The organism is Paenibacillus tuaregi (genome assembly GCF_900086655.1).
In the GTDB taxonomy this organism is placed as follows: Bacteria; Bacillota; Bacilli; order Paenibacillales; family Paenibacillaceae; genus Fontibacillus; species Fontibacillus tuaregi.
In genome coordinates this window covers 742,664-952,099 of sequence record NZ_LT575476.1, presented here as the reverse complement: position 1 = coordinate 952,099, position 209,436 = coordinate 742,664, and the positions used below count along the sequence as shown (strand labels likewise).

Annotated in this window: 159 protein-coding genes, 1 tRNA gene, 5 pseudogenes, 1 riboswitch and 1 other annotated feature; of the genes and pseudogenes, 40 read left to right on the top strand and 125 right to left on the bottom strand. The window is 48.2% G+C overall.

Translation table 11 applies throughout. The annotated features are described in order from the left end of the window. From BN6628_RS26285 to BN6628_RS04395, 6 genes are all read right to left on the bottom strand, one after another. Window positions 1–627, bottom strand: a 627-nt coding sequence (locus BN6628_RS26285; RefSeq protein ID WP_162272650.1) for an early set domain-containing protein, incomplete at its 3' end; no start/stop codon positions are given. Between the two features lie 268 nt (window positions 628–895). After that, window positions 896–1,687, bottom strand: a complete 792-nt coding sequence (locus BN6628_RS04420; RefSeq protein WP_068614825.1) for a DUF4261 domain-containing protein — start codon at window positions 1,685–1,687, stop codon at window positions 896–898. 78 nt (window positions 1,688–1,765) lie between these two features. Continuing rightward, on the bottom strand, window positions 1,766–2,218 hold the full coding sequence (locus tag BN6628_RS04415; RefSeq protein WP_068614822.1) for a HEAT repeat domain-containing protein: 453 nt from the start codon (window positions 2,216–2,218) through the stop codon (window positions 1,766–1,768). A gap of 112 nt (window positions 2,219–2,330) precedes the next feature. Then, a complete protein-coding gene (locus tag BN6628_RS04410; protein WP_068614818.1) occupies window positions 2,331–3,131 on the bottom strand; it encodes an AAC(3) family N-acetyltransferase in 801 nt (266 codons plus the stop codon). Between the two features lie 196 nt (window positions 3,132–3,327). Then, entirely contained in the window at window positions 3,328–5,547 is a 2,220-nt protein-coding gene (locus BN6628_RS04405; RefSeq protein ID WP_068614814.1) for a sensor domain-containing protein, read from the bottom strand. A 588-nt stretch (window positions 5,548–6,135) separates the two neighbouring features. Next, window positions 6,136–7,032 carry a TetR/AcrR family transcriptional regulator gene (locus tag BN6628_RS04395; protein ID WP_157692456.1) on the bottom strand — a complete coding sequence of 299 codons (897 nt, stop codon included), beginning with the start codon at window positions 7,030–7,032 and terminating at the stop codon, window positions 6,136–6,138. A gap of 277 nt (window positions 7,033–7,309) precedes the next feature. On the opposite strand from BN6628_RS04395, the gene BN6628_RS04390 reads away from it, so the two are divergent. Then, complete coding sequence (locus BN6628_RS04390; RefSeq protein ID WP_068614805.1) at window positions 7,310–8,752, top strand: DHA2 family efflux MFS transporter permease subunit; 1,443 nt, start codon at window positions 7,310–7,312, stop codon at window positions 8,750–8,752. A gap of 291 nt (window positions 8,753–9,043) precedes the next feature. On the opposite strand, the gene BN6628_RS04385 is transcribed toward BN6628_RS04390, so the two are convergent. From BN6628_RS04385 to htpG, 8 genes are all read right to left on the bottom strand, one after another. Then, window positions 9,044–9,943, bottom strand: coding sequence for an SDR family oxidoreductase (locus tag BN6628_RS04385; RefSeq protein ID WP_068621966.1), 900 nt, complete (start codon window positions 9,941–9,943; stop codon window positions 9,044–9,046). A 154-nt stretch (window positions 9,944–10,097) separates the two neighbouring features. Then, window positions 10,098–11,051, bottom strand: coding sequence for an AraC family transcriptional regulator (locus tag BN6628_RS04380; RefSeq protein ID WP_068614802.1), 954 nt, complete (start codon window positions 11,049–11,051; stop codon window positions 10,098–10,100). 76 nt (window positions 11,052–11,127) lie between these two features. Continuing rightward, on the bottom strand, window positions 11,128–11,811 hold the full coding sequence (locus tag BN6628_RS04375) for a DL-endopeptidase inhibitor IseA family protein (RefSeq protein ID WP_068614799.1): 684 nt from the start codon (window positions 11,809–11,811) through the stop codon (window positions 11,128–11,130). Window positions 11,812–12,134: 323 nt separating this feature from the next. Further along, window positions 12,135–13,322, bottom strand: a complete 1,188-nt coding sequence (locus tag BN6628_RS04370) for an MFS transporter (protein WP_068614796.1) — start codon at window positions 13,320–13,322, stop codon at window positions 12,135–12,137. Between the two features lie 250 nt (window positions 13,323–13,572). Continuing rightward, window positions 13,573–17,145 (bottom strand): S-layer homology domain-containing protein, encoded by a 3,573-nt coding sequence (locus tag BN6628_RS04365; RefSeq protein ID WP_068614792.1) that lies wholly within the window; start codon window positions 17,143–17,145, stop codon window positions 13,573–13,575. 331 nt (window positions 17,146–17,476) lie between these two features. After that, window positions 17,477–18,031, bottom strand: a complete 555-nt coding sequence (locus BN6628_RS04360; protein ID WP_068614789.1) for a delta-aminolevulinic acid dehydratase — start codon at window positions 18,029–18,031, stop codon at window positions 17,477–17,479. A 151-nt stretch (window positions 18,032–18,182) separates the two neighbouring features. Beyond that, window positions 18,183–19,034: a manganese catalase gene (locus BN6628_RS04355; RefSeq protein ID WP_068614786.1), complete on the bottom strand. Its 852-nt coding sequence runs from the start codon at window positions 19,032–19,034 to the stop codon at window positions 18,183–18,185. A 279-nt stretch (window positions 19,035–19,313) separates the two neighbouring features. Beyond that, entirely contained in the window at window positions 19,314–21,197 is a 1,884-nt protein-coding gene (htpG, locus tag BN6628_RS04350; RefSeq protein ID WP_068614783.1) for a molecular chaperone HtpG, read from the bottom strand. Window positions 21,198–21,447: 250 nt separating this feature from the next. Here htpG and BN6628_RS04345 point away from each other — a divergent pair, with 250 nt between their 5' ends. From BN6628_RS04345 to BN6628_RS04335, 3 genes are read left to right on the top strand one after another with little or no spacing between them, the layout of a single operon-like run. Then, entirely contained in the window at window positions 21,448–23,073 is a 1,626-nt protein-coding gene (locus tag BN6628_RS04345) for a spore germination protein (protein ID WP_068614780.1), read from the top strand. Window positions 23,074–23,086: 13 nt separating this feature from the next. Next, on the top strand, window positions 23,087–24,328 hold the full coding sequence (locus BN6628_RS04340; protein ID WP_082926785.1) for a Ger(x)C family spore germination protein: 1,242 nt from the start codon (window positions 23,087–23,089) through the stop codon (window positions 24,326–24,328). Window positions 24,329–24,381: 53 nt separating this feature from the next. Further along, complete coding sequence (locus BN6628_RS04335) at window positions 24,382–25,494, top strand: GerAB/ArcD/ProY family transporter (RefSeq protein ID WP_068614775.1); 1,113 nt, start codon at window positions 24,382–24,384, stop codon at window positions 25,492–25,494. Window positions 25,495–25,692: 198 nt separating this feature from the next. Here the strand turns inward: BN6628_RS04335 and BN6628_RS04330 are convergent, their stop codons facing one another. The 9 genes from BN6628_RS04330 to BN6628_RS04290 all read right to left on the bottom strand — a co-directional run bounded on the left by BN6628_RS04330 (window position 25,693) and on the right by BN6628_RS04290 (window position 37,787). Continuing rightward, complete coding sequence (locus BN6628_RS04330; RefSeq protein ID WP_068614772.1) at window positions 25,693–30,543, bottom strand: MBG domain-containing protein; 4,851 nt, start codon at window positions 30,541–30,543, stop codon at window positions 25,693–25,695. Between the two features lie 170 nt (window positions 30,544–30,713). Continuing rightward, window positions 30,714–31,403, bottom strand: a complete 690-nt coding sequence (locus BN6628_RS04325; protein ID WP_068621960.1) for a response regulator — start codon at window positions 31,401–31,403, stop codon at window positions 30,714–30,716. Further along, complete coding sequence (locus BN6628_RS04320; protein WP_082926784.1) at window positions 31,403–32,656, bottom strand: sensor histidine kinase; 1,254 nt, start codon at window positions 32,654–32,656, stop codon at window positions 31,403–31,405. The genes BN6628_RS04325 and BN6628_RS04320 overlap by 1 nt, the downstream gene beginning before the upstream one ends. A 61-nt stretch (window positions 32,657–32,717) precedes the next feature. Continuing rightward, window positions 32,718–33,176 (bottom strand): CcdC protein domain-containing protein, encoded by a 459-nt coding sequence (locus tag BN6628_RS04315; protein ID WP_068614769.1) that lies wholly within the window; start codon window positions 33,174–33,176, stop codon window positions 32,718–32,720. 267 nt (window positions 33,177–33,443) lie between these two features. Beyond that, on the bottom strand, window positions 33,444–34,535 hold the full coding sequence (locus tag BN6628_RS04310) for a sensor histidine kinase (RefSeq protein WP_082926783.1): 1,092 nt from the start codon (window positions 34,533–34,535) through the stop codon (window positions 33,444–33,446). Further along, window positions 34,528–35,223 (bottom strand): response regulator transcription factor, encoded by a 696-nt coding sequence (locus BN6628_RS04305; RefSeq protein ID WP_068614766.1) that lies wholly within the window; start codon window positions 35,221–35,223, stop codon window positions 34,528–34,530. The genes BN6628_RS04310 and BN6628_RS04305 overlap by 8 nt, the downstream gene beginning before the upstream one ends. 287 nt (window positions 35,224–35,510) lie before the next feature. Further along, a complete protein-coding gene (locus tag BN6628_RS04300; protein WP_068614760.1) occupies window positions 35,511–36,038 on the bottom strand; it encodes a DedA family protein in 528 nt (175 codons plus the stop codon). Window positions 36,039–36,056: 18 nt separating this feature from the next. Continuing rightward, window positions 36,057–37,208: a phosphatase PAP2 family protein gene (locus tag BN6628_RS26890; RefSeq protein WP_082926782.1), complete on the bottom strand. Its 1,152-nt coding sequence runs from the start codon at window positions 37,206–37,208 to the stop codon at window positions 36,057–36,059. 6 nt (window positions 37,209–37,214) lie between these two features. Beyond that, window positions 37,215–37,787, bottom strand: coding sequence for a class I SAM-dependent methyltransferase (locus tag BN6628_RS04290; RefSeq protein ID WP_068614757.1), 573 nt, complete (start codon window positions 37,785–37,787; stop codon window positions 37,215–37,217). A gap of 358 nt (window positions 37,788–38,145) precedes the next feature. Here BN6628_RS04290 and BN6628_RS04285 point away from each other — a divergent pair, with 358 nt between their 5' ends. Beyond that, window positions 38,146–39,699 (top strand): acetate--CoA ligase, encoded by a 1,554-nt coding sequence (locus BN6628_RS04285; RefSeq protein ID WP_068614754.1) that lies wholly within the window; start codon window positions 38,146–38,148, stop codon window positions 39,697–39,699. A 636-nt stretch (window positions 39,700–40,335) separates the two neighbouring features. Here BN6628_RS04285 and BN6628_RS04280 read toward each other — a convergent pair. The 6 genes from BN6628_RS04280 to BN6628_RS04255 all read right to left on the bottom strand — a co-directional run bounded on the left by BN6628_RS04280 (window position 40,336) and on the right by BN6628_RS04255 (window position 48,620). Then, window positions 40,336–42,537, bottom strand: a complete 2,202-nt coding sequence (locus BN6628_RS04280; RefSeq protein ID WP_454188819.1) for an alpha-galactosidase — start codon at window positions 42,535–42,537, stop codon at window positions 40,336–40,338. A 34-nt stretch (window positions 42,538–42,571) separates the two neighbouring features. After that, window positions 42,572–43,396 (bottom strand): carbohydrate ABC transporter permease, encoded by an 825-nt coding sequence (locus tag BN6628_RS04275; protein ID WP_068614743.1) that lies wholly within the window; start codon window positions 43,394–43,396, stop codon window positions 42,572–42,574. Continuing rightward, window positions 43,393–44,262 (bottom strand): carbohydrate ABC transporter permease, encoded by an 870-nt coding sequence (locus BN6628_RS04270; protein WP_068614741.1) that lies wholly within the window; start codon window positions 44,260–44,262, stop codon window positions 43,393–43,395. The genes BN6628_RS04275 and BN6628_RS04270 overlap by 4 nt, the downstream gene beginning before the upstream one ends. An 85-nt stretch (window positions 44,263–44,347) precedes the next feature. Next, a complete protein-coding gene (locus tag BN6628_RS04265) occupies window positions 44,348–45,598 on the bottom strand; it encodes an ABC transporter substrate-binding protein (RefSeq protein WP_068614738.1) in 1,251 nt (416 codons plus the stop codon). A gap of 231 nt (window positions 45,599–45,829) precedes the next feature. After that, window positions 45,830–46,855: a LacI family DNA-binding transcriptional regulator gene (locus tag BN6628_RS04260; protein ID WP_068614734.1), complete on the bottom strand. Its 1,026-nt coding sequence runs from the start codon at window positions 46,853–46,855 to the stop codon at window positions 45,830–45,832. 388 nt (window positions 46,856–47,243) lie between these two features. Then, entirely contained in the window at window positions 47,244–48,620 is a 1,377-nt protein-coding gene (locus BN6628_RS04255) for an amino acid permease (RefSeq protein WP_068614731.1), read from the bottom strand. A 314-nt stretch (window positions 48,621–48,934) separates the two neighbouring features. Between BN6628_RS04255 and BN6628_RS04250 the strand changes: the two genes are divergently transcribed. Continuing rightward, window positions 48,935–49,900, top strand: a complete 966-nt coding sequence (locus BN6628_RS04250; protein ID WP_068614728.1) for a bifunctional helix-turn-helix transcriptional regulator/GNAT family N-acetyltransferase — start codon at window positions 48,935–48,937, stop codon at window positions 49,898–49,900. A gap of 235 nt (window positions 49,901–50,135) precedes the next feature. On the opposite strand, the gene BN6628_RS04245 is transcribed toward BN6628_RS04250, so the two are convergent. From BN6628_RS04245 to BN6628_RS04195, 11 genes are all read right to left on the bottom strand, one after another. Continuing rightward, window positions 50,136–51,419 (bottom strand): alpha-L-fucosidase, encoded by a 1,284-nt coding sequence (locus tag BN6628_RS04245; protein ID WP_068614727.1) that lies wholly within the window; start codon window positions 51,417–51,419, stop codon window positions 50,136–50,138. A 402-nt stretch (window positions 51,420–51,821) separates the two neighbouring features. Then, complete coding sequence (locus BN6628_RS04240) at window positions 51,822–52,769, bottom strand: ROK family protein (RefSeq protein WP_068614726.1); 948 nt, start codon at window positions 52,767–52,769, stop codon at window positions 51,822–51,824. 336 nt (window positions 52,770–53,105) lie between these two features. After that, entirely contained in the window at window positions 53,106–53,798 is a 693-nt protein-coding gene (locus BN6628_RS04235; RefSeq protein ID WP_068614725.1) for a copper homeostasis protein CutC, read from the bottom strand. A 76-nt stretch (window positions 53,799–53,874) separates the two neighbouring features. Continuing rightward, window positions 53,875–55,488: a leucyl aminopeptidase family protein gene (locus BN6628_RS04230; protein ID WP_235847571.1), complete on the bottom strand. Its 1,614-nt coding sequence runs from the start codon at window positions 55,486–55,488 to the stop codon at window positions 53,875–53,877. A gap of 175 nt (window positions 55,489–55,663) precedes the next feature. After that, a complete protein-coding gene (locus tag BN6628_RS04225; RefSeq protein ID WP_068614723.1) occupies window positions 55,664–56,647 on the bottom strand; it encodes an ABC transporter ATP-binding protein in 984 nt (327 codons plus the stop codon). After that, on the bottom strand, window positions 56,625–57,647 hold the full coding sequence (locus BN6628_RS04220) for an ABC transporter ATP-binding protein (protein ID WP_068614720.1): 1,023 nt from the start codon (window positions 57,645–57,647) through the stop codon (window positions 56,625–56,627). Before BN6628_RS04220 ends, BN6628_RS04225 begins: the two co-directional genes overlap by 23 nt. 14 nt (window positions 57,648–57,661) lie before the next feature. Next, on the bottom strand, window positions 57,662–58,573 hold the full coding sequence (locus BN6628_RS04215; protein ID WP_068614718.1) for an ABC transporter permease subunit: 912 nt from the start codon (window positions 58,571–58,573) through the stop codon (window positions 57,662–57,664). Between the two features lie 11 nt (window positions 58,574–58,584). Further along, window positions 58,585–59,511, bottom strand: coding sequence for an ABC transporter permease subunit (locus tag BN6628_RS04210; protein WP_068614717.1), 927 nt, complete (start codon window positions 59,509–59,511; stop codon window positions 58,585–58,587). A gap of 388 nt (window positions 59,512–59,899) precedes the next feature. Next, window positions 59,900–61,510, bottom strand: coding sequence for a glutathione ABC transporter substrate-binding protein (locus BN6628_RS04205; RefSeq protein ID WP_068614714.1), 1,611 nt, complete (start codon window positions 61,508–61,510; stop codon window positions 59,900–59,902). 82 nt (window positions 61,511–61,592) lie between these two features. After that, a complete protein-coding gene (locus tag BN6628_RS04200; RefSeq protein ID WP_068614711.1) occupies window positions 61,593–62,603 on the bottom strand; it encodes an asparaginase in 1,011 nt (336 codons plus the stop codon). A gap of 126 nt (window positions 62,604–62,729) precedes the next feature. After that, window positions 62,730–63,887 (bottom strand): ROK family transcriptional regulator, encoded by a 1,158-nt coding sequence (locus BN6628_RS04195; RefSeq protein ID WP_068614709.1) that lies wholly within the window; start codon window positions 63,885–63,887, stop codon window positions 62,730–62,732. A gap of 592 nt (window positions 63,888–64,479) precedes the next feature. Between BN6628_RS04195 and BN6628_RS04190 the strand changes: the two genes are divergently transcribed. Further along, window positions 64,480–65,001 (top strand): VanZ family protein, encoded by a 522-nt coding sequence (locus BN6628_RS04190; RefSeq protein WP_082926781.1) that lies wholly within the window; start codon window positions 64,480–64,482, stop codon window positions 64,999–65,001. A gap of 530 nt (window positions 65,002–65,531) precedes the next feature. On the opposite strand, the gene BN6628_RS04180 is transcribed toward BN6628_RS04190, so the two are convergent. Together BN6628_RS04180 and BN6628_RS04175 are read right to left on the bottom strand one after the other, a co-directional pair. Next, window positions 65,532–65,987 carry a GNAT family N-acetyltransferase gene (locus BN6628_RS04180; RefSeq protein ID WP_068614705.1) on the bottom strand — a complete coding sequence of 152 codons (456 nt, stop codon included), beginning with the start codon at window positions 65,985–65,987 and terminating at the stop codon, window positions 65,532–65,534. A 31-nt stretch (window positions 65,988–66,018) separates the two neighbouring features. Then, on the bottom strand, window positions 66,019–66,567 hold the full coding sequence (locus BN6628_RS04175) for a PadR family transcriptional regulator (protein WP_068614703.1): 549 nt from the start codon (window positions 66,565–66,567) through the stop codon (window positions 66,019–66,021). A 237-nt stretch (window positions 66,568–66,804) separates the two neighbouring features. Between BN6628_RS04175 and BN6628_RS04170 the strand changes: the two genes are divergently transcribed. Further along, window positions 66,805–68,004 (top strand): MFS transporter, encoded by a 1,200-nt coding sequence (locus BN6628_RS04170; protein ID WP_068614700.1) that lies wholly within the window; start codon window positions 66,805–66,807, stop codon window positions 68,002–68,004. 211 nt (window positions 68,005–68,215) lie between these two features. Further along, a complete protein-coding gene (locus BN6628_RS04165; protein ID WP_068614698.1) occupies window positions 68,216–68,569 on the top strand; it encodes a DUF4181 domain-containing protein in 354 nt (117 codons plus the stop codon). Window positions 68,570–68,730: 161 nt separating this feature from the next. Here BN6628_RS04165 and BN6628_RS04160 read toward each other — a convergent pair whose 3' ends face one another. Beyond that, complete coding sequence (locus BN6628_RS04160; RefSeq protein ID WP_068614695.1) at window positions 68,731–69,519, bottom strand: nucleotidyltransferase domain-containing protein; 789 nt, start codon at window positions 69,517–69,519, stop codon at window positions 68,731–68,733. A gap of 79 nt (window positions 69,520–69,598) precedes the next feature. Further along, window positions 69,599–71,098, bottom strand: coding sequence for a TROVE domain-containing protein (locus BN6628_RS04155; RefSeq protein ID WP_068614693.1), 1,500 nt, complete (start codon window positions 71,096–71,098; stop codon window positions 69,599–69,601). A gap of 693 nt (window positions 71,099–71,791) precedes the next feature. Between BN6628_RS04155 and BN6628_RS04145 the strand changes: the two genes are divergently transcribed. Together BN6628_RS04145 and BN6628_RS04140 are read left to right on the top strand one after the other, a co-directional pair. Next, entirely contained in the window at window positions 71,792–73,102 is a 1,311-nt protein-coding gene (locus BN6628_RS04145; protein ID WP_068614690.1) for a helix-turn-helix transcriptional regulator, read from the top strand. Beyond that, complete coding sequence (locus BN6628_RS04140) at window positions 73,089–73,913, top strand: WYL domain-containing protein (protein ID WP_068614688.1); 825 nt, start codon at window positions 73,089–73,091, stop codon at window positions 73,911–73,913. Before BN6628_RS04145 ends, BN6628_RS04140 begins: the two co-directional genes overlap by 14 nt. A 366-nt stretch (window positions 73,914–74,279) precedes the next feature. Here BN6628_RS04140 and BN6628_RS04135 read toward each other — a convergent pair whose 3' ends face one another. The 7 genes and pseudogenes from BN6628_RS04135 to BN6628_RS04110 form a co-directional block, all read right to left on the bottom strand. After that, a complete protein-coding gene (locus BN6628_RS04135; RefSeq protein ID WP_068614686.1) occupies window positions 74,280–75,161 on the bottom strand; it encodes an ADP-ribosylglycohydrolase family protein in 882 nt (293 codons plus the stop codon). Between the two features lie 165 nt (window positions 75,162–75,326). After that, a complete protein-coding gene (locus BN6628_RS04130) occupies window positions 75,327–76,112 on the bottom strand; it encodes a TatD family hydrolase (RefSeq protein ID WP_068614684.1) in 786 nt (261 codons plus the stop codon). After that, entirely contained in the window at window positions 76,109–76,690 is a 582-nt protein-coding gene (locus tag BN6628_RS04125) for an RNA 2'-phosphotransferase (RefSeq protein ID WP_068614682.1), read from the bottom strand. Before BN6628_RS04125 ends, BN6628_RS04130 begins: the two co-directional genes overlap by 4 nt. A gap of 168 nt (window positions 76,691–76,858) precedes the next feature. Next, window positions 76,859–77,764, bottom strand: a complete 906-nt coding sequence (locus BN6628_RS04120) for a prenyltransferase/squalene oxidase repeat-containing protein (RefSeq protein ID WP_068614680.1) — start codon at window positions 77,762–77,764, stop codon at window positions 76,859–76,861. A gap of 70 nt (window positions 77,765–77,834) precedes the next feature. Next, a pseudogene (locus tag BN6628_RS04115) lies at window positions 77,835–78,317 on the bottom strand (SAM-dependent methyltransferase); the annotation flags it as partial. Between the two features lie 145 nt (window positions 78,318–78,462). Beyond that, window positions 78,463–78,529 (bottom strand) — tRNA-Ser (locus tag BN6628_RS26025). Between the two features lie 284 nt (window positions 78,530–78,813). Beyond that, window positions 78,814–79,119 (bottom strand): hypothetical protein, encoded by a 306-nt coding sequence (locus BN6628_RS04110; protein ID WP_068614677.1) that lies wholly within the window; start codon window positions 79,117–79,119, stop codon window positions 78,814–78,816. A 107-nt stretch (window positions 79,120–79,226) separates the two neighbouring features. On the opposite strand from BN6628_RS04110, the gene BN6628_RS04105 reads away from it, so the two are divergent. Continuing rightward, entirely contained in the window at window positions 79,227–79,469 is a 243-nt protein-coding gene (locus BN6628_RS04105; protein ID WP_068614676.1) for a helix-turn-helix domain-containing protein, read from the top strand. Here BN6628_RS04105 and BN6628_RS04100 read toward each other — a convergent pair. The 3 genes and pseudogenes from BN6628_RS04100 to BN6628_RS26770 form a co-directional block, all read right to left on the bottom strand. Continuing rightward, window positions 79,466–81,325, bottom strand: a complete 1,860-nt coding sequence (locus BN6628_RS04100; RefSeq protein ID WP_068614674.1) for a DUF2075 domain-containing protein — start codon at window positions 81,323–81,325, stop codon at window positions 79,466–79,468. The genes BN6628_RS04105 and BN6628_RS04100 overlap by 4 nt on opposite strands. Window positions 81,326–81,394: 69 nt before the next feature. Beyond that, complete coding sequence (locus tag BN6628_RS04095) at window positions 81,395–82,192, bottom strand: hypothetical protein (protein ID WP_068614671.1); 798 nt, start codon at window positions 82,190–82,192, stop codon at window positions 81,395–81,397. A gap of 15 nt (window positions 82,193–82,207) precedes the next feature. Continuing rightward, a pseudogene (locus BN6628_RS26770) lies at window positions 82,208–82,910 on the bottom strand (DUF3427 domain-containing protein); the annotation flags it as partial. A 1,126-nt stretch (window positions 82,911–84,036) separates the two neighbouring features. Here BN6628_RS26770 and BN6628_RS04085 point away from each other — a divergent pair. From BN6628_RS04085 to BN6628_RS26925, 5 genes and pseudogenes are all read left to right on the top strand, one after another. Next, the gene (locus tag BN6628_RS04085) at window positions 84,037–84,930 is read left to right on the top strand and encodes a DUF2268 domain-containing putative Zn-dependent protease (RefSeq protein ID WP_068614667.1); all 894 of its coding nucleotides are present in this window, start codon (window positions 84,037–84,039) and stop codon (window positions 84,928–84,930) included. Between the two features lie 271 nt (window positions 84,931–85,201). Continuing rightward, window positions 85,202–85,690 carry a hypothetical protein gene (locus tag BN6628_RS04080; RefSeq protein WP_068614665.1) on the top strand — a complete coding sequence of 163 codons (489 nt, stop codon included), beginning with the start codon at window positions 85,202–85,204 and terminating at the stop codon, window positions 85,688–85,690. A gap of 55 nt (window positions 85,691–85,745) precedes the next feature. Next, the gene (locus BN6628_RS04075; RefSeq protein ID WP_068614664.1) at window positions 85,746–86,372 is read left to right on the top strand and encodes a suppressor of fused domain protein; all 627 of its coding nucleotides are present in this window, start codon (window positions 85,746–85,748) and stop codon (window positions 86,370–86,372) included. A 56-nt stretch (window positions 86,373–86,428) separates the two neighbouring features. Then, window positions 86,429–86,875 carry a DinB family protein gene (locus tag BN6628_RS04070; protein WP_068614662.1) on the top strand — a complete coding sequence of 149 codons (447 nt, stop codon included), beginning with the start codon at window positions 86,429–86,431 and terminating at the stop codon, window positions 86,873–86,875. Window positions 86,876–87,040: 165 nt separating this feature from the next. After that, window positions 87,041–87,271: pseudogene (locus BN6628_RS26925) on the top strand (transposase); the annotation flags it as partial. Between the two features lie 15 nt (window positions 87,272–87,286). On the opposite strand, the gene BN6628_RS04065 reads toward BN6628_RS26925, so the two are convergent. From BN6628_RS04065 to BN6628_RS26380, 5 genes are all read right to left on the bottom strand, one after another. Beyond that, on the bottom strand, window positions 87,287–87,496 hold the full coding sequence (locus BN6628_RS04065; protein ID WP_068614659.1) for a helix-turn-helix transcriptional regulator: 210 nt from the start codon (window positions 87,494–87,496) through the stop codon (window positions 87,287–87,289). Window position 87,497: 1 nt separating this feature from the next. Further along, entirely contained in the window at window positions 87,498–87,815 is a 318-nt protein-coding gene (locus BN6628_RS04060; protein WP_068614657.1) for a DUF6442 family protein, read from the bottom strand. A gap of 322 nt (window positions 87,816–88,137) precedes the next feature. Beyond that, window positions 88,138–89,541: an MATE family efflux transporter gene (locus tag BN6628_RS04055; RefSeq protein WP_082926779.1), complete on the bottom strand. Its 1,404-nt coding sequence runs from the start codon at window positions 89,539–89,541 to the stop codon at window positions 88,138–88,140. A 506-nt stretch (window positions 89,542–90,047) separates the two neighbouring features. Next, entirely contained in the window at window positions 90,048–93,707 is a 3,660-nt protein-coding gene (locus BN6628_RS04050) for an invasin domain 3-containing protein (protein ID WP_082926778.1), read from the bottom strand. Between the two features lie 99 nt (window positions 93,708–93,806). Further along, a complete protein-coding gene (locus BN6628_RS26380; RefSeq protein ID WP_187386106.1) occupies window positions 93,807–93,977 on the bottom strand; it encodes a hypothetical protein in 171 nt (56 codons plus the stop codon). 237 nt (window positions 93,978–94,214) lie between these two features. Between BN6628_RS26380 and BN6628_RS04045 the strand changes: the two genes are divergently transcribed. After that, window positions 94,215–98,714: an AAA family ATPase gene (locus BN6628_RS04045; RefSeq protein ID WP_068614653.1), complete on the top strand. Its 4,500-nt coding sequence runs from the start codon at window positions 94,215–94,217 to the stop codon at window positions 98,712–98,714. 95 nt (window positions 98,715–98,809) lie between these two features. Here the strand turns inward: BN6628_RS04045 and BN6628_RS04040 are convergent, their stop codons facing one another. The 4 genes from BN6628_RS04040 to BN6628_RS04025 all read right to left on the bottom strand — a co-directional run bounded on the left by BN6628_RS04040 (window position 98,810) and on the right by BN6628_RS04025 (window position 101,620). Further along, window positions 98,810–99,529: a CPBP family intramembrane glutamic endopeptidase gene (locus BN6628_RS04040; RefSeq protein ID WP_068614650.1), complete on the bottom strand. Its 720-nt coding sequence runs from the start codon at window positions 99,527–99,529 to the stop codon at window positions 98,810–98,812. Continuing rightward, window positions 99,522–100,079, bottom strand: coding sequence for a PadR family transcriptional regulator (locus BN6628_RS04035; protein ID WP_068614649.1), 558 nt, complete (start codon window positions 100,077–100,079; stop codon window positions 99,522–99,524). Before BN6628_RS04035 ends, BN6628_RS04040 begins: the two co-directional genes overlap by 8 nt. 193 nt (window positions 100,080–100,272) lie before the next feature. Beyond that, entirely contained in the window at window positions 100,273–100,644 is a 372-nt protein-coding gene (locus BN6628_RS04030) for a hypothetical protein (protein ID WP_235847570.1), read from the bottom strand. Between the two features lie 268 nt (window positions 100,645–100,912). Next, a complete protein-coding gene (locus BN6628_RS04025) occupies window positions 100,913–101,620 on the bottom strand; it encodes a DNA alkylation repair protein (RefSeq protein WP_068614626.1) in 708 nt (235 codons plus the stop codon). Window positions 101,621–101,782: 162 nt separating this feature from the next. Here BN6628_RS04025 and BN6628_RS04020 point away from each other — a divergent pair, with 162 nt between their 5' ends. Continuing rightward, the gene (locus BN6628_RS04020; protein WP_068614611.1) at window positions 101,783–102,259 is read left to right on the top strand and encodes a GNAT family N-acetyltransferase; all 477 of its coding nucleotides are present in this window, start codon (window positions 101,783–101,785) and stop codon (window positions 102,257–102,259) included. Here BN6628_RS04020 and BN6628_RS04015 read toward each other — a convergent pair. The 6 genes from BN6628_RS04015 to BN6628_RS03990 all read right to left on the bottom strand — a co-directional run bounded on the left by BN6628_RS04015 (window position 102,254) and on the right by BN6628_RS03990 (window position 108,228). Continuing rightward, window positions 102,254–103,351 (bottom strand): L-dopachrome tautomerase-related protein, encoded by a 1,098-nt coding sequence (locus BN6628_RS04015; protein WP_068621948.1) that lies wholly within the window; start codon window positions 103,349–103,351, stop codon window positions 102,254–102,256. The genes BN6628_RS04020 and BN6628_RS04015 overlap by 6 nt on opposite strands. A 58-nt stretch (window positions 103,352–103,409) precedes the next feature. Next, window positions 103,410–104,591 (bottom strand): oxalate decarboxylase family bicupin, encoded by a 1,182-nt coding sequence (locus BN6628_RS04010; protein WP_392397626.1) that lies wholly within the window; start codon window positions 104,589–104,591, stop codon window positions 103,410–103,412. 107 nt (window positions 104,592–104,698) lie between these two features. Then, window positions 104,699–105,073: a nuclear transport factor 2 family protein gene (locus tag BN6628_RS04005; protein ID WP_068614605.1), complete on the bottom strand. Its 375-nt coding sequence runs from the start codon at window positions 105,071–105,073 to the stop codon at window positions 104,699–104,701. 312 nt (window positions 105,074–105,385) lie between these two features. After that, the gene (locus BN6628_RS04000) at window positions 105,386–106,390 is read right to left on the bottom strand and encodes a carbohydrate-binding protein (protein WP_068614603.1); all 1,005 of its coding nucleotides are present in this window, start codon (window positions 106,388–106,390) and stop codon (window positions 105,386–105,388) included. Window positions 106,391–106,615: 225 nt separating this feature from the next. Continuing rightward, window positions 106,616–107,326, bottom strand: a complete 711-nt coding sequence (locus BN6628_RS03995) for a formylglycine-generating enzyme family protein (RefSeq protein WP_235847569.1) — start codon at window positions 107,324–107,326, stop codon at window positions 106,616–106,618. Window positions 107,327–107,721: 395 nt separating this feature from the next. Then, window positions 107,722–108,228 (bottom strand): MerR family transcriptional regulator, encoded by a 507-nt coding sequence (locus BN6628_RS03990; RefSeq protein WP_068614597.1) that lies wholly within the window; start codon window positions 108,226–108,228, stop codon window positions 107,722–107,724. Between the two features lie 177 nt (window positions 108,229–108,405). On the opposite strand from BN6628_RS03990, the gene BN6628_RS03985 reads away from it, so the two are divergent. From BN6628_RS03985 to BN6628_RS03975, 3 genes are all read left to right on the top strand, one after another. Continuing rightward, window positions 108,406–109,275: an SDR family NAD(P)-dependent oxidoreductase gene (locus BN6628_RS03985; protein WP_068614595.1), complete on the top strand. Its 870-nt coding sequence runs from the start codon at window positions 108,406–108,408 to the stop codon at window positions 109,273–109,275. A gap of 207 nt (window positions 109,276–109,482) precedes the next feature. Further along, the gene (locus BN6628_RS03980; RefSeq protein ID WP_068614592.1) at window positions 109,483–110,262 is read left to right on the top strand and encodes a class I SAM-dependent methyltransferase; all 780 of its coding nucleotides are present in this window, start codon (window positions 109,483–109,485) and stop codon (window positions 110,260–110,262) included. Window positions 110,263–110,407: 145 nt separating this feature from the next. Next, a complete protein-coding gene (locus tag BN6628_RS03975; protein ID WP_068614588.1) occupies window positions 110,408–110,788 on the top strand; it encodes a VOC family protein in 381 nt (126 codons plus the stop codon). Between the two features lie 155 nt (window positions 110,789–110,943). Here the strand turns inward: BN6628_RS03975 and BN6628_RS03970 are convergent, their stop codons facing one another. From BN6628_RS03970 to BN6628_RS03935, 8 genes and pseudogenes are all read right to left on the bottom strand, one after another. Then, window positions 110,944–111,720, bottom strand: a complete 777-nt coding sequence (locus BN6628_RS03970) for a class B sortase (protein WP_068614585.1) — start codon at window positions 111,718–111,720, stop codon at window positions 110,944–110,946. A gap of 19 nt (window positions 111,721–111,739) precedes the next feature. Next, window positions 111,740–118,318 (bottom strand): DUF7601 domain-containing protein, encoded by a 6,579-nt coding sequence (locus BN6628_RS03965; RefSeq protein ID WP_068614582.1) that lies wholly within the window; start codon window positions 118,316–118,318, stop codon window positions 111,740–111,742. A 480-nt stretch (window positions 118,319–118,798) separates the two neighbouring features. After that, window positions 118,799–119,369, bottom strand: a pseudogene (locus BN6628_RS03960) (GNAT family N-acetyltransferase). 60 nt (window positions 119,370–119,429) lie between these two features. Further along, the gene (locus BN6628_RS03955; RefSeq protein ID WP_068614579.1) at window positions 119,430–120,014 is read right to left on the bottom strand and encodes a DUF4253 domain-containing protein; all 585 of its coding nucleotides are present in this window, start codon (window positions 120,012–120,014) and stop codon (window positions 119,430–119,432) included. A gap of 143 nt (window positions 120,015–120,157) precedes the next feature. Continuing rightward, the gene (locus tag BN6628_RS03950; protein ID WP_068614576.1) at window positions 120,158–120,727 is read right to left on the bottom strand and encodes an SF0329 family protein; all 570 of its coding nucleotides are present in this window, start codon (window positions 120,725–120,727) and stop codon (window positions 120,158–120,160) included. Between the two features lie 132 nt (window positions 120,728–120,859). Next, window positions 120,860–121,849 (bottom strand): tRNA dihydrouridine synthase, encoded by a 990-nt coding sequence (locus BN6628_RS03945; protein WP_068614573.1) that lies wholly within the window; start codon window positions 121,847–121,849, stop codon window positions 120,860–120,862. Window positions 121,850–122,364: 515 nt separating this feature from the next. Next, on the bottom strand, window positions 122,365–124,659 hold the full coding sequence (locus tag BN6628_RS03940) for a thiamine pyrophosphate-dependent enzyme (protein ID WP_068614570.1): 2,295 nt from the start codon (window positions 124,657–124,659) through the stop codon (window positions 122,365–122,367). Next, window positions 124,656–125,678: a 2-oxoacid:acceptor oxidoreductase family protein gene (locus BN6628_RS03935; protein WP_068614567.1), complete on the bottom strand. Its 1,023-nt coding sequence runs from the start codon at window positions 125,676–125,678 to the stop codon at window positions 124,656–124,658. Before BN6628_RS03935 ends, BN6628_RS03940 begins: the two co-directional genes overlap by 4 nt. A 263-nt stretch (window positions 125,679–125,941) precedes the next feature. Between BN6628_RS03935 and hcp the strand changes: the two genes are divergently transcribed. From hcp to BN6628_RS26920, 8 genes are all read left to right on the top strand, one after another. Then, on the top strand, window positions 125,942–127,630 hold the full coding sequence (gene hcp / locus BN6628_RS03930; protein ID WP_082926775.1) for a hydroxylamine reductase: 1,689 nt from the start codon (window positions 125,942–125,944) through the stop codon (window positions 127,628–127,630). A gap of 267 nt (window positions 127,631–127,897) precedes the next feature. Next, on the top strand, window positions 127,898–129,262 hold the full coding sequence (locus tag BN6628_RS03925; protein WP_068614562.1) for a cytochrome ubiquinol oxidase subunit I: 1,365 nt from the start codon (window positions 127,898–127,900) through the stop codon (window positions 129,260–129,262). After that, entirely contained in the window at window positions 129,259–130,272 is a 1,014-nt protein-coding gene (locus BN6628_RS03920) for a cytochrome d ubiquinol oxidase subunit II (protein WP_068614559.1), read from the top strand. The genes BN6628_RS03925 and BN6628_RS03920 overlap by 4 nt, the downstream gene beginning before the upstream one ends. Window positions 130,273–130,343: 71 nt before the next feature. Continuing rightward, on the top strand, window positions 130,344–132,212 hold the full coding sequence (gene cydD, locus BN6628_RS03915; RefSeq protein WP_068621944.1) for a thiol reductant ABC exporter subunit CydD: 1,869 nt from the start codon (window positions 130,344–130,346) through the stop codon (window positions 132,210–132,212). After that, window positions 132,209–133,951, top strand: coding sequence for a thiol reductant ABC exporter subunit CydC (gene cydC, locus BN6628_RS03910; protein ID WP_068614556.1), 1,743 nt, complete (start codon window positions 132,209–132,211; stop codon window positions 133,949–133,951). The genes cydD and cydC overlap by 4 nt, the downstream gene beginning before the upstream one ends. Next, a complete protein-coding gene (locus BN6628_RS03905; RefSeq protein ID WP_068614553.1) occupies window positions 133,936–134,163 on the top strand; it encodes a hypothetical protein in 228 nt (75 codons plus the stop codon). The genes cydC and BN6628_RS03905 overlap by 16 nt, the downstream gene beginning before the upstream one ends. A 202-nt stretch (window positions 134,164–134,365) precedes the next feature. After that, window positions 134,366–134,770: an NAD(P)H-dependent oxidoreductase gene (locus BN6628_RS25865; RefSeq protein ID WP_235847568.1), complete on the top strand. Its 405-nt coding sequence runs from the start codon at window positions 134,366–134,368 to the stop codon at window positions 134,768–134,770. A gap of 79 nt (window positions 134,771–134,849) precedes the next feature. Next, complete coding sequence (locus BN6628_RS26920) at window positions 134,850–135,101, top strand: IS3 family transposase (protein WP_089153529.1); 252 nt, start codon at window positions 134,850–134,852, stop codon at window positions 135,099–135,101. A gap of 109 nt (window positions 135,102–135,210) precedes the next feature. On the opposite strand, the gene BN6628_RS03900 is transcribed toward BN6628_RS26920, so the two are convergent. Genes BN6628_RS03900 through BN6628_RS03890 form a run of 3 tightly spaced genes read right to left on the bottom strand, consistent with a single transcriptional unit; the run spans window position 135,211 to window position 137,186 of the window. Then, complete coding sequence (locus BN6628_RS03900; RefSeq protein ID WP_148449256.1) at window positions 135,211–135,651, bottom strand: hypothetical protein; 441 nt, start codon at window positions 135,649–135,651, stop codon at window positions 135,211–135,213. Between the two features lie 8 nt (window positions 135,652–135,659). Further along, window positions 135,660–136,079, bottom strand: a complete 420-nt coding sequence (locus tag BN6628_RS03895; protein WP_068614547.1) for a hypothetical protein — start codon at window positions 136,077–136,079, stop codon at window positions 135,660–135,662. A 30-nt stretch (window positions 136,080–136,109) separates the two neighbouring features. Next, entirely contained in the window at window positions 136,110–137,186 is a 1,077-nt protein-coding gene (locus BN6628_RS03890; RefSeq protein ID WP_068614542.1) for a hypothetical protein, read from the bottom strand. 535 nt (window positions 137,187–137,721) lie between these two features. On the opposite strand from BN6628_RS03890, the gene BN6628_RS03885 reads away from it, so the two are divergent. Genes BN6628_RS03885 through BN6628_RS03875 form a run of 3 tightly spaced genes read left to right on the top strand, consistent with a single transcriptional unit; the run spans window position 137,722 to window position 141,908 of the window. Further along, window positions 137,722–138,537, top strand: a complete 816-nt coding sequence (locus tag BN6628_RS03885; RefSeq protein WP_068614540.1) for a DNA adenine methylase — start codon at window positions 137,722–137,724, stop codon at window positions 138,535–138,537. A 6-nt stretch (window positions 138,538–138,543) separates the two neighbouring features. Further along, window positions 138,544–140,547: an ATP-binding protein gene (locus tag BN6628_RS03880; protein WP_068614538.1), complete on the top strand. Its 2,004-nt coding sequence runs from the start codon at window positions 138,544–138,546 to the stop codon at window positions 140,545–140,547. Between the two features lie 26 nt (window positions 140,548–140,573). Next, window positions 140,574–141,908: a hypothetical protein gene (locus tag BN6628_RS03875; RefSeq protein WP_068614534.1), complete on the top strand. Its 1,335-nt coding sequence runs from the start codon at window positions 140,574–140,576 to the stop codon at window positions 141,906–141,908. A 414-nt stretch (window positions 141,909–142,322) separates the two neighbouring features. Here BN6628_RS03875 and BN6628_RS03865 read toward each other — a convergent pair whose 3' ends face one another. The 3 genes from BN6628_RS03865 to BN6628_RS03855 form a co-directional block, all read right to left on the bottom strand. After that, window positions 142,323–143,162: an S-layer homology domain-containing protein gene (locus BN6628_RS03865; RefSeq protein WP_068614528.1), complete on the bottom strand. Its 840-nt coding sequence runs from the start codon at window positions 143,160–143,162 to the stop codon at window positions 142,323–142,325. 68 nt (window positions 143,163–143,230) lie between these two features. Next, window positions 143,231–143,458 (bottom strand): hypothetical protein, encoded by a 228-nt coding sequence (locus tag BN6628_RS03860; protein WP_068614525.1) that lies wholly within the window; start codon window positions 143,456–143,458, stop codon window positions 143,231–143,233. A 166-nt stretch (window positions 143,459–143,624) separates the two neighbouring features. Beyond that, complete coding sequence (locus BN6628_RS03855; RefSeq protein WP_068614522.1) at window positions 143,625–145,589, bottom strand: lamin tail domain-containing protein; 1,965 nt, start codon at window positions 145,587–145,589, stop codon at window positions 143,625–143,627. 911 nt (window positions 145,590–146,500) lie between these two features. Between BN6628_RS03855 and BN6628_RS03850 the strand changes: the two genes are divergently transcribed. Beyond that, a complete protein-coding gene (locus BN6628_RS03850) occupies window positions 146,501–147,205 on the top strand; it encodes a hypothetical protein (RefSeq protein WP_068614519.1) in 705 nt (234 codons plus the stop codon). An 851-nt stretch (window positions 147,206–148,056) separates the two neighbouring features. On the opposite strand, the gene BN6628_RS03845 is transcribed toward BN6628_RS03850, so the two are convergent. From BN6628_RS03845 to BN6628_RS03790, 12 genes are all read right to left on the bottom strand, one after another. Then, the gene (locus BN6628_RS03845; RefSeq protein ID WP_068614516.1) at window positions 148,057–148,911 is read right to left on the bottom strand and encodes an HNH endonuclease family protein; all 855 of its coding nucleotides are present in this window, start codon (window positions 148,909–148,911) and stop codon (window positions 148,057–148,059) included. Then, window positions 148,898–150,442, bottom strand: coding sequence for an AAA family ATPase (locus tag BN6628_RS03840; protein ID WP_068614511.1), 1,545 nt, complete (start codon window positions 150,440–150,442; stop codon window positions 148,898–148,900). Before BN6628_RS03840 ends, BN6628_RS03845 begins: the two co-directional genes overlap by 14 nt. After that, entirely contained in the window at window positions 150,439–152,055 is a 1,617-nt protein-coding gene (locus tag BN6628_RS03835) for a restriction endonuclease subunit S (RefSeq protein ID WP_068614509.1), read from the bottom strand. The genes BN6628_RS03840 and BN6628_RS03835 overlap by 4 nt, the downstream gene beginning before the upstream one ends. Then, window positions 152,055–153,473, bottom strand: a complete 1,419-nt coding sequence (locus BN6628_RS03830) for a class I SAM-dependent DNA methyltransferase (protein ID WP_068614507.1) — start codon at window positions 153,471–153,473, stop codon at window positions 152,055–152,057. Before BN6628_RS03830 ends, BN6628_RS03835 begins: the two co-directional genes overlap by 1 nt. Beyond that, a complete protein-coding gene (gene hsdR, locus BN6628_RS03825; protein ID WP_068614503.1) occupies window positions 153,470–156,733 on the bottom strand; it encodes a type I restriction-modification system endonuclease in 3,264 nt (1,087 codons plus the stop codon). The genes BN6628_RS03830 and hsdR overlap by 4 nt, the downstream gene beginning before the upstream one ends. A gap of 997 nt (window positions 156,734–157,730) precedes the next feature. Further along, window positions 157,731–159,164, bottom strand: coding sequence for a reverse transcriptase domain-containing protein (locus BN6628_RS03820; RefSeq protein ID WP_235847567.1), 1,434 nt, complete (start codon window positions 159,162–159,164; stop codon window positions 157,731–157,733). Continuing rightward, the gene (locus tag BN6628_RS03815; RefSeq protein WP_068614499.1) at window positions 159,161–159,865 is read right to left on the bottom strand and encodes an SLATT domain-containing protein; all 705 of its coding nucleotides are present in this window, start codon (window positions 159,863–159,865) and stop codon (window positions 159,161–159,163) included. The genes BN6628_RS03820 and BN6628_RS03815 overlap by 4 nt, the downstream gene beginning before the upstream one ends. 342 nt (window positions 159,866–160,207) lie before the next feature. Further along, window positions 160,208–162,031 carry a 23S rRNA (uracil(1939)-C(5))-methyltransferase RlmD gene (gene rlmD, locus BN6628_RS26535; RefSeq protein ID WP_082926774.1) on the bottom strand — a complete coding sequence of 608 codons (1,824 nt, stop codon included), beginning with the start codon at window positions 162,029–162,031 and terminating at the stop codon, window positions 160,208–160,210. Then, window positions 161,955–162,179, bottom strand: coding sequence for a hypothetical protein (locus BN6628_RS26020; protein WP_068614495.1), 225 nt, complete (start codon window positions 162,177–162,179; stop codon window positions 161,955–161,957). The genes rlmD and BN6628_RS26020 overlap by 77 nt, the downstream gene beginning before the upstream one ends. Before the next feature lie 364 nt (window positions 162,180–162,543). Then, on the bottom strand, window positions 162,544–163,425 hold the full coding sequence (locus BN6628_RS03800) for a diacylglycerol kinase (protein ID WP_068614492.1): 882 nt from the start codon (window positions 163,423–163,425) through the stop codon (window positions 162,544–162,546). 22 nt (window positions 163,426–163,447) lie between these two features. Further along, window positions 163,448–164,218 carry a sirohydrochlorin chelatase gene (locus BN6628_RS03795; RefSeq protein ID WP_068614489.1) on the bottom strand — a complete coding sequence of 257 codons (771 nt, stop codon included), beginning with the start codon at window positions 164,216–164,218 and terminating at the stop codon, window positions 163,448–163,450. 5 nt (window positions 164,219–164,223) lie between these two features. Further along, entirely contained in the window at window positions 164,224–164,514 is a 291-nt protein-coding gene (locus BN6628_RS03790) for a YerC/YecD family TrpR-related protein (RefSeq protein WP_068621942.1), read from the bottom strand. A gap of 207 nt (window positions 164,515–164,721) precedes the next feature. Between BN6628_RS03790 and BN6628_RS03785 the strand changes: the two genes are divergently transcribed. Then, window positions 164,722–165,249, top strand: a complete 528-nt coding sequence (locus tag BN6628_RS03785) for a hypothetical protein (RefSeq protein ID WP_068614486.1) — start codon at window positions 164,722–164,724, stop codon at window positions 165,247–165,249. Between the two features lie 289 nt (window positions 165,250–165,538). On the opposite strand, the gene corA is transcribed toward BN6628_RS03785, so the two are convergent. The 11 genes from corA to BN6628_RS03725 all read right to left on the bottom strand — a co-directional run bounded on the left by corA (window position 165,539) and on the right by BN6628_RS03725 (window position 177,089). Then, window positions 165,539–166,498 carry a magnesium/cobalt transporter CorA gene (gene corA / locus BN6628_RS03780; protein WP_068614477.1) on the bottom strand — a complete coding sequence of 320 codons (960 nt, stop codon included), beginning with the start codon at window positions 166,496–166,498 and terminating at the stop codon, window positions 165,539–165,541. A gap of 1,141 nt (window positions 166,499–167,639) precedes the next feature. Beyond that, on the bottom strand, window positions 167,640–168,629 hold the full coding sequence (locus BN6628_RS03770) for an inorganic phosphate transporter (RefSeq protein WP_068614473.1): 990 nt from the start codon (window positions 168,627–168,629) through the stop codon (window positions 167,640–167,642). Window positions 168,630–168,791: 162 nt separating this feature from the next. Next, complete coding sequence (locus BN6628_RS03765; RefSeq protein ID WP_068614471.1) at window positions 168,792–169,406, bottom strand: DUF47 domain-containing protein; 615 nt, start codon at window positions 169,404–169,406, stop codon at window positions 168,792–168,794. A 338-nt stretch (window positions 169,407–169,744) separates the two neighbouring features. Next, window positions 169,745–170,809: a DUF3048 domain-containing protein gene (locus BN6628_RS03760; protein WP_068621940.1), complete on the bottom strand. Its 1,065-nt coding sequence runs from the start codon at window positions 170,807–170,809 to the stop codon at window positions 169,745–169,747. Window positions 170,810–171,021: 212 nt separating this feature from the next. Further along, window positions 171,022–171,813, bottom strand: coding sequence for a DODA-type extradiol aromatic ring-opening family dioxygenase (locus BN6628_RS03755; RefSeq protein ID WP_068614468.1), 792 nt, complete (start codon window positions 171,811–171,813; stop codon window positions 171,022–171,024). Window positions 171,814–171,987: 174 nt separating this feature from the next. Next, the gene (locus BN6628_RS03750) at window positions 171,988–172,659 is read right to left on the bottom strand and encodes a hypothetical protein (RefSeq protein ID WP_068614466.1); all 672 of its coding nucleotides are present in this window, start codon (window positions 172,657–172,659) and stop codon (window positions 171,988–171,990) included. Window positions 172,660–172,952: 293 nt separating this feature from the next. Next, window positions 172,953–173,783, bottom strand: a complete 831-nt coding sequence (locus tag BN6628_RS03745; RefSeq protein WP_068614463.1) for an alpha/beta hydrolase — start codon at window positions 173,781–173,783, stop codon at window positions 172,953–172,955. A gap of 127 nt (window positions 173,784–173,910) precedes the next feature. After that, window positions 173,911–174,234, bottom strand: a complete 324-nt coding sequence (locus tag BN6628_RS03740) for a hypothetical protein (RefSeq protein ID WP_068614460.1) — start codon at window positions 174,232–174,234, stop codon at window positions 173,911–173,913. Window positions 174,235–174,573: 339 nt separating this feature from the next. Continuing rightward, window positions 174,574–175,152: a TetR/AcrR family transcriptional regulator gene (locus tag BN6628_RS03735; protein WP_068614457.1), complete on the bottom strand. Its 579-nt coding sequence runs from the start codon at window positions 175,150–175,152 to the stop codon at window positions 174,574–174,576. A gap of 236 nt (window positions 175,153–175,388) precedes the next feature. Further along, window positions 175,389–176,201: an ABC transporter permease subunit gene (locus tag BN6628_RS03730; RefSeq protein WP_068614454.1), complete on the bottom strand. Its 813-nt coding sequence runs from the start codon at window positions 176,199–176,201 to the stop codon at window positions 175,389–175,391. After that, the gene (locus tag BN6628_RS03725) at window positions 176,202–177,089 is read right to left on the bottom strand and encodes an ABC transporter ATP-binding protein (RefSeq protein ID WP_068614451.1); all 888 of its coding nucleotides are present in this window, start codon (window positions 177,087–177,089) and stop codon (window positions 176,202–176,204) included. Between the two features lie 649 nt (window positions 177,090–177,738). Here BN6628_RS03725 and BN6628_RS03720 point away from each other — a divergent pair. Continuing rightward, on the top strand, window positions 177,739–178,443 hold the full coding sequence (locus tag BN6628_RS03720; protein ID WP_068614448.1) for a DUF1129 family protein: 705 nt from the start codon (window positions 177,739–177,741) through the stop codon (window positions 178,441–178,443). A gap of 601 nt (window positions 178,444–179,044) precedes the next feature. Here BN6628_RS03720 and ilvA read toward each other — a convergent pair. Then, on the bottom strand, window positions 179,045–180,307 hold the full coding sequence (ilvA, locus tag BN6628_RS03715; RefSeq protein WP_068614445.1) for a threonine ammonia-lyase IlvA: 1,263 nt from the start codon (window positions 180,305–180,307) through the stop codon (window positions 179,045–179,047). A gap of 262 nt (window positions 180,308–180,569) precedes the next feature. Between ilvA and BN6628_RS03710 the strand changes: the two genes are divergently transcribed. Further along, complete coding sequence (locus BN6628_RS03710; RefSeq protein WP_068614441.1) at window positions 180,570–182,522, top strand: BglG family transcription antiterminator; 1,953 nt, start codon at window positions 180,570–180,572, stop codon at window positions 182,520–182,522. Between the two features lie 173 nt (window positions 182,523–182,695). Then, window positions 182,696–184,756, top strand: a complete 2,061-nt coding sequence (locus BN6628_RS03705; protein ID WP_068614438.1) for a PTS fructose transporter subunit IIABC — start codon at window positions 182,696–182,698, stop codon at window positions 184,754–184,756. Window positions 184,757–184,932: 176 nt separating this feature from the next. On the opposite strand, the gene BN6628_RS03700 is transcribed toward BN6628_RS03705, so the two are convergent. The 18 genes and pseudogenes from BN6628_RS03700 to BN6628_RS03620 all read right to left on the bottom strand — a co-directional run bounded on the left by BN6628_RS03700 (window position 184,933) and on the right by BN6628_RS03620 (window position 205,218). Beyond that, the gene (locus BN6628_RS03700) at window positions 184,933–185,811 is read right to left on the bottom strand and encodes a hypothetical protein (protein WP_068614435.1); all 879 of its coding nucleotides are present in this window, start codon (window positions 185,809–185,811) and stop codon (window positions 184,933–184,935) included. A gap of 79 nt (window positions 185,812–185,890) precedes the next feature. Beyond that, a pseudogene (locus tag BN6628_RS26530) lies at window positions 185,891–186,016 on the bottom strand (lysine transporter LysE); the annotation flags it as partial. Window positions 186,017–186,197: 181 nt separating this feature from the next. Further along, window positions 186,198–187,463 carry a phosphoribosylamine--glycine ligase gene (gene purD / locus BN6628_RS03695; protein WP_068614433.1) on the bottom strand — a complete coding sequence of 422 codons (1,266 nt, stop codon included), beginning with the start codon at window positions 187,461–187,463 and terminating at the stop codon, window positions 186,198–186,200. 398 nt (window positions 187,464–187,861) lie between these two features. Beyond that, window positions 187,862–189,409 (bottom strand): bifunctional phosphoribosylaminoimidazolecarboxamide formyltransferase/IMP cyclohydrolase, encoded by a 1,548-nt coding sequence (purH, locus tag BN6628_RS03690; RefSeq protein WP_068614429.1) that lies wholly within the window; start codon window positions 189,407–189,409, stop codon window positions 187,862–187,864. Window positions 189,410–189,666: 257 nt separating this feature from the next. Then, window positions 189,667–190,281 (bottom strand): phosphoribosylglycinamide formyltransferase, encoded by a 615-nt coding sequence (purN, locus tag BN6628_RS03685; RefSeq protein ID WP_068614426.1) that lies wholly within the window; start codon window positions 190,279–190,281, stop codon window positions 189,667–189,669. Continuing rightward, window positions 190,281–191,324 carry a phosphoribosylformylglycinamidine cyclo-ligase gene (purM, locus tag BN6628_RS03680; RefSeq protein ID WP_068614423.1) on the bottom strand — a complete coding sequence of 348 codons (1,044 nt, stop codon included), beginning with the start codon at window positions 191,322–191,324 and terminating at the stop codon, window positions 190,281–190,283. The genes purN and purM overlap by 1 nt, the downstream gene beginning before the upstream one ends. Window positions 191,325–191,966: 642 nt before the next feature. Beyond that, a complete protein-coding gene (gene purF / locus BN6628_RS03670) occupies window positions 191,967–193,445 on the bottom strand; it encodes an amidophosphoribosyltransferase (protein ID WP_068614416.1) in 1,479 nt (492 codons plus the stop codon). Continuing rightward, the gene (purL, locus tag BN6628_RS03665) at window positions 193,430–195,676 is read right to left on the bottom strand and encodes a phosphoribosylformylglycinamidine synthase subunit PurL (protein WP_068614412.1); all 2,247 of its coding nucleotides are present in this window, start codon (window positions 195,674–195,676) and stop codon (window positions 193,430–193,432) included. The genes purF and purL overlap by 16 nt, the downstream gene beginning before the upstream one ends. Then, the gene (gene purQ / locus BN6628_RS03660; RefSeq protein ID WP_068614408.1) at window positions 195,654–196,343 is read right to left on the bottom strand and encodes a phosphoribosylformylglycinamidine synthase subunit PurQ; all 690 of its coding nucleotides are present in this window, start codon (window positions 196,341–196,343) and stop codon (window positions 195,654–195,656) included. The genes purL and purQ overlap by 23 nt, the downstream gene beginning before the upstream one ends. A 5-nt stretch (window positions 196,344–196,348) precedes the next feature. Then, window positions 196,349–196,591 (bottom strand): phosphoribosylformylglycinamidine synthase subunit PurS, encoded by a 243-nt coding sequence (gene purS / locus BN6628_RS03655; protein ID WP_068614404.1) that lies wholly within the window; start codon window positions 196,589–196,591, stop codon window positions 196,349–196,351. 753 nt (window positions 196,592–197,344) lie between these two features. Beyond that, window positions 197,345–198,226: a phosphoribosylaminoimidazolesuccinocarboxamide synthase gene (locus tag BN6628_RS03650; RefSeq protein WP_068614400.1), complete on the bottom strand. Its 882-nt coding sequence runs from the start codon at window positions 198,224–198,226 to the stop codon at window positions 197,345–197,347. A gap of 30 nt (window positions 198,227–198,256) precedes the next feature. Next, complete coding sequence (gene purB / locus BN6628_RS03645; protein ID WP_068614395.1) at window positions 198,257–199,555, bottom strand: adenylosuccinate lyase; 1,299 nt, start codon at window positions 199,553–199,555, stop codon at window positions 198,257–198,259. After that, window positions 199,552–200,763 (bottom strand): 5-(carboxyamino)imidazole ribonucleotide synthase, encoded by a 1,212-nt coding sequence (gene purK, locus BN6628_RS03640; protein ID WP_068614392.1) that lies wholly within the window; start codon window positions 200,761–200,763, stop codon window positions 199,552–199,554. The genes purB and purK overlap by 4 nt, the downstream gene beginning before the upstream one ends. Further along, entirely contained in the window at window positions 200,760–201,257 is a 498-nt protein-coding gene (purE, locus tag BN6628_RS03635) for a 5-(carboxyamino)imidazole ribonucleotide mutase (protein ID WP_068614389.1), read from the bottom strand. The genes purK and purE overlap by 4 nt, the downstream gene beginning before the upstream one ends. A 223-nt stretch (window positions 201,258–201,480) precedes the next feature. Further along, window positions 201,481–201,582: riboswitch (purine riboswitch) on the bottom strand. 174 nt (window positions 201,583–201,756) lie between these two features. Next, on the bottom strand, window positions 201,757–202,191 hold the full coding sequence (locus BN6628_RS03630; protein ID WP_068614385.1) for a universal stress protein: 435 nt from the start codon (window positions 202,189–202,191) through the stop codon (window positions 201,757–201,759). Between the two features lie 101 nt (window positions 202,192–202,292). Further along, on the bottom strand, window positions 202,293–202,556 hold the full coding sequence (locus BN6628_RS03625; RefSeq protein ID WP_068621938.1) for a DUF1294 domain-containing protein: 264 nt from the start codon (window positions 202,554–202,556) through the stop codon (window positions 202,293–202,295). A gap of 310 nt (window positions 202,557–202,866) precedes the next feature. Next, window positions 202,867–202,998: a hypothetical protein gene (locus BN6628_RS26765; RefSeq protein ID WP_262363142.1), complete on the bottom strand. Its 132-nt coding sequence runs from the start codon at window positions 202,996–202,998 to the stop codon at window positions 202,867–202,869. Between the two features lie 84 nt (window positions 202,999–203,082). Then, the gene (locus tag BN6628_RS03620) at window positions 203,083–205,218 is read right to left on the bottom strand and encodes a DNA topoisomerase III (protein ID WP_068614382.1); all 2,136 of its coding nucleotides are present in this window, start codon (window positions 205,216–205,218) and stop codon (window positions 203,083–203,085) included. Window positions 205,219–205,629: 411 nt separating this feature from the next. Here BN6628_RS03620 and BN6628_RS03615 point away from each other — a divergent pair, with 411 nt between their 5' ends. Then, complete coding sequence (locus tag BN6628_RS03615) at window positions 205,630–206,616, top strand: ketoacyl-ACP synthase III (protein WP_068614379.1); 987 nt, start codon at window positions 205,630–205,632, stop codon at window positions 206,614–206,616. Window positions 206,617–206,943: 327 nt separating this feature from the next. Further along, window positions 206,944–207,201, top strand: coding sequence for a GlsB/YeaQ/YmgE family stress response membrane protein (locus BN6628_RS03610; RefSeq protein WP_068614376.1), 258 nt, complete (start codon window positions 206,944–206,946; stop codon window positions 207,199–207,201). 298 nt (window positions 207,202–207,499) lie between these two features. After that, window positions 207,500–209,158 (bottom strand) — a sequence feature (most likely nonfunctional fraction of RNA operon). Window positions 209,159–209,436: the final 278 nt, after the last annotated feature.

The following is a 209,436-nucleotide window of genomic DNA, read 5'->3' as shown; positions in this document are numbered from 1 at the left end:
GGGTGCAATCGTACCCGCCACGGAGATTGTACTGTAATCACCATCATCTTCAGCACAGGTCGGGTCCTTGAAATTGATGTCTTGGGCTCCCTCTGCAGCAGTATATCTATACTTATAAGTCCCTTCAGGAAGCTCAGCTGATGTGAACGTGTATTGGTCCCCTTCAGCCTTCATCTCGTGCTTCACACTAAATTCAGGGTTATCAAAGGTCCCCGATACAGAGAATGCAGGCTTATAGGCAAGCTTAAGGTTCCCACCTGAATCCGCCTTGACGTTCTGTTCTTCCCCGGCAGGAATTCCGTTGACTTGTACCCTGTAGGTGTAATCCGTATCCGGAGTAAGACCGGTTATATCGGCAGTAAAAGTCCCATCGCCGTTGTCATCCTTTAACTGTGCGGCAGGGTCTACCCCTGCATTCCAGCTGCCTTTAGCCTCCACGTTCACTGCTGACTTGGGAAGCTTGAAATATATTTTTCCCGCGTCCGAGTAGGTTGAACCCGTTGCCCCGGGTGCTGCCTGATCTGCGAATACGGGACTTAAAGAACCTGCAACCAACTGCACCACCATAACCACAGCAGTAAACATGGACCAGATTCGTAGCTGTTTTTTTCCAATCATGAGCTTCATTTAAGACCTCCTCTGTTTAGTAAAATACAAGCAGATTTCATCAAAATTGGAGCAAACGTTTGCACAAATGACAGTAAACTACCCCCTATCCTTCTTAAAATGAGTTGATTTACCGCGACAGACCGGTAAACTGAATACATCTTATTATGAAAACGCTTTCTCGTCAATCCGGATATTAAATATTTTAATCGTTTTCGAAAATAAAAAAGCACCTGTCGTAAGTGACTGGTGCTTGCTTGCTTGCTTGCTTCATTCCTGCTATTTACGGTCAGTAACCGATCTTGATACTCTCCCCCTGGGCTACAACTCCTGCAGATCGCGTCAGAGGCAGCTTTTGTTCTGCAGAGAATCCGATCGTCTCCCCGTCCTTCAAGGTTACATCATTCTCGATTACAAAGCTGGCTATAATCGACATGAACTCGAATACATCACCGAGACTTTGCGCGGAATTTACTACCTCAAGCTCGTCCTTGCCAAAGCTCTGAAGTCCGGCTGTATAAGCCCCAACGCCGTTCTCACCCTGGTACATCCCGATGAATACCCATAGGACGACAGGGAGTTCACCGTCCTTCAACGCATGGGCCAAGTCCACATACTGCGAAGCTTCCATGACCATAGGAGCCGAATAGAACGCTATGGCTTGCTCCGTCTGCAGAAGTGCGCTCGCCACCTTAGTAAACAGCTTGTGTCCCTCAACAGGATCATCATACCCGAGCACCGACACAATGATATGGGCCTTATGCCGGGAGACGACCTGCTCCGCTTCCCGCCAGAGAAAGTTGTATTTGCAGTTCTCCTCAACCTCACGGTTCGGAATCGCTGCCGGCATATAACCGCAGACCACCTTCATGCCATCCACCTCGAACACCAGGCTCTCCGGGCTGGCTGGTGTTCCAGGGTCAAGGTTCCATTCCTCCTTTAGGTGGCGGTTAAAGGCATCAAAGCTGTAGTCCAAGCTGTCCAGCAGCACAAATCCGACAATAGGTCCGAACGATTTCTGCTCTCGTTCTTCTGCTGCCCCGTTATTCTTATTCCTGCGTAATTTATCGAATAATCCCATGAATGAATCCTCCCCTATCTGCAAAAACATCTCCAGTATCGCTGCAATCGCAATATGCTGGAGATGTCCACTGTTATCCTATTGCTCCTGACTACGGCTTGTCCGAAGAGAAGCCCACTTCTCCTCCAGCCACTTGTCAAAGCTGTCGCCCAGATTACCCTCGTATACGTCATATACGTCGATACGCATCTTCTTGAGCTTCTCCCTGAACTCCTCATAAGTGTGATCCTTCGGCAAGCTCTTCTTGATCCGCACCAGGAGCTTCGTGATGCCCGGGATCAGGTCTCCCGCTTCACGCTTAGGGATTGACACCTGCTCCCCATGCGCCTGAAGCTGGCGCTGAGCCGCTTCCTGTACCCGAAGCACAGGATCGTTCTTCAGAACTCCTCTCAGGACAGCGATGGCCTGCGGGTATTTTCCCAGTTCCTCCACAGCTTCGAGCCTGGCTCTCCAGTCCGAGGTGCGGTTAGCCGCCTTCTTCAGCTCATTATAATTCTCGGGTAGTTCTTCGTAACGTTCTTCGTTATTCAAACGGATCAATCTCCTTTGTTCACGTGTTCTGTAAGTATCTATTATATAACGATTTATGGGCCTCTGGATACTTCAACTTCAGGATCACCCGAATTACGCCCCCACCATACATTCATGTCCGATTCTTTTGCATCCATTCCACCGTCCAGTCGATCAGCGGTCTTTGTCTGAGCAGCCGCACCTCCGCATTCCCGACACGATGTACTGGAATATGATGCTCACGTTCATACTCCTGCCCGATCGTAAGGAAGTCAGCATCGTCTACAACCTGGGTGCTGTAGGTAACCCACTGCCTTACTCCGTCAATCATTACAGCACTGCCCTCCTCCGTGAATGTTTTGGAGGGAAATTCGGCCCGGGTCTCTGCCAGGTGCAGGGAAGTGTTCTTGTCATAACCAACTCCGATCAACAGCACGAACCCGTCCAGTTCGTACAACTTATCCACGGGGGAGTTTTCTCCAAAAATATTACTTAAATCGTGCTCCTCTGTAAGGTAATCCGCATGCCTGCCTACAGCGGCCACTGATCTGGCCGGATGTGAGCTTCTTCTTGCCCCAGGCCACTTTCTGAATATTTCGGCAACCACGCCCATGCCGATGGCCGGTGTGATTTCCTTGTCATAGGCCGGCCAATGCTCGCGAATAACCGGCCACCAATCCTTAGGCACATCTCCGTGCACACCTGTGGACGGATCGAGATTTTTCCACGTCTGGGACGGCATCATGAGTGTCCCTTCCTCCCCGACAATGTCCAGCAGCGCCCGGATTAGCGTCTCCGCTCCGCCAACAACGAACCCTAGACTGCTGAGCGATGTATGTACAAATATCACCTGTCCTCGGCTCACTCCGCAGGCTCTGAACTGCTTAATTAAATCTTCCCTGGTCAAAATTAATCCTGTGTCCTTGTTCTTCATACTCGTCTTCCTCCTTGATAGATAAAATAAAAACAACCCCGCAATAATAATGCGGGGTTGTTGTCTCAAGAAACAAACATGGCCCTTAAATTGATAGCTCAATCTAAGTCATATTCAAATAACATAAGGTGTATGCTTCCCATCATACAAGGAGCCTTCTGAAATTTCAATAACATAATCCTAAGCGGAGAGCTGGTTATGGAGTGTTTTTCCGGAGAAATTCCTCCATGTATTCCACCGACAAAGGTGGGCTATAATAGTACCCCTGACCGATTCTGCAGCCATTTCGGATCAGGAAGTTCTCCTGCTCCTGCTTCTCAATCCCCTCGGCAATCACCGTAAAGTGAAGATTAATCCCCATATCAATAATCGTTTTAACAATGGCGCCTTGATTAGAGTGGTAAATAATATCGTCCACAAAAGACTTATCGATCTTGATACGGTCAATCGGCAGATGCTTCAGCACACTGAGCGAGGAATAACCCATTCCGAAATCGTCGATCGAGAGCCGAACTCCGAGAACTCTTAATAATCTCAGAATAAGGGTCGATTTCTCTATATTCTGCACAATGCTCTCCGTAATCTCAAGCTCCAGATATTTTGGATTCAGGCCTGTCTCGGTCAGCACATCACATACCGAATCGACAAAGTGCTCATTCTCCATCTGTCTGACCGATATATTGACAGCCACCGGCAGCGGTAGAAGGCCCGCATCCTGCCACGCCTTGTTCTGAAGGACTGCTGTACGCATCACCCATTGACCTAAGGGCACAATAAGTCCGGTCTCCTCAGCCAGCGGGATGAACTCCAGCGGCGAGATGATACCGTACCGGGGGTGCTTCCACCGTAGCAGGGCCTCCATCCCAATCGGCTGCCCTGTAGCCAGTTCCACTTGAGGCTGGTAGTGAATGATCATTTCATCCTGCTCCAGCGCCCGGCGGAGTGCATTCTCCAGCTCCATCTTGCGGCTCGACAAGCCGATTAAATCGGATGAATAGAACTGATAGTTGTTCTTGCCGCGCTCCTTGGCAAGGTACATGGCGGTATCCGCATGTTTGATCAGGGTCTCCTCATCCACACCATCAGTAGGATATATGCTGATCCCTATACTTGCGGTAACAAAGTATTCCTCATGATCCACGATGATCGGACTCGCCAAAGCATCCAGCAGCCGCTTGGCAACCCCGCTTGCTTTACTCTTGTCCGTATCCTCCAGCAAAATAATGAACTCATCGCCACCCTGCCTGGAGACCATTCCGTCTCCTTGGACCGCGTGCTCGAGCCGCTTGGCTACCTTCTGCAGCAGCAAATCACCGACCATATGCCCCTTCGTGTCGTTAATGATCTTGAACCGGTCCAGGTCAAGAAACAGAACAGCCACCATCCGGTTCTGTGCCTGACCCAGAATCGTATTCAGATGCTCCCTGAGTTTATACCGGTTGGGAAGCTCTGTTAAAGCATCGTAATAAGCCATGAATTCAACCATCTTCTCCGACTCTTTACGCAGGGTAATATCACTTCCCATAACCTGAACTGCAAACCTGCCCTCAAAATGGATCGGTCTAGCCGACATTTCCACATGAATGCTTTTCCCATCCATCCGGTTAACCTCGAACTCTACCGTTTTGAGGCTTTCATAATTGTGCACTCTCTTCTGTTCAATCGTTCTAATCTCCTCCAGAACCTTTGCCGGGAAGATCTTCTCAATTGGCTGGCCGGTCAATTCCGAAGGGCAGTTCTCCCCAACCAGGCTGCAGCCGGCTTTGTTAATATAATCAATTCGCCCGCGGCTGATCACGGCAATAAGATTCGGTGACATTTCAACCAAACTCTGATAGCGGTCTTCACTTTCTTTCCGGTCCGTGATATCGAAAATAACGCTTGAGAAGCTTACCATATTTCCTCTCGGTCCCATCTTCGGAATTCCGCGGTCCTGAATCCAGCGAACTTCCCCATCCGGCCGCACAATCCGATATATGCTCGTCACGGTCTCTCCATTAGCAATCCGCTGAACCCGATCCGATATGATCGGCATATCCTCGAGTACAATTACCTTTTTCCAATGATCTTTATCTTGGTAAAAAGCTTCTAGCGGGTACCCGTACAGACGCTCGATTCCTGGAGTAATCAGCAAGGTATCTGTTTCCAAATCGTGGGACCAGATGGCCACGTCCAGGGTTTCAAAAATGTCTGAGAGCTTCTGACTATTCACCGTCAGCTCTTTCTTGGTCCGGCCCATCTCCCTCCAGATAGAGAAAATCACATAAATCGTAACGGCCAGCACAGACGTAGGCAGAACAATATCTATCGTCTTGTTGATCGGGTCAAACAGGATATCTACGGATGATCCCATAATAATGAGAATAATTAGAATCAAAACACCCTTATTATGAAGCAATTTATCTAGTATTTTCACGCTGCTGTCCACTCCCTGCTGCTAATAAGTCTCTAGATAAAGTGAACTTATGAAGGTTACCCTTAAGGGGCGCTGCGATGCCGAGTGTTCTTACGACCGCTGTTGTCTCCGAAATGCTTGAATTAGATATCAAAGTAGGGGCATTTCGGTGACAAAGGCGGACGCTCCGCTTCTTCAGAATCACTCGGCCTCTCCGCTCAGTTCAGTTAATTCTAAAGTTCAGTTTATATAGATGATATATCGGTAAGGGAGCACTTACTTTTCATCCATAAAATTTGGATCTATCGTATAGGGACGTTCACCCTAGGGATGATGCCCATGCGCGTAATGTTCGGTGAAAATAAAGTATTCATTACTCTGCTTTGGAAAATAGACTGTCACTTCCAACAGCTTATTCATGCATTCATAAAGCTCCTTCGTATTTGCAGATATACATAGTGATCCGCCGGTTTCAAATTCGAGTAGCTCCCCAAGTACATTCATCCTCCCTATGTACAAGTGCGATTCCGTGCGCAACAACAAAAAAAGCCTGGCCACCCCGTCCAGGCTTCGTTTTGACCCCATTTTTGAAAATCGGCCTCAATCTCATCACGGATTCAAGTCTGCAGGATAAAACCCTAGCTTTTTTAATGTATTCATATAAATTACCAATTCGTCAGTATTCATAATACTTTTTATATTCATTAAAGATTTCAAGCAACTTGAGATTACGGCTTTCCGCGGATTCTCAGACATTGCTTCATTCTGCACAAATTGTAACAAATCAAGAGCGTGCTGCTTATTATCGTTATTCGCAGGAAGTTTCTCAATCAATTTTTTTAAATTCCCAGTACTTAACATGAGGTCATTATAAGGGAAATCCACTTGTCCTATGCTAAGTAAAGACTGTTCAAAATCTTCAATATTAAAAAGCCGTATACGCTTATGTTGGAGTAATGGAAGTACTTCATCGACTAGATTAAAACAATAATTGCAAATATCAATCATGGGTTTGGGTTGGATTTGAACATTATTTATTTCATTGGCATTATGCAGAATCCCCGTTAAAAAAATTGTAGCATCCGCAATATAATCCAGGTATTCCGGATAAATCTGCTTCATCCTTGTGAAGAACCAATAGGCCCATTGTTGCCTAATCTGTTTTAAGAAAGCAATAATTTCATTATCATTGGAAACTAAAGCATCCATGAGCAATGCATCGACTTTTTTTTCTATGCGATAGTTCATCATAACTTCTAACTGACGAATAAAGATATCTTTGTTCGTTTCATCCTGTCCGATTAAAAGTTGATCACGATCCACATACATTTTTTCTTCGGAATAGACAAGTACATCCCTAAATAGTTCTCCTTTGGTTTGAAAATGTTTATAAAAAGTTCCTCTTGAAATATTCGTCTGGTCAAGAATGTCCTGGATTGATGTGGCATGATAACCTTGTTCAATAAAAAGACGAAGAGCCGTAATTAATATATCGGATTTTTTCACCTGCACCATTATCATCCTTTCTGTTAACATTATACACCACATACTCTCTGTTCAAATATATACCCTAAGTATATTTAGTGATTGATTTTTTTCACATTCAAGTATAATATAGACCCAGTGAACTTAAAGTATATTTTTATACTAAATGTATAAAAAAGAGAGGGGTTTATTATTTGCGAAGTAAGTATAGAAAGAAGTTTGTTGATATTTATTCATTTTGAATGCTTATTTACTTGGCACCCTGAACAATACAAGAAGATCATAGGAGGAAACCAACATGGAGAAAGAACAGTCTCTTCCAACGTTTAAGCGGAATGTACTTGTGATCGTTATGCTTGCAGGTGCATTTGTTACCATGTTAAATCAGACGTTACTCAATACTGCTCTGCCACAAATCATGAAGGATCTATCCATTTCCGCTAATACAGCTCAGTGGTTAACGACCGGGTTTATGCTTGTCACCGGGGTGTTGATTCCGGTTTCAGCTTTTCTAATAGAAAAATTTTCGACAAGAAGACTATTTATTACGGCCATGTGCCTGTTTGCGTTGGGGACATTGCTGGCTGCTGTTGCACCAAACTTTCCTGTTTTAATATTCGGCAGAATTCTACAGGCGGTAAGTGACGGGCTCATGCTCCCGTTAATGCAAACGATCTTTTTAATGATTTTTCCAGTTAAGCAACGTGGATCAGCAATGGGTATGGTGGGGCTGGTGATGGCTTTTGCTCCTGCAATTGGACCAACACTTTCCGGTTGGGTTGTTGGCAACTTTTCATGGCGGGCACTCTTTTATATGATTCTCCCAATTGCTGTACTTATCATCATTTTTGCTTCGTTTATGCTTGAAAATGTTACGAAAGTGACCCATCCGAAAATTGATATCATGTCCATTATTTTGTCATCCCTTGGATTTGGAGGATTGTTGTACGGCTTCAGCAGCGCAGGTAATCATACCTGGAACAGTTCAGAAGTGGTCATTGCTTTGATTATCGGTACGGTCGCAATTGGCTTGTTTGTTTGGCGGCAACTGGCTGTTGAAAAACCGATGCTTGAGTTCAGGGTGTTAAAAAACTGGACCTTCTTATTGACCTTATTCATCGGTATGGTCGTTATGGTGACGATGATCGGCGTAGAGCTTTTTCTTCCGCTTTATGTACAAACAGCAAGAGGCTTTACACCTCTGGAATCGGGTCTGCTGCTGTTACCTGGTGCGATTGTGATGGGGGTTATGTCGCCGATTACCGGGAGAATCTTTGATAAGATAGGAGCACGACCATTGGCTCTTATGGGTTCGGTTATCTTAGTAGGTACGACGTTCTTGTTCAGTAACATGACCGCTTCAACGCCATACATCTATATGATGGTGATTTACGCCATACGAATGTTTGGAATTTCTCTTATGATGATGCCAGTCATGACAGCCGGATTAAACCAACTACCTGACCATTTGATTCCACATGGAACCGCAATGAGTAACACGTTGACGCAAGTGGCTGCTTCCGTTGGAGCAGCCTTGCTGGTTACGGTTATGACGAACAATACAACGGCTGCGGTTCAGCAACAACTTCCCAATCCAATGATTCATGGGGTCTCAGTTGCCTTTACATTCTCCACCGTTTTAGCATTCTTTGCTTTAGCATTGTCATTCTTTATTAAACCGATGAAAATATCACAGAAAGAAGATACACAAGACGCAGGCAGTTCTTCTTCTGATAGCTAAAACGGGGCTGCACGCTGCCAAGCCTTATTTTGGCTCTAAGAGAAGGCATACATCATCTCAGAAAACTTGCTGAACCGCGAGTTCCAAGCGACACGTCCACGTGAGAAATGGGTTATGGAAGGAAGATTTCGGAAAGAAATAACCTTAGTTCGGTGGAGTACCGAACTAAGGTTATTTAGTGCTCTTATTATATCTGTCTACTTAACGAGGGGAACTTCACAGCGTGCTGCTTTTTTAATGATTCATGGTAATTGGGTTAGCTGGCGATTCTTCCCCGCTCTAAAGCTCCGTTTACTGGCTGAAGTGCTGACCTTGCTCCAGATCCGCGATGAGTCCAAGATGTGTGGGCTCCCAGCCTACACGTTCCCGAGTCAATGCGTTGGAGGACCTGTTGTCGGTCGTTATGAAGGGGCCGAGGAAACCGAAGTGGGCGTCTGCCTCCTCGCGGGAAATACTGACCGCCGGCACGTTCAAGCGGCGGCCTATGACCTCCGCGATGTCGCGTAGCGGCACCCCCTCCTCGCCTACCCCATGGAGGATCGATCCCGCCGGGGCGGACTCCAGCGCTAAGCGGAACAGCCGCGCCGCATCGAGGCGGTGGACGGCCGGCCAATGAATCGAAACGTCTCCGACGTAGGCAGAAACGCCCTTCTCGCGGGCGAGGCCAATGAGGAACGTGGCGAACCCGGCCAACGCCTCGTTGTGCACGCAGGCGGAGAGGCGAACGATCGAGGACCGTACGCCGCGTCCAGCCAATGCAAGCGCCACGTTCTCTGCGGCGCCCCGAGGTTCGTTATCGGTGACCGTATCCTGCTCCGTCCCGACCTGACCGGACGGGAGCGCGAAGGAGAGCGCCGCAGTTCCAGAGGTGATCACGAACGGCTTGTCGGTCCCCTCGAGCTCGGCACCTATGGCCTTAACGGCTTGCAAATCTGTCGCGATCCCGCCGGCATAGTCTGAGAAATCATGGACGAAGGCCAGATGAATCACACCGTCCGCAGCAGCTGCGCCTTCACGCAGGCTGTCGAGATCGTCGAGCGCGCCGCGATGGACTTCAGCTCCGGCTGCCGTCAATGCGGCGGCAGATTGGTCGGAGCGGGCGAGGCCGAGCACCTGATGTCCGGCATCAAGCAGCTCGCGTACCACCGCCTTTCCAATGAAACCTGTTGCACCTGTAACAAAAACTCGCATCTTCAATTCCTCCTTCATGTGAATACCCCCATTATAGGGTCCCCGCCGTCAGACAAGTTGCCTGTTTCGCCCGACTTCTTGCCTGTTTCGCCGGAATAAGAAATACCCCCGGCCTGCGGCTGCGGGGGAAGAGCGAGTGATTAGCCGATTCGAGTCATTCCTCGAACGGTTTCTGTTGAAGCAGGCGGGCGATGTCTCGGCCGGGCGGGCTGCCGAAGAAGCGGCTGTAGTCCCGGCTGAATTGGGAAGCGCTCGCGTACCCGACCAGCTGACAGGCGGCCGCCGCATCCAGGTGGCTCACCGCCATCAAACGTCTCGCTTCCTGAAGGCGCAGCGTCTTTTGGTACTGCAGCGGGCTCATCGCCGTAACGGCTTTGAAATGCTCGCGGAACCTCGATACGCTCATATGGACCAGTCCGGCCAGATCTTCGACCTTTATGGCTTCCGCGAAGTTGCAGCGCAGCCATTCGATGGCCCTGGACACGCGCTGCACCCCCGAGTCGGCGAAGCCCACCTCCGCAACGTAAACCCCAATTGGGCTGCGCAGCAGCCGGATCAACAGCTCCTCCATCGCAAGCGGCGCGAGCCACTCGGCATCGTCGGGATTCCCTAGAGAATTTATCAATCTGATCATTGCACTTACGAAGTCCAGATCGGCTTCAAACCCATAACCTGCGCTGCGCTGCCGAATGGGCGGCAGCCCCCGAGGAAACATCTTCAGGGCCAGCTCGCCGATTCGCTTCGGATCGAGATTCAATCCTGCCTTGAGAAAAGGCTCGGAAGGACTGCCTTGCAGAATCCGTAACGTGAGGGGAAGGGCAACGGGGAGCATGAAGATGCGTGGCTTGGCGAATACGTAGACTTCCTGCCCGACTGTGAAGGAGATCGCCCCCTGTGCCACAATGCCGAATGAGGGCGTGTAGAACGTTCTTGAGTCGGTGCTTGTTGTAGAGGAGCGCACAAGCGTCAAGTCGGGAATGCGCTGTCGAAAAATTCCGTCATGGGGGGTGTAGGTATCGATCAGACGAGCCAATCGGGCCGTTTCTGTTTCAAGACCTTTTTTGTTTCGGGACTCCGTTGGAAGCGAATGCGTCTCCGGCATGCTCATACGCTCATATACATCTCCTTGCTATGTTTATTTCCAGCTTGTATCGTTACTCCCTTAGCTACAACCATAGGATACCCTATGAACTGGCAGATTCGAGAGAATTCTCTTTCCAGCCATCTTCGTAAAGATAGATGGCTCTATATCTATCGTACACTTGGTCTGCTTCGTCCCAGACCTGAATAACCGCTTCGGCCTGATTGTCCTCAGTGTGAAGTTCAACCACTTTTGATTTATCCCAATTCAGGGTATCCACCCCTTCGAATGGAGCTACTCCCATCTTTCCATTCACTTCGGCCATTAATCCGCTCTCGACATGGTCACGAATCATAGTCTCCGCATACCGCTTCGTTACAGCCTTCGATAGATAGTTCAATATCTTCTCCTTGGTGTCATAAGGTGTGCACATAAACATAATATCGAATTGACCATTATCAGCTGAAGGGACAGCGATTTTCGGTTCATTATTCTTGTTACAGTCCCATGCGGAGCTGGACACAAATATATCATTGCGGAGTTTTTCTGCTTTTCTTCGAATTTGGAGTATATCTGAAGCTCTCGGCTTCTTAATTTGAGGTGCCTTTTGGTCTGGTTTTGCTTCTGCTTCTCCTTCTGATAGATCATTTCCAGTTGTGCTTCGAGGTACTGTCATATGGACACTTTCTTGTGACCTGCTGTCCGTTCCTACTCCCTGCTTTTGACCTGATCTACAGGCTGTTAAAATGACTGCTGCAATAACAAACAACAATACAGCTTTTCTCATGATGCTCCATATCCCTTCTGACTCTATGTATGTTTCTTCGCCCTGAATATAGATTCACTCGGCTTGTAATTAGTTCGGGATGTGAAGGTAGATTCCTGCTCGGGAGCAGCATACAGAAATAGTCGAATTGATAGTGTCACACCTCTGACCCTATTTGGCCTTATTAATATGAACCGAGAAACGGAGGGAATAGCGATGGCCCGGGCGTATCAGCAAAAGGGGGCTGCCAGTCATAGGCCGCCCCCTTCTATTATTTTGCACTTGCACCAAGCCCGCCAATATTTTGTACTTGCACCCAACCCGCCAATTTGCAGGCCGACTTGTCAGGTTCCCACATCTTCCTTCGGTTCCCGCGTGAACCCAAAACCAATCAGCGCGAACACCAGGAATACCGCACCCAGGAAATAAAACAAGCTGTGAATCGACACATACTGAATTCCATATCCGCCAAATACGGGGCCAAGCACACTTCCGACGCTGTAGTGAACCGAAGCAATAACTCCCGCCGCAGGCAGAATGGTCTTCGGTACAATGTCGGCGGCGTAAGACATGCCTAGCGAGTAGAACGAGCCTACCACACCGCCCGCCAAGGCGAACAAAAGGAACAGCAGCGGAATAAAGGCTCCTGCTGCCGGGATAAGCAGGAACAAAGCGGCTCCCGTGAATCCGCAGATCATCAGCACCTTTTTCCGGCCAATCCGGTCACTCCAGACCCCTAGAGGAAGCTGCAGGATAATGCTGCCCAGCCCAAAGGTCAGCAGCAGCAGGGAGATCCATTCCTTGCCGAGCGCAATTCGGAGCCCGTAAAGCGGGAAGCTGCTGTTCATCGAAGCCTCCATGACACCATACAGCAGCGGCGGGATCAGCGCGAACCATGCCAGCTTGTAGGAGCGGACGAAGCGGTTCTCCGCATTCTCGCCCGGGCTGGCTTGCTCCGGCATTTCATTCGGAATCCGAAGCATCAGCAGGAGAATGACCGCGTATAATCCCCCCGAGATCAAGAACGGTGCCGCTTCCCCGAAGGGAAGCAGATTAATGCCCAACGGCCCGATGCTAAAGCCAATCCCGTAGGCCATCCCGTACAGGGAGAAGAAGCGTCCCCGCTTATCCGCTGGACTGCTGCTGAGAATCCACTGCTGGGTGGCGAAGTGCAGCGAGCTGTCCCCCACGCCGACGAGCAGCCTCAGCACAAACCACAGGTACAGCGAAGAATTTACCGGGAACAGCAGAGAGCAGCCGGTCACCAGAATAAGCCCTGTTACAATTACTTTTTTATAACCGAACCGGACCACCGGCTTCTCCACAAAAAACATCGTACAGAAAATTCCGATATATAAAGCGGCCGCATTCATGCCGTTGAGATCCGATGACACGCCGTGACGTTCCAGCAGGATGGAAAGCAGCGGCAGAAGCAGCCCCTGGCTTGCACCCGATACAATCACGACAAGCAGCAGAATCACCAGCCGGTATTTGGACGACACGAGACGGGGAATAGAGATGGATGACGCCACAAAATCAACTCCTTTGCTGCAAAATCGGTTAAACGCTACAAACAACCCGTAAGCAAATCTTATGGATACGGGCACATTTATATAGTTTACCTGCTGTGTCAAATTACCGTAAAGCACATCGCGGTAATGCTTTAATGTGAAAATAGTGCCTTGCCCTTATAAATGCAGGCCACATAGCAAACCGGCGCCCTTCTAAAATGAAGAGCGCCGGTGTATTTATTACGGTTTGGTATTTGTCTGATTCATCACTTTACAGGGAGCTGCCTGCGGCGGCTGCAATGTCATGGAGCGCCCAGTAGCTGTCCGGAACGTCCTTCCAGTGGGAAGCAGCCGGTCCGTTCACTGGACTCCGGTGCAGTACCTTGTTCATGATTACGACAGCCTCCGCCCGTGTGAGCGGTGAGTTAGGCCGGAACGTTCCATCCTTGTATCCGTTAATGATACCAGCGCCCTGTACCTTGCGAATCTCCGCTTCCGCCCAGTTGCCTGCCGTATCCGAGAATCCATGACCGCTTCCTGTCCCGCCAGTAAGCAGGGCCGATACGATCTTCGCCATCTCGGCGCGGGTCAACGGGCGTTCGGGGCCGAAGGTTCCGTCCGTATATCCGTGCATCAGTCCCATAGTGGTGACTTTAGAGATCGCGGTATAAGCCCAGCTTCCTGGCTTCACATCCCGGTAGACTGCCTCTTCCCCCTGGCTGTCCCTAGTGATTACCCGGGATAGAATCGCAGCGATCTCCGAGCGCGTGATGCGCGCTTCCGGCTTAAAGGTCCCATCCGTATAACCTGTGATATAAGCAGGCTGCGGGTTGGCTACCGTCAGACCATCCGCATAAATCATCGTAAATGTGCTGAACTTCTTCACACCGAATTGGTAACCCATGCCTCCATTATTGACCAAAGGAACCTGCGTGCCTTTTACGAGCTCTTTTTGTCCGTCACTGTGTTCAATAAATACCGCCAGGTGATCCAACTGCGCCTGACTCAGACCACTTTCCCGCAAAGGCAGCGTCAAGGTCACATCCCGGCCCTGAAGATTGGTGTCGATCATCATCGGCCGCCCTACCACTTTGATCTCCTTGCCTCCAGCAGATTTGGTAACACCAGGGTCCTTGCTGATCCGTCCGAGAATAGCCAATTTCGCATCCTCTGCTTTGACCGGTTTAAGGTCCAAGACCAGATCACGGGTGAAGCCCTGCAGGGATTGAGCCGGGATCTGCAGACCGGCATTGGCGGTCAGAATGTTCAGACCGATATGAGCATCATCCAATAGCTTAACCACATCCTTGGGCAGCGTTACATTCGTCTCCGCGACTTCATCCTTAGTATCCGGAATGAATACGGTAACCGATGACATCCCTGCTGCAGATGTGCCATTGACAGCCGGCCTCACCTGATCCGCGGTAAGATTCATAACGTCCTTCTTGGTTCCATCCGCATTCAAGGTCCGTTCTACCACGAGGGTGGATACCAGCGTTCCGCTGATCCCGGAAATCTGCACATCAATTGGGATGTACTCTTTGCCAGGTGCGGCCGGTGGTGTGAGAACGGAACCCGAGGAGTCCGATGAACCTGATGAACCTGAGGAATCCGAAGAGCCCGAGGACCCACTCTGATCTTGACTAGGGGGCTGAACCACTGGCGTCGCTTCAATCTTGGCAGTAGCCGCACTTTCAACCGCTTCGCCTGTAGCTGGCGCCGTCTCCGTATGCGGCGTGACCTGGAACGAGATATATTTGCCGACATCTTCCGCTTGCAGGACATAAATACGGCCTGCCGCACCAGGAATCGCGGTATGGTTCAACGTCAAGGCCGGATCGTCCGAGCGATACCACTGGAACGTGCTGCCGCTCTCGGTGTCCCCGTTCACATCAGCGTAGGCATAACTTCCGGTCAAGGTCTGACCCTGTACCGGGCTCCCTGCCACCAAGACATCCGAGGCGGCCGGTGCTGCCGGTGCCGCGCCAATCTTGGCCGTGGCAGCACTCTCTACAGGTGTGCCCACCATCGGCTCTTCCGCACTGCGCGGGGTTACTTCAAACGAGATGTATTTGCCGATATCACCGGCTTGCAGAACGTAAGCCTGGCTCACCGCACCGGCGATCGGCATATGCTTCACCTTGAGCGCCGCATCATCTGAACGGTACCACTGGTAAGTAGTTCCGCTCTCCGCATCCCCATTCATATCGCCATAGCTGTAACTGCCGGTCAGCGCCTGACCCTCCACAGGTGTGCCCGTCACTTCAACGTTCGAAGCTGAAGGAGCCTCCTTAACAATCCGAGCCTGAGCCGCTGCAGAGTCCGACTCATTCCCCGCCTTATCAACGGTTCTGGCTTCCACTTCCGTAGCTCCAGCCTGTGTGATGAATACAGGGGTCAAGTAGTCTGTCCAAGAGCTCCAAGTAGCACCGTGGTCACCACTAATCCGGTACTGCGACTTCAGTATTCCTGAGCCCGTATCCGTACCATCTGAAATGGTGAACGTTACGTTCTGATAGGATACTTTGCCGGATGAATAATCCGCCGGCGAAGTAAAGTTAATACCCGGTGCCGACGGTGAAGTCCGGTCAATCAGCACCTGAGCTGGAGCTGCCGTAGACACATTTCCTGCCTTGTCATACGTCACAGCCTCAACATCCGTCCTGCCTTCCTGTGAAACAGGAATTGCGGCACTATAATCGGCCCAGTCACTCCAGCCGCCAGCGTTCAACCGTGTCCGGTACTGCGACTTGAATGGTCCGGTTCCCGTATCAGCCCCATCCTGAATGGTAAAGACAACATCCTCCTTGGTTGCGGCTCCAGAACTGTAACCAGCAGGCGAACTGAACTGGAACGCTGGCTCATTTGGTCCTATCGTATCAACTGTAAGAGTTCCTCCATAAGAAGCGGAGCTGGTTCCGCCGTTTCCATCATCAACCGTAACGGATAGATTGTTAAATGTCCCATTTGCGAGATGGTCAGCCGCAGCGTTCCACGTTAACGTGAAATTATCCGCCCCCGGAAGCGCAGTAGGCGCCCCGGTCACTGTTGCCGTCTTGGTGACACCACCGAGGGTTGCCCTGACGGTTACGTCACCCGCGTCTTTATCTGCGGCTTTTCCTGTTAGGGTAAAAGTCTCGTTTCCATTCCCAGAAGAGAGGATGTGTGTCCCGTTCGAATCTGACAATTCGATTTCCGGGATCTGGTTGATGATCACAAACGGATCACCGGATGTGCCCGAGCCCGAAGAGACGGACAGCGCAGATTTCAGATGAACAGCCGGCCGGACCCCATAAGACCTGTTAGCCCCGATCGCGGAGGATAGGCTGTTATTAGCAAACCAAACATAAAATTGATTATTTTTATGAGGAGTAATCAACCAGTACCTGTCGGGTGGTACGGACAAATATGGCCGGTAGTATCTTAATTCGAAATAGCTGAGAAGACCCACGTTCGCATTTACAATTCTCCCCGACTCATCCTGCTCATTGCCCGCTTTCCAGCCATAGTTCTGAATCCATAAACGGTCAGATAGGCTGTTAAAAAAATCCCTGTTGAGCCAGTATGCAAGGTTCTCGCTATTTTCCGGATCAAAGAGTTGTTTATTGCTGGAATCAAATGAACGCGGCCCCCCGGAATCCAGATCAGAAGCAAGGAGATATCCGGCATCCGGATCCAGAACGATCCAATTTCTCCCGCTGAAGCTCACCGTATCCCCAACGTGAACGGCGCTTTTCCATGGAACTATAGATGCCGCGCCCGCATACTGAATATCAAATGAAAAAGCCGAGACCACTAAGGCCAGAATAAGAAGTGCATTTAAATTTTTGAACCTTCGGTACATTGTTGATTTCCCATCCCTCTCAGGTTATGTATGATACTGCTCTAGCATTATACACGCTAAAATCGAAATAAAATACAATTTTCGACATGATTCGATAATTTTCTTGGTGCGCTGAGCTGTACCGGAACAACCGGATTGAGCCGCTGGTTCAAACCTCCGGGGAACTCAGGCACCAGTTTGAGCATCAAGCGGTTCTTAAACTGGTCAGTGGTCAGAGATCATGTAATCGTAGGTTCAGTAAGGCCACAGCCCCGCCCATCTTCAGACTGATCTTCAAGAGAAAGAGCCCTTCCCATACAGGGAAAGGCTTTGCCAGCAAAATCTATTGATATCAAGAACGCTGGTAGATCCGATACATGGCCATTTCCTCATCCATTTCTTTGGCAATACTATACGCCTCTTGTACACTCCGCTTATGCTGAATCATCTCGTAGAACAGCCGGATCGCAAACATTAAGGCCGCGTTGCCGTAAGGGTAATCGTCCGGGCCAATGTAGGTTTGGCAGCCCTTCTCAAGGAAGGCTTCCGCCAGCGCGGAGTCACCCAAGGAACAACCGTTCGCGAGAATGGTCCATCCTTGTATGTTGGCGAAGCGCCGGATCTCATCCGGGCCGAAATCGCCCCGCGGTTCATCCTTTTCGTAGACTTCCTCCCCAAGCTCAGGCATAAGCAATTTGCCCTCATCCCCGTGAAAATTTAGTACTATCATCTCCGTTCCCGGATAGATATCTTTGCCGGACAACACCTCAATAAGATCTTGAGGTCTGCCGATCCAGTATGTAATTACTCTTGCTCCAAAATACTCAAGTGCCGATCGAATTGCCTGTGTGTCCATATCCGAATCCGGCCCGCTTACGAGGGCTACTGTAAGTTCTGGCTTGCTCATCTCAGGGTCCTCTTGACTTGTAAAGCCAAGAGCGCCTCCTTTCATATCTTATTTTGTATGTAACTCCAACCAATATACCATGCACTTCATCCCTATAAACAATAAAGAGGCTGCCTCAAGCAGCCCCTGTGAATCTCATACTTTCAGTCTATTACTTTGAAAGCCCCGCGTTCACCACATATGGCCCGGTTCCAGGTGTGGAATGCTGATGGTCAGCAGCAGGCTTCAGATCAGGAACGCCGCCCTGAGCCTGCGGTTTCACCACATATTCGAAGCTGCCCGTACCGTCCGGCATCGGACCGCTCGCCCAGCGGCCTTCTCGGCTCTCTTCCCCTTCGGAGAAATTGAGGAATTGACGGGTAACTTCTTCAACCACGAGATCACGCGGGAAGGATGCCGGAGCGATCGGCCCGTCCAATTGCTCAATCTCTTCAATCGCCGCCAGCCACTGATTCTGGTGCATAATATCACGCGCAATCATGAAGGACAGCATGTCCCTTACACCAGGGTCTGTCGTCTGCTCGTACAATCTTACAACCTGCAGCAGGCCTTGGGATTCGGCATTCAGATTCGCCCGGAAATCCGCCAGCAGGTTGCCGCTGGATACAATATAACGGCTGTTCCATGGGAACCCGTTGCTGTCCGTTGGCGCTGCGCCCAAGCCGGATACAATCGTATGCTGGGGATTCATGCCGCCCAGCGCTGCCGCGATCAGCGGGTCCTTCGCCATCTCGTCCACCTGGTCAGCAGGCGCACCATCAAGCAGCTGGGAGATCATCGTACACAGCATTTCAACGTGACCGATCTCCTCGGTTCCGATATCAAGCAGCATGTCGCGGTACTTGCGTTCCGCCCGGCAGTTGAAGCCCTGGAACAGATACTGCATCATTACAGACATTTCGCCAAACTGTCCACCTAACACTTCCTGAAGCTTTCTTGCGTATGCAGGATCGGGTCTTTCAGGTTTTGCACGAAATTGAAGTTCTTTGACATGAAAAAACATATAGTAACTTCCTCCTTCGGGTGCGTGGTTGTTTGTTTGTCCGAGTATCTTTTACCCTGCCTGTGTTTATTCAAACAACACATCTCCCGATGAACAAGCTGTGATGGGTAACTGGCCCCCTCAGTGGAGTGATCATATTCCACCAAAAAAACCTTCAGTCCGGGGAAGTTGACTACGGAGCAGTCCCTTCTCCCTCTCACGACAGAAATTCCTCAGCACAAACAACCCGCCGCCGGATAACTCCAGCAGCGGGTTGGATTCAGGTTGTCAGGTTTATTTTCAAACCATAATCTTACAGATATTGTTGGTGAACTCCACCGGATCACTAACCGGCAGGCCTTCAATAAGCAGGGCCTGGTTGTACAGCAGATTAGTGTACAGCTCCAGCTTCTCCTGGTTGCTGGCATCCTTCGCATCTTTCAGCGACTTGAAGACTTCATGATTCACATTGATCTCCAGCACTTTATCCGCCTGCACATCCTGGCCGTTCGGCATCGATTTCAGAATCTTCTCCATCTCAATCGTAAGCTCACCCTCCGTGGACAGGCAGACCGGATGGGATTTCAGCCGCTTGGAGGCTTTCACCTTGGAGACCTTGCCAGCGAGCACGCCCTGCATCGCCTCGAACAGCTCCTTGTTCGCATTCTCCTCCGAATCGGATTGCTCCTTGTCATTGTCCGACTCGAGCCCCAGGTCTCCGCTGGATACGGACTTGAACTCCTTCTCCTTATAAGACTGGATCATCTTGACAGCGAACTCGTCGATATCATCGGTCAGATACAGAACCTCGTAGCCTTTGTCTGTAACCACTTCGATCTGCGGCAGCTTCTCGATCCGCTCTACAGATTCACCTGCCGCATAGTAGATATACTTCTGCTCTTCCGGCATCCGGGAGATGTACTCATCCAGCGTAACCAGCTTCTTCTCTTTGGAAGAGTAGAACAGCAGCAGGTCCTGCAGCACTTCCTTGTGCATGCCATAGTCGTTATATACACCAAACTTCAATTGACGGCCAAAGGATTTGTAGAATTTCTCATACTTCTCGCGCTCGTCCTTCAGCAGAGTCTGAAGCTGGCTCTTGATCTTGCTCTGAATGTTCTTCGCGATCAGTTTCAATTGGCGGTCATGCTGCAGCATCTCCCGGGAGATGTTCAGCGACAGATCCTCCGAATCGACCATACCTTTGACAAAGCTGAAGTAATCCGGCAGCAGATCGCCGCATTTGTTCATGATCAATACACCGTTGGAGTACAGCTCAAGACCCTTCTCATATTCCTTCGTATAATAATCGAACGGGGTGTTCTCTGGAATGAATAGAATCGCGTTGTAGACAACCGCGCCATCCGCTTTGATATGAATATGGGACAGCGGCTTATCGAAGCCGTAACGCTTCTCGTGATAGAAGTTCTCGTAGTCCTCGTCCTTCAGCTCGCTCTTGTTCTTCCTCCAGATCGGAACCATGCTGTTGATGGTCTGCTCTTCCACAACCTCTTCGAACTCGTTCTCGGTGCCTTCCTTTGCCTTTTGGGTGGTAACATCCATCTTGATCGGATAACGGATGAAGTCAGAATATTTCTTAATAATCGATCTCAGACGGTACTCATCCAGGTATTCATCATACTGGTCGTCTTCCGTGTTCGGTTTAATCTTGAGCACAATTTCGGTTCCTACCGTATCCTTGTGAGCAGGCTCAATCGTATATCCATCCGCTCCCTCGGACTCCCATTTAAAGGCCTCTTCACTTCCAAATGCCCGGCTCGTAACGGTAACAACATCCGCGACCATAAACGCAGAATAGAAACCTACCCCGAATTGGCCGATAATGTTATGTCCGTCCTTCAATTCATTCTCGTTCTTAAACGCCAGGGAGCCGCTCTTCGCAATGACACCGAGGTTGTTCTCAAGCTCTTCCTGTGTCATACCAATCCCGGTGTCCGAAATGGTCAATGTCCGGTTGGCCTTGTCCGCCTTGATCTTAATGAAGTAATCGCCTTGATTAAAGACCAGGGAATCATCGCTAAGGGCCTTGTAATACATCTTATCTATAGCGTCGCTGCTGTTGGAAATCAGCTCTCTGAGGAAAATTTCCTTCTGGGTGTAAATGGAGTGAATCATCATGTCCAAGAGACGCTTGGACTCAGCCTGAAACTGTTTTTTTGCCATGACTTATTAGTTCCTTTCTATATTAAAAGTAAAGGATGCTTCGGTGCACAGCCTGCACACCGCTGGCGTGTTAGCACTCTTCATTCATGAGTGCTAATTCATATTTTTTATATAACATGGTCCTAACCTAGTGTCAAGTTAAGGAAGCTGCGGATCAGTCTATGTACCGGGGAGCGCTGACACCATGCATAGAATTCCCGATTGGGAGCAAATTACATGGAAATAAGGTGAAGAAGGAGGGCATCCGCTTATGTTCCAGCTTCTCCGTCTGTTGCTCGGCTTCAGCCGCCAAATCAATCAAAATCGTAATCGGCCTGCCCACAGCGGGCAGACCTCTTTGCCCACAGATATCCAGCCAGGGGCCTTACCCGTGGATCTCGAAGACAAAATCTCTCATCTCCAAAACAGGATGGGGGGCAGCTCTGACTTTGTGATACGGAAGATAAGCAGCTCCTCCTCCGCTGGTCCGGCAATCGCCATTAGTTATATTGAAGGTCTAGTAGACATTCACAGGCTGTCCATCATAATGGAAGCGCTGGTTAACTCAAGCAGGAATGAACTAGGCGATTCCCTTAGAGCTGAAGGCTGGATCAAAGAGCATCTCCCCGTGGGGAGTATCCATATGCTGCATACGGAGAACCACCTGCTCCGCTCCGTTTTGGGTGGCAATGCTGTTCTCATGATCGATGGATTAAGGACGGCCTTCTCGGCAAATATCGCCGGCGGAGCAAGACGCTCCGTGGAAGAACCTTCGTCCCAGACCGTTATCCGCGGTCCCAAGGAAGGTTTTACAGAGGATATTGCAGTAAACCTCGCGCTGCTCAGGCGCAAAATCCGTTCACCTGATCTAAGATTGGAGTCCCGTATCCTCGGTCGTTACACCCAGACCCAAGTGACCGTTGCTTATATCAAGGGTGTGGCGAATCCTGAGGTCGTCCAAGAGATCTCCTCCAGGCTCGATTCTATTCATACGGACAGTATTCTGGAGAGCGGATATATTGAAGAATTTATACAAGATGGTGTGATTTCCCCCTTTCCAACCCTGTACAACACAGAACGTCCCGATACTGTTGCGGGAGGACTGCTGGAAGGTCTGGTCGCGGTATTTGTGGATGGGACGCCGTTTGCTCTGATTGCACCGGTGACCTTTTTCAGATTTATCGCATCCAGCGAGGATTATTACCAAAGATATGACATTTCTTCCTTCCTCCGGCTTGTCCGGTTCGCGGCGTTCTTTGTCGCCCTGCTGCTGCCTGCCGTCTTCATAGCAACAACCACCTTTCAGCAGGAGATGCTGCCGACAACCCTCCTGATTACACTAGCGGCCCAGCGGGAGAACACACCACTGCCCGCACTGATGGAAGCGCTGATCATGGAGCTTACCTTCGACCTGATCCGGGAGGCTGGGGTGCGTATGCCCAGAGCCGTAGGGCCGGCAATTTCGATTGTGGGCGCTCTCGTTCTTGGACAAGCCGCGGTCCAGGCAGGAATTGTGTCAGCGGCGATGGTGATCGTAGTGTCTTTTACCGCGATATGCAACTTTGTGCTGCCAGCAATCAATATGTCCGCTTCCATCCGGCTGCTGCGCTTTATGCTGATGATATTGGCGGGCAATTTCGGCCTATTCGGCATCCTGGCCGGAATTATCCCCATCCTGCTGCATCTGACATCCCTGCAGAGCTTTGGGATTCCTTACATGATGCCGCTGGCTCCATTCAAATTTGCGAACTTTAAAGATTTATTCTTCCGTGCGCCTTGGTGGAAGATGAAGAACCGTCCTGAGCTGATCGGGAAAGAGAACATGCAGAGGGCGGCGGACGAACCGGCTGCCTATGCCGAGAAAGCAGTGGATCACAAACGGGATTCACTGAAATAAGGAGGGCTCTAAAGTGGCACGTGTCTTACTCCTAACCATCTCCATAGTAATGATGAGCCTGCTCTCAGGCTGCTGGAACCGGATTGAGCTAAACCAGTTAGGGATTGTGAACGCGGCTGGAGTGGATTACGGAGAAGATGGTTGGAATATCACTTACCAGACCATAGTTCCTTCGGCTATGGCCTCAGGAACCGGGGGGCCAGCGGGAAATACAAGCCAGCCCGCTGTACATGTCTTCTCGGTACAGGCCAAGACCATTCATCAGGCCTGGAACCTAAGCAGCCTGGAGAACCCAAGGAGGATATTTGTAGCCCATAACAAGGTGGTCGTGATTGGAAAAGAGGCCGCAGAGCACGGGATCAGCGAGCTGCTGGACTATTATTTCCGAAATACCGAACCCCGGGAGACCGTGCTAATGCTGTTATGTGAAGGGCAAGCTAGTGAGATCTTGAAGCAGTTAAACCCGCCGGAGAAGCTCCCGGGCACAAGCCTGGCCGATATTGTGGATGAGGAGAAGCGGATGCTCGCTTACTTCCCCTCTACTAACGTTCTCGAATTTGCTTTGCGCATGAACTCCGATAGTAAAGGCGCATGGATGCCGATAGTCAAGCTGGCCGGCAGCAGGTCAGAACACCGTGAAACCGAGCAGCAGTCTCTTGAGGTGTACAAAATGACATCTCCACCCATCAAAACCGTCTTGTCAGGACTGGGTATCTTTCAAAGTGACAAGTTTGCAGGATATTTTAATCACGAAGAAGGGCTGGGCTTATCCTGGATCACAGGCAGAATCAGGAATACAGAGATCCCCTTCCCTTGTTCCCCTAATGCAAAGGATTCCAACAAGGCTACATTTCTCGTGATTTCCTCAAAGACTAAAGCAGTCCCTACGAAGGAAGATGACCATTATGTCATGCATCTTAAGGTAAACATCAAAGGCAATCTGGTTGAATCCGGTTGTCCACTGGATCTTTCCCGTCCGAAGGTCATCAAGGAACTCGAAGCCTACTTGACCAAGGAGGTTGAGAAAACGATCTTTAAGGCCTGGTCCGGGATACAGCGGCTTAAAGTAGACGCTGCAGGATTTGCTGATAAAGTGCACCGGAAATTCCCGTCAGACTGGCGGGATCTGAAAGACCGATGGCCAGAGGAATTGAATAGGATGAAATTGGATGTGCAAGTCCAGGCAAAAATCAAACGCCCGGGACTTATTCAGAAATCGTTCGACCAGCTCCAGAAAGAGAAGGAAACGAAATAGCCGGCAATACGTCCGGCCTGGTTTGCACCTTGTTAAAAAGGAGTTATGTGCAAATGAGCAAGAACAATATCGGGTTACAGGCGTTGGCTGTGACATTCTCTATGTTTCAGGTGGGAAGCACCACATTGTTCTTCCTCGGCAGCCAGGCCAAGCAGGATGCCTGGCTTGCCATGCTGCTTGGGGCTGCCGCGGGATTACTGCTTCTGGCCATGTACCTGGGGATTCATCATTTGGACGCAAGGTATGATCTATATGAGTTAAACAAAGTTTATTTCGGTAAAATCATTGGAAGTATCTTTGGTCTGGCCTTCATTGCTTACTTCACTTATGAGGCTTCCCGCAATCTCCGTGACTTGAGTGAATTGACGGTGGCCACTCTGTTGAACCGCACTCCCCTCTCGGTGGTCGCGGCTATCGCTCTTCTGGTCATTGCCAACTGTGTCCGCTACGGACCGAAGATTAACTTCTTAACCTGTATAGCTCTGCTCCCGATTATGATTTTAGGCTATGGAAGCCTAGTTGTATTAATCCTCACTACCGGTGTAGCTCATTTCGAATTTATGCAGCCTATCCTCGAGAACGGATTCAAGCCCGTATGGGATGCAGCCATACCGGAGATTATCTCTTTTCCATTTGGCCAAGCCGTCTTGTTCCTGGCCTTCTTCAGCCTCGTCACTGACAAGAAGAACCTAAATAAAGCTATGACACTGACTTACTGTGGAGTTGCAATTCTTCTGACTCTATTCAACCAACTGATCGTTCTTGTGCTCGGTCCGGAACTAGCTGCAATCTGCACCTATCCGCTTCTGGAGGTTGTACAAATTATTCAGATGACCCGGGTATTCGAAAGAGCCGATGCTCTCTTTACCTTAATCTTGTTCATCGGGATAGGAACCAAAGCCATCCTGTTCTATGCCGGGGCTGTGATCGGTCTTCAGCGGATTGCCTGGCTTAAGTACAAAATCTGGGTTATTCCTCTTGGCATCGTGATCTATGCTGTCTCCTTCATCTCTCCCACGTATACCGAGTTTGTATGGATAGGGCTCCATTTGACTGTAACTAAAGTATGGCCTATCTTCCAAATGGCTCTCCCTGCTCTCCTGTTCGTGGTAATGCTCCTGCGTAAAAAGAAACGAGCGGAGGGCGGGAGCAAGAGTGGGGGATAATAACGCTGGAGGGAAGAAGTACTCCCAGCTAACTCAAGCTCCCAACAGTTCCAAGTCAAACTAATCCTACTCCTACTCCTACTCCAACTGCTCCAGCTCAAACACTTTTACTCCAACTTCAACTGCTCCAATAACCAAGAGACCGCTGATCACTCAGCGGCCTCTAATAAGGAATGTTCTCTATGATCTAATGTAATTTCAGTCGTGAGAATGGAATTCCTGCTGATTAACATGTACCATTAATTTCAGCAGTACATTCACTGCCTCAGCCCGGGTAGTATGACCTGCCGGGTCAAATTGATGTGCTCCTTTCCCTTGAATCACACCAAGCCGGTTCAACTGTTCCACGGCGCCTCTTGCCCAAGCAGGAATTTGCTTGTCGTCGCTGAAGCCGGAAGAGGGGGTTGAAGAAGGCTTCAAATGAAGCGCAGCCGCGATCATGGCGGCCATCTCAGACCTGGTAATGGCAGCATCCGGACGGAAGGTACCGTCCGCATAGCCCTTGATGATCCCCGCCCGGACCGCCTGGGCTACAACCTGCTTAGCCCAAGAACCTATCTCGTCTTCATCCGTGAAGCCGAGAGCGGCCTCCACCTTCTCTGGCTTCAGCACGTTCATCAGCATCACTGCGAACTCTGAACGTGTCACCGTCTGGTTGGGACGAAAGGAACCGTCCGGGTAGCCTTTTACAATACCTGCGATGACTGCCTGTTTAATCCCTGGTTCGGCCCAGTGTCCCTGTGTATCACTAAAATAAACTTCAGCAGGAGCGCTCGTCTCTGGCTTGACCTCGGAGCTGCCACCTCTCACAGGAAGACCAGTGGCCTGGTCAACGGCAAGCACAGCATATTTCGTAAAATGGTTAACCGGCACCGAAATCCGGTTCCCCGAAATGGTTCCTGCTCCTGCCGTTGTCCATGTCTTCCTCACTTCATCATAATAGAAGATCCCTACCGTCTGACCGCCAGCCAATCTGGATGGATTAAAAGTAAAGACTAAGGTAACCGGCTTAATGAAATGATCCGGCACACTCTTAAGCAGCTCGAAGACCGGGCTGACGGCAATCTCCTTATTCGTCAGGAGGCTCCTTGAGTCAGAGTCTGTAAGCCTCTCAATTGTAATGCCTAATTCCTTACTGAACGCATTAGCCGGAATCAAGATGCTAACCGTATCATCCATGCTAACCTCCCCTTCTCTTCCCACGGGAACGGTCAGCTTCCCGTCTGTAGCAGTTAGCTTCTCCGGCGGTGGAACTGCCCCGGGAGTCTGGCTTGCGGATGAAGCCGGCGGTGCAGGTGTGGGCTCTACCGGTGTGGAGCCGCCTCCGTCTCCCCCATTCCCTCCGTTCCCCGGTTGAGGCGGTATGCTCACATTCCATTTGGCATACAGCGTCAAGTTGGCGTTCACCAAAACTTCCGTGAAACGATAGAACTGGGTAAGACCCCGGTCTGAGTACCAGCCTGCAAAGACATAGCCAGTTCGGACTGGCGCGGGTGGCTCAGAAGCTCTCTGGCCCCCCTTGACCGATTGGCTGCTGACCGCCGCCCCTCCCATGCTGTCAAAGCTTACCGTATAGGTAACAGGAGTCGGGTCAGGATCAGGCTGTGGATTCTGGTTCCCGCCTGCTGAACGGTTAACGGTGAGGTTATAGGTTCGGCTGGCACTTCCATCCGGGGAAGTTACCTCGATTCGGATGACGTTCGCCCCCTCCTTCATATCGGCAGCCGCATAAGTATACACGCTATCTGTTGCGGAGACATAAGCGGCCCCCGTCACTTTAACCGAAGCGTCCGCCTTCGCCTTGGCGAAGGTTACATTCAGCGACTTCACCTCGTTTGCGACATTCACCGAGTAACCCGTAACCACTCCGGAGAATGCGGGGGTGAATGTGTCTGCACCCTGATCCACCGCCAGGCTGGCGAGCTGCGCGCCAGAATCATCCGGCAAGCCCGGATTACCGCCCTTCTCTGTCACTTTCACTTTAAGCTCGGCACGAACATCTCGGTATACTGCGTTAATTATAGTATCGCCGGATTTCAGAGCGGTCAGCTTGCCGTCTTTTACCCGTGCCACCGTCTGATCGGCAGCTGTGTATTCGGCTTCTGTGCTGACATCCGCCGATTTTCCGTCTTTATAGTACGCTGTAAGCACGATATTCGCTGTATCTCCCGGAGCAAGTGTATATTCCGGCTGGCCAAAGACCAGCTTCTGGATCACCGATGGGTCAGGGTCATCTGGGTTGTTTGGGTTAGTAGGGTTGCCGGGATCGCTCGGGTTAGTCGGGTTAGTCGGGTTAGTCGGATTATCCGGGTTACCTGGGTTACCTGGATTTCCGGGGTCGCCTGGGTTGCCTGGGTCACCCGGGTTTCCTGGATCGCCCCCTTCTGGCGTCGTGACCTTAACCGTGGACGAAGCCTCCATGCCCTGGTAACCGGCATGGATCACGGTGCGGCCTACTGCAATGCCTTTGATCCGTCCGTTGGCGTCGATCTGCACCAGCTCCGGATGTTCCACTGTGTAGTCCACCCCTTCTAGCAGCGTCTTAGAAGTACCGTCGGAGTATTCCGCCCTGACTGCGAACTGCTGCTCTCCACCCGCAGCGACACTGTACTCCGGCTTGTCAAAGGCTATCGAAGTAAGCCCAACCGGAAGATGCGGAACAGTAAGCTCGAAGCTGATCTTAACGCTGGCCGATCCCCGGGTAAGTACAGCCTCCAGCGTAACCACCGCATCCTTCTGGCTGCTGTCTGGCCGGACAACCTGACCAGTCTTCGGATCAATCACATCCGGCTGTGAGGAAGTCCATTCCACAGCAGATCCGAACTGTCCTGAGGCCGGCAGGGTAAGCCTGCGTGTCACATGACCAGCGTCATCTCCCGAAGCGTAGCCAATGCGAAGGGAGGACTTATCCCTATTCACCGCCTCTTGGTCGGTCAGATCAGCTTCTTGTACCGTAAGCTCATACTGCCTAGAGTAGGTGGTGTTGTTCTTATGGACCTCCGCTGTCAGCGTAACCACTGCCGGTCCAGAACCATTAGCTGGCCGCTGAACCTTTCCGGTTAAGGGATCAAGAAGCCCACTGTCTGATGAAGTCCAGATCACATCTGTTCCTACCTCATCCGTTGCCGGGAGCGATACGTCCTTGGTCACATGATTGGCATCATCACTGCCGCTGTAAGTAATCTGCGGAGGGGAGTACACTTTCAGTACCCCTTTATTCTGGGTGACACTGTAGTTGCCCAACTTCCTCTGCGGATCAGACAGCTCCGGGGTAATCGGATACTCTCCTGGCGGACTGGTCTTGTCCGCGTCAGAACGGTAGGCCGCTGTAATAGTGTCACTGTTCTTGATGCCTGTTAATGTGCCTGACAGCTCCGGGTTATTATAACCTCCCCATCTGGACAGGTTAGACGGAGTCACAAGAAGCGGCGCCTTGGAAACAGTTAGTTTGCCAAAAATTACTGTAGTGCTGTAATTCGTGGACATATTCGCAGGACCCGTAACGGCAGCGGTGATATTATAGGTTCCTGCTCCACTGGTCTTGGTCGCGGTAGTAGTATAGGCCACTATCACTGTATCCCCGTTCTTAAGGCCAGATATCGTTCCTTTTAAAGACGGGATATCTTCACCGTATTCCACCATGACATTGGCTGGCTTGATGGTTAGCGGCGCTGGCATGATGGTCAGCTTGCCTGTGTTTTGGACTAAGGAGTAGTTCCTCCTAACCTCCGCAGGACCCGTGCTGCTGACCGTAATATCATACATGCCCACATTGCTGGCCGTAGTCGCGGAGGTAGAGTATTCCGCGTTAATCACATCCCCGTTCCTGAGGCCGGATATGGCCCCAGTAAGCCGCGGATTCATATCCCCGTATACTCTGGAGACATGATCCGGCGAAATAACGAGCGGCGCCGGCGTAATCGTCAGATTCCCCGGTATGTATGTGAAGCTATAGTTATTGGAGGACAATCCGCTCGCGTTAACCGCATAATTGCCCACGGGGCTGCCCACTGCCGCGCTGGTGTTGAATTTGATATTCCCTACCCCAACTGATGTAGGGGTATCACTTCCTGCGAGCCCATTAAATGAAGCCGTGAACCCTGGATTTTGCGACCCGTATGCACGAGACGCGTTATTCACTGTGACAGTTACCTTCTTAGGTGTAATCCGCAGCGCATTATAGCCATCCGATGCTTCATAATAGCCCTGTCCCTTGTAAATAGCCATGATTTTATAACTTCCCGGAGACAGATCGGCTGTGTAGTTCAGTCTGGCTCTCCCATAGGAATCGGTAACCGCGGAGCCTACCTCGGTGCCGTTTACTGTGAAAACTACCCGCTGTCCCGGGAAAAAATCCAACCCGTTTCTCAGCAATGCCAACAAGCTTACGGTACCCTTATACGTGACTTCAGCATCGGAAATCGACAAATAGGTTTTATAAACCCGCTGCGATCTAGCCACATAAGTGCGGAACAAGAAATCCTTCGAAGCCTCCCATCCAGGCCAAGGAGTATAGCCTTGGCCTCCTGCATAGGAGTCAGAGGATTTTGCTCCCCAGAACGCATGAGCATCCCTGTCTTCTCCTGTTGTCGTCGTCCGGATGGTGTACGTGTGGCCAGCCTGCACCTGTACCCCGTCTTTGAAGGTGATCAGCTTCCACCCTCCTCCGCTTGAAGAGGGAACAATATCCGCAACCGGAAATGTGGCCGTACCCAGCACGGGAGCACTTTCCTCCACGGTCTCCCCATCCAAAATCTGCACGGTAACCGTCCCTTCCGGGTACTCCTGTCCGCGGAACATAAATAGTTCAAGATCATGAAGCCAGCCTGTCCGCCCTGCGGTGAAGCTCTGTGCCGCATCCTCCAGAAATGCCCCTGTACTCATCGGTAGATTGTCGCCGGCTTGATCCAGCGGGTCCCGTGACCCTTCGGCACGTGCCGTCTGGAAATCCGGAATGAATGCCGTCGTCAGCAGAATCAATATTAATGGAATAAGCCATCTAGTATATGAAATCGATTGTGTTCGTCCATGCTGTTCCCCAACTTGCATAATATGCCTCCCAACTTAACCCAGTCATTTTGGTATAGTTCTAATCTACTATCATACGGATTACCTCCTTAATTCCTATTAACAAATGTTAATTCACATGAAAAAAAGCCCGGCAGAACCTTAAGTTCCACCGGGTTTCATAGATTTGCCTGAGCATTGACTTCCTATGCTTATCGAACTATTCCGTTTCTTATCGCATACACCACCGCTTGGGTACGGTCGTCCACTCCGATTTTCTGTAAAATCCGGTGGACATGAGTCTTCACCGTGCTAACGCCGATAAACAACCGTCCTGCAATCTCCTCATTGCGCAGCCCATAGGCCATCTGCTGAAGGACCTCCAGCTCCCGTTCTGTAAATGCTTCCAGCTGCTCTACAACCGGAAAGCCGGCGGCTGCAGCAGAGGCTGCAGTAGGCTTCAGGTCCTCTGCGCGGAGAGCCTGAGTCATCATTTTGGCTGCGGCCGATGTCCGGAAGACTGCCTCTCCCCGATAAGCGGAACGGACCGCATCAACCAGATCGGCGGGAGCCGCATCCTTCAGAAGATACCCGACCGCTCCATACCGGATGCCATCATACACATACTCCTCCGTATCGAAGGTGGTAAGGATAACAACCCGGCTGTCCGGCAGAGCCGCCATAATATCACGTGTGGCCTCGATCCCGCTGTACTCCGGCATCTGCACGTCCATAAGCAGCACATGAGGACGGGTCAGCTTCGCCAGTTCCACCGCCTCCAGTCCGTTGCCGGCCTCGCCCACGACCTCCATATCCTCCTGGGCATTAATAATATAGCTCAGCCCCTGCCTCACCAAATGCTGATCATCTACAAGGGCCACCCGGATCAGATCCGTACTCATCATTCCACACCTTCCTTATTTTCACTTGGGCTGTCCAGCGGAACCTCCACCTGGATCATCCAGCCATGCGGCTCGCATATCCCGGCGGAGAAGGAGCCGCCCTCCTTCACACATCTCTCTCTCATTCCCCTAATACCGAATCCTTCCGGGAGCTGGCCCGTACCATCCCTAAAGCTTCCATTATCCTTCACACTCATCTGGGCATACCTCCCATTATCCCGCAAGGTAACCTCCACCCGGGTTGCTCCGGCATGCCGGATCACATTCGTCAGCGCTTCCTGAAGCACCCGGTACAGAAGCTCTGCAATCTCAGGTCTCCATTCACTCACAGTCTCCGGAGCATCAAAGGCAATTAGGAGACCGCTCTGCTCCTGAACCTCTGTGATCAAGCTCTTCAAGGCGACAAGTCCCAGATCGGCATCGTCCACCGCCATCTGGTGTACCACCGACCGGACCTCTGTCAGGCAGCCGCGGGCCACCTCCAGCACCGTAGACAAGGTCCGGTCTGCTTCCTCCTGGCTCGCTTTCATGATAAAAGGCAGCGCCTGGAGCTGCACGATGACCGAAGTAAGCCCGTGTCCAATACTGTCGTGAATATCACGGGCAATGCGGGTCCGTTCTTCGAGCACCGCATATCTTAGGGAGCGGACCGTTGCCGCCTCAAGCTCCTGATGAGCCTGTTGAAGCTCACGGTGAGCTTCTTCCAGACGCATATGCATTTCCTGCAGCTCTTCATAATGAAGCGCCTTGCTGGCCTTGGCTTCCCTTCTTACCCGGATCGCCCATATGAAAACGAACACCAATACACGGGTAAGCGAGTAAACCAGAACTTCCTGGGACGGAACTGCATGAATATACAGCCAGCTACCGGCATCAACCAGGATGATCAAAGCTGCCATGATAAAGGAAACCCGGCCTGGAAGCCGCACCGCTGTAAAAACCAGAATATAATAGATCAGGACCAAGGAATAGGTGTAATCCCCAAATCCGATGCCGAGCAGCACCGTCATCCCCCACAGAGCCGCTATCGTCCATATCCTTAACCAGTTCGAATTCAGACTGCGGGCGGACCAGAGGAACGCCAAATATAAGACACAAAGAACTGCCCCATGCACAGCATGCGGCAGAGAGGAGAAGAACGTATTCTGCATAAACATGAATATGAGCAGCAGGCTGAAGATTAAGGTCCGGCTGCGGTTTTCGATAAATGCGGTAAATCTGACCCACACCGTGGAGGGGGACTGAGATGTCATACGGGTATCACACTTTCTGTTTTAATAACATAATTGATTCTAAGTTGAATTATATATTTCTCTAGTACCGCTGCCCCTGCAGCTGGCGGTATCTCAAATAGACATAACAGCGGCGGGTGCAGATGCTGGCGAGTGACACAAGCAGCAGTGCATTTCCGATAGGAATCAGCATGTCTGCGCTACCCATATATTTTACAAGCAAACGAAGAAGAATCACACCCACGAATAAAACGATGCTTCCTATTGAGCTTTGAGTCGTGATGTTTCCTGTTGATGGGTGGACACGGAACCGTTCCAGTTTTCCCCTCAAGAAGCCAATTCCTGTCCCGACTGCCGCTCCCATCAGATACATCAGAATATGGACAGCTGTAAAATCATGGGTTTCGGCAAGCGTTCCAATCGTCATATACGTGAACAGCGCCGGTACGATCCACATGTTCGCGGGGCGCACCTCTCTCTCCCGTCCAAGCCTCAGCAGTATGATTACCAAAACAATTAAATATACCGGTGAATCCATCATCGTGTGTCTCTTCCTTCCGTGATCTGTATTTCATGCTTTGAGTATAAGCGCAATACAGATAAAAGAAGTCTACCGCCAGGTTGAATTCCCAAAGGGAGTATCCACCTGGAGGTGGATGACACGGGTCAAGGGTCAATGGGACTAGTGTTAGATTCGGCGCTCCCGGCGGGCAACCTAACAAAAACAGAACACAGCAGAACACAAATAGAACCAGGGCAGACGGCTGTGTCTCCCTGGTTCTCCCACTACACATAGATTGGAGGGCGGCTATGAGCCTGTATCCTTTACTCCCGTCCGGTCCAGCTCTATACAGAACTTATAATGGCCCTGGTTATGTTCGAGCCATATTTGTCCCTGATGGAGCTCCACAATGCTCCTGGTGATCGACAGCCCCAGCCCAGAGCCGGACGGCATATCCTTGTCGTACCGGGAAGGCTCTACTTTATAGAAGCGTTCGAACAAATGACTGGCCGCCTCATCCGGGATAGGGGGCCCGAAGTTCTCGACTGACCATAGAACCCAATCTTCCCCCGCGGCCAGCTTTACCCTGATATCCCCTGGCCTTGTGGAGAATTTGAGCGCATTCATCAGCAGATTATCAAGGGCTCTGACCATCATCTGAATATCTATCTTCATGATGACCGGTTCATGAGGCAGCTCCTTAAACACCGTAATCCCCTGATCCTTGGCAACGGGCTCGAATTCCATAATCATCTGCTCCAGCAGGCTGCCCAAATCCACTTCTTGAAGAGATAAGCGCACATCGCTGCTCGTCAGGCGTGTGTATTCAAACAGATCGTCGATCCTCTTCTTCAACTGTTCAGTCTTGCGAAACGCATTGTCGATATACCGCTCCTGTTCTCCCTCATTATCGTAGGCATGAGTTTTCAGCAAATTCAAATACCCGATAATGCTCGTAAGCGGAGTCCGTAAATCATGGGAGATCGATGTAATGAGCTCCATCTTCGATTGTTCCAGCTGTCTTTCGCGGATCATCTGGCTCTCCAGCCGGTCTGCCATCTGATTGATATTACTCGCCACATCCCCAAGCTCATCCTCCCTTGGAAGCAGGATGCGGTAATCCAGATTTCCGTCGGCTATGACCTTCAATCCATCGGTGATCGCCTTGAAATAACGTACAATAGGGCGGGTGAACAAGAGGAAGAAGAACACGAAAAGGGCAATGAAATAACCAAAGGATACCACTTGTTCAAACAGATTTTTGACAGGAGAAACCAGGACAGTATCCAATAAACCGCTTACCAAAATAGCAAGCAGCAGGCTCGGCACAAGCGCCCACAGCATTTTGCCGCGGATGCTTTTTTTCGCATTCAGGAAGGTCCATATTTTATCAATCAATTTTATACCCCACTCCCCATACGGTTTTGATATACATCGGCTCCCTCGGGTTCGCTTCAATCTTCTCCCGCAGGTTCCTGATGTGAACCATCACCGTATTATCAGAGTAGAACACGCTTTGTTCTCTCCATGCGCTTTGGTATATTTTATCGATGCTGAACACCTGTCCCCGATGCGTTGCAAGCAGTAGAAGAATAGAGAATTCGGTTGGGGTCAACGGCACGTCCTTGCCCCGGACGGTAATTCTATGCTGCTCCTTGTTGATGCTAAATTCCTCATCAATGTGGATGATAGAGCTGTCCGCCACAGCATTCGGACCGGCAAAATTCTGCCTCCTCAACTGGGCCTTAACCCTGGCAATCAGCTCCAGCGGATTAAACGGCTTCGTCACATAATCATCCGCTCCAGTGGAGAGACCCGTTATCTTGTCTATAGCTTCCCCCTTGGCAGAAAGCATGATAATCGGAATGTTGGAATCCTCCCTGATCTTCAGACAGGCCTTGATCCCATCCAGTCCGGGCATCATGATGTCGAGAATAATCAGCTCAACAGACTCCTTCTTCATGAGCTCCAGCGCCTTCCAGCCATCCTCAGCCTCCAACACACGGTAGCCTTCATTACGCAGGTAAATATGGAGCACATCCCGGATCTCCGGGTCATCGTCAGCAACCAGAATCGTATTCTTCATTAAGATCGATCTCTCCTATGCATTTTGTTGGAGCGGACAGACATTCTTACAATCAGGACAATCATAACAAGCAGAAGTAGAATCCACAGAAATTTATATAAAATGAACTGATGAAATTCACCCTTATGGAGCACTGCGATGCCGAGTGTTCTTTAAGGCCCCTGTTGTCTCCGAAATGCTTGAACTAGATATCCATGTAGGGGCATTTCGGAGACAAAGGCGGACGCTCCGCTTCTTCAGAATCACTCGGGATCGAAGCTGAGACCGGTTATTTTTCAAATTTCATTTTATATAATTCCATAATTATACAAAGTCTCCTCAATATCCTGCATATGCTCTCCCACATAACTGCCTATAGTAAAAAGAAGGAGCGTCCACACAAACCCCGCAGTGAAGGAGAATCGGGCATACCTGCCAAAGCTCATTTTGTTGATTCCCGCAAAATAAGGCATCAGATGCCGGACGACCGGGATAAAGTAGCTGGCACAAAGGGCATAGCTGCCATACCTGGTCATCATGTTCTCCGAGAACCTGATGTATCTGTCCATCCTGGAATTGCGCCTCAGCTTATTCAATATAGGCACCCCTATACACCTGCCCAGCAAATATCCAACAGACAAGCCCGATATGACCCCCAGATAAGTCAGCAGAAAAGCGGGCAGCGGCAGCAGGAGCCCTCCGCTTGTCACCGCTCCTCCAGCCATCACCACCAGTTCATCGGGAATTGGCATTCCTACAATGCCGAGCCATAAAGCAAAGAACAATGCGGCATATCCGAAGTTATGAGCCAGCTCCAGCATTGTATTGTAATCCACGGTGATCCCTCCAATGATCTAAATTAGCGAAACTGCGAGCAAAGCGCAGCTGATCCCGATTAAGCCGCCAGCCAGGCAGTCGGAAGGGTAATGAACTCCCAGATAGACCCGCGATAATCCAACACCTGCCGCTAACGGCAGCAGAATAATAGCAAGAGCGGGCAGGGTGAACAGGAAAGGAACAACAATTGAAAAGACAGCTGTCGTGTGGCCTGAAGGGAAGGAGTGGTCTTTTAACGGCTTAAGAATGAGGTTCGTGTCAGGCAGAGCCAAGTAAGGTCTTGGCCTTCTGATTAACTTCTTCATTAACACCGCAGCAAGGTGGCTCACTGCTAACGCCGCGAAGCTCTGAATGCCCGCCGTTCGCCATGGCTCCGGCGCTAGCAGGGAGATGGATAACGAGCATGTCAGTGTAAACAACGCACCTCCCATATGGGTCATAGCAGCCAGGACGCGGCTCAGCACCGGGTGGCTGATCGACTGATTGCACCAGTTGAACACACGTTGTTCCCAGGTCTGCAGCCAGCGCCAGAATGGGCTCCACCGGAGCATGTCTTTTCTTAGCTTGGACAGCCATTTTCCAGCGGCAAAAAACGTTATTTCCGCAACGACAATTCCCCCTATAATGTCCAGCAGCACGTGCTGTTTTACGAATACGGTGGATATCGTCACAGACCATGAAAGCAATTGGATGAAGAAACGGGAAGCTCTGGAGAATTGATCCCGGCATTCCGACATGCCCTTCAGCATCAAATAACTGGTCAGGACGTGAATGCTGGGAAAGCAATTATATGCCCCGTCCGTTCCGTACACCAATCTGACCAGCCACAGGAATACGCCTGTACCCGAGGCATCGGGCCGGGTAATCATCGTCTGAAAGAAATAGAAGGTGGCATAGCTCACCAATAGTCCGAGACATAACGCAATCAATGTGCGGTAGTATGCACTCGCCTTTTTCATAAACAAGGCAACAAGCATCATGAGCACAAAAGGATACCAGAGCAGATAGGGAATGATAAATATCGGAACAAAAGGAATCCGATCATCCCATGACGTCCACAGGCTGGATACATTGCCGTTCCCGTGATTCAAAATTCCATAAAAAACATTTAATACTGGAATAGCTAGAATCCAGAGTAATGCCTTATAGCCTGCAAGCTTATTCTTCATTCCCAATCAACCCTTTTTCCGGCAAATATACACAAACGCTGGCGGAACATTCATCGGCACGAACTTGATCTCCTCGATGTCAAACACCTCTTCAAGCTGCTTTCTCATCTGCTGCGAATACTGGAAGGCGACGAACAAGCCGTTATCCTTAAGGGACGAGACAACCTGCTCCAATATGCGGTCCCGCAATTCCTGGGTAAAATTGAAGAATGGCAGCCCGCTAAGAACACAATCCAGCTGCTCTAGATTCTCCTTGTGGACGGCCGCTTGAATGTCACGGCAATCGGGATAACAGGCAAATTCGGGATAAAGGTCTGTTAATCTGCCCCTCATCTGGGAATCTGCTTCAAAGAGCAGCACCCGGCTTGACTCTTTCCTGGCAGACCGGATGTACCTCGTTATTGCCCCTGTGCCTGCACCAAGTTCCGCTGCGCTGTCCACCTCGTTCCATGGAATGGCATCCACCATTGTTTTGGCCAGAAATCTGGAGCTCGGCGTCACACTGCCTACACGCCCCGGAGATTGCAGAAATTTATAAAAGAACAAAAACTTCTCCTGGATCAAATCTTTATTTATCATTGAGATTATTCCTCCATAGGTTTGATTAGCCTCAATCCTAAACTAAAATTCTTTAGATTCTCTGGAGGAAAAACTGAAGTTTTCTTAAGAAGTTCATTATCTCTTGGCAGATTCTCGTTAGTTATGCCGGCTGTATGATGTGGTTTTGGCGATGAAATTGGTTAACATAGATAGATGGAGTTGTGTCAAAAAGTTCATTTCTTATACGTTTAATTTCAAAATCTTTTATGTCATAGTACCTGGTACTAATATTAAGTGCTATAATAAGATTATTATGTACATCCTAATTTAAAAGGAGAGGTTCCCCCTGAATTTTCAACAATGGATCGCACCCGAACAATATAATCTCACCTCAGAGATGGAAAACCATCCCTCGGACAAGCTAGCCCTAAAGTGGCTTAGCGAGCAGGGTGAATATGAAGAAATTACGTATGGCAGCCTGCTGGCTAAGGCCAATCAATTGGCAGGAGGCCTGCGGCAGCTCGGCCTCACCAAAGGCGACCGGGTCCTCGTTATGGTTCCCCGGCAGATTATTGCGTATGTCATCTACATGGCCTGCCTGAAGCTTGGCCTCGTGATCATTCCCTCATCGGAAATGCTGCGCGCCAAGGACTTGTCCTACCGCTTCCAGCACTCCCAGGCTCGTGCCGTCATTGCCTGGTCTACCCTGACCGGGGAAGTCGACCGCGCCTACGATGAAGGGCATCCGAATCTGGAGTTCCGCATCGCCGTTGCGGACGAGGCTTCTGCAAGCACGGCTGCGGGGATGTCCCCAGGCTGGCATAGCCTGGCACATCTTATGGAGGATCAGCCGGAGGTATTCGAGACGGTTCCGACCCACCGGGACGACACGGCGATTCTGGCGTACACCTCTGGAACAACCGGCAACCCGAAGGGCGTCATTCACAGCCACGGCTGGGCGTATGCCCATCTGCGGATCGCCTCCACCCTGTGGCTGGACATCAAACCCGGGGACATAGTCTGGGCGACGGCTGCACCCGGCTGGCAGAAGTGGATCTGGAGCCCGTTCCTGTCCGTGCTCGGCAGAGGCGCGACCGGGTTCGTGTACCATGGCTCCTTCCATCCGGGTCATTACCTGAGGCTGATTCAAGAGTATGGCATTGAAGTGCTGTGCTGTACGCCAACCGAATTCCGCATTATGGCGAAGCTCGAACATCTAAGAGATTACAACCTCTCTTCCCTGCGCAGCGTGGTTTCTGCCGGTGAGCCGCTGAACCAGGAGGTTATCGAGGTGTTCCGGCGGGTTCACAATCTTACGATCCGCGACGGCTACGGACAGACCGAGAGCACACTGCTCATCGGGAACCTGATGGACAGCCCGGTACGCCTCGGTTCCATGGGCAAAGCTATCTCGCCAGGGCTCATTGAGATCGTGGATGATGAGGGTAAGGTCGTACCGCCGGGCGTTGTGGGCGACATTGCCGTTCATGTGGACATGCCCGCCCTTTTCAAGGGATATTACAACGACCCGGAACGCAAAAAGAACAATCAGCGCGGCGATTACTTCATCACCGGCGACCGCGCCCGTGCCGACGAGGACGGCTACTTCTGGTACGAAGGGCGGGGCGATGATATTATCATCAGTTCCGGGTACACCATCGGGCCGTTCGAGGTCGAGGAAGCGCTGATGAAGCATCCGGCGGTGAAGGAATGCGCCGCAGTCGCCAGTCCCGATGAAATCCGGGGCGCGGTGGTAAAGGCTTTTATCGTGCTGATGGAAGGCACCGAAGGAACGCCAGGGCTGATCAAGGAGCTCCAAAGCCACGTCAAAGCCCTAACCGCGCCGTACAAATACCCGCGGAAAATCGAGTTCATCGCTTCCCTGCCTAAGACGAATTCCGGCAAAATCCGCCGGGTCGAGCTGCGGGCCCAGGAGTATGCGGGGAAATAAAGTTTTATATGGAATGAGATTAGCCCCCGATCCGGACGGATTGGGGGCTTGGTGGTTGAGGGGGTAGGCTATGAGGTTAATTTAAAAACACTTCCCATATTACTGTGGAAAATTCGTAGTTGCTGTGAAAGGCCAAATCTTCTACGATGCACTTTGCATAGCAGTTTATTGGAGCAAATCCTTTCTCCTCATACTCTGATATGCAATTAAATACATCTCATGTTACAGTTCAACGGAAGAGGCTGGAGAGCAATTAACTATATTTGAGCGATTTCAATACATCCCATGTTACGGTTCAACCCCTAGTAATATCAGGCCTTCAACTTAGTAGTAACCCTAATTCTACTACAGCCACAAGGGTTTCACAATTTTATCCCAAGTGAATTTGTATCTTCACAAAGATCAACACAAAATTACCAGAAACCTTGGTATATCAAGATTCCCGTGGTCCTTTAGCAATAACGAGGTTGGGAAAATGATACCGGGAAAACAACAACTTTATACGTTCCATCTATCCGTTTAGCAACAGAAGAGTGGCCCTTCTTGCCTCCGCTTCCCTAAGGACAGAAAAGCAAAAGAAAAAAACCGCAAACTTCGCGGTTTTCCCTCTACTCACACTATATGCCTACAACAATCTCAATTCTTCACAGCCTTGATCCGATAACATTCGCTCACAAAATCCTCCTGCACCGGCTTCAGCGGCAGGCCAATGTGAGTCAGTCGGTCCCCATTAAAGCTGGCTCCCAGCTTGTCGACATGGTATTCGATCTCTGGGTTAAGCCCGCTGAGCTTTAATCTGCGCAGCGGCTCATTCGGCTCGGCCAGGACGCGGAAGTAGTAAACTACCGCTTCTGTCTGGTCCTCGGAGACGAACATCCAAGCCGTCTCATTTCCATTTCCCTCGTAAGGGCTCTTCAGCCGGTACAGCTCGCCGTTCTGAATCAGCTGGCGGACCTCTTTGTATGAGCTCACCTGCTGCTTCACAAGCTCCTTCTCTTCCGGGGTCAGCTGGGTCAGATCCAGCTCATACCCGAAGTTCCCGGACATGGCTACATCACCGCGGGTTGCCAGCGACGTCATCCGTCCCACCTGATGGTTAGGCACCGCGGAGACATGCGCGCCCATCGAGCTGATCGGGTAGACCATGCTGGTCCCGTACTGGATCTTCAAGCGCTCCACCGCATCGGTATCATCACTGGTCCAGGTCTGAGGCATATAGAACAGCATGCCCGGATCGAATCTTCCCCCGCCGCCGGAGCAGCTCTCGAAGAGAATATGCGGGAACGCATCAACCAGCTTGCCCATCAGCTCATAGAGTCCCAGAATATAGCGGTGCGCCACTTCCATCTGACGTTCAGGTCCGTAGAAGGCTGAGCCGATCTCTGTCATATTCCGGTTCATATCCCATTTCACGTAGGTGACCGGAACCGAATGGAAGATTTGACTTAACGACTCAAAGATATACTCCCGAACCTCGGCTCTGGAGTAATCCAGAATCAATTGATCGCGGGCGGTCGTACGCCGCCGCCCAGGGGCGTGCAGACACCAGTCTGGATGGCTGCGGTACAAATCACTGTCCGGAGACACCATCTCCGGCTCTACCCATAGTCCGAACTGGAGTCCCAGATTGTTGACCCGCTGAGCCAGATCATTTAACCCATTTGGAAGCTTACGCGAGTCCTCGTACCAATCCCCCAGCGAGGAATTATCGCTATCCCGCTTGCCGAACCACCCGTCATCCAGTACAAACAGCTCAATTCCGAGCTGTGCCGCTTCTGTGGCGATATCTTCGATTTTGTCAGCGTTGAAATCAAAATAAGTCGCTTCCCAGTTATTGACGAGGATAGGCCGGTCCTTATCACGGTGAAATCCCCGGCACAGCCGGGTGCGGTACAGCTTGTGGTAAGTCCGCGACATGCCGCCAAGCCCTTCATCCGAATAGACCATCACGGCCTCCGGAGTCTGGAACGATTCACCCGGAGACAAAAGCCATTTGAAATCGAACGGGTTGATCCCTATCGACACCCGGGTTGTCGCGAATTGGTCCACTTCCGCTTCAGCCACAAAATTGCCGCTGTACACCAAGCTGAAGCCATAGACTTCCCCGCGCTCTTCATTCGTATCCGGGCGAAGCAGGGCCATAAACGGATTCTGCTGATGGCTGCTGGACCCTCTGCGGCTCTCGATCACCGTTGATCCCGGTCTCAGGGCTCTTCGCTGGATATGCCGCTCCTTCGCCCATGCCCCGCTGAGATACAAGCTCTCATACTGGTCGTCCGGGAAATCCACGCTGGCGCTTAGTGCCCGCAGCAGGCTGACCGGCTGCTTACCCGTATTCACAAATCTGACCGATCTGGCCACCGCGTTAAATGCTTCAAAGACGGTATAACTCAAAATAACCGTAACCCCGGAATGTGCATCCACCAGCTCCAGCTCCAGCGTCTGGGCTTCCTGACCAGACTCCGCATACACAGCGGGAAGCCCCTCTAGTTCGGGCTTACCCTCTATTATTCTGTGGGTCTGATATAGAAACTCCGTAATTCTTGTTCCGTCCTCCAGCTGAAGCTGGTAGGCCGGATGACGAAAATCACTTGTCCCGTACTGCGGATACTCCTGAGGAAGGGTGTCCAGCGAGATCGTTTTATCCTCAGGAACCGGATTAGGAGAGAAGGAGCAGCGCTCCACTCTCACCAGGATATCGCTTAGATTGCCCTGCCGGTTCAGCTTCTTCCCCCAATAAATATGGGCCGGATATCCCTGGACCAACTGGATGATATAACTCATGTCCTTGGATTGAAGATGAAACTGCTGCTGTTCTTGATCATAAAAAATTGCCACCTGCACCACTCCTAATCTATATCTGTCTCTTTATCTATGATTTCACCGCGCCGCGGACAACCCCGCTGATAATCCACCGCTGGGCCACCAAATATACTATAATCATCGGCAGCAAGGCCATGAGGTACGAGGCGAAAGCGTAATTGTACTGCACCCCGAATTTGGATTGGAAAATATATTGTGCCAGAGGCAGCGTAGCCATCGAAGGCTTGCTCAGTATAATCAGTGGGAGAAGGAAGTCATTCCACGCCCAGATACAGGTCAGAATCGCCACCGTTGCGTTAATCGGGCTTAAGAGTGGGAATATTACCTTCCAGAAGGTACCCCATACCGAGGCTCCATCCATCACTGCCGCTTCCTCCAGCTCCGCAGGGATACTTCTCAAGTAGCCGACATACAGAAATAGATTAAATGCAATTCCATATACGACATAGAGAACGATAAGGCCTGTCTGGTTGTTCATCCCGAGCTTGGAAACTTCCTTTACCAGGGGAAGCATAATAATAGGGAACGGTACGAACAGCGCACTGACAAAGTAGAAATAGAGCATTTTGAACAAGCGTTTATCCATATTGCGCGCCACGGCATAGGACACCAGAGAATTCGTCAGCAAGGTGAAAATCACTGCGAATACCGTAATGATGGAGCTGTTCTGAAAAGCATGAGAGAAGTTGGTCATATCGACCGCTTCTTTAAAATTGCTCCAATGCCACTCCTTAGGCCAAGCCAATACCGCGTCGGCCATCTCCTGCGGGCTTTTGACAGCAATCATCAGAGTCATATAGAGAGGAAACAATACGATGAGTGAGCCAATGACAAGTAAGATGGTCACCGGCCAATTGGTCCGTTTCATACTCATGACAGGCTCATCTCCCTTTTCTGCAGAATCTTAAGCTGGATCATAGAAATGACCACAATCACAATAAAATAGATGACAGAGTTCGCCGATTGATACGAGAAAGAGCCGCCCTGGAATCCATCGGTAAAAATCAGATACGAGATTGAAGTGGTGGACTTCGCCGGTCCCCCGCCCGTCATAGCTACGATCTGATCGAAGACCATGAGGAAATTCTTAAGTGCAAGCACCATATTAATGGTAAAGAACGGGGCAATCATCGGAAACGTAATGTGCCAGAACTCCTTCCATTTGGATGCACCGTCCAGGCTGGAAGCCTCATACAAATCTGCAGGAATCGTCTGCAGCCCCGCCAGATACAGAATAATGTTGAAGGCCGTGGCCTGCCATACCGTCACAATTACAATGCCAATCCACGCCGTATTCTCACTGCCTAGAATATTAAAGGCCAGGCCGCTCATGCCCGCTTTGGACATGACATCCGGCAGGATATTCGAGAAGAAGTAATTGAAGATGAAACCGATGATCAGCATACTCAGAATATTGGGCAAGAAGTACACGGCCCGAAGCGTATTTTTGAGTTTAATCCGTGAATTGAGTCCAACCGCAACAGCCAAGCTGATGATATTCACGATAACCGTAGTCAGAATCGCAAATTTAAAGGTAAATCCATAAGCACTATAGACCTGAGGGTCCTGAAATACATTTAGAAAATTCTTAAATCCCACCATCTTGTACGACGGGGAGAGACCATTCCAATTCGTGAAGCTATAGAATACCCCCATGAGCATCGGCAGGGTATGAAAGAAAAAGAAAAGCAGAAAAGCCGGGATTACCATGAGGTAAAAGGGTGTCATATTCTTTCGCATAGTAAGCTCCTTTGAGAGAGTAGGAAGGGGACGATAGCAGGAGAATCAACTCCCTCCTTCATCCCCTTCGCTCTCCGTTTGCTGATTATTTTCTACTTTCCGCTTTGGACCATTCGTCATCCATGTTTTTCAAGAAGCCTGCTACGTCTTTCTTCATGATCAATTCCTGCAGCAGCTGGTCCAGCTTCATGTTGCTTGGTGTATAGTGGTCCACAAAGTCTGCAATCTGGCCTTTGTCGAAGTAAGGTGCAAGATCACTTACCGACGGATCGTCCTGGGTAACCCCTTTCACCGCAGAGAACGTGTTAACCCCTTTCACATATTCCTTGGCATTCGCAGGATCGAGCAGGAACTCCACAAATTTCTTAGCCTCATTCGGATGCTCGGTGTTGGCTGAGATCGACAGCAGCTGGTCCACACCGGAAATCAGCTTGTTCTTGCTTGGATCATTCGTTGCAGGGTAAGGGAAGATCCCCAACTCAATGGATGGATTCGCTTTCTTGATCTCCGCGATAGCCCAGACTCCCTGCGCATACATAACGGACTCTCCCTTGGCAAAAGCTACGTTGGCATCATTGTAGCCCTTGCCGAAGCTGTCCTTCTGACCGAAGGTAACCAGTTGAAGCAGCTTGTCTGCAGCTTCCTTATACTCGCTTGTGTAGGTTGTCTTGCCCTCACTGTGTCTCTTGTAGAAGTCATTTCCTTGTGTGCTGGCCGCAAGCGCATTGAATGCAGGCTGGGACGTCCAGGCATCTTTAAACGAGAAGTAGAAAGGAAGCTTGCCGGCATCCTGGATTTTTTTGCAAAGGGCTATGAACTCATCCCAGGTCTGAGGAATCGTAAGGTTCATTTCTTTGAACAAGGCTTTGTTATAGATCACCCCGTTGGCGTTAACGCCGTAAGGAATACCGTAAGTTTTGTCACTGCCCGAGATATCGTGCAGGATCTTGACATACACATCCGATACTTTCTGCAGATTCGGGTCACTGGACAGATCAGCCAGAACGCCCGATTGCACTAGAGAGGCATGTACGTTGTCGCCCCCGTTGGCAATCACATCCGGGAGCTGACCTGAGGCTGCTTTGGTCATGAGTGCGGTTGAAGCATCTGGCGGATTATCCTGGATGACATGAATGTTAGGATTCGCCTGTTCAAATTTAGCAATCAGCTTATCAAAGGTGTCACGGGCTTCCGGCTTATATTGAAGAAATTGAAGCTCCACCTTGCCGCTGCCAGCCGAATCGCCGGAACCCCCACTGCTATCGTTACTTCCACAACCGCTCAGTAAAGAGAGCGCTATCAAAACTGCTGCCCCAACTTTCAGTCCTTTTACCATCTGTCATGCCCCCTCAGTTGTTGTCATTTGAATTGAATTAAGCTCTGTTTTGGTTTAGAATGAATACTGAATGTTTTTTTCTTCTGTCCCCCAGCCGTCTGCTGGGGCCTTTTTCTTTTTCTCTTCTCATATTCTCTCTCTAATGTATCCAGATGAAACCAAAAGCCGTGCCTGTAGTTCCATATCACCTCCTAATCAGAATTCAAAGAATGTGCTCACGAATTCACTGGATTACCGGTTTCCACAGCTCTCCCTAAGGACAAGCTCTGGTTCCACAGTGACTTGAATAGCAGCCTCGCGTCCTTCCAGACGTTCCAGCAGCAGTTGGACTGCCGTGCGCCCGATTTGAACCGGGTGAACCTTAATGCTGGACAGAGGCGGATTCACAAAAGCCGAGACTTCAATATCATCGAAGCCTACTACCGCCATTTCCTCAGGTACCTTCACGCCGCTCTCATGAAGAGCACGAAGGGCTCCGATGGCCATGGGGTCATTGCCTATGAAGCAGGCGGTTGGCCGCTTCGGCTTGCTTAACAGCTCTTTCATGGTTTCATACCCGCTTGCTGTACTCCAATCCCCGGTAACCACATACTCCGGATTATAAAGACCCTTCTCCTTCATCAGCTGCTCAAAATGCTTTTGCCGGGCATCCAGAAGTGTCTGTCCCTTCTTGTTCGGTCCCAGCTTATAAAGGTATTCATGACCGGTGATCATTCCTATTTCGCGGTGGCCCAGCCGGTAGAAATGCTCAACTACCTCTTCCACGGCCTGCCTGAAGTTGATTTTCACTGAATCGTAACCTCTGACATCCAGCAAATGATTGACCAATACGACCGATTTCCGGTCTGGAAAGATTCTCTCGATATCCTCTATATCAACAGAACCTACAATAATAAGTCCATCCATGTCCTGGAATGCGGAGGCATCAACATAATTCCCTCTTACCATTCTGCCTATATTAAGATTCAGTTCCTCGCAGCGTCTCTCGATGCTTTGGCGGATCTCGGAGAAATACGTATCCTCCTTCTCGTCATCCGGCGAGACCCACAGCAGCAATCCAACCTGCTTGGTGGACAGCTCGCTCTCTTTTTTCATTCTTTTGACACGGTGAGGCTTGTACTGCATCTTCTCCGCGATATCAAAGATCCGGTCCCGGGTCTCCTCCCCTACGGAAAGGGACGTATCATTATTTAACACACGTGAGACCGTTGCGGATGATACATTGGCTAATTTAGCTATCTCTTTAATTGTAGCCATTGGCTCCAGCACCTTTAGTAAATTTTTTAACTAATTATGAAGTAAGTATATCAACGCTTCACCCATCTTGCAAGCACTTTCATTAGCGAAAACATAGGAAAATCATATATTTTTATCGAAATAGGCCTTGATAATTGTTTTTTAACTAACAAAGAACGATATTTATAGTAAAATTATTACTAAATAACATCACAAATTTACTTAATTCCATGTGAAAATATCCTCCCTCCAGCATATATTCCCCTTCCTATTTCAGCAAAACCAGATTGTTTGCGGCTTTACTCTACAAAAAAAGGCTGCCGAGACTTTCTCGACAGCCTTAGGAGATAGCTCTCCCCTCTTTCACATGCACTTTATTCTCTACAAACTTCTAGTTCCTTACCTTTACTTACTCCTCAGTACCTTCCACCTGCTGCCGTTTCCCAATGCCGAATACGAAATACCCCACCGCCACAATCGCAATGAACGCAGCTCCTACAATCAGGGATGTCCGGGTATCCGGGTTGAACCACATGCCAATGATGACCAGGATCAGGAAGATAATTGTGATGTAGTTGCTCACAGGGAAGAATTTAGACTTGAACGGATGATTCGCCATCTCTTCCTTCCACTTGCGGCGGAACCGGAATTGGCTGAAGGCCAAGGCGAACCAAGGCACCATACCCGGGAGAACACTTGCACTATAAATGTACAAGAACAGCTTCGATTCAGGCGCGATATAATTGAACAGCACGCCAATCAAAAGCAGAGAGATCGTGGTGATCAGGCTGTTTCTCGGTACTCCGTTCTTGGAGATCTTGCCAAAGAATTTCGGAGCCTGCCCGTTCTTGGCCAGGGTGTACAGCATTCTTCCCGCACTGTAAATCCCGCTGTTGCACCCGGACATGGCTGCCGTCAGCACCACGAAATTAATAATTCCCGCAGCCGCTACGATACCCACCTTGGCAAAAGTAAGAACGAATGGGCTGCCAATGGTGCCCACCTGATTCCAAGGATAGAGCGTGACAATCACGAAGATCGCGCCGACATAGAAGATCAGAATGCGCCAGATAATGTTTTTGATCGCGTTACGCAGAGTAACCTTCGGATTCTCCGCTTCTCCTGCCGTAATGCCCACCATCTCAACACCTTGATAAGCCCCTGTGACGATACACAGGGCGAACAGAAACCCTTTTAACCCTCCGGCAAAAAAGCCCCCATGACTATACAGGTTCGACAGCCCGATCGGCTGCCATCCGTTCCCGAGTCCGAAGAAGATCATCGCGGTTCCAATGATCAGCATGAAGATAATCGCCGCAATCTTAATCAGGGAGAACCAGAATTCAAATTCACCATAGAACTTCACCGCCGCAAGATTCGCAGCCGCAATAATGGCTACCCCAGCCAAGGCTGGCAGCCACTGTGGAATGTCCGGGAACCAGTAGCCCACATAGATGCCAATCGCGGTCACCTCGGCCATGCCCACCGTTACCCACAGGAACCAATAGCTCCAGGCGGTCAGATATCCAGCGAGCGGACTGACATATTTATGCGCGAACGTGGCAAATGAACCCGTCACCGGCTCCAAAATCAGCATTTCCCCCATAATCCGCATTACAAAAAACATCACAATCCCAGCCAACAAGTAGGCCAGCAGCACCGAAGGCCCTGCCCACTTGATCGTACTGGCCGAACCCATAAACAGCCCTACACCAATCGTGCCACCAAGTGCAATTAGCTCAATGTGCCTGGGCTTTAGCCCTCTGGTTAATTGTTTTGACTCCACAAGAACGCTCCCCTTCAAATGTGTTCATGCTCTGGCTGTAGTTAAGGATTCAGAAACCGTTCTTTCTCCAGCATTACTGAAATTTTATGACAAAAATTAAGTAAATTCAACAAATATCCGTTAGGAAAAAGTGGGACACGCTAGTAAAGTCATACCTCTTTCACACAAAGTTCAATTGAACTTCATTCGGGATGCATTTTAAATGAAACTTCTTGATTTAGTTGACAATGTCAAATTATTTTGTTGACTATGTCAATCAATATTGCTAAATTAATGTTGACTTAGTCAATTAATGGAGGGTGAGGGTGTACCTAATGAGTTATGAATCTTCTTTAATTCCAATTGTCCGCAAATATAACCGATTTTACACAAAAGTGCTTGGGTTACTCGATAAGCACCTTCTGGCTAGCGACTTTTCACTTTCAGAAGCCCGGGTGCTTTATGAAATCGGGAATACGGAACGCTGCACAGCCAAGTTACTGATTGAGCAGTTAAGGATTGATGCTGGCTATCTAAGCCGGATGCTGAAGCATTTTGAAAAGCTTGGTTTGACGTATCGGGTCCAATCCGCTGAGGATGCAAGATCCTCCTTTTTGTTTTTGTCACCCGCTGGAAAAGAGACGCTCGCCAAGATGGACGCGCTATCTAATGAACAAATTCGCAAGATGATTATCGAGCTGCCGGAGCAGAGCCAGAGGAATATTGCCAGAAGCATGAGCATCATCGAACGGGAGCTGTCTAACAATAATGAAAGAAACATAAGTATTCGAACAGAGCTTAAACCGGGTGACATTGGTCTACTTATTCATATGCATGGTTGGATTTATGCCAGGGAGTGCGGATATAATCATGTGTTCGAAGCATATGTATGCAAGACGTTCTATGATATGCTCCTCACCTACAGCGCGGAGAAGGACCGTTTCTGGATCGCCGAAGTGGATGGAGAAATTGTCGGCAGTATTGCGATGATTAGCCATTCTGATGAAAAAGCACAGCTAAGATGGTTTATGCTCCACCCCGAATTCAGAGGCATGGGACTTGGTAAGAAGCTTCTGCAGGAGTCCCTTCATTACTGCAGAGAAAGAGGCTTCCGCAGCGTCTTTCTGGAAACGACGGAAGATCAAAAAACGGCCATCAGTATGTATACGAGAGCAGGGTTTAGAAAGGTTGCGGAACAAGAGAACAACGACTGGGGTGTCCATCATATCGAGCAGACTTATGAGCTCCACCTTCAGGAAGCTTCTTTACAACCTGCAGATTCAGCAGTTGAGGTGAATTGAGATGATGGACCTGAGCCGCTCATCTGAATGAAAATGCGGAAAGGGAACGGTCGCCGTCCCGGAGCTAATCCTCACTTGTCCCGGAAAAGCATGTGGTTGACAGCCGTCGTGCAACGTCACACCACGACACCGGGAGCTTCGGGCGGTGCGTTTATTTGCTCGGTGTGATTAAGAAAGACACGGGTTCGCTCCGTGTCTCTCCTTTTAGCTATCCGCTCTCTTATGTGCTCTTACATCAAAGTCCTGTGTGCAAAAACAGTTCAATCACCGTATCATTCTCGTCCGGCAGCCGGGCACCAGCCAGATTGATAAAGGCTCCGTTCTCAATGTCGGAGTACTCCAGCGCCATCCATGGCACCTCAACCTTAAGCTCGGTTCCGTCCCGCAGCAGTCTGGCCTTGCGGATCTTGCCTTTCAAGCCCTCGAAGTAGATAGGGCCGATTCCCCGGTCGTAGACATGGGCATATAACCGCTCCCCGTTCTGTGTGTACCTTCCCCACTCGGGTTTAGGCAGATCAGCGGCTTTACAGCCATATATACTGTCGCCATTCAGCCTCAGCCATTCCCCTACCTCATTCAGTACCTCCAGCGTCTCCCGGTTGATTTCGCCCTTCGCATCAGGGGCCACATTAAGCAGCAAATTCCCGTTCTTACTGACACATTCGACGAGCGTGCGGATCACCTGTTTGGCTGACTTGTAGTTCTTATCCGTGGAATGGTAACCCCAGTTATCGTTCAAAGTAATGCATGCTTCCCAAGGAACAGGCCGCCCCTTCACATCTACGATGCCTCCAGGCGGGATAATCTGCTCCGGCGAGAAGAAGTCACCGGCATATTCCTCCGGCTCCTCCGCCCGGATATTGCCGCCAAGACGGTTGTCGATGATGATATCCGGCTGGATCGAACGGATCATGCGGATCAGCTCGGTCGCCTTCCACTTCTCTCCCGTCATATCGTCGTAGGAGAAATCGAACCACATAATATCGATTTTGCCATAGTTCGTAAGCAGTTCCTTCACTTGGCCGTGCATATAAGCCAGATACCGGTCAAATTCAATTGGTTTATCCTTGGCCGCCTCATTATCCCTATCCGGATGGGCCTTATCCCCGTAGCCCGGGTAATCATCATGGTGCCAGTCGATAATCGAGTAATACAATCCAACCGCAATGCCCTCCTCGCGGAACGCATCCACATATTCGCGGACCAAGTCCCGTCCAGCCGGGGTATTTGTTGCTTTGAAGTCCGTCAGCTTGCTGTCGAACAGACAGAAGCCGTCATGGTGCTTCGTGGTCAGCACCGCATATTTCTGACCGGCGTCTTTAGCAGCCCGGGCCCATGCTTTCGGATCATACCGGGAAGCGTCGAACTCGTCAAAATACACCTTGTACTGCTCATAGCTCATCCGCTCATTGCCGCGAATCCACTCCCCCCGGGCCGGGATGGAATACAGCCCCCAGTGAATGAACATTCCGAACCGGTCCTGCAGGAACCAGCGGGTTCTCTGATCTCTTGTACTCATGCAGCTACCTCCGTATCCCTAGAAGTGAGGGGTTAATCTGTACTATATGAATGAACCGAAAGAACACAGCAATCCGTCTGAAAGTTTGCACAACAGATAAACCTAGAATATAGACCCGACAATTGGATATGACATAGACCACTATCAAAAGAAACAGCAAGTGAACTTTGAATATAAATCTGGCAAGGAACCGATTGCCGAATATGCTCACGAAAGCGCTTATGAAAAATCATTTACGAAGTATGATTATGAATTGACAATGAATCGCCAATGAAAATGCTAACGTTCAAAGCATTTGTTGGAACCCTAGAATCCGCTTGGGCCTTGCTGGAGCAGAGCAGCCTGACTCACCAAGCGTTCTGCTCCCCTCCCGTAAAAAATTCTTCTTGAAACCAAGCTATGTCAAGCATGGAACAAAGCCGCCGCACCAATGAGTCCAACATCATCCCTAAGACCAGCAGGCACGATCTCATACGTGCCCTGGTAAGCCTTCATCACCAGCTTATCCGTCTTGGCCCGCAGGGCCGGAAACAGCTGGTCGCCCGCCTTGCTCACTCCGCCCCCGATAACAATCCGGTCAGGATTGAACGTGTGAATCGCATTCGCCAGCCCGAGTGCCATATAATGCACCGCCCTGTCAACGACTTGGATAGCGACGGGATCAGCCTGTTTATGCGCTTCGAACACATGCCTCGCCGACACCGCTTCCCCGGAGGCCTCCGCCAGCTCCCGGATCATAGACTGGCGGCTCTCCATAAGCTCCAGCGCAGCTTCGCGGATCGCGGTCCCGGACGCATACATTTCCCAGCAGCCGTTGTTCCCGCATATGCAGGCAGGGCCATCCGGCTCGACAATGTTGTGGCCCAGCTCCCCGGCAAAAGAATTAGCGCCAAGCAGCAGCTTGCCGTCCAGAACAATTCCAGCTCCGATTCCTGTGCTGAACGTCACATACACCATATTCCCGGAGCCTGCTCCCGCGCCCCGGATATATTCCCCCCAGGCAGCCGCATTGGCGTCATTCACAACCTCGACGTCAACGCCAAGTGCTTCGCCCATCCACTGCTTCAGAGGAACATTACTCCACTCGGGAAGATTCGTTCCCTGAAGAACGATCCCGTCCCTGCTGTTCACCATGCCGGGTGAAGCCAGCCCCACACCGGAGATGGGATACCCTTTGGAAACGGAATGAATCATATCCTCCATACGCTGCACAACCTCTTTGGCAGTGCGGAGCCCTGCCGTCTCCATGCGCTCCCGGTTTAGAATTTCTCCATCCGCATTAAAAAGAGCGGCCGCAATCTTCGTTCCGCCCAAATCGATCCCCACTACATATCTGTCCGTGTTCTGCAATCTCTATCACCTGTTTTCTGATCTGTATGGATGGAACTTAGGACCTCGCTGGTTAGTTCGCTTCTGAGACAGTTCTTGGTCTGCCAGATAAATAACCTTGATTATGAATGAGCCTGCTCTACTCTCATAGCTTTGGTACGGACGGCCTCATTCGGAACAACTTGGCCTGGGGCACCTGCCTGCTCCCACAGACTCTATTCTGCTTTCTAACACGCTGGTCTGATAGCCCGGACATCCGATCCTTTTCTTCACGTTATACAGCGCTCAACACCATTCTCATCGGCTAACTTTTGCGTGAACGAAACCGCCCTGGTCTGTGGATGCCAAGCCAGATGTTCAGATATACCGGACCAGGCTGTCCGCCAGCGTCCGCAGCTGCACGGGATCAATTGGCGCAAGGCCCGAGCGGCCATACCGGACGGCAGAACCGAAATGCACTTCGGGAACCCCGGTTTGTTCAATGAAGGAACAGACTGTCTCCGGGGTCAGGCCGTTTCCTGCAAGGATGCACAGGGAGGTACCCTCGGATGCTTTCACAAGTGCTCGGATTTGAGGAATTGCCGCCGGTGCTGGCTTTAGCCCGCCTGAGGTAAGGATGCGGGTAATCTGTGGATATTGGCTCAATGTCTGTAGCCCCACTAGCTGATCCTCCAGCTCATCGAAGGCCCGGTGAAAAGTTACCTGCATGCCTTCCGCCAATGGAAGCAGCGCTTCGAGTGCCTGCTCATCCACAAGTCCTTCCTCCGTTACCGCACCGACTACAATACCGGCAGCTCCAGCCGCCGCAATGGCTTCTACCTCTGCCCGCATCGTCTCAAGGTCCAAGGCGCTGTACACAAAGCTGCGGCTGTGCGGTCTGACCATCACATGGACTGGAATGCCTACCGACTTCACCACCTGCCGGACCAGTCCGATGCCCGGCGTCAAGCCGCCTTCTGTAACAGCGGTAATCAGCTCCAGCCGGTCCGCCCCATTCTCCTCCGCCACCAGGGCGTCGTCGATGCAAGTGGCGATAACCTCCAGTTTCATAACAAACCCTCCTTATTCGATGAATGTTGGCAGTCCGAGATATGATAGCAGCAAAAGACATGATGACAGCGAGAATCTAAACCTGCCGGAAATATCCGCAGGCATAATCCGCCAGCAATCTTGCGCCATAACCTGTCGCTCCAGCCTCGGAATACCCCACATCCTGCTTATACTGCACCGTGCCAGCCATATCGATATGTACCCAGTTCATCGACTCGGCTACGAACCGCCTTATGAAAAGCGCCGCCGTAATCGCCCCTGCCATACCGGACGTGCCCACATTGCGCAGATCGGCATAATTGCTTCTAAGCTCCGCCTCATACTCATCCATCAGCGGCATCGGCCACAGCCGCTCGCCGTTCCGCTCGCCGATGCGGACTAGCTCGCGCGTCATGTCCGCATCGCCCCAGATGCCTGCGATGCCCAGTCCCAGCGCAGCGCCCACATTGCCCGTCAGCGTGGCAATGTCAATGGCCTGGGCTGCGCCGAGCTTCGCGGCGTGGATCAATGCATCCGCCAGCACAAGCCGGCCTTCCCCGTCGGTGTTCGCAATCTGAACGGTCAAACCGTTCGGATAAGCGATGACGGAGGACGGCAGCGTAGCGCGCGCATCCGGCAGATTGTCGGCTACGGCAATCAATGCCGTCACTCTGACCTTGGCCCGCTGGCGGACAAGGAGATCCAGCGCGCCGATCACAGCTGCGGCGCCGCCCATATCCATCCGGGCGTCGCTGATATCCGCGCCCGTCTTGGCGTTCATGCCGCCCATGTCGAAGGTGATGCCTTTGCCGACCAGGGCCAGCATTGGCGCATCCGGCAGGGCTTCATATCTCAGCTCAATGAGCGCCGGAGCGTGCTTGCTCCCGGCCCCTACAGCCAGCAGGCCGTTCATGCCGCGATCGATCAGCTCTTGTCCCTTGTACACATGGATCTGAACTGGCTGATCCTTGAACAGCTCCACCGTCCAGGCCACAAAAGCATCCGGGTTCAGAACACCCGGCGTCTCATTGACCCAGTCCCGGGTCAAATTCACAGCCTCCGCCCGCTGTTCAGCGACAGTGATTATCTTGCCAAGCTCGCCTGCGGACAGCTCAGGCCAATCTGCGGAGCGGATGTTCAGCTTCACCCTGCCGCCAATCTTGGTGGCGCTTCTGTACTTATCGAACCGGTACAGACCATGCAGCCAGCCTTCGATCCAGGCTTGGAGCCAAGCTGCCGCCTCAGGTTCGCCCTTCTGAATCCCTTCACTTCCAGCAATTTCATGAACGGCTGGGCGCTGCCCAGCTGTCGGATCGACCGCACTCTCCAGATACTCTGCACGTTCGGGATTCCCATAGTCCTGTGGGTTCTTCTGGGTTTCATCGGTATTAAGGACTTCGGGGGTAGCCTTCTTCGCACCATCAGAGCCTCTACCCGGATTCCGCACCAGCGTCCCACAGCCCCTCCCTTCCTGCAAAAGGGCCCGGGCCGCAGCCCCCCCAGCCCGGCGCACCTGCTCTAAGGTCACGGTCTGCCGGTCGCCCAGTCCAGCGGCCAGTACATCGGCCTCCTCCGCCGAGCGGCCATACAACCAGGTAATACTCCCCTGTCGTTTACGCCGCTCATTCATCGGATAAGCCGAGTCCTCTCCCGCATAGACTGGATAGATGAGGACCTCGTCCTCTCCGGTCAAATCTGTATATATTTGCATGGCGATTCAATCCTTTACCAATAAAGTGGGATGTGAACCCATCCGTTCTTACAAAGGCCTTCAATATCCAGATAAGCCTTTTCAAGGCTACATATCGACAATGTCTACCAAAGTCTTTCTATATCTACAAACCTACCGTGCCTAAATCCCCGTTTATATCTACATCTTTAAAATCCTACATTTGCAATCCGTCATTATATAAATGGCACGCCACCTGATGCCCAGGCTCAACCTCCCGGAACACCGGCTCCTGCTGCTTGCAAATTTCCATACAAGCAGGGCAGCGGTTATGGAACCGGCAGCCGGTTGGCGGGTCTACGGGACTTGGCAGATCCCCTTTTAAAATGATGCGTTCCCGCTTCTGGTTCGGGTCCGGCACCGGCACCGAGGAGAGCAGCGCCTGAGTATACGGATGCAGCGGGCGGTCATAAAGAGTGTCTTTGTCCGCCGTCTCCACGAGCGTGCCCAGATACATCACACCGATTCGGTCGCTGATATGCTCCACCACACTAAGATCATGAGAAATGAACAGGTACGTCAGACCGTATTCCTCCTGAAGATCCTGCATCAGGTTGAGCACCTGGGATTGGATGGAGACATCCAGCGCCGATACCGGCTCATCCGCCACAATCAGGCTGGGACGTACGGACAAGGCACGCGCAATGCCGATCCGCTGACGCTGCCCGCCGCTGAACTCATGAGCGTAGCGTTCGGCATGAATGCTGCTGAGTCCAACGGTCTCCAGCAGCTCCCGAGCCAGCTTATCCCGCTCCTTGGCGCTCAGCTTCGTATGAATAATCAGCGGTTCGGCCACCAGCTCTTTCACCTTCATCCGGGGATTGAGCGAAGCGTAGGGGTCCTGGAAGACCATCTGCATCTCCCTGCGCAGCGGCCGCATCTGATTGTCGCTCAGCTCGCTGATGTTATGCCCGTTGAACCAGACCTCCCCGCCGCTCGGCTTCAGCAGCCGGTTGACCAGGCGGCCTGTTGTGGACTTGCCGCAGCCGCTCTCGCCAACGAGGCTGAATGTCTCCCCCTTGCGGATCGCGAACGAGATCCCGTCCACCGCGCGCAAATACTTGGACGCGCCGAACCAGCCTTTTTTCACGGCAAAAGATTTCCGTAAGCCTCTAACCTCAACCAGCGGTGTATCTGCCATCGTCCTCTCCCCCTTCCGCCTTGTCCGTTTGTGTCAGCCAGCAGCGGCTGGTTCTCTCCGTCTGTCCGGCAACTGGAAGCAGCTCCGGCTCTCGCTCCAGGCATTGCTGCATCACATGTGCGCAGCGGGGTGCGAACTTGCAGCCGGGAGGCATAGCGCTAAGATCCGGCACATTGCCCTGGATCGATGCCAGACGGCGGACCTTCTGCCGCAGCTTCGGTACAGACTGAATCAGTCCTCTGGTGTACGGATGCTGAGGGTTCTCGAACAAGTCCTTCACACTCGCCTCTTCTACGACCCGGCCTGCATACATGACAACCACCCGGTCGCACATCTCGGCAACCACGCCCAGATCATGCGTAATCAGCAGCATACCCATGTCCTGCTCTTCCTTCAGCCGCTTCATCAAATCAAGAATTTGCGCCTGAATCGTCACATCGAGCGCCGTCGTCGGCTCATCGGCAATGAGCAGCTTCGGACCGCAGGACATCGCCATCGCAATCATCACGCGCTGCCTCATTCCTCCAGACAGCTGGTGCGGATACTCATCCACCACGTCCTCCGCCCGTGGAATCCCCACCTGCTTCAGCATGTGGATGGCATGCTCCCGCGCGCGCTTGCGGCTGTATCCCAGATGCAGCATGATCGGCTCTTCCAGCTGCCGCCCAATGCGCAGCACCGGATTCAAGGAAGTCATCGGCTCCTGGAAGATCATCGCCAGCTCGTTACCGCGGAATTTCCGCATTTCTTTTTCCTGAATCCGAGTCAGATCGGTACCCTCGAACCGGACAGCCCCACCGGCAATCCGTCCCGGAGTATCCTTAAGCAGGCGCATGATCGACAGGGAGGTGACACTTTTGCCGCAGCCGCTCTCGCCAACGAGCCCCAGTACTTCGCCTTTATTGATATGAAAATTAATGCCGGACACGGCCTTTACGCTTCCGCCGTCCCGCCGGAATTCCGTTGTCAAATCCTCCACTTCAAGCAATCTGGACGCCATGGCCCTGTCCCCCTTTAATTTTTCGTCTTGGGATCGAGCGCATCACGCAGTCCGTCCCCAACCAGATTAAAAGCAAGCACAGCCAAGAAAATCGCGATTCCCGGAAAATACACAATGTGCGGGGCAATACTCAGGTAATCCCGCCCCATGCTGAGCATCGCGCCCCAGTCCGGCTCAGTTGGCTTGGCGCCCATACCCAGGAAGCTGAGTGAAGAAGCTGCCAGAATCGCGCCGCCGATCTTCATCGTCACATTGACAATCACACTCGGTACGGTCTGCGGAAAAATATGCTTCCAGATCATCCGCGCATCCCTCGCTCCCATCGAGCGGGCCGCCTCCACGAACAAATTCTCCTTGGCCGACAGCGTTACACTTCGGATAATCCGGGCGAAGGACGGCGTGCCGAATACCGCCACCGCAATGACCACGTTGGAAAGGCCCGGGCCTAGAATCGCCACAATCCCAATAGCCAGCAGCAGGTCAGGAAAAGAAAACAGCACATCGCTGCCCCGCATAATCAGCCGGTCCAACCAGCCTCCGTAATAACCGCTGAGCAGCCCGAGCACAGTTCCCGCAACAGCCGCAATCAGAACCGAGCTTAAGCTGACCGCCAGGGTCAGACGCGTGCCGTCGATCAGACGGCTTAGAATATCCCGCCCGTATTCATCGGTCCCCGCCCAGTGCGCGGCTGACGGCCCGGTCATCAGGGCATCGTAATCCGGTTCATTCGGATCATACGGGGTGAGATGAGGCCCGAATATCGCGATAATTGCCAGCAGGATGATGAAGATCCCTGCAACCAGCGCCACCCGCTGCTGGCAGAACTTATGAATGAACTCCCTGACACGTCCCTTGGCCGGTTTCGCGGCAAGCGTAATACCGGCCCCTTGGGAATCGGTGCCCATAATCGTTGTATTGTTGTCCATCCTCTTCCCTCCTAGCTAGACGCATACCTGATTTTTGGATTCAGCACCCCATAAAGCAAATCCACAATCAGGTTGATCAGAATGAACTGGGTGGCGAACAGCAGCAGAAGCGCCTGAATTACGGTGTAATCGCGAAAAGAAATCGAATCCACCAGCAGTCTCCCAAGTCCCGGGATACTGAATACAGTCTCTACCATGACCGAACCGCCCAGCAGGAATCCGAACTGCAGACCTGCCACCGTAACGACCTGGATCAGGGAGTTGCGCAGCGCATGCCGCCCCACAACGATGACTTCCCTCAGACCTTTCGAACGTCCGGTCCGGATGTAATCCTCCCTCATCGTCTCCAGCATGGATGATCTGGAGAACCTGGCAAGCATGGACATGATACCCGCTCCGAGGGTAATGGAAGGAAGGATATAGGATTTCCAGGAATCCACCCCGCCCGTTGGGAACCAGCCAAGCTGTACCGAGAAGATCTGAATGAGCACCAGTCCCAACCAGAAGCCCGGTACCGAGATGCCGGAAATGGCCGTCAGCATTCCTACGTAATCCGGCCACTTGTTACGGTTCACCGCAGATAATGTCCCGATTAAGAGGCCAATGATGAGTGCCCAACCCAAGCTCATGAACGTAAGGATCAGGGTTGGTGTCAGCCGGCTCATGAGCATATCTGAAACCGGGAGCCCTGAGCGCAGCGAAGTCCCCAGATCGCCATGCAGCAGCCGTCCCATATAACTCAGATACTGCTGCCAGAGCGGCAGATCGAGCCCGAGCTGGGCACGGATGCCGTTAATTTCCTCCAGCGTCGCTTCCTTACCCGCGACCAGACGGGCCGGATCACCGGGGATCAGGTGGATGAACATGAAGACCAGTACCGAGACGACAAACATGAGTGGAATGACCCCAAGAAGTCTTTGTAGCGCATATCTTCCCAAGAAATGAGCCCCCTTTAGATTGAACAGGTACATAAGAGGGGCCGGTCTCTTCATGAACAGACAGAAACGGCCCCTTTCTTTTTCATACATAAAAACTGGCTTGCTACCGACAATAGCTACTTGTTAACCGCAGCTTCTTTCCAGCTGATTACTCCTGCTTGCTTTGTACTTCATACTTTACACTTCATACTTCATGCTTCATGCTTCTTGTTTCCTGATTCTTGTTGGGTCTCTTATTTCTCGTTTTGTTGTTACTAGTTTCTTACTTGATTTTTGCATGTTGTTTCGTTTGCTACCTGATCTTTACATCTTATTGCTTGTTTCTCGCTTGCTGTTTCGTTTGCTTCTTGTTTCTTGCCTCTTCCTACTTCAGGAACTGCCGATTCTCCTACTTCACCTCAGCATCACGAACACTGATCGAGCCGTCCGGGAACACTTTCACACCGCTGAGATTGGATCTTTGACCTGAGATAACCTGATCCACGCCCATGAATACCCACGGGGCATCTTCCCAGATGGTCTTTTGGATGTCGGCATAGATCGTCTTGGCTTGGTTCGGATCTGTTGCCTTGTTGGCGTCGGCGATCCACTTATCCACATTCGGGTTCTTATAATAAGCGGTATTCGATCCGGCCGGAGGGAACATTTCGCTGCTGAACAGTCCTCTTGTTGCCCCATCCGCATCCCCGGAAGAAGGTGACCAGCTCACATACCACATTTGGATTTTCGCCTGCTCCGGTGTTGCCGCAGAATTGATCTGCTCTGACAAAGTACCGCCCTCCATCGATTTCACGTCCAGCTTAATACCAACCAACGCGAGCTGCTGCTGGATGAACTGCATACCTTTCATTGTCTCGGAGTCATTCTCACCCCAGATTTCAGCCGTAAAGCCCTCCGGGTAACCGGCCTCAGCCAGCAGGCTCTTCGCCTTCTCCACGTCATAGTCATAACCGCTCTGCTTCGAGTAGTATTGCGTCTTGGAGGACATCGTCGAATCCAGCTTCGCGCCAAGACCAGACTTTACGACCTTGATATAAGCGTCTTTGTTGATCGCATAGTTGATGGCCTGGCGGACCTTCACATTATCAAAAGGCTTCTTCATCGTGTTCAGCGTGACATAACGAACAATCGTGGAATCCACTTTGTCGATCACAATATTGCTGTCCCCTTGAACCTCAGACACCTGCTCCGTCGGCATCGGGTAGATGAAGTCGGCTTCCCCTGTCTTCAGCATCGCAATCCGGGAGCCGTTCTCCGGCACCGGCTTGAACGTAATGCTCTCTACCTTCGGCAGATCCTTCTGCCAGTAGTCCGGGTTCTTCACGACCACAAGGCGGTCGCCCTGCACCCACTCCTTAAATTTGAAAGGGCCTGTGCCGACCGGGTTCTTGCCGATGTTCTCGGCCTGCTCTTTCAGCGCCTTCGGGCTGACAATGAGCGCCATCGCCATTTTGTTCAGGAATGCGTTGTACGGCTCACTGAGTGTAATCACCACCGTCTTCGCGTCCGGCGCTTCCACCTTGGTAACCTTAGCGAAGCTCTTGCGCATCTTCAGGTTGTTCTTCTCGTCACGGATCCGGTCCAGATTAACCTTCACCGCTTCGGCGTTAAAGTCGGTCCCATCATGAAACTTGATGTTCTGCTTGAGTGTGAACGTGTATACCAGACCGTCATCACTAATTTTGTAGGAGTCGGCGAGCACCGGAACGACATTCATGTCCTTGTCGAAACCCATCAGGCCTTCGTACATGGTTCTTGCCGCGGTGATCGAATGGGTATCACTCGTGTTGTGCGGGTCCAGTGTAATAAAGTTGGCATTAATGGCAATGACGATATCCTTCTTGTTCTTGGACACCGTCTGCGCGCTTCCGCTTTGACCGGTGCTTGCGCTTCCTGTGCCGGTATTCGAGCTGCCTGAGCTGCTTGAGCAGCCTGCGGCAACAACCGTAAAGATCAGCAGCAGCATTAGCATGGACCACATTTTTCCTTGAACCTTCATTCGCTTCACTCCTCAAAAATAGTTTTATAGAATCGCTCCAAGTCCGGTATGCCCAAGACACCGATTAGGAGATTATTCTTGCTTAAGATGAAGGCGTAAGCTCGAACACCGCCCGGCGTTCGCCTACTTCTGTCCCACCGTCATTCACAATCGTATTCGGAACAAGTCTATACAATCGCTCGATCGTCTCCTGGTTGCCATACCCGATGCGCTCCAGAATTGAAGCGATGATGCACGGCCACACCTGCTCGGAGCCGTCAGACACCTTGAGGGAAATGCCCAATCTCTCCTGTCTCAGGCCAATGCCGTAGACCCCTTTGGCGCCGCCCTTGGCAGCCAGGTTCGGGTCCTTCAGCAGCTCGGAGCAGACGAACCGGGTATCCGCGATCATGTCAGGGTACTCGTTCATGAGCCGGGCAATCCTTGCTGCGGCTTCCCGTGTCTGCGGGTCCTCAATGAGATCCGGGCAGGCCAACTTCAAGAAGGAGTAGGCAATTTTATGTAGAGGAAGGGCAAAGATCGGCAGACCACAGCCATCTATCCCCTGTGGGATCGAGCCTTCGGGCACCTCCGCGATATATGAGAGCGTATTCAAAATCTCTTTCTGCACCGGGTGTTCCGGCTTATAATAGGTGTGTTCATCCCAGCCCATATGCTTGCTGAGCGCAATGAGTCCTGTGTGCTTGCCTGAGCAGTTATGGAAGATCCGCCGTTTGGCTTCCCGCGCCTGATGCCTCTGGGCCTTGGCATCTTCATTCAGCGGATAGGTCTCACAGCAGTGAAGCCCTTCTTCCTTGACACCGGTCTTGCGAAGCATGGATTCCAGAGCCTCGATGTGGAAGCTCTCCCCCCGGTGGGACGCTGCGAACAGAGCCGCTTCCTGTCCGGTGAGCCCGTACACCTCATCAATTCTCCGCTTCATGGCTGGTATGGCCTGGAACGGCTTAGCGGCCGATCTTAAGAAGGTCATATGCTCCGGGTCACCCGCCGAGTATAAGATCCGTCCTTTCTCGTCTACGATGCTGACCGCCCCGTAATGCACGTTCTCCAATACACCGCCGCGATACTCCTCAACTAATGGTGTGAATCTCATCGTCGTCCCCTCCTTATGTGTCAAGCCCGTTCTTGAACGGTTCAGCTGCTTCCAAGGTACATCAATTTCAAGGTACATCAATTTCAAGGTACATCAATTTCAAGATCCGTCTATTTCAAAATCCATCTATTTCAAGGCGAAAAAACAATTCTGTGAAATCAATCCCGAGCCGATCACCACGCCCTGGTCATGCAGCTCAGACTTAAAGATCCGGAAAGCACCCCGCAGCGGCTCCCATACGTACTTTGAATAACACAGATCAACCACTTCATCGAAAATCTCCGGGAATTTGTCCGCCAGCTCCCCGCTCAGGATAACGCTGTCCGGGTTGTACATGCACACCACATTGTTAATGGTGATCGCCATGTACATCAGTGCGCGTTCAATGAGGTAGGCAGCCCAGCGTTCCCCTGCATGCTTGGCTGCGAACAGCTCCTCGATCGAGCGGATCGGCCGGACCTTGTTCGCCTCCGACAGCAGGGAGTTGATATTGATGTAGGTCTGAAGGCAACCGGCCTTCCCGCAGTCGCACAGCATGCCGTTCGGGTCAATCGTGGTATGGCCGATTTCTCCGGCACTGTTCGTTTTGCCCCGGTAGATCTCTCCCTCTACGATGAACGCGGAGCCGACTCCGTTCCCGAAGCCTAGCAGCACCGTCCGCTGCGAACCGCTTGCGGCCCCCTTCATATGTTCAGCAAGGGCCTTGGTCTTAAGCTCGTTATCCACCGCCACGTCATACCCGGTGATAACCTTAAGCTTCTCCGCAATAGGAACATTCCTCCATCCAAGCTGTACGGAGAAAATAACCTCTCCCGTATCGTTGTCCACGATGCCCGGTAGCCCTACGCCAACCCCAATGATCCGGTCACATTCGATGTCATTCGATTTCGTCAGCCGGACAATCTCGTCCCCCACCCGCTTAAGGGTAACCTCCGCGCTCTCCTCCAGGGACCTCGGATACTGGGCACTCGCAATTACATTGCCCTGCAAATCGACAATCCCGATGTTCACCTGATGGCGGTCCAGCTCGACACCCACAGAGAGCACTGCGGCATCCACCATTTCCAGCAGTGTCGATTTGCGGCCCAATCCCGCAGAGACCTGCTCAGATTCGAGCAGATACCCCTCTTCTGTCAGCTCCCCAACAATCCGGCTTACCGTGGTCGGGCTCATCCCAGTCTGCTTCGCGATGGAAGCCCGGGAGATCGGCTGCTGGTTCTTGATGATTTCAAACACCGTCAGCCGATTCTGGCGTTTCATGAAATCCTGGTCATGTTTTTTCACTATTCATCCTCCATTATTTTCACCAGTGAATTAATTAACGAGGATTTTGACTGATTTTTAATGTTTTTAACGAAATAATCCACTTAAAATATGTCGATTTTTATTTATATTCTCCAGTGATATTTATAATAATAGTCACAGCATTATATTATGTCAATATAAATAACATGATTTACAGATAAAACTTTTAATACTTAAATGTAAGCGGTTTAATATTGTTAAACTTTCGAATTTATGCTTCAACTTGTCTTTATCTATCATAAACCTAACATGTATATAACATAAAAGAACCGTTTTAAGCCTAAGAAAACACCATATAGGTTAGAAACACCTTCAAAAAAGGTACATTGTAATCCAGTGAGTGAATGGGCTAGGAGGGCCAGGTGAGATTTTTTAACGCGGGGAAATAAATAAGGGGCACGCCGATTCTTATCCAGAGAGTTAAGGAGCAAAGAAACACATAGGTAGGCAAACCTTTAAGTCCGTCTATGAAAGCTTAAGGAAATCTTTATCTTTTCCCCACTTAATCTTAAATTTTGTGCTTTATCTTTGAAATACAAGACAAAGAACAGCTCGAAATGAGGGATTGATAGTGAATACCAAAAGAATAAGCAGCAGCCTAGTGATTGCGGCGATGTTTGCCGCTTATATGTATATTGTAGTTAGGATTATTCTGTTTAAGTTCCACAGCATTGACCTGCATTTTATCAAGCAGCAGCTAAAGGCGCATTGGCACAGTCCTGAGATCATTATGGACCAGCTGACGGTCAGAGCGAATCTTGTTCCTTTCCATGAGATTTTCACGTATTTCGAACAGGCTACCCTGCACAGCTGGGTGAATTTTGCCGGGAATATCCTGATCTTCATGCCTTTCGGGATGCTGCTCCCGCTTCTGTTAAGAGGCATGTCGAACCCTTGGTCCAAGGTATTGATGCTGTCCTTCACCTTCAGCCTGGGGCTGGAGACCTCCCAGTTGATCCTGGCGATCGGTACGTTTGACGTAGATGATCTGATTTTGAACACATTTGGGGGCTTGCTGGGGTATGGAGTGTACCGGGCTTGGATGATGACGAGATCGCCGCAGCCTCGTAATCATGGAAAACCTGTTATGTAAAATGAACTTAAGAAGGTTCCCCTTTGGGGCGCTGCGATGCCGAGTGATCTTACGACCACTGTGGTCTCCGAAATGCTTGAACGAGATATCCAAGTATTCCTTACCGCATGTTTAAAATTTTGAGAATGATACGGGCCGCCCTAAGGATCGTTTGATCCGGGGTGGCCCTTTGTCTGTACTAAGGACGCTGCCGAACGAAGATTTCTTCCAGGCGCGTCCCCAATTAAAAACACAAAAAGAAATCGTCTTTTGGTAAATTGGAAGTATGGCCCACCATTTACCAAAGGAGCGGTTCTTTATTAAGGAGCTATATACACATTCAATGCTTTCCATTTTCCATCTACAAGCCTTAGATCTAACGAAACCCACTCTTTAAAGCCCGTATCCTTCGTTTCGTATTGATGTGAGACCCACACATGACCTCCCCAGAAATAATGAAGTCCCAGAGTAAATTTAGAACTATAATTTGCCGGTTCATAATTGCTGGATTTCATCCCGCGTCTCTGATTCCCCCCTCAACATTTGCAAAATTACCTACTAATCTCTATCTCTAGCAATGGCAGCTTTCTCCCTTCAAAGACCGTCGAGGCAATCTCTCCGATCCGCTTCGCTCCCATCCTTAAATAGAAATTCTCCGCATGGGGCTCACTATGGATGGTAAGTTTACGAACACCCAAATCTCTGGCAGCGTTCTGCATGTATCGCCAGAGAGCTTTACCGTATCCTCGTCCGATTTCTTCAGGCTCAACAAATAAGTCCTTAAGCAGCCAGCTACCATCCTCTTGCTCCAGGCCGAAGAAGCCCTTAATCTGACCCTCATCTTCTAAAACAAACACTAGAGAAGTTGCAATATACTCAGACGTAACCGTTAAGTCCTCCCGGCAGGCTTCCATGAACTCGTCACTATAGCCCCAATGGGCTTTAGAACGAAAGGATAGATCGCTTAGAACACCAGCTTCATGCATATTGGCTTTGCGTATGTTCAAATTGAAATGCTCCTTTCCCAAGAAATAACCCTCAGCTTTCTTTATCCATTTCTTTGAGCAGGCCCTGTCTTAGCTCCTCCAGAAATTTCAACTGCAGTTCACACTGATCATACATATTTTCAAAAATTAGCGATACATTTTGCGGAATTTCCGAGTACTTTTCCTTTTCCCGCTGCCCCTCTTTCATCTCATCATAGATACTTTGAATCGCCTGCTGCTGCACGCTCAAGGCATCAAGGATACTTTCTCTTGGTGCTTCATCCATAAAAGTAAGAACGGTATACAGGGCACTCGGAAAAACAACAGATGCTTTTTTAAACGAACTAATAAGCATGCTGTCAAACTCTTCCTTCCCTTTAGACGTAATGGAGTAGATGGCTTTCGAGCGGTTTCCTGTCTGCTCCAAATTTTGCAAAATGACCAATCCGTCTTTTTCCAGTTTTCTTAAAGCATGGTATATGGATGCGGGCTGCACGTAAGCCCATTTATCTGTCTTCGCTGATTGCATTGTCTGCTGAATTTCATACCCGGACATAGGACCGTATTTTAATAAAAGTCCAAGCACCATAACAATTGTCATTCCTCTTCGCTCCACTCCATATGAAGTTATGAAATACTAAAATTATAGTATTCCCTCTCTCAATTAGTATAAGTGAATTTATGCTCTATAACCACTACGCGATATTTATTCTTACATATATTTACTTTCTTCCTCTTTACACTCCGGTTGCCCTGTTTTATAATGCAGACATGAAGAATACTATAATTTTAGTATTAAATGTATAGTAATTAAGTCAGATTATATTTGGAGGTTTGTATGAGTACTATCTTTAGGACCCAACAGAAATCTGCTCTGCTGGTAGTCGGTTTAGCTATTTTCTTGGACATGTTAATTTACGGGCTTGTAGTACCTATCCTTCCTAAGTATGCGGCATCGCTTGGTGTCTCACAGTCAGAAATAGGACTACTATTCGGGAGTTATGCCCTGGTATTGTTTATTGCAACTCCAATTTTCGGGGCATTATCTGACCGGATTGGGCGCCGGGGTCCTATGCTGTGGGGACTGCTTGGGCTTGCGGCGTCCACGCTTATCTTTGCTTTTGCGGAGAATTTCGGGATGCTTATAACTGCAAGAGCTCTGCAGGGGCTGGCCGCTGCGGTTACTTGGACCTCTGGCCTCGCCATTCTTGCCGACCTCTATCCTTCCGAGGAACGTGGAAAAGCTATGGGGCTGGCCCTGTCAGGGCAAGCGGCGGGAATGTTACTAGGGCCAGCGCTAGGCGGATGGCTGTATCAATTAGGTGGCTATAAGCTGCCGTTCTTCCTTGCGGCCGGCCTTGCCATCGTGGATGGGCTGCTTCGTCTCTTTTTGTTACGTGACTTGCCGGAGAGGAAATCCAGTGATTTTGTGTCTCCTTTTGGTATGCTTCGCAACCGAAAAATTATGCTGATCGCAGGGGTCATCATTATTGGCGCGGCTGTGCCCAGCGTCCTGGAGCCTACACTGCCGCTGCATCTGCAGGAGAAATTTAAAGCTGAACCGGGTTACATTGGCATGCTGTTTATCATTCCTACCTTAGCCTACGGTGTAGCCACCCCTTTAATAGGTGCTCTATCTAGCAAAATGGGCAATATAAAAACCCTGCTCATTGGACTTGTTATGGTCTCCATCAGCTTGCCGTTAGCCGCCCTTCCAAACTCAATCTGGATACAAGCGGCGGCCTTGGCCCTGCTGGGAGTTAGTATGGGGATTGTACTTGCCCCCTGCCTTCCTGAGCTTGCCGACATTTCGGAACAAAGCGGGCAGGCTTCTTACGGCACCACCTTTGCCATATATAACACAGCCTACTCCATCGGCATGATGATCGGGCCGATCTCAAGCAGCTTACTTGCGGATTCCTTCGGTCTAAAGCTCTCGTACCTGTGCATAGGCGGTATTGCGCTTCTGTATATGCTGATCCTGCTGCCATTAACCCGAAAAACTGCTGCAGAAACAAACAGGCAATTTAAGCTTTGAGGCATCCATCGGTATGCCGTGTATCTCTAGATTCCTTTATAGTTTCAGAAAAAATACAGCCCGTAAAGGACGTAATGTCGTCCTTACGGGCTGTTTCATTGGAAAGGAATGATCCACATTAAAGGTCAGTGGCTCACACATAATTGTTTCCGATGATAATACATATTATGGTAATATTATTTTCAAGACATGAAACAGGGGATGTTTTGTCATGGGAAATACTATAATGAGTGCCATAATTATAACTATCGTTATTTCTCGTTATTTCTTGAGAAGGTGGATTGTTGGAACGAATGAGAAAGAAGAGCTTCCACGTATAGGCAGGAAAGTAGAAACATGGGGTCTGATTATACTAGCTCTCATAGGTATTACCACTTGTATTGTTCTTCTTGTTGAAGATACACTGAAAGGCAATACTCTAAAATGGTTTTTTATTTTATTTATAACAATAACGGCTGGTTTTCGAACATTTGTAGATTGGAAGTATCTACGAGATTCCAAAGAATATATGGTTTCACTTATTGTACTCATTCTCGGTGTAACTTTAGTTTTCTCTCTTCTCTAGCTGGTGGGCAGCCCAGGGCAATATTTTCTCGTCCATGGCTGCCGAGGTTTTAATAAAGAGGCCTGTTTTAGACTTTTTGATAACCTTGGTATCCAAGTGGGTCCTCACAGCCTTGCCGCCCCAGGCATCTCATAGCCAGTCATTTAGCCTTTCAACTCCTGTCACTCCTTATCCCATACCTGTCTGATCACAGATCGGAACAATTCGTCAAGCTGCTGATCCCGGTCCCCTTCAGCTGTCTCCATCCCGGATGCTGTCTGTTCGAAATAAGCTATTCGCTCCTCCAAGTAGTCGTTAATTGGATTGATCCTCGGCTCATAGTCCATCTCATCCCCTGCTTTCTTCCGCGCCAGCAATTCACCAATGACTCTCCTGAGCTGCGTTCCCTCCACTACTAAATCATCCACGAGACGGTCAAACTCCATCGGCGGCATGGTGCCGTGCTTCTCAATCCACTCGCAGGCCAAAATCGGACGGAGCACGTAGAAGTATTTTTTGATTTTAACCTGGTCGCCTTGAAGATAGTCCCGGTAGTTCCCCTTTGCCATATGCAGATAGTGGTACACACACGACTTTGGGGAAAATGTATATGCAGAAAGACGGCGGATTTGTTCGGCCACCGTATGATTCTCGGTGTACACGATCGGGGACTGAAGCCACTCGAGCAGCGGTGGGTTCGATTTGCGGAACAGCTGTAAGGCTTTCTTCAAATCCCAGCCGTTAATATCCAACATGTCACTAATCGGGCGTTCAATCACGTCCCGTTTCTCAAAAATCGATAAATACCACGAAACCGGCCTAATATAAATAAATCTGACATCGTAGTCGCTGTCCTTGGATGGGAAGCCCCACGCCCGGCTGCCGGACTCGCACGCATACAGGATTCGGACTTGTTCTTCCTGCTCAATCCGTTGTAGCTCTTCTAGGATTTGCTGTTTGATGTCGGTCATGTTGGTAAGCCTCCTTTTGTTCATTCATCAGGAAGAGCGGACCGTGGAAAAGATGTTTTCACGTCCGCCCAAATCCTCACTATTCATCTAAATCCATCCGATTAACCTGCTCCACTAGCGGAGAATACCCTTGTACCGATTGGGCGATATAAGAAAGCACGGTGTCGCTCCAACCATAGATGTAAAAGGTCTGCGGGTCGTGATCCGGTACCATCGCGTGCCGGTAAGGCGCAATATCGATGATGAACGCCTTTACATCCCGGTTGATCTTGGACCGGTATAGTCTTAGCTGCTCATAGAACGGACTGCCGCTGTTCTGCTGCTCATCGGTGATAATAATAATCTGGTCTACCTTCCGCCGTTCCCGGATCAGCTTGCGCACAGGCGCCCCCATATCGGTTCCCCCGCGAGCATGAATTTGCGACGCCTGCGTCAAGATGCTGTCCTTCCGCGAAGGCTTCGCGTCCACCACTTCTGTATCAAACAACCAGAACAGGGAGTTCCCCCGTGTCTTCTTATACATAGCAAGCGCAAATACGGAGCCAATCTCCAAATACTGCCCATTCATCGAGCCGGATATATCCAGGAAAATCGCTGTTTGCTCCCCAAGCTCAGGCAGATTGTTAAACGTCAGCTCAGCAGCTTCGCGAAGCGCATCGCGGAGCTCCGGGTGTTCTACTTGACGGAAAGCCGATGCCAGACGGAACGGCAGGATTTTGGCTTTCTTAAGTGCCTGCTCATCCGTTAGACGGTTCACAATGTAATCCACATTGGCCTGCTTCTCCAGAACTCCAGCCCGCTGGAGCGTATTTAGATGCCGCAGAAGAGCGAATGTTGGCATTTGGTAGAGCAGGGCTTCCCACACCATCTTGGACGGCTTGATCGCCCCGGTCACCGTTTCGTACGGCAGCTTACCGTGCTCAATCCACTTGATTTGCTCCTCTTCGTCAGTGGTTAACTTTAGCTGCTCCAGAGCTTCCACCTGTGGCAGCAGCGCCAGATTCGCCTCTAGTCCCCGCAGATACCGGAATAAAGCCTGCTGCTTCAGATCCTGCGGCTTCGGATGCGCCGTTGCGATGGCATCCCCCAGACTATATCCGCGGCCTCGACCGTTATATTTCATTGCCCAGTATTCAGACACTAGGGATAGAAAGCGGTTGACCTGGCGTTTGACCGCCCGGCCCCCTTCTCCGCGTCCCAGTCCTTTTAGTATGGTCAGGAAATCGGATAAATCCGAAGGAATGCGTACCACCTGCAGGAAAATCTTCGCAAACAGATCCTGACGGTACATAGAGAGAACGGCTAATCCGTACAAAGGCTGCAGCCGCATAAAACCTTCGTTGCGGGCAAACACAATTGCTTTAGCCATAAATTCCGGGCTGCCGGCCGCCATCTCATGGTGCAGCTGCTCTGCTCCCGCAAGCAGTTCATTTTGATCCGCATAGAAGGTGTTGCTCAAGGTGTTGGTCAGCAGAGTCTGCAAATACTGCTCCTCAGCAGACCTTGTGAATGCTGGGTAACGATCTTTATTTAAAGTGTCCGGTCTCAGCGAGCCGAATAATTTCTTAGCCATACTCATAATTAAAGCCTCCTTATCATACTTGGTGAGGAAAAAGCGGGATAGGCTTGCTGCAGGAGTCGAACCTGCCGTAAAGCCCAGGGTGTTGTCATTGGTCGATAAGCTCGAAGTAGCCCATCCCAGCGCCTCACTATATAAAATGGACTTGTATCCGAAATCCCCCGCTGCATATCATTTCAAGGATTTCGGAGATAACAACAGGGGGGCGTAAGAATACTCGGTATCGCAGCGCCCGAGAAGTATGACCTTCATAAGTTCACTTTATATATTTTGAAAAAAAACTGAAGCGAGGAAGTGAGATGAAAAGGTCGTTAGTGCCACCATCAGTACTTAACCCAAATAAGTCGAAGGAACCCTTTCTGGCGCCTCGCTTCATGATTTACTTTAAATGAAGAACCGAGGAAGTGGGTCGGAAAGGAACAATGCTGCTCTACCTACTGAGCTATTCCCCGTTAGGGGAAGTTGGACTCGAACCAACGACCAGCCGATTAAAAGTCGAAGTAACCCTTCCATGCGCCTCGGTTGTTCTTCAGTCAGCCGACGCTTGAATCGCGTTCGGCCTTCTGAAGCTATTGTCTCTGATTTCAGAAGCCGCGAACATGGCAAAAGTATTACGACTGGCATAAACTTTTCCATTTTGGCCCAATTGACTGGTACAATATAAGAAGTTTCTTTCTTGAACGGAGGATTATTGTGGCTAAGGAAAGCTTTGATAAAGAGATCCAATTCCTGCGCATGCTGGTGCTGACCAGCGGGGCATTTAATAGACAGCAATTTGCGGAACGGCTGGGCATTTCCGTACATACCTTTGATAAAACGATACGGCGGCTCAAGGAAGTGGCGGGCTCGTTGCATCCTTCTTCTCAGGAGCAGAGCCAGGAAATTTCCGAGACGCTGCGGTACAGCTATTATGACTCCACGGACCCGCTGCTGCTGTTCCTGTTCCGGGCCAAGTCGGTCAAGGAAACCGAAAGCCAGCGGATATCGCTGCTGCTTGGGGCCATGAATGAGCAGGCTCGGACCGCGATGGAGCTCCTGGATGTTTGCTGTGACAGTCTGCCTGCAGATCTTGCGCTGCCGGACGAGAAGACTATACGGTCAGATCTCAAGTATCTGGAACAGGTTGGCGTAATTCGGAGGGAGCCGGGACCTCGTCCCTATCGGTACCGCATTCAAGACGATCTCGTCCGCTGCTTAACCGATGAGGAGCTTATCGATTTGTATGATTTTGTGGATGTGATGGCGAACACCCAGGTGCCTTCCGTCCAAGGTTACCTGCTGCGGGATGGGCTTAAGAAGCATCTTCTCCGTAGTGAGATGGAGCCGCACGCAGCCGAGCCTTTTCTATATAAGTACCATTATTATTCGCGGATTCTGGACGAGGCGCATCTGTTCACCCTGCTCAGCGCCATCCGTCACCGCCGCAAAGTCCAGTTCCTCTACTTCTCCCCGAAGTCGGAGAAAAGCTATGCCTCCAAGAATACGAACCCGTTATTCGAACGGGAGACGAAGGGCAAGCAGGAGAAGACACTCCCGCTCAAGATCGTCTACGATCATCAATACGGGCGGTGGTATCTGCTCTCCTATGGCAGAGAGGGCATACGGAAATACCGCATGGAAGGGATCACACAGATCATGGAGGAGGATGAACCAGTAGCCGAAGATGTATTTGAGGCAAGGCAGGAGGAGCTTGCAGAAAGAACGCGCTACAGCTGGCTAATCGATACCGGGCGGCCCGTGAAGGTGCGTGCGCGGTTCTATAACCCAGGAGGGTCGGAGCCGAATTTTGTAAGAGAGCGGGTCCATCTGCAGGGACAATGGGGACAGATCGTGGAGGAAGAAGAGGCTTCCTTCATCTATGAGATCACGGTCAACGGAACTACGGAGATCCGCCCGTGGCTGCGCAGCTTCGGATCAAGCTGTGAGGTTCTGGAGCCCCTTCAGCTGCGAAGGGAAATGATTGCCGAGTGGAAGGAGATTCAGACCTATTATGAACCTGTTTGAGAAAATATTTAACCACCAGATCCTCTCCCGGCTGGAGGACTCCGGCACCTTCATGGTCACCTCGCACGAACGTGCTTGGTTGAAGACGATGCTGGAGCATCCCGCGGCGGCGGAAGCTTTTACGGAAGAGACTCTAAGTAAGCTGCGCGGCATCCTTGAGCCGGATGAGGTCATGGATATCTCTCACCATCTGGTGGAGAAAGCCAAGAGCAGGGAGAAGCAGGTGTACCATCCGCTCCTGCGGACCTTGCGCCGTCATATTACGGATAAATCCGCAATCCGTCTAACTTACGAAATCAAGGGTGGGCGTGTGAACACCGACCATACGGGGCTTCCGTACAAGCTGGAATATTCCATGGTCAAAAGAGAGTGGTATCTGCTCTGGTACCGCCTCCGGCATCAGGCCATGATGTGCACGAGGCTGAAGAACATCCGCACCGTCACAGCCGAGCCGATCAAAGCGTCCACAGCAGATTCCATCTTGGAGAAGGTGAACCAGCTCCATGACTCCCGGAAAAGAGAAGTTGTCGTTGAAGTGGTCCGGGAGTACAACCGGGAGCTGTCCCGTATCCTGTATGCCTTCTCCAGCTTCGAGAAGGCGGTACAGTATGACCCGGAAGGCGATACCTACCGTGTAACGATATGCCTGCCCGAGGGGGAAAGCGAGTATCTGCTTTCCAAGATTCGTTTTCTCGGGAAGAGGGTCCGTGTAGCCCAGGGGGATTACTTAAAACGGCGGATGCTGGAGGCTTCGACGAAGGCGTTGGAGCGGTATGGGGTTGGTTCGGGGGCGGAGGAGTTGTCGTCTTAGCCTAAAGTTCTCTTTTCATAAAGTGATTAATGGAAAGTCCATTTTTCTCAAGTTCTGGTTCGTTAGGCTCGTACCAATCTCTATGGGATGAATCGTGACTTTCCCTGATACAATTACCGAATGAACAAGTGCAATGCCCTTTCGCTGCTGGTTTTGATCTATAAGTAATTCTTACTGCTTCCTGAGCATTCGGAAACAAATCCGGCATATAAATATCACCCGCATCAATCCAATGGAAGCAATACTTCTTTGGGCATTGCATTCTCTTCACCCTTTCTACCTACCAATTTGACCACATGATTCTGTTTCAATTAACCAAAGTAGTTTGTTTTACTAAGACACCTTGAGATGATCATCATTAAATGCCTAACCAACCCTCAACCGATACAACCTTTCCGTAACCTCATCCAACCGCTCTTTGATCAAAATAGCCTCCGAATATTTCCCGGGAATCCCGTCATATCCGAAGTAGATCCCCGCAAGCCCTCCGGCAATCGCCCCGATTGTATCAGAGTCTCCGCCTAGGTTGGCTGCCTTTTGCACAACTTCACTAAAATTCTCCGAATGCAAAAGAATGTGAAGAACCCATCTGAAGGTATGTACAACATAACCGCTGGGCTCACAATCTGGCAGCTCCTGGATGATGTGTTCATAAGAGGTTCCCTTAATTTCGCTGAGGATAGCACTTCGCATGTCTTCACCCTGAAGCAGCCGGTTCGCTATCCGGTTATAGATCAGACATGCTTCACTGCTGCTCTCTTCGTAATGGGTCATCTTGGACTGCATTCGGGTTACCCGTTCCATGTCAGCTAGGTCTGTATAGGCTGCTAATGCAACAGGAAGGCATCTCATCAAAGCTCCGTTCCCTCCGCTCTGGCCCATCTCAAAGTCCGTCAGGAAAGCAGCTTCAAACCAATCACCTCGATAATTTTCAAAAACCCGACGAATGATGTTCCCAATATCCTTAGGCCTCGATTCGTACCACTCCAGAAAACGGCGCCCGATCGGCTCCATAGGCTCCGCCGGGTCTTCCAGTATGCCTTCGGCCACACATAGTGTCATCATCGTATCATCCGTAACCTCACCGGGTTCCAGCCTCCATACTCCCCCACCAACAATATCCCGGAGATACCCATGCTTAGCCTTAATCTCCTCGGGGGTCATAAATTCTGTCGTCCCTCCCAAAGCATCCCCAACGGCCACCCCGTACAATCCGCCCTTGATTCTATCGTACAGACGATCTTCCATCACTTTCATCCCTCTCCTCTCACTTAGAGTTAGTTACCCACAGTTGTGGCCCTTTACGATTGTTTTATCTTGATAGCGGCAAACGTGTCACATTCCAGTATATAGGCTTCTCCCATACCAGGCCTTGTCTCCTTTGCAAAGAAGGTAGCGAGCATGTGCTTATTTTCAGATACCAAAAAACTCCCTTGCCGTCTCCGTTGTCGCACTGGCCATCTCTTCCGCAGGCCTTCCGAGACACCGGGCTACAGTCTGCAGAATATGCGGCAGAAACGATGGTTCGTTCCGCCCATCTGACGGCTTGTCTTTCAAATCTCGTGGGGTCAGGAATGGGGCATCCGTCTCAATCATAAGCCGGTCCAGCGGAATCATCCGGACAAGCTCCCTGAGATGCTTGCCTCTTCGTTCATCGCAGATCCACCCCGTAATCCCTATGTAGAAGCCCATTTCAAGATAGGCTTCAAGCTCGCTCTGACTCCCGGTAAAACAGTGGACCACCGCCTTAGGGACAGCGTATTCCTTAAGAATCGCCGTGAAATCCGGGAAGGCATCCCGTTCATGCAAAAACAGGGGCATATCCAGCTTAGCTGCCAACCGAATTTGCTCGGTAAACCATGTTCGCTGGACGTCTCTCGGTGAGAAGTCCCGGTTATAATCCAGCCCGCATTCTCCTATGGCCACCACCTGCGGAAGTCCCGCTAGTTCTTTCAGCTTCACAATCGTCTCCCTGTTGAAGTTCTTGGCATCATGAGGATGTATCCCGGCTGTAGTATACAGCTTGCCTGGATAACGCCCGGCATAACGGGCGGCATCTATGCTGTTCCTCAGGCTTGTCCCTGTAATAATAAGAGGGGTCACGTGATTCGCCAATGCTTTTTCGACGACCTTCTCCCGATCCTGGTTAAATGACCGGTGCATTAAATTCACACCAATATCTATAATTTGATTATTCATGACTGGATAGCTCCTTCTTCTACTTCTGCGTCCCATACCGAGCAGCTCTCCGGCGGAACCCGGTCTGCAAGCCATACCTCATTACCCGCATAATAAAAAGTGACTCCTGACTGCTTCGCACTGCCTGTATCCACCTTCAGAATCACAAGCTCGCCCCGGCGGCTACCTGCGAGTGTGGCAAAATGGGTTCCCTCTGACAAATGAACATACTGCCTGCCCATGGGACGCAGCCCTTCTTCTATAATTGACGTCAGAGCCATCTTATTCGTGCCATGATATAACACGTTCGGTGGCTCACCTGGGGAATAGCTGATTTTATCATGACTGTGCCCGTACCTGGCTCTTATCCGGCCATTTTCGATTGCAAAACGCTGCTTATCCGAATTGCGGACTACCTGCTCTATATCTTCCTCAGTCACCCGTGACCACTTGGGCTGTTTCCGAATAGCCTTTAATATGGTATCCACAGGACACGAACCATCCTCAGAGTCCAACACCACACCAAAAGCCTCAGGCGCATGACGGAGCACTTTGGTCATGAATTTGCTTAAGCTTTTTTCCATCGCTTGATTTAACATTTTCTCACTTCACTTCCTATTGCTTCTTGCATTAAAATTCTTATGTAATTGGAATTATACCTGTTCCGGTTGGGTCCTGGTGGGATTTTTTGGTTAGACTCAAATGTTCCTATCCCTAACATGTAAAAGAGGCCTGAATCCTTAGCGGACCCAGGCAATTATCAAATTTTATAAGCATGATTGCTCGATAACCCGATTTAACTGTCTAGTTAGATAAGGTGAAACTTCACCTACCCCGGAAACGGCCTCGAACAGGGGAAAAGTATGCCCACCCCAAGGGCCTTGGGGGTCAGAGACTTGTCTGCCGATTCGCAGGCCTCCTGCTTCGTTGTAACGATTCAACCGTTCCAATCCTTGGACAAGCAGACCGGGCGGCAGCGCCTTATTCCTGCGCCGGGACCATTCTGCCAAGAAGGACATGCCGCGCAATATGTCATATTCAAAAAACCTCGGAAAACACGGCTTCAGCCACTCCGTACCAATGACATTCCCATTTTGTTTGGAACATACCAATTGATGTTCGATTAAATAACGGGCGCCTTCATCTAAGAAATGGGCCTCCTGTTCCGTAAATTCACGGTCGGTGAACCATAGGATAGCTTCAAGCGGAGGCAGAGTTGAAACGATAGAGCTCTTATTGGAATGCAGATAGGCATCTGGATCGCAGTTCAATCCGCCATCAGGCAGCTGGTGCTTTAAGAGCCATTCGCGAATCCAGGGCAGCTCCTTGTCCAAATCACAGCCGTAGGCCATCAGAATCATATAAAATACGGCAAGCTCACAGTGGCAGCAATCCATTTTGAGTTTGTCCGACTCACTTGTTGGATAGTCCTCCGCGGATATGATGAAGGTCGGCCATACCTGCTTTTCGAGCAAAAGTTTAGCCTTGGCAATTGCAGACTTGGGAATTTGCTTCACCTCTCCCATTTCATACAGAGCAGCCATATGCCACCAGGGCCCATCCCATTTTCTGCGGCTCATCTCCCCTCTCCCCTCATCCAAATCCGTAGTTGTCTCAAGAAATCGGATGGAATCTTCGATTGCCAGTCGGATCGTTTGATTTGTTGTTTTCATACAAGGGGTCTCCCTTTGGTTTATCGCGGATTAAAATCTGCCGTAATTATATCATTTTCCAGGAAAATTTTACCGAAGCAGCGTGAAGCAGGTGATAAAGACTCTTCCGCGTCGTGACCGTAAGCGAGTAGCTTTTATGCGTTTGATGTACAATGTGGAACGAGAACTCCTTCAGATGCTTTTCAAAAAACTCAATATACTGGACCTTCTCAATATGTATCATGTTGATGAACAAGGTATGCTCGTAGCCCTCCGTGTCCCGCGTGTCCTGCACCTTCAGCGGTGCAGAGAAGAACTCGTTCATCGCATTTAGCGGAAACAAGGGGGTATTGTACCGGGATACGTTCAAATACTCGAAGTTCTCCTGTTCATTCTGTTTATAAGAAATTTCATTATCCGCATCTTTAAAATATACGTTAAACGTCAGCTCATCCGTGTACCACCCGTATGCTATGCCCTTGCGAACCGAGCGGAGCAGCATGCCGGAATTCGGATTTTTCTTGATCAAAAAGGAAAACTGCGGGTTGGTGGATCTAACTTGCACAATCGCCATCTCAATCTACTCCTAACTACAAATTGGAAACATCGGGTGAGGTAACCTTGGGTTAACCCCAGCAGGTTGTTTCGTGTGGAAGACCCCCGAGGAAAAAGGGCGGATAGGTACAGAACTGCTCTACCCCTGAGCTATTCCGCTTCTTCAAGCGGAAGCTGGATTCGAACCAGCGACCTGTCGCTTATCAGGCGAAGTAACCCATCCATGCGCCTCGAGGATTTTGGCCGAATCAAATTTACGTTGGCCTTCTGGTCATATTTTCGTTTGTTTTGATGGAATCGAACAGGGTGGAAGTATTACGAGAGTGGGGAATTAGACTATGGGGAGGTATGGAAAATGGAATGATAGCGCTCATCTGTAGAGTCTGACACTTTCGGAGATAGTTGGATCAACAACTGATCCACATGACGGATGAGAGTATTGAGATGTGCCGACCCAATCGTCTCCACCTGAGACGGATGCCAATTAGCTAACAATCTCATGGCTTCAATTAAATTTACCGCTGCAAGGCTATATCCAGGCTGCTCATCTTTAGTAAGTTCCAATATGTATCTAACGAAAATTCACGTGGTGGAAAAATGCTCCCGTGCCTCTTCATGTATACAGCCTTGAGGATCGCATCTAAAGACCAGTTACACAGGATGAAGCAGGGTTTGGGCATATTGAGATCAAGAAATATTGCGGTAATGTTCATATAGGTCTGAACCAGATATAGCTGCTGTTCTAGCTGCTTCTTTATTAGCGGATTTTCTAAATTTTTTACTGATACTTCTTCATAAATGTGACGGTGTTCGTTTCCCATAAGAGTATTCTCCTAAATTTCGCAAGTATACGCATATGCGTACCGGTTCAAAATTTATTATATGGTACGTTTTTACGTATAGTCAAACTTATGGGGTGAACGTTCCTATGGCCAAGAAAGTTGTTGTCAAAATTCCAGAGCTACTACGACGTCGCAACATCTCACTTCGTGAGTTGTCCCGTCTTTCCGACGTGCGTCACGCTGCCCTAAGTGAACTTTCCAATGGCAAACGGGAGAACATCAACTTCTCTCATATCGAAAAAATCGCCGATGCGCTGGGCATCGACGATATTAGGGAGATAATTGATTTGGTTGAGTTGGAGAATAAAGGTATCTCCCTCTACAGTTAGACTCCACTAAGTCTCGTCTCTAAATACCTCCGTAACTCCTGATCCCTACAGTAGACGTAACACCCCTTCATACCGCGAGAAATGAGTATTTTATATATATTTTTTACAAGCTTAGTAAGTCTCTCTTGGTTCAATTTTAATCCTCGTTTTCCCATTGTATCCTTATACTGATCATAATCAGCGTATAACTCCATCGTCTCAGGGTTAAATTTCAAGTCATTACCGATAATCACGCCAACATAATCGAACTCTAACCCTTGAGAAGTATGAACACAGCCGATTTGGTCGATACCACTTGGATGAATGGCCCAAGTACTAGAGATGGATCGTCCATTCCAAGGCATTTGAAATCCGTGCTCTTCAATAATTACATCAGAGATTTCACCATTTCTATTGCCGTCTTTTTCTGCCGTCCAATTCCAAGCAAATCCAGCAAGCAAGCGAGCTTTAAAGCCATTACTTTCCTTGGCCTTAATAATCTCATAGAGCTCATTAGGTGTTTCAACCATAGCAAACTCAAAAGCCTTATGATCCCATCCATCAAAATTAGCTGTAGGACGGATTTGTAATGCATCATCTACCCAGTTCAGAAAGCCCTCTGCACCAGAACAACGAAATTGAGCTGTGAGGGTATATTGATAAATTTCTGAATGATACTCTTCAGCAATCCGTTTGATCTCCTGTATAGATCCAATATCGTCGGGCCGAATACGTTGAAAATCATCAATAAAAAATACATTTACTTTGGACGTTCTAATAATATCTTCGATTTGATTGTCTCCACGATATTGGTAAGCCCCTTTTCCTTTCAAACGATGTGCTTCATCGACGATTAAAACATCATAGAAATTAGCTGGCGTGTCATAGAACTGCCCTGAGCCTGAGAATAGCATTTTCGTTCTTACCTTATCCCGAGGCTGTTTTTTTGCCAGGGTCTCAACCATTACGGTTCGAAACGATGCGTTTGGGGCGATAAACTTTGCATTAAGTTTATGCTTGAGCAACCCACCAAGCGCATTCATGGAGATTACAGATTTGCCCGTACCCGGGCCTCCCTGAATAATAATAGTCTTTTTAACTTCTGTATCTTTTGCGAGACTAATAATTGTCTCATAAGCTACCTTCTGCTCGTCTATTAATACAAAGTCCGAGTTCCCTTTAAACAACCCATCAACATGATCGATTAGCTTCTTTGAAGGTCTGATTTTGCCATTCTCAATTAGATATAACAGATTAACACCATTTCCTTGACCCACATGCTTAAATAAGAATTCCTGCAATTTCAAACTATCATCCGCTAAGAATAAAGGAGCTTCCCGAATGATATTATGATATTGATCGTTTTTAAGAGGATCAGGGATAACCGGACGATAATTGTGAAGGTAGGCGCAAGAATGTGCTTTTAGATCGTGCTCTTCCACAGCTTCATTCATATCATTTATTAGCTGTCGATAAGACCATGCCTGATAAGATGGATGTGGGATCTCTCTCGTATTTCCTCCTACAAAGGCTCTCACTACATCTTCCCGGTCCGTAGCTTGTGCAGAGTCCCATTGTTTTAATTCTACAATCACAAAATTGTTATTCTTCTTCTCATCTTGTCCGGCAATAATAAAATCAATTCTCCTACTTGTGGAAGGAATATTATATTCGATCATTATGCCACAATTATCAGGAACCTTAGAGTTTCGAATGATCCGTTCCATAAACTGCATGGAATTATTCCAAGCTCTTTTTTCACCCGGACTTGGTTTCTTTCTCATATTTTTAATAAAGGCACTCTCGATTTCCAATGTAATTTGGTTACTATCTACTAACTCCCGAAATTTTAATGCATTACTGCTATAAATAATCATGGTGCTGTTCACCCTCTGTAGTCCGTATTTGTAGTTTATTTGATTAGACTATAGGAAATTATCCTGCTCTTAATCAAAAGTGAAAATTCTACTAGCTCTACCCTTTTTATATCGGATCAACAAAGTAATAGATGATATTTGAATAATTAGGGAGAACGGCGACAACTGTATTGTTATTAATGAAAGCAATGGGGCAGCGGCAAAAAGGGTATTTAAAAGCCATTTATAGGTGCTATGATAAGAAAAGCTTCTCTCCTTTGTTAATATCATTATGGAAAATATAGCTACACTGCTGAAGAATATAGATATTATAAGAAAGATGGCATTTGTCTTCTCGTACCAGGAGGGCTGGATTAAATATACAAGTCCCCCTACTAAGATGAAAAGCATCATAGACCAAACTAAAAGGATAGGTTTAAAAGGAGCATATAGTTTCGCTATATATCTCTCTATTTCTGTATCAGCGCCTATATTAAGAACCCTACACCGCTCTTTATTTAACTTTTCTAATTCAACCTCGATAAAAGACGATAAGGATACCAAATACAATGAATCCCCATGTTTAATGTAATCTAAGGCAATCTTCCGAGCATCATCACTCATATACATACTGTAATCGCCAAACTTCTCAATAAACTTCATCTTTAACTGCTCATGATTAGCTTGATGGATGATGGCATAAATAGTTGCCTGGAGTTGACTGTACACTTTAATTTTCTCATTCAGTTCAGCAACTTTTGTCTTCGTGCTCTGCTCAATCATTTGCTTAAATTCTTTATAAAGCCAAATGGTAGAAGTACCTAGTAATGTGATTACTAGAGTAAGAATTGGATTAGCCCCTATAAGAGCAGCTAGCTCTTTCCACATGTCATTTTCTCCGTTCTAAACAATGCATTTATTAGCTGTGGCAACCATCTGCGGAGGCAGTTCCTCCCGCAATCTCCACACAAAGCTCATTGGCTTGTTCCCTTCATGACGCACATAGTCCGCTTCACCTAAGAACACAAACGGAGACGTGTAACCGTTCTGCTCCTTGTATTCTCTAACAAACAAGGCAATTCGGTTGCCTGTATTACGGTGATGAATATAACGCTGGGCTGTCTTCGTATCCTCAGAAACACGACTTTGCGTCTGCCAGTGGAATAAACGTTCATTAATGGCGTAGTCCTCATATAGAGTTGAAGGAATGGCGAGTCCTCATATAGAGTTGAAGGGGAAAAGTCCTTATTTGACTTGTTAAGGGTAATAAAGAAAATGTCGGTCTTCTCAGCTTCAAAGTATTTCACGCCTTCACGAAAAGCGGGTGCCTGTACTTCATTCCAATAACCAAATGCAGCTAAAACTTGATCCATACTGTAGGTACAGTGGATATCCAGTGGACAAGTGAATGAAAATGCATTATTTTTATCCACAAAGTCAAGATGAGCCTCGTTGTATTTAAAATATCCACAATCTCATCTCTGAACTCTGGATAGGACAGAATAGCTTGAATACCCTCCTCTATATTGCTAAACCCTAGCTTGGAAGGCTGCATTCGGTAAAAAGTATAATAGAACATACTCAGCATGCGCCGCTCTTCATCGTTTTGCGGTTGAATGTCATGAGATGTGCCACGAAAAAGCCAATAATCTTTGTTTTTAATTATCATTAACCAGCTTCAGTAACAGGGAAGTTTTCTTTTTCTGAGATCTCCTTAGATTATCAAGGGCCGCCTCCCATATTTAACAATTGCACTATATAGTTTCCATTCAATATGAGTACCCCAAAAGTCGGTTGGTATAATTTGCTAGGATCTCCGGATTATATTATTATATGACAATAGTCCTTTTTTAGCAGCTATGGAATCATAGACAAGTAACCCTAATCTGAAGGCTCGATTCGATTCGTAAAGGGATGTAGTTCTGACATGCTCTTACTGGAACTTTCAAGTCTATCTTTTGCACCAGTTACCCGAGCTGGCTAATACAACAACCATGTTCAAATATAAGAGAGAAATGACATTTTTTTAGAGGAAAATTTGAAATTGAATTTTTTTAGATGGTTCTTAGAAAGACATAGTGAGGTCCCTGCTTAAAAGAAATAACCTTACGTTTTGTTGACTTATTGTAGTATTTCAATTATTGAGGCGTTATATATATCTTCCTTATGTTCAACAAGGGTGTTTATTAAGAATTATAAATTTTACATGAATTGACTGTTTCATCCACTTTATTTGGATTTTTACATCATGTGCAAACCCTATTCACTTAATATATATTGTTTTTTAAACGGTATTGTAGGTGTTGTGAACACACCGTGACCTAACAACCGCCTCACATCCATTTTTTTCGGCTGTCAGGCTGTTTTTTAATTGATGTTGGATTAGAACAACCCACCTACCCAAACACCTTAACCGCATTCTCCTTAATCTGCGTAACCATCTCAACAAGCCTTCTTTGGTTTGTGCTATCGAACAGAGCTTCACAAAACTCTGAAGTATATCAAAAGGCAGCTTGATGAGTTCAGATACATTGTCGATATAGCTGTTCTGCACGATATAATCAATAACCACAAATACGATTTGTGCCTGGCTAAGGGACTTTGTCGTTGATAAATTCAGAGAAGGCAACCATTGCAACTTCATATTCTAGCTTGGCAATCCGTTGACCTTCACGCTACGTCATCCCTTACCCTATACCTATCCATGATAAATATTCAGGTAGGGGATCACCTTGAAACTCTCAATCCAAAACACAATCGATCAATACGACAAACTCCTCTCTTTGACAGAAACAGAACTAGCAGACTTTTTCCGATACACTATGATGACCCCATTCGAAAAGATGTGGAATACCATCAACGTTCCTCTCAAAGCCAAACAACCTGATGGCTATGATGTCATCATAGCCACAAAAATGCTAGGATTTTTAGACGTGAATACTACTGATGCAGGATTACAAGCTCTGCGAAAACTAAAAGAAATCCAAGCCTTAAGAACCGCACAGGAAACTTTGCGAGAATGTGTGGACTACATGAGCAACAATGAACTTCGAATTAATGCAGAAGAATTAAAATTTGGTCTGTATATCGCTGACCCACACAAACTGGAATTACAGAAAGGCTATTGCGGGTTTGGGGGAATTCCGGGATTTATTCAGGTCACCATTTATCCTAATGATTATAATATCCCGAAAATCCCCGCCGTTATTGCTCACGAATTCCATCATAATATCCGTTTCTCTCATTTCAATTGGGATCATGGCAACGTTACGGTGGGTGACTATTTGATCATTGAGGGATTAGCCGAATCGTTCGCAAAGGAGCTATATGGAGAAGACTTGTTGGGTCCGTGGGTTACCTCCCTCGATAATGAAGATTTAGAATACTCCACGGAAGTCCTTAAGAATGCATTAGATGTTAAAGGATTTGCAGAAGTCAGCAGCTATTTGTTCGGCGACACCATTGCCAAAGAGCAAGGCTACCAGCCTGTTGGTTTATCCCCGTTCGCAGGTTATGCGGTTGGATACAGAGCAGTGCAGTCTTTTATGCAAATTAATAACGTCGGAATCAATGAAGCCACATTACTAGGTACAGAAGAGATCATCCGCAATTGTAGACTGTTTTAAATAACATCCCTCAACAAAAACAATGCCTAAAAATTCAACAAAAAGGCGGTATAACCATATGAATGGTCATTCCGCCTTTTTGACGTTCTATACCAACAAGTGCGCTACTATTGGTCTAGAGAACAAATTTTAGAAATGGTTGAAAAAGCTAGAAATCAACGGTTAAAATATGGCTTGCAAGATGATGATCCAACTACCAAAATACTAGGGCAAATAAATTCTATCTATAAATATTTGTTCCAAAAAATAAAACTAAACTGAGGAGAAGACAATGAATGAAGTAAAGGATTTTTATGATAATAAAATATCTAAAATTGACTTTTTCAGTAACTGTGGGGATGCTATTAATGCAACAATTAATGTTAATGTTTCGCAAGTGCGAAACTGGATTGATGTTGAAAAAAAGGTTAATTCTACTTGGGATAATGTCAGACTTCAAATAAGAAATCAATTAACCTCGACTTTACATGAGAACTGGCGAGAAGAATACAGACAGTGGAATAAAGTTACTATGGAGGCTAAATTATTACTTAAGGACGGAGTCCTTAAAAATATTTCTACGTTTATTGAAAGAAATAAGTTAAACAATTGTATATATGAAAGCGTTGAATGGGATTTGCTTACTGCAATGATGGAATATGCCTATAGCGCGTATGTAAAACCAGGTTTTCATACAGAATTGTTGGAAATATATAATTCAGGACATATACCTTGTGGTTGGAAAGGTAAATGGCCCCAAGGAAGCCTATTGGTATTCTAACAGCCTATACGTTGACTTTAATACAAAGAGATTGCTTATAAGAGGAATGAGAACTTTGGATATAAATAATCAATTATTAGAACATTATAAAAAATACATTGGTGAACCAGATTTAATAAATACAGAGACTATTTCAGAAAGTCTAAATATAGACTTAATCATTTTTCAAGCAAACGACCAAAGAGACTTTCATACTATTATAACGTCAGGAATGAGCTCATTACCTGCACAAGTTTCAGAAGATAATAAAGATTGGGAATATACAGAGCTCATCATGTATCTTCCACCATCATGGCCTGTGGCTAAAGAGGATATTATAGATTTTAAAGATTATTGGCCATTTGGTTGGCTAAGGAAACTTGGCAAGTTTCCGAATGAAAGAAGCACTTGGTTTTGTTATGGAGATACTATACCTAATGGGGATCCTCCTGAACCAATTGCAAATAACAATGATTTTACTGGTATGTTATTATTACCTCCACTTCGCGAAGATGAAGGATTTAGCTCGTTAATGTTAGGTAAAGATAGTACAATACAATTATTGGTTGTTTGTCCAATATATCAAGAAGAAATGGAATATCAACTATCCAAAGGCTTTGGGGCCCTTCTTGAAAAGTTTGATGAATATAATATAAATGATATTGTTGAAATTAATAGGTTGAATACGTGTAAACAGAGATAAAAATAGCTGACAAAATAGTGTTGGTACAATCTATAAAACAAATTGGAGGAAATACCATGGAAGCCATCTTACAGCATCTTAATTTTAGGATTACGGATGTTCCATCCAGAATCCATGCTTATTCTGAACTCGATTTTTCTATACGGACCCGACCAAACAGTTGGTCAAAAAAGGAAATATTAGGGCATCTGTGTGACTCCGCACTTACTAATTTACAACGATTTGTGCGTTCTCAATATGAATCTCAACCTTACTCAGCGTTAAAATATGCCCAGAATCATTGGGTGGAACTCATGAATTACCAAAACCTAAGTATTGATCATATTTTGGCTCTTTGGGTTATGTTGAATAAGCAAGTGGCTGAAGTCATTGCAAACATTCCTGAAGACAAGTTGCTGTATTTATGCGACATTGGTGAAGAAAAACTTGTTACGTTAGAGTGGCTTATAAAAGACTATGTTGAGCACTTGGAACACCATCTCGAACAAATTTTTAGTACATAACTGCCAGTTAACTTAACAAGAATAGGGGAACCATCCATTTCTTCAAGCGGCTGTGGTAGTTGACACCGGAGGCGAGGCGCATGATTCCGTCCATAGATACGAAATGCTTAAAACCATGAAACTGACCATGAAGCACGCCTTGGCCAATCGCCTTACGATACGAATGGAATCCGGGCCTTTTTGGAAGAACAACGGGCCATCCCCGTGATTCCGGGTATGAAAAACCGCCGAGTGCCCCCGAAATATGATCGGGACATCTACAAAGAACGACACTTAGTAGAATGTTTCTTTAATAAAATAAAAAAATACCGTCGTCTGGCGACTCGTTATGATAAGTTAGCGTGTACGTTCAAGGCATTTTTGACCTTGGCATTCATTGTAGTGTGGCTTGCTTAAGTTTGAAGACACGCCCTAATCAAAATAAAACAGTTCCTCAAACTTTTTATCCAAAGCAATACATAAAATTAAAGCTAATTTTGCAGTGGGATTAAACTGCCCTGTTTCAATAGAACTAATGGTATTCCTCGAAACACCCACCATTTCCGCCAATTGTGCCTGGGATAGTTCTTGCTCAGTTCTTGCCTCGCGGAGTCTATTTTTCAAAATCAATTGTTCACTCATATTAGCTACTCACCCTATAAAGGTATACCCCTAAAAAAGAAATTCCTATAATACTTCCTGCAATGAAATTTAATAAATGCATTTTCTTTTTAGTTACAGAATACATCCCCAGACCTTCACAGCCCAGATATCCAAACATCACGGCTATTAACGCGGAGTTTGTTTCCTGACGGTTAGTATACAAATTGAACACGGCTAAAATGCAAAAGATAACCAACATGCCGAAAAAACCACTTTTCCTGCCTTTATCAAAGACATATTCCTTACCTTCATCCCGTTTTTCATTTCTGCTCTTTTCTAAGATCTCTTCCTTTTTCATAAAAAGGACTCCTCTCAGAGTAATAAAATAATGCCAAGAAAACTTGTCACGTTTATTATAACATGCAAAGTTTACTTGGCAATACAGTTCACAAAATTTCCCTGGGAAACTAGACTAACGTTGAAGCCACATTACTTGGTACAGATGGGATCATCCGCAATTGCGGACTGTTTTAGACAAACCTCCCCCAACAAAACAATGCCCAGAGATTATTCTCTGAGCATTGTTGGTTAAAACCAATTTTTTTATTATCAAGCCCGTTGGGATGATTACTTTTTGCCATGATGTCAGCATTATAAGCAGGATTCAACTTCGTTACCCCTCAGATCAGCTTACGCCGATACCATTTATCCCCCCGGAAACGCATTCCAAAGATGGCACCGCGTACGCCCCACTCGGTAACCATGGCGATCCATACGCCCATGATGCCAAGATGGAATGGGATCGCCAGAACGTATCCCAGGATAACCCGCAGCACCCACATACTCAGCAAAGATGTCACCGAAGTAAAGTTCGAGTCGCCGGCCGCGCGCAGTGCCGCGGGGATAATGAAGCTGATGGACCAAAGGAGCGGCTGCGTCACGGATATGAGAACCATCAAGTTGAAGATATCGGGTACAATCTCGGCCGGCGGCGAGAACAGTTTGATAATGTACGGGAATAACGGCAAAATGATGGCAGTCAACATAATGAAAAATGCGGTGGACAGCCCGATGAATGACCTGATGAATTTGCGTGCATCCGGGATACTGCCGTTGCCGATACACTGCCCCACCACAGTTACCACGGCAATGCTCAGTGCGCTGCCGCCGATCTGGAACAGCATGGCAATCGAGCCACTGATGGCATTCACGGTGATGGCCAGCGTTCCGAGCTGCACGATAAAGGTCTGGGTTAAGAGCTTGCCGCCATTAAAGAACATTTGCTCCGCCGCAAACGGCACACCGATAACCATAATTTTTTTGAGAATGGACCAGTCCAGCTGCAGCGCGTGCCGCAGGCGATATTGCAGGGACTGATTCATTTTGATGATATAGACCAGTGAGATGATCATCCCGAGCACCCGGGCCGTGATCACGGAGATGACAAGCCCCATCACGCCCATATGCAGCACACTGATCAGCAGGATGTTCAGACCCAGATAAGTCAAATTCATAATAAGCGACAGCCCGAGGCAGGCCTTCGTTTCGGCCATCCCCCGCAGCGCACCCGCTACAGCCTGAAAAATAGCGATAAAAGGGTACGATATGCAGCTGCCGATCAAATAGACCCGCGCATTCTGGAACACTTCCGCATCAGCTTGTCCGAATAATACATTCAATACCGAGGTGTGAAAGGCGATAACGACAATTCCTAACATCACCGCCAAAATAGCCACTGCCGAGATCGCCTGCGATGCTGCTTTGGACACCATGTTCTGGTTCCCGCTGCCCTTGTACTGCGCCACAATGACGGTTCCTCCGGTCGCCACTGCGACAAAGACATTGATCAAAAATATATTCAGCGAGTCCACCATACTCACCGCACTCACCGCAGCCACACCTGAGGAGGCAATCATCGCCGTATTAATCAAGCTCATTAAAATAATAAAAGCTTGATCCACAAATATCGGGACAATAATCCCGATAATTTGCTTGTAATCAAGCTTGCTGCCCGTAAAATGCTTATTCAAAAAAGCATTTGTCTTTTGTTTATATATTGGAGCTATGGTACCCAAGAAAATCATCTCTTTTTCCGTATGTTGTCAACCACGTCGATTTATTATAACATGTATTTCTCCTAGGATGGGCCCTCTATGACAAGTTTCTCCTAACGCAACTAATTCACACTACTTCTGTAGTTTGGTTAACATCTCAAGGCATACCCTAGTCTCTCAACTAAGCGGGTATAATACCAGCCCTGGTTCTCATCACTCTGATTAAACCTGCTTTATACTTCATCGCCAAAGACTCTGATATCCCTGCGAATAGATATGCAGCTCCATCAAAAAGACGAGCCCCCCAATGGCTCGTCTCATTTGCTCATTTTTTAAGTTATATCAAACGAACTTTAGAATTCACCGATCTGAGCTTCGATCCCGAGTGATTCTGAAGAAGCGGAGCGTCCGCCTTTGTCTCCGAAATGCCCCATTGATATCTAGTTCAAGCATTTCGGAGACAACAGCGGTCGTAAGAACACTCGACATCCCAGCGCCCCTAAAGGGTAACCTATAAGTTCATTTTATATAGCTCTTTATTTCCCGATCATTCCCGACTTCTCCAGCATCCGGTACAAAAGGACGCTCGTCTCAGCCCGCGTCAGCAATTTCTGTGGACGCAGCTCCTTGCCGTAGCCCTTCACCAGGCCCTGCTGGATAGCCGTGGCTATCGCGGCCTTGGCCCACTCGCTGACCTCGCTACCGTCCGTGTAGGCGGATAGATTTACGCCCTCCCCGGTGCTGTTGCCAGACGGAGCAGTTCCGGTGAACTGAAGTGCCCGGATGATCGTCACGATCGCTTCCTGCCGTGATACCTTCTGATTCGGAGCAAAGGTTCCATCACTCATCCCATCCATGATGTGGTATGCGTGAACTGCTGCAACAGCTCCGCTGTACCAGCTTGATGGACTTACATCGCGGAACTGGGATGACTCTCCGCCGCCTTCTGGCAAGCCAAGCGCTCTGGATAACAGAGTAGCCAGCTCGGCACGGGTAATTGCGGCTTCCGGCGCGAACCGGGTGTCATCGATGCCTTGAACGATCAGTCTGCTGTTCATATCACGAATTTCATCCGCTGCCCAGTGCCCTTGCAGATCTGTTAGCCGGGCTGGCTTGGAGACCAGGACATACGCGCTATTCGTAAGACTACGAACAACGGCAGCCGGCTTCCCGTCAACTTTAGCAAATTTCGTTGGCACGGGACGCAGGCCCTGCTCCTTGCCATCCCACATTACAACGGTTGAGGCCGCTTGGGCAGAAGCATCCGGCAAATACATAATCTGTTCAACATACTGACCGAACGAGGTGATCTCCTTCTTCTCACCTTGACGAGCCACATAGACACGCCCCCCTATCGGGTCTGACACTAATTTAAGCCCGCTCTTACTCGCTGCAGCCTGTAGTCCAGTTAGGGACGCAAGCTCACCACGCTCCATCGACAGCTGGAGTTCGGCATCTTTGGGCCAGACCGAATCCGGCTTGACGACTTCAGCCAAAGGCAGCCGGTATTGACCGTGAGAGGTTGTCAATATTACGGTTGCGGACTTTCCGCTTAGGAGTCCAACAACCTCACCGGGAACCCGCAGCACGGTCCGATCGGCGTTCTTTTCCACCGAAACTGCTAAAGTCGCATTCTGCGCAGCGGGCAGTGAATCCAGCACTTTTCTCAGCGCATCCAGCTTCAATTCAATATCGATGTACTTCGCTTCGTTCGCGTCCTTCGCCAGCTTGGCAATTCCTGAAATTTCAGTCCCGTTCACACGTACATTCAATGAATCGTCGTCTTCCGGCTTGCTTGCCGAATTGGTAGGACTCGAAGGACTTGAAGGACTTGAAGCCCCCGCTCCAGACGAACCTGAAGAACTACCCGGATCTGGATTCGGGGTTGGACTGGAACGAACAACTAGAAGCTTATATGTTTTCATCGAACCATCCTGTGCTTTGACACGGATTACAAAGGTGTTAGTGCCCGTGACCAGAGAATATACATCTGTGACCACGCCGCTCTTGATCTCCGACTCGTTGACATAGATCACAGCGTGACTGTCTACGGAGGTCAGCAGCATTTTCAATCCATTCACCGCAGAATTGGCGGTTATAGAATAACTCGTCCTCTCCGGATCAAAATTAAAACCAAGCGTTCCCCCCACGCCCGTAACCTGCCAGCCGCTTAAGTTGTTATTGATGCTCTTGGGAATAATATTACTAATCTCAATTACCCGGACATTGGCGTTACCCGCCGTATCTGCCGCATAGATAGAATAGACCCCGTTCTTCTCAACGGTAAACCGGTCTGTAATTACCGTACCTTCCTTCTCAAAATACGATACCTGCTGATTGCCCGGCGCCCACTTCACCACGGCAACCTTGTTCAATTGTCCATAGGCCAAAGCTGTTACAGTGATGCTCACGCTTTCAAAGGTTGGCGTGATTGGGTCCTGGATTAGTCCAATCGTAGGTGGCTGATCGTAGGTAAATGTAATCTTTACCGATTGATCAATCGAAGTCCCGCTGTTCTCGTCCTTGGCAGTATAGGTTACTTCCTCTGCAGCTGTATTAATCACCAAGAACTTGGCTGTCCCATTCTCATCGGTAACAGCAGACACGGCTTCAATGTAAGACTGTCCACCGCTGGCTTCAAGCTTCACCTTCTTCCCGGCAAGGGGATGGTCATAGTCATCCTTCAGCGTTACAAGGATTTGCGCATTGCTGCTTCCATCCGCCCGCACAACGAGATCGCTTGCGGTAAGGGTCGAGTGAGTTGCGCTAACTTCCCCTGGAAGGAACTCCACAGAAGTCGTGGCGGTCAGCGGTCTCTCATTGACAAATGCTCTCACCTCTGCTGTCCCAACCTCCGTTGGTGCCGTCAGTCTCGCCGTATACGTGCCGTCCTCGTTATCTCTCACTTCGGTGACTTCACCTAATGTCGAATCGATGAATACAAAGGCTCCGCCACTTGTCAACGCCCTACCCTGCGCATCCTTCAACCTCACGGTGATCTCCGTGTGACTCGTTCCATCAGCAGGAAGCGTTGCATCTGCCGCTTCAATCGTGCTCGTCTCCTTCGACGGGGCTCCAACCACGAACTGTACACTGGCGGTAGAGGCTAGAGGCGTACCGCCAACACTTGCGCTCACCGTCGCTGTCCCAACCTCCGTTGGCGCTGTCAGCTTCGCCGTGTAAGTGCCGTCCCCATTGTCCGTTACAGGACTCACTGTCCCTGACGTCGAGGTAATCGCTACCGCGGCCCCTCCGGTCTTCAGTTCATTGCCGTATGCGTCTCGCAGCTTCACCGTTACCACGGTTTGACGCGTTCCATCCGCAGGCAGCACCGCTGCTGCCGTTTCTAATGTACTCGTCTCTGCCGACGGGGCTCCGGCTACCAGTTGTACCGCAGCCGTCCTCGTCAGCGGCTTGCCGCCAACACTTGCACTCACCGTTGCTGTCCCTACTGCCGTTGGCGCCGTCAGCGTGGCCGTATACGTGCCGTCCCCGTTGTCGGTCACAGGACCAACCGTCCCTAGTGTCGAGGTGACCGCCACCGTTTCTCCCCCACTTGTGATCTCATTGCCTTGAACATCCCTCAGCTTTACCGTAATCGGTGTCTGGCTTGAGCCATCTGCCACAAGGCTGGAAGCCGCCATGATTTCGCTCTCTGTCTCGGAAAGGGAATGATCGGCAATCATGTACGTTCGGAAAGCAAAATCATAACCCTCCCCTTCGCTGCTCCCTCTTTTGTAAACATCGCCACTACTACCGTACCAGCCCCAGCCAGAAGGAGTTCCGTTCTCTGTGGACACGACCATTTTATACATCGTATCCTTCTTCAAGTAAGGCGGTGTCCCGGAGAAGTCGACCGTCACCCAACTGTAATCAGGGTACCCCGAAACCGACTGTCCTTGTGCAAGAAGGGTCGAATCTCCTTCCCTATACAGATCTACACGAATAGCCCCTGGGGTACCTAATGAACCAGATATATATAATTCTATTTTATCCAAATTACCCGCAACGGCAGGTGTAAAGGTCTGAGAACGCGGATAGTCTTTATTCACCCAGACATTTCCGTCGTGCAGAGTCTGCTCCTGATCCAGCAGGGCCGCGTCTGCCGCAAGAGCAGCGCTGTTTATCGTGCCGAATATAAGGGCAATCACAAGAGCAATGGACATCCATCGCCTGCTTCTTTTAAAACTTCTCATTAATATTCCAATCCTCCATCCTTGTTCTCCGATACTAAATTGCTTGGCGTAAGGCCTGTAAGTGATATCCTGCTGATCTCGCCTCTGCTCATCAAGGCATCAAGCAGTAATATAGAAGTAGCCCCCAACAATCAGCGCTCCGAGCAAAAACAGACCAAAGTACCATTTGGTAAATCGAAGGCTCATTGTACTCCCGTCCCACCACAGCTTGGCATAGATCACTATGCCTAGTAGAAGGACACTAACCAGCGCAATCAGACCATTTTCCATCTTCCTATTTCAACCCTCCTATCATCTGAAAATTACGAACTCATGCCATTAAAAATAATCCAAAAGCCTTCTCTACCTCCATACCTACAATGGAGTATTTTTCGTTTCAAACCTCGTCTGCAAGCCATATTTCAGGTACTTCGTACCACAAAATTCCATTTTCCATCTGTAACAAGACCAGCCATTGCATTACAATAAGAGGTATGAAGGCTACGCGAAATCAGAGGTGTTCGGAAATTGGAAACCAACCATCCTATTGGAAAATCCATCGGCAGATCTGTGAGTGAAACAGATCCTCCCGGTGAGCAAGTGTTTAAAGCTGATCTAACATTAAGAGATTATATCCGTGGACCTAGGGGAATGGACCCAGACCAATTTCTCCCCCTTGCGAGATCTATGGCGGCTAGTGTCGGCAGGCTCCATCAGCAGATGATGATTCATTTGGACCTGCGGCCGGAGCGGGTGGGTATTTCCCCCAGTGGAAATGAGGCTTATTTGATAGATTCGGGTTATGCCGTTCACCGCACGGCCGAGGGCTACCCCTATCTGTCTGGCGGAGTTCTGGAATCAAGCTTGCCGTATTGCTCACCTGAGAACACAGGAAGAATGCACCGAAGTGTGGATGAGCGAAGTGATTTATATTCACTTGGCGTGATTTTCTATGAAATGCTGGCGGGTCGTCCGCCTTTTCAATCGGATCAGTCGCTAGAATGGGTCTACATGCATCTGGCTCAAAGTCCGCCGCCTCTGGCGAATCTTACACAGCCTCTGCCTGAAGGCCTGGAAGCGATCATTATGAAGCTATTAGAGAAGAATCCGGATAAGCGCTATCCCAGTTTGGGCGTTCTGCTGGCGGATTTGGACAAAATCGGAAGACCCCATGATATCCACCTGATCGAGCAGGGGCTTCGCGGGCGGGAACATGAAATGTCCATGCTGACTCAGGCTTTCTATTCCGCATGCCTTGGATCAACAGAGATGGTCTATGTCTCAGGTGAACCTGGTATCGGCAAAACAAGCCTGATTGAAGAGGTGCTCAGGAAGCAGCAGCAGGACAGGGATTTCTACTACATCACCGGGAAATTCGAGCAGCTCTCCAAGGAAAGCCCGTATTATCCCATTATTCAGGCATTCCGCGGATTGATGCGGCATTTGTTAGGACAGCGGAAAGACCAATCCATGCTGTGGAGACAGAAGCTTCAGGAAGCACTTGGGGCCAATGTCCATGTCATCGCGGATATTATTCCTGAAGCTGGGCTAATTCTGGCCAGTGACGATGTGCCTGCCTTAGAGGAACTGCAGGCGAATGAATCGAAGAAACGATTCATCTATGCTTTTCGCAAATTTGTTCAGGCCCTTGCATCGAAGGAGCACCCGCTTGTTCTATTCATTGATGATCTGCAGTGGGCCGATGCTTCCTCCCTCCAGTTGATTCACGCGTTGTTATCCGATCCCGAATGCCAGTATTTGATGATTGTCTGTGCATTTCGCCCTACGGAGACAGACCGGGCCAAGCTGCCGGGGTACGAGGCGGACGGAAGTATAACCGCCCAGGCGGTAGTCCGCCACATTCATCTGAGTCAGCTGGGACTAGCAGAGATGAATCAAATTGTGATGGAGACGCTTCATAGTCCTGCCGATACTTCTCGTTCTCTTACAGAGCTCTTATATCATCAATCGAAGGGCAACCCGTTTCATTTCAAGCAAATTCTGCTTCGTTTACAGGACGACCATATTCTGAACTACAATCATGAGGAACGCTGCTGGCAGTGGAATCTGGAAAAGGTTCTTGAGCAGGTTCCCCGTTATGCCATTCATGAGCTGATGGAGCACAAATTACACCGTCTGCCCGTGGATGCCCAGGAACTATTGAAAATAGCCGCTTGTGTAGGGAGCACCTTCCACCCTTCACTAATCACCTCCGTATACTATCAAGGCAGTGAGAATGTGGAGGGTATAGATTGGTCTGCTATCGAAGCGGAGGGGATGATTGTAGCTTTAGAAGCGGAGATGTACCGCTTTACTCACGATAATATCCAGAAGCTTATCTACAACGGAATAGATGACGAATCAAGGCAGGATATTCACATCCGTATCGGCCAGATCTTGTACGGCAAGAACGATGCATATGAGGAGAACTCTCTCTTTGATGCGGTGAACCACCTGAACCGGGGATCGGCAAGAATGAAGAATCCGCAAAACATTCTGCAGCTCGTCAGATTAAATCTGGATGCGGGACACCGGGCCAAATCTTCCACCGCTTACGACATTGCCCTAGGTTATTTCAGAAAAGGGGTGGAGCTGCTGTCACCGGGGGACTGGGACCGTGAGTTCGAGCTGATCTTCGAGCTGCACGCCCAGAAAGCGGAGTGTGAGTACCTATGCGGCAATTCGGCTGATTCAGAGCGGGACATCGACTTCCTGCTTGGCAGGGCACGCAGTCCGGTTGAGCGAAGCCGTGTGCAGATGATCCGGATTATGCAGTACATTAATCAAGGCAGGTATCATGAGAGCACCGCTCTCGGCCTTGCGAGTCTGAGGGAGCATCAAATCTATATCTCACCTCATCCGAGCAAATACCTGCTGCTCATGGAAGGCAAGCGAATTGAGGCTAATCTCGGCAAGGAATTCGGCCAGCTTGTCTACCTGGAGGAGATGTCGGACCAGGAGCGGATCAGTGCGATGAATCTGATCTATGCGATCATTCCCTCCACCTTCTTCACTAATAAAGAGGTGTTCTTCCTGCTGACGTGCCGGGCCATTCAGCTTACATTAAAGCACGGCAATACCCCCGCTTCTGCGGCAATTTATACCGCGATGGGGATGCTGCTCGGAACCGCATTAGGCAAATTCGAGAAGGGTTATGCTATTGCCAAGCTGGGTGTGGAGCTCTCCGAGCGCTACAATGTCACTTCAATTAAAAGCAACACCTATACCATGTTCGGCAGTGTGCTCTGCCAATTCGGCGGAAATGCCCGTGAAGGAGACTCTTATTTAATCAAAGCGCTTCAATACGGCTTGGATTCGGGGGATTACGTGTTTGCGAGCTATGCCATGGGTGCTCATGTCAATTCCTTATACACCAGAGCATCGTTAAGTGAATTGACTAGAACCCTTGCCGAATACATGGATGTGCTTGATACGACCAAGGATGAGTTCGTGAGGAAGAACTTTTACCTGTACCAGCAGGTCATCCTTGCCCTTCAGGGAAGGAAGCCCGTACCTGCATCCTTCAGCGGACCGGATTTCGACGAAGAGCAATTTCTGGAACAAATTCACCGGGAAGAGACTTCGGCCACCACCTTGTTTCAGTTCAGCACATACAAGACTCAGCTCAGCTATCTGACAGGCCAATATGCAGAGGCCATGGAATGGGCTGAGCAAGCGGAAATCTATGAGGATTACGCAACTCATTTGCCTCACTTGCCGGAATGCTTGTTCTATGCCTCGCTCGCCATCATGGCGGCCCCTTCCCGATCACGGGCAGATGCCCAAAAGTTAAACCGCCATCTTCAGCGCTTTAGACGATGGACACAGTGCGGCCCGGAGAATCATCAGGCCCGGTACGATCTGCTTCAAGCGGAATTTGCCCGTATCTCAGGAGAATGGCGGGAAGCAGAAGCGATGTACGATCAGGCCATCCGCACGGCGAGAGAGCTGGAGGACTTCCATGTGACAAGCATGGCTGGTGAAGCTGCGGCCAACTACTATTTGGAGTGCGGCAAAAGTAAGACAGCGGGGTATTATCTGCAGCTGGCAGTTGAAGGGTATAAGCAGTGGGGAGTGCAGCTGAAGGTATCGGAGTTGGAGGAACTCATTCAGCAGGTGCAGCGTCAGGAGAAACGCCTCCCTACTTATGAGCATACCTTGGCCCTTCAGGACCAGGAGATTGCGGCAGCGGATCAGGCCGCAGGGGATATCTCAACGCTTCGGAGTGTTCCTCATTCGGTGGACAGCATAGACCTTGCCGCAATTCTAAAAACTACGCAGGCCATCACCCATCAGATGACCTTGGACACCGTGCTTGCGGAGATCATGAATACCATTATGAAGCATGCCGGAGCCAGCAAAGGTGCCCTGCTTACAGGCACCGAGGACACGCTTGTGATTCAGGTCTATGCCGATTCAGGAACCTCCCCCATTACGTCATCTTCGGAGCTACGCGACAGCTCGCTGCTGCCGGAGGGAATCATCCGCTACGTGTTTCGAAGCCAGGAGGATATTTATTATAACGGAGGAGAGGAAAGCTGGCTGATTCACAACCCTTATATTGCTCAGCACCAGCCTCAGTCAGCGCTCTGTATTCCCGTAACCGTTCATGGCACGATGATGGGGGTTCTCTATCTAGAGAACAAGCTTGCCCAGCATGTGTTTATGCCCGGCCGCACCGCTGTTCTTCAGGCGATGGCGTCCCATGGCATCTTTATGTGTGTGCTTCAAAGTGCGCCTGAGCCTCCTTACGTGCAGCCGGATACCGGGGAGTCCGGAGAAGAAGAGCACCTTGGGCCTGACACCATTGAAGAACCGCTAACCGAACGTGAGCTTGAGGTGCTTGCCCTATTAGCCGCAGGGTTAACCAACAAGGAAATCGCCGAACGTCTGGTTATCGCTATTGGTACCGTGAAGGTTCATGTGAAGAATATTTTTGCCAAGCTCAAAGTCAATCGGCGAATCAATGCCATTGCCCAAGCCAAAGAACTCAGGCTGATCAGCGACCACACCCGGCGATCCGTTTGATCATGCTTTGGTATAGACTCAAAAAATCCACAACCTGTTGGTTGTGGATTTTTTTGAGACTTCAAGAATTAATCGGAGGTATAGCAACTGAACACCTACTTCATAATTAAAGCCGTAAATATCACCACATCCTGCAGAAAGTGAATCAGTAACGCCCAAAAGAAGCCTTTGGTCTCAATCATAGATTTGGCCAAGATCCAGCCTATAAAAGCAGCCATCAACACACCTGGAATCCCGCTTGGAGTTCCAAAGTAATGAATCACGCCAAAGGTAGCTGCGGCTAAACCCTGGGCCAAATACGGGGAGCCGCCATACTTGTTCACAACAGCAACAAATGAGAACCGGAATATAATTTCTTCGGTAAAAGCATTGGTGAGCGCAAACAAGAGGATAAGTAAGATCCCTGGGAACAGATCCAGGCTCATGCTTCCCCCATGAATCACCTGAAAGTAAATTACAATAGCCGTTACCGTTGTAATAACAACCGCAAAATTCAGCCCTAAGCTCTTCCACGACTCCTTCTGTTTGGGTGTGATGCCAATCCACGGCTCAGGCCGAATCTGCCCATCCCGCCTCTTCAGGTTCAAATAGGCAAGCCCCTCTTTGCCTGTCAGCCCATACACAATAGCAATAAGAATAAGGGCAAGGAATAAGACCGTGACTTGGTAGCTGAATTCCCGGTTGTACGCTTCCCTCTCAAACAACGTTAGAACCAGGGGCTGATTCTTTTTAATCCATACAAGGGCTGGCGCCATCGCAATCACAATCACGGAGATGAGCAAGATAGGCAGTGTTCTAAATCTGCTCTCATTCATATCTATGTCCCCTGTCTTCCTTGCTCAAAATGTTCAATGCATGCTCACACCATTCGATGGTCATGCGTATGTATCGTTCTCCGTAATCGAGCGTAAGCAGCCAAAGCTGAGCTTGCTTGCTTTCCATGCTATTTACCGCTGCATTAATTCCCGCTAAAACCTCTAACACCCCTCTGCTCCCTTCTAATTCCGCCTTGATGTAAGACATCAATTGGGGAATCTGACTCTCCTTCGCGACAAAGACCTTCATCAGCAGCTCATTGCGCATCACAGGCTCCTCAGGTGCCTGGGCGAGCCAGGAATCAAGCTGGTCACATCCCTGCTCTGTAACGCCATACACCTTCTTCTGTCTGCCGGAGGTTGTCTCTTCTACAATCTTCACAGCTCCCTCCAGTTCCAGCTGCTTCAGACTCTTATGAATATGCCCATAGGATTCATTCCAAAATAAGCCGATACTCTCCTTTGAAAACTTAACCAGTTCATAAGCGCTCATAGGCTTGATTCTAAGCAGGCCGAGAATGGCAAAATAGGTGGTGTTGATTCTTTTCACACTTATCCTCCTTTTTATATATCTTTAAGATATATAAGTCAAATCATACATCATACAGGCATAGACTACAATCCTTTTAGGAAAATAATTCCACTGCCCAATCTGAGTAAATCCAATATATAAATATTCTCTACTAGACCTAACCAAAAAGGAGCCATAGGCTCCTCTTGCGCTGTTAGATATGACACTGAGGTCATGGCTTCCGTTTAGCGATAACAGCATAGCTTACAGTTCTGGTCGTATTAGTTGGATTCCATGCCGTGAAGAACCATTGGTCCTCAGCAAGGGAATAGTTATCAAGGAGAAATCCTTGGTCATTTCCAGAGAAAATCCAGGAACCGCTAATAATATTGTAGCCGTTTCCGTTGATTGTCGTGCTTCTAAAGCTATTAGGAGGAAGCGTAACCGCAGAGAACGTAAAGCGTGCAAATCCATCTCCGAGTGGAGTTGAACGCAGGGCTTTTCTGATATTTTTAATCACATGGCTGCGCTTCTTCAATTTTCTGCCCAGCTTCGCTTCTGCTCTTTTGATTTTCACTAAGGTTGCTTTTCTCAAAGAAATCATCTCCTTAACTGGTTTACTATAGTTAATGAAGAGTTAGACGTTTTGGAATGGACAAAACCTCTGATGGATTGGCTGATTTTTCAAAGCGGCTGAAGCCAAAAAGCCCTTCCTTAGATAAGGAGGGCTTGGCATCGTTATGGCTTGTACAATGGAAACCGTAAATATGTAACTAAAGACGTTCTTTGCCGTCAAAATACTTGCGTGTCATCAGATTGTTCAACTCTCTAACCTATTAATGAAGTTAACCAAGCTGCTTCTAGGTGCCCTATCAGCATCTCACATGCTTGCGTTTGAAACCAAGCTGTCCCCTATCCATGGCCTTTTGGATATTATCGGACGCATTCAAGAATTTGCTCTTGGCCTTATCCTTATTGACCTCCACCGGTCCAACAGCTTGGGCGGTCTGAACCGCCAGGTCATGAAGAGGTGAATAGGACGTAGCCACCGTATAGATAAAATTGTTCATCGCATATTTCGTCCGCTCGGGAGACTCATGAATCTCCTCTTCCACCCTTCTTAACATATTGGCAATTTTGCTTTCGTCAAATTCAAGGTCCGGGCGGCTCCCGAGCAGCCAGCAGTAACAGCTCCAGCCCGCAGACATCCTCAGCTCCTCACCGCTGGCAATCCATTTATCAGCAACCTCTTGGGCGATATCTGTCTCAGCTAAAGTGACAGCAACCACATAATCAGACAGCATATAGAAATACGCGCCATCTATCCAACGGTCAAAATCCGCTTCAGTCATCACATCCGGGTCCGCAATTACACCGGCAAAATACATCGCGTCATAGTTCCCTGTGGCGTATAACTGCTCAGCCAGAGGCTGATTCTTCTTGATGAGCTTGGACATCGGCTTCATATGGCCAGTAGCCACACCAAAAAGCGGCTCCCTCGCGCCGTTGGATACATAAATCTTCTTGGTCCGTTCCTTCCCAAGAGCTTCGAGCTCCTGCATAACATTATCCAAATCCATTGGTTGATCACTTCTTTCTTGGGAATAGAAGCTGCGTCAGACTTTCTTTTAGTTCGAGTATACTAGATATCAAATTGACATTTCAAAAGGACGACATTAAAATAATTCCTTAAAATCGAATCAACCTAATCATTAATCACCTAGATACGGAGATGAGAATTCATGCAAATCCGAGAGATTGAAGAGAAAGACAATCAGGCCATGGAACAAATTATTAAAAGCTCATTGGAATCATTTGAACTAAACATGCCAGGAACCGCCTACTACGACCCCCAACTTGGCAGCCTGGCTGAGTATTACAAGAACCAGCCAGGCTCGAAATACTGGGTTGTTGTCACGGATCAAGATGAAGTTGTGGGCGGCGCAGGAATTGGTCCTTTTGGGCAGAATCCGGAGATTTGCGAGCTGCAAAAGCTGTATATCTCACCCCAAGCCCAAGGTAAAGGTTTGTCTAAAGAACTGATGAGGGTTGCTTTGGATTTTGCAACACAGCATTATAAATACTGTTACTTGGAGACTTTTGAGAAGCTGAAGGCCGCGAATTCCCTGTACCTTAAATTCGGTTTCCGCCAGCTTGAACAAGGGTTAGATGAATCCGAGCACAATGCCTGTGATGCTTGGTATATGAAGGAATTATGAAAAGGTTGGAGCCGGAAGCTCGCCTATTTTTATGCGGAGTAAGCTGTAAGGCTTCTGCCGTAAGTCCTTGCCATAGTGAAATCTTGCCTGCCGGTGTAATTGGTTCACAATGACATATAAGTATTGATCCGGACCAATGGAGAATGTATCCGGCCATAAAATTCTCGGGTCATGTGCGATGGTATCCATAGCGCCGTCCGGATATATTTTACGAATACTGTTGTTTTCATAGTCTCCGGCGTATACATTTCCTTGAGCATCGGTGATCATCCCGTCAGACGCGCCTTTTTCTCCCCAATACTCCACACAGCAGCACAGATCCGCATCCGGTATCGTTCTGTCTCTTAGGGCTTCGGTTGAGACCGCGTACAAATGGCGGCTGGTTAGGGGACAAAAGAATAAGACCCTTCCATCGGGAGAAATTGCTATCCCATCTGAGGCCAATCTAAAAGGTGAAATAGAGCCCTCTCTATTACGATTCATTAGAATCCTGCCTTCTACTTTCGGCAGCATACAGAGATCGGGTGAAGTTGTATCTGCCCCATTCAACCGTCTGAACGCAGCTCCATTGTCTAAATCTACGACAATAATAGCTCCCGGTCCTTTGGTAGAAGAATCCGTTATATAGGCGTAGCCTGCGCTGCCAACGCGATAATCAAACCTCACATCATTCAGATAAGTAGTCGGGAGGACAACATCTTCTGTAAACGTGTATATTTTTCTTATTGTGTTTGTTGTTAAATCTACTGCGACTAATTTGGCCCCTCCTTTAATCGGCTCCGAGAAGTTCGGAGCTCCTGTATCCAGCACCCAAAGTGTCCCTCTGCCATCCGCAACTATACTTTGGACACTTATGAAAGACGTTGTGACATTTGCGGGGCTCACCATATTCGTCTCCAGATTAGGATAAGGCTGTAGTTGACCCCCAACTATTTCCGCCACCGTAAATTCAACCTTGTCCCCCCATTTCGGGAAACAAACGAAAATACGTCCGGTTTCTGACACACTAACCCCTGTAGGCATTGCCCCATAAAATAAATAGACTGGTTCGATATTCCCGAAATGTTGTTCAACCGGCAGTAAAGGCTTCATCATGATCATCCTCCTCAGGGCGAGATGGAACAGAGAATTCCTTCTATAAATCAAAAATTCACTTAGGGTAATAACTGAAACCCGGATATTTCACTATAAATTGCTTTTCCTTACGCAATGCTTCCGTAAACTCCAGCCCAACATTCAGATTCTCCTGAACCAACAGATCAGGTGTAAGCGCTAACCACTGATTCAGTGAAACATCCTCAAAGCGGTCACTCTTAAACATCTCCAAGGCCCACACACTCTGATCGCCTGTGTTCTGGATATAATGGCCAAAGGCACGCGGTACATATCCAACGTCCCCAGCCCGGTAATCATAAGTACGAGCCGTACCATTGGGGGCCATAACCGTCATGCGGGCCGTACCTGAAATGTAATACTGCCATTCATCATTGTTGGGATGCCAATGCATTTCTCTCATTGCACCTGGCCTGATCTCAAGCAGCGATGCGGCAATTTGAGTGGAAATAGGAAAATTAGTTGAATCCACGATACGTACCGTGCCGCCCGGAGTTACAATCGGCTCTTGCGCAAATAACCGATGTGTAAATGTCTGGGGTACCGTACCCTGTGGGTCATGCACCTGCTGGCTTTGAAGTGGACCGGGAACCTCAGCTTGGAAAATGTACCGCTGCCGATCGGGGATATCGGCAAATGCGTTTGCTGAAACACCAAAATTCGCCGAAAGTACGTCCTTTGGCGTATGTGCGAACCAATCCGAGAGAGATAAAGTATTCAGGTCCGAGAAATTCCCGTCGGGGAAAACAAGTAAAAACTCGCAGCCTTCTTCCAGACCTTGAATGGAATGCGGAATTCCCGGAGGAAAATACCAAAGGTCTCCTACCCCAACGTCAGCAATGAAGTTTCTGCCATTCTGGTCAACTGCCGTAATGCGTGCCCTCCCTACAAGTACAAGAGCCCATTCCGCTTGTTGATGCCAATGCAGCTCACGCACACCACCAGGAGTCAGAGCCATATTCACTCCAGCAATCGTGGTCGCAACCGGAAGCTGCCTTGCGGTCACTTCCCGGGACCATCCGCCCTGATTTAACTGCATATGGGTATCGGAGAAAGAAAACTTTAGATTCGGAAGCGATCCAGCATCGGTGTCAGGCGGAACCAGCAAGTCGGGATTCTCAAGATCCCGCATGACATCGCGTGGTCCAAAATCCCACCAACCGGCGCCATCCTTCCTGATGGGCTGTGGTATATTCTCGTTCCTTGATTCAATTCCCAAATAAACTACACCTCTCGTTCTATTCATTAAATATTCGTCAACGCGCGCTAATTTAAGTTATGAATAGAATAAAGAGTTTAGAAATTGTCCTTATCTTCGCATTTATATCAGAACATACCGTTCACATTGGGGGAGTTCTCCGGTATAGGCTGTCCCACATCCCAAAGTTCAACGATAAGGTCGTTATGGAAGCGGAAGATGTGAACCACAGCCGCTCCAGGGTCCTCTGGATTCTGCCTAATATGAGAGTGAATCGTAACGAGATCCTTTTCTTGGAGAGCATGTTTAACCTCAAGGACCTTGTCCGGATTTTGGGCGGCGTTTTCTTCCATGGCCAGCATAAGCGAGTCAGCATCTCCACGGAAAAAGGGATTATGATGGCGGAAATCAGGACCGATATATCTCCGGTATGCTTCGCGCACTTCTCCCGATGCCACAAGCTGCAAAAACGAAACGGCTTTTTCTTTGCAAGAAGTTATCATTTTGGATATCATCCTTTCTTGGTGAGGGAGCGAGGATTACACTTTCAAATGTTATTCCCTGTATTACATCATCTCACCTATCGGTCTTTCCTAACCAGCAGAGCACTCTACATATGAGCTTCATAAAGGTTTTTTGACGGGAATCTCGAAGTATCTAAATAACGATAGAAGCGGGAGGTTATAAATGCCAAAAACATGACCGCCATAAGCTGGCGGTCATGTTTTTGTTCGAAAATCAGCACTATTTCGATAACAGACTCAACTATTTCATCTTTCCTGACCAATAGTGAGCTGTACTCCACATATACTACCTTAATTCTTACCGCCATAGCCCTTATAGGTAGCGTAAACTGCATCTGCATAGAGATTTGCCAGAATAGGGCGGCCATAAGAATCCGTAGCTCCCGGATACCAGTTATCTCCCCCGTTATAGTGTAATAATCCTTTGTATATATTTCCGAACTTAATAATCTTCTCATCTAAAATCAATGCACCCAAGCATACCTGATCTTGTTCACTGCTGTGATTATACGCACGGCCAAATTTCACACTGAATTGAGATAAATAAGCATTGCGTGTGTTTGGTTCTACCTGCATCAACCCGTCGCCGGCTGATGGACTACCTGGTAGACCTGCTCCAAAACTACTTTCTTTTTTAATAACAGCACTTAGCAATAAAGCAAAATCTCCGCCTTTACCAAATTTATTGTCCACATTCATTACATATGTCCATATATGGCTTGGAACCTCGGAAGGCTTTGTTACTGAAGGAGATGGTGAACCCGTATAAATTTTTACCGATGACATTTTGTCATTGACCGTGTCGCCAACCCAGGAAGAACTTGAAGTAAAGGTCCATTTTGTTCCTCCAAAATTATCATTCTGATATACTTCAACAGTCCAACCGCTAGGAACCTGAAGAGAGGACATCCAGTCATTCGGAATCCCGTTTGCATTCAACTGAGATAGTGTATAATTGCCTATTCCGAGTTTTACTGCCTTTCCACCATAGTTTATATCTGCATAGAACGTCACTCCGTTGGTTACCGGTGGTGTAGTTCCGCCGCTACCGCCTTTTTGCCATAAAGCAGCAGCATTGGGTGGTTCCCAGCCTACTAGAGAAGTATGTGACTGAAGACAAGTATAAGTACTGCCACTATATGTTACGGTGTCATTTACTGCATATGCAGTATTTGGAGCCCATGCTCCCCTAGCGGCCGCGCTCACTGACGGTATGGCTGCGCAAAATGTGGATAGAAATACAGCTAAAACTACCAACAGTGATAAGGACTTAAAAGAAAACCTTCTACCAGTCATTTTCAAACCTCCTTATATTTTTAGTTATCTGCAGATCGCCCATGAGACATCCCACGGGTTCTAACTGCAGTATTATCTTATTTTCAATTTTGAAATTAATTACACAGTTACTGTTTTTTTATAGTGTGAACATGCTATACGATAGATCCCTACCGACTAAAGCCCTGACTGCGATTGTCAGGGCTTTTATCCATTTGCACTGAATATGATTTCGCATATGCGTTCTCATGGTTGTGTGAGTGCTATCCTAAAACCAAGGTCGTCTATCTTGAAATCAGGCATACTTTTTCTTCTAACCGTAGAACCACAATTGTTTTCAACTTCAGCCCAACTGCCACCCCGAAAGACTCTATAGTTCCCATACCGCTCAGGATCATATAGATCCCAGCACCATTCCCAAACGTTGCCGATCATATCATAAAGTCCCCATGGATTAGGAAGTAGTCTTCCGACTGGTTGAGCTGAACCATTGGAATTCTCTCGATACCACGCAATCTTATCAATTTTTTCATACCGGTAGCCCTTTGTACCCGCTTTGCATACATACTGCCATTCTGCGTCTGTTAACAATCGAAAGCCATTCGCTTTTTGATTATATATAGTGTTCGCACTTTCATTTGTGATTGTGTAGCATTCAGTCCTGCCAAGTAATCTGGACAATTCATTACAAAAGAGAAGCGAATCTAACCACGAAACTTCCGTAATTGGCAGGTTAATCCCATTCGACTCTACTTCTTCTTTTCGCATGACAAAATGATATAACTGTCGTGTTACCGGATACTTCATTACATAGAAAGGGTCTATCTTTTCAGTCCATGTAATAACCTTTTTATCACTTACGCTTCCGGGGTCTGATAAAGTGTAATCCGAACTAAGCCATTTCTTCATATTAATATAATCGCGTAATTCAACGGCCCCCCCTTCTACGGGTACCATAGAATTCATTAAATCCGCTAGAAAACGCTCTCTGTCACTCCTGTGCTTTTCGATGGATCTTAACCTCCTGTCTATTGCAATATGTGATTTTATTCGTACAAATTGACCTCATTACATTTATCAAATAAAAACTCAAAGTCCTATTTTATATGTATAAAAAGAAGCAACCCATCTTGAACCATCTTCAAATGTCACTATTGCATCCGTATTACCATCATGTATATTCCATTCACCTTCAGCCCATTGTTCCGCTTATTTTTTTCATCATAAATACCTCCTTAACCTAACGCTGAGAACATACATTTGGTTCTAATTCGGGATGCTAAAATCCGTTATTTATTATCAATTTGATAAAAGCCCCCAGGCCAGGGGAGCTTCATCTGTTCGTTCTAAACTTATCTTACGGAGTCCGGTGAGTTGCCCACTCTAGCAGATCCGGTAAAATAACTCATCTCAACGGGAGAGACAGGCTTTAGTTTTGACCCTTTCGTCATTTTCTCAGACTCACCGTCCTGACTTTCAGCCGGGCATTCCCGTCGGTATCTCCCCTCCTCCAACTTCATGTCGATAAAATCGACAACATGCTGCAGAGAGGCGATTTGGCTGACGATATTCTCCCGATGGCTTCTTAATTGCTCAACCAGTTCAGGATATTCCGCCGGATCGGCATCGGCGGAGACCTCCAAAAAAGGCCGCATTTCCTCAAGCGGCATCCCTGTCTTTTTCAAGCAAGCTATCAGCCGGATTCTATCGATGTCTTCCTGCTGATAGACCCGGTGTCCGTTGTCCTTCCGGTTAGCCCGGGGCAGCAGCGCGATCTTTTCGTAATAACGGATCGTATCCTCAGAAACCCCGGTTAGCTTGGCGGTTTGTTTTATCGTAAAAGTATGCTCTGCCTTCATGCTGCTCCCTCCCGAAGATCGCTTTTTGTGTGCATTATACATCTTGGAGCTGGCTCCAAGTCAAGTCCCTTCTCCTTGGGACAACAACTTTGTTTTAGCGTCTTGACTTGGAGCCGACTCCAACTTATAGAATGACGCTATCTGGGGAGGTACCCCGATATAAGGAGGAGACGTACGATGAACAAAAACCAACGTGGAAATATCGCTTTGATTACGGGCGCAAGCGCCGGGATCGGATTAGAATTAGCGAGAAAATTGCTATCGGAGGACTGGCAGGTTGTTGCTTTGAACCGTTCCGACTTTCCGACGGACGATTTGAGTATTCAAAAAGCCATCAAGAGTGGGTGGCTGCGAATTTATAAAACAACTGATCTTGCTGATTATGCCAGCTTACGAGGGGCATTAGAAGAGATCAAAAGAAAAGAGCAGCGGATCGATATTTTGTTCAACAATGCTGGCGGATCCTTTCCCGAGCTGAGCTATTCGAAACAAGGGCGTGAACAGCATTATGAGCTGATGACGGTCGTTCCGTATATCATTCTGATGGAATTGAAGGAACTCTTAATAAACGGTCGCTTAAAAACGGTAATCAACACTTCATCATCAGCGCTAAAATTTACGAAGGAGTTTACTATCGAAATCCTGGAGCGCCCCAAAACCTTCCGCAAGCTGATTGGCCCTTACGCCACCTCCAAGCTGGCCCTTTCGCTATGGACTCAGGCTATCGCACCACAGCTTGCCCATGACGGCATCAAGATCCGCAGCGTGGACCCGGGAGGCAACAATACGTTAAGAAAAGGGAAAAAGTCTGGGCTTCCCCTATTGGTTAAACCGTTGATGAAGCTGTTCTTCTCTCCGCCGACCCACGGCGCCAATAAGCTGTACGAAGGTGCTCTCGGAGAACACCGTCATGAGTCCGGCGTTTTTTTGCTGAAAGGTCAGGTTGCGGAATTAAAGTTTAAAGATCAAGCATGGAACGTTTTGGAAAGAGTACATGCGATTTACGAGCACGAATTTGCACAACCTGGCTCTCACTCATTAACCTAATGGCTCATAAATCAAGGAAAAAAACGGTCGTACTTCAAGCTGGAGATGCATCCCCTTATTGTTAGCGAATGTTCTGAATGTTCTGCCATAACACTGAATGCTATAGCGCCATACATAAAGCGTTTAGCGTAAATATGTGGTACAATGGAGAAAAAACGAAACACTATTTCATTAGATGAAACAATCTGACAGGAGGGAAATTTACCAATGCCAATTAACTTTCATGATGAACAAAACAGGCAGACGTATGCGGCAAGAAACGCGGATGAATCTTGGATATCTCAAATAAAAAGTACAGTAGATGTATCGAATAAGCGGATTGCTGATATAGGTTGTGGAGGGGGGATTTACACAAAGGCTCTTATTAAGATGGGGGCATCTCATGTGGTTGGTGTGGATTTCTCGGATGAGATGTTAAAAGGGGCGGCTGCCAACTGTAAGGACATTCAAAACGCAACATTTCTAAAGGGTGAGGCTTACCAATCCAACCTCCCTGCAAATGAAATGGACTTGGTATTAGAAAGAGCATTAATTCACCATCTGGACGACTTAGATGCTTGTTTCAAGGAAGCCCACCGCATCCTTAAAAATGGCGGTGTTCTCATCGTGCAAGATAGAACCCCTGAAGATTGTTTGCTGCCCGGGGATGAACATCATATTAGAGGTTATTTTTTCGAAAAATTTCCCCGGCTAATGGATAAAGAGATTTCCCGCAGGTATGATTCCGATCAAGTACAGCAAGCGCTCAAATCGAGTGGATTTCGGTTGACCAACAAATTTTCACTTTGGGAAACAAGACGTATTTACAAGGATTATGCCGAGTTAAATAAAGACTTACTGCTGAGAACCGGACGTTCTATTCTTCATGAATTGACGGACGTGGAAGTTCAAGAATTAATATCTTTCATAGAAGAAAATCTCAGCGATAGTCAGCCGCCCATCATTGAGAAGGATTCGTGGACGGTATGGTTCGCGATTAAAGAGTAATATGATTTTTAATATACAAATTAGCAATCCATAAGAAACACTGGAAAAATAATAAGCTTATAATAAGCTTATTGAACAACAAAGAAATGCATGCGTATACTGACGAAACCGTAACACAAATCAAAACTAGTAAAGGAGGATGTTCATGTTTAAAAATAATTACACTTACAGCAGCTTTGGGGTCAACGACATCGCCAAGGCTATCGACTTCTACAGGAATACGCTAGGTCTCAAGGTTGAAGAAGATGGTTTTGGTTTTAAACTAGCTCTTACCGGTACCGAAGTGTATGTCATGCCCATGGGGCAAAATTATCAACCCGCCGCTTATCATGTACTAAACTTTAATGTTAGCAATATTGAATTAGCTGTCGCCGACCTAAGGCAATTAGGTATTGCCATTGAGAGTATTCCCGGAATGAAGCATGACGAACTTGGTATTATCCGCGGCAAAGCTGTGGGAGCAGGCCCGGATATGGCTATCTTTAAGGATCCGGCTGGGAACATGCTGGCGGTTTTAGAAATGTAGGGTTAACAACGGTTCCAGAAGTTTAAAGCAAAGGACCTCGATCTCCATTTAAACAGTGGAAATCGAGGTCCTTTTGTACATACATCGGGGTGTCGCTATTCTATTCGAACTCATTTGAGACAGCCTATGAAGCAGCTTCACTCCTTGGTTCAACATCATCTTGCACGCTTTCGGGCAACTACCGCTAACCGACCGTTTTCGGTTGAGTACTCACACGTAGACAGCACGATAAGCTTGTCGCCGTACCGGGGTGTCACACCGGTGTCGTAAAGAGCGAGTTTTTTGATGTTCTGAATATATGAATCAAACCCTGCAGGGGTTCCTGCCTTCTCAATCTGGTAGTATTTAAAAACGTTGTCCGATTTGCGGTACACCTGCGAGAGAATAACTGCCACAATCTCATACTCTTCTTTCTCGTAAAGCGTACTGTATTCAAAAGTAGCATGTTCCTTATAGTAGCTCTCTTCCTTGTATTTCATCAAACCGGCAAACATCATGCCGCTTTTCATATGATGTGCGTGAATCAGCAAAATGTTTGAATCGCTGCTGTGAATATCCAAAAAGGGAAGCCCGTTTTTGCTCGTCTTCTTATCAAAATCATGGTTGAGATAGAATTGGGCATCCTGTCGGTTCTGCATCACCGGATAATCAATACGGGTGCTGTCTATTCGCAGCCAACCGGTGATATCAGGGTTTCTTTGGTAAAGCTCTTGAAATTCAGGGAGCATGGCTGACCCATTCGCCTTGTTGATAACAAGTGAGGGTGCCGCAGCACCCTCGCTTGTTTTTGATCCTTTGTTCCAGACTTCTGCCAGTTCCCTCATCCGCTGCTGTTCAGCATAATCTCCCAAGAAAATTGTTGCGGCAGAGTAGAGAGAGTATAGCAACAGAAGAATGGAAAAGGCGATAAGAATTTTTTTGATTTTACTCATTTTCTTACCGCCTTTCCGGTTATTGAATGTGCTTGTTCCTCTTGTTAGTGGACAGACAGAACCCGATCACTACTAAAGACAGCAGCGCCAAAGCCAAATAGAAGTTTGGCGATGTGCTATGATCTTCTGTTTTCGGAACATCGTCCAGTTCGTTGTTGGTTTGGCCAGCTTCGCTATTGCCGTTGTCAACTGCAGCGTTACCACCTGTTCCGATGTTACCATCTGTTTCGGTATTGCCACCAGTTTCGGTGTTACCACCAGTTTCGGTGTTACCACCAGTTTCAGTGTTACCACCAGTTCCGGTGTTACCGTCTGTTCCGGTGTTGCCACCAGTTCCGGTATTACCGCCTGTTCCGGTGTTACCTCCGGTTCCGGTGTTACCGTCTGTTCCGGTGTTACCTCCGGTTCCGGTGTTACCACCAGTTCCAGTGTTACCTCCGGTTCCGGTGTTACCGTCTGTTCCGGTGTTACCTCCGGTTCCGGTATTACCTCCGGTTCCTGGGTTACCTCCGGTTCCAGGGTTGCTTCCGGTTCCACCGTTATTGCCGCCGGAACTTACCGGTTTCATCTGTACGTCGTAGCGTACGATGTCACTTCCAACCGAGATGGTTGTGCTCGTATACGTCTCATACCCGGCTTTTGTTACAACCAGATAGTAATCCGTATCCGGGAACACCATGTAGGCATAAGAGCCCGTTGCATCACTGTTCTGACTCGGGCTGGCATTATCATTCGGTGCAAAGCCCGGGATCGCAGGCAGCGTTACTTTCGTGCCCGGTACGATGTGGTTCGCTTTATTCTTAGGTGTATCCGCATAGTACAGCGTCACTTCCGCACCTTCGATTTTTGCGCCAGTCGTTGCGTCCGTTATTTTGCCATACGGGTCAACCAGCTGCTGCGAAATATTCAGTTCGCCATTCGCAGCGACATTCAGCTTAGCATCCTGGATGAGCGTCAATTCTTTGCCCATATTGCTGCCTGAGTCAAATTTATAACGCACTTCCATCGTATATTTACCGGTGGATAATCCTTCCACAGAGAATGTGCCGTTTTTTTGCAAAACGAATGCTTTCGGAACGCCGTTCTCCGAAATATATTTGCCATGCTCATCCTTCAAGTAAACATACAGATTGCCGGTAAAGGTGTTGTTAAGCAGTGAAGATTTCCCATCCGGCTGCTTGAGGAGCACGATACCTACGGCCGTGATTTCCGCCGGAATCAGGTTACCCTCGATAGTGGGATCAGTGCTCTCAATAAATGCCTTTTGTGTAAAAGGAATGGATGTAAGCACACCGCCGATATCAATCTTCTTGTCGTAGGTAATTGTATACTCCTCGTCTCGTTGGACTGGGTGGTAATACTTCCCTTCCGCATCGGTAGTGATGGTCTGCTCTTCGCCCGTTTTGACGTTCTTCACTTTAATGATCGCATTGGGAATAACTTCTCCCGTTGTGTTGTCCCGAAGAACACCTGTAAGAGCCGCCGGCATGGCGGTCACACTAGCCTTAGCCTCTTGGTATGGTACACCTGATGGGCTGGTGGCCGTGGTGGTCGCAATGATCTCGTGCTCCTTCGGTGTGGTTTCGGTCAGCTTCGGCGGTGTATAGGAAATCTTGGCTTTGCCGTTTTTATCGGTCGTCGCCCTTCCGATTTCCGTTCCATCCACTAGCTTAAATACAATCTCCTTGCCTTCCACGGGTTGTCCATCCATTCCGGTAAGGGTGGCTGTCAGCTCAGATGGGGTTTTACCGTCTCCAGGCACCTTCTTAGGGTTGGCCTCCAGCGCTAGTGTACCAGGAAGGTATCTAGCGTTCTCAAAAGGAGCTTGCACGATTTCATTCTCCTTGATGCTGCCTGTACGCACCCTGTCCGCCGGGTTGGTGGAGTAATTGTCAACGGTATAGTCCTTTTGTGTGACGGTGTATACCGTATCCTTGAGGATGCCCTGAATGGTGACGGTCTGTCCATGCCCCAGCTGGATTTTATCGCCGGACTTGATGTTTCCACTCGTACCGTCCGACTTGGTATAAGCATACGTTCTGTCTGCACCTGGTCCAGTGAATGTGACCGTGTACTCGAACTCCTTGCTCATGTCAGCGCCATTGCCAGTCACCGTATTACTGATCAATAGACCGCCAGGCAGGTCTTTGTGATTAACGAACTTGGCTTCGGAAGGCAAATCGTGCACAATTCGTCCAGCTGCCTTCAAATCTGCCGGGTTGGTATCATAGTCCTCGCCTGTGTAATCCGTCTGCACGATCGTGTAAGCAAGACCATCAGGTAGTTTATCTATGATGACTGTCTGTCCGTGCTTGAGTGTGAAGGAGTCACCGGACTTGATGCTTCCGCTCGTACCGTCTGACTTTGTATAGGTATACGTTTGACCTGCACCATAGTCTGCGAAGGTTATTGTGTAAGCAAACTCCTTATCCTTGTCACCGCCGCTGCCGGTCACGGTATTGCCGATCAACAGACCCCCGTATACCATACGGGTGTTGACGAACGGTGCCTTGTGGTCACCCCTCGGGGCGATCGTTCCGGTATACATACGGCTCGCCGGATCAATGGTGTAACCGTCACCTGTCGTGTAATCAGCTTCAGTAACGGTGTAGACCAGATCTTTGGGCAGTTTCGGGATGACCACGGTTTGTCCATGCTTCAGCTTGAACGTATCCCCGCTCTTGATCATTCCGCTGGTGCCGTCAGGCTTGGTATAAGGATAGCTGTCATCCTTACCCTCACCGCCAAAATTGATGGTGTACTCAAAATCCTTATTCTGATCGCCGGCGTTCCCCTCTACTTGATTGCTGATCGTCAGCTTGCCTGTAATAGGAGTTGGCACAACCAGCGGATCACCAGAGGATACTTTTACGCCGTCTACCCAGATGGGCTTGCCTGGAGTATTTCCTACATATACTTGATAAATCCTCGTAGTCGGCAGCCAGGTGTTGGTGTCAATATAGGTTTCCTTCAGTTCATAATAACCCGGATCTGGAAATAACAGATTGAGCTTCCCATCAATGCCTGTTCTACCCTTAGCTACTTGCACTCCGCTGTCTTTCTTATACAGCGTAAATTCTACATCCTTAAGCGGGTTGCCGTCGGGGTCCACTTTTTTCAGAGGCAACAGCGCATTGGAGCTTGAGCTTCCTGCTACGTCCGAATTGTCCAACGTGCTTTCGCTTTTGGCACTGACAGATTTCAATTTGTCATCGCCCATCAGTTTTACCTCGTTGCTCATCTTGTCGCCGGCTTTTGCCTTGGAAGTGTCAACTTCTGTCTGGTAGACAAACTGGTAGAACTTATTAGGGTCGTTCATTTTGAATTTCAGAACTGTCGTGCCATCAGCACCCGCTTCAGCTTCTACCTTAACTTCACTGTTCGGGTCACTAAGGTTCAGTGCAGCACCATCCCGCTCCAAAGCACCGCTCGCGGTCAGCTTGGCACGGTAGACCGCCATACTTGGCGATGTCAGCACGAGCTTTCCGCTTTCGTCCTTGCGCAGATTCATACCCGATCCCAGGGTATCCTGCAGATACACACCATTCTCCATGTTATATGGCGGATAATAGTTCACTGTCCATTCCAGCACGCCAGGAACCGGCTTGGTTACCGACTTGCTTAGCGCTTGAACAGGCACAATGACCTTGCGCTGTTCGGTGAGAACCTTTTCCACTCCGCCCCATGTCATGTGCAGGTCGGCTTTGTTATACAGCATCTGCTTGGTTGTTCCGTTTGTGGAGTATTCCTCCAAGTATTTCTCCAACGCCGCATTGGATGGTCTTGCCTTCACCAGAATGACATAAGGACTTTCCAGCTTGGAGAAGCTGAAGGTGCCTACGTTGCCGCTATGGGAGAAGCTCACCACATGAGCAGGGTTGTTCGGCTCGATAACTGCCAAGGCATTGTTTCTAACCCCATAGCCAGTACCGCTGCCATTGTCCGAATAACCTTTCCAAAGCTCAAAATCCTTCCCCTCGGAGAACGGTACGAACTCCCAGCCCTCCGGCAGGGTATCCACCAGGTTCACATTGGTAATGACCCGACTTCCGCCGTCTTTTGCCATTTCGACCGTGTTGTAACCCGGCATATTGACACCTAGGCGGAAGGTAACCGTCTTGGTTGTTCGGTCATAACCAGACAAGGTGTATTCGTCGCCGCTTGATGAGCCGTCATAACCGATATAGCGGTTAACGTTATTCGGGATATACCATGTGTCAGCCGTCCCATCGTTCTTAATAGGATAGGATGCTGCAAGCATGTCCTTGTTCAGCATACGCAGGTGAAGGTTGATAAAGTTATCCGCTGGTTTTACGGTTTCGCCATCAAAGAGCAAAGCCCGATTCAAAATCCCTTTCCCTACATTAATATCCTGCCTAAAGAGGATGTCAGGGTTGGTCTCAAGTTCACGGAAACTGAAGGATGCAGCCTTGTCGGTGGTGTATCCGGTCACCTTGATTAAATCCGCCACCACTTCACCGTTCACTGTCAAAGGAATCGCCTTCAAGGTCAGCCCGTTCGGACTCTTGAGGGTACCCTCGTGGTACTTCTTCCACAGCTGTGAGTTGGTTACATTTGCTTTGATTTTTGCAATGGTATCCCGGCTGACTTCGCCGGTTGCATCCACTGCGTTGTTCAAGACGTTCAAATCTCCACCATGCACCAGCACATCATATACCACCGCATCGGGCAGGGCATATTGTGGAGTCAGGCTGACTGTCCATGTGACGCCGCCGAGATTGAAGTCCTCCATCGATACAGAGCCAGCCTTGGTAAAGGTATGTGCGCCGATGGTAACAAGTGCCTCGTCAGTCACTGCGCTAGGTCTTGTACCTGTAGTTACATCATTGTTCTGTATGCCACCTGGTGTATCCGATTCCCAGTTGGCACGAGGGATGTTGGTAAAGCCCGAGCCGCTTAGCACCTTGGACTTTATCACCAGTTGGACTTTACCGTTAATATTCCCGAAGGAGTAAACGCCGTTTGCATCGGGAGTAATCGATTCTGGCCCAGAAGCATTACCATCTTCCCATTTCTGATAGGTCGCTGACACGAACTCAAGACCTGCGGGCAGCACATCTGTAATGGTGAAGTTATTAAGTCCCTTCTTACCATACGAGTTGACGGTGGTTGTCCATGTGATGGCTTCATTTGCATGATCATACACACCGGTGGCTTGAATCCAGTCAGGTGCAAAAGAAATCTCTTGGCCTGCACTTGCTAGAACAGTGTCGTTGCCCTGTTTTAATTGTACTTTGCCTTGCATGTCCCGATAGCTGCGTCCAAGATTCCCCGGCGGATTCTTGTACTCGTAATAGTACGCTTCCTTTGGAATCCATGTCTTGTACTCAACCTTCGGGTCTATACCGGTACCCTCCGGGAAGATGTAGCTCAGTTTACCGGAGGCATCAACATTCGGCTCTACCGCAGTGCCATTGACCTTGAAGGAACCCGGCACATAGATACCTTTAACATTACCAAAGCCAGTATTATAAGAGGATGGATCCGTAAAAAACTGTTTGCCATCCAGCGGCAGCTTGATTGTTGCATCAAACTTATCAAAAGCTGATACTGTTGACTGCCAGGTAACCGCTCCTTCAACAAATTGAGCGGCTTGAATTCCGCGATAGCTATACTGATCCCACCTGATCATTCCCGGTGAGGTCAATGTCAGGCTGTACGCGGCATCGACATCCGGGTTTTTCAGCTCGTAAGCCCCCCCGAAAATGTTGATAGGCTTTGAGTCGCCGTAGCCTATGCCTGTCAAATCCGAATTGGCGGTGGTTTCAAAGCCAAAGGTAACCGCTCGTCCCACCCCATTAAAAAAGCTATCGTCGCCATTAAACTCAATCCTGATACTATTCGGGGTGAACTTGACGGTACCAAGCTGTTTCATGCCAAATTCAGTCTGTGCCATCAAGGGTTTGGTAGCTGTTGGCAGGATGACTTCCTTGAAGTAGTCATCTCTCTTCAGCTCGATCCAGTCCCCCCGCTGAATGTACAGATTGGGATCCGCATTCGTCGGATCTGCAGCATCGCCATTCACCGGAACCTTGAGACCATCCGATTTGAGCGTGAATTGCTGTCTCCCCTGAATGGTTCCACCTGGTGCAATAACAGCAAGAGGATTCCCCTGCTTTATCTCCAGCGGAAAGAGTGCATTAGCCCCCATAAACACATCCGTTTTGTCACCTGGAACTGCCGCCATCGTAGCTACAGGGGCAAGCTTCGGTGCAGCAAGCCCATCTGGCGACTCAGTTACCGGAGGCTTAATCTTGTCCGGTTCAACCTTGTCCGGTACAGTCGTGTCTGGTGCAGTCGTGTCCGGCATAGTCGTATCCGGTACACTCGTGTCCGGCTTAGTCGTATCCGGCGCAGTTGTATCCGGTGCGGCCGTGTCCGCTGCGGCCGTGTCCGGTGCAGCCGTGTCCGGTGCAGCCGTGTCCGGCACACCATTTTCGCTCACTGTATCCGTCCCTGAACCGCCTGGCGCGGTCTCAGCATATGCAGAAGCAGAGAACACCACTGTCTGCAAGACAAGCACAATTACCAGGAAGAGAGATAATACAGATTTGCTTACACTTCGTTTTCGTTTCAAGCAGGATTCCCCTCCGTTTCCCAACATGTTGTCAATAGCAAGATCATCTGCCAATATGGTGCGTAAACAAATAGACTCATTTCTATTTGCTTGACTCAAATAGCCCTTCTTCGTCGTCAGAATCTTGCAGAATTCTTGAATGACCGAGTAAGTGCCATAAGACCTACTTCCGGCTCGTGACCCATGCTAAGTAACTTCCCCCCTCTCATTCGCTCATCAACACCAGTCATACACTGTGAAATTACATAGTAAGGCCAATTTACACGGTGCATCTCAACATTGTATTATCACGATCTCGACAAATTCTAAACAATCTACGACACAAATCAACATGAGGCTTATATCCCCAAAAAAGGACTAAAAGCCTAATCCTCTTAGTTGAGAATTAGGCTTTTTGTATTGGCTGATTTGGTGCTCCGTTAATGGTCAATTCGTTATGTTGACACTATGACATATTCACTGACATGTTCACTTTCTTCACTAGTTTACATAGTCTTCTTTTAAAATACCGTATATCTCTAAATCGACAATTCCTTTGCCTGCCCACAGTGCTGCTTGTCTTAATGTTCCTTCTTTGATGAAGCCATTCTTCAACAATACCTTTTTTGAATTCTCATTTGGGGGCATCACTTCAGCCTGAATTCTATTGACGTTGACATCCTTAAACAGAAAATCGACTAATATCGCAACCGCTTCAGTAGCGATACCTCTTCCCCAATGTGCTTCCGACAAAAAGTAGCCAATCGTCACCATGTTCACCTTTTGGTTAAAGTCGGCAGCTTCAATAATCCCAAGCATCCGATCGGGCTCGAGGCTGGCGAATATCCCCCACTTAACCCTTGACCATTTGTTATAATCTCTCTCGAAATGGCAATCATATTTTTCACAGTATCTTTTTATTATGCTTGGGTATGATGCCACAGTATTCAAACACGTTGTTATTGTTATAGATTTCAAAAACTTCCTCAAGATGATGATCTTCAATCTTTTTCAATATGTAACCATCTGATCTCAGATTAGGAAACTGTCCAAAAACTGCTTCAATGTTCATTTCGTCATCGCTCCACACGATTATTTATATTCTCTTCTTGATCGGTATGTATAAATCAGCTTAATCCCACCACAGATAAAAGCCTTTATTCCGCTCCATTTCCGCTTCTAAGGCTTCAATTGTTCCCGTACCTTGCTCAACCATATCTGGACAAAACTCATATATTTCATTTGCCAAGTCCTTTAAGTCTGTTTCCGTATTATTAAATTCTGCTTGCACCCAATCGCTATCAGCACCTACTATATGAAATGGAAATCGTTTTTCCCACTCTTTAAGTTTATTTATAACATCAGTAGGCGAAATGTCATAATTATATCCATTCGTTCCGCTATATCGTAAAATATCAAATTGATCAGTACTCTTGATAACAGAAACCTCATCTGGGGCTGAATTGAAATTGAAATTCATCTCACTTCTAAATAATAAAAAACCTTTATTTGAAAACTGCTTTCGTTGTTGCGTAATCAGTTTATTAGCTTCTTGTTCTGATAATTTAATCGAGATTCCAGAAAATGATGGAGTAGGCCCTTCAAACTCAGGAAGAGCTAATGGTTGTAATCCATTTTTTGAATATGACTTTAGTGTTACTGCGAATTCATGACTCAATCCTATTTTATTACTTAATTCTTTTTCTAATTTGTTCAATTTATCTCCTGAATGTAATGAGGTAAGCAAAATTAAAATGAATATTATTCGCATTGCCAGTTATCACCCTTTTAGTAAGATACATTGACGAATGTGTATTTGTGTCCTGATTCCCCCATCTACTTCGCCCATGTTCATTCACATCACAACGTATTACGCCGCAGCTCATAAAAATACTGCACAATCGGATGCTTTAGCTTCATTTGCTCGGACATGTTTACAATCCGCTTTTTCCCCATTCGTCTGTCCACCAAAGCTAGAACATTCAATACAATATCCTTGCTCTCAATGCTTTCCTCTATAGAAGTAGATAGAAATTGATTAGCCACCACGACAAAATTCGATTTACTTAAGGAAGCCTGTGCTGACAAAAGCTCCTTTGCATGCTCTGAACTTTTTCTGCTTCTGGCAATGACTATTAGACGATCCTCCGGCACGGTCCCCTTGCTGGCTTTTCTCACCGCTTCAATTTCGTCATGGGTGACAGGAATTTGGATGTCCGGGTCATTCTTAATTTCCAGCTCCGTCTGATACCATCTGATAAAGCTGGCTTTATCACTCATATTGAGCACGTTCTTGTTGTCTACCATGATATAACAAATCCCCGGTTTATCAGCTAAATAACGGTAACCCTGTGCACGGTATTCTACTTTTTCTTTTAACGCAGGACTGAGAAATCCCTCCAACTGCTGCTTCAATTTGCTCCAGGACATATAATCTCCTCCATATAAAAACAGAGGAAAGGCTCGTTGGCTCTGGATTTACATCCCTCTCCACTCATCCAATCCTCAAACTTTTCAGGTCTTTTTACTATTGTCTACACGGACTCTCAAAATCCTGGCAGCTTAATTTCCCTGTTCCTCCGGCTCATCCATCTTCTTGTTTGCAAAGTCATCCAGCAGCGCACGCACCTCACCTGTTGACTTGGCGTTCATTAAGCTGTTTCTTAGTTCACTTGCGCCTCGAAAGCCGCGAACATATATTTTGAAGAATCGGGCAAGAGGGCGGAACGAACGGGGTTCCACTGCCGAATATTGATCATGAAGATCCAGATGCAGCCTTAGCAGATCAAGCAATTCTTCACTGCTGTGAACCTTCGGTTCCTTCTCAAAAGCAAATGGATTATGAAAAATACCACGCCCAATCATAATACCATCCACACCGTATTGCTGAGCGAGCTGCAGGCCTGTCTGACGGTCAGGGATATCCCCGTTAATGGTCAGTAGTGTATCCGGCGCCACCTCATCACGGAGCTTCTTAATCTCTGGAATCAGCTCCCAATGGGCAGCTACTTTGCTCATTTCCTCTCTTGTGCGCAGATGAATGGACAGATTAACAATGTCCTGCTGCAAAATATGGGTTAACCAGCCACGCCATTCGTCTACGGCCGTGAAACCGAGCCTTGTTTTTACACTGACGGGCAGTCCTCCGGCTTTGGCAGCCTGGATAATATCCGCTGCGGTTTCTGGACGGCAGATCAGGCCGCTTCCTTTCCCATTCTCTGCTACATTCGCTACAGGACAACCCATATTAATATCTATGCCTTTGAAGCCTTCCTTCGCCATACCGATGCTCATTTGACGGAAGTATTCCGGCTTATCTCCCCAAATATGAGCTACCATAGGCTGTTCGTCCTCTGTAAACGTCAACCGCCCGCGTACAGAATGGTTTCCCTCCGGGTGACAATAACTCTCTGTATTCGCAAACTCCGTAAAAAATACATCCGGTCTGGCTGCTTCACTTACAACATGGCGAAAAACAACATCCGTCACATCTTCCATAGGAGCCAGTATAAAAAACGGCCGTGGTAAATCACGCCAAAAATTATTTGTCATCTCAAAAACCTCTCTATGCATACCAGGACAAATCTTTATCCTGAAGTAGTAAACCAATCTGTCTTTGTCCTTGTTTATTCTTCACTTAAAAGCATGCTAAATCAAATTATATCATAACCCCGGGAGAAGCATACTCAACCAAAAAGTTCAAAAAAAGAGGGGGGCGTCCCCTCTTTGATATTTTCGCCAAAAGATTTCCGTTATAGTTGTACTTCCGCACTAGTGACGCCACAGATTTCATAAGTATCGAGTAAACCAGCGGAACAAGCTAACGAAGTGCTCTCGTTAAGAACGGGCCAAAGATAGGCGATCACTTGAGTATTCCAATGGCCAGTCAACTAGCACCATGCGTCTTAAAAATCATTGGATGCACGGCCTTGCTTCAAATCTGAACGGTTTGCAGGAACAGGTTCGTAAGCGAACAGGCGCATAAGCGGAACAGGTGCACAAAAAAAACGACAGCCAACCATTTGGTCAGCTGCCGATTTGTCATAAGTTAAGTTAGCTCCCCGTTACTAAAGCAGCGGGTTCTCGTGTTTCGCTTTTAGAATTGACCAGCGACGCTCCACTTCGCGCTCGAATTCGCCAAGCATTTCTTTGTTTTCTTCCTTAAGCAGGTGTCTGGATTTACCCATATATTTCAACCAGTCGCCGAGCTGCACCCGTTTGTTCTTGTCTTCTGGGTTGTACGTGATGTTCGTTTCTCCCTGCTCTACTTCATACAGCGGGAAAAAGCACGAATTAACGGCCGCGCGCACAATGTTCTCGCCTTCTTTGTCGTCGGATTTCCAGTTCAGCGGGCATGTGATCAGCAGCTTACCGTAGACGGTCCCTACATTCTGGGCGTACCACTGCGCTTTTGCCGCTTTTTTCACAAGATCCTGCGGGAATGCTTCCGTGCCTGTAAATACGTACGGAACATGCGCCGCCGCCATCATTTGCACCGTATCCTTGTGATGGAACGTTTTACCCTGCTGTTTTTTGCCGACGCCAGAAGTACTGGTCATGTGGCCTAAAGGAGTCGAATACGAAAGCTGTGCCCCGGTGTTCATGTAGCCTTCATTATCGTATTCCAGAATGATCAGGTTATGGCCCCGCAGCGCCGTGCCAATGGCCGAACCCATCCCGATATCCATGCCGCCGTCGCCGGTCACCATGACAAAAGTGAAATCCTCGGGAACTTCGATTTCCCCCCGGCGTTTCTTCTCGAGGAACGCCTCTACCGTACCGGATAAAGTAGCCGGCCCGTTCTGGAACAGATTATGAATGAAGCTCTGCTTATGTGAATTATACGGATACCCCGTGGTCGTGATATAAGCGCAGCCAGTATGGAATAGAGTTACGACATTGCCTTCGATCCCTTTGAAAAATAGCTCCAGCCCCGGGAAAATACCGCAGCCCGGGCAGGCTCCGTGGCCAGAAGCAAAGCGTTTCGGCTTGGCGGCAAGCGACCGCATCGGCGGCACTTTAACGGCCAGCTTGCCCGTCGCCTCATCCACCTTGACGGTGATCAGGCCGGATTTAAAGCTGTCCCCGTTCATCGGCGCAATGACTGGCTGCAGCTTGTGCGCCTCATTGCCGGGCGTTTGCCCGTAATAGTCAAACGGCACCTTGGCGTAACCCAGCTCCATGGCCTCCAGCGCTAGGGCAAAGAAAGCTTCCGCATCATCCGCGTAATAATCTTTCCCGCCAAGACCAAATATGCGGGAGAGCACAATTGGCTGCGGGCCGCGGATTTCCTGCAGGGCCGATTTGACCTCATGTGTCAAATTGGCCCCGTTCGCGCCATAAGAATCGGCGCGTTCGCCAATCAGCAGCGCTTTGACACCCGTCAGCGCCTCACGGATTTCCCGTGCCGGGAACGGCCGGAGAATATTCGGGCTGATCACACCCGCTTTGATCCCTTGGGCCCGCAGCCGATCCACTACGTCTTTGGAGGATTCGGCCGCTGAATTAAGCAGGAACAAAGCCACCTCCGCGTCTTCCATGCGGTACAGATCAAGCGGCGAATATGATCTTCCGGACAATACTGCGTATTCCTCCGCCACTTCCTTGAACACCTCGCCAGCACGGTACATCGCCTCCGATTGCTGGAAGTGGTTGTTCATCAAGTCGTCGCCGTTCATATAAGCCCCAACGACGATCGGCTTGTTCTCGTCCAGCACGTGCGGGAATTCCGGCTGTTCGCCTACAAACTCCTGAACGGTTTCCCGGTTTGCAAAAATCTGCACCCGGCGCTTCTGGTGTGAGGTGAAAAAGCCGTCATAAGCCACGATGACCGGCAGGCGTACATCCTCATGTTCGGCGATACGCAGCGCCATGATATTCATGTCATATACCGCCTGCGGCGAACGGGCGGTCAGAATCACCCAGCCGGTGTTCAGGCCGTAGTAAAGATCCGAATGATCGCCACGGATATCCAGCGGACCGCTGACCGCCCGTGTCACCAGGTTCATGACCATCGGGAAACGGGTGCCTGCCTGCACGGGAAGCTGTTCGATCATATACAGGAAACCGTTGGCACTGGTGGCGTTGAATACCCGCGCTCCTGCTGCGGCTGCACCATAGCAGATCCCCGCCGAGCCGTGTTCACCGTCGGCCGGAATCAGCTTGATGTCGTGTTCGCCGCGCGTACGCATCATGTCAAGGTATTGAGCGATTTCCGTAGATGGCGTAATCGGGAAATACCCCATGATGTGATAGTTAATCTGGGCGGCTGCCGTGGCAGCCATTTCGTTGCCCGACTCGAAGACAGCCGTCTGAGCAGCCGGTACCTTTTTCTCCGTTGATTCTTTGGTTTGTACGGTCATGATCTGACTCCCTCCACAGTTAAATAGGGGAAGACCTGCGGCACACGGTGCTGCTCCGCATAATGCGGCTCCTCCAGCATGGCGGCCAAAGCGGTCGTCGGGCAAGCTTCCACACACTTCAGACAGCCCTTGCAGTACTGGTAATCGATGCCCTTCATAAACATCTGCAGGTTGCCGCGTTTATCCGGTTTCTGCTCCCATACGATGCAGAAGTCCGGACATACCGTATCACAGGCGGCACAGTTAATGCAGTCCTCCATCTTGTACTCCGGCAGATACCCCTGCCGGGAGCCACTAAGATCTTTCAGCACACTGTTTGCCGTGACGTTCAGTACTCCGCCGAGCTCCTGTGTCTCATAGCCGAGAACCGGCTGCGGTCTTGAGAAAGCGGTCTGGTCCATAAGCCCTGTGCCGTTTCTTAGGGAAAGGAACTGCACTTCGTTATATCCTCTGTCAAAAGTCCGCAAATTCGGTTCCACGAGATGAGGCAGCTTTTTCTCAAAAGTCTTGCGGATCACCTGTCTCATATCGTCCGGGTCAAGGAAGCTGCAAATGCGGAACAAGGCGCCAAGCATCGCTGTATTGACTTTGGTTTTCTCTTCAACGGCAATTCTCAGCGCATCGATCGCGGCCAGCGTTCCCTGCGTCATGTTCAGATCCGCGGCCACTTCGGAAAGATTTCGCGCTGTGTTCACAAGCACCGTCCCATCAGACCGTAAACCGCTTATCACATCTATTGTCTTATATAACGCTTCATGAAATACGCCAACTACATGCGGCTGCTCAATGGGGCTGTGATCGCGGATCTCCACCTGGGGATCGCAGAATCTTACGAAGCTCTTGACCGGCGATCCTTTTTTCTCCGAACCATAGCTGGAGAAATTGGAGCCGTTAAGCCCAGAGCCGGTTACCCCAGCTTCGGCCAGCATTTTTCCCGCCAGATTGGCGCCAAGCCCACCGATGGATTCGAGACGAATCTCGTAAAAGCCCAGTTCATTTTTTTGAGGCAAAATCGACACGTTCTCTCCTCATTTCTTCTTGTTCTATATGGAATGAATTAAGAAATCACGCATCTTTAGTTCACTCCATAATGGGTATTGAATCCAGTTTAAAAGAAGAAACGACCAGGGTTGGTGATATTAATCACAAACTAGAAAAATAGTGATTCTAATCACTAGTCCGGCTTTGGCAGGGGGGTATACTTCTGTCTGAAAGTCCAAATGCAAGGTGATCTTAATCTGACGATAACGACAAAGATAACACGAAATCGGGAGGAAAAATAATGAGTAACAACGAGACAGGAATGACCTTGAACCATCAGCCATCCATGTTCTGTTTTCAATGCCAAGAGGCATCCAAGGGAACAGGCTGCACCATTGTCGGGGTATGCGGCAAACCACATGACGTGGCGAATCTGCAGGATTTGCTCGTTTATCTGCTGAAGGGTATCGCTTTTCTCAGTCTGGATGTCCAACTGCCTGAAGGGCTTGAACAGCGCATATCGCTGTTTATCATGGACTCCTTGTTTGCAACCATTACGAATGCCAACTTTGACCGCGAGGTGTTTGTGGGGAAAATCCGGGAAGCGATTGCGCTCCGCGGCGAGGTGCGCGCTTATTATAACGAACAATATCCCGAAGGAACAGCCAATCTCCCTGACGCTGCTGTCTGGGAAGCGGATAACGAAGCTGCTTTTGATGAAAAAGCACGTACGGTTGGTGTGCTCTCCACCCACAACGAAGACATTCGCTCTCTGCGTGAATTGATTACTTACGGCTTGAAGGGGATGGCCGCTTATACGTACCATGCGCTTCACCTAGAGAAGGACGACAACGAAGTGAACCGGTTTATGCGCCGTGCGCTTGCTGCTACGCTTGACGATAGCCTTGAAGTGCAGGATCTGATCGCTTTGACGATGGAAACCGGCAAATACGGCGTAGACGCCATGGCGATGCTTGATGCTGCCAACACCACCGCTTACGGAAATCCGGAAGTTACGAAGGTAAATATCGGGGTGAGAAACCGGCCCGGCATTCTCATCAGCGGGCATGATCTGAAGGATTTGGAAGAGCTGCTGAAGCAGACGGAAGGCACCGGCGTGGACGTGTATACGCACAGTGAAATGCTGCCTGCCCACTATTATCCGGCATTCAAGAAATATGATCATTTTGTAGGCAATTACGGCAATGCCTGGTGGAAGCAGAACAGCGAATTTGAAGCTTTTAACGGACCAATTCTGATGACGACCAACTGTATCGTTCCGCCGAAGGATAGTTATAGGGACCGCATTTACACGACGGGCAACACAGGTTTTCCGGGCCTCCGCCATATCCCTGAAAGAACGGATGGGGCTGCCAAGGACTTCTCCGCGCTGATCGAGCAAGCGAAAGGCTGCCCTGCTCCAACGGAACTTGAAACCGGCGAAATCATCGGCGGCTTCGCGCATGCTGCTGTGATGAACGTGGCCGATCAAGTCGTCGATGCCGTGAAATCCGGCGCAATCCGCCGCTTCTTCGTCATGGCCGGCTGCGACGGGCGGATGAAATCCCGCAATTATTACACCGATTTTGCAGCCCAGCTTCCACAGGATACCGTCATCCTGACCGCAGGCTGCGCCAAATACAAATACAATAAGCTGGACCTCGGCGAAATCGGCGGAATCCCGCGGGTTCTGGACGCCGGGCAGTGCAATGATTCTTACTCCCTCGCCGTCATTGCCTTGAAGCTGAAGGAAGTATTCGGCCTTGAGGATATCAACGAGCTGCCGATTTCCTACAACATTGCCTGGTACGAGCAAAAAGCCGTTATCGTGCTGCTCGCCCTGCTCTATCTTGGCGTCAAAAATATTCATTTAGGCCCTACGCTTCCTGCCTTCCTCTCGCCTAACGTTGCCAAAGTTCTCGTAGAGAACTTCGGGATCGGCGGGATTACTAATGTGGAGGATGACATGAAGATGTTTTTGGGTGCTTGATGAAGGAATGCCCCACTCAACTGTGATAAATGTAATACCCGTCTCACTTATTTAGTATTATGATAAAAAGTTACATATCACGTGTCACCTTAATAAGCAATGACTCGAAAGAGTCATTGCTTTCTTTTTCACCAAATTGACCTAAAGCTTTGATCATTTATTGAAAAGAACTTTGTAACGCAAGTTTTTTTTGTAGATAGGTTTATAACTATATTCAATTGAATTTATTTTTTGGAAATTTTGAAAAGTGAAAGGAGAGTCGATGAAATGGGAATTGATACGGTTGTATGGAGCAGACTCGTTACGGGATTAACCCTATCCTTTCATATGATCTTTGCCACGATTGGTGTTGCGATTCCATTAATGACTTCAATCGCAGAATGGATTGGCATCCGTAAAAAAGATCAACATTATGTACTGATGGCCAAGAGATGGACGAGGGGATTCATCATCTCCGTCGCTGTCGGTGTTGTGACCGGCACAGCGATTTCATTGCAGCTGGCGCTCGTTTGGCCTAACTTCATGCAGCTGGCGGGCAACGTCATTGCACTACCGTTGTTTATGGAGGTATTCGCTTTCTTTTTCGAAGCGATCTTCCTGGGCATTTATCTGTATACCTGGGATCGGTTCCGTAATCCTTATCTGCACTGGCTGCTTAGTGTTCCTGTCGTGCTTGGGGCTGCCATGTCCGCATTCTTTATTACTTCGGTCAACGGTTTCATGAATCAACCGGACGGCTTCAAGCTGGAAGCGGGACATTTTACAGCCGTGTATCCGCTGCAGGCCATGTTCAACGAAGCGACACCATCCAAAGTATTTCACGTTCTAGCTTCCGCCTACATGACCGGAGCTGCGCTGCTGGCTGCCATCGCTGCGTTCTCCATTCTGAAAAAGGGAGCAACAGATTATACCAAGAAAGCTCTAAAGCTGACTATGAGCATTCTTCTAATATTCAGCTTCCTGACTGCGCTTGCTGGCGACACATCGGCCAAGTTCCTGGCAGAGCATCAACCGGAAAAGCTTGCCGCCGCCGAATGGCACTTTGAGACCGAAAAAGGCGCCGACCTGATTTTACTCGGCTGGATGAATGCGGAACGCGAGATCTTTGGGGCGCTGCATATCCCGCGTGCGCTCAGCTTCCTGGCCTTTGGCGATTTTAACGCGGAAGTGACCGGCCTGAATGAATTCCCTGCCGACGAACAGCCGCCGCTGGTGGTGCATTACCTGTTCGACTTCATGGTCGGCATTGGCTTAGCATTGCTGGCCGTCTCGGCGATTTACATCCTCTTGCTGCTTTGGAAAAAGCGAAACGAACTCAATCGCTGGATGCTGCGTGCCATCGTGTTCGGCGCGCCACTAGCGTTCCTCAGCGTTGAGTTGGGCTGGTTCTACGGAGAGATAGGACGGCAGCCTTGGATAATCCGCGGTTATATGCGAGTCGAGGAAGCGGCCACGACTTCACCGAATATTGTCATCTTGTTCTTCGTATTCCTGCTGTTGTACATTCTGCTCGGTACGATATGCGTCTTCGTACTGCGCCGGCTTTTCCGCAATAATCCAGCCGAGGTTGAGCTGGAGAAAGCCGCCAAGGCCAAACAAAATGCTTTGAAGGAAGCGGGTGATCTCACATGAGCTACGAAATCATAGGCATCTCGGTACTCTGGATTTTTCTCTACGGCTACCTGATCGTGGCATCCATCGACTTCGGTGCGGGCTTCTTCGCCTATTATGCCCGTGTCACGAACAAGGATCATCTGATCAACCGCCTGATCTCCCGTTATCTGTCGCCGGTCTGGGAGATCACCAACGTCTTTTTTGTCTTTTTCTATATTGGTCTATTGGGCTTTTTTCCAGACGCCGCGCATTATTATGGCTCCGCAATGCTCGTTCCGGGCAGTATCGCAATTATCCTGCTTGCGATCCGGGGTTCGTTCTACGCGTTCGAGAATTACGGCTCCAAGAAAAATATCGTATTTCTGTTCCTGTACGGTGCGACTGGCCTGCTGATTCCAGCATCGCTGTCCGTGGCGCTGGTCCTGTCCGAAGGTGGATTTATCGTGGCAGCGAACGGCATCGTAACGCTGGAGTATTTCAAATTGTTCACGAGTCCGCTGACGTGGAGCATCGTGGGTCTGGCGCTGACGTCGGTGCTGTTCATCAGCGCTTCGTTCCTGGCCTTCTACGCTTCCCGTGCAGACGACAAGCCGGCACTGAAACTTTTACGTAGTTATGCGCTCTTCTGGAGCACGCCGACCATCATCGCTGCCTTTACCGCGTTCCTGTATCTGAGCCAGTATAACAAACGCCACTTCCAAAACATGATGGATCTGTGGTGGCTGCTGGGCCTGTCCGTTGTTTTTTTCCTGATCACACTAGGACTACTGTACAAGGGACACCGTTACGGTTTGGCATTTATTTCTCTTATGCTGCAGTTTCTGTGCGCGTTCTTCGCCTACGGCATCGGACATTATCCATACATCCTCGATCCGTATATTACAGTTCAGAGCGGTGCGACACAGGAAGCCATGGGCATTGCGCTGATCGGAGCTTTTATTGGCGGCCTTGTGCTGCTAATTCCTTCGCTCGTGCTGGTGTTCCGGCTGTTCCTGTTCGACGCGGATTACGTAAAAGGAAAAAAATAAGGAGGGACCTCGACGTGAAGAGGAGACAACCACGAAGATCGAACAGTAAAACCGGACTTCTGCCAGAGCTGATGGCCGCGCAGAAGAAACGAACGGCCCAGATTCGGCTGATTTCGTTAGCGCTCGGCTCTGCAACGATCGGACAGGCGGTCTTGCTGGCAGAGGCGGTGCAACGCGTTTTCGTGGAAAAGGCCGCGCTGGTGCCGATGGTCGCCGTCTTTGCTGCACTGCTGGCCATCATGATCGTGCGCACGCTGCTGGCTTATGCCAACGGAAGGATCGGCTTACGGATTGCAGCGGACGCCAAGCGCGATCTTCGGTCGAGACTGCTGCGTGCGCTGGCCGCTAATCCCCTGACCTTATCCCGGCAGGGACAGGCGGGCAGCAAGATCAGTGTAATGCTGGATGCCGTAGACGAGGCGGACGGTTATTTTAGCCAATACACGCCGAAAATGATCGAAGCCTCCATCGTACCGCTGCTGATCCTCGCAGCCGTTTTTATTCTGCACTTTCCGTCGGGACTCATTCTGCTGTTCACAGCTCCGTTCATTCCGCTGTTCATGGCACTGATCGGCATAAAAACGAGGCAGAAATCGGAGGAAAAGTTTGAGCAGCTCGCGCAGTTCTCCGGCACATTTCTCGATTCGCTGCAAGGGTTGATCACGCTAAAGCTGTTCGGACGAACGAAGCAGAGGGAACGAGAGATCGAGCGCTCCAGCCTGTCCTACCGCGACGCAACGATGAGCATCCTGCGGATCGCGTTCAGCAATACATTTGCTTTGGAAGCAATTGTAATGCTTGGGATCGGCATCGTAGCGTTGGAATTGGCGCTGCAGCTGGTTGTATTTAAAAGCATGCAGTTCCACACCGCGTTTCTGGTTCTGCTGCTGGTACCCGAATTCTATAATCTGCTCAAAGTTATGGGTACGGCGTTCCATGGCGGCCGCACCAGCATGGGGGCGATCCGTAATATCGAAGTTTTGCTGGCAGAAACATCTGAGGCCCGGGAAAACAAGAACCCGAACGAAGGTCTGGAGGAGGCTGCTCCAGCAGGTGGGGACGCGACTGGTAAAGAAGCAGCGGTGAATATCTCTCAAATCCAGGAACGCCCGGGCAGCGGCGAGGAGCAGCAGGCAGCCGTATGCGGCCGACGGGATACCTGGAATCTGTTGTCTGGCCCTAATCTATCCGACCGCGAGCCTCCCGCCATTGAGCTTCGTGAACTGAGCTTTAGCTATGGTGAAGGAGCATTCGAACTGCATGCCGGTTCACTATCAATTTCACCCGGACAGCAGATCGCTATCGTTGGCAAAAGCGGTTCAGGTAAAACCACGCTGCTGCATCTCATCGCCGGCCTGCTGCCTCCTTCCTCCGGCGAAGTCTGGGTAAACGGGAGTCCGCTGACACCGGCTTGCGAAGAAGAGTGGTTCCGGCGTGTCAGCTACATAACGCAGCATCCATATATTTTCTCGGGTACCTTTGCCGAGAACATCGCTATCGGCACAGACCGTAGTGTATCCCGCGAGGAAATCGCCCGGGCAGCGGAAGCTGCGGGACTCGCCAGGCTGGCCTCCGAGCTGGAACATGGCTACGATACGGTTGTCGGTGAAGGCGGCCGCGGCCTGTCGGGTGGCGAGAAGCAGCGGCTGGCGCTGGCGCGCGCTTTCCTGAAGCGGCCTTCCGTGCTGCTGTTTGACGAGCCGACGACAGGTCTCGATTTGCACACGGAACGCATCCTGCTGCGCTCAATCAGCGAATTGTCGCGGAATGCGACCATGATTACGATCGCGCATCGGCTGCACACAATCCGCCACGCCGACATCATCCTGTTCATGGAACGGGGCAAGCTGATCGGCACCGGCACTCACAAGGATCTGCTGAACCGCCTGCCTCAGTACGCCGACATGGTAAATTCAGGACCTAAGGGGGGAGTGTCATGAGCGAATTGTCCATTTTTACGAAAGCAATGCTCCAGGAGCGCAAAGATATCTTGCTCTCCATTCTATGCGGCTTTTTTGCCGGTATTGGAGGAGTCGTGCTGTTTTCGACGAGCGGCTACCTGATCTCGAAAACGGTTTTCGTGCCCCCACTGTATACACTGATCATTTTAACGTCACTGGTCAAAATACTCGGGTTGGCACGGGCGGCGAGCCGTTACGGGGAACGTCTATTTTCGCATCGGGCCACCTTCTCGCTGCTGAGCCGCCTGCGAACCTCGTTCTTCGCAAAGCTGGTGCCGCTGACACCGCGGATTCTGAACCGGCAGCGCAGCGGCGATCTGCTGGCGCGCATAGTCGGGGATATCGAGAGCCTGCAGTTCTACTTCCTGCGCGTCGCTTATCCGCCGATCATCGTTGTCTCGGTCTTCCTGGCGACGGTACTGTTCACCTCTTTCTTCTCAATCTGGATATCACTGCTACTCATCGTTGGTATGCTGATTACAGCGTTCGTCGTACCAGCCATCGTACGAATGGGCCAACGCAAAGCGTACGGCCAGGTCCGCCAGCAACGCGCCGACTTCTCCGCCGAGACGGCCGAGATGCTTCAGGGCTTTATCGACCTGAAATTGTACGGTCGGCTGAAGCAGCGCGAAGAACAGCTGCTGGCCGCTTCGGATAAATTAACAGCTGCCCAGCATGATGATTCACTGCGGCTGCTGCGGGGCCAATCACTTCACAGCTTCGTGACTTTTTTCGTTTCCTGGGGTGTGCTAGTGCTCGGCGCCTACCTGATCGTGCAGGGCTCACTGGCCGGCGTGTTCCTTGCTATGCTGATTATGGCCTCGATGACCGTGTTCGACGAATCGGCGGCCATGGCGACGCTCCCAGCTTACAAGCAGGACAGTGAATTTGCGGCGAATCGGCTGTCCGAGACGTTCGAGGCGGACGGTACGGTAGAAGCTTCCGGAGAGCCGTCTGGCACACTTGAAGACGATACCGCCGTCTCCGTCGAATTGGACAACGTGTCGTTCCAATACGCGGACGACTGGCGGCCGGTGCTGAACGGCGTATCGCTTTCGCTGAAGGCCGGGTCGAAAACAGCAATCGTCGGCCCTAGCGGCTCGGGTAAGACGAGCGTATTGGAGCTGCTGCTTAAACTGCACGTTCCGACAGGGGGACAGGTCCGCTTGAACGGCACTGCCGTAAGCGAACTTCATACAGAAGACCTGTGGCGCCGGACGAACGTCGTGCTGCAGCAGGGACATTTTTTCCTGGGCACGATCCGGGATAACCTGCTGCTGGAGGACGAAGGCCTCGGCGATCGTGAACTGCTTGAAGTTCTGGAGCAGGTCGATCTGGCAGACAAAAAACCGGACGATCCCGTGCTGGAAAAAGGTGAAAACCTCTCCGACGGCGAAAAGCAGCGTCTGGCAATCGCCCGCGCATTGCTGAAATCAGGCCGGCTGTGGCTGCTGGACGAACCAACCTCCTCGCTGGACTACGTGACAGAACGCCGGATACTAAAGCTCTTGCTAGAGCGCGCGGCAGACGATACGCTCATTATGGTCAGCCACCGCCTGACTGGGCTGGAGCAGATGGACCAGATTGTCGTCATGGATCGCGGATGCGTTGTGGAGGCTGGCACCTACGATGAACTGATAGAGCGAAAAGGATATTTCTACGAAATGAAGCAACTTGAACAACAGCTGGTAGGGGATAATGGATGGGGAGAAGCGTAGCCTATACTTATAAACTCATAATGTTAACAAAAGGTGCACTGACGAAAGAACTTCTGGTTCATAATGAAGAAGTTCAAGCGCTCCACGGCTTCGATTCAGAATCGGACGCCAAAGCTTATCTGGAAAGTGAACTTTTCAATAAAGATGGCGTCGCCGGATTGAAAGAACTCTTGGCTGCAGATCCAGAAATTCGGATCTACGTCACCTATTAACCTCCCTTCTAGCAAACCGTGTATCTTGATGCAAAAAAACAAAAGGATGGATTGGAGTGGTCTAAACCTGCATAAGGACAATAACGAAGACGCCTTGAAATTTCAAGAGTAAACCAGCGATGGAGAGAAGATTTGGCTGCAATATCCTAATAATATTACCATTCATGAGATTTACCAAGAGTACCCTAACTGGGACATCGATGTGCCTAGAGAGCAAAATCTATTAGAAGCATACAACCATGTTATATTGCAATTTCCGTTATATTGGTACAGTTATCCACCTCTATTGAAAAAGTGGTTTGACGATGTTTTTGCTCACGGCTGGGCTTATGGATCAAAAGGTGACAGGCTTAAAGGGAAAAAGTTTGGGCTTGCCATGTCCATCGGCGATAAAAAAGAAAATTATCGGCCAGAGGGCCCCATCTCTTTTACCGTGGATGAACTGATCACGCCTTTCATAGCAAGTACAAGACATGAAAACTTGCTGAACCGCGAATTCCAAGCGACACGTCCACATGAAAAATGGGTTACGGATATTACCTATCTTCCATTCGGACAATCCTTTTGTATCTCTCGACGATCTACGACTTGTATAACAATGAAGTGATCGCGTACAAACTCAGCACACGTAATGACATTCGTTTGGAAACCGATACGGTAAAGAAAGCCATTTGTAAGCGGAAAACATGAGGTATCCTCTTACATGTAGTGACCGCGGCTTCCAATACACCTCCAGGCAGTACACCATGCTTCTGAAGCGTCATGGTATTCAAGCCGGTATGTCACGCAAAGGGAACTGCCTTGATAACGCGTGTATGGAAAGTTTTTTTGGGCTTCTCAAGAGTGAGGCACTCCATTTCCAACGGTTCACCAGCCAAAAGCAGCTCATTGACGAAGTCCACCGCTATATTCACTTTTATAACCACCAACGATTTTAGAAAAAATTAAATAACCTTAGTCCGGTGGAGTATCGAACTAAGGTTGCTTAGTGCTCTTACATTTAACTGTCTACTTGACGGGGGTAACTTCACCCCTCTCTTTACCATTTTATAAAGTTACGCCGAAGAGGCCAGCAATAGTTGCTATGGAAGCAATATTTCCAAGGGTATCCTTTAGAAAGCCAAGAAGCTTTTGGCCTTCTTTCTTATCACCTTTGTCATAAGCTTCCTTGAGTTTTTCTGCAAAAAATTCAAATTGAGCTCGTTGGCTGTCATTTGTTTTTTCTTGAATATCTTTTAACAATTGAGCAAATGCTTCTATTGCACCGCCCTCATTAAGATTTATTTGTTGTTCTACATTATCACCAGTGTTAACGTTTGTGTTCCCAGACACACTTCCATGAAAATTCACACTTTTATTGTTACTATTCATAGCTCCATCCCCCGCATGAATATGTAAATGTTCTACATGACCTATCCTTAATGCAGTTCTGAAAGGCAAGTTGCCCAGTGATGGATTATTTTGTTCACCAATTTTGACTGAATCCATTACTCGACTTATGCTTTGGCGAAGTTTCTGCTTATCTTCAAGCGATTTAATGTTTTTTTTTTATCTTCACGGACTATTTGTCTATACTCTGACGATATTTCAAAAGCAGGATACAAATCATCAACAGATACCGTAAATTCATGCCCACATATATCACAAGCAACTTCTTTGCTTAACAACACTTCTTTAACAGGGGCATCATCTATTTTTCTTGCACAAATAAACTTATCAGATGTACATTTAACTTCCCATACAATGCTCAATTCCCCTGATTCCACTAGGTCAATGAAATAGTCATATGTATCCTCTAACGAAGTCACTTGCGTGTAGTTCATTGCCGCAGTTGGATAGAACCTTTTAACAGTACTAAAAGCTAAAAGGTCCAAAAAATTATTAAGCTCCCTTTTCTCTTTTAAAGATACTGTCATGGTTTCACCCTTTTGCTATTAGTCAAGTAATTATATTATAACCTGATTTCGAACAAATTCAATTACCTCTTCAGTTGCGGGCGTAGTAAAGTATATGCTATCTGACGTAAGCCCAACTCTTATAGTAAAAGACTTTTCCACACCGTTAACGGGACGATTGAATTTAATAAATCCACCCTGATGCTGCAAATATGGACGTAACGTATCATAAAGCGGACGTCCCCTCAAATCACCCTCATTTACTCTTAGTCCAACCCTCTCCATACCATTTAAAATAAGAGCCACAAATGGAGTGGTTAGTAAGTGTTCTCCGAATATCTGAGAAGATTGTCGTAAGTTATTTACAAGTTCTGCCTCGTCTTCATCATCGAAGAAATTATTCAATGCATTAAGGATATCCATAATCGCCTTGGTATGCTGTTCTGTAAAATCCTCGAAAATAAACTCTGGTGTTGAAGTGGCATCAATTAGTTCACCTTCAAGTGCATTTGCAATGTGCTCTACATTGTTACCGTAAGGAGCAAGTATTTTCTTTTGCTCTAAGGTTACTTGTTGACCAATCATTCTTGCGATATGCGATGCTATATTGTTAGCATTTCGCGAATCGGTACGGACTTCAATCAGGTCAGTTTGTTGGTTTATAAAAACAGTCGTAACTTCACATTTAGGAACTACTTGAACATCTGTACCATTTATTTCTCTTCTGTTTCCGCTATTATACATATAGCGAAGGTATAATTCATTTTCATTGTCGCTTACAGATGCAGCTATTAATTCAGGTTCTGATGTAACATCACGCGGCATAACTTCGTTGATAGTCTCGAAGGGGTTTCTATGCAATCTTTCCAACATGCCTTTAAAGTCCCTTAAAGCTCCTTCATTTTCAATCCTGAACCACGTTACAGATGTCTTTCCAGCAAGTAACCTGTTTTTACATGGACCTAACCTTTCACGGTCTCCAGTGTTGATGACATCCCAAATTCTTGTTGCTAAATCGAAAGATGTGCCGGTTGTTTCAAGCATCATATCTGTACATATTTCTTTCAAGGTTGCCTTCGGTAATTTCAGAACATCAGGAAAAAAAACAATATCAGCGATTTGATGCATATATACCTCCAAATTATTAAGTTACTATCCTTTTTCAAATTCCTTCTATTTCTCGAACTATCGCTCTTAAGCTTCGTAAACTTCCTCTTGAATATCCAATCATCACTTTTTACACAGCCCAATGGAGTCCAAAAAGGCTTATGGCTGGACTATAAAGTTAAATGTGCATGACGATTCTTTCATTAATTAAATCCCTCGGTCCAGATTGTAATCACCGACCGGAGCCCACAGCAGCTCTTATGAATATGTACGTCCTTGATCGTTTCTAGATCTTTAGAACTATCAGCCCTCAAGATATAATATAAATTCCTTCTTGGTTTATTTCAATCTTTTTCCTTAATTGGTGATGACCTATTGTTTCCAGTTAAACTTAGGACACGTGTCCACCTATTGATGAAGGAAATGGCGAGGTGTTTGTCGAATATTATAAGGTCCTTCAATATGTACCTAATACACGAATAATATAAAATATTTAGTTCTGAAGGATTATAGCTAATTATGACGAAAACACTACAGATAATTGGACTGATATAATATGAGCATTCCTTTCTTAAAATGGGCCGGCGGGAAGCGATGGTTTACTACAAAGTATAGTGCTATGCTTCCTCGGAACTTCAACCGTTACATTGAGCCGTTTCTAGGTGGTGGTTCTGTATTTTTTCACTTAGAGCCATTGCATGCTTTATTGGGTGATGTAAACGATGATTTGATTACTACGTATATCAGTATACGAGAAAATTGGCAGGCTGTTGAAGATCTACTAATTCAACATCAAAGAAATCATTCCGAAGATTACTATTACGAAATAAGAGAATCATTGCCCATCGATATAGTTGAACGAGCTGCTAGACTGATATATTTAAATCGAACTTGTTTTAATGGGATTTACAGGGTCAATCGACAAGGTAGGTTTAATGTCCCTAAGGGTACGAAAGATACTGTTATCTTCGATTTTGATGATTTTGAAAATCTCTCGCGATTATTAACGAACGCAGAAATCCGTGTTAATGACTTTGAATTGTTAATTAATGAAGCTCAAACAAATGACTTCATATTTGCGGATCCACCGTATACGGTAAGGCATAATCAGAATGGATTCATTAAGTACAATGAAAACTTATTTTCTTGGAATGATCAAATACGATTGGCTAATGCCTTAGAACGAGCACGCGATAGAGGGGCCATGATATTAGCTACAAACGCAAACCATCATCTACTTAGAGAGCTATACGAAGAACGGGGATTTAATATTAGAACTGTCTCTCGTTATAGCTCGATATCAGCAGACCCCAATAAGCGTAATCAATATGAAGAAATAATAGTATACGCTAATATCCCAAGGGAGGATTAACTAAGTATGAATCAAATTGCTGCAAGCCTTACCTCTTTAGTAAATAATGTCGCAATTCAAGATAATCCACTTTCTGTTCTTAGAACTTTCATAGAAGCACAAGATAGTTACGAGCGGGCTAGACAGACCGATAGGTGGCGCTTCGTGGGTTATGTATTGGAACTAGGTTATGATTCCGCAAAGATTATTACGTCGGATCCATACAAAATTGCTGTTGGTGGTATTCCTAGGGGCTCCTTTTTGATTATGACTCCTAATAATCCGGGCAATTTACCTCTTCATTTTACCTTATTACGGGTCACTGGAGTTGCAACAACCCCTCTTAGTAATCAAGTTCAACAGACTTACTTTGAATTACATAAAAAATCAATGCCAGAGCTTGATGTTTGGACGCAAGGGGAGTTGCAGTGGGGTGCCCTAGAGTGTGATGTACTAGGAATGTTCTATCCAGATCCAACTGACCAACGTCGGCTCTCATTTTCTGGTGATGTAAATAATGTTGTAAGTGCTCACCGGTATAGAGTTTTTGCACCCGACGAAGAACTACAAAAACTAATTGTTAACGGAACTGTTAAGCCTGAACAACAATTTGAACTTGGCACACTGCGTACAATGGAATGCCAGCTCACTGAAGCAAGTTCTTCTCAGATTCCAGTTAAAATTTCTATGAGAGATTTTAAGGGCTGTCGTACATCGATGTTTGGTAAAACACGGCTAGGTAAGTCGAACGTTGTAAAGCTTATTGCTCAAGGTATGCTTGAATCCACAGCAACTGATAACAGTGTTGGACAACTTATTTTTGATATCAACGGTGAGTATGCCAATGATAACCCTCAAGATGGAAATAAATCAATTCGTTCGGCCTTTGCAGATAGATGCGAGGTTTATGCTCTTACTGAGCGGCCAAATACTCCATCCAAACCGCTCAGACTGAACTTCTACGAACAACCAGATTCATGTATTGAAATATTAGCCTCCATGTTACAACAGGATAAAAAGGAATCTAACTATATTCGCAGTTTTGCAAGTGTAAAATTACCATCTATTGAAAGTATATCGAGTCTACCCGATGGTGATAAAACTAGACCAATACGAAAAATTCAATTGTTTTGGGCTATTCTTAAAAAAGCAGGGTTCCATGCTGATGAAGGCCGACTTAAGGCCAAAGGACTCGTAAGTAGAAATGCTAAGCATTTTAATCCATGTTTTAATCAGAATCTTCGGAATGCTGCGTATAGTTCTTCCAACAGACAACCTGGAAACGCACCTGCCACATTGGATGAATTAGTATCTGAATTAGAAGTACTGGCTAAATTTCAAAGAGAGAATCCGAATCATCAAGCGCTGATTAGTAGTAGCGGAAATTCGATGTTTGATTCAGATGATCAAGCATTGCTTGATTTTTTTGCCCCAAATTCAGGATCTGGGCCATCTATTTTACGAACATACAGAGATTATCATTCATCAATAGCTGGAGATTTTCTCAATGAAATTCTCGATCTACTGGATGCAGGAAAAACAGTAATTCTTGATCTCGGAAATGCAACTGATGAAATTCGACGTTATTTTTCTGATATGCTTTCAAGAGCGATCTTCGCTCACCAAGAAAAAAAATTCGTTAGTAATTCTCTTAGAAATCACTATATTCAACTATATTTTGAGGAGGCCCATAACTTATTCCCGCCAAACGATAAGGATCTTACGGGAGTTTATGCACGTTTTGCCAAGGAAGGTGCGAAGTTCCATATTGGTATGGTTTACTCGACACAATCACCATCAACAATAAACAAAGAACTATTAGCTCAAACTGAAAATTTCTTTATTGGTCATTTGGCATCTGTTGATGAAACTAAAGCTTTATCAAGGGTACAAATAGCTTTTGAAGGTATTGAAGAAGACATATTACGCTCTAAAACTCCAGGGTATATGCGGATGCTAACGATGTCTCATCGTTTTGTAATTCCAATGCAGGCGAAAAGGTTTGAAGCTTTAACTCCCTTGAGTCAGTAAGTAGCTGTTAGGTTTAGGAGGTCATTATGCCATATAGTCAGGGAACTAGGCTACCAGGTGAGACTGCTTCAAAATTAGGACATTTAAATGTAGTAAATAGCGAATGGGTTAACTCATTAATACGGGATTTTGAACAAAGTACGCATTCAACTTCTGATCCAAGTAACACATTTTGGGCTGAGTTCACATCAAGCGATGTGGAGCCACTTCGAAATGTATGGGCAGTTGATGGATCTTTCGTAACGGTAACATCGGATGATTTTCCAAGAAGAGAAATCTCTTTTGTAAAAACTGCCTTACTTACAATGGACCGAACCAAAATCGATGCGATCGATAAAGATCATCCTCACCCGTTACACCTTCAGGACGTAATGACTGGAAGTGCAATATTCCATGCAACAGTATTTCCACTCAGAAATATAAGAACAAGTATTGGAAATAACTACGATACAGTCAGGCATATTATTAGGGACTCCATGAAGATCGACGAAGATGGAATATTTTTTGAAACCCTGAAATGGATCGTTTATCAAAAGTGGGATTCAAACCCTACGTCATCACCTTCATTTGGTTGCCCACATTGTGGTAACGATGTCCAAGGGATACCTTATGATGCTGATGAAGGAATCTGTCCTGAATGTAAAAATGTTGTGTTTTTATCTGACATGGTAGGTTTCCACCTAGATATGGATGAAGAAAGTGCTCCTGAAAGCGTCTCTTCTGCTTACATGTTAATTATGGAACTCCTGATGCTCTTTACTGTAATTAGACTCTTATGGGATCATACTGATAAACACTTATTGAGTGATACGTTATTTATCAAGGATGGTCCTCTTACACTCAGAAGTCAGTACTCAAAACTAGTACCTTCAATCCGAACATTTTTGGAATATGCAAAACAAACAGGAAGACCAGTTCATATTGTCGGTCAGGAAAAAAGTGGAAGTTTCTATGATCACCTTTCAACAATAGCAAGATTCGCTCCACCATCTGAACGTGGTGAAAACTTACATTATGCAGTTTTAACGCATGACTATGTAAGAAAAGAGGTTTACCGAACCCCAGACATGAGTAATCCATACGGAAAGAGAACAAATTGGGGGGAAAAGCTCTATGTTAAATTTGACCCAAGCACCTATATGGTTTTGAGTGTACCTACAGGAGCTTATAACGAGGATGTTGATTTTCCTAATGAATCAAATATTATCGGGCTTAACAGAATTCTGGCTACCTTGCCTAGTCTAGTTAGCCATAAGTATGAAGGAGCATTATTCCCAGTGGAACTTGCTAACGGCATTGCTTCAATGTCTAGCTATCCATCAGCAAAAATACTACAGAGGTTTGCCATGGACCCAAGATAATTATTGTCCACTTTCAAAAAAGGATCATACTCTTCTAACATGCAGAAGAGTATAATCCTTTTCGTTGTTACAGATGTTATTAATTTTCATTCTCGTCTTTATCATTAAGGTATTTTTGATGATCTAATTTGACTTCATAATCTTTAGTCTTAGGAAATGAGTTGATAAACTCAGCCGCGGCGTTACGTCTGTTCGAGTTTGCTTGTACTTGACGCCGTGCTTATAGTATTATAGGGACTCCTGAAGCACTCAGCAAAGAGTACTTTAACATCTTTAATTTCTTTCGCCAATTGGAAGTTGATATAAAGACGATAGGTTCTTTCATTGGAAAATAAACCATATCCCCCACAATCAGAGCATGATGTTCGATGAAATATCTAGTGACACTAGCTATTAGTTTCTTTTGCGAATGCATTAACAATTTTCTACCTGAAGTGCAGTTGAAACTGCATCTGCAAAGGCTGGCTTGTTTGTGCCTACTAATTTAGTGCTCTTGTATTCAATAAATTTATGGATCATCAGAGCCAATTGCTCACGAGTGACAGGTGCATTTGGATCAAACTTTCCACTTCCTACACCTGACACAATCTTATTATCAGCTGCCCAGGCAATTGCAGCGCCATACCAAGCATCTTTATCCACATCCACAAATGCTGATGTGTTGTAGCTCGTAAGGTCTGCCCCCTCCATATTCGCAATGACCTTGGCGACCATAGCTCTTGTCATTTCGTTATTCGGTTCAAACTTATTGTCACTTACCCCATTGAAGAACTGGTGAGCTACTGCAAAGTCTACGGCATCTGCATACCACCCTCTGCTTAAGACATCTGTAAACTCCACTTTATTGTAGCCAATAACAAACCTAGAGAATTGGTTAACCCTCATCTTTACTGTACCAGCCTCAGCATCATATAATCCCATGGCATGTTTAAGGTTTCCGTTCTTGTCCAGATCGTATACTACAATAGCGTTTGGATTCTCACCTTGGCGTAATGTGTACGGAACGGTTACGCTCGCTAAACCGCCTTTGAAATCTCGGATCTCTGCATCACCGCTTGTTACTGTAAAATCGAATATCGGTCTGTCTGCAATCCGCTCTTTAGTAACTCCGGACACGGCAAGCGTGCTCGAATCAACAACGCTATATAAGATGAACTCTTGAATTACACGTAAGGAAGACGTATGAAATGTTCCTCCGATCGCTGTTGCTCCCCGATTTCTTGAATTAAATGTATAAGGTTGAAGTCCGGTCACAAAGGCGAACGCTTCGCTTCTCCAGAATCATTTCACACTCTTTCCTATTGGTAATTCTTAAGTTCAACTTATATAGCAGATATCTTTACATCGGCCTTAGCCGCACCGGCAATTGTTTTTAGAGTTCTATCGTCAAACGTGATGGTTGTAATTGGTGATTCAATTACTAAATTTTCTACCCGAGCTTCGGCTAATGCTCTAATCGATTGGTTTGGAATGATCGTTTCAACAGTCTTGGCACTTGCACCAACTTCTACTTTAACCTGAACAGTGGTTTCTGTTGGGTTCGCTTTCACGAAAGCAATGACTTCTGCTAATGCTTGTTCAGTTAAATCTGCTGCAGCTATGCTGCCTTTTGAAGTTTGTATTACACGGAAGTAACGTTGATTTTGTTCTGATCTACTTTCGGTGCGCCTGTGTTGGAGTACTATTCCATTGTTGCTGCCTCCATTTCCAGGGTTATCAATTTACACCTTCTTTATAATCTGATGCAATAGAACCTATAGATAAAGAGCCCGATTTATCGCCATCCTTAAATCGATACACTGGTCTTTGACCATCTTTAGTAAAACTTGCCTCTGCAATTGCAAATCCTTCATTATTAGCACTAATATCGACACCACTTGGAGGCAATACATGAACAATATCCGGATTTTTCTTTCCATTAAGTGATATTTTTGCTGCACGATTTTTATATCCATCATCTGTAACAGCCCACAATACTTTTTCATAGGTATCATAGTCAAGAGCCATTGCTCCACCAATTTTTCCGTCAATATCAGCAATTTGTACAGAACTTCCATCTTTATTTAGAACATAGGCATATACATGACCATTATCCTCCAATGCCACAAAGAACACACCATTTGCAATTGCATTTGGATATTTAGCTGCATCAAAAACTTTACCCGTATTTTGGTCATAAAGCTTACCAACAACATCTGCGTTTGATACCCATTCTACAGCTTCAATCCCCATATTGGCAGAAACCTGTGGTAATGAGGCTGTTAAATCCCACTGCTGTAATGCAACTAAATCGTTGCCTTCTTTATGTGGATCAACTTTCAAAATCATATTAAAGTTAACGTCCTTAACATTACTATCACGTTCAGAAGCGATATAAACAAACCCATCTCCATCTACTGTAATTCCTTCTGCATCCGGACCTGCTGCTTTTGGATTGTTTGCATCTTTTTGGAATCGAACACGCTTACCTTTTTCAAAACCTTTTGCAAAACTTAACTCTCCATTTTTTGAAACGTCTAAAATCCAAAACTTACCTGCACCATTGTCAACTGCATATAATTGGCCTTCAAAGAAATCCAACCCTGATGAATCTTCTAAAAATGTTGGTTTTTGATCAAAAATTACAACTTTACCGTTACCCGGCCATTCAATAACATTAGTTACTTCTTTAAATTTATTGGGTGCGTTAGGGGTTGCTTCTTTTGTATTTCTATACTCAGTTCCAGTTAAATCAGGATACAATCCCCAAGTAGGGTTTGTATGATCTTTCCATGTTGTGCTGGCTATTAATTTCTCCTTTTCAAACAGACGTACAGAATCATTCTTTCCAAGTCCAAAACCTAACTTTTTCTCTGTCAATACCAAAAACCCATTTTTGGGGATAGTTGTGCCTTTGGGGATAACATATTGATGAGTATCATCACTGTCTTTAATTACGATTCCCGAAATATCTAAAACTTTTCCTGTTGGATTAGCAAGTTCTATCCAATCATATCCACCCTTTAAGTCATTTGACTGGATTTCATTTAATATAACTGGATTTGTTATCATATTTGCTTTTCCCTTAGTCGAAGTGGGAAATTCCATAAATTCGCCTGTTCCATCTGGATATCTTCCGAAAGATGCCAATGCTTCATCGCCTTTATAACTAGCATGCTCAGTCCATGAATATTCATCCAGTAACTTCCCTGCCTTGTCATATAAACGAATAGAATCTCCTGAACCAATACCAATTGCTGCTGCGAATTTACCTGCAACATAAGCATCTGTCTGATCATCATATACTTGACCATCCGTATTTGCATCAACTACAAATAATTCACCTGCTGGCAGTTTTGTTCCTTCCGCAAATTTCCAACGATGGTCATCAGAATTGTCACGAATTTCATAACCAGAAAGATCTATTTCTCCTGTTCCTAGATTAATAAACTCTACCCAATCATCCGGTGAAGAATTAATCTCATTAATTATTACTCTATGTTGAGGTAACTCTTCTTTCTCTACAATATTTAACATACCTTTGGTTGGTCCCTGATCAACAAATTCTCCTGTACCGTCTGAAACCCTTGAATATGTACCAACTGCATAAGCTGATGCCTGTACATACTGCATTGGAAATAATACTATGGATGCAATAATAAACCTGTTTAACATACTCATTGCTATTTTCCTGTTTTTCATTTCACCGCTCCTTATTCATTATATGATTTTATTAGACGCTTGCGAAACGCCACAATCACATTTGGACTCGTAAACTAAGCTTTATTCCGAACGTCATGGTAATAATGGAGTATAATGGTAAAATTTAAATGTACTTTATGTAATAAGTTTATTAAATCGGCAATCACTTTATTCCATCTCAAAAGAGATGGTGAGCCAATTTCCGATTATAGTGTAATATATGCCTTTCGACAGATTGATATAATGGATATGTTACAGCTTTCCCCAATCGTTCTGTGATGGCTCGTTATCTGAATGTAATTACACGGAAAACCGAGGTTTGGCGCATGATGATAACACTAGTATTTACAACAGGAACGTAGGGGGCAAGCTGCTGGGGCTGGAATAGAAGCTTGTAGACTGGAAAAACAGCACCATGACGTACGTCAATCACTTGTACATGCGTTCAAAGGTGATGTTATTATTGAGGAATCAAAAACAAAGGACAAAAAAACAAGATGCCGGAAGCTAATAGCCTGCATCTTGTTTGCTTTTGGTTGCTTTATTTAATTATCGAAAGGAAGCCGTCTCGACGCCGAACTTTTTGCAAAGCATAGTTCAAAATACTTCGGTACTTTTCCCAACCACTTATAAAAATACTAATGTTACCAAAACAAATATTGCTGCAACGACACTGTACACCAATATGGTCCCAGGAGATTTTAATATCCCAAGCAGCGTAGATATTGTAAAAGTCACTGCCTCTAATCTGATTGTCACTCTGCTTGAATCCGGAGCTTTGTCTGCTAGTACCCGTATCGATACTTACCAGATAAATTAGGAAATTTTCACGTTCATAAAAGGTGAACTATAATTATAATAAGTCATAGTTCACCTTATACTTTAAATAAGTAGAGATCGGAGGGAGAATAGTGAAACAAATAGAATTCGCACAAATGATGGTAACTTCGAAAGAAGTTTCAGCACTTGACCGCTTTTCCGTTGAACGTTACACGCCAATAGTGGTAAACGATAAACTAGTAATAGGAAATATTATAAAATGCATGATAAATATCCAGGCGATCCTTGCCAGACACTATCTCTACAAAAGGGATTTAGGAATTTCTGTTTCAACAGATTCTACATTCTTTATAACGGAGCATGCCAGTCAGGAATTAGAAATGCTTAGGTCAATTTTTGACGAAGTGTTCATTACCCGTAGATCCGATGGTTCTCCCGTTAATATTCAAGTCAGTCGCGTTAATGATTTAGCCTATGAGGTGTTTTTGGATCTGCTGTCGTACAATCAAATTAATGAACAAATACAACTTTTAACTCTTGAAAGAACTTTCACTCAAGATTTTTGTCATAAAGCTTACTTTGAAATTGAAAAAAGTGCAAGATTACCCGTCAATAGCGAGTATTTCGATTACCTAATTAAAGGTACTGATTCATCAAGCGTCATTAATCCGCTATTTGTCGATGTAAGTGGCTTTCGTCTGGATGAGATTGAACAAAATGATGTCGTACAACAGCTCGCTTCGCGGGTGAAGCATTTATACTTGTTAGTTTTCGAAAACAAATCGGATGAGATGCCAATACCCTTTTATAGTAAACAATTAAGATGGTGCCTATAGAAATATATATTATGATAATAAGGTTATTAATTTTGCAAAATATATAAAATGAACTTATGAAGGTTACCCTTTTGGGGCGCTGCAATACCGAGTGTTCTTGCGACCCCTGTTGTCTCCGAAATGCTTGAGTTAAATACCCAGTGGGGTTTCGGAGACAAAGGCGGACGCTCCGCTTCTTCAGAATCACTCGGGATCGAAGCTGAGATCGGTATATTCTAAAACTCATCTTATACAGAACTATGTTTGCTTCACCCCAAAAGAGAGGGTGAGCCAATTTTCGCTTATGGTGTAATGTATGCCTTTTATCTGAATGTAATCACACGAAAAACCGGGGTTTGGCGCATGATGATAACACTAGTATTGACAACAGGAATGCGCAGGGGGCAAGCTGCTGGGGGTGGAATGGAAGCATGTGGACTGGAAGAACAGCACCATTGACGTATGGCAATCGCTTGTACATGCGCCCAAAGGTGATGTTATTATTGAGGAATCAAAAACAAAGGACAAAAAAACAAGATGCCGAAAGCTAATAGCCTGCATCTTGTTTTCTTGTACTACTCTCTCTCCAGCAAGCAAACAGCTTCCACATGCACCGTATGCTGGAGCATGTCGGAGTTGTTTGGCATCTGTGTTAGTTGGTTAAAACCCTTTATTTAGAAGGGTTTTAACCATCAAGTATTATTCATTTTGTTTGAGTTTGATTGTTTGTTGACGATGTTCGTCAACAACGCGTCAACAAGTCCGTAAAGGTTTACTCAAAACAAAAATCCCTCCTCCGGCTTGTTTGAGCAAGTTGCGAAAAGGGATTTACCGTCTGAGTCCTGTATGTCTATTAGCACTATATCCATCACTCATGCACTAAATTTTAATAAGTTTTTAGCCCAAAGATGCTTACTCTGTAAGATACATGCAGTTGCTACTGATGAGAATTCAGATTTGGGTGATAATAACTCAGCAAGTTCAGCTAATCTATTCCTCTTTATTTCTTCTATTAGTGGACTTGCTGCATCTCTTTTCAGAATTATTTTTTCTATTTCATCAAGAAGTCTTTTACAGTAATTCCATACTTGTAACCTTGCGTCAGTTAGTAGAGGATTATCGAGGTGCAATAGTTTAATAGTTATTTTTGCTCTATAGTACTCGAATGTATCACTCGGAACTGCAGGTATTACTTCTCCGTTCATATCAAAAGAAATAAGGATTGAATCCTCGCGTACTGTTGGATCGAGAATTACTGGGATTTCATATTCAATATTGTCATTTGGAGTAGCTGCACATTGACATCCCTTAAACAAGGGAAAGTAATCTTGTTTACCTCTACAAACTCCATCTTTGTCCGAATTTTTTCTATTTGTTATTTCTCCTGCAGGTCTGTAATTCTTCCAGTCAAAGGCTAACCACCAGTAACCTTCGTCTATATTGCTAGTTTCAAATCCGTCCCAATTAAGAGCTTTAACATTATTTTTCGGTCTAAAATGGTCAACATCAAAGAAGGATACCGTTCTCTTTGCTTCAGAGTACCAGCATTTCCCGTGAGAAAGCTTAAACAAATCATCCTTTAACTCTCTCCATAAATTACTATTATCTTCTATTATTTTCTTTCTTTCTTCTTTTGACTTGACCGAACTTAATAACTCGGTTACAGCATTGGCTTTTTTTAACCATGTATCTGGTGGAGAATAGTTATCTACGTTAATCCAGCGCATTGCCTTTATCCTCCATGATCTCCCTAAATATCTCTTCCGTAATACGCTCCTGTTCACGAACTTCCTCGGGAGTTAACACTCTCTTTTTATTTTTTATATCCCGCTTATATAATGCTTTCAAGAATTTTTCATACAAAGGATCTCTGGTTGTCCTTGTAAAGTCTAAAGAGCCCAATTCAGCAGAAATTTTTTCAATCTCCGATATGTCATCCATTGTTTTATTTTCCTTAAACATCAATTCTCTCTTCTTGTTAATCTTATCTTGAGTCTCTAGATCAAGAGTAGATGTAAGTCCAAATAGTTCGCTCGTAAGTAATGCAGCAACACCCATTCCCTTTAGGTCCATATCTGGTTGTTTAGTTACTATTCCATCATCTTCACGACTAAAAATTGTTACCTGTTCTTTTCTCAACCCTCCAATAACAATTGGGTCGTGTGTGGAAATGATCACTTGGCTAGTTTCACTATTTCCAACAACATTCTTTAACAATTCAAGATATTCAAACTTCCATGCAGGGTTTAAATGTGTATCTGGTTCATCAAGTAAAAATAAAGATTCATCCTCTTTGGTGAATTTTAGTAAACCAAGTACAGTAATTAGTTGTTGTTCACCTTCACTTAATTCGTTAAATGTTAATTTAGTTCCGTCAGATTTTACAACTTTAATCTTAACTTCATATATTAAATCAGATAGATAAGTACTTTCTAAATTCTTGAAAAACTCGATATTACTTTGATATTTTCTTGCAAACTCAATTGTTTTTTCGTCGTCCTGCAAGAATAAATATGTCATTTCTTGTTTTTTATTAGAAAAACCGTCTGGAATATTTACAATATCCTTTATCGGTGCCAGTGAATACTTATAAAGGTCATTTAAAAATTTTTTCACAACGCCTCTTGCACCCCAGAATTGATCTAAATTTTGCCCAGTTTTTTTATTCCAAAATGGCTTCTTTAACACAAATAGTATTGACTCAAGCCCAACTATATCTAAATATCTTTTTAAGAAGTCTTTAGATGATTGATCAAAAAAAGAGAAGAAAGAAAGTAACACAAAGTGGCTATGAATCAATCGGGCATAAAAAAAAGGTCTTAGTGCCTTTTCATTCCCATCAAGTAACTCCCTATAGAATTTATTTTGGTGTTTATCAAAATGCTTTTCTAAACGATTACTTGGTCCAGAATAATACGCAAAAACGTGCTTCGGTATATATATTTTCTGTCCTTCCTCATCTATACTATGAAGGATAGACATCGAAGATTTTTTACCATCCAATTCAATATTGTACTTTTTATTTTTTGAAATAATCTGTACGTCATGATTGTTACAAATATAGTTTATTTGATAATCAAATGAAGGTAGAGATTTTAAGTCCAAATCCCGAAATATCAAAACCAATGCCTCAATAACGTTAGATTTACCACTTCCATTCTTACCAATTAAGACGCTTGTCAGTTCCTGCTCACAAAAATCGATCCTGAACTTCTTCAAGTTTTTAAACTCGTCTATATACAACTTATCTATTCTCATCTTTTGGCCACCAGATAAACTTCACCATCATTTTTTCTATCTTCGATAATATCCCCGATACCTACATATTCTTTTAATACTGCGTAAAATTCTTCAATTTCCATTTCAGTTTTTTTATATAGCTCTAATGGAGTTAGTTTTCCGCCGTTCTGGTTCAAGACGTTTAGTAGATCTTTGTTATCCAACTCGCTTACCTTCCCAACTTCAAAAGACTCATTTTTGGGGTAACCTTTATTCACGGTTTCACTTTCATTAATTTTGTTTTCCAAAGCTTCTATTAACAACTTCACCGAACTTCCTTCTGTGGCGTCATTAGTACCAAGTTCACCACGAAAGGCACGGGCGAGAATCGCTTTTTTCATTCCGTCGATTTGATCAATGACATCAATAAGTTCTTTAGTCTTATCCTCCTTACTCAGGACATTTACTAAGATCGAAACGATTTGCTTCTGTTCATGAAGTGAAGGATATGGCATTAGAATGTTTTCGACAAATTTAGATCTTACATTCCCTTGATTAACACCACCAGTCTCATTACTAAAGAATACATCTCTAAACAAATTTGATCGCAGAAAATACAATAAAAAGATTGGATCAACTTGATTAGGTTTCAGCGCTACAATTCGTTGGTTTAGTAACAATATCTGATCTTGATCAATCAATACTGCATATCCATAGTCTCGCTTATATTTGGTACCAGTTAGTGTAAGTAAAATATCACCCTTCTCAATTCTGGACTTATTAAGTAGCGATTCACCAAGTACTTCTGGGTCAATAAATACTGGATTCCTTTCTAGATCAAGTATACCGTTGTATAAATTACCCATCCTAATAACTTGATAGCCCTCTTGTGTGAATGACTTACTTTTAAAAGCATAACCCGCGCTAAACTTTGCTACTTCATTTAATTTCTTATTTTCCCAGCTATCCATTCCCACGCTATGTTCTACACGCCACTTCGCAGTGAGCTCCCCTGTAAAAGCCTTATGTAGGATAGCGGCTTTACGTGTTTCAAAGCTGTCTAAAGCATTTTCCGCCAATTCCTTTGCCTGATCAAGCTTAGCGAACATGCTATCAATACGGTGAACGATACGTTGTTGTTCGGCAATTGGAGGGAGTGGGAGAGGCATTCGTTCCAAATCATCTTTACTTACTTGTGCAAAAGTAGTTCCAGTCGCAACGCTATACAAATAATCTTCAAAGTTCAGTACGAAATAACGAATAAAAGAACCAGAGATGACATCCGACCGAAGTGCTGATACGCCACGTCCCAAGCAATATTCTCCATCCGAAAAAATAGGTCTACCTAATGTAGCCCGTATGGAAACAATAACATCATTTTCTTTTGAAAGCTTTGTGGGGTTCGTTGTATATCTGCTAACATAAGGATAAAGTTCTCCCATATCTGATGCACCACCAATTAATCCTGTATTGGATGCATCATCAGAATTGTCTTCACCTTTTGGGGATTGCCCCATTATCACACTTATCATTTTACCCGTTTTCGTCCATACCCAATTCATAGGCACTTCATACGGTTGCTCTTTCTCAGGCACTAGAGCCTGTTCCAATAGCTCTTCAACCGATAACTTCTGCTTCTTACTCTTAGCCATTAGCGACTAGCCTCCAATGACTTCAGTTCCTTTACTACGCTTAAGATCAACTCAACCGCTTCTTCAAGCTGCGCTACGACTGCTTCTCCACTCTCAATTGGGTCTGGTAGTTCATCATAGTCCAGAACGCTATCATCACGAATAAGTCCTAGATCAAGGCTGTTGCTCTTCTCACGAATTTGCTCACGAGTGAATACATTCCAACGTTCATCCTGTACATTGTGACGGTCTTCTGCCTTATATGCCGCGATAAATGCGTTAAAATGCTCTGCCTTAAGAGTGTTCGTTTTTCCGAACGACGGCATGTTGGTGCGCAAATCATAGATCCAGACTTCTTTCGTATTGTGCTTATCGGACTTACCACGCGTAAAGAAGAGCACATTTGTCTTAACGCCCTGAGCATAGAAGATTCCAGTAGGCAGACGCAAGATCGTATGCAAATTACACTTGTCCATCAAGTCGTTACGGATAGAAGCACCATCTCCGTCTGCAAACAATACGTTATCCGGAAGGACGACAGCTGCACGTGCATCATTGTTTGCTTTCAAACTGCGGTAAATATGTTGCAAGAAGTTCAACTGCTTATTGGACGTAGGATAAGTGAAGTCATCACGTGTCGCACGTTCGCCACCTTTTTTCGTACCAAATGGAGGATTCGTTAACACGACATCAAAATCCTTCATCGTCTTCCCTTGATTAGACAATGTATCGCCTAACTTGATCGGTCCTTCGATATCATGCAACATCGCATTCATCAAAGCCAAACGATGGGTTTCATGTACAAGTTCAGAGCCAGAAAAAGCCTGTTTACGCTGGAATTCCTGCAACTCTGGCGATAGTGCAAACAAATCATCAGTCTGATCCTTTACATATCGATCCGCCGCAATCATGAAACCGAACGTACCGCACGCAGGGTCATTACAACGCTCGCCCGGCTTCGGATCAACAAGCTTCGTCATCACGTCGATCAAGACCCGTGGAGTGAAGTACTGGCCAGCACCAGACTTCTTCTCATTTGCATTTTTCTCAAGCAAACCCTCGTACAGGTTTCCTAACCCTTCTTCCTTAGCCGAATACCAATCGAGTGCGTCAATCGAAGTAATGAGCTTCTCCAGGTTCTTGGGCTCATCGATATTCGAAGAAGCACCTGCATAAATCTCACGTACACGGCCTCTGGTATCCTCGCCTAAGTGGCTGAGTAGCTCCTTATAGAATTTTTTAAGCTCAATACCCTTTGGCTTGAGCAATTGGTCCCAACGGTATTGCTCAGGGATTTCTTTTTCCGTCTCGGTTTCTTTTGCCATCTTCAAGAACAAAATATAGGTAAGCTCCGTTACATACTGATGATACGTGATGCCGTCATCTCGGAGAACATTACATAAGTTCCATAGTTTAGATACGATCTCTTGGTTGTTCACGCTGATTGTCCCCCGTCTTCAAATAAGTACTGATTCAATTCTGTAATAATGGTATCGAGTTGCTCGCGGAAAATCTTATTCATGCGATTATAGCCGCCTTGATTCTTGAATGCACCCGTATTAAATAGATCACGATCCAATAACGGTTCGTGCAACAATACCGTTTCAATTCGCCCAAGCCAATCCAGCTCCATCTTACTAAAGGAGTGCTTCTCCTTCAACTTGGCAATCGCATGTTTCGTTCGTTCTGCTCGACTGACGAGTGCAGATCCAAGCGCTTCCTTACGAATAAAGCTAATAATATCCGCTGTAATGTCCTCATTAGACAGCTGCTTCCATGCGGTATTCAGCTGCTGTTCAGTAAACCCTTCGCGATCCAATTCCCATCGCAGGCTCTTCAAGCTTTCCCGCGTAAGATCACTTGGCCTTGTACAAACAACTTGGAGAGCGGCGATTTTGTTCATGTTGTTCGTAATGAATGCTTTAAACTCATCCAAGTAATCCTTAGGCTTTAAGCCTTTGCCATAACCGCGTTCATGTGAGACGAGCTCATCCTCTTTATCCGAAATCACTACGGCTCTTGGCTTACCTCTGCCGCCTTCATTCATGATATCAAAGACTTTCCGATTTTCAAGAACGTAGGCTTTGGCTTCCTCAACTGGCATGTGTTTGACTTTCTTGATGAACTGGTCAGGCGTATCACCTTGCGCAATGTCTCGGAAATGGGCTATGTTATCTTTAGTCATGTTCCGTTTCTTACGCTGCAGCTTCGCCACAATAAGATCAATTTGATTTTGCAGTTGCTTCTCGGTCGGCAACTTTTCTAATCCATCCAACAAATCATCAAATGATGTAGAAGGCTGAACAACCACTTGTTTCATCGTATTAACATCCTCAAGGGATTCATATACACCAACCGGATCATAGATTTCAAAATGCGTCTTGCCGATCTCAGGGCTTAGACGTGTTGCACGACCCATCATCTGTTCAAAGAGGATACGTGACTTGACCCGCCGCATGAAGACAAGAGTAGTAATCTTAGGCACATCAATGCCAGTCGTTAATAGATCGACCGTAACGACGATATTGGGATAGCGTTCATTCTTGAAGCGTTTGATCGCTTCCATGACTTTCTTAGGATTCCTGCCCCCGATGCTGCCTGTGATCTTCATGACCGCATCATTGTCTACACCGTATGGCTCGTAAATTTCTTTAAGCAGCTTAACGATGACATCGGCATGGCTATCATCCACGGCAAAAATCAACGTCTTCGCGTCACCCTCTGGGTTAATATCCTGAGCAATTTCGGTCAAGACGGTGCGATTAAAGTTCTCTGTGATGACTTGGCGGTTAAACTTCTCCACATCGAATTTTAACTCATCATCCAGTTCACCACTATTTGTAATTTCTCCCGTTACAGGATCGTAAATCGGGACAACTTCACCTTTCTGATAGGTAATTCCCTCTTTGCTTAGTTTTGTGACAATCGTATGCGGCGCATCATGATCGACAAGGTAGCCTTCAACCACTGCCCGACGGTAGGTGTAGTTGAACACTGGCTGACCAAAAATCTGCGTCGTTTGAATGGCAGGCGTAGCCGTTAAGCCAATTTTGACCGCATTAAAGTAGTCGATAACAGCACTATACTTACTCATGTAATCTTCCTGATTACGATATAGCAACTCGTCGTCGCTCATGTCCTTGTCTAAGATATAGCCGCGGTGTGCTTCATCTACAATAATAAGGTCATAGTCGGAAACAGCAGGAATGGTTTCACCCTCATTGTAGAGTACACGCTTAACCAGGCTTTGTACTGTGGCGACATGCACTTTGGTCTCTTTATCAATGTCTTTGTCGCTGAGCTCCTTAATGTTGTAGATGTTATCTAGTGTCATGAGTTCTTCAATTTTAACTTCTTTGAACACATCCTGTGCCTGTTCACCAAGCGAAGTGCGATCAACGAGGAACAAGATGCGCTGGAAACGGCCAGATTTCAAGAAACGATACAACATCCCCAATATCGTTCTCGTTTTCCCCGTGCCAGTAGCCATCGATAGTAGTACTTTATCCTGTCCATTGATAATGGCTTGTTCTGCGGCTTCAATCGCTTCAATCTGGTATTCGCGAAGGTTGAGGCCATCTGGGTCCCTCAACAAATCATAAGGTGTTGCGCCCAGGGCTTGATCAGCTGTATCCGTATCTTTGTTCAACAACTCAACAATGCCTTCGGGACTCATCCAGCCTTGAAGGGCTTTGGAGATGTTCGATTGTTTACGCACATCGAGGAACCAGATCCCCGATTTTGTCTCAAGCTGCTTCAAGTACTTCCGACCATTCGTTGCAAATACAAAAGGTACTTTATATTTATTCCAATTACCCACCTGATAAGTAGCATGTTCTTCACTTACGGATTGTGCATATTCCTTGCATTGATTATCGATTACAGATGGAATATCAGTGTACTGACGCTTCGCTTCAATAATGCCGACCATTTGAAGCCCAACGAATAAAGCGTAATCGGCATAACCAGATTTGCCAGATGCGTTCCGAGTCGGCCATTCCGCAATCGCATAGTTATGACCCTTTTGCGGACGTGTTCCTTTAGAATAACGCAGTTGAACCGTATCCGCTTCCCATCCTACTTTGCGTAGCTGCTCGTCGATAATATATCTCGTCTGCGCCTCTGACAGTTGAAGCTGCTGGGCTGCGCGACTTCCTCTTGTGGTACGTTCCTCGATTGTCATCGTCGACTTCGCTTGAGCTTGTTCGGCGAGTTTCGTTAACTCTTCAATCTTGGCTTCTTTCGTACGAAGGATCGCTTCATAATCAACCTTAGCTTGAGACTTTTCAAGAGGCAACACAAACCGTTGGGGACTATACTGCCAGTCTCCATAAGTTTGCATGAACCAAATGCTTAGCTCATGGGCCATGCCCATTAGAACTTTACATTGTTCAAGCGAATCATAGTTCGCATGCACTGCTTTATTCCGAGCCATACGCAAGCTGTATAAGATATCATCAATTTCGCGTGGTAGCAGTCCTTGGCCCTTCAGTAGCTTAATACGATTGGCATGCGTGTTGTCGTAGCTTGGAGGTTGGATGCCATCAAACTGCATCATGAGGTTGACAACCATTTCTCCTAGTAAGCCTAATTTAAACAAGCACGAGTTCGGATCCGAATAGAGATAATCTTCAGCGGTTCCGCCTATTTGAGCAAGTATTGCAAAGTTACTATCTAAAAATGAGAAATTAGACTCCATTCTTCTCCACCTCATGTACTGAATTTATCTCTCTCCGCATAAATCAGAGCGCCAATATGTCTTAAGCACTATTCCTATTTCGATATAAATATGAAAATTTCCTCTATTAGGAGATAAATCCCATCCCCCGTTATCAAAGCTAGATGTTCGATTAAATGTCTTGTGATATTAATATTAGTTTGTTTTGCGAATGCAATGATAGCCTATTCCTGAAAGGTACAGTTGAAACTGCTGTCTTTGAAGAATAATGCAAAACCCCTTAAAGCCTCATTAAATGCTAGCCTTAAGGGTTTCCCATTTATTGCGTTATTAAGAAAATAATTTTGAAGCATAACTGTTTATGGTACTCTGTTTGTCTAGTCGAACATCATATCTCACAGCTTCAGTATCTACTTATATGATAAGAGCAACTTATGATGGTAGTAGTTTTTTGAATGACCTGTCTATGTATACCGAAGAAACATATGTTAGTTGACTCTAATGATCTTATTTAAAAAGATTACTTACTTCGTGTAGTATGGCATAAAGCTTTAATATCTAAGCTAAATGCGGAGTAGCGATCTGGCCTAACATCGATTCCTTTCTCAGTCTTTCTCCAATGTAACAACAAACTACTTCCGATTTAACTTCTTATTTCGATTTTTCATAATCTTTAATGTAAGGAAAGAGTCTAAACTGAACACGATTATTCACTATAAAGTTTTCATTGAAATGGATTTTTATGTTTTTACCTTTGTAGATTTCAAGTTAAATATATGCGTAGTTCTTTTCGAGGTGTACATGAGACACAAACCCAATAATACATCTAACCTGGAAATAAATCTTGTTCACTAATATTTCCAAAAGCCGTACAGGAATACGTGATTCTCTACCTTTTGTTATATCCTCGCCTTAGCCAAATAGAATTGCCGTTCCAGAAATCTCGTCTACTAATCCACCTGTAGGACTTGCTGGGCAGACAGCGATATTCATAAGTGTTCTAACTTCATTAGCAACCTTAACCGTCTGAAATAAAACTATTTACATACTTAATGTATTCTGGATTTACAGCCTCGATTCTAGTAATTAAATCCCTATTTTTTATTTTACTTTGAAATAAATAAGAAACAGCGACTAGTGTGTCACGAAAAGTAAATACTTCATTTTTAAATAAATAATTCAATAGTTGCCTGATTTTTGATCCATCGCCAGAAATAAGTTTTTTAGCCTCCATATGTCTATAAACCATAAGATATAGTACAGTGAATTGTGAAGGATTGAAAAAAATATAATTCCAGTTTTTTATCAATTCGAACAAGTTCTTTCTATCAATATCCTTCCACTTCCCTGAAAAAATTATATGATTAAAAATCTTCGACGAATCCTCACCATTCAATGATATATATTTATCAACCAAATTCTTATACATTTCTAGATCGATACCATATTTCTTTTGGGTTCGACAAAGATCTCGAATCAATGCTATTAAATGACCGTTTGCAATAATCTCCTTCACCCTATCATCTATCACCTTTTCATTTGAAAAAGAACTGCCATACTCAGCCCTAGCGAATTCGTACAAGGTTCTATACTCATCTGGTGACAGCATCTTGGTTTTGGATGTATTAATTGTTAGTGAATCTTCCCATAAGAAATAACTTATTTCATTGAGTATTGAATTATTTTTCTTCCTATCTGCAGACCCATCTAAATGAATGAAGTACATATCATCAACATAACGTAGCAACTGTAGGTTCTCTCTATTAAGCATGTGTTCAACTTTATTATCAAAATCAATTAAGAAGAATTGGGATAGTATAGAGGATGCTATTGAGTAATGAATCTGAGGCAAACTGTCAAATCCAGCATTTTTAAAGAAATACTCTAAATCACTGACTATTGTCTGTGAACCTAAAATTCCCCTCAATTTGCTAATGAGCGAGGAAATCCTAATCGAATCAAAAAAGTTTTTAAGATCAATCTTTAATGCGGATTTGTCAAAGTACCTCTCGCGCTCATTTTGGAACTTATTATAACTTTCATTATAAGAAGAATTCATTTTAATTTTATTTATTGGTGCATCATGAACTAGTTGACCTGAATAAAACGAAGTAATTCGATCTCTTGAAAAATTTAATACATCTTTTCTATTCGCATATAAGTATCCAATTGTGAATACCAGATAATTATAATACAGATAATGTAACGGGTGTATTAAATACATATCTCTAGGTGTAAAGTAATCATTTTTATATATAAAATCCCTAACCTTTGAAACGTCATACACATCACAAAACGTTTCAATTGGCATTGAAATTATTTTAATTATCTCTTTCCTACTGTACTTGCTTAATTCGTTTACATTCGCGATGGTTTGTGGATTATACCCTTTCTTTTTTGACATTGACAAGGTATATATGTATGCAAGTTCGATAACTTTGTTTTTATTCACATAATCCATCCTTCAAATATATATCTTATAATTGCCATTGCTGAAAGTAACATTACGATTAGATTGAAGTACCATAATAAGTTATGTAGTGTGAAATCCTTAATTTCCTTCTGTCTTGTTTTCTTACTCTTCATTATTGGTTCTCTTTGACCCATCTGTTCGGCACTGTCAGTATCTTCGCTGTTTTGTACGTCTTGTGCTCTTCGCTCATTATCAATAGGATCATGGTTTTCATTATTTTTTAATAGGACCTGATACTCATCCATAATTATCTTGAAGTCTGACAAAACCTGTATTTCATCAGAATTATTATTGGAACTATTTCTCTTAATAATAAGTTCCTTAAGCTTCAATATTAAGTCCTCAATATCAAGCTGGTGATAGTGCATTTTTAGAGCTCTTTCATTAAAGTTAATACCTGCAATAAAGTATTGTAGGAGGATAACATAAATCGAGAAAATACCTGCGAATACACTGTAACTCTTACTTTCAAATACACCATTCACTTCTTTTCCTCCAAGGGAAAGCAAAACAAAAATTACAGCCTCAATATTAAGGAAAAGAAACATGAAATTCCACTTCTCGGCATAGCCTTTAAGTCTCTTACTCATTGCTATTCTGTTATTACGAGTTTTGTTCAAGGTGTTAATCTTTTTCTCCACTTCGGAATAAATAGTTATGTTTTTATACTCTTTTTCCAATATTAGACCCACCTTTTAAGCATCAATTATTTTTATCAAAAAGACAGTCATTCAGCATGGTCGTATCTTTTTGTGTTTCCAGTAATGATCGTATTGGCCTATTATCATCAACAGTAACCTCATAATACCATATAGAATTAATATGGATAAGTATGATTGTCGCTGGCTATCAAGGATTTAAGTTACCCCTTTTTTCCAAAAACCTTGAATCGGTTCGGTTTACATACAAACAACCGCCTATTTCAAAGATCTAGGCGGTTCCAAACTAAGAGAGTATTTCGTCAACAATCAGTCAAATCTACAATTTCTAAACCTCTGCTTATATATCTTCCTCTTCTGTACTTATTCCCAAATCAGCACCGCCCTTTCAGCCCTCTGTACATTTCTCACTAACAAAGCCACCGCTTCCACATGCACCGTATGCGGGAACATATCCACCGGCTGCACCTCAACCGTCCGGTACCCACCGTCCTCCAACACCCTTAAATCCCTAGCCAAGGTCGACGGATTACAGCTCACATACACCACCCGCTCAGGCTTCATCGCCAGGATCGTATCCAGCAGTTGCGGGTCGCAGCCTTTACGCGGTGGATCAACCACGATCACATCCGCCTCAATACCTTGCTCTTTCCAGCGGGGAATCACCACTTCGGAAGCTCCTACTTCAAACTTTACATTGCGCATGCCGTTAAGATCCGCATTAATCCTTGCATCATCTATAGCTTCCTTTACAATCTCAACTCCATACACCTGATCCGCATGCTGGGCAAGGAATAGCGAAATGGTCCCGATGCCGCAGTAGGCATCGATTACGGTCTCTTTGCCGGTGAGTCCGGCGTACTCTACGGTCTTGCCGTACAGCACCTCGGTCTGTACCGGGTTCACTTGGTAGAACGATCTAGCCGAGATGGCGAACTGCACGTCTCCAATGTAATCGTAGATCACATCACGTCCCCAGAGGGTACGGGTCTCATCACCAAAAATAACATTAGTCTGCTTCGTGTTCACATTCTGGCAGATGCTTGCGACATGTGGAATCTGCTCCCGGATACTGCCGATCCAGGCATCGACGTGCGGAATGTCCCGCCCGTTGGTGACAAGGACCAGCATCATTTCACCCGTGCGAAATGCCTTCTTCACCACGACATGACGAAGCAGCCCACGGCCCGTCTCTTCGTTGTAGGCGCTGATGCCCAGGCTGCTGCCGATTTCTTTGACACGGTTTACTACATCATCGTTGTGCTCATGCTGAATCAGGCAGGTTTCCATATCGACGATGCGGTGGCTGCCTTTTGAGTAAAAGCCCCCCACTAGAGCACCGTCCAGCACTCCGACAGGTACCTGTGCCTTGTTACGGTAACGCCAAGGATTGGACATTCCGAGGGTAGGCAGGACGACAATCCCGTCGCCCGGATCGCCAACACGGCTACCTGCCGCGCTGCCATGAACCCCGCCTGTGCCAGCGCTCTCTACTCCACCAGCCTGGCCAACCATACGGCCACCCGCTACACTCTCGCCACCCGCAGCAGTCCCATGCTCGTACACATGAATTCCCGCAGCAGATGAGCCTACCCCGCTTCCACTCCCGCTCACGCGCAGCTTCCCGATCCGCTCCAGCGCATCGACCACATGCTGGCGCTTCCAGGCCAGCTGGCCTTCGTAGCTCAGATGCTGCAGCTGGCAGCCGCCGCACTTGTCATAGATCGCGCACGGTGCCGCAACTCGGTCCGCGCTGGCCCGCACGACGTCAAGCAGCTTGGCATAGCCATACTGCTTCTTCGTCTTGAGCACCTTGACCCGCGCTTTCTCGCCGGGTAAGGCTCCAGCAACGAACAAGGTGTAGCCGTCGGCACGGCCTACGCCTTCACCGTCATGGTTCATGCCGATGATCTCGATTTCGAGTTCATCGTTCTTCTCTACAGGTAGGCCGGCAATTACGGCCGACTCCTGCTCTCCCCTGCGGCCAGCCGTACCTCTTCCTTGTCCAGTATCTCTACGCTCACCGCCACCTGCATGACGTTCGCCTCTCACCCCTGCTTCCGAACCCGAAGCACTCTTATATCCGAATCCGGTATTCCCGCGCTCACGCTCACTGCCCTTCACTCCCGACGGACCACGCCCGCTCGCTTTTCCGCTCCCAGACCGTCCGCCCTGCTGCTTGTTCATCCTGCCGCTTCACTTCTTTCTCAAAAGGTTGATATCCACTAGCCATATCTATATTACAGACCACTAAAACGAAAGAAAGAACAACCATCCCGCTGCCGTCAGGGCCAGCCAAGAGGCGTTCTCCTCCATCTCGGTCATTCCATTCCATTTGTGACTTCCTTTATTTTACCACAAGTGTGATGCATGTATGATTATACCCAGCACAAAAGAACTACAAATTCCTAAACATTAAAACTGATCGCTTAATTATCTGCTCAAGCAGCTATGCCGTCAGTTAGAACCATCTCTAAATTCTCTGCGCAAGCAACTGTTATCCCGTAAGCTTACTTCTCTGCTTAAGCAACTGCTACGCCGTTAACCAAAAACCAACTAACCAGCTAGCTGCTCCCTTGAACATCGTGCGCACGGCTCCCTATGCACACGGCAGCGTGGTCCGTTGCATGCTTGGATAGCTGATCGGCCATTTGCTTCACACAGCCGAGCTGTACCTCCAACCCAAACCCACCAACACCTTAAGCAAAAATCCGCAAATGCTGCGGCAGCATCTCGAACACGCCCGGCAGCTCGCCCCCGAGCTCGCCGTCCAAGTTGAGCTGCACCATGCTCGGCGAAGTCACTTCCATCCGGTTCGTCTTGAAATAGACGACGTGCGGGTCATTGAAATGCTCCCCGCGCAGCGCCAGCGTCATCAGGCGCAGGAACTCGCCGAGGTTGCACTTCTTGACGGCGATCACATCGAACAAGCCGTCGTCGATAACCGCGCCCGGCGCCAGCTTCTCGAACCCGCCAACCGAGTTGCTGTTAGCGATAAGGAACAGCATGAACTCGCCGTGCATCTGCGGCTGGCCATCGGCCTTGATGAGCAGCTCGGTCGGCGACAGGCTGGCCACCTTCTCGATGCCCTTCATATAATAAGCCAGCTGGCCAATGCGCGTTTTCAGTCGGCTGGGCACTTCATAGGTCAGCTCGGTAAGGGAGCCCCCGCCCGCAATGTTGATAAAGTGGCGGCCGTTCGCCTTGCCGATATCGATATATCTCGTCTTGTTCTCAATAACGAGATCACAATAATCCTCCCAGCGCCGCGGAATGCCCATCGCACGAGCGAAGTCGTTCGTTGTCCCGAGCGGGAACACGCCAAGCGGCGGAAGGTTCTCCTTGCCGGCCATGCCGTTGACGACTTCGTTCAACGTGCCGTCCCCGCCGGCGGCAATAATAATATCGTACCCGCGGTCCACCGCTTCCGCAGCCTCACGGGTTGCATCCCCTTCGCCTTCCGTGGCGAAGCAGGACGTCTCAATTCCTGCCCGGTCAAGCCGGTGCAGGACGTCCGGTAACAGGCGACGCATTTCTTCCCGCCCAGAGGACGGGTTATAGATCAGCCTAGCTCTCTTCATATATTGTAACGCCACCCGTTTATCATAATGTCAATGACTTCATTATAGTGAATATCTGCCGTTGAATCCAGTCATTCAGCATCGGATGCGGCAGTAATGCTTCCCCAGAGTAGCGGTACTTCAGCCCCTCAAGCCTGCCAGGAATCGCCTTTTTCGTAAAATATCCCCCGCTTAAGAACAGCGGAGCCACCAGCACGTCCATGCCGCGCTCCTCAGACCAGTACCTGGTCTTGGCGGCCAGACTGTCAGGGTTCAGCAGCGCATAATCCGCATGCTTCACCCCGCCAATCTCGCGGACATGCTCGGCAAGCGAGCTGATCCCGCGTTCCCAGTGCTGGCGGAAGCCGTCATGCACGCTCCCATGGCCGACCAGGAGCACCACTTCTCTCTCCCGCTCGGCAGATATCGCTTTGATCTTGTCCCAGACCATATGCGCGATCACCGGATCATCATCCACCGGCTCGCCAAAATGTACCCTAGCCCGCACCCGAAAAGGCTCCAAATCCGTCTCCTTCTCCGGGAACGGCTTCACCCCAAGCGCATAAGCTATTTCATCAATATGTGTACTGCCGGAAGAGACGAATAACGGAATCACAATAAGATCCGTAACGCCCTCCTCCTCCTCCAGATGGTCTATTCCATCCTGAATCAGTCTTCCTTCCACAACCTCAAGAAACGAAGCCGCTACCGGCATTTCTGCCGGCAGTTCCAGCTTCGTTACAGAGTCATCCACGAGCCGCACCCAGGCGGCATCGGGGGAGCCGTGGCTAATAATGAGTACACCCGGCTTCATTTGACTTAACGTCCCAGTCTTTCCAGAGACATTTTATATCCGTCATTCCCGTAATTCAAACATCTCTTCACACGGGAAATGGTGGCCGTGCTTGCACCGGTCTCCGCTTCAATCTGATTATAAGTGCATCCTTTGCCCAGCATACGAGCAACCTCCAGGCGCTGGGACAGCGACTGAATCTCGTTAACAGTACAAAGATCATCGAAGAACACATAACACTCCTCGACATTTTTAAGTGTAAGAATGGCCTCGAATAATTGGTCGATACTTTTATCATTCAACTTCTTCAGCTGCACTGATTTATCATCCCCTACGGTTACTGTACCCTCATTGTACTTTGCGGACGTATCCTTTTCAAGCATTAACGATTTCACGCAGTACAGAAAAGAACCGCCCAATTCCGCTTTTGCCTCAAAAACCGGGACATTCGTCTATACCCTGCGTTAGCCTACCACATACATTGTATTAAGAATTGGAAAAAATAACAAAGGAATGTGATTTCCATGCCACATTTTCAGCACCAGCAGCGGAGTGTCGTTCCGCCGGGCTATCCGTACGGCGCTTCCTCCTACCCAGGCCTTACCCCTTATGACCCCTCCATCCCTTTCGAGTCGTCATCACTCGTTCCGTATACAGCTCCGCTCGAGAATGCAGCAGCCCCAACAGTGCTCCCGGCGGCATCCCCTGCGAAGAGCGGCGGCGGACTCTCCCTGCCCAAGCTTGGAGATCTTAAAGGCATCATTGACAAGATGGGCGGCATTGACGGGGTCATTTCTACCATGGGCCAGGTACAGAAGGTCATGCAGGGCATCCAGCAGTTCGCCCCGATGGCGAAACTGTTCATGGGTCTGCTGCCGGGAGGCAAGGGCAAGACAACCGGGGCCAGTTCAGGTAAGCTGGACGAATTCAGGCCGAAGCGCAAGCGCTCCAGAAGTTCCAAATCCGGCTCCAAGAAAAAGAAAACCGGCTCAGGCACCGGCTCGCGCTCTTCCTCCAAAAGTCAGACCAGCAAGAAGAACCCCCGCCGATAACAGATATCGGCGGGCTTTCCGCTTTTACGAGGCGCCGCTTGCACGCCAGCCGGTGTTTTATAACATATATCGTCGTGCTTTCAGTTATCTTAAGTACCCGATCGCACCTGGTACACTTCGCGGCGTCCGGAGTGGCATTACAGATTACAGACTGAGGTTCACCACAGGCGCCCACATTAAAGGACTCTTTCTCAGCTTAATTTTAGATAACTATAGCATTAAACTGACTAAACAAGAATCGAACGCCAGATCCTCAGGACAAGCATCAATCGCGTCCAACCTCCCCCTGCTATTTAAACCAGCCCCGCCGCTGAAACCATAGAATCATCCAGACGCTCAAAGCCAGCATCACACCCAGCACTACAAAATACCCGTACTGCGTATGCAGCTCCGGCATATTAATGAAGTTCATTCCGTAGATACCCGCAATCAGAGTTAGCGGCATGAAGATCGTGGTGATGACCGTCAGGGTTTTCATAATACTGTTCATTCGGTTGGAATTCAGCGAGATATACGAGTCGCGCAGATCCGCCGTCATCTCCCGGTCGGCTTCAATCATATCGGTCAGCTTGAGCAGATGATCATATATATCCGTAAAATATGCCCTTGGCTCGTGCTCACCCTGAATATGCTCGGAGTTCACAACCCGGTACATCAGGTCCCGCATCGGCACAATTGTCCGTCTCAGCTTCAGAAGCCGGCTGCGCAGGTCGAACACCTGATTCATCAGATCTTCCACCGATTCGTGGCCGCCTCTGTTCTCTAACTCATCCAACTCGTCTTCAATAGCAAAGACGCACGGGAAGTACAGGTCCACGAGCTCGTCAATGACCAGATAGGCTGCGGCCATCGGCCCCCTTGCCCAAATTTTCCGGTCATGCGCCCGCTGCATCACCTTGTTCCAGGCATTGTTCACCTCGACCAGGTCCTTATGGTGGTAGGTCACCAGGAACCTGCGCCCAATGAACAAATCGACCTCGGTCGTATCCAGAGTATCTGCTTCCAGCGAATGTACGACCATAAACTCCATGTCCTCGTAATAATCCATTTTGGGCCGCTGAAGCACATGGAGGCAGTCTTCTATGGCAAGCGGATGAAAATGGAAGAGCGTATCCAGCAGGGCTGACTCCTCCTTGGTCGGCTCGTTAAAATCTGTCCAGACCCACGCATATTTGGGATTGTCCAGCTGATCCAACGGGACATCCGCTTCCACCTGATGCTGATGTGTGATACCCAGTGTACGTATCATGGCTTTCGCCCCTTTTATCGTCGTTAATCTTCCCGTTTCAAAATCTATTCCATGTTCAGAGGCCGATGCCCGTCCCCCGATCCTGCCGGGGGTACAGCATTGGCTCCCTGCGTGCCGGGTCAGCATTGCTTTTGACTGTCTGCCGTAGTACTCTGTTGTGCACACCACGTTAATCAGTTATACACACCAAGCTGGTTCCTTGTACACAGTACATCAATCCGCCATACACACTTATACTAGCTTATTCACACCACTTTAGCCGCTGTACCCCGCAGACATTCACTCATACACACCCCGTTAATCAGCTATGCACGTCACATTCCGGCTTGTACACACCATGTTACTCGGGTTATACACATAACATACTGGCTTCTACATACCACGTTAACCGCTATGTACCCACATACAGGCTTATACACACCGCTTTAGCCGCTGTACCTCGCACGCATTCACTTGTACACATCACCTTAATCAGCTATGCACACCAAGTTGCTCCTTATACACAACATGTAATCGGCTATGCACCTTGCATACTTAACTTATTCACATACGTTTATCGGCTGCACACATCCATACACCCACGCATAGCACGTTAACCGCAATACTCTCCACATCCTCGCTTATTCACACCACTTTAGCCGCTGTACCCCGCAGGCATTCACTTGTACACATCACCTTAATCAGCTATGTACGTCACATTACGGCTTACCCACAACACATGAATCAGCCATGCACACCAAACTGCTTCCTTATCTACAACACCTTAGTCAGGCTATGCTCCTCATGCACAACTTATCTACAGCCATTTAATCGGCTGTCCATACCCATACTCCCTTGTGCACACCACGCTTCCCAGAGTTCATGCCACTTTAACAGACCCCACAAACTAGTACCAAACCACCTTATCCAGTTTTGCACAACATAACAAACCGCAAACCGCCATACCGGACATCCTGAATGCCTGCTGCAAAAGGCTCTTCAAGGCTCGCAGCCCCTGACTTCCCTTGACTTGTGTCCCCTGCCTCTTCCCTAATACCGGGCTCACCGCGCCTCTGCAGCCCTCATAAATCTCCCCACGCAAAAAGCCAACCTCTAAAGTTGGCTCCTCGTTGTATGTTCAGCTCGATGCTATTTATCTATTTTAGAAAAGAACAGTAAAGATCAGTCCCGAGAGTACCGCCGAAATTGGAATGGTGATAACCCAGGAAACTACGATCGTTCCAGCCACGCCCCATTTCACTGCGGAGAAACGCTTGGCAGAGCCCACACCCAGAATTGCTGAGGTGATTGCGTGTGTAGAGCTGACCGGCAGATTCGTGAGGGTTGCGGAGAAAATAACCGAAGCTGCGGACATATCCGCTGCGAAGCCATTGATCGGCTCGATTTTGAAAATCTTCGTACCCATCGTCTTGATGATCTTCCAGCCGCCAATCGAGGTTCCCAGCGCCATGGCGGTAGCCGCAGAGATTTTAACCCACAGAGGGACATCCATCGTGCTCTGATACTTGGCTGTGACCAGGGCGAAGGTGATGATCCCCATCGCTTTCTGGGCATCGTTCGTTCCGTGAGTGAACGATTGAAGTGCCGCCGTAAGAATCTGCATCGTCCGGAAGCCTTTATTCACGGTATGTGGGCTCTTGGAGGCGAATATCCATTTGAGTACTGTCATCACGATATATCCCAGGGCAAAAGCAATCAGTGGAGATATTAGCAGTCCTTCAATAATGGTGCTGAATCCGCCCCAGTTAACCTTGTCATGACCTCCGCCCACGTACACGGCTCCAGCCAATGCCCCGATCAAAGCATGGGAAGATGATGAGGGAATCCCGAACCACCAGGTCACCAGGTTCCAGATAATTGCCGCGAGCAGGGTGGCAATCAGAATCTCCAGACCGTTATCGAGCTTTGTCGGATCGGCAACCTTGCCTCCGATCGTCTTGGCCACCCCCGTGAACATTAACGCCCCCAGGAAGTTCATCACGGCAGCCATCAGAATCGCCGTTCTTGGCTTGAGGGCACGCGTGGATACCGAGGTGGCTATCGCATTCGCTGTATCGTGGAATCCGTTAATGAAGTCAAAGGCGAGTGCAAGCACGATGACTACAAGCATGATAATAAACATTGTATCCATGGTATATCATTGCACAGAGGATACCTGTATACGGAGGTATTCTAAGAATCAAGCCGCCTTCTGCAGGCACTGGCCTCTATAACTAAAACGGAAGCCGAACTTGAACCCTCCCCGTAGTACCGAACCAATCCGCGCAATTCCAGCCTCCTCCATGTGTTCGAATTATGAATTGCGCATGATGATCGATTCCAGCATGTTCGCTACATGCTCACAGGCGTCTGTCGTCGTCTCCAGGCGTTCGTAAATTTCTTTTTTCTTAATCAGTTCAATCGGGTCAGGCACTTTCACGAACAACTCTTTAATCGCAATGCGCAGCAGCTCGTCCCCTTGGTTCTCCAGGTCATTCAGACGGATCGTATGCTCCCGGATGGCCAGCAGCTTCTTCTGGGACAGCAGCCGGATCGCCTTCTGGATTTCATAAGCGGAGTTCTTGAGGATTTCGGCAAAATTCACAATATACTCATCCGGCTCACTTAAATTGTACATATAAAAACGGGAGGTTGTGGCCTCAAGACCGTCCAGCACATCATCCAGCGTCGTAGTCAGGTTCATGATGTCATCGCGCTCGATCGGCGTGATGAACGTCTTATTAAGCTCAATAATAATGGTGTGGGTGTAATTGTCACACTGGTTCTCGAACGCCTTCATTTCCTTGGCGAACTCTTCCACATTGTTAAACTTGGACACCTGCTCGGCGAAATAATCCGCCGCCTTAACAACAGCCTCCGCCATATTCTCTAACGTCTGGAAAAAGATATCTTTCTTTTTCACTCGCATGTGAAGTCCCCTTTTCAATAAGTCTGCCGGCCTGCAGAAAGACCTATATGCCTGAACCAAAGGCTGTGTGACCGCTCCTGCTGTATATATAGGTAATGTTTCTTCTAGAACGTCAAATCCTCAGTCCATGCCAAATGACTCGGCCTTCCCAGATCCCACTTGCATGTCAGCGAGATAACCTTTGTTATCTTACCATAAAGCTATATCCGATTGTAAAGTAAATGTAATATTTACAGCAAACAATTTTATCCCCAGTTTTCATAGGATTGCCCCAATTTTCCCACTGTAATCCCTATCAATCCTATATCTTACATACACGCTTCAGATCACCCTGTCTGTCACTTTGTAATTGTAACGTGACTGCTGAAGCCTCCGGTATTCGGAACGATGTTGAAATAGGTCTTTCCCGGGTAGAGCGGGACCTCCGCCCCATCCTTCACGAACCGGATCACATCGTTCTTCTTGCGCACCCATTGTCCCTGGATCAGCTTGCCCCGCTGAAGCAGCATCGCCTTGCCGCCGGAATTCAGATCCACACTAAGCCGGCCTACCTTGTCCAGCGTCTGATGGTCCGCGCCGATGATGACCACATTCGCGGCGGTAAGCCCGGTCCCCGTATCCAGGTCCTTGTGCGGCTTCTTGCCAACATAGCGCTCATACAGCCTTGTCTTCGCGTTGTAATGGTAGGAGACCCGATAATTGTTCAGCAGAAACTTGATCTCCACCTGGGATGCGGTCTCCCCCTCTACAGGATCATCGGCCTCACGGAACGTGTAGGCGGGCACCTGCTTGTCCACAAGCCCGTATCCCCGTTTCTTCGCTCCCGCCCGCAGCTTCTCCACACTTGTGTACAAGTTATGCGGGGCCTTCCTGGACTTGTCCCGCCAGAAGTAGGCACCCGCATTGGAGATCTCGTCCAGATCCTCCTTATGCAGGCTCTGGATCAGGGCGTAAGCGTCCGTGCTGCCTCCGGCATGCACAAGCACGCCGTGATAGCTCTCGCCGAGATCAATCAGATACGGCCGGATGCTGCGCACCGGCCCGATCTTCTCTACCTTCTCGGCGCTCTGATAAATGGCGACCAGGCGTGTAATCCCGCCCTCTGCCAGCACCTCATACACGATGTCCGCGTCCATCAGCCCGGACTGAGGCCGTGCCGCCGGGGCGTTGTTGATCATGACGGCCAGGGGCCTCGTCTCGAGCGGCGCATCCACCGGCTCTCCGGTCAGCGGCGATACATACGCTGCCGGCTGGGTTACCGCCGGCTCGGCAGGGGCCGGATTCTCCCCCGTCTGCACCGGGGCGTTCGGCGCTGCCGCCTCGCCGCCGTTCTGGCAGCCAGCCAGAAGCACTGCAGCCGCTGACAGAATCAGCAGCATTTTATTCAGAGCACGAATCTGCATGAAATACCTCCGGGAAATCTTATTTGACAACATTATAATTGTAATCATGCCCAGGTGGAAGAATTAAACTCTACTTACACCTCCTATCCAGAATGAACCAGGGCCTGACCGCCCAAACAAGTGCCTCTGGACAAGCGATCGCACCAAGCAGAACGAGAAATAAGGCACAGACCCGCTCAGCGGTTCTGCGCCTAAGTTATTCATTGATGTAATCACTTGTCCAAATCCATTCTGCCGAACTGCCAGCAGTTCAGACTCAGCGTTCCGTACTGATAGTCCTGGAACAGCCGCTTGGCATGGCGGTCATTGTCAGCGGCACCCATCGCGTAGAAGAGGGGAATGAAGTGCTCCTGGCCATATTCCGGTACGGCTTCCCTGGCGTGGGGCGCTTTTTTCTCATAATTGAACAGGGCCGTCAGGTTCCACTGCTCCAGATGGGCTCCAATCCAATCATCGAATTCGACTGCCCAAGGCTCCGCAGAACCCTGTCCAAGCAGACGCAAATTATGCACCGTGCCCCCGCTGCCGATGATCAGCACATCCTGCTCTCTGAGACTCTGCAGCATGCGTCCAATCTCATACTGCTCCTGCGGGCACCGCTTGGAGTCCACCGACAGGCTGATCACAGGCACATTGGCCTGCGGGTACATGATTCTGAGAATCACCCAGGCCCCATGGTCCAGCCCTCTGCCCGTAACAATCCTGTAAGGCAGATTTCCTGCCTTGAGCAGGCTGGCAATCTCCTCGCTTAGCTCGGGACTGCCGGGTGCCGGATAGCGGATCTCGTACATTTCCTGCGGAAATCCATAGAAATCATGGATGGTCTCGAGGTCCTGATCCCCCGTCAGCAGCTGATCGGGTGAATCGAAGTGGGCCGAGAAGACGGCAATGGCTTTCGGCGCAGGCAGGGATTGCCCCAATCTCTGTAGAAACCTGGTGTATTCATTATCCTCCAAGGCTAGTGTAGGCGAACCGTGTGCAACAAAAAATGCGGGTAATGTCACGATAATGCCAACCTCCTTGCGCCAAAAAATATAGGTACATCTTCATTGTATCGCTTCCCGCAGCAGAATACCACATATCCTGTAAGGTCCGTGCTTACGGGTTCATTATGATCATTATGGCCCGATCTCTAACCATATAACAGCCGCCTAGGATAAAGGACATGCACCCTTGTATTAAGCCGCAGTCTGCGGGGCCACAGCGGTACGGTCCAAGATGCCAACCAAAACCCACAGCACAACAATTCCTCCGGCGGCAAGAAAAGCTGAACCTCCCGCATGAACAAGACAAGCGGCAAGGAACGCTGATCCTAATCCCAAATGGATTACCCGCATATACTTGTTTCTCACACGTCTGATCAGGAAGCCGTACACTCCCCCGGCCAGCAGCAGGGCAAATGCCGCTATCCCGGTGTATATCGCATCTTGATGGCTGCCTTTGATCAAGAAATAAATCCCATGCACCACAATCAGAAGCACAGCCAGGTAACCGGCATACGTATGCACGGCGTAGAACAGGTTGGCTCCCTTACGCAGCCATTTACTGGCTGAACGTCTTTTCTTCTTCAGGCAGATCCAGGCAAAGCTGATAGCAGAGAGAAACACGGCAGCCGTACCGAGATTTTTATAGATTCCCTCTGCCCCATGGTCCGGATGATTCGGTCTGCCTGGGGCACCTGCTGCGTCTTCGGGCTGCTGCACCGAAGCTGACCCAGCGGAAGCGGAAGCTGGAGGCTTCATATGAGCAGGCCTTGTCTCCTTAAGCCCGACAACAGCATACAGGATCAAACCCAAGGCGGCTAAAGCAAGCAGCACGGCGGGGATAAACACTTTTCGGCTTTTATTCATAAGGCATCATTCACTCCTTCAATCATTACTCTTAGCATGCAAGATCAGCTTACTTAAGTTATCTGAAATTAAGCTGAGAAAAAAAGCCTGCCTACCTGAAAATATGCTGAGAGTGGTAAAGGCACAGTATATCCTTTCCCTTTGCCATGAACGCCACCGGCTTTTGTTTTTAGCGCTTACCGCTATCAACCTTCTCTCTGCCCGCTAATTCCTCCCCTTCCTTATCATCAGCAAAAAAAGCAGACGCCCACCGCCCAACTGCCGCGGTACACGCCTGCCCTCTTCATTACCCATTAGATCATCCAATGCTGCCAATCAGTCTGTACAGCCTCCTGCTCATTCAGCCAATCCTTAGTCCGCTTAAGCAGTTGGCTCCGATGGTCCCCCACCGAGAAGGTATGGTCGCCCTGAAAGATAATCTCCTTGTCGCATCGCCCTTCCGGACGCATCCAGAACACCTTTTGGAATAAGAAGGCATAGTCCACAGGAATGACATCATCGGAGGTGCCGTGAATGACCAGCACATCCCCAGTGAATTTAATAGCCTCCTGGAAGGGTTGAAAGATTCCCAACGACTCGAAGAAGACTGGGGTGAATTCATACCCCAAATAATCGGAATGCCCGTATTTCACCGCATCATCGTATACCTTGCGTTCCGTGATCTTCACAATATCGTTGAACGGGTAGCCTACTGAGGACCACATCACCAGATTCTTCACACGCCGGTCCCGAACTGCGGTCAGGAGTGCCACCGCTCCCCCCAGACTGTGGCCAAGCAGCGTAACCCGCGTCGGATCGACATCACCCAGATTGAGCACATACTCCAGCACTGTGCGCGTCTGGTTCACCATGGATTCTAATCCTTCCCGGCCGTAGTATCCCGTGCTTTCACCACACCCAATATAGTCGAAACGGACCACTAGATAACCTTCTGCGGCCAGTTCACGGGCCGTCTTCACGAACAAGCGGTCAACGCCGATGCGGCTGCCGACGAAACCGTGGCAGATCACAACCAGTGGCACCCTGTCCTTGCAGCGGCCGCTCTTCTTAGCAACCTCAGCCGGGTAATGGACACTGGCCGTTATCTCTTCATTCCCATGATGAATCACAATTTGTCTCTCCATAATTGCAGACGCCTCCTTGTTCCGGTAAAACATATATACATAAATCCGATAAGTTTAATATGAATTAGTTAAACTCATCTTAGCATCACCGGAACAAGGTGTCAATCCTTACGGTAACGAAAGCTTGTTATTCATATGAACGGCGATACATTGCATGTGTCTCTTCCTTGCCATCCCACTCGTTCAGGAACGATTCGTTCCCATGCTTAGACAGGTCCAGCTCGTCTCCAGAGCGGCCGGTCAGGTCAGCCTCATCCGCGAATTCCACATTCTTGCCAATCACCAAGTTCCGGTCGGAATCCGTTCCTCTTATCGCACGGATATCGCTCACCGCCTCGGGATCGCCTCCGAATTCCACATCCTCATGGTCCTTGACCACTTCGTCCATCACTTCACGTGAATTGCTGTTCAGCAGGTAGCGCCGGGTAAGCTCCGATTTGAATTTGCTCATGTCTGCATTCTCCTTGTCCCAAATTGAGGATGAATTGAATTGAATTGAATTGAATCCAATTCATTTCACCTATATAAAATGAACTTATGAAGGTTACCTTTTTGGGCGTTGCGATGCCGAGTGTTCTTTAAGGCCGCTGTTGTCTCCGAAATGCTTGAACCAGATATCCAAGTAGGGGCATTTCGGAGACAAAGGCGGACGCTTTGCTTCTTCAGAATCACTCGGGATCGAAGCTGAGATCGGTTAACTTTTAAAGTTCATTTCACCTAGTGTGAGAGACAAGGAGTTATTTTATTCCGCTTCCTCCCAGCGGACACAACGCCAGCCCGGTTCGGTCCTCTACTCTCTGAGATCAGCCGGATTGGCCACAATGCCGTGGAACAGCAGAGACAGCATCTGCTCCGACAGGGTTCGCATGTTCATGATGTTCTCAAGCTTGCCGGATTGAAACAGAAATTGTTTCATGGAGATCAGGTACATCACGAGCAGATGCGGGGAGATGTCTTTTCGAATCTGCCCCATCTGCTGTCCTTTGAAAAGCGCATTTTCAAAGGATGTAATAATGTGCTGCTCGCTATACTCCCTGATCTTCTCGGCGATATGAGGGTAATCACTCACCAGCTCATTCAGGAACAGCATAGAAATGTCATCCATCTTCCGGTAATGCAGCATCTTATGGAGCAGCTCAAGCGTATCCTTCGACTCATCCATCATCTTCTTAAAATCGCAGCTAGCCTCATCTACCAGATGATCAATGACTTTTTGCAAAAGGCCTTCCTTGCTGCCAAAATATTTATAGATCGTCATCTTCGAGACGGGCACAGCTTCAGCGATCTCTTCCATCCCCGTAGCGGCGATCCCCTTCTCATAGAACAGGCGCTGGGCCGTAAGCAGAATTTGTTCTTCTTTTGCCTTCAATGGATATTGGCTCCCTTGGATTTATTCAACTGAATCGGTAGAAGTACCGGATGAACCTTCCGCCTTCTATCCTTAGTTTATTAAATATAAGAAGCGAAATAAAGACCGAAGGGCTCCTTCCGGGTACAGTGACAACCAGCAGGCAATAACAATCAAGCCAGCACTGCAGCGCGCGGAGGGGCCGGACGGACCCGCTTTTCCAAGGGAGCACCCACTGTGATTCTAAACCTGCATTTTTATAGCGGCAGGTCTCTTCTCTTGAACAGCACCACGGCAAGGATGAAGAACAAAGCGCCAATGCCAAGCAGAACCCACAGCTGTCCGGTCCATTCCGCACTTCCCTTAACCAGCTCGCTAGGTCTGAACAGAGAGAAAACCGACAGATTCCGCATCCAGCCGGTCTGCTCGCTCAACCTTCCAATCAGATCAAGACAGTACGAGCCGATCACGATCACGCCGGATATCGACATCGCCCTTTTCTCGTCATTCGATACCGAGGATACGAGAAAGCTTACCCCGCTCAGTGCAAAGAACATCAGGAAGCCCATTAGATTGAGGCGAAGAAAATTACCTGCATGAAAAGCCCCAGGATCAGAAATGAACAGCAGATTCCCTGCAAAGCCGGCCAGTGTGGTTGCTGCCATAATAATGAATAGACCAGTAATCAGCACGGCGGCCTGGGTACTTGCCACCTGGGCTCTTGTCGTTGGTGTAGACAGCAGATATGCCATAGAGCCCTGATCGACCATGCGGGCCATCAGCTGGGTGGAGATCATGAGGCTGAAGATAGACAGAATTATGATAAAGATCAGTCCATAATATTCCCCCGAGAGGAACGACTCCAGATCCCCCATTCCATTCTCAAGCCCAAAGGCCTTGGTAATTCCGGAAGGGATCGACTTAAGCAGGTCGTTCATAACCTGAGTGTGCTCCGCAATGCTCGGGTACAGCCAGAGCATCAACATAATATAGAAGGCCGAGCCCAGCGCATAACTGCAGATGCCCTTTGCGTTGTTCTTAAGCATTTGTGCATAGAGTGAGAGATTCATCTACTGATTCCCCTTCCGGTCATAATAATTCATGAAGATCTGCTCCAGACTCTGGGTATGAATATCAATATTTCGGATCTTATACTTTGCCGCCTCTGCCGTAAAAAGATCATAATTGCCCTGCACCGCCACACTTACACGTAGATCAGAATGCGACTCGATCTCAAGCATCCCCGAGCTTGCGAACCGCTCCGCATCCTCACGATTATGGAAGACTACCTCGAAGATCTTCCGCTGCATCTGCTGGAGATCATGAATATTGTTGATCGCTACCAAACGGCCGTCCTTTATAATGGCAGCCCGGTCACAAGTAGACTCAATCTCCGGGAAGCTGTGCGAGGACATGAGAAATGTCGTGCCCCTCCTCTTCTCTTCAAGCACAAGCTCAACAAATACCTTTTGCATAAGCGGATCAAGCCCTGAAGTGGGTTCATCCAAAATAATGACATCCGGCCGGTGCATAAACGCGGCAACAATGCCCACCTTCTGCTTCATCCCCTTGGACATCTTGCGGATCGGGGTATTTACATCAAACTGTAGGCGTTCAATAAGCTCCTCACGTCTGGCTGTGTCCTTTAACCCCTGCATCCGGCTCATAAAGCCCAGAAAGGACCGGCCAGTCATGCCCTCCATAAAAGCAATCTCTCCAGGCAGGTATCCCATGAATTTCTGTACCTTCCCCTGCTTCTCCCAGGTGTTCAGTCCGTTGACCTCTACCGATCCCTGATCCGGCTTCATAAACCCCATGATGTGACGGATCGTGGTGGACTTTCCTGCACCGTTCGGTCCAAGGAAGCCAAATACCTCCCCACGTTCTACAGAGAACGATAGATCAAATACACCCCTGCCATTTGCAAATTGCTTGCTTAAACGTTGCACCTTCAGCATGGCTAGCCCCTCCCAGGGTGATATTTACCGAGCGGGATATCACCCATAAATTTTATACTCTATAAATGTAATAAGTACAGTATATACCTGCATCAAAAATAATCAATACATTTTTGTACTATTATATATAATTAAGTACATTTCGATAAAATATATCTGTGCATCCTTTTTCCAGCTAGCAATCGTGGCCTTACCATTACTTATTGACATTAAGGCACGGAAGCGGCAGCACATAGCTGGAGTCTGTCTCGTTCATAATAACTGTTATCAGTTCGGCAGGTATTCCTGACATCGCTTTACCGGGAAAATTGTACTGATTCGCAAGAGGCAGGGTTCCTGGTCCGCAGCCTGTTATTCTCGTATCCCCTATCTCAAGATAGCTTTTTTGTTATATATGTAAAAATTTGTGATTCAGATTTCCTGCTTTTTCGACTTCAGAACACTTCCCTGGTCCCTTGTGAACTTAAAGCGCCTTAAGTATACTTTGGGCAAGAATAACACTGGATTTCCGGTAAACTTACTTAACCGGTACGATCCTGGTCTATTGTTGTGAAGTGTTCTGAATGGTAATAATAGGATTTCATAGCCGAGTCACCTAGAAAATAAGTGTATACAGCAAATATACACGAAGAGGAGAATTTAAAAAGCCATGTACATCCACGAAATGATTAAGGAAACTAACCGCTTAAGGGATTATATGACCCCGGAGAATGACGCTTACTTTGGGGAGATGGTCCGAAGCTTGCGTTCAAGCTCCCTGGCGGAAGCCAAAGGCGAGGAAGTGCTGCTCAGGCTGGCTAAGGAGATCCTGGAAGCCCAGAACCGAAACCGTCCGATTCAGGAATTATATGGAGACAGCCCCAATGCCTACTGCGCCCAGCTGGTCGCGGATATGTCCATCAGACAGCCCCGAAGCATGAAGGATAAAGTGAAATATTACGCAATGATTCCCTGGGTGGCCCTCACCTGGGTGTTCTTCATCATGATGCTTACAGGCTTCTTCAGTAAATGGTTTGGCGGTGATCTTACTTACACGCGCATTAGTACCGCAACCCTGCTGATTATCGCCGTAGGTTCAATCCTGCTTATCGAACTAATGACCCGGTTCCTCAAGCCCGAATCCAAGAAGGGCAGGCCTGCCGAGCACACCAAACTCACCCCGAGAGAGATGGGCATTTACATCGGCATCATGGGCGGCATTGTGGTCGTTGGGGTTCTGCTCGTCATCTTCCTGCCGGCTTTTGTCGTATCGCCTTGGGACAGCCTGATCATCTTCATCGTAGGCCTTCTCGGACAGCGTTTCTTCTTCCTGCGCAAGCCGGGACGCCCAAGACAAGCATCGGGTGAGGCATAGAAAGACCTTTCGGAAATGCTTACTTGTTGCTAGTTTGCTTGTGATTAGCTTGTGTGATGCCCTTATAATGTGATGGATTGCGATGATGTTCTATCATGCTGTGAGGTGCTTGTAATCTGTGATCTTGCTTGTGAATTGTGAATCGTCTGTAATGTTTTGACGCTGCGATATTTGTAATAACATGATGTGACTTGCGCTGATATGATGTGCTTTTGATGCTGTAGTGTGCTTGTGGTGACATGACGTACTTCTAATGCTGTAGTGTGCTTGTGATGACATGAGTACTATTGATGCTGTAGTACGCTTCTGTGGTGACATAATGTACTTTTCATACTGTCTGTTACTTGTGGTCTGTGGTGTGCTTTGTGACCTCTATATGTCGGCTTGGTTCTGTGTCCACACTCGTCCATATCACAGACCGGGCGCTTAGCTTTACGACGCAATGAATAGAGCCTGCTGTTAAATGGGACTGACCCCTTAACGGCAGGCTCTTACTCTTACTCTTACTCTTCTCCTTGCTTTTAACTCCTACTTTTACATTTACTTTTACTACATCTTAGCTTCCACTACTTATCCCGTCATTCGGTTCCAGGCGGTCATCCTAAATTAACAGATTAAACAAATTCAAATCACGGTTGAGTTCCGTGAAGGCAATCCCCTTGGCTCTCATGCGCTCAATAAGCGGCACATAGTCCTCTTGATATGTCAGCTCAATACCGATCAATGCCGGCCCATTCTCTTTGTTATGCTTCTTCGTATACTCGAAGCGGGCAATATCGTCATTCGGCCCCAGTACATCCTGTAGGAATTCCCTTAAAGCTCCGGCGCGCTGAGGGAAGTTAATCAGGAAATAATGCTTCAATCCCTCGTAAATTAGCGAGCGTTCCTTAATCTCCTGCATCCGGTCGATATCATTATTGCCCCCGCTGATTACACACACCACCGTCTTGCCCTTGATTTCCTCGCGGTACAGGTCGAGTGCGGCCACAGGCAGTGATCCCGCAGGCTCTACGACAATAGCGTTGTCGTTATAGAGCTCCAGGATCGAAGTACAGGCCTTGCCTTCCGGAACGGTCACGACATCATCAAGTACATTGGCGCAAATCTCATAGGTCAAATCCCCCACACGTTTCACGGCCGCTCCATCGACAAATTTGTCGATCGATTCCAGAGTAACCACCTGCTTCTCCTTAAGCGCTTCGCTCATGGAAGCTGCCCCCAGCGGCTCCACTCCGACAACTTTGGTGTTGGGGCTGACCATTTTCAAGTAAGAACCGATCCCGGCAGCCAGCCCACCCCCACCAATAGTCACAAAGACATAATCAGCCGGAGTGCTCAAATTCTCCATGATCTCCATACCGATAGTCCCGTTCCCGGCAATGATCATCGGATCATCAAACGGATGCACGAACGTCATGCCGTGATCGCGGCACGCTTTGATCGCCTCCGCATAAGCGTCGTCATACGTATCTCCGGTGAGAATCACCTCAACATCGGCTCCGCCAAACCGCTTGACCTGCTTCACCTTCTGATTCGGTGTGGTGCTTGGCATATAGATATGCCCGCGTATCCCGAGCGTGTGGCAGGACAAAGCGAAGCCTTGAGCGTGATTGCCTGCGCTGGCGCACACAATGCCCTTCTCCCGCTGTTCTTCAGTCAGGTTGCGGATCAGGTTATAGGAGCCCCTGATTTTGAAGGAGCGGACAACCTGGAGGTCCTCTCTTTTCAGATATACCTGGCAGTCATACCTCGCAGACAGCGTCTGATCCAGTTGGAGCGGTGTGCGGGTCACCACTTCCCTTAGCACATGATGTGCCCGTACAATGTCTTCCATCCCTACAGCAGGGTTCTCCCCTTGTGCCATTTCTCTCTCCTCACTTCTGTTTACAGATATAGGACTTCAAGGCGCTAACGCCGAGCCTGTACATACATTTGAAGTCTAAAATACACTTATCTCGGCTTTTGTTCAAGCCCTGTTACAGGGGATGGTCAAATTATCTGCAGTTCAGGCAATTGGAAATTTAAGGTCAATGGATTAATACAGCCGCTTGGGCTATTATACAAGTAGATTATACCGCCCTGTCAGGGCGGACTCTCCATCACACTAGAATAACAGGGGAACCCGGATGAATAATAGGCAAAGAGAAATTTTGCGCATGCTCTTAACCGAAGAGAACAGGCTGTGGCTGGTTCAGGATTTTGCGGATGAGATAGGATGTTCTGAGAAGACCATCCGAAGCGACCTGAACATCATAGAGGAATTTTTGGACAGAAACTCGGGGGCCAGTCTGATCCGGAAACCAGGTCTGGGCATTTATCTGGAGGTCGAGGAAGCTGACCGCGCCGATCTTATAGACCGTCTGTACGCCGGGGAGATCTTGACCGATCACAAGTCCGACGAAGAAAGAATCCTGCATCTGGCTTACCGGCTGCTGATGAACGCGAAGCCTGTGGCCATTCAGGATCTAGCCTCAGAATACTATGTGAACAAAGCCGTTATCCGCAAGGATCTGGATCAAATCAGGGAGTGGCTGCGGCGCTTTGATCTAACTTTGATCTCCAAGCAAAGGGTTGGCCTTGGGGTTGAAGGCTCTGAGAAAAGCAAACGGACCGCTCTTGCACGCCTTGATCAATTGATCGACAGTCCCGAGCTCACAGGGCAGATGCTCAGGAAGCAGTTCGAGCCGCACGAGGTATCTGCGGTCTATCATGAATTAAGGGCACTTCAGAAGCAGCATTCGCTTCCATTTACAGATGAAACCTTTGAAAGCCTGATCCTGCATATTCTGTTGATGATCAAGAGAACCAAGCTTAAACAACCCATCTCTCTTCCAGACTTAGAAATTGACACATTAGAGGAAAAAGCGGAGTTTGCTTGGGCAGAGGAGTTTTTGGAGGCGCTGAAGCCGGTATTTGCCGTTCCTTTTCCAAGGGAGGAAGCTGCTTATCTGGCCCTGCACCTGCTAGGCGGAAAATTCCACTATCGTGAGGAGAAGGGTGAGGGCCTGGAACGTAAGCTGGTGGATCGGGATCCCCACCTGTCCAATCTGGTGGCCCTGCTGATCCAGAGAATGTCAGAGCTGAACCGGATTCAGTTCTCCCAGGACGAGGTGCTGATTCATGGCTTAAAGGTACATTTATACGCAACCCTGAACCGTCTTCGCTACGGGCTTCCCGTGTCCAATCCTATGCTGGCCGAGATTAAAAAGATGTATCCTTATATGTTTGACCGGACCATCGTGGCCCTGGGGGATCTGCACGATTTGCTGCAAGTCTCCATACCTGAGGAGGAAGCAGCCTATCTGACCCTGCACTTTCAAGCCTCGGTTGAACGGCTGCATCAAGGCGTACCCGATCCCAAAAAAGTCATCATTGTATGCCACATGGGCATTGGCATGTCCCAACTGCTTAGATCAAAGATCGAACGTAAATTTCCGTCCGTACAGGTGGAAGCCTCCATGGCTAAAGCGGAAGTCCATAGCTATCTGGCGGATCACAAGGTGGACTTGGTCATTTCCACAGTTGATCTTCCAAATCTGCAGCTTCCACACATCCTGGTCTCTCCCCTTCTGGAAGCCAGGGATGAACGAAAGCTGGAGCAGAAGATTCGGCAGCTGGATGAACCGGGTCACAGAGAGGAATCTGCCTTCCTGAAGTACACAACGCCATTCCTGGTCTTTCTCCAGCAGGATGCTGAACAACCTGAACAACTGATTGCCAAGCTGGCTCAGGTGCTGACCGACAAGGGATATGTGGAACCTGGGTATTCGCAGAGCGCACTTGCCAGAGAAAAGTTGTCCTCTACAACCATCGGGGGAGGGGTTGCCATTCCCCATGGCAGTCCTGAGCTGATCCGGGAATCGGCCATTGCGATTGCCACGTTGAAGCAGCCCCTCATATGGGGAACTGAGAAGGTGCAGCTTGTCTTCATGCTTGCGGTACAGAATGATGAACGGGAAGAAGTGAGGCAGCTGTTCAGGGAGCTATCCCTGATCAGTGAACGGCCAGCCTATGTAGGGACATTATCTCAAGAGACCCATGTGATGAGCTTCCTTAGCAAGCTGAAAGGTGAATTTTAACCGGATAATAGTAGCTGATGAGAAGGCGGGACCCGAGGGTCCTGCTTTTTTGTGCAGGCAAAAAAAATGATTTTTTCCGGAAGTTCCGGTAAAAGATTAGTCTGATAACGGCCTATCTGGTGTTTATACTTAATTATGTAAGCGGAAACAATTAAGTTAAAAGGAGAATGGCCATGAAAATATTAGCGATTACCTCGTGTCCTAACGGAATTGCACATACGTATATGGCTGCTGAGAATCTTCAGCGGGCGGCGGCTAAGCTTGGCATTGAGATGAAGGTCGAAACCCAAGGGTCCATCGGGGTAGAGAACCAGCTAACCGAGCAGGAAATCCATGAAGCGGACGGAATTATTATCGCAGCAGATAAAAAGGTTCTGAAGGACCGGTTCATCGGCAAAAAATTGCTTGAGGTTGGCGTGCAAGAAGGCATTCGTCATCCAGAGGAGCTCATCCAGCGTGTGATTAGTGGAGACGTCCCCGTCTATCGGGCACAGTTGAGATCGGCTGAGGATATCAAACAGGAGAAGAAATCTCGGCAGAATCCGGTGTACCGCCATTTGATGAACGGAGTAGGTTATATGGTGCCGTTTATCGTAATCGGAGGTCTTCTTATTGCAATTGCCCTGACTCTGGGCGGACATAAGACGCCGGGCGGGCTTGTGATTCCCGACGGCTCGTTCTGGAAGACGATCCAGAATGTCGGATCGGCCGCATTTACCTTCATGGTACCGATCCTGGCCGGTTTCATCGCCATGAGTATTGCGGACAGACCGGGTCTGGCTCCCGGTATGGTCGGCGGATTTATCGCAGCGAACGGCAGCTTCTATGGAAGTGAGGCGGGAGCTGGTTTTATTGGCGGGATTATCGCTGGATTCCTGGCAGGCTATGTTGCGCTCGGGATCAAAAAGCTTAAGATTCCAAAAGCCCTTCAGCCTATTATGCCTATCATCATTATCCCGATATTAGCTTCCTTGATTGTAAGCTTAATCTTCATCTTCCTTATTGGGGCACCAATCGCCCAGCTGTTTGAGGCTTTAACAGCATGGCTTGCGGGCATGCAGGGAACCAGTTCAGTTCTGCTCGCCCTGATTCTCGGAGCTATGATCTCTTTCGATATGGGCGGGCCCGTGAACAAGGTTGCCTTCCTGTTCGGTTCAGCCATGATTGGAGAAGGCAACTACGAAATTATGGGTCCCATTGCGGCGGCCATTTGTATTCCGCCTATCAGTATGGGCCTTGCGGCTATGCTGAATAAGCGCAAATTCGAACCTGCCGAGCGGGAGGCTGGCAAAGCGGCCTTTACGATGGGGCTGTTCGGAATTACCGAAGGGGCAATTCCTTTTGCAGCCCAAGATCCGCTCCGGGTTATTCCAAGTATCATGGTAGGATCGATGGCAGGCTCCGTCATCGCAATGCTTGGGCATGTCGGAGACCGCGTAGCCCATGGGGGACCGATTGTTGCCCTGCTTGGTGCAGTAGATAACGTAGTCATGTTCTTCATTGCTGTTATTGTCGGTTCAGCGGTCTCGGTAATCTTGATCAGTCTGCTGAAGAAAGACATCGAAATGGCTGGTCCGGTTACTGCCGAAGGAGCCGAGCTTAATCATCCTGCGGCGTCTGCTGTGGGGACTCCTGTAGCTCCAGCTCCTACAGCTTCAGCTACAGCTTCAGCGAATCCGACAGTTCCTACAGCTCCTGCTCCTGGTTCCCCTACAGCCACAACTGTATCGGCCTCAGATCAAGAACAGACCGGAGATGAAGCGCAAGCTGTTCAGATTGAGAAACTGACAGATATCATGAACCTGGATCTGATTAACCTGGATCTTGAGGGAGCTTCTCGGGATGAAGTGATTGATGAAATGATCGGGGCATTGGATAGAACCGGAGCAGTAAGCTCTCCCGATGATTTTAAAAAGGCCATTCTGGCCCGCGAAGAAGAAAGCTCAACAGGCATCGGTATGAATATCGCTATTCCTCACGGTAAATCGGACGCAGTCTTGAAGCCAAGTGTAGTATTTGGCATTAAGCAGGACGGGGTCGACTGGAGTAGTCTGGACGGCAGCGAGGCCAAGCTGGTCTTTATGATTGCCGTACCACGCAGCAGTAAGGGAAATGCCCACCTGAAAGTGCTTCAGATGCTCTCCCGCAAACTGATGGACGATCCTTTCAGAGAGGCGCTGCTTGCCGTGAAGACGAAGGAGGAAGCTTACCGATTGCTAGACGAAGTACGATAATTTAACCGGGTTCCGGGTTGATTGCCGATCAAATCTATAAAACTCAAAGAGACTCCCCGCCAATTAGGGGAGTCTCTTTGGTATACTTTGAAGGACGTAAGATACTCTAAAGTATTACTACGCTACGTTATTTATGAGATACATTATTAAAGGGTGCTGTTATGTAATCTAAGATGCTAAACTATTTTATCGATATGGCTGCCTGGAGGGGCTGACTGCCTTTTGACTTCCACAGTAGGTCCAACAGCTGAGCGGTCTTCCTTGTCCTTGGCAGCTGGGTCCTGCTTGTCGCTGTTCTTCAATTCAGAAGGAGATTCCTTTGAATTCACCTGCTGCACTGCAGCTTGGGTCCCCTGTGTCACTTGAGTATTCTCTGCCACTTGGGTGTTCTCTGTAATCGCTTGGGCCTTCCCTGTTGCTTGGGTGCTCTCTGTCACCTGCTCCTTGGCTTTATTAGCTATATCGCCCAATTTTCCATCCAGATTTGCGGCTTTTTTCAACAGACTTGCCGACTTCGCCGGGTCATTGTGCTCCCAAGACTTTGCCTCTGTCCGCAGGATGTTTTGTGCTGTCTGAACAGGTTCGAATTTTTTCAAATCATTTTTGGCAGACACGATGCTGTTCATCACGTACGTCGTGTAGGCCTTCTTCTGCTCCTCAGGGGTCTGCTTGTCAGGATCCTCAGTTGTTGGAGCTTTCTCGGCTTCCTTCTTTTTCTTGTCTTCATCCATACCGAGTGCTTTACGCTGCTGCTCAAGAGATTGCTCTGCTATTTTCTGTTCCAGTTCCTTGATCTGCTCGTCTATCGAGTCAGTTTCTGCCTTAATGACCTTTGGATTGACCCCATTTTTGACCGCATTACTCATATAATTGGTACGTCGTTCAATTAGGGCCTGCTTCTGCTCATTCAATTTGTCAATCAGCTTCACTTGCTCTTTGTCCGAATTCTTCATATTTGAGTTTAGCCGCTGTCCCATGGTAATCGTGCTGCGCTGCGAACGACCATGGTCGTTCAACCCAGGTGTCGGGTGCGGCCCGGGGGTAGATATTCTCATTCCACTTTCAGCCTCCTATTTTGTAATATATTGTACTAAATAAATACAATTTATATATCGGCCTTTTTGTAGATTTTGTTTAATGTAAAATAATCGAGATAGCGCTAAACACTAATAGCAATGCCATAATAATATTAAACGGTTGTTTATGCTTTACTAATAACTCTTGAAAAATAGAGCCAAATAGCCCCCAGCTCAATGAACTGCAAAAGGCTCCCCCCGCACGTTCAGGGAGAGCCTCTCTTATTAATTAGGCTTTATTTGTTTATTCCTTTTAACCTGATTAATAATCATTCCTGTGAAGACCCCGATCCTCTGTGATGAAGTCCTCGCTTTTAGTGCTATCTCTAGTCTGTTATCCGTTCTGTTTCCCCTATAAAAATCGGCTACTTCAGCGCCTTCGCGGCAATATCCGTACGGAAGTGCTTGCCCTCAAATGTGATCCGCTCAGCCTCTGCGTAGGCTTTGCTTCTGGCCTCCGCGATGTCGCGTCCAAGCCCCACCACGCCAAGCACTCGGCCTCCATTGGTGGCCCAGCCGCCGTCCGCATTTCTGGCAGTTCCTGCGTGGAACACCAGCGCTTCCTGCACCTGATCCAGGCCGCTGATCTCAAGCCCCTTCGGATAGGAGGCTGGATATCCTGGAGAAGCAAGGACCACACAGACGGCAGCCTCCTCACTCCATTCAATCTCCACCTGATCCAGGGTGCCGTTGACCGCAGCAAGGAAAATTTCAAGCAGATCACTCTTCAGCCTCGGAAGCACGACCTGGGTCTCCGGGTCTCCGAATCTGGCGTTGAATTCAATCGTCTTCGGTTTCCCGTCCGGTGTAATCATTAGACCCGCGAACAAGACGCCTCGGAACGGCCGACCCTCAGCTACCATCGCCTTGGCGGTAGGCTTAATAATCGTCTCCACTGCCTCTTCAATGATCGAATCCGGAATGTGCGGCAGCGGAGAGTAAGTCCCCATTCCACCGGTGTTCGGGCCCTTGTCCCCGTCAAACACCTGTTTATGATCCTGCGCTGCCGACATCGGCCGCACCGTCTCTCCATCGACAAAACTGAGAATCGACATCTCCTGACCGCTCATGAACTCCTCGATCACGACCTGGCTTCCTGCTGATCCAAAAACTTGACTTACCATAATATCTGACAGTGCCTTCTCCGCCTCTTCCCGGGTAAACGCTACTGTAACACCCTTCCCTGCTGCAAGTCCGTCTGCCTTGATCACGATCGGCACAGGCTGGCTGCGCAGGTACTCCAGCGCAGCTTCATAATTGTCGAATTTCTCATATGCGGCCGTCGGAATGTTGTATTTGTGCAGCAGGTCTTTCATGAATGTTTTGCTGCCTTCGATATGAGCCGCATTTTTGCGTGGTCCGAAGACAGGAATGTTCTCCTGTTCAAAAGCATCTACGATCCCATCCGCAAGCGGGTCATCCGGTCCAATGACAACGAGCCCTACCTGCTTCTCCTTGGCAAAAGCCGTCAGGCGGTCAAATTCGCCTACCTGAATAGGCACTAATTCCGCCACTTCGCCGCTCCCGGCATTGCCTGGAGCGCAGTATATGGTTCCGGCTTTAGGACTCTTCGCAAGCGCCCAGCAGATCGCATGTTCACGCCCGCCCCCGCCAATTACCAAAATATCCATACCAAAAATCCCCCTATCCGACAGCAGAGCTGCGGTTGGTTATTATCATGACCGTCCCATACAATTCTTCCTTGAATTAACCAAGTATCAGACTATCAGGCCATCTATATAAAACGAACTTATGAAGGTTACCCTTTTGGAGGCGCTGCGATGCCGAATGTTCTTTAAGGCCGCTGTTGTCCCCGAAATGCTTGAACTAGATATCCATTGGGGCATTTCGGAAACAAAGGTGGACGCTCTGCTTCTTCAGAATCACTCGGCCTCTCCGCTGAGATCGGTTAATCTTTAAAGTTCATTTTAAATAACAAATCTTCACTTGCTCAACCCTGGGCCCAGCAATCCATTTAAAAGCTAGCCGTAATTTCCGGTCTATTGCCTAGGCTTGGCTCTCACAGCCCCTAGTGTTTAAAGTGACGAACCCCTGTGAACACCATGGCGATGCCATGTTCATTCGCAGCTTTGATCGATTCCTCGTCTCTCACCGAACCCCCTGGCTGAATGATCGCCGTGATTCCCGCTTTCGCTGCTTCTTCGACGGTATCTCCCATCGGGAAGAAAGCATCCGAGGCCAGTACGCTGCCTTTGGCCTTCTCTCCGGCTTGTTCAATAGCAATCTTCGCCGCACCGACACGGTTCATTTGACCTGCTCCGACACCTACGGTCATACTATCCTTGGCGAGCAGAATCGCATTGGACTTCACATGTTTCACGATCTTCCAACCAAACAGGAGCTGCTTCAGCTCATCTTCTGTCGGTTCGCGATCCGTTACCACCTTCAGATCGGAGGCATCGAGGGAATGAACATCGCTCTCCTGCACAACCATACCGCCATCAATGGAAGTGACGATGAACTGGCTCTTTCTGCTTTGTCCTGATTTCAATTCTCCGACCTTGAGAAGACGAATGTTTTTCTTCTTCGTCAGCACCTCCAGCGCTTCTTTCGTGAAGCCTGGAGCCAAGATGATTTCAAGGAAGATCTCGCTGAGCAGAACCGCCGTGTCCTCATCAATCATCCGGTTGGCCGCTACAATGCCGCCGAAGATTGACGTAGGATCGGACGCGTGCGCCTTTTGGAAGGCCTCCAGCACACTGCGGCCAACTCCCACGCCGCATGGGTTCATATGTTTGACCGCCGCAACTGCAGGCTCATCAAATTCCTTCACGATCTGCAAGGCTGCATTCGCATCATTAATATTGTTGTAGGAAAGCTCCTTGCCATGCAGCTGTTCAGCCGTTGTGATCGTATCCTCCGAAGCCAGCGGCTTGCGGTAGAATGCGGCCTTCTGGTGAGGGTTCTCCCCATAACGGAGGTCCTGAATTTTCTCATAAGTCACAGTAAAACGCTCAGGAAGCGGATCTCCTGTCACGTTCGACAAATAGTCAGAGATCAGCGCATCGTAAGCTGCCGTATGGCGGAACACTTTGGCGGCAAGACGCTTGCGGGTTTCGAGAGTCGTGTCACCTTGAGCGCGAATCTCGTCCAACACCTGAGCATAGTCCGAGGAATCCACAACAACGCTGACAAAAGCATGATTCTTCGCAGCAGAACGAAGCATCGTAGGCCCACCGATATCAATATTTTCGATGGCATCTTCATACGCTACATCCGGCTTGGCAATCGTCTCTTGGAAAGGATACAGGTTAACGACCACCAGATCGATATAATCCAGTCCGAGCTCCTTCATTTGAGCCTGGTGCTCATCGCTGTCACGGACAGCCAGAAGGCCGCTGTGTACAGCAGGGTGAAGAGTTTTTACGCGTCCATCCAGTATTTCCGGGAATCCGGTTACGTCTGAAATTCCAATGACAGGAACCCCTTCCTTTGCGAGAAGATTCTTGGTTCCTCCAGTCGAAATAATCTCCACTCCCAATTGCGACAGCTCACGGCAGAACTCCACGATACCTGTTTTATCCGATACGCTGACCAGTGCTCTTTTGATACTCACGATTGGCTCCTCCTTTGATTTGACAGCATGTTTTGTCTTAAATCATCTTCTGCATCAAGGTTCTACAGCATGTCTGAACCCGCCAGCAGCAAGGCCACACTCTTCCAATATACGGCAATATTTCTCGGGAAATATCGAAACTGAACAAAGCGTCGATTCCAAGCCTCATCAAGGTTTCACCATTCCCGCCAATTATACAAAGACGTCAAAGATCCTTATCAATCCCCTGAATCATCCGGCAAGCTGCCTGCGGGACTTTAGTTCTCTACGATCACCTTACGTCCCTCGAGCCTTACACGGCCTTGAGCCAGCCAAGTGACCACCTGGGGATAGACTTCCTTCTCCACGGTATGAATACGGTCTTCGACAGACTGAATGCTTTCCCCTTCGTAAATCTCTACGGTTCGCTGAGCAATGATTGGCCCGGTATCCATACCGCCATCCACAAAATGCACGGTTGCTCCGGTCACCTTCACGCCATAATCATAAGCTTGTCCTATAGCGTTCACACCGGGAAAAGAGGGGAGCAGAGAAGGGTGAATATTAATCATCCGACCCGCATAAGGTTCGACAAGTACTGAAGTAATCAGACGCATATAGCCGGCAAGTACGATTAGATCAATCCCGCGCTTCTCAAGCTCGGCAGCAATCTCCCTTTCGTAATCTTCCCGGCTGGCATAGCTCTTTGGCTGGAACAGAAATTGTTCCACCCCTGCTTTCTCGGCCCGTCCAACCACCGGAGCCTGTGGCTTGTCACAGACGAGCAGCGCAATTTCCGCGCCGCCCAGCTGCCCCCGCTCTGCCGCATCCACCAAGGCTTGAAAATTCGTACCCTGGCCTGAAGCAAATACCGCGATCCGGTAAGAACCCATTACACTTCAGCCCCTGTAAACGTGACGATTTTCTCACCTTCGGTAACTTTTCCGATGATATAAGGAGTTTCCCCTTGTTCCTTCAATACTTGTACAGCCTGATCCGCCTGATCTGCTGAGACGATCATCACAAGCCCAATTCCCATATTAAACGTGGTGAACATGTCGCGGTTGTTTACTCCACCCTTTTCTTGAAGCAAGCTAAAAATGGGCAGAACCGGCCAAGAACCGAATTCGATATCGACATTCACGCCCTCCGGCAGCATCCGTGGGATATTCTCAATGAACCCACCGCCGGTGATATGAGCCATACCTTTAACTTCCACCTGCTCAATCAGCTGAAGCACAGGTTTGACGTACAGCTTGGTTGGTTCCAGCAGCACATTCCCAAGCATCGCACCGTTCAGCTCATCCAGCTTGTCTTGAAGGCTGTATCCCGACTGCTCCAACAGCACTTTGCGGACCAGGGAAAAGCCATTGCTGTGAACTCCGCTGGACGCCAGTCCGATGACCGTATCTCCTGCCTTAATTGTTCTTCCGTTAATAATCCTGCTCTTATCGACCACACCCACGGTGAACCCGGCAATGTCATACTCGCCTTCACTGTACATGCCTGGCATTTCCGCTGTCTCGCCGCCGATCAAGGCGCATCCCGACTGTGCGCAGCCTTCAGCAATACCGGCTACAATCGCTTCAATCTTCGCAGGGATGACTTTGTCACATGCCAGATAATCGAGGAAAAAGAGCGGCTCCGCGCCCTGAACAATAATATCGTTCACGCACATCGCCACGGCATCGATCCCGATGGTATCATGCTTGTCCATGGCAAACGCCAGCTTCAGCTTCGTACCGACTCCATCGGTGCCGGATACGAGCACCGGCTCCTCGTATTTATCCTTGTTCAGGCCGAACAAGGCCCCGAACCCTCCAAGATCCGTCATCACTTCAGGACGGAAGGTCCGCTTGACGTGTTTCTTCATCCGTTCCACTGCTTCATTGCCTGCCGCGATATCGACCCCGGCGCTTTTGTATGCTTCAGACACGTAAGGACACGCTCCTTATGGTTTAATTGAGGTTCTGAATAGAACCACCTGCTGTATAATTCATGCTGTTGGTGTTAATGGTTAAGATGGTGAAGTATTCAATGGGAAATAGTAGATTAAAAGCCCGCTCCGCCAACGGATCATCCTTACGATCGCTGTTGCCCTCAGATTCCTTGATTTGAACCGTTATTACGGTAGAAATCCGAGGGCAAAGGCGAGCGCTTCGCTTCTTCAGGACGATTCCGTTCGCTCCGCTGGGTTGTTCATGGAGATGAGACAGCATCCTCTTTAGCCTGATGCTTAGCCAAAAGATTTTGACTTAACTCCCAGATTAGCTCACTCTACAGACGGGCAATAACTTAACCCATCAAATCTAAAGCCCGCTCCGCGAACGGATCACGGTTAGCTTTCCAGGTCTAGACACGCCGCTCCGCCAACGGATCATCCTTACGATCGCTGTTGCCCCCAAATTTCTTGGTTTGAATCGCTTATCACGGTAGAAATCCGGAGAAGCATATGCTTTCGAAGCAGCTTTCTTTCAGAAAGCTTTTAGGCGAACGCTTCGCTGCTTCAGGACGATTCCGTCCGCTTCGTTGGGGTGTTCAGGGAGGATAACCTAAAGATTATCCACCCAACAGCTCCCTAACAGCTGCAACCGAACTGCTCTTCCCCGTTGAAATCCGTACGGGTTGGGTAATCGTTATCGAAGCAGGCCATACAAAGCCCGCCTTTATAATCGTTCACGTTGTTGCCAGCAACCGCTTCAATCAAGCCTTCCGGACTGATGAACTCCAGCGAGTCCGCGTTGATCTCCTGACGGATCTCTTCGATCGACTTCGAGGAAGCAATCAGTTCTCGGCTGTCCGGCGTATCAATGCCATAGAAGCACGGATTCTTGAATGGCGGAGATGTGATCCGCACGTGTACCTCGACCGCACCTGCTTCGCGAAGCAGGTTCACAATCCGGCGGGAGGTCGTGCCCCGCACAATGGAGTCGTCGATCATCACAACGCGCATGCCCTCAACAACACGGCGCACGGCACTCAGCTTCATCTTCACTCCCTGCTCGCGCAGCTCCTGGCTCGGCTGGATGAACGTGCGTCCTGTGTACTTATTTTTAATAAGACCAAGCTCGTACGGAATCCCGGTCTGCTCCGCGTAACCGATCGCAGCAGAGATGCTAGAGTCTGGAACACCCGTGACTACATCCGCATCCACGAATGACTCTTGGGCCATCCGGCGCCCCATTCTTTTGCGGGAGGAGTGCAGATTGGAGCCATTCAGATCACTATCCGGTCTTGCAAAATAAATATATTCCATCGCACACAGCGCCTTGCGCTGCGGCTCGGCAAACCGGTCCTCATGGAGACCGTCTTTGTCCAAGATCAGCAGCTCACCAGGCTCAATGTCGCGAATAATTTCCGCGCCGATCGTCTCGAATGCACAAGTCTCAGATGAGAACAGATAAGCGTCCCCAAGCCGGGCCATTGAGATGGGCCGCAGGCCGTTCGGGTCGGATGCAACGAGAAGTTTGTCATTTGTCATCAACAGGAAGGCGTATCCCCCGACGATTTGCTGAAGGGCATCTTTGGCCGCTTCCACAAAATCCTTCGGTGACCGCGCAATCAGATGCGCAATGACCTCGGTATCACTCGTTGTCTGAAAGATCGAGCCGCTTCTCTCTAATTCTCGGCGGATCTTCGGCGCGTTGACGATATTACCGTTTGTCGCCACCGCGAGGTCCCCATCGCGGTATTTGAATACGAGCGGCTGGGCGTTCGTCAGCTTGCTGTCCCCACTGGTGGAATAGCGGACATGGCCGATCGATCGGTCACCGATAAGCGAAGCTAGACGGTCCTTGTCGAACACTTCCTTCACCAGGCCCATGCCGCGGTGGTAATTGAAGTCGCCACCGTCTGTGACACAGAGTCCGGCACTCTCTTCCCCGCGGTGCTGAAGCGCGTGAAGCCCGTAATAAGAGAGACTTGCAGCATCCGGGTGACCGAACACGCCAAAGACGCCGCACTCCTCTTTTAACTTGTCAAAAACTCCATCCCGTCCAGAGCCCTCGTTGAAATAGTCTCCTGTCCATAACCCTTGCGGTATTACTTCATCAGACATGGAATAGCTTCCTCCCAGACCTGCTTCAAGCCCTCCACCGGTTTGTTCAAGGCCGAAGCGCGGTTGATGTCAATTACAAGACTTGTTCCTTCCACACGGCCGATCACTGCAACCGGAACACTGCGTTCCGAAATGAATTTCTCAAGCTCAGCTGCCTTCTCAGGTGCAGCCGTCAGCAGAATGCGCGATTGCGATTCACTGAACAAGGCCACATCAGGACGAAGGTTAGTATCGAGGTTAACCTTGGCACCTAGTCCGCCGCCGCTGATGCAGGATTCTGCAAGAGCCACGGCCAGACCGCCCTCGGACAAATCATGTGCAGACTGGACAAGTCCCAGTTGGATTGCCGCAAGCACCGTATCCAGCAATCTGCGCTCCACGTTCAAATCAAGCTCTGGCGGACGGCCTTCCGTTACGCCATGAACAGCACTTTGGAATTCACTGCCGCCAAGCTCTGCCTTGGTCTCTCCCAGAAGGAAGATCACATCTCCTTCTTGCTTAAAGCCTTGTGTTGTGATGTGGTCTACATCATGTACAAGACCTACCATACCGACAACTGGAGTCGGGTAGATGGCGCCTTTGGCATTCTCGTTGTACAAGCTGACATTACCGCCAATAACCGGTGCGTCCAGCACCCGGCAGGCTTCAGCCATGCCGTCAACGGCTTTTTCCATTTGCCAGAAAATATCCGGCTTCTCCGGACTTCCAAAGTTCAAGTTATCCGTAATGGCCAGCGGTTCAGCACCGGAGCATACAATATTGCGCGCTGCTTCACTCACCGCAATGCGGCCCCCAACTTCAGGGTCAAGGTAGACGAAACGTCCGTTGCAATCCGTTGTCATGGCCAGACCCTTACGGGTTCCGCGAATGGTCACTACAGCAGCATCCGACCCCGGACGTACGGCAGTGCTCGTGCGCACCATATAATCATATTGCTCGTAGATCCATGCTTTGCTGGCTACAGTTGGGGAAGCCAGAACCGTCTCAAGCGCTCCGCCAAGATCCGTAACTTCAGGGTAACGCAGGGTATCCACGTTGGCATTCTCTTCATAGTAAGCAGGGACTGCAGACGGTTTGTTGTAAATTGGGCACTCGTCAACAAGCGCAGTTACCGGCATATCTCCAACCACTTCACCATGATGGAACAGCTTCAGACGTCCGTCGTCTGTCACCTTGCCGACCTTGGCACAGATTACGCCCCATCGTTCAAAAATCTCCATCGCCTGGGCCTCATCCTTCGGCTCCACCACGAACAGCATGCGCTCTTGGGATTCCGAAAGCATCATCTCGTATGGTGTCATGCCTTCTTCCCGCTGAGGCACCTGGTCAAGGTACAGCTCCAGGCCATTGCCTGCCTTACTTGCCATTTCCGCACTGGAGCAAGTTAGACCTGCTGCGCCCATATCTTGAATTCCCAGCACAATGCCGGAATCAATCAGCTCCAGACACGATTCCATGACCAGCTTCTCCATGAATGGATCGCCGACCTGAACAGCCGTACGCTTCGCTTCAGATTCTTCCGTTAATTCCTCGGATGCGAAAGTCGCACCGTGAATTCCATCACGCCCGGTTGGAGGACCTACGTAGAACACCGGATTACCTACACCTTTGGCGACACCACGTTGGATTTTGTCATGGTCGATCAGACCGACACACATTGCGTTAACGAGCGGATTGCCGTCATAACTGTCGTCAAACATCACTTCGCCGCCGACAGTCGGAATTCCGATACAGTTCCCGTATCCGGCAATCCCGGACACCACATGCTCGAACAAATATTTTACCCGGTCGCTCTCCAGCTTCCCGAACCGCAGGGAATTCAGTACCGCTACCGGTCTTGCACCCATGGAGAAAATATCGCGGATAATCCCGCCCACCCCGGTTGCCGCGCCCTGATAAGGCTCGACAGCAGAAGGGTGATTATGGCTCTCAATTTTGAACACCACAGCCTGGTTGTCGCCAATGTCGACAATCCCTGCTCCCTCACCCGGTCCCATTAGGACTCGGGGTCCTGTCACCGGGAAGCGGCGAAGAAGCGGTTTGGAGTTTTTGTAGGCACAGTGCTCGGACCACATTACGCTGAACACACCAATTTCCGTATAATTCGGTTTACGGCCGAGGAAACCGCAGATCAGCTCATATTCGCTGTCAGATACACCCATCTGTTTGTAAATTTGCTGTTCGGCGATTTGCTCCGCCGTCGGTTCTTTAGCGGACAACTGCTGCGTCATGTCGATCCCTCCATGTCTTCAAAATGGATGTAAACATTCTTTTACCGTCTTCTGATCCCAGCAGACTATCCACTGCACGCTCCGGGTGAGGCATCATGCCAACTACGTTACCCTGCTCGTTAGAAATGCCTGCGATATCGTTCAGCGACCCATTCGGGTTGCTTGCGTACGTAAATACAATTTGGTTATTCGCCTGCAGCTTGGCCATCGTCTCGTCATCACAGTAGTAATTGCCTTCACCGTGGGCGATCGGAATCACAATTTCTTCACCCTTGGCATACTCACGTGTAAAAGGATTCTCGTTGTTCTCTACGCGGAGCACAACATCATGACAGAGGAACTTCAGCGACATATTCCGGCGCAAAGTGCCCGGAAGCAGGCCAGCTTCGGTCAGGATTTGGAAGCCATTGCAGATGCCAAGCACGTATTTGCCCTGCTCCGCAGCCTTGGCGACCTCCGCCATAACCGGAGCGAATCTGGAAATGGCGCCGCAGCGCAGGTAGTCCCCGTAAGAGAACCCGCCCGGAATGAGAATGCAATCATATGCCGATAGATCGGTTGCTGTATGCCATACATAATCAACAGGTTCGCCAATCGTATCTTCAACCGCCTTGTAGCAGTCAATATCACAATTGGAGCCCGGAAATACCAGTACTGCGAATTTCATGTTGGTTAGCCCTCCAGTTCAAAGCGGTATTCTTCGACAACAGTGTTTGCCAGCAGCTTCTCGCACATTGCTGCCACTCTCTTCTCCGCTTCAGCACGGTCGTCCGTGTTCAGCTCAAGCTCGATATATTTTCCGATGCGCAGGCTTTCGACTTCTTGAAAACCTACAGAATGCAGCGCGTTTTGTACGGCTACGCCTTGTGGATCCAGTACGCTTTGCTTGATAGTAACATAGACGATTGCTTTCACTTGAAATTCCCTCCGGAAGGGTTATCGCCGAGGGCCTGCCCTCTGGACACCCGAAAAATTTGATAAAACCCGTGTTTTTGACAAAGGGCTGCGCCCTCTGTACTCCTCTTTGTTCCTACCCTCCCAAACCTCCCTGGAAGGGAGGGCCCCAAGGGCTTTGCCCTCTGGACACCCGAAAGTTTGGTGGATACTGCTGCTTCGGTTCTCTTGTGTTGCAATGATAAATGAGCCGCTTGCCGTCCCTTTCGGGACCCGCTTTACTGTGGTGCTTCGTCTTTAGCAACTTAACTTAAATGAAACCTCTTGAATTCGTATAAGGACGGCCTGCCGAGCACCTATCTAAAACCAAGAAATGAGCTAGATTAGCTAGCGGAGTGTGCTTGTTGGATGCAGTTGGATGCACTCCGCATACAACCTACTTAATTAAACGGGGTGTTGAGCTCTTCAACATAACCGATTAGATTACTCCCTTTCTCTCTGCCAATTGCTGATCGGCACTCCATGTTGAGTTAGTCTATTGATAGCTTACAAAGTGAGGGTGGAACGGGAAGGGAGGTTAGGAGTCGGAGAAGCGTCAGCGTTCGCCTTTATCCCTGGATTTCATCCGCATTCGGCGGTTATTCCAATAAGGAAATCCAGGATAACAGCGATTGGAGACCCTAACAACCCTGTACGTGGCTAGTCCCTCACCCCTTTATCTTATTAGACTAACGAAAAAAGTCTTTTTGACGACAGCAATTGTCTTCTACCCGATTACTCCGTGAGACGGCGGTAAATGTTCAGATAGCGGCGGGTGGTCTCTTCCACCACATGCGGTGGGAGAGGATCAGGCTGGCTGTTCTTGTCCCAGTCCGTGCCGGCCAGGTAAGAGCGGACCGGCTCCTTGTCCATGCTGTCGATCTCGATGTCCAAGGCATAATTCTCCTTGGCCCAGAAGCGGGAGGCGTCCGGTGTGAAGATCTCATCAATGAGAATTAGCTCCCCATCAATCAAGCCGAACTCCAGCTTGCAGTCTGCCAGGATGATTCCACGCTCCTCGCAATAGTCACGTGCAAAGCCGTAAAGCTCTAGGCTCTTGGCCTTCAGCTTGTCCGCCAGTTCGCGGCCTACCAGCTCCTGCATCCGCTCGAACGGGATGTCCTCATCGTGACCCACATCGTTCTTGGCCGCCGGGGTGAAGATCGGCTCCGGCAGCTTGTCATTCTTGCGAAGCCCTTCAGGCAGCTGAATTCCGTTGATCGTGCCGCTCTGCTCATATTGGCGCCATCCCCCGCCGGTAATATAACCACGGACAACACACTCAATGTCGATCCGCTCGGCTTTGAGGGTAACCATAATCCGATCCTTCAGCAGCTCTTTATTCTTAATGATCTCTCCCAGCTTCTCCACATCGGTATGCACCACATGATTCTCGATCAGATCAGTTGTAAGCTTGAACCAGTAAGCACTAAGCCGGTTGAGCACGTTTCCCTTTTCAGGAACCGGCGGTTCCAGCACATAATCGAACGCGGAAATGCGGTCGGTCACGACGATCAGATAATGCTCCCCTAAATCGTACAGTTCGCGGACCTTCCCTTTATAGAGCAGCGGTGCGTCGACGTAATCCACTGCCGTGGACACAGCCTGTGATGACATATAGCCGTCCTCCTCTTCCCTGATCTGTAACTAGTCTATAAGTCTAAGCTTCTTAAAGATCGTATCCACGTGCTTCAAATGCCAAGCTGGATTGAACGCATCCTCAATCTCTTCCTTGCTCAGCACCTCGGTAATCTCAGGAGTCTCTTCAATAATGTCACGGAATTGACGCTGAGTCTCCCAGGCGAGCATCGCACGCGGTTGAACGGTGTCATATGCCTGCTCGCGGCTGAAGCCCTTATCAATCAGCTTGGTCATGACACGGCCGGAGAACGGAACCCCGAAGGTGCGCGCCATGTTGCGTTTCATATTTTCCGGGAATACCGTCAAGTTCTTAATGATATTGCCCAAGCGGTTCAGCATGTAGTTGATCAGCATGGTCGCATCCGGCAGAATGATACGCTCTGCGCCGGAGTGGGAAATATCCCGCTCATGCCACAGCGTCACGTTCTCATAAGCGGTGATCATATGCCCGCGGATGACACGCGCCAAACCGGAAATGTTCTCACAGCCGATCGGGTTGCGCTTGTGCGGCATAGCAGACGATCCCTTTTGACCCTTAGCAAAAGCTTCCTCAACCTCACGGAATTCGCTCTTCTGCAATGCGCGGATTTCAGTGGCGAATTTATCAAGGGAGGTCGCGATCAGTGCCAGTGTAGCCATATATTCAGCATGGCGGTCGCGCTGCAGCGTCTGGGTAGAGATCGGCGCGGCAGAGGTGCCGAGCTTATCACATACGAACTGCTCCACGAACGGGTCGATGTTGGCATAGGTGCCCACCGCCCCGGAGATTTTGCCGAACTGCACATTTGCTGCCGCATGACGGAAACGCTCCAGGTTCCGCTTCATTTCCTCGTACCACAGCGCCATCTTCAGACCGAATGTGGTCGGTTCCGCATGAACGCCATGCGTCCGCCCCATCATTGGAGTATCCTTGTAAGCAATGGCTTTATCTTTCAAAATCCCAATGAAGTTAATAATGTCCTTCTCAATAATCTCATTGGCCTGTTTTAACAGGTAGCCCAGTGCGGTATCCACCACATCGGTAGAAGTCAGCCCGTAATGCACCCATTTGCGCTCTGCTCCAAGACTCTCGGACACCGCACGTGTGAACGCGATTACGTCATGGCGGGTCTCCTGTTCAATTTCATAGATCCGTTCAATATCAAAAGAAGCGTTCTGACGAAGCAAAGCCACATCAGACTTCGGGATGACCCCCAGCTCCGCCCATGCCTCAGCTGCACAAATTTCCACTTCAAGCCAGGCGTTGAATTTATTTTCTTCCGTCCAAATCGCTCTCATTTCCGGTCTGCTGTAACGTTCGATCATTTCTGCTGATTCCTCCAAATTTTGGTTTGCTGTATAAAACTCACAGCCTCTTCTACATTATCGCATAAGAGATTGATATGTCCCATCTTCCGCTTGGCCGCCGCCCCGCTCTTGCCATACAGATGAACCTTTGGTACTACGGAAACAGGATTCACGCCCTTCTGTTCCTGATCCTTATTGTCCGTCCATTTCCCGTCCATAAGCCTCATCTCAACCTCATCCATATGTTCGCCAAGCACATTCACCATCACCACCGGGGTCATAAGGGAAGTATCCCCAAGCGGCAGGTTGCATACCGCTCTGACGTGCTGCTCGAACTGGGAGGTTCTGCAGGCTTCCATCGTGTAATGTCCGGAGTTATGAGGCCTTGGAGCAAGCTCATTGACATATAACTCACCGTCCCCTGTCAGGAACAGCTCCACCGCCAGCAGGCCTACAGCTTCAAGCGATTCCGCAATCCGGGCAGCCAGCCGCTCCGCCTCCTGCTGTATACACTCGTCCACTCTGGCGGGAACAATAGAGGCATGCAGGATATTATCCACATGAATGTTCTCTGCCACCGGGAACGTTCTTATCTCACCACGTGGACTGCGGGCTGCAATGACCGACAGCTCCTTGTCAAAACGGATAAACTTCTCAAGAACCAGCTCTGTACCCGCCTTCATTAATGTATCAAAAGCCTCGGCGATCTCCGCTTCAGAGCGGATCACCCACTGGCCCTTCCCATCATATCCGCCTGTTGCCGTCTTAAGTACGGCCGGCAGGCCAAGCTCCTTCACCGCAGCCTGCAAATCCTGAAGACTGACGATCTCCCGGTAAGGGGCAACCGGCACGCCTGCGGCTTCAATCGCTCTCTTCTCACGCAGCCGATGCTGGGTCGTATACAGAAGCCGGCTTCCTTGCGGCACATACGATAAATCCTCAAGCAGAGCGGCAACCTCGGAATCCACATTTTCAAATTCATAGGTGATGACATCCGAACGTGAGGCCAGCTCTCTAGCTGCGGACTTATCCCCATAGGAAGCGGTGATTTGATCCGCAATCTGTCCGCAAGGGGAGTCTTCCGTGGGCTCCAAGGTAACAAAACGGTAGCCGAGATTGGTCCCAGCCAGAGCAATCATTCGTCCCAACTGTCCTCCGCCCAGGATGCCGATGGTTGAGCCAGGAGCAATAACCTTGTCCGGCTGCAGCAGGTTCTTCGTCATCATTTCGTCTCTCCCAAATCAAAGCTGCCTTCCAAGACCTCTTTCTGAATCCGATCCCTGCGTTCCTGCACTCTCGCTGCGACGGCCGGATCGAACGCTCCAAGCATTTGCGCGGCGAGAAGGCCCGCATTGGTGGCTCCAGCTTTCCCGATCGCCACCGTGGCCACCGGGATTCCTCCCGGCATTTGCACAATGGACAAGAGGGAGTCAAGACCGTTTAGGGCTGCGGATTTGACCGGCACGCCGATGACCGGCAGAACCGTCTTGGCCGCTACCATTCCTGGCAGATGAGCGGCTCCGCCCGCTCCGGCAATAATCACTTTAATTCCGCGCTGTGCAGCGGATTCCGCAAATTCAAACATCAGATCCGGAGTACGGTGCGCCGAGATGACTCTTTTCTCATACGGGATATTCAGCTCATTCAACACTTCGCATGTATGGGACATCGTCTCCCAATCCGACTTGCTCCCCATAATCACTGATACCTGCGCTGTCATGTTCCAACCCGCTTTCTATTAGGATAATCTATCTATGCAGCCCAGAAGTTATACCCTTCCCATCCGGGACTGCTTATTTCATTAAAAAATCCGGTACCTGAGAAAATAACGAGTATTTTCAGGCTACCGGACTACTGGAGGACATGAATAAGGGACATCTGCACTTTGCTTGGAGCACATACCCTGCCCACAAAACAAAAGAAGGTCTGTTCATGCCATCGACCTTTCCCAACACGTCACTCGTAGTCCGAAAATTTACGGTTTTCAGGTAGAAACTTCCGGGCCTTATTCCCGGCGATATACGAGAGCATTATGCAGCGCTTCTTGCGCTTTCTTCTCTCCTAGTTTAGCAATCTGACCTAGGGCTGTCAACCTAAACACGAACAATAAAAAAAGGTAAAAACTGAACGTTCGTATTTTACAATAAATCACAAACTTATAATCCGTTTTATTGCCATAAAAAAAGAGAATGCTCCGTAAGCATTCTCTCTCCATTACGTTATTTAACTACAAGCACCGGAATCTGTGCATGCTGAACCACATTGTGGCTGACGCTTCCAAGCACAAATTCCCGAATGCCGCCGAGTCCCCGGCTTCCAATGACTATGGCGTCACAGGATTGCTCTCCCGCATAACGAAGAATAACCTCTGCCGCAGCGCCTTGAGCCAGCTCAACCTTTCCGTTCACACCGGCAGCTGCCAGGCGGTTCCTCGCCTCGTCGGCTGTCTTCTCCGCAAGCTCGTAGAATTCCATATTAACCGTATCAGGCACAGGTGCGAACCCTTCAGCAATATAGAACCGCGGGAAATCATACACGTGTAGTACAGCCAGCTCGGATTCAGGGGACAGCTTCGCAAGCTCGACAGCTTTGTCCAGCGCTTTATTTGATGCTTTGGATCCATCGTACGCAACCAGGATTTTGTTGAACAGCATGACAAGCACCTCTCTCTAAATATATATATTATTAAATAAGTACATAATAAACCCAAATGCGGTAATAAGAAACTATCTAATTCTTATGCTGCTTATTATTCCTACCTTAGAAAATAGACATACAGCACCGCATTGATGAACAGCAGTACCGGGATTCCCACAACAAAGCTGAGATGTTTCGTCTTATGCCTCCAACGGTACATGGCGATCAGCACCCCAAGCGCCCCGCCAATCAGTGCCAGCAGGAACAAGGTTCGCTCAGGTGTCCTTTCCTGCCTTCGGCGAGCTTTCCTCTTATCCTCAGACATCACAAAATAACCAATTAAATTAATGATAATAAACCATATCCCAATTACCAACCTCATATGTATCCACATCCCCCCAATCCTGCTCTGAGCAAGCGGGTAATCAAATCTGCTTCTATTATAGTTCCAAACCGGCTGGAATAACAAACCTTGCATCCTGTTCTCCTTTATTGCAGAACCTGGGGCTTATTTGAACTATTCTTGGATCATTTTCAGATCATTTCTGCCTGACCCCCGATTATCCCTGGCTTAATCAGGCAAAAGCCCCCAATCCGCTCAAAACGGGATTGAAGGCTTTATCCAACAACTTGCAGCACACTTATGGCGATTTAACTCAGCTTGGATTTCGGTTACAACCTTCTGGCCAATCTTACAGCTTCGGAACACCGTTCAGGCTGGGTGGGCGTTCGTTCTGCTTTTTTGGCTTGGCTTGTGTCGGTTCTTCCATGATGCTTGAGTTGTTCTTTTGATTATTGATCTTTCTTGGCTCGTGATGCGGCATGATCAACACCTCCGAACTTAATGTTCCTGTGGAAGAGCCGTTTTATGCGGGATTGTCGGGCAAAAAGTTAGCTTGGCCCGGGTTCTATTTGCCTTGTTTTTGCTCCATGGCCGCTTTGAGCAGTTCCCCCAGATTGGAACCTATCGATTCTTGTTTGGCATACTGCTTAACCAGCTTTTGCGCTTCCCGCTTGTTCATATGCTTGCTGTCTTTGTTCATGGTTTCGGTGATGCCACAGGACAGGCATTGGACGTATAGCCCAGCTTTGCCCTCTTTCATCTCCATCTTCTTATGACACTGCGGACACCGCCGGTTGGACAGCCGCTTCTCGCCAGAGCGCTTGTATCCGCAGTCCTCACTTGGACATACCAGCATAAGCCCGCGCTTGCTCTTCTTCTCAAGCAGCCGGGTGCCGCAATCCGGGCAATGACTGTTCGATACATTGTGTGGCTTATACGAGGCATCGCTCTTCTTAACCTCTTGCACAAGACGTTCGGCCATTTCACGAATACCTTTCAGAAAAGGTTCCGGCTGCCCCTGCCCTTTTGCAATCCGCTCCAGCTCATTCTCCCACTTGGCGGTAAGATCAGGGGTCCGCAGATCCGCAGAGACAAGCTCGATCAGCTGCTTTCCTTTTCCGGTTGGATGTAGCGAATTGCCCTGACGCTCGATTGTATCAGAGTTGACCAGCTTCTCGATAATATCCGCGCGGGTCGCTGGTGTGCCAAGGCCGTGCTTCTCCATCTGGGACAGCAGGGCAGCCTCGGTGTAGCGTTTGGGTGGAAGTGTTCTTCCCTTGGTAATGATGACGCGTTTAACCTGAACCTCCTGCCCAACATGGAGCTCAGGGAGCGTCCGTCCCGCCTTCTCCTCATCTGCGTCATTATCATCAGATTCATTCTCGTCGAACCCTTCACCATCATACACAGCGTGCCAGCCGCTTTCTTTTATCGTTGTACCTTTGGCATGAAGCGATTCCTTATCAATTTCAACCGTGACATTAACGTTGTCGTATCTGGCAGCCGGATAAAACAAGCTGATAAATCGTCTTACGATCAAATCATACAGCTTGCGCTCATCCGAATTCAGAGCATTCAGGATTACTGTTTCTTCCGTAGGAATGATGGCGTGATGATCGCTCACTTTGCTGTCATCCACAATCCGCTTGGTGAGCGGTAGAGGCTTACGGAGCAACGGGCGTGCCAGAGCAGCATACGGACCCACGGCAATGCTCTCAAGACGTTCTTTGAGTGTACTCGTCATATCGGAAGTAAGATAGCGGGAGTCTGTACGCGGGTAGGTCACCAGCTTGTGCTGTTCATACAGCCTCTGCAGCACGTTGGAGGTCATTTTGGCCGAGAAGCCGTATCTGCGGTTAGCATCACGCTGCAGCTCGGTGAGGTCATAAGCCAGCGGGTGAGGGATCACCTTCTCGCTCTTATTCAATTTGGCAATCCGTCCTCTGCGTCCTTCGAGCTTGCTCTTCAATCCTGCAGTCTTCTCATCGTCAAAAATTCTGGAATCCCCGCCAGGTGCGCGCCACAAGGCTTCAAACTCGCCTAAATCACAGGCCAGCTGCGAATAAGCGTCTGATTTGAAGTTAACTATCTCATTCTCCCTATGCATAATCATGCCAAGAGTAGGCGTCTGAACCCGGCCCGCAGAGAGCTGGGCACTAAATTTCACCGTGAGCGCCCGGGTTACATTAAGCCCAACCATCCAATCCGCTTCTGCCCGGCAGCGTGCAGACTGATACAGGCGGTCGAATTGGCTGCCCGGTTTCAATGAGGCGAAGCCCTCTTTAATAGCCTTATCGGTCTGCGACGAAATCCACAGACGCTTAAATGGCTTGTTCCACTTCACCATATCCATGATCCATCTGGCCAGCAGCTCACCTTCCCGGGCCGCATCCGTCGCTATGATTAGCTCGCCCACATCCGCACGTCTCATCAATTGTTGGACAGCCTTGAACTGGTGATTCGTCTCGCGCAGGACCTTGAGCTTCATTTTACCCGGGAGAATTGGGAGATCCTCCAGATTCCAGGTTTGAAATTTATGATCATAATCCTCGGGCTCGGCAAGTCCAACCAAATGTCCAAGCGCCCAGGTAACTATATATTTAGGACCTTCAAAATGGCTCTTATGCTTTTCGCGGCTCCCCATAACTCTGGCTATTTCCCGAGCTACCGAGGGCTTCTCAGCCAATACTAAAATTTTCATAATAAATAAAAGCTCCCCTTTCTTCTTAAACTTATTATAACATCGATGGTCACCCGTGTTCGACCCGCCTGGTTTTGAATCACGATTAGATTTTAAAGTTGAACAATTAGATTTATAAATAACTCGGGAACGTGAAATGTTGTTTAAGGTCGCAGTTGCTCCCAGCTTTCTTGATTTCAATTTATAAGACAGGAGTCCGGTCACCAAGGCAAACGCTTCGAATCTACTGAATATTTCACACTTTGCTTATTAGTAATTCTTAAGTTCAGCTTATAACGCGCCTTGCCTTTCTTGAAATTGGGACAGCCGGTACTTAAGATAAATTTAACAAGTTTTCTGCTAATTTTAGTACCAGGTTCTAGTACCTTGTGTTATAATCAAATCAAAATTAATCAAGGAGTGATTCTGATTATGAAATCTGCTGCACGTATTTCCGCCATAGGCTCCTATGTACCTGAGCATATTTTGACTAACGAGGCTCTTGAAAAGCTTGTCGATACTAATGACGAATGGATTGTTAAGCGCACAGGAATTCGTGAACGGAGAATTGCTGCAGAAGAAGAGTTCACTTCCCATATGTGTATTCAAGCTGTCGAGGATCTCGCTGCTTCTTATAAAGGTTCTCTGGAAGATATTGAATTGGTTATTGTAGCCACCACCACCCCGGATTATCCGTATCCGAGTGTGGCCTGCATAGTGCAGGACCATTTCGGCCTCCTAAATGCAGGAGCTGTGGATATCAATGCAACCTGTGCCGGGTTTGCCTATGGGCTGCACATGGCCAATGGTTTGATTTCAAGCGGGCTTCACAAGAAAATCCTTGTTATCGCAGGAGAGACCATGTCCAAGGTTACCAATTATGAAGACCGCAGCACATGTATACTTTTCGGAGATGGGGCAGGGGCAGCTATTGTGGAGTATGATGCAGAGCATCCAAGCTTTGACGCGGCTGTTCTCGGTAGTGAAGGCTCAGGCGGCAAGAACGTGTACCGTGCTGGTCTGGCTACAGCTATAGGCGGTATGCCGCTTGAAGGTGAAGGTAAAATTTATCAAAATGGGCGCGAGGTATACAAGTGGGCTGTGCGTACGGTACCTGAGGGGATTTCAAAGCTTCTTCAGGATTCAGGGACAACTGTAGAGGAATTGGACTGGTTCGTGCCTCACAGTGCCAATCTTAAGATGATTGACTCCATCTGTGAGAAGACAGGCATTTCTGCTGAAAGAACCTTAACCAGCGCAGAGTATTATGGAAATACCTCAAGTGCGACGATTCCTCTTTCACTTCAGCTTGCACAGCGCCAGGGCAAACTGAAATTCGGGGACCGTCTTATTCTATTCGGATTCGGGGCCGGGTTAACATATGCGGGTCTTATGCTTAGATGGGGCGTTCAAGAATAACGATGTTTGTTCACCATAAAGAACAATATCTTCCTGACCATAATTAACCGAATGAATAATTAAAGAAGTTATCTGCCATATTATTTAAGGTGGATGGCTTCTTTTCTTTTGCGTGCATCAAAGCCTAACAAATGGGGTATAAATAAAAGCAGACCTAACACCTAAGTATCCATCTTGGAGTGGATTAACAGCCTTGTAACATTGTGGAATGGGTAGCTTAAGCAAGTTGGCAACAATTTTTGTAAATTGATAACTTAGGTGTTTAAACAAGGCCTGATGGGTTAATAGTAATCAACAACAACAATCAACATTAAGGAGTTGACAAGCATGGGATTCTTATGGTCATTAATTATTGGTGGTATCATCGGTTGGTTGGCAGGTCTGATTATGGGCCGAGATATTCCAGGCGGCGTGATTGGTAACATTATCGCTGGTTTTATCGGAGCTTGGCTCGGTTCGCTGATTTTAGGGAACTGGGGACCACGAATCAGTGATTTCTATATCGTCCCTGCCCTCATCGGCGCGGTAGTTCTTGTGTTCATCGTAAGCCTTGTTCTTCGTTCGTTTGGCCGCAGTCGTTCTTAATTAATAACGACAGCAGACAAAACGTCAGAGCTTATGCTCTGGCGTTTTGTTGTGCTTATGTGCATATCTTAATAAAATGTGGATATTGTTTCTTAAGCCAAGCATGAATCCCCTACTTGCCCACAATACTACTCTAATGAAGAAAGCATACTCACAAGCTGTGGGGAACTGCTGTGGGGAACTGCTGTGGGGAACTGCTGTGGGGAACTGCTGTGGGGAACTGCTGTGGGGAACTGCTGTGGGGAACTGCTGTGGGGAACTGCTGTGGGGAACAACAAAAAAGCACTGCCTAAGGCAGTGCTTTTTCTTATTGCTTGGCGGCGTCCTACTCTCCCAGGACCCTGCGGTCCAAGTACCATCGGCGCTGGAGGGCTTAACGGTCGTGTTCGGGATGGGTACGCGTGGAACCCCTCCGCCATCGCCACCAAACATGANCATACCAGCCTCACTGCTTGGACGGACATCCATCAGTCCGCGTCACTACCCTGCTGCGTCACCCCATCGCTCATAACGGATTACGGTGGTACAGGAATTTCAACCTGTTGTCCTTCGACTACGCCTTTCGGCCTCGCCTTAGGTCCCGACTTACCCTGAGCGGACGAACCTTCCTCAGGAACCCTTAGGCTTTCGGCGGATCAGATTCTCACTGATCTTTTCGTTACTCATACCGGCATTCTCACTTGTGTACGCTCCAGCGCTCCTTACGGTACACCTTCAATGTATACACAACGCTCCCCTACCCCTGATGCAAAGCATCAAGCCATAGCTTCGGTGGTGTGTTTAGCCCCGTTACATTTTCGGCGCAGAGTCACTCGACCAGTGAGCTATTACGCACTCTTTAAATGGTGGCTGCTTCTAAGCCAACATCCTGGTTGTCTGTGCAACTCCACATCCTTTCCCACTTAACACACACTTGGGGACCTTAGCTGATGGTCTGGGCTGTTTCCCTTTTGACAATGGATCTTAGCACTCACTGTCTGACTCCCGGATACAAGTCTGTGGCATTCGGAGTTTGACTGAGCTTGGTAACCCTTGGCGGGCCCCGCACCCAATCAGTGCTCTACCTCCACGACTCTTCTTCCGAGGCTAGCCCTAAAGCTATTTCGGGGAGAACCAGCTATCTCCGAGTTCGATTGGAATTTCTCCGCTACCCCCACCTCATCCCCGCATTTTTCAACATACGTGGGTTCGGGCCTCCAGTGCGTGTTACCGCACCTTCACCCTGGACAGGGGTAGATCACCCGGTTTCGGGTCTACGTCCACGTACTTAGTCGCCCTATTCAGACTCGCTTTCGCTGCGGCTACGGCTCTTCACCTTAACCTCGCACGGGAACGTAACTCGCCGGTTCATTCTACAAAAGGCACGCCATCACCCCTTAATTGGGCTCTGACTTCTTGTAAGCACACGGTTTCAGGATCTATTTCACTCCCCTTCCGGGGTGCTTTTCACCTTTCCCTCACGGTACTGCTTCACTATCGGTCGCTAGGGAGTATTTAGCCTTGGCAGATGGTCCTGCCGGATTCATACGGGGTTTCACGTGCCCCGCACTACTCGGGATCCGTCTCGGAGGGATTAGACTTTCGGGTACAGGGCTTTTACCTCTTCTCGCGGGCCTTTCCAGACCTCTTCGCCTACCCTAATCCTTGGTAACTCCATGTGAGACGTCCCACAACCCCAGAGAGCAAGCTCTCTGGTTTAGGCTGTTCCGCGTTCGCTCGCCGCTACTGACGGAATCACTATTGTTTTCTCTTCCTCAGGGTACTTAGATGTTTCAGTTCCCCTGGTCTGCCTCTTCACACCCTATGAATTCAGGTATGAGTGACTACCTATTACAGTAGCCGGGTTTCCCCATTCGGACACCCCCGGATCAAAGCTTGCTTACAGCTCCCCGAGGCAGTTTCGTTGTTCGCCACGTCCTTCTTCGGCTCCTAGCGCCTAGGCATCCTCCGTGTGCTCTTAGTAGCTTAACCATTGCTCGGGTTGGTTGACCAACCTTCGCGCTACCTTAGATACTTCACTTGTTTGCACAAGTTTAGCTTAAAGGAATTCTAATTTACGCAATTTCGTTTCGTTATCTAGTTTTCAAGGATCAATTCCAACCTCGCGGCCGGAAGAATATCATATCAAATCCTCATTCGCTTGTCACCAAGCAAGTTTTGGAAGCAATATGTGAGAGTTGAACTCTCAAAACTGAACAACGAGTGAGGTGTTGCTATTGAAGCCATTGGCTTCTC

Excerpts from the sequence above, each read along its gene's own strand:
- cydD (WP_068621944.1), top strand. The coding sequence starts at position 130,344 with ATGGCCGCGCAGAAGAAACGAACGGCCCAGATTCGGCTGATTTCGTTA.
- purL (WP_068614412.1), bottom strand. The coding sequence starts at position 195,676 with ATGACGCAGCAGTTGTCCGCTAAAGAACCGACGGCGGAGCAAATCGCC.
- BN6628_RS03920 (WP_068614559.1), top strand. The coding sequence starts at position 129,259 with ATGAGCTACGAAATCATAGGCATCTCGGTACTCTGGATTTTTCTCTAC.
- BN6628_RS04000 (WP_068614603.1), bottom strand. The coding sequence starts at position 106,390 with ATGACTGGTAGAAGGTTTTCTTTTAAGTCCTTATCACTGTTGGTAGTT.
- BN6628_RS04315 (WP_068614769.1), bottom strand. The coding sequence starts at position 33,176 with ATGATGGATTCACCGGTATATTTAATTGTTTTGGTAATCATACTGCTG.
- BN6628_RS04030 (WP_235847570.1), bottom strand. The coding sequence starts at position 100,644 with ATGATTTCTTTGAGAAAAGCAACCTTAGTGAAAATCAAAAGAGCAGAA.
- BN6628_RS04275 (WP_068614743.1), bottom strand. The coding sequence starts at position 43,396 with ATGAGTATGAAACGGACCAATTGGCCGGTGACCATCTTACTTGTCATT.
- BN6628_RS04080 (WP_068614665.1), top strand. The coding sequence starts at position 85,202 with ATGAATGAAGTAAAGGATTTTTATGATAATAAAATATCTAAAATTGAC.
- BN6628_RS04155 (WP_068614693.1), bottom strand. The coding sequence starts at position 71,098 with ATGAGTATGGCTAAGAAATTATTCGGCTCGCTGAGACCGGACACTTTA.
- BN6628_RS03745 (WP_068614463.1), bottom strand. The coding sequence starts at position 173,783 with ATGGAGAGACAAATTGTGATTCATCATGGGAATGAAGAGATAACGGCC.
- BN6628_RS03765 (WP_068614471.1), bottom strand. The coding sequence starts at position 169,406 with ATGCGAGTGAAAAAGAAAGATATCTTTTTCCAGACGTTAGAGAATATG.
- BN6628_RS03650 (WP_068614400.1), bottom strand. The coding sequence starts at position 198,226 with ATGTCATCACAGGCTGTGTCCACGGCAGTGGATTACGTCGACGCACCG.
- ilvA (WP_068614445.1), bottom strand. The coding sequence starts at position 180,307 with ATGGCACAAGGGGAGAACCCTGCTGTAGGGATGGAAGACATTGTACGG.
- purE (WP_068614389.1), bottom strand. The coding sequence starts at position 201,257 with ATGACAGCGCAGGTATCAGTGATTATGGGGAGCAAGTCGGATTGGGAG.
- BN6628_RS04015 (WP_068621948.1), bottom strand. The coding sequence starts at position 103,351 with ATGAAGCCTTTACTGCCGGTTGAACAACATTTCGGGAATATCGAACCA.
- BN6628_RS03625 (WP_068621938.1), bottom strand. The coding sequence starts at position 202,556 with ATGAGGTTGGTAATTGGGATATGGTTTATTATCATTAATTTAATTGGT.
- BN6628_RS04110 (WP_068614677.1), bottom strand. The coding sequence starts at position 79,119 with ATGGGAAACGAACACCGTCACATTTATGAAGAAGTATCAGTAAAAAAT.
- BN6628_RS03785 (WP_068614486.1), top strand. The coding sequence starts at position 164,722 with ATGCCACATTTTCAGCACCAGCAGCGGAGTGTCGTTCCGCCGGGCTAT.
- BN6628_RS04265 (WP_068614738.1), bottom strand. The coding sequence starts at position 45,598 with ATGGTAAAAGGACTGAAAGTTGGGGCAGCAGTTTTGATAGCGCTCTCT.
- BN6628_RS04355 (WP_068614786.1), bottom strand. The coding sequence starts at position 19,034 with ATGTTTTTTCATGTCAAAGAACTTCAATTTCGTGCAAAACCTGAAAGA.
- BN6628_RS03980 (WP_068614592.1), top strand. The coding sequence starts at position 109,483 with ATGCCAATTAACTTTCATGATGAACAAAACAGGCAGACGTATGCGGCA.
- BN6628_RS04095 (WP_068614671.1), bottom strand. The coding sequence starts at position 82,192 with ATGTGGAAAGAGCTAGCTGCTCTTATAGGGGCTAATCCAATTCTTACT.
- BN6628_RS03795 (WP_068614489.1), bottom strand. The coding sequence starts at position 164,218 with ATGAAGCCGGGTGTACTCATTATTAGCCACGGCTCCCCCGATGCCGCC.
- purN (WP_068614426.1), bottom strand. The coding sequence starts at position 190,281 with ATGGGTTCTTACCGGATCGCGGTATTTGCTTCAGGCCAGGGTACGAAT.
- BN6628_RS04235 (WP_068614725.1), bottom strand. The coding sequence starts at position 53,798 with ATGAAACTGGAGGTTATCGCCACTTGCATCGACGACGCCCTGGTGGCG.
- BN6628_RS04335 (WP_068614775.1), top strand. The coding sequence starts at position 24,382 with ATGAGCAAGAACAATATCGGGTTACAGGCGTTGGCTGTGACATTCTCT.
- cydC (WP_068614556.1), top strand. The coding sequence starts at position 132,209 with ATGAGCGAATTGTCCATTTTTACGAAAGCAATGCTCCAGGAGCGCAAA.
- BN6628_RS04065 (WP_068614659.1), bottom strand. The coding sequence starts at position 87,496 with ATGAGTGAACAATTGATTTTGAAAAATAGACTCCGCGAGGCAAGAACT.
- BN6628_RS04380 (WP_068614802.1), bottom strand. The coding sequence starts at position 11,051 with ATGAGCATGCCGGAGACGCATTCGCTTCCAACGGAGTCCCGAAACAAA.
- BN6628_RS03730 (WP_068614454.1), bottom strand. The coding sequence starts at position 176,201 with ATGAATCTCTCACTCTATGCACAAATGCTTAAGAACAACGCAAAGGGC.
- BN6628_RS03720 (WP_068614448.1), top strand. The coding sequence starts at position 177,739 with ATGTACATCCACGAAATGATTAAGGAAACTAACCGCTTAAGGGATTAT.
- BN6628_RS04105 (WP_068614676.1), top strand. The coding sequence starts at position 79,227 with ATGGCCAAGAAAGTTGTTGTCAAAATTCCAGAGCTACTACGACGTCGC.
- BN6628_RS03990 (WP_068614597.1), bottom strand. The coding sequence starts at position 108,228 with ATGAAGGCAGAGCATACTTTTACGATAAAACAAACCGCCAAGCTAACC.
- BN6628_RS04120 (WP_068614680.1), bottom strand. The coding sequence starts at position 77,764 with ATGAAAACAACAAATCAAACGATCCGACTGGCAATCGAAGATTCCATC.
- BN6628_RS03705 (WP_068614438.1), top strand. The coding sequence starts at position 182,696 with ATGAAAATATTAGCGATTACCTCGTGTCCTAACGGAATTGCACATACG.
- BN6628_RS04005 (WP_068614605.1), bottom strand. The coding sequence starts at position 105,073 with ATGATAACTTCTTGCAAAGAAAAAGCCGTTTCGTTTTTGCAGCTTGTG.
- BN6628_RS03950 (WP_068614576.1), bottom strand. The coding sequence starts at position 120,727 with ATGTCCTGGAGCAAATTGAAGCAGCAGTTGGAGGGATTTCTCAGTCCT.
- htpG (WP_068614783.1), bottom strand. The coding sequence starts at position 21,197 with ATGGCAAAAAAACAGTTTCAGGCTGAGTCCAAGCGTCTCTTGGACATG.
- BN6628_RS04140 (WP_068614688.1), top strand. The coding sequence starts at position 73,089 with ATGAACCTGTTTGAGAAAATATTTAACCACCAGATCCTCTCCCGGCTG.
- BN6628_RS03610 (WP_068614376.1), top strand. The coding sequence starts at position 206,944 with ATGGGATTCTTATGGTCATTAATTATTGGTGGTATCATCGGTTGGTTG.
- BN6628_RS04070 (WP_068614662.1), top strand. The coding sequence starts at position 86,429 with ATGGAAGCCATCTTACAGCATCTTAATTTTAGGATTACGGATGTTCCA.
- BN6628_RS04160 (WP_068614695.1), bottom strand. The coding sequence starts at position 69,519 with ATGACCGACATCAAACAGCAAATCCTAGAAGAGCTACAACGGATTGAG.
- BN6628_RS26890 (WP_082926782.1), bottom strand. The coding sequence starts at position 37,208 with ATGAAGAATAAGCTTGCAGGCTATAAGGCATTACTCTGGATTCTAGCT.
- purQ (WP_068614408.1), bottom strand. The coding sequence starts at position 196,343 with ATGAAATTCGCAGTACTGGTATTTCCGGGCTCCAATTGTGATATTGAC.
- BN6628_RS03880 (WP_068614538.1), top strand. The coding sequence starts at position 138,544 with ATGAATCAAATTGCTGCAAGCCTTACCTCTTTAGTAAATAATGTCGCA.
- BN6628_RS04025 (WP_068614626.1), bottom strand. The coding sequence starts at position 101,620 with ATGGATTTGGATAATGTTATGCAGGAGCTCGAAGCTCTTGGGAAGGAA.
- BN6628_RS03620 (WP_068614382.1), bottom strand. The coding sequence starts at position 205,218 with ATGAAAATTTTAGTATTGGCTGAGAAGCCCTCGGTAGCTCGGGAAATA.
- BN6628_RS03760 (WP_068621940.1), bottom strand. The coding sequence starts at position 170,809 with ATGCAGATTCGTGCTCTGAATAAAATGCTGCTGATTCTGTCAGCGGCT.
- BN6628_RS04360 (WP_068614789.1), bottom strand. The coding sequence starts at position 18,031 with ATGAGCAAGCCAGAACTTACAGTAGCCCTCGTAAGCGGGCCGGATTCG.
- BN6628_RS03895 (WP_068614547.1), bottom strand. The coding sequence starts at position 136,079 with ATGACAGTATCTTTAAAAGAGAAAAGGGAGCTTAATAATTTTTTGGAC.
- BN6628_RS03710 (WP_068614441.1), top strand. The coding sequence starts at position 180,570 with ATGAATAATAGGCAAAGAGAAATTTTGCGCATGCTCTTAACCGAAGAG.
- BN6628_RS04060 (WP_068614657.1), bottom strand. The coding sequence starts at position 87,815 with ATGAAAAAGGAAGAGATCTTAGAAAAGAGCAGAAATGAAAAACGGGAT.
- BN6628_RS04245 (WP_068614727.1), bottom strand. The coding sequence starts at position 51,419 with ATGAGTACAAGAGATCAGAGAACCCGCTGGTTCCTGCAGGACCGGTTC.
- rlmD (WP_082926774.1), bottom strand. The coding sequence starts at position 162,031 with ATGAACAAGCAGCAGGGCGGACGGTCTGGGAGCGGAAAAGCGAGCGGG.
- BN6628_RS03925 (WP_068614562.1), top strand. The coding sequence starts at position 127,898 with ATGGGAATTGATACGGTTGTATGGAGCAGACTCGTTACGGGATTAACC.
- BN6628_RS03630 (WP_068614385.1), bottom strand. The coding sequence starts at position 202,191 with ATGCTGTTCAACAAAATCCTGGTTGCGTACGATGGATCCAAAGCATCA.
- BN6628_RS04130 (WP_068614684.1), bottom strand. The coding sequence starts at position 76,112 with ATGAATAATCAAATTATAGATATTGGTGTGAATTTAATGCACCGGTCA.
- BN6628_RS04290 (WP_068614757.1), bottom strand. The coding sequence starts at position 37,787 with ATGATAAATAAAGATTTGATCCAGGAGAAGTTTTTGTTCTTTTATAAA.
- purK (WP_068614392.1), bottom strand. The coding sequence starts at position 200,763 with ATGATGACGAAGAACCTGCTGCAGCCGGACAAGGTTATTGCTCCTGGC.
- BN6628_RS04385 (WP_068621966.1), bottom strand. The coding sequence starts at position 9,943 with ATGCGAGTTTTTGTTACAGGTGCAACAGGTTTCATTGGAAAGGCGGTG.
- BN6628_RS03985 (WP_068614595.1), top strand. The coding sequence starts at position 108,406 with ATGAACAAAAACCAACGTGGAAATATCGCTTTGATTACGGGCGCAAGC.
- BN6628_RS03855 (WP_068614522.1), bottom strand. The coding sequence starts at position 145,589 with ATGAAAAACAGGAAAATAGCAATGAGTATGTTAAACAGGTTTATTATT.
- BN6628_RS04135 (WP_068614686.1), bottom strand. The coding sequence starts at position 75,161 with ATGGAAGATCGTCTGTACGATAGAATCAAGGGCGGATTGTACGGGGTG.
- BN6628_RS03945 (WP_068614573.1), bottom strand. The coding sequence starts at position 121,849 with ATGACAAATAATTTTTGGCGTGATTTACCACGGCCGTTTTTTATACTG.
- BN6628_RS04125 (WP_068614682.1), bottom strand. The coding sequence starts at position 76,690 with ATGTTAAATCAAGCGATGGAAAAAAGCTTAAGCAAATTCATGACCAAA.
- BN6628_RS03970 (WP_068614585.1), bottom strand. The coding sequence starts at position 111,720 with ATGAGTAAAATCAAAAAAATTCTTATCGCCTTTTCCATTCTTCTGTTG.
- BN6628_RS04205 (WP_068614714.1), bottom strand. The coding sequence starts at position 61,510 with ATGAAGGTTCAAGGAAAAATGTGGTCCATGCTAATGCTGCTGCTGATC.
- BN6628_RS03940 (WP_068614570.1), bottom strand. The coding sequence starts at position 124,659 with ATGACCGTACAAACCAAAGAATCAACGGAGAAAAAGGTACCGGCTGCT.
- BN6628_RS03845 (WP_068614516.1), bottom strand. The coding sequence starts at position 148,911 with ATGCGCTGGATTAACGTAGATAACTATTCTCCACCAGATACATGGTTA.
- BN6628_RS26020 (WP_068614495.1), bottom strand. The coding sequence starts at position 162,179 with ATGGAATGGAATGACCGAGATGGAGGAGAACGCCTCTTGGCTGGCCCT.
- BN6628_RS04175 (WP_068614703.1), bottom strand. The coding sequence starts at position 66,567 with ATGACAATTGTTATGGTGCTTGGACTTTTATTAAAATACGGTCCTATG.
- BN6628_RS03890 (WP_068614542.1), bottom strand. The coding sequence starts at position 137,186 with ATGCATCAAATCGCTGATATTGTTTTTTTTCCTGATGTTCTGAAATTA.
- BN6628_RS03840 (WP_068614511.1), bottom strand. The coding sequence starts at position 150,442 with ATGAGAATAGATAAGTTGTATATAGACGAGTTTAAAAACTTGAAGAAG.
- BN6628_RS04260 (WP_068614734.1), bottom strand. The coding sequence starts at position 46,855 with ATGGCTACAATTAAAGAGATAGCTAAATTAGCCAATGTATCATCCGCA.
- BN6628_RS04040 (WP_068614650.1), bottom strand. The coding sequence starts at position 99,529 with ATGAATGAGAGCAGATTTAGAACACTGCCTATCTTGCTCATCTCCGTG.
- purD (WP_068614433.1), bottom strand. The coding sequence starts at position 187,463 with ATGGATATTTTGGTAATTGGCGGGGGCGGGCGTGAACATGCGATCTGC.
- BN6628_RS03740 (WP_068614460.1), bottom strand. The coding sequence starts at position 174,234 with ATGAGCAAATTCAAATCGGAGCTTACCCGGCGCTACCTGCTGAACAGC.
- BN6628_RS04050 (WP_082926778.1), bottom strand. The coding sequence starts at position 93,707 with ATGAGAAGTTTTAAAAGAAGCAGGCGATGGATGTCCATTGCTCTTGTG.
- BN6628_RS04055 (WP_082926779.1), bottom strand. The coding sequence starts at position 89,541 with ATGATTTTCTTGGGTACCATAGCTCCAATATATAAACAAAAGACAAAT.
- BN6628_RS04230 (WP_235847571.1), bottom strand. The coding sequence starts at position 55,488 with ATGCAAATATATACAGATTTGACCGGAGAGGACGAGGTCCTCATCTAT.
- BN6628_RS04375 (WP_068614799.1), bottom strand. The coding sequence starts at position 11,811 with ATGAGAAAAGCTGTATTGTTGTTTGTTATTGCAGCAGTCATTTTAACA.
- BN6628_RS04165 (WP_068614698.1), top strand. The coding sequence starts at position 68,216 with ATGGGAAATACTATAATGAGTGCCATAATTATAACTATCGTTATTTCT.
- BN6628_RS04100 (WP_068614674.1), bottom strand. The coding sequence starts at position 81,325 with ATGATTATTTATAGCAGTAATGCATTAAAATTTCGGGAGTTAGTAGAT.
- BN6628_RS04200 (WP_068614711.1), bottom strand. The coding sequence starts at position 62,603 with ATGAGATTCACACCATTAGTTGAGGAGTATCGCGGCGGTGTATTGGAG.
- BN6628_RS04330 (WP_068614772.1), bottom strand. The coding sequence starts at position 30,543 with ATGCAAGTTGGGGAACAGCATGGACGAACACAATCGATTTCATATACT.
- BN6628_RS04215 (WP_068614718.1), bottom strand. The coding sequence starts at position 58,573 with ATGGACAACAATACAACGATTATGGGCACCGATTCCCAAGGGGCCGGT.
- BN6628_RS04250 (WP_068614728.1), top strand. The coding sequence starts at position 48,935 with ATGAGTTATGAATCTTCTTTAATTCCAATTGTCCGCAAATATAACCGA.
- BN6628_RS04345 (WP_068614780.1), top strand. The coding sequence starts at position 21,448 with ATGTTCCAGCTTCTCCGTCTGTTGCTCGGCTTCAGCCGCCAAATCAAT.
- BN6628_RS04305 (WP_068614766.1), bottom strand. The coding sequence starts at position 35,223 with ATGAAGAATACGATTCTGGTTGCTGACGATGACCCGGAGATCCGGGAT.
- BN6628_RS03975 (WP_068614588.1), top strand. The coding sequence starts at position 110,408 with ATGTTTAAAAATAATTACACTTACAGCAGCTTTGGGGTCAACGACATC.
- BN6628_RS03725 (WP_068614451.1), bottom strand. The coding sequence starts at position 177,089 with ATGCTGAAGGTGCAACGTTTAAGCAAGCAATTTGCAAATGGCAGGGGT.
- BN6628_RS04410 (WP_068614818.1), bottom strand. The coding sequence starts at position 3,131 with ATGAAGAACAAGGACACAGGATTAATTTTGACCAGGGAAGATTTAATT.
- BN6628_RS03615 (WP_068614379.1), top strand. The coding sequence starts at position 205,630 with ATGAAATCTGCTGCACGTATTTCCGCCATAGGCTCCTATGTACCTGAG.
- purB (WP_068614395.1), bottom strand. The coding sequence starts at position 199,555 with ATGATCGAACGTTACAGCAGACCGGAAATGAGAGCGATTTGGACGGAA.
- BN6628_RS04285 (WP_068614754.1), top strand. The coding sequence starts at position 38,146 with ATGGAAAACCATCCCTCGGACAAGCTAGCCCTAAAGTGGCTTAGCGAG.
- purF (WP_068614416.1), bottom strand. The coding sequence starts at position 193,445 with ATGTCTGATGAAGTAATACCGCAAGGGTTATGGACAGGAGACTATTTC.
- BN6628_RS04170 (WP_068614700.1), top strand. The coding sequence starts at position 66,805 with ATGAGTACTATCTTTAGGACCCAACAGAAATCTGCTCTGCTGGTAGTC.
- BN6628_RS04225 (WP_068614723.1), bottom strand. The coding sequence starts at position 56,647 with ATGGCAGATACACCGCTGGTTGAGGTTAGAGGCTTACGGAAATCTTTT.
- BN6628_RS26920 (WP_089153529.1), top strand. The coding sequence starts at position 134,850 with ATGAGGTATCCTCTTACATGTAGTGACCGCGGCTTCCAATACACCTCC.
- BN6628_RS04420 (WP_068614825.1), bottom strand. The coding sequence starts at position 1,687 with ATGGGATTATTCGATAAATTACGCAGGAATAAGAATAACGGGGCAGCA.
- hcp (WP_082926775.1), top strand. The coding sequence starts at position 125,942 with ATGAGTAACAACGAGACAGGAATGACCTTGAACCATCAGCCATCCATG.
- BN6628_RS04390 (WP_068614805.1), top strand. The coding sequence starts at position 7,310 with ATGGAGAAAGAACAGTCTCTTCCAACGTTTAAGCGGAATGTACTTGTG.
- BN6628_RS04270 (WP_068614741.1), bottom strand. The coding sequence starts at position 44,262 with ATGCGAAAGAATATGACACCCTTTTACCTCATGGTAATCCCGGCTTTT.
- BN6628_RS04220 (WP_068614720.1), bottom strand. The coding sequence starts at position 57,647 with ATGGCGTCCAGATTGCTTGAAGTGGAGGATTTGACAACGGAATTCCGG.
- BN6628_RS04320 (WP_082926784.1), bottom strand. The coding sequence starts at position 32,656 with ATGACATCTCAGTCCCCCTCCACGGTGTGGGTCAGATTTACCGCATTT.
- BN6628_RS03905 (WP_068614553.1), top strand. The coding sequence starts at position 133,936 with ATGGGGAGAAGCGTAGCCTATACTTATAAACTCATAATGTTAACAAAA.
- BN6628_RS03800 (WP_068614492.1), bottom strand. The coding sequence starts at position 163,425 with ATGAAGAGAGCTAGGCTGATCTATAACCCGTCCTCTGGGCGGGAAGAA.
- BN6628_RS03750 (WP_068614466.1), bottom strand. The coding sequence starts at position 172,659 with ATGAATAAAAGCCGAAAAGTGTTTATCCCCGCCGTGCTGCTTGCTTTA.
- BN6628_RS03875 (WP_068614534.1), top strand. The coding sequence starts at position 140,574 with ATGCCATATAGTCAGGGAACTAGGCTACCAGGTGAGACTGCTTCAAAA.
- BN6628_RS04365 (WP_068614792.1), bottom strand. The coding sequence starts at position 17,145 with ATGTACCGAAGGTTCAAAAATTTAAATGCACTTCTTATTCTGGCCTTA.
- BN6628_RS03700 (WP_068614435.1), bottom strand. The coding sequence starts at position 185,811 with ATGAGAATATCTACCCCCGGGCCGCACCCGACACCTGGGTTGAACGAC.
- BN6628_RS03885 (WP_068614540.1), top strand. The coding sequence starts at position 137,722 with ATGAGCATTCCTTTCTTAAAATGGGCCGGCGGGAAGCGATGGTTTACT.
- BN6628_RS26765 (WP_262363142.1), bottom strand. The coding sequence starts at position 202,998 with ATGCCGCATCACGAGCCAAGAAAGATCAATAATCAAAAGAACAACTCA.
- hsdR (WP_068614503.1), bottom strand. The coding sequence starts at position 156,733 with ATGGAGTCTAATTTCTCATTTTTAGATAGTAACTTTGCAATACTTGCT.
- corA (WP_068614477.1), bottom strand. The coding sequence starts at position 166,498 with ATGATACGTACACTGGGTATCACACATCAGCATCAGGTGGAAGCGGAT.
- BN6628_RS03900 (WP_148449256.1), bottom strand. The coding sequence starts at position 135,651 with ATGGATTCAGTCAAAATTGGTGAACAAAATAATCCATCACTGGGCAAC.
- BN6628_RS03770 (WP_068614473.1), bottom strand. The coding sequence starts at position 168,629 with ATGGATACAATGTTTATTATCATGCTTGTAGTCATCGTGCTTGCACTC.
- BN6628_RS03995 (WP_235847569.1), bottom strand. The coding sequence starts at position 107,326 with ATGGTACCCGTAGAAGGGGGGGCCGTTGAATTACGCGATTATATTAAT.
- BN6628_RS26380 (WP_187386106.1), bottom strand. The coding sequence starts at position 93,977 with ATGGAAAATGGTCTGATTGCGCTGGTTAGTGTCCTTCTACTAGGCATA.
- BN6628_RS04325 (WP_068621960.1), bottom strand. The coding sequence starts at position 31,403 with ATGAGTACGGATCTGATCCGGGTGGCCCTTGTAGATGATCAGCATTTG.
- BN6628_RS04020 (WP_068614611.1), top strand. The coding sequence starts at position 101,783 with ATGCAAATCCGAGAGATTGAAGAGAAAGACAATCAGGCCATGGAACAA.
- BN6628_RS03835 (WP_068614509.1), bottom strand. The coding sequence starts at position 152,055 with ATGGCTAAGAGTAAGAAGCAGAAGTTATCGGTTGAAGAGCTATTGGAA.